This window comes from Micrococcales bacterium, assembly GCA_016703125.1.
GTDB lineage: Bacteria > Actinomycetota > Actinomycetes > S36-B12 > UBA10799 > JADKAV01.
In genome coordinates, this window is sequence record JADJCR010000004.1 from 1 (window position 1) to 228,334 (window position 228,334).

The 228,334-nt window shown below is 68.3% G+C and carries 222 protein-coding genes, 12 pseudogenes and 1 riboswitch (1 of these 235 cut by a window edge); of the genes and pseudogenes, 104 read left to right on the plus strand and 130 right to left on the minus strand.

Features of this window, described 5'->3' with window-relative positions; all coding sequences use genetic code 11:
* Positions 1-33: 33 nt before the first annotated feature.
* The 3 genes from IPG68_06680 to IPG68_06690 form a co-directional block, all read right to left on the minus strand.
* Complete coding sequence (locus IPG68_06680; protein MBK6762965.1) at positions 34-279, minus strand: hypothetical protein; 246 nt, start codon at positions 277-279, stop codon at positions 34-36.
* A gap of 925 nt (positions 280-1,204) precedes the next feature.
* Positions 1,205-2,191: a hypothetical protein gene (locus tag IPG68_06685; protein MBK6762966.1), complete on the minus strand. Its 987-nt coding sequence runs from the start codon at positions 2,189-2,191 to the stop codon at positions 1,205-1,207.
* Between the two features lie 225 nt (positions 2,192-2,416).
* Complete coding sequence (locus tag IPG68_06690; protein ID MBK6762967.1) at positions 2,417-3,358, minus strand: plasmid pRiA4b ORF-3 family protein; 942 nt, start codon at positions 3,356-3,358, stop codon at positions 2,417-2,419.
* Between the two features lie 91 nt (positions 3,359-3,449).
* Here IPG68_06690 and IPG68_06695 point away from each other — a divergent pair.
* From IPG68_06695 to IPG68_06710, 4 genes and pseudogenes are all read left to right on the plus strand, one after another.
* Positions 3,450-4,433, plus strand: a pseudogene (locus IPG68_06695) (DUF222 domain-containing protein).
* Between the two features lie 45 nt (positions 4,434-4,478).
* Positions 4,479-4,563: pseudogene (locus tag IPG68_06700) on the plus strand (HNH endonuclease).
* Positions 4,564-5,409: 846 nt separating this feature from the next.
* Positions 5,410-6,957, plus strand: a complete 1,548-nt coding sequence (locus IPG68_06705) for a penicillin acylase family protein (GenBank protein MBK6762968.1) — start codon at positions 5,410-5,412, stop codon at positions 6,955-6,957.
* A gap of 258 nt (positions 6,958-7,215) precedes the next feature.
* Positions 7,216-7,560 (plus strand): penicillin acylase family protein, encoded by a 345-nt coding sequence (locus IPG68_06710; protein MBK6762969.1) that lies wholly within the window; start codon positions 7,216-7,218, stop codon positions 7,558-7,560.
* A gap of 328 nt (positions 7,561-7,888) precedes the next feature.
* Here IPG68_06710 and IPG68_06715 read toward each other — a convergent pair whose 3' ends face one another.
* Both IPG68_06715 and IPG68_06720 read right to left on the minus strand, forming a co-directional pair.
* Complete coding sequence (locus tag IPG68_06715; GenBank protein MBK6762970.1) at positions 7,889-9,118, minus strand: DUF1298 domain-containing protein; 1,230 nt, start codon at positions 9,116-9,118, stop codon at positions 7,889-7,891.
* 61 nt (positions 9,119-9,179) lie between these two features.
* Positions 9,180-10,260 (minus strand): annotated as a pseudogene (locus IPG68_06720) (NADH:flavin oxidoreductase).
* Between the two features lie 72 nt (positions 10,261-10,332).
* Here IPG68_06720 and IPG68_06725 point away from each other — a divergent pair.
* Positions 10,333-11,409, plus strand: coding sequence for an NAD/NADP octopine/nopaline dehydrogenase family protein (locus IPG68_06725; protein MBK6762971.1), 1,077 nt, complete (start codon positions 10,333-10,335; stop codon positions 11,407-11,409).
* Positions 11,410-11,414: 5 nt separating this feature from the next.
* Here IPG68_06725 and IPG68_06730 read toward each other — a convergent pair whose 3' ends face one another.
* From IPG68_06730 to IPG68_06740, 3 genes and pseudogenes are all read right to left on the minus strand, one after another.
* The gene (locus IPG68_06730; GenBank protein MBK6762972.1) at positions 11,415-12,128 is read right to left on the minus strand and encodes a hypothetical protein; all 714 of its coding nucleotides are present in this window, start codon (positions 12,126-12,128) and stop codon (positions 11,415-11,417) included.
* Positions 12,106-12,441 (minus strand): nucleotide pyrophosphohydrolase, encoded by a 336-nt coding sequence (locus IPG68_06735; protein MBK6762973.1) that lies wholly within the window; start codon positions 12,439-12,441, stop codon positions 12,106-12,108. Before IPG68_06735 ends, IPG68_06730 begins: the two co-directional genes overlap by 23 nt.
* Positions 12,431-14,185, minus strand: a pseudogene (locus IPG68_06740) (DUF2075 domain-containing protein). The gene IPG68_06735 and the pseudogene IPG68_06740 overlap by 11 nt, the downstream one beginning before the upstream one ends.
* 269 nt (positions 14,186-14,454) lie before the next feature.
* Here IPG68_06740 and IPG68_06745 point away from each other — a divergent pair.
* Both IPG68_06745 and IPG68_06750 read left to right on the plus strand, forming a co-directional pair.
* On the plus strand, positions 14,455-15,579 hold the full coding sequence (locus IPG68_06745) for a beta-lactamase family protein (protein MBK6762974.1): 1,125 nt from the start codon (positions 14,455-14,457) through the stop codon (positions 15,577-15,579).
* A gap of 142 nt (positions 15,580-15,721) precedes the next feature.
* Positions 15,722-15,979, plus strand: a complete 258-nt coding sequence (locus IPG68_06750) for a hypothetical protein (GenBank protein ID MBK6762975.1) — start codon at positions 15,722-15,724, stop codon at positions 15,977-15,979.
* Between the two features lie 21 nt (positions 15,980-16,000).
* On the opposite strand, the gene IPG68_06755 is transcribed toward IPG68_06750, so the two are convergent.
* The 3 genes and pseudogenes from IPG68_06755 to IPG68_06765 form a co-directional block, all read right to left on the minus strand.
* Complete coding sequence (locus IPG68_06755) at positions 16,001-16,405, minus strand: hypothetical protein (GenBank protein ID MBK6762976.1); 405 nt, start codon at positions 16,403-16,405, stop codon at positions 16,001-16,003.
* A gap of 248 nt (positions 16,406-16,653) precedes the next feature.
* The gene (locus IPG68_06760) at positions 16,654-17,004 is read right to left on the minus strand and encodes a type II toxin-antitoxin system PemK/MazF family toxin (protein ID MBK6762977.1); all 351 of its coding nucleotides are present in this window, start codon (positions 17,002-17,004) and stop codon (positions 16,654-16,656) included.
* Positions 16,991-17,220: pseudogene (locus IPG68_06765) on the minus strand (ribbon-helix-helix protein, CopG family). Before IPG68_06765 ends, IPG68_06760 begins: the two are co-directional and overlap by 14 nt.
* Positions 17,221-17,483: 263 nt before the next feature.
* Between IPG68_06765 and IPG68_06770 the strand changes: the two are divergent.
* The 3 genes from IPG68_06770 to IPG68_06780 are packed head-to-tail and all read left to right on the plus strand — an operon-like array spanning position 17,484 to position 18,895.
* On the plus strand, positions 17,484-17,729 hold the full coding sequence (locus tag IPG68_06770; GenBank protein ID MBK6762978.1) for an AbrB/MazE/SpoVT family DNA-binding domain-containing protein: 246 nt from the start codon (positions 17,484-17,486) through the stop codon (positions 17,727-17,729).
* The gene (locus tag IPG68_06775; protein ID MBK6762979.1) at positions 17,726-18,091 is read left to right on the plus strand and encodes a PIN domain-containing protein; all 366 of its coding nucleotides are present in this window, start codon (positions 17,726-17,728) and stop codon (positions 18,089-18,091) included. Before IPG68_06770 ends, IPG68_06775 begins: the two co-directional genes overlap by 4 nt.
* 24 nt (positions 18,092-18,115) lie before the next feature.
* Positions 18,116-18,895: an alpha/beta hydrolase gene (locus tag IPG68_06780; GenBank protein MBK6762980.1), complete on the plus strand. Its 780-nt coding sequence runs from the start codon at positions 18,116-18,118 to the stop codon at positions 18,893-18,895.
* Between the two features lie 12 nt (positions 18,896-18,907).
* Here the strand turns inward: IPG68_06780 and IPG68_06785 are convergent, their stop codons facing one another.
* Positions 18,908-19,348 carry a VOC family protein gene (locus IPG68_06785; GenBank protein MBK6762981.1) on the minus strand — a complete coding sequence of 147 codons (441 nt, stop codon included), beginning with the start codon at positions 19,346-19,348 and terminating at the stop codon, positions 18,908-18,910.
* 108 nt (positions 19,349-19,456) lie between these two features.
* Between IPG68_06785 and IPG68_06790 the strand changes: the two genes are divergently transcribed.
* Positions 19,457-19,945 carry a hypothetical protein gene (locus IPG68_06790; protein MBK6762982.1) on the plus strand — a complete coding sequence of 163 codons (489 nt, stop codon included), beginning with the start codon at positions 19,457-19,459 and terminating at the stop codon, positions 19,943-19,945.
* A 2-nt stretch (positions 19,946-19,947) separates the two neighbouring features.
* On the plus strand, positions 19,948-20,763 hold the full coding sequence (locus IPG68_06795; protein ID MBK6762983.1) for a hypothetical protein: 816 nt from the start codon (positions 19,948-19,950) through the stop codon (positions 20,761-20,763).
* A 4-nt stretch (positions 20,764-20,767) separates the two neighbouring features.
* On the opposite strand, the gene IPG68_06800 is transcribed toward IPG68_06795, so the two are convergent.
* On the minus strand, positions 20,768-21,109 hold the full coding sequence (locus IPG68_06800) for a DUF2200 domain-containing protein (GenBank protein ID MBK6762984.1): 342 nt from the start codon (positions 21,107-21,109) through the stop codon (positions 20,768-20,770).
* Positions 21,110-21,146: 37 nt separating this feature from the next.
* Between IPG68_06800 and arr the strand changes: the two genes are divergently transcribed.
* Together arr and IPG68_06810 are read left to right on the plus strand one after the other, a co-directional pair.
* On the plus strand, positions 21,147-21,554 hold the full coding sequence (gene arr / locus IPG68_06805) for an NAD(+)--rifampin ADP-ribosyltransferase (protein ID MBK6762985.1): 408 nt from the start codon (positions 21,147-21,149) through the stop codon (positions 21,552-21,554).
* A gap of 49 nt (positions 21,555-21,603) precedes the next feature.
* Positions 21,604-25,065, plus strand: coding sequence for a TM0106 family RecB-like putative nuclease (locus IPG68_06810; protein ID MBK6762986.1), 3,462 nt, complete (start codon positions 21,604-21,606; stop codon positions 25,063-25,065).
* A gap of 200 nt (positions 25,066-25,265) precedes the next feature.
* Here IPG68_06810 and IPG68_06815 read toward each other — a convergent pair whose 3' ends face one another.
* Genes IPG68_06815 through IPG68_06825 form a run of 3 tightly spaced genes read right to left on the minus strand, consistent with a single transcriptional unit; the run spans position 25,266 to position 27,534 of the window.
* Positions 25,266-26,351: a plasmid pRiA4b ORF-3 family protein gene (locus tag IPG68_06815; GenBank protein ID MBK6762987.1), complete on the minus strand. Its 1,086-nt coding sequence runs from the start codon at positions 26,349-26,351 to the stop codon at positions 25,266-25,268.
* A gap of 21 nt (positions 26,352-26,372) precedes the next feature.
* On the minus strand, positions 26,373-27,302 hold the full coding sequence (locus tag IPG68_06820; GenBank protein MBK6762988.1) for a S8 family peptidase: 930 nt from the start codon (positions 27,300-27,302) through the stop codon (positions 26,373-26,375).
* Positions 27,303-27,342: 40 nt separating this feature from the next.
* Entirely contained in the window at positions 27,343-27,534 is a 192-nt protein-coding gene (locus IPG68_06825) for a hypothetical protein (protein ID MBK6762989.1), read from the minus strand.
* 233 nt (positions 27,535-27,767) lie between these two features.
* On the opposite strand from IPG68_06825, the gene IPG68_06830 reads away from it, so the two are divergent.
* Entirely contained in the window at positions 27,768-30,134 is a 2,367-nt protein-coding gene (locus IPG68_06830; protein ID MBK6762990.1) for an excinuclease ABC subunit UvrA, read from the plus strand.
* 7 nt (positions 30,135-30,141) lie between these two features.
* Here the strand turns inward: IPG68_06830 and IPG68_06835 are convergent, their stop codons facing one another.
* Together IPG68_06835 and IPG68_06840 are read right to left on the minus strand one after the other, a co-directional pair.
* Positions 30,142-30,543: a hypothetical protein gene (locus IPG68_06835; protein ID MBK6762991.1), complete on the minus strand. Its 402-nt coding sequence runs from the start codon at positions 30,541-30,543 to the stop codon at positions 30,142-30,144.
* 10 nt (positions 30,544-30,553) lie between these two features.
* Complete coding sequence (locus tag IPG68_06840) at positions 30,554-31,009, minus strand: GyrI-like domain-containing protein (protein ID MBK6762992.1); 456 nt, start codon at positions 31,007-31,009, stop codon at positions 30,554-30,556.
* Between the two features lie 175 nt (positions 31,010-31,184).
* Here IPG68_06840 and IPG68_06845 point away from each other — a divergent pair, with 175 nt between their 5' ends.
* Entirely contained in the window at positions 31,185-32,114 is a 930-nt protein-coding gene (locus tag IPG68_06845) for a hypothetical protein (GenBank protein MBK6762993.1), read from the plus strand.
* Here the strand turns inward: IPG68_06845 and IPG68_06850 are convergent.
* Entirely contained in the window at positions 32,105-33,082 is a 978-nt protein-coding gene (locus tag IPG68_06850) for an SRPBCC domain-containing protein (GenBank protein ID MBK6762994.1), read from the minus strand. The genes IPG68_06845 and IPG68_06850 overlap by 10 nt on opposite strands.
* Before the next feature lie 11 nt (positions 33,083-33,093).
* Positions 33,094-33,438: a winged helix-turn-helix transcriptional regulator gene (locus tag IPG68_06855; protein ID MBK6762995.1), complete on the minus strand. Its 345-nt coding sequence runs from the start codon at positions 33,436-33,438 to the stop codon at positions 33,094-33,096.
* Between the two features lie 70 nt (positions 33,439-33,508).
* Here IPG68_06855 and IPG68_06860 point away from each other — a divergent pair, with 70 nt between their 5' ends.
* Both IPG68_06860 and IPG68_06865 read left to right on the plus strand, forming a co-directional pair.
* Positions 33,509-34,294, plus strand: a complete 786-nt coding sequence (locus IPG68_06860) for an NYN domain-containing protein (GenBank protein MBK6762996.1) — start codon at positions 33,509-33,511, stop codon at positions 34,292-34,294.
* 94 nt (positions 34,295-34,388) lie between these two features.
* Positions 34,389-35,591 (plus strand): DUF222 domain-containing protein, encoded by a 1,203-nt coding sequence (locus tag IPG68_06865; GenBank protein MBK6762997.1) that lies wholly within the window; start codon positions 34,389-34,391, stop codon positions 35,589-35,591.
* A gap of 4 nt (positions 35,592-35,595) precedes the next feature.
* Here the strand turns inward: IPG68_06865 and IPG68_06870 are convergent, their stop codons facing one another.
* Positions 35,596-36,609: a hypothetical protein gene (locus tag IPG68_06870; GenBank protein ID MBK6762998.1), complete on the minus strand. Its 1,014-nt coding sequence runs from the start codon at positions 36,607-36,609 to the stop codon at positions 35,596-35,598.
* A gap of 95 nt (positions 36,610-36,704) precedes the next feature.
* Between IPG68_06870 and IPG68_06875 the strand changes: the two genes are divergently transcribed.
* Entirely contained in the window at positions 36,705-38,024 is a 1,320-nt protein-coding gene (locus IPG68_06875; GenBank protein MBK6762999.1) for a hypothetical protein, read from the plus strand.
* 3 nt (positions 38,025-38,027) lie between these two features.
* Here IPG68_06875 and IPG68_06880 read toward each other — a convergent pair whose 3' ends face one another.
* A complete protein-coding gene (locus IPG68_06880) occupies positions 38,028-38,981 on the minus strand; it encodes a hypothetical protein (GenBank protein MBK6763000.1) in 954 nt (317 codons plus the stop codon).
* Positions 38,982-38,991: 10 nt separating this feature from the next.
* Positions 38,992-39,104, minus strand: a riboswitch (SAM riboswitch).
* Between the two features lie 105 nt (positions 39,105-39,209).
* On the opposite strand from IPG68_06880, the gene IPG68_06885 reads away from it, so the two are divergent.
* On the plus strand, positions 39,210-40,766 hold the full coding sequence (locus IPG68_06885) for a YfcC family protein (GenBank protein MBK6763001.1): 1,557 nt from the start codon (positions 39,210-39,212) through the stop codon (positions 40,764-40,766).
* A 10-nt stretch (positions 40,767-40,776) separates the two neighbouring features.
* Positions 40,777-41,181 (plus strand): hypothetical protein, encoded by a 405-nt coding sequence (locus IPG68_06890; GenBank protein MBK6763002.1) that lies wholly within the window; start codon positions 40,777-40,779, stop codon positions 41,179-41,181.
* On the opposite strand, the gene IPG68_06895 is transcribed toward IPG68_06890, so the two are convergent.
* From IPG68_06895 to IPG68_06910, 4 genes are read right to left on the minus strand one after another with little or no spacing between them, the layout of a single operon-like run.
* Positions 41,172-41,456, minus strand: coding sequence for a hypothetical protein (locus IPG68_06895; GenBank protein ID MBK6763003.1), 285 nt, complete (start codon positions 41,454-41,456; stop codon positions 41,172-41,174). The two genes, IPG68_06890 and IPG68_06895, sit on opposite strands and share 10 nt — an antisense overlap.
* A complete protein-coding gene (locus tag IPG68_06900) occupies positions 41,407-42,954 on the minus strand; it encodes a long-chain fatty acid--CoA ligase (GenBank protein ID MBK6763004.1) in 1,548 nt (515 codons plus the stop codon). Before IPG68_06900 ends, IPG68_06895 begins: the two co-directional genes overlap by 50 nt.
* A gap of 60 nt (positions 42,955-43,014) precedes the next feature.
* Positions 43,015-44,277, minus strand: a complete 1,263-nt coding sequence (locus tag IPG68_06905) for an acyl-CoA dehydrogenase family protein (protein ID MBK6763005.1) — start codon at positions 44,275-44,277, stop codon at positions 43,015-43,017.
* Between the two features lie 19 nt (positions 44,278-44,296).
* Entirely contained in the window at positions 44,297-44,917 is a 621-nt protein-coding gene (locus IPG68_06910; protein ID MBK6763006.1) for a hypothetical protein, read from the minus strand.
* Positions 44,918-45,477: 560 nt separating this feature from the next.
* On the opposite strand from IPG68_06910, the gene IPG68_06915 reads away from it, so the two are divergent.
* Genes IPG68_06915 through IPG68_06940 form a run of 6 tightly spaced genes read left to right on the plus strand, consistent with a single transcriptional unit; the run spans position 45,478 to position 49,233 of the window.
* Positions 45,478-46,638, plus strand: coding sequence for a hydroxymethylglutaryl-CoA reductase (locus IPG68_06915; GenBank protein ID MBK6763007.1), 1,161 nt, complete (start codon positions 45,478-45,480; stop codon positions 46,636-46,638).
* 30 nt (positions 46,639-46,668) lie between these two features.
* Entirely contained in the window at positions 46,669-46,908 is a 240-nt protein-coding gene (locus IPG68_06920) for a type II toxin-antitoxin system VapB family antitoxin (protein ID MBK6763008.1), read from the plus strand.
* On the plus strand, positions 46,905-47,300 hold the full coding sequence (locus IPG68_06925) for a type II toxin-antitoxin system VapC family toxin (protein MBK6763009.1): 396 nt from the start codon (positions 46,905-46,907) through the stop codon (positions 47,298-47,300). The genes IPG68_06920 and IPG68_06925 overlap by 4 nt, the downstream gene beginning before the upstream one ends.
* 15 nt (positions 47,301-47,315) lie before the next feature.
* Positions 47,316-47,519 (plus strand): hypothetical protein, encoded by a 204-nt coding sequence (locus IPG68_06930; GenBank protein ID MBK6763010.1) that lies wholly within the window; start codon positions 47,316-47,318, stop codon positions 47,517-47,519.
* Positions 47,520-47,545: 26 nt separating this feature from the next.
* Positions 47,546-48,802 carry an iron-containing alcohol dehydrogenase gene (locus IPG68_06935; GenBank protein ID MBK6763011.1) on the plus strand — a complete coding sequence of 419 codons (1,257 nt, stop codon included), beginning with the start codon at positions 47,546-47,548 and terminating at the stop codon, positions 48,800-48,802.
* 35 nt (positions 48,803-48,837) lie between these two features.
* Complete coding sequence (locus IPG68_06940; protein MBK6763012.1) at positions 48,838-49,233, plus strand: acyl-CoA thioesterase; 396 nt, start codon at positions 48,838-48,840, stop codon at positions 49,231-49,233.
* Between the two features lie 21 nt (positions 49,234-49,254).
* On the opposite strand, the gene IPG68_06945 is transcribed toward IPG68_06940, so the two are convergent.
* From IPG68_06945 to IPG68_06955, 3 genes are all read right to left on the minus strand, one after another.
* Complete coding sequence (locus tag IPG68_06945) at positions 49,255-49,503, minus strand: hypothetical protein (protein ID MBK6763013.1); 249 nt, start codon at positions 49,501-49,503, stop codon at positions 49,255-49,257.
* Positions 49,460-50,449 carry a beta-lactamase family protein gene (locus tag IPG68_06950; protein MBK6763014.1) on the minus strand — a complete coding sequence of 330 codons (990 nt, stop codon included), beginning with the start codon at positions 50,447-50,449 and terminating at the stop codon, positions 49,460-49,462. Before IPG68_06950 ends, IPG68_06945 begins: the two co-directional genes overlap by 44 nt.
* A gap of 180 nt (positions 50,450-50,629) precedes the next feature.
* The gene (locus IPG68_06955; GenBank protein MBK6763015.1) at positions 50,630-51,775 is read right to left on the minus strand and encodes an acyl-CoA dehydrogenase family protein; all 1,146 of its coding nucleotides are present in this window, start codon (positions 51,773-51,775) and stop codon (positions 50,630-50,632) included.
* Positions 51,776-51,845: 70 nt separating this feature from the next.
* Here IPG68_06955 and IPG68_06960 point away from each other — a divergent pair, with 70 nt between their 5' ends.
* Together IPG68_06960 and IPG68_06965 are read left to right on the plus strand one after the other, a co-directional pair.
* A complete protein-coding gene (locus IPG68_06960) occupies positions 51,846-52,451 on the plus strand; it encodes a TetR family transcriptional regulator (GenBank protein MBK6763016.1) in 606 nt (201 codons plus the stop codon).
* A complete protein-coding gene (locus IPG68_06965; protein ID MBK6763017.1) occupies positions 52,448-53,209 on the plus strand; it encodes a 3-oxoacyl-ACP reductase FabG in 762 nt (253 codons plus the stop codon). Before IPG68_06960 ends, IPG68_06965 begins: the two co-directional genes overlap by 4 nt.
* Positions 53,210-53,218: 9 nt before the next feature.
* On the opposite strand, the gene IPG68_06970 is transcribed toward IPG68_06965, so the two are convergent.
* Complete coding sequence (locus tag IPG68_06970; protein ID MBK6763018.1) at positions 53,219-54,337, minus strand: helix-turn-helix transcriptional regulator; 1,119 nt, start codon at positions 54,335-54,337, stop codon at positions 53,219-53,221.
* Here IPG68_06970 and IPG68_06975 point away from each other — a divergent pair.
* From IPG68_06975 to IPG68_06985, 3 genes are read left to right on the plus strand one after another with little or no spacing between them, the layout of a single operon-like run.
* Positions 54,314-54,604 carry a hypothetical protein gene (locus IPG68_06975; GenBank protein MBK6763019.1) on the plus strand — a complete coding sequence of 97 codons (291 nt, stop codon included), beginning with the start codon at positions 54,314-54,316 and terminating at the stop codon, positions 54,602-54,604. The two genes, IPG68_06970 and IPG68_06975, sit on opposite strands and share 24 nt — an antisense overlap.
* Positions 54,605-54,637: 33 nt before the next feature.
* On the plus strand, positions 54,638-54,922 hold the full coding sequence (locus tag IPG68_06980) for an antibiotic biosynthesis monooxygenase (protein MBK6763020.1): 285 nt from the start codon (positions 54,638-54,640) through the stop codon (positions 54,920-54,922).
* A 42-nt stretch (positions 54,923-54,964) separates the two neighbouring features.
* Positions 54,965-55,327 carry a hypothetical protein gene (locus tag IPG68_06985; GenBank protein MBK6763021.1) on the plus strand — a complete coding sequence of 121 codons (363 nt, stop codon included), beginning with the start codon at positions 54,965-54,967 and terminating at the stop codon, positions 55,325-55,327.
* Here the strand turns inward: IPG68_06985 and IPG68_06990 are convergent.
* On the minus strand, positions 55,315-56,460 hold the full coding sequence (locus tag IPG68_06990) for a N(5)-(carboxyethyl)ornithine synthase (protein MBK6763022.1): 1,146 nt from the start codon (positions 56,458-56,460) through the stop codon (positions 55,315-55,317). The two genes, IPG68_06985 and IPG68_06990, sit on opposite strands and share 13 nt — an antisense overlap.
* A gap of 124 nt (positions 56,461-56,584) precedes the next feature.
* Between IPG68_06990 and IPG68_06995 the strand changes: the two genes are divergently transcribed.
* Together IPG68_06995 and IPG68_07000 are read left to right on the plus strand one after the other, a co-directional pair.
* Positions 56,585-58,063: a hypothetical protein gene (locus IPG68_06995; GenBank protein ID MBK6763023.1), complete on the plus strand. Its 1,479-nt coding sequence runs from the start codon at positions 56,585-56,587 to the stop codon at positions 58,061-58,063.
* A 76-nt stretch (positions 58,064-58,139) separates the two neighbouring features.
* The gene (locus tag IPG68_07000) at positions 58,140-60,266 is read left to right on the plus strand and encodes an elongation factor G-like protein EF-G2 (protein ID MBK6763024.1); all 2,127 of its coding nucleotides are present in this window, start codon (positions 58,140-58,142) and stop codon (positions 60,264-60,266) included.
* A gap of 3 nt (positions 60,267-60,269) precedes the next feature.
* Here the strand turns inward: IPG68_07000 and IPG68_07005 are convergent, their stop codons facing one another.
* Positions 60,270-61,223 carry a GGDEF domain-containing protein gene (locus tag IPG68_07005; GenBank protein MBK6763025.1) on the minus strand — a complete coding sequence of 318 codons (954 nt, stop codon included), beginning with the start codon at positions 61,221-61,223 and terminating at the stop codon, positions 60,270-60,272.
* Positions 61,224-61,438: 215 nt separating this feature from the next.
* Here IPG68_07005 and IPG68_07010 point away from each other — a divergent pair, with 215 nt between their 5' ends.
* Positions 61,439-62,794, plus strand: a complete 1,356-nt coding sequence (locus tag IPG68_07010; protein MBK6763026.1) for a hypothetical protein — start codon at positions 61,439-61,441, stop codon at positions 62,792-62,794.
* Here the strand turns inward: IPG68_07010 and IPG68_07015 are convergent.
* Positions 62,773-63,615, minus strand: coding sequence for a PhzF family phenazine biosynthesis protein (locus IPG68_07015; protein ID MBK6763027.1), 843 nt, complete (start codon positions 63,613-63,615; stop codon positions 62,773-62,775). The genes IPG68_07010 and IPG68_07015 overlap by 22 nt on opposite strands.
* Positions 63,616-63,666: 51 nt before the next feature.
* On the opposite strand from IPG68_07015, the gene IPG68_07020 reads away from it, so the two are divergent.
* The 6 genes from IPG68_07020 to IPG68_07045 all read left to right on the plus strand — a co-directional run bounded on the left by IPG68_07020 (position 63,667) and on the right by IPG68_07045 (position 68,002).
* Complete coding sequence (locus IPG68_07020) at positions 63,667-64,305, plus strand: DedA family protein (GenBank protein MBK6763028.1); 639 nt, start codon at positions 63,667-63,669, stop codon at positions 64,303-64,305.
* Between the two features lie 88 nt (positions 64,306-64,393).
* Complete coding sequence (locus IPG68_07025; protein MBK6763029.1) at positions 64,394-64,783, plus strand: hypothetical protein; 390 nt, start codon at positions 64,394-64,396, stop codon at positions 64,781-64,783.
* Positions 64,764-65,276, plus strand: coding sequence for a hypothetical protein (locus IPG68_07030; protein ID MBK6763030.1), 513 nt, complete (start codon positions 64,764-64,766; stop codon positions 65,274-65,276). The genes IPG68_07025 and IPG68_07030 overlap by 20 nt, the downstream gene beginning before the upstream one ends.
* A gap of 4 nt (positions 65,277-65,280) precedes the next feature.
* The gene (locus IPG68_07035; GenBank protein MBK6763031.1) at positions 65,281-66,705 is read left to right on the plus strand and encodes a HAMP domain-containing histidine kinase; all 1,425 of its coding nucleotides are present in this window, start codon (positions 65,281-65,283) and stop codon (positions 66,703-66,705) included.
* The gene (locus tag IPG68_07040) at positions 66,702-67,358 is read left to right on the plus strand and encodes a response regulator transcription factor (GenBank protein MBK6763032.1); all 657 of its coding nucleotides are present in this window, start codon (positions 66,702-66,704) and stop codon (positions 67,356-67,358) included. Before IPG68_07035 ends, IPG68_07040 begins: the two co-directional genes overlap by 4 nt.
* Positions 67,359-67,378: 20 nt before the next feature.
* Positions 67,379-68,002 carry a threonylcarbamoyl-AMP synthase gene (locus tag IPG68_07045; protein ID MBK6763033.1) on the plus strand — a complete coding sequence of 208 codons (624 nt, stop codon included), beginning with the start codon at positions 67,379-67,381 and terminating at the stop codon, positions 68,000-68,002.
* 18 nt (positions 68,003-68,020) lie between these two features.
* On the opposite strand, the gene IPG68_07050 is transcribed toward IPG68_07045, so the two are convergent.
* Entirely contained in the window at positions 68,021-68,263 is a 243-nt protein-coding gene (locus IPG68_07050) for a hypothetical protein (protein ID MBK6763034.1), read from the minus strand.
* Between the two features lie 298 nt (positions 68,264-68,561).
* On the opposite strand from IPG68_07050, the gene IPG68_07055 reads away from it, so the two are divergent.
* The 3 genes from IPG68_07055 to IPG68_07065 all read left to right on the plus strand — a co-directional run bounded on the left by IPG68_07055 (position 68,562) and on the right by IPG68_07065 (position 70,451).
* Positions 68,562-69,128, plus strand: coding sequence for a C40 family peptidase (locus IPG68_07055; protein ID MBK6763035.1), 567 nt, complete (start codon positions 68,562-68,564; stop codon positions 69,126-69,128).
* Between the two features lie 171 nt (positions 69,129-69,299).
* Entirely contained in the window at positions 69,300-69,812 is a 513-nt protein-coding gene (locus tag IPG68_07060) for a hypothetical protein (protein ID MBK6763036.1), read from the plus strand.
* 108 nt (positions 69,813-69,920) lie between these two features.
* Positions 69,921-70,451: a PadR family transcriptional regulator gene (locus IPG68_07065; protein ID MBK6763037.1), complete on the plus strand. Its 531-nt coding sequence runs from the start codon at positions 69,921-69,923 to the stop codon at positions 70,449-70,451.
* 49 nt (positions 70,452-70,500) lie between these two features.
* Here IPG68_07065 and IPG68_07070 read toward each other — a convergent pair whose 3' ends face one another.
* Complete coding sequence (locus tag IPG68_07070) at positions 70,501-71,640, minus strand: FAD-dependent monooxygenase (GenBank protein ID MBK6763038.1); 1,140 nt, start codon at positions 71,638-71,640, stop codon at positions 70,501-70,503.
* Between the two features lie 354 nt (positions 71,641-71,994).
* Here IPG68_07070 and IPG68_07075 point away from each other — a divergent pair, with 354 nt between their 5' ends.
* Positions 71,995-72,675 (plus strand): hypothetical protein, encoded by a 681-nt coding sequence (locus IPG68_07075; GenBank protein ID MBK6763039.1) that lies wholly within the window; start codon positions 71,995-71,997, stop codon positions 72,673-72,675.
* Here IPG68_07075 and IPG68_07080 read toward each other — a convergent pair.
* Complete coding sequence (locus tag IPG68_07080) at positions 72,666-73,166, minus strand: MarR family transcriptional regulator (GenBank protein MBK6763040.1); 501 nt, start codon at positions 73,164-73,166, stop codon at positions 72,666-72,668. The two genes, IPG68_07075 and IPG68_07080, sit on opposite strands and share 10 nt — an antisense overlap.
* A gap of 439 nt (positions 73,167-73,605) precedes the next feature.
* Here IPG68_07080 and IPG68_07085 point away from each other — a divergent pair, with 439 nt between their 5' ends.
* Together IPG68_07085 and IPG68_07090 are read left to right on the plus strand one after the other, a co-directional pair.
* Positions 73,606-74,889: a VWA domain-containing protein gene (locus tag IPG68_07085; GenBank protein ID MBK6763041.1), complete on the plus strand. Its 1,284-nt coding sequence runs from the start codon at positions 73,606-73,608 to the stop codon at positions 74,887-74,889.
* The gene (locus IPG68_07090; protein ID MBK6763042.1) at positions 74,886-75,500 is read left to right on the plus strand and encodes a hypothetical protein; all 615 of its coding nucleotides are present in this window, start codon (positions 74,886-74,888) and stop codon (positions 75,498-75,500) included. Before IPG68_07085 ends, IPG68_07090 begins: the two co-directional genes overlap by 4 nt.
* Positions 75,501-75,625: 125 nt before the next feature.
* Here the strand turns inward: IPG68_07090 and IPG68_07095 are convergent, their stop codons facing one another.
* Positions 75,626-77,203: an AAA family ATPase gene (locus IPG68_07095; GenBank protein ID MBK6763043.1), complete on the minus strand. Its 1,578-nt coding sequence runs from the start codon at positions 77,201-77,203 to the stop codon at positions 75,626-75,628.
* A 214-nt stretch (positions 77,204-77,417) separates the two neighbouring features.
* Entirely contained in the window at positions 77,418-79,304 is a 1,887-nt protein-coding gene (locus IPG68_07100; protein ID MBK6763044.1) for a GNAT family N-acetyltransferase, read from the minus strand.
* Between the two features lie 132 nt (positions 79,305-79,436).
* On the opposite strand from IPG68_07100, the gene IPG68_07105 reads away from it, so the two are divergent.
* Complete coding sequence (locus IPG68_07105; protein ID MBK6763045.1) at positions 79,437-79,634, plus strand: hypothetical protein; 198 nt, start codon at positions 79,437-79,439, stop codon at positions 79,632-79,634.
* Between the two features lie 57 nt (positions 79,635-79,691).
* Entirely contained in the window at positions 79,692-80,159 is a 468-nt protein-coding gene (locus IPG68_07110; protein ID MBK6763046.1) for a hypothetical protein, read from the plus strand.
* Between the two features lie 3 nt (positions 80,160-80,162).
* On the opposite strand, the gene IPG68_07115 is transcribed toward IPG68_07110, so the two are convergent.
* Entirely contained in the window at positions 80,163-80,918 is a 756-nt protein-coding gene (locus IPG68_07115; protein MBK6763047.1) for an HNH endonuclease, read from the minus strand.
* Positions 80,919-81,032: 114 nt separating this feature from the next.
* On the opposite strand from IPG68_07115, the gene IPG68_07120 reads away from it, so the two are divergent.
* The 5 genes from IPG68_07120 (at position 81,033) to IPG68_07140 (ending at position 86,306) form a co-directional block, all read left to right on the plus strand.
* Positions 81,033-82,133 (plus strand): hypothetical protein, encoded by a 1,101-nt coding sequence (locus IPG68_07120; GenBank protein ID MBK6763048.1) that lies wholly within the window; start codon positions 81,033-81,035, stop codon positions 82,131-82,133.
* Positions 82,134-82,408: 275 nt separating this feature from the next.
* Positions 82,409-83,440 (plus strand): iron ABC transporter substrate-binding protein, encoded by a 1,032-nt coding sequence (locus tag IPG68_07125; protein MBK6763049.1) that lies wholly within the window; start codon positions 82,409-82,411, stop codon positions 83,438-83,440.
* 32 nt (positions 83,441-83,472) lie between these two features.
* A complete protein-coding gene (locus tag IPG68_07130) occupies positions 83,473-84,960 on the plus strand; it encodes an iron ABC transporter permease (GenBank protein ID MBK6763050.1) in 1,488 nt (495 codons plus the stop codon).
* Positions 84,957-85,985, plus strand: coding sequence for an ABC transporter ATP-binding protein (locus IPG68_07135; protein MBK6763051.1), 1,029 nt, complete (start codon positions 84,957-84,959; stop codon positions 85,983-85,985). The genes IPG68_07130 and IPG68_07135 overlap by 4 nt, the downstream gene beginning before the upstream one ends.
* A 111-nt stretch (positions 85,986-86,096) precedes the next feature.
* Positions 86,097-86,306 carry a hypothetical protein gene (locus IPG68_07140; GenBank protein MBK6763052.1) on the plus strand — a complete coding sequence of 70 codons (210 nt, stop codon included), beginning with the start codon at positions 86,097-86,099 and terminating at the stop codon, positions 86,304-86,306.
* Between the two features lie 3 nt (positions 86,307-86,309).
* On the opposite strand, the gene IPG68_07145 is transcribed toward IPG68_07140, so the two are convergent.
* Positions 86,310-86,483, minus strand: a complete 174-nt coding sequence (locus tag IPG68_07145) for a hypothetical protein (protein MBK6763053.1) — start codon at positions 86,481-86,483, stop codon at positions 86,310-86,312.
* Complete coding sequence (locus tag IPG68_07150; protein MBK6763054.1) at positions 86,477-87,196, minus strand: sulfite exporter TauE/SafE family protein; 720 nt, start codon at positions 87,194-87,196, stop codon at positions 86,477-86,479. The genes IPG68_07145 and IPG68_07150 overlap by 7 nt, the downstream gene beginning before the upstream one ends.
* Positions 87,197-87,385: 189 nt before the next feature.
* On the opposite strand from IPG68_07150, the gene IPG68_07155 reads away from it, so the two are divergent.
* Genes IPG68_07155 through IPG68_07175 form a run of 5 tightly spaced genes read left to right on the plus strand, consistent with a single transcriptional unit; the run spans position 87,386 to position 90,560 of the window.
* A complete protein-coding gene (locus IPG68_07155) occupies positions 87,386-87,712 on the plus strand; it encodes a hypothetical protein (GenBank protein MBK6763055.1) in 327 nt (108 codons plus the stop codon).
* Positions 87,709-88,590 (plus strand): FAD:protein FMN transferase, encoded by an 882-nt coding sequence (locus IPG68_07160; GenBank protein MBK6763056.1) that lies wholly within the window; start codon positions 87,709-87,711, stop codon positions 88,588-88,590. Before IPG68_07155 ends, IPG68_07160 begins: the two co-directional genes overlap by 4 nt.
* A complete protein-coding gene (locus IPG68_07165; protein ID MBK6763057.1) occupies positions 88,587-89,327 on the plus strand; it encodes a ferric reductase-like transmembrane domain-containing protein in 741 nt (246 codons plus the stop codon). Before IPG68_07160 ends, IPG68_07165 begins: the two co-directional genes overlap by 4 nt.
* Entirely contained in the window at positions 89,296-90,366 is a 1,071-nt protein-coding gene (locus tag IPG68_07170) for a hypothetical protein (GenBank protein ID MBK6763058.1), read from the plus strand. Before IPG68_07165 ends, IPG68_07170 begins: the two co-directional genes overlap by 32 nt.
* Entirely contained in the window at positions 90,366-90,560 is a 195-nt protein-coding gene (locus IPG68_07175) for a ferredoxin (protein MBK6763059.1), read from the plus strand. The genes IPG68_07170 and IPG68_07175 overlap by 1 nt, the downstream gene beginning before the upstream one ends.
* A 4-nt stretch (positions 90,561-90,564) precedes the next feature.
* Here the strand turns inward: IPG68_07175 and IPG68_07180 are convergent, their stop codons facing one another.
* Both IPG68_07180 and IPG68_07185 read right to left on the minus strand, forming a co-directional pair.
* Positions 90,565-90,984 carry an Rrf2 family transcriptional regulator gene (locus IPG68_07180; protein ID MBK6763060.1) on the minus strand — a complete coding sequence of 140 codons (420 nt, stop codon included), beginning with the start codon at positions 90,982-90,984 and terminating at the stop codon, positions 90,565-90,567.
* Positions 90,981-91,448 (minus strand): hypothetical protein, encoded by a 468-nt coding sequence (locus tag IPG68_07185; protein MBK6763061.1) that lies wholly within the window; start codon positions 91,446-91,448, stop codon positions 90,981-90,983. Before IPG68_07185 ends, IPG68_07180 begins: the two co-directional genes overlap by 4 nt.
* A gap of 47 nt (positions 91,449-91,495) precedes the next feature.
* Here IPG68_07185 and IPG68_07190 point away from each other — a divergent pair, with 47 nt between their 5' ends.
* The gene (locus tag IPG68_07190) at positions 91,496-92,758 is read left to right on the plus strand and encodes a cation:proton antiporter (GenBank protein ID MBK6763062.1); all 1,263 of its coding nucleotides are present in this window, start codon (positions 91,496-91,498) and stop codon (positions 92,756-92,758) included.
* Positions 92,759-92,904: 146 nt separating this feature from the next.
* On the plus strand, positions 92,905-93,180 hold the full coding sequence (locus IPG68_07195; GenBank protein ID MBK6763063.1) for an N-acetyltransferase: 276 nt from the start codon (positions 92,905-92,907) through the stop codon (positions 93,178-93,180).
* On the opposite strand, the gene IPG68_07200 is transcribed toward IPG68_07195, so the two are convergent.
* Positions 93,170-93,985 (minus strand): class I SAM-dependent methyltransferase, encoded by an 816-nt coding sequence (locus IPG68_07200; protein ID MBK6763064.1) that lies wholly within the window; start codon positions 93,983-93,985, stop codon positions 93,170-93,172. The genes IPG68_07195 and IPG68_07200 overlap by 11 nt on opposite strands.
* A gap of 30 nt (positions 93,986-94,015) precedes the next feature.
* On the opposite strand from IPG68_07200, the gene IPG68_07205 reads away from it, so the two are divergent.
* On the plus strand, positions 94,016-94,855 hold the full coding sequence (locus IPG68_07205) for an SDR family oxidoreductase (protein ID MBK6763065.1): 840 nt from the start codon (positions 94,016-94,018) through the stop codon (positions 94,853-94,855).
* Positions 94,856-94,881: 26 nt separating this feature from the next.
* Here the strand turns inward: IPG68_07205 and IPG68_07210 are convergent, their stop codons facing one another.
* Both IPG68_07210 and IPG68_07215 read right to left on the minus strand, forming a co-directional pair.
* Positions 94,882-95,859 carry a pirin family protein gene (locus IPG68_07210; GenBank protein MBK6763066.1) on the minus strand — a complete coding sequence of 326 codons (978 nt, stop codon included), beginning with the start codon at positions 95,857-95,859 and terminating at the stop codon, positions 94,882-94,884.
* A 93-nt stretch (positions 95,860-95,952) separates the two neighbouring features.
* Positions 95,953-98,859 carry a UPF0182 family protein gene (locus tag IPG68_07215; GenBank protein MBK6763067.1) on the minus strand — a complete coding sequence of 969 codons (2,907 nt, stop codon included), beginning with the start codon at positions 98,857-98,859 and terminating at the stop codon, positions 95,953-95,955.
* A 90-nt stretch (positions 98,860-98,949) separates the two neighbouring features.
* Here IPG68_07215 and IPG68_07220 point away from each other — a divergent pair, with 90 nt between their 5' ends.
* Complete coding sequence (locus IPG68_07220) at positions 98,950-99,345, plus strand: hypothetical protein (protein MBK6763068.1); 396 nt, start codon at positions 98,950-98,952, stop codon at positions 99,343-99,345.
* On the opposite strand, the gene IPG68_07225 is transcribed toward IPG68_07220, so the two are convergent.
* Positions 99,346-100,401: a PDZ domain-containing protein gene (locus tag IPG68_07225; protein ID MBK6763069.1), complete on the minus strand. Its 1,056-nt coding sequence runs from the start codon at positions 100,399-100,401 to the stop codon at positions 99,346-99,348.
* Between the two features lie 263 nt (positions 100,402-100,664).
* Between IPG68_07225 and IPG68_07230 the strand changes: the two genes are divergently transcribed.
* Positions 100,665-101,942, plus strand: coding sequence for a zinc-dependent metalloprotease (locus IPG68_07230; GenBank protein MBK6763070.1), 1,278 nt, complete (start codon positions 100,665-100,667; stop codon positions 101,940-101,942).
* 411 nt (positions 101,943-102,353) lie between these two features.
* Here IPG68_07230 and IPG68_07235 read toward each other — a convergent pair whose 3' ends face one another.
* Positions 102,354-103,166, minus strand: coding sequence for an enoyl-CoA hydratase/isomerase family protein (locus IPG68_07235; GenBank protein MBK6763071.1), 813 nt, complete (start codon positions 103,164-103,166; stop codon positions 102,354-102,356).
* 78 nt (positions 103,167-103,244) lie between these two features.
* Between IPG68_07235 and IPG68_07240 the strand changes: the two genes are divergently transcribed.
* Entirely contained in the window at positions 103,245-103,403 is a 159-nt protein-coding gene (locus tag IPG68_07240) for a hypothetical protein (protein MBK6763072.1), read from the plus strand.
* 29 nt (positions 103,404-103,432) lie between these two features.
* Here IPG68_07240 and IPG68_07245 read toward each other — a convergent pair whose 3' ends face one another.
* Positions 103,433-104,182, minus strand: coding sequence for a hypothetical protein (locus IPG68_07245; protein MBK6763073.1), 750 nt, complete (start codon positions 104,180-104,182; stop codon positions 103,433-103,435).
* Positions 104,183-104,292: 110 nt separating this feature from the next.
* Between IPG68_07245 and IPG68_07250 the strand changes: the two genes are divergently transcribed.
* Positions 104,293-105,618: an AarF/ABC1/UbiB kinase family protein gene (locus IPG68_07250; GenBank protein ID MBK6763074.1), complete on the plus strand. Its 1,326-nt coding sequence runs from the start codon at positions 104,293-104,295 to the stop codon at positions 105,616-105,618.
* A gap of 21 nt (positions 105,619-105,639) precedes the next feature.
* Here the strand turns inward: IPG68_07250 and IPG68_07255 are convergent, their stop codons facing one another.
* The 3 genes from IPG68_07255 to nudC form a co-directional block, all read right to left on the minus strand.
* A complete protein-coding gene (locus IPG68_07255) occupies positions 105,640-105,954 on the minus strand; it encodes a WhiB family transcriptional regulator (protein MBK6763075.1) in 315 nt (104 codons plus the stop codon).
* A gap of 161 nt (positions 105,955-106,115) precedes the next feature.
* Positions 106,116-108,116: an ATP-dependent DNA helicase UvrD2 gene (locus tag IPG68_07260; protein MBK6763076.1), complete on the minus strand. Its 2,001-nt coding sequence runs from the start codon at positions 108,114-108,116 to the stop codon at positions 106,116-106,118.
* 74 nt (positions 108,117-108,190) lie between these two features.
* A complete protein-coding gene (nudC, locus tag IPG68_07265) occupies positions 108,191-108,910 on the minus strand; it encodes an NAD(+) diphosphatase (GenBank protein ID MBK6763077.1) in 720 nt (239 codons plus the stop codon).
* Positions 108,911-109,075: 165 nt separating this feature from the next.
* On the opposite strand from nudC, the gene IPG68_07270 reads away from it, so the two are divergent.
* Positions 109,076-110,248 carry an acyltransferase gene (locus IPG68_07270; GenBank protein MBK6763078.1) on the plus strand — a complete coding sequence of 391 codons (1,173 nt, stop codon included), beginning with the start codon at positions 109,076-109,078 and terminating at the stop codon, positions 110,246-110,248.
* A gap of 371 nt (positions 110,249-110,619) precedes the next feature.
* Positions 110,620-111,054, plus strand: coding sequence for a hypothetical protein (locus IPG68_07275; protein MBK6763079.1), 435 nt, complete (start codon positions 110,620-110,622; stop codon positions 111,052-111,054).
* On the opposite strand, the gene IPG68_07280 is transcribed toward IPG68_07275, so the two are convergent.
* Both IPG68_07280 and IPG68_07285 read right to left on the minus strand, forming a co-directional pair.
* Positions 111,021-114,107, minus strand: coding sequence for an ATP-dependent helicase (locus tag IPG68_07280; GenBank protein MBK6763080.1), 3,087 nt, complete (start codon positions 114,105-114,107; stop codon positions 111,021-111,023). The genes IPG68_07275 and IPG68_07280 overlap by 34 nt on opposite strands.
* Positions 114,104-117,208, minus strand: a complete 3,105-nt coding sequence (locus IPG68_07285) for an ATP-dependent helicase (protein ID MBK6763081.1) — start codon at positions 117,206-117,208, stop codon at positions 114,104-114,106. Before IPG68_07285 ends, IPG68_07280 begins: the two co-directional genes overlap by 4 nt.
* Positions 117,209-117,323: 115 nt before the next feature.
* Here IPG68_07285 and IPG68_07290 point away from each other — a divergent pair, with 115 nt between their 5' ends.
* On the plus strand, positions 117,324-119,936 hold the full coding sequence (locus tag IPG68_07290) for a flippase-like domain-containing protein (protein ID MBK6763082.1): 2,613 nt from the start codon (positions 117,324-117,326) through the stop codon (positions 119,934-119,936).
* 306 nt (positions 119,937-120,242) lie between these two features.
* Here IPG68_07290 and moeZ read toward each other — a convergent pair whose 3' ends face one another.
* Complete coding sequence (moeZ, locus tag IPG68_07295; protein MBK6763083.1) at positions 120,243-121,415, minus strand: adenylyltransferase/sulfurtransferase MoeZ; 1,173 nt, start codon at positions 121,413-121,415, stop codon at positions 120,243-120,245.
* A gap of 106 nt (positions 121,416-121,521) precedes the next feature.
* Here moeZ and IPG68_07300 point away from each other — a divergent pair, with 106 nt between their 5' ends.
* Positions 121,522-122,199, plus strand: coding sequence for a hypothetical protein (locus IPG68_07300; GenBank protein MBK6763084.1), 678 nt, complete (start codon positions 121,522-121,524; stop codon positions 122,197-122,199).
* A 49-nt stretch (positions 122,200-122,248) separates the two neighbouring features.
* On the opposite strand, the gene IPG68_07305 is transcribed toward IPG68_07300, so the two are convergent.
* Positions 122,249-123,130 (minus strand): alpha/beta hydrolase, encoded by an 882-nt coding sequence (locus tag IPG68_07305; GenBank protein ID MBK6763085.1) that lies wholly within the window; start codon positions 123,128-123,130, stop codon positions 122,249-122,251.
* Between the two features lie 87 nt (positions 123,131-123,217).
* Between IPG68_07305 and IPG68_07310 the strand changes: the two genes are divergently transcribed.
* Positions 123,218-123,835, plus strand: a complete 618-nt coding sequence (locus IPG68_07310) for a TetR/AcrR family transcriptional regulator (protein MBK6763086.1) — start codon at positions 123,218-123,220, stop codon at positions 123,833-123,835.
* Between the two features lie 103 nt (positions 123,836-123,938).
* Positions 123,939-124,163, plus strand: coding sequence for a DUF3107 domain-containing protein (locus IPG68_07315; GenBank protein ID MBK6763087.1), 225 nt, complete (start codon positions 123,939-123,941; stop codon positions 124,161-124,163).
* 3 nt (positions 124,164-124,166) lie between these two features.
* Here IPG68_07315 and IPG68_07320 read toward each other — a convergent pair whose 3' ends face one another.
* Positions 124,167-124,835, minus strand: coding sequence for a hydroxylase (locus IPG68_07320; protein MBK6763088.1), 669 nt, complete (start codon positions 124,833-124,835; stop codon positions 124,167-124,169).
* A 39-nt stretch (positions 124,836-124,874) separates the two neighbouring features.
* Between IPG68_07320 and IPG68_07325 the strand changes: the two genes are divergently transcribed.
* Entirely contained in the window at positions 124,875-126,269 is a 1,395-nt protein-coding gene (locus IPG68_07325; GenBank protein ID MBK6763089.1) for a DEAD/DEAH box helicase, read from the plus strand.
* Positions 126,270-126,329: 60 nt separating this feature from the next.
* Here the strand turns inward: IPG68_07325 and IPG68_07330 are convergent, their stop codons facing one another.
* Positions 126,330-126,629 (minus strand): hypothetical protein, encoded by a 300-nt coding sequence (locus IPG68_07330; GenBank protein MBK6763090.1) that lies wholly within the window; start codon positions 126,627-126,629, stop codon positions 126,330-126,332.
* Entirely contained in the window at positions 126,626-127,384 is a 759-nt protein-coding gene (locus IPG68_07335; GenBank protein ID MBK6763091.1) for a ParA family protein, read from the minus strand. Before IPG68_07335 ends, IPG68_07330 begins: the two co-directional genes overlap by 4 nt.
* 48 nt (positions 127,385-127,432) lie before the next feature.
* Here IPG68_07335 and IPG68_07340 point away from each other — a divergent pair, with 48 nt between their 5' ends.
* Entirely contained in the window at positions 127,433-128,665 is a 1,233-nt protein-coding gene (locus tag IPG68_07340; protein MBK6763092.1) for an alpha/beta fold hydrolase, read from the plus strand.
* 3 nt (positions 128,666-128,668) lie between these two features.
* Here the strand turns inward: IPG68_07340 and IPG68_07345 are convergent, their stop codons facing one another.
* The 7 genes from IPG68_07345 to IPG68_07375 form a co-directional block, all read right to left on the minus strand.
* Positions 128,669-129,280 (minus strand): MarC family protein, encoded by a 612-nt coding sequence (locus IPG68_07345; GenBank protein MBK6763093.1) that lies wholly within the window; start codon positions 129,278-129,280, stop codon positions 128,669-128,671.
* The gene (locus IPG68_07350; GenBank protein ID MBK6763094.1) at positions 129,280-129,789 is read right to left on the minus strand and encodes a hypothetical protein; all 510 of its coding nucleotides are present in this window, start codon (positions 129,787-129,789) and stop codon (positions 129,280-129,282) included. The genes IPG68_07345 and IPG68_07350 overlap by 1 nt, the downstream gene beginning before the upstream one ends.
* A 20-nt stretch (positions 129,790-129,809) precedes the next feature.
* Complete coding sequence (locus IPG68_07355) at positions 129,810-131,015, minus strand: acyl-CoA dehydrogenase family protein (GenBank protein ID MBK6763095.1); 1,206 nt, start codon at positions 131,013-131,015, stop codon at positions 129,810-129,812.
* A gap of 172 nt (positions 131,016-131,187) precedes the next feature.
* The gene (locus IPG68_07360) at positions 131,188-132,513 is read right to left on the minus strand and encodes an endo-1,4-beta-xylanase (GenBank protein ID MBK6763096.1); all 1,326 of its coding nucleotides are present in this window, start codon (positions 132,511-132,513) and stop codon (positions 131,188-131,190) included.
* A 431-nt stretch (positions 132,514-132,944) separates the two neighbouring features.
* Entirely contained in the window at positions 132,945-133,904 is a 960-nt protein-coding gene (locus IPG68_07365; GenBank protein ID MBK6763097.1) for a CoA ester lyase, read from the minus strand.
* Between the two features lie 35 nt (positions 133,905-133,939).
* A complete protein-coding gene (locus IPG68_07370; GenBank protein ID MBK6763098.1) occupies positions 133,940-134,890 on the minus strand; it encodes a DMT family transporter in 951 nt (316 codons plus the stop codon).
* On the minus strand, positions 134,821-135,600 hold the full coding sequence (locus IPG68_07375; GenBank protein ID MBK6763099.1) for a hypothetical protein: 780 nt from the start codon (positions 135,598-135,600) through the stop codon (positions 134,821-134,823). Before IPG68_07375 ends, IPG68_07370 begins: the two co-directional genes overlap by 70 nt.
* 74 nt (positions 135,601-135,674) lie before the next feature.
* Here IPG68_07375 and IPG68_07380 point away from each other — a divergent pair, with 74 nt between their 5' ends.
* From IPG68_07380 to IPG68_07390, 3 genes are read left to right on the plus strand one after another with little or no spacing between them, the layout of a single operon-like run.
* Positions 135,675-136,919: a magnesium transporter gene (locus IPG68_07380; protein MBK6763100.1), complete on the plus strand. Its 1,245-nt coding sequence runs from the start codon at positions 135,675-135,677 to the stop codon at positions 136,917-136,919.
* Positions 136,912-137,385, plus strand: a complete 474-nt coding sequence (locus IPG68_07385) for a DUF1003 domain-containing protein (protein MBK6763101.1) — start codon at positions 136,912-136,914, stop codon at positions 137,383-137,385. The genes IPG68_07380 and IPG68_07385 overlap by 8 nt, the downstream gene beginning before the upstream one ends.
* Positions 137,386-137,436: 51 nt before the next feature.
* Complete coding sequence (locus tag IPG68_07390) at positions 137,437-138,567, plus strand: Mrp/NBP35 family ATP-binding protein (protein MBK6763102.1); 1,131 nt, start codon at positions 137,437-137,439, stop codon at positions 138,565-138,567.
* 13 nt (positions 138,568-138,580) lie between these two features.
* On the opposite strand, the gene tatB is transcribed toward IPG68_07390, so the two are convergent.
* On the minus strand, positions 138,581-138,889 hold the full coding sequence (tatB, locus tag IPG68_07395; protein MBK6763103.1) for a twin-arginine translocase subunit TatB: 309 nt from the start codon (positions 138,887-138,889) through the stop codon (positions 138,581-138,583).
* Positions 138,890-138,903: 14 nt separating this feature from the next.
* Positions 138,904-140,301, minus strand: a complete 1,398-nt coding sequence (locus tag IPG68_07400) for a trypsin-like peptidase domain-containing protein (protein ID MBK6763104.1) — start codon at positions 140,299-140,301, stop codon at positions 138,904-138,906.
* A gap of 180 nt (positions 140,302-140,481) precedes the next feature.
* Here IPG68_07400 and IPG68_07405 point away from each other — a divergent pair, with 180 nt between their 5' ends.
* The gene (locus IPG68_07405; GenBank protein ID MBK6763105.1) at positions 140,482-141,102 is read left to right on the plus strand and encodes a class I SAM-dependent methyltransferase; all 621 of its coding nucleotides are present in this window, start codon (positions 140,482-140,484) and stop codon (positions 141,100-141,102) included.
* An 88-nt stretch (positions 141,103-141,190) separates the two neighbouring features.
* On the opposite strand, the gene IPG68_07410 is transcribed toward IPG68_07405, so the two are convergent.
* The 4 genes and pseudogenes from IPG68_07410 to IPG68_07425 form a co-directional block, all read right to left on the minus strand.
* Complete coding sequence (locus tag IPG68_07410) at positions 141,191-142,504, minus strand: leucyl aminopeptidase family protein (protein MBK6763106.1); 1,314 nt, start codon at positions 142,502-142,504, stop codon at positions 141,191-141,193.
* A gap of 79 nt (positions 142,505-142,583) precedes the next feature.
* Complete coding sequence (locus IPG68_07415; protein ID MBK6763107.1) at positions 142,584-142,748, minus strand: DUF3117 domain-containing protein; 165 nt, start codon at positions 142,746-142,748, stop codon at positions 142,584-142,586.
* Positions 142,749-142,879: 131 nt separating this feature from the next.
* Positions 142,880-143,329 (minus strand): SRPBCC family protein, encoded by a 450-nt coding sequence (locus tag IPG68_07420; protein MBK6763108.1) that lies wholly within the window; start codon positions 143,327-143,329, stop codon positions 142,880-142,882.
* A 49-nt stretch (positions 143,330-143,378) separates the two neighbouring features.
* Positions 143,379-143,486 (minus strand): annotated as a pseudogene (locus IPG68_07425) (DivIVA domain-containing protein).
* 247 nt (positions 143,487-143,733) lie between these two features.
* Between IPG68_07425 and folP the strand changes: the two are divergent.
* A complete protein-coding gene (gene folP, locus IPG68_07430; GenBank protein ID MBK6763109.1) occupies positions 143,734-144,546 on the plus strand; it encodes a dihydropteroate synthase in 813 nt (270 codons plus the stop codon).
* A gap of 47 nt (positions 144,547-144,593) precedes the next feature.
* On the opposite strand, the gene IPG68_07435 is transcribed toward folP, so the two are convergent.
* From IPG68_07435 to IPG68_07445, 3 genes are all read right to left on the minus strand, one after another.
* Entirely contained in the window at positions 144,594-145,358 is a 765-nt protein-coding gene (locus IPG68_07435) for a TIGR00730 family Rossman fold protein (protein MBK6763110.1), read from the minus strand.
* Positions 145,359-145,419: 61 nt separating this feature from the next.
* Entirely contained in the window at positions 145,420-146,373 is a 954-nt protein-coding gene (locus IPG68_07440; GenBank protein ID MBK6763111.1) for a glycoside hydrolase family 25 protein, read from the minus strand.
* Positions 146,370-147,422, minus strand: coding sequence for a succinyl-diaminopimelate desuccinylase (locus tag IPG68_07445; protein ID MBK6763112.1), 1,053 nt, complete (start codon positions 147,420-147,422; stop codon positions 146,370-146,372). Before IPG68_07445 ends, IPG68_07440 begins: the two co-directional genes overlap by 4 nt.
* A gap of 99 nt (positions 147,423-147,521) precedes the next feature.
* Between IPG68_07445 and dapD the strand changes: the two genes are divergently transcribed.
* Positions 147,522-148,445, plus strand: coding sequence for a 2,3,4,5-tetrahydropyridine-2,6-dicarboxylate N-succinyltransferase (gene dapD / locus IPG68_07450; protein ID MBK6763113.1), 924 nt, complete (start codon positions 147,522-147,524; stop codon positions 148,443-148,445).
* Here the strand turns inward: dapD and IPG68_07455 are convergent.
* The 7 genes from IPG68_07455 to mshB form a co-directional block, all read right to left on the minus strand.
* A complete protein-coding gene (locus tag IPG68_07455) occupies positions 148,442-149,029 on the minus strand; it encodes a hemerythrin domain-containing protein (protein MBK6763114.1) in 588 nt (195 codons plus the stop codon). The two genes, dapD and IPG68_07455, sit on opposite strands and share 4 nt — an antisense overlap.
* Positions 149,030-149,032: 3 nt before the next feature.
* On the minus strand, positions 149,033-150,316 hold the full coding sequence (locus IPG68_07460; protein ID MBK6763115.1) for a citrate synthase: 1,284 nt from the start codon (positions 150,314-150,316) through the stop codon (positions 149,033-149,035).
* A gap of 190 nt (positions 150,317-150,506) precedes the next feature.
* Positions 150,507-151,562 carry a succinyldiaminopimelate transaminase gene (locus IPG68_07465; GenBank protein ID MBK6763116.1) on the minus strand — a complete coding sequence of 352 codons (1,056 nt, stop codon included), beginning with the start codon at positions 151,560-151,562 and terminating at the stop codon, positions 150,507-150,509.
* A gap of 3 nt (positions 151,563-151,565) precedes the next feature.
* Positions 151,566-151,892, minus strand: coding sequence for a ferredoxin family protein (locus tag IPG68_07470; protein ID MBK6763117.1), 327 nt, complete (start codon positions 151,890-151,892; stop codon positions 151,566-151,568).
* Between the two features lie 82 nt (positions 151,893-151,974).
* Positions 151,975-152,448 (minus strand): flavin reductase, encoded by a 474-nt coding sequence (locus tag IPG68_07475; GenBank protein ID MBK6763118.1) that lies wholly within the window; start codon positions 152,446-152,448, stop codon positions 151,975-151,977.
* Positions 152,449-152,471: 23 nt separating this feature from the next.
* On the minus strand, positions 152,472-154,343 hold the full coding sequence (locus tag IPG68_07480; protein ID MBK6763119.1) for an AAA family ATPase: 1,872 nt from the start codon (positions 154,341-154,343) through the stop codon (positions 152,472-152,474).
* Between the two features lie 138 nt (positions 154,344-154,481).
* Entirely contained in the window at positions 154,482-155,366 is an 885-nt protein-coding gene (gene mshB, locus IPG68_07485; GenBank protein ID MBK6763120.1) for an N-acetyl-1-D-myo-inositol-2-amino-2-deoxy-alpha-D-glucopyranoside deacetylase, read from the minus strand.
* Between the two features lie 54 nt (positions 155,367-155,420).
* Between mshB and IPG68_07490 the strand changes: the two genes are divergently transcribed.
* Both IPG68_07490 and IPG68_07495 read left to right on the plus strand, forming a co-directional pair.
* Positions 155,421-156,350 carry a DPP IV N-terminal domain-containing protein gene (locus IPG68_07490; GenBank protein ID MBK6763121.1) on the plus strand — a complete coding sequence of 310 codons (930 nt, stop codon included), beginning with the start codon at positions 155,421-155,423 and terminating at the stop codon, positions 156,348-156,350.
* A 17-nt stretch (positions 156,351-156,367) separates the two neighbouring features.
* On the plus strand, positions 156,368-157,411 hold the full coding sequence (locus IPG68_07495; GenBank protein MBK6763122.1) for a S9 family peptidase: 1,044 nt from the start codon (positions 156,368-156,370) through the stop codon (positions 157,409-157,411).
* A gap of 30 nt (positions 157,412-157,441) precedes the next feature.
* Here IPG68_07495 and IPG68_07500 read toward each other — a convergent pair whose 3' ends face one another.
* From IPG68_07500 to IPG68_07520, 5 genes and pseudogenes are all read right to left on the minus strand, one after another.
* A complete protein-coding gene (locus IPG68_07500; GenBank protein ID MBK6763123.1) occupies positions 157,442-158,494 on the minus strand; it encodes a dipeptide ABC transporter ATP-binding protein in 1,053 nt (350 codons plus the stop codon).
* Positions 158,469-159,470 (minus strand): ABC transporter ATP-binding protein, encoded by a 1,002-nt coding sequence (locus tag IPG68_07505; protein MBK6763124.1) that lies wholly within the window; start codon positions 159,468-159,470, stop codon positions 158,469-158,471. The genes IPG68_07500 and IPG68_07505 overlap by 26 nt, the downstream gene beginning before the upstream one ends.
* A 4-nt stretch (positions 159,471-159,474) precedes the next feature.
* Positions 159,475-160,443 carry an ABC transporter permease gene (locus IPG68_07510; GenBank protein ID MBK6763125.1) on the minus strand — a complete coding sequence of 323 codons (969 nt, stop codon included), beginning with the start codon at positions 160,441-160,443 and terminating at the stop codon, positions 159,475-159,477.
* Positions 160,436-161,361 (minus strand): annotated as a pseudogene (locus IPG68_07515) (ABC transporter permease). The gene IPG68_07510 and the pseudogene IPG68_07515 overlap by 8 nt, the downstream one beginning before the upstream one ends.
* Before the next feature lie 165 nt (positions 161,362-161,526).
* A pseudogene (locus IPG68_07520) lies at positions 161,527-163,157 on the minus strand (ABC transporter substrate-binding protein).
* Between the two features lie 280 nt (positions 163,158-163,437).
* On the opposite strand from IPG68_07520, the gene IPG68_07525 reads away from it, so the two are divergent.
* Both IPG68_07525 and IPG68_07530 read left to right on the plus strand, forming a co-directional pair.
* Complete coding sequence (locus tag IPG68_07525) at positions 163,438-163,965, plus strand: hypothetical protein (protein ID MBK6763126.1); 528 nt, start codon at positions 163,438-163,440, stop codon at positions 163,963-163,965.
* A 49-nt stretch (positions 163,966-164,014) separates the two neighbouring features.
* Positions 164,015-164,806, plus strand: coding sequence for a hypothetical protein (locus tag IPG68_07530; GenBank protein ID MBK6763127.1), 792 nt, complete (start codon positions 164,015-164,017; stop codon positions 164,804-164,806).
* A gap of 854 nt (positions 164,807-165,660) precedes the next feature.
* Here IPG68_07530 and IPG68_07535 read toward each other — a convergent pair.
* The 4 genes and pseudogenes from IPG68_07535 to ychF form a co-directional block, all read right to left on the minus strand.
* A complete protein-coding gene (locus IPG68_07535) occupies positions 165,661-167,220 on the minus strand; it encodes a sensor domain-containing diguanylate cyclase (GenBank protein ID MBK6763128.1) in 1,560 nt (519 codons plus the stop codon).
* Entirely contained in the window at positions 167,162-167,464 is a 303-nt protein-coding gene (locus IPG68_07540) for a PAS domain S-box protein (GenBank protein ID MBK6763129.1), read from the minus strand. The genes IPG68_07535 and IPG68_07540 overlap by 59 nt, the downstream gene beginning before the upstream one ends.
* A 26-nt stretch (positions 167,465-167,490) precedes the next feature.
* A complete protein-coding gene (locus IPG68_07545) occupies positions 167,491-168,135 on the minus strand; it encodes a PAS domain-containing protein (protein MBK6763130.1) in 645 nt (214 codons plus the stop codon).
* Between the two features lie 36 nt (positions 168,136-168,171).
* Positions 168,172-169,262: pseudogene (gene ychF, locus IPG68_07550) on the minus strand (redox-regulated ATPase YchF).
* Positions 169,263-169,317: 55 nt separating this feature from the next.
* Between ychF and IPG68_07555 the strand changes: the two are divergent.
* The gene (locus IPG68_07555; GenBank protein MBK6763131.1) at positions 169,318-170,424 is read left to right on the plus strand and encodes a DNA recombination protein RmuC; all 1,107 of its coding nucleotides are present in this window, start codon (positions 169,318-169,320) and stop codon (positions 170,422-170,424) included.
* Between the two features lie 41 nt (positions 170,425-170,465).
* The gene (locus IPG68_07560; GenBank protein ID MBK6763132.1) at positions 170,466-170,975 is read left to right on the plus strand and encodes a hypothetical protein; all 510 of its coding nucleotides are present in this window, start codon (positions 170,466-170,468) and stop codon (positions 170,973-170,975) included.
* Between the two features lie 3 nt (positions 170,976-170,978).
* Here IPG68_07560 and IPG68_07565 read toward each other — a convergent pair whose 3' ends face one another.
* Genes IPG68_07565 through IPG68_07585 form a run of 5 tightly spaced genes read right to left on the minus strand, consistent with a single transcriptional unit; the run spans position 170,979 to position 174,590 of the window.
* A complete protein-coding gene (locus IPG68_07565) occupies positions 170,979-171,929 on the minus strand; it encodes a 4-hydroxy-3-methylbut-2-enyl diphosphate reductase (GenBank protein MBK6763133.1) in 951 nt (316 codons plus the stop codon).
* Between the two features lie 6 nt (positions 171,930-171,935).
* Entirely contained in the window at positions 171,936-172,151 is a 216-nt protein-coding gene (locus IPG68_07570) for an exodeoxyribonuclease VII small subunit (protein ID MBK6763134.1), read from the minus strand.
* On the minus strand, positions 172,148-173,344 hold the full coding sequence (locus IPG68_07575; protein ID MBK6763135.1) for an exodeoxyribonuclease VII large subunit: 1,197 nt from the start codon (positions 173,342-173,344) through the stop codon (positions 172,148-172,150). Before IPG68_07575 ends, IPG68_07570 begins: the two co-directional genes overlap by 4 nt.
* The gene (locus IPG68_07580; GenBank protein ID MBK6763136.1) at positions 173,341-173,853 is read right to left on the minus strand and encodes a DUF4245 domain-containing protein; all 513 of its coding nucleotides are present in this window, start codon (positions 173,851-173,853) and stop codon (positions 173,341-173,343) included. The genes IPG68_07575 and IPG68_07580 overlap by 4 nt, the downstream gene beginning before the upstream one ends.
* Complete coding sequence (locus tag IPG68_07585) at positions 173,850-174,590, minus strand: polysaccharide deacetylase family protein (protein MBK6763137.1); 741 nt, start codon at positions 174,588-174,590, stop codon at positions 173,850-173,852. The genes IPG68_07580 and IPG68_07585 overlap by 4 nt, the downstream gene beginning before the upstream one ends.
* A gap of 106 nt (positions 174,591-174,696) precedes the next feature.
* Here IPG68_07585 and IPG68_07590 point away from each other — a divergent pair, with 106 nt between their 5' ends.
* The gene (locus IPG68_07590; protein MBK6763138.1) at positions 174,697-176,364 is read left to right on the plus strand and encodes a fumarate hydratase; all 1,668 of its coding nucleotides are present in this window, start codon (positions 174,697-174,699) and stop codon (positions 176,362-176,364) included.
* 515 nt (positions 176,365-176,879) lie between these two features.
* Here the strand turns inward: IPG68_07590 and IPG68_07595 are convergent.
* From IPG68_07595 to mca, 11 genes and pseudogenes are all read right to left on the minus strand, one after another.
* Positions 176,880-177,416, minus strand: a complete 537-nt coding sequence (locus tag IPG68_07595; protein MBK6763139.1) for a transglycosylase SLT domain-containing protein — start codon at positions 177,414-177,416, stop codon at positions 176,880-176,882.
* Between the two features lie 43 nt (positions 177,417-177,459).
* Entirely contained in the window at positions 177,460-177,897 is a 438-nt protein-coding gene (locus IPG68_07600; protein MBK6763140.1) for a transglycosylase SLT domain-containing protein, read from the minus strand.
* Positions 177,898-178,148: 251 nt separating this feature from the next.
* Positions 178,149-178,412, minus strand: a pseudogene (locus IPG68_07605) (lytic transglycosylase domain-containing protein).
* A 380-nt stretch (positions 178,413-178,792) separates the two neighbouring features.
* Complete coding sequence (locus tag IPG68_07610; protein ID MBK6763141.1) at positions 178,793-180,094, minus strand: PhoH family protein; 1,302 nt, start codon at positions 180,092-180,094, stop codon at positions 178,793-178,795.
* A 135-nt stretch (positions 180,095-180,229) separates the two neighbouring features.
* Positions 180,230-180,991, minus strand: a complete 762-nt coding sequence (locus tag IPG68_07615; GenBank protein MBK6763142.1) for an isoprenyl transferase — start codon at positions 180,989-180,991, stop codon at positions 180,230-180,232.
* A 70-nt stretch (positions 180,992-181,061) separates the two neighbouring features.
* Positions 181,062-181,844: a hypothetical protein gene (locus IPG68_07620; protein MBK6763143.1), complete on the minus strand. Its 783-nt coding sequence runs from the start codon at positions 181,842-181,844 to the stop codon at positions 181,062-181,064.
* Complete coding sequence (locus IPG68_07625) at positions 181,841-182,629, minus strand: ABC transporter permease (protein ID MBK6763144.1); 789 nt, start codon at positions 182,627-182,629, stop codon at positions 181,841-181,843. Before IPG68_07625 ends, IPG68_07620 begins: the two co-directional genes overlap by 4 nt.
* 10 nt (positions 182,630-182,639) lie before the next feature.
* Positions 182,640-182,990: a DUF3817 domain-containing protein gene (locus tag IPG68_07630; protein MBK6763145.1), complete on the minus strand. Its 351-nt coding sequence runs from the start codon at positions 182,988-182,990 to the stop codon at positions 182,640-182,642.
* Positions 182,990-183,244 (minus strand): hypothetical protein, encoded by a 255-nt coding sequence (locus tag IPG68_07635; protein ID MBK6763146.1) that lies wholly within the window; start codon positions 183,242-183,244, stop codon positions 182,990-182,992. Before IPG68_07635 ends, IPG68_07630 begins: the two co-directional genes overlap by 1 nt.
* Positions 183,244-183,441 (minus strand): hypothetical protein, encoded by a 198-nt coding sequence (locus IPG68_07640; GenBank protein MBK6763147.1) that lies wholly within the window; start codon positions 183,439-183,441, stop codon positions 183,244-183,246. The genes IPG68_07635 and IPG68_07640 overlap by 1 nt, the downstream gene beginning before the upstream one ends.
* A gap of 41 nt (positions 183,442-183,482) precedes the next feature.
* Entirely contained in the window at positions 183,483-184,292 is an 810-nt protein-coding gene (gene mca, locus IPG68_07645) for a mycothiol conjugate amidase Mca (protein ID MBK6763148.1), read from the minus strand.
* A gap of 164 nt (positions 184,293-184,456) precedes the next feature.
* On the opposite strand from mca, the gene greA reads away from it, so the two are divergent.
* Positions 184,457-184,939: a transcription elongation factor GreA gene (gene greA / locus IPG68_07650; GenBank protein MBK6763149.1), complete on the plus strand. Its 483-nt coding sequence runs from the start codon at positions 184,457-184,459 to the stop codon at positions 184,937-184,939.
* A gap of 3 nt (positions 184,940-184,942) precedes the next feature.
* Here the strand turns inward: greA and IPG68_07655 are convergent, their stop codons facing one another.
* The 4 genes from IPG68_07655 to IPG68_07670 all read right to left on the minus strand — a co-directional run bounded on the left by IPG68_07655 (position 184,943) and on the right by IPG68_07670 (position 189,424).
* Positions 184,943-185,326 carry a rhodanese-like domain-containing protein gene (locus tag IPG68_07655; protein ID MBK6763150.1) on the minus strand — a complete coding sequence of 128 codons (384 nt, stop codon included), beginning with the start codon at positions 185,324-185,326 and terminating at the stop codon, positions 184,943-184,945.
* Positions 185,327-185,364: 38 nt separating this feature from the next.
* The gene (locus IPG68_07660; GenBank protein MBK6763151.1) at positions 185,365-186,564 is read right to left on the minus strand and encodes a threonine ammonia-lyase; all 1,200 of its coding nucleotides are present in this window, start codon (positions 186,562-186,564) and stop codon (positions 185,365-185,367) included.
* Positions 186,564-187,838 carry an FIST C-terminal domain-containing protein gene (locus IPG68_07665; protein MBK6763152.1) on the minus strand — a complete coding sequence of 425 codons (1,275 nt, stop codon included), beginning with the start codon at positions 187,836-187,838 and terminating at the stop codon, positions 186,564-186,566. The genes IPG68_07660 and IPG68_07665 overlap by 1 nt, the downstream gene beginning before the upstream one ends.
* A 146-nt stretch (positions 187,839-187,984) precedes the next feature.
* Complete coding sequence (locus IPG68_07670; protein ID MBK6763153.1) at positions 187,985-189,424, minus strand: S8 family serine peptidase; 1,440 nt, start codon at positions 189,422-189,424, stop codon at positions 187,985-187,987.
* A gap of 130 nt (positions 189,425-189,554) precedes the next feature.
* Between IPG68_07670 and IPG68_07675 the strand changes: the two genes are divergently transcribed.
* Both IPG68_07675 and IPG68_07680 read left to right on the plus strand, forming a co-directional pair.
* The gene (locus IPG68_07675) at positions 189,555-189,968 is read left to right on the plus strand and encodes a MarR family transcriptional regulator (GenBank protein ID MBK6763154.1); all 414 of its coding nucleotides are present in this window, start codon (positions 189,555-189,557) and stop codon (positions 189,966-189,968) included.
* 80 nt (positions 189,969-190,048) lie between these two features.
* Positions 190,049-191,164 carry an MFS transporter gene (locus IPG68_07680; GenBank protein MBK6763155.1) on the plus strand — a complete coding sequence of 372 codons (1,116 nt, stop codon included), beginning with the start codon at positions 190,049-190,051 and terminating at the stop codon, positions 191,162-191,164.
* 279 nt (positions 191,165-191,443) lie between these two features.
* On the opposite strand, the gene IPG68_07685 is transcribed toward IPG68_07680, so the two are convergent.
* The 3 genes from IPG68_07685 to IPG68_07695 all read right to left on the minus strand — a co-directional run bounded on the left by IPG68_07685 (position 191,444) and on the right by IPG68_07695 (position 196,388).
* A complete protein-coding gene (locus IPG68_07685; GenBank protein ID MBK6763156.1) occupies positions 191,444-194,446 on the minus strand; it encodes a hypothetical protein in 3,003 nt (1,000 codons plus the stop codon).
* A 93-nt stretch (positions 194,447-194,539) separates the two neighbouring features.
* Positions 194,540-195,202, minus strand: a complete 663-nt coding sequence (locus IPG68_07690; protein ID MBK6763157.1) for a hypothetical protein — start codon at positions 195,200-195,202, stop codon at positions 194,540-194,542.
* Positions 195,189-196,388, minus strand: coding sequence for an MFS transporter (locus tag IPG68_07695; GenBank protein MBK6763158.1), 1,200 nt, complete (start codon positions 196,386-196,388; stop codon positions 195,189-195,191). The genes IPG68_07690 and IPG68_07695 overlap by 14 nt, the downstream gene beginning before the upstream one ends.
* 68 nt (positions 196,389-196,456) lie before the next feature.
* On the opposite strand from IPG68_07695, the gene msrA reads away from it, so the two are divergent.
* Positions 196,457-197,128: a peptide-methionine (S)-S-oxide reductase MsrA gene (gene msrA, locus IPG68_07700; protein MBK6763159.1), complete on the plus strand. Its 672-nt coding sequence runs from the start codon at positions 196,457-196,459 to the stop codon at positions 197,126-197,128.
* Positions 197,129-198,883: 1,755 nt separating this feature from the next.
* On the opposite strand, the gene IPG68_07705 is transcribed toward msrA, so the two are convergent.
* The 5 genes from IPG68_07705 to IPG68_07725 all read right to left on the minus strand — a co-directional run bounded on the left by IPG68_07705 (position 198,884) and on the right by IPG68_07725 (position 206,984).
* A complete protein-coding gene (locus tag IPG68_07705; GenBank protein MBK6763160.1) occupies positions 198,884-203,683 on the minus strand; it encodes a DUF3883 domain-containing protein in 4,800 nt (1,599 codons plus the stop codon).
* A 141-nt stretch (positions 203,684-203,824) separates the two neighbouring features.
* Entirely contained in the window at positions 203,825-204,502 is a 678-nt protein-coding gene (locus tag IPG68_07710; GenBank protein MBK6763161.1) for a hypothetical protein, read from the minus strand.
* 277 nt (positions 204,503-204,779) lie between these two features.
* Positions 204,780-205,109, minus strand: a complete 330-nt coding sequence (locus IPG68_07715; protein ID MBK6763162.1) for a DUF86 domain-containing protein — start codon at positions 205,107-205,109, stop codon at positions 204,780-204,782.
* The gene (locus IPG68_07720) at positions 205,106-205,564 is read right to left on the minus strand and encodes a nucleotidyltransferase domain-containing protein (protein MBK6763163.1); all 459 of its coding nucleotides are present in this window, start codon (positions 205,562-205,564) and stop codon (positions 205,106-205,108) included. The genes IPG68_07715 and IPG68_07720 overlap by 4 nt, the downstream gene beginning before the upstream one ends.
* Before the next feature lie 514 nt (positions 205,565-206,078).
* Complete coding sequence (locus tag IPG68_07725; protein ID MBK6763164.1) at positions 206,079-206,984, minus strand: alpha/beta hydrolase; 906 nt, start codon at positions 206,982-206,984, stop codon at positions 206,079-206,081.
* Positions 206,985-207,024: 40 nt separating this feature from the next.
* On the opposite strand from IPG68_07725, the gene IPG68_07730 reads away from it, so the two are divergent.
* A complete protein-coding gene (locus IPG68_07730) occupies positions 207,025-207,654 on the plus strand; it encodes a TetR/AcrR family transcriptional regulator (GenBank protein MBK6763165.1) in 630 nt (209 codons plus the stop codon).
* A 13-nt stretch (positions 207,655-207,667) separates the two neighbouring features.
* Here IPG68_07730 and IPG68_07735 read toward each other — a convergent pair whose 3' ends face one another.
* Entirely contained in the window at positions 207,668-208,750 is a 1,083-nt protein-coding gene (locus IPG68_07735) for a helix-turn-helix domain-containing protein (GenBank protein MBK6763166.1), read from the minus strand.
* A gap of 72 nt (positions 208,751-208,822) precedes the next feature.
* On the opposite strand from IPG68_07735, the gene IPG68_07740 reads away from it, so the two are divergent.
* Positions 208,823-209,344 carry a hypothetical protein gene (locus tag IPG68_07740; protein MBK6763167.1) on the plus strand — a complete coding sequence of 174 codons (522 nt, stop codon included), beginning with the start codon at positions 208,823-208,825 and terminating at the stop codon, positions 209,342-209,344.
* A 145-nt stretch (positions 209,345-209,489) separates the two neighbouring features.
* Here the strand turns inward: IPG68_07740 and IPG68_07745 are convergent, their stop codons facing one another.
* Positions 209,490-210,506 carry a zinc-dependent alcohol dehydrogenase family protein gene (locus IPG68_07745; GenBank protein ID MBK6763168.1) on the minus strand — a complete coding sequence of 339 codons (1,017 nt, stop codon included), beginning with the start codon at positions 210,504-210,506 and terminating at the stop codon, positions 209,490-209,492.
* Between the two features lie 458 nt (positions 210,507-210,964).
* Here IPG68_07745 and IPG68_07750 point away from each other — a divergent pair, with 458 nt between their 5' ends.
* The gene (locus tag IPG68_07750) at positions 210,965-211,927 is read left to right on the plus strand and encodes an MBL fold metallo-hydrolase (protein ID MBK6763169.1); all 963 of its coding nucleotides are present in this window, start codon (positions 210,965-210,967) and stop codon (positions 211,925-211,927) included.
* A 94-nt stretch (positions 211,928-212,021) separates the two neighbouring features.
* Here IPG68_07750 and IPG68_07755 read toward each other — a convergent pair whose 3' ends face one another.
* From IPG68_07755 to IPG68_07770, 4 genes and pseudogenes are all read right to left on the minus strand, one after another.
* Complete coding sequence (locus tag IPG68_07755; protein MBK6763170.1) at positions 212,022-212,258, minus strand: DUF2892 domain-containing protein; 237 nt, start codon at positions 212,256-212,258, stop codon at positions 212,022-212,024.
* Positions 212,255-214,516: a copper-translocating P-type ATPase gene (locus IPG68_07760; protein ID MBK6763171.1), complete on the minus strand. Its 2,262-nt coding sequence runs from the start codon at positions 214,514-214,516 to the stop codon at positions 212,255-212,257. Before IPG68_07760 ends, IPG68_07755 begins: the two co-directional genes overlap by 4 nt.
* A gap of 103 nt (positions 214,517-214,619) precedes the next feature.
* A pseudogene (locus tag IPG68_07765) lies at positions 214,620-215,257 on the minus strand (DUF305 domain-containing protein).
* 14 nt (positions 215,258-215,271) lie between these two features.
* A pseudogene (locus tag IPG68_07770) lies at positions 215,272-216,722 on the minus strand (multicopper oxidase family protein).
* A 157-nt stretch (positions 216,723-216,879) separates the two neighbouring features.
* Between IPG68_07770 and IPG68_07775 the strand changes: the two are divergent.
* The 3 genes from IPG68_07775 to IPG68_07785 are packed head-to-tail and all read left to right on the plus strand — an operon-like array spanning position 216,880 to position 218,954.
* Positions 216,880-217,143, plus strand: coding sequence for an SHOCT domain-containing protein (locus IPG68_07775; GenBank protein MBK6763172.1), 264 nt, complete (start codon positions 216,880-216,882; stop codon positions 217,141-217,143).
* A gap of 18 nt (positions 217,144-217,161) precedes the next feature.
* Entirely contained in the window at positions 217,162-217,857 is a 696-nt protein-coding gene (locus tag IPG68_07780) for a response regulator transcription factor (protein MBK6763173.1), read from the plus strand.
* The gene (locus IPG68_07785) at positions 217,854-218,954 is read left to right on the plus strand and encodes a HAMP domain-containing histidine kinase (protein ID MBK6763174.1); all 1,101 of its coding nucleotides are present in this window, start codon (positions 217,854-217,856) and stop codon (positions 218,952-218,954) included. The genes IPG68_07780 and IPG68_07785 overlap by 4 nt, the downstream gene beginning before the upstream one ends.
* A gap of 21 nt (positions 218,955-218,975) precedes the next feature.
* On the opposite strand, the gene IPG68_07790 is transcribed toward IPG68_07785, so the two are convergent.
* Positions 218,976-219,572 (minus strand): TetR/AcrR family transcriptional regulator, encoded by a 597-nt coding sequence (locus IPG68_07790; protein ID MBK6763175.1) that lies wholly within the window; start codon positions 219,570-219,572, stop codon positions 218,976-218,978.
* Between the two features lie 58 nt (positions 219,573-219,630).
* Between IPG68_07790 and IPG68_07795 the strand changes: the two genes are divergently transcribed.
* From IPG68_07795 to IPG68_07805, 3 genes are read left to right on the plus strand one after another with little or no spacing between them, the layout of a single operon-like run.
* Positions 219,631-220,296 (plus strand): class II aldolase/adducin family protein, encoded by a 666-nt coding sequence (locus IPG68_07795; GenBank protein MBK6763176.1) that lies wholly within the window; start codon positions 219,631-219,633, stop codon positions 220,294-220,296.
* On the plus strand, positions 220,293-221,123 hold the full coding sequence (locus IPG68_07800; protein MBK6763177.1) for a phosphotransferase: 831 nt from the start codon (positions 220,293-220,295) through the stop codon (positions 221,121-221,123). Before IPG68_07795 ends, IPG68_07800 begins: the two co-directional genes overlap by 4 nt.
* A complete protein-coding gene (locus IPG68_07805; GenBank protein ID MBK6763178.1) occupies positions 221,120-222,721 on the plus strand; it encodes a glycerol-3-phosphate dehydrogenase/oxidase in 1,602 nt (533 codons plus the stop codon). Before IPG68_07800 ends, IPG68_07805 begins: the two co-directional genes overlap by 4 nt.
* Positions 222,722-222,767: 46 nt before the next feature.
* On the opposite strand, the gene IPG68_07810 is transcribed toward IPG68_07805, so the two are convergent.
* On the minus strand, positions 222,768-223,985 hold the full coding sequence (locus IPG68_07810; protein MBK6763179.1) for an NAD(P)-binding domain-containing protein: 1,218 nt from the start codon (positions 223,983-223,985) through the stop codon (positions 222,768-222,770).
* Between the two features lie 193 nt (positions 223,986-224,178).
* On the opposite strand from IPG68_07810, the gene IPG68_07815 reads away from it, so the two are divergent.
* Both IPG68_07815 and IPG68_07820 read left to right on the plus strand, forming a co-directional pair.
* On the plus strand, positions 224,179-224,952 hold the full coding sequence (locus IPG68_07815; protein ID MBK6763180.1) for an SDR family oxidoreductase: 774 nt from the start codon (positions 224,179-224,181) through the stop codon (positions 224,950-224,952).
* Positions 224,953-225,043: 91 nt separating this feature from the next.
* Positions 225,044-225,949, plus strand: a complete 906-nt coding sequence (locus IPG68_07820) for a carotenoid biosynthesis protein (GenBank protein MBK6763181.1) — start codon at positions 225,044-225,046, stop codon at positions 225,947-225,949.
* A 13-nt stretch (positions 225,950-225,962) separates the two neighbouring features.
* Here the strand turns inward: IPG68_07820 and IPG68_07825 are convergent, their stop codons facing one another.
* The 3 genes from IPG68_07825 to IPG68_07835 form a co-directional block, all read right to left on the minus strand.
* Positions 225,963-226,130, minus strand: coding sequence for a hypothetical protein (locus tag IPG68_07825; protein ID MBK6763182.1), 168 nt, complete (start codon positions 226,128-226,130; stop codon positions 225,963-225,965).
* Between the two features lie 142 nt (positions 226,131-226,272).
* The gene (locus tag IPG68_07830; protein MBK6763183.1) at positions 226,273-226,602 is read right to left on the minus strand and encodes a YnfA family protein; all 330 of its coding nucleotides are present in this window, start codon (positions 226,600-226,602) and stop codon (positions 226,273-226,275) included.
* A 187-nt stretch (positions 226,603-226,789) separates the two neighbouring features.
* Positions 226,790-227,374 carry a helix-turn-helix domain-containing protein gene (locus IPG68_07835; protein MBK6763184.1) on the minus strand — a complete coding sequence of 195 codons (585 nt, stop codon included), beginning with the start codon at positions 227,372-227,374 and terminating at the stop codon, positions 226,790-226,792.
* A gap of 27 nt (positions 227,375-227,401) precedes the next feature.
* Here IPG68_07835 and IPG68_07840 point away from each other — a divergent pair, with 27 nt between their 5' ends.
* Both IPG68_07840 and IPG68_07845 read left to right on the plus strand, forming a co-directional pair.
* The gene (locus IPG68_07840; protein ID MBK6763185.1) at positions 227,402-228,331 is read left to right on the plus strand and encodes an ornithine cyclodeaminase family protein; all 930 of its coding nucleotides are present in this window, start codon (positions 227,402-227,404) and stop codon (positions 228,329-228,331) included.
* On the plus strand, positions 228,328-228,334 hold the start of the coding sequence (locus IPG68_07845) for an aminotransferase (GenBank protein ID MBK6763186.1). 1,112 nt of this gene lie beyond the right edge of the window; the window shows 7 of its 1,119 coding nt (coding positions 1-7); it begins with the start codon at positions 228,328-228,330; its stop codon lies off the right edge, out of view. Before IPG68_07840 ends, IPG68_07845 begins: the two co-directional genes overlap by 4 nt.

Sequence of the window (228,334 nt, forward strand, 5' to 3'; positions counted from 1 at the left end):
AGCGCGTACAGCGGCAACTGCAGGAACCTCCCCTTACACGTGGGTCCCTCCTCGCACAGGGGTCACTTGTTCGACTTGCCGCTCTTGTAGTCGAGGACATGCAGATTGCCGGCGGCGTCGATGTTCGACACGATCGACCGAGCCCTGCAGCCGCAGCGTGGTGCCGTCCGGCAGCGGAACGTCGAGGTTGTCGAAATGCAGTTCCGTGGCCTGCGGCTTCCAGCGACCGGCTCGCAGTGCGTCGTCACGCGAAATCCAGGCGCGAAGGTCCGCGCGCAGCCTGTCTTTCGTGCGTTCCCAGGGATGTGCAGCCCGATCAGCATGGACTTCTCCGCCTCGCTGAACACCTCCGCCACGATCTCGTCGAGAGGGTTACCATGTCTTCCGGCCAGGGCTGCCGAAGTCCGGGTCACGCCACTTCGAGACCAGTCGCTCCAGGACCTCGTGCAGCAGGGTCCCTCGTCCAGGGGCCTATCTCCACCGTCTCGTCCGGGTCGTCCTCCTCCCGAAGGCCGAGGATGTACTGCCGGAAGTAGTGGGAGTGACATTCGAACCACTTCTGCAACCGTGTCGGGCTGGACCGATCTCCGGCAAGGCCGGCTGATCCCCACCAGACCGGTGAACCTGCTGAAGACGGCGTCCGCGCGGTCGTGGATCATCGCGCGCGCCGTCGGATCCACTTGCGTCGGGTCGCACAGCGCCTGCCGCTGACGCAGCGCCACGGCGGACACGGGATCCTCGGATTCGACACCCGCCGCGTACGAGCCACGGACCTCCACCGCAGGGTGGCTGAACTCCTCCCACGTAGTGGCCCGCACGTCTGGACCCATGTACGCCTGGAGCGTCGGGAGCAGCCAGCGTGAGGGCACCTTCCTCGCCCCGGACCGGATATCCCCACGCGGGAACGAGAGCACCGACGTGGTCGCTCCGGACAACGCCGCGAGCAGGTCCCGGTGCTGCAGGTCCTGTCGGTCGCGCCAGGTCGGCAGGACACCTCCCGTGCGGGCCCGCACCGCTTCCGGGAGCAGCGGGTCGTCCGTGGTCGCCGGCGGCAGCGTGCCCTCGGCCATCCCGACGACGCAGAGCAGGTCGAACTGCATGCCCACCGCGTCCCGGATCGGGCCGACCATGACACCCGTGCCGATCTTGCCGACGCGGCTCGTGCTGTGGCGCAACTCCAGTTCCAGCGTCTCCCGCAGAATGTTCAAGGCTGGCCCGTCGGTGACCTCATCGAGTCCCTGCAGGCCTCGGACGAACCCGTGGATGCTGTCGTAGACCCTCGCCTGCTCCGGATCCTTGGACGGTTCCGGGAACAGCCGGGACCACTGCGCATCGAACCGGTCGGCCAGTTCCGTCCAGGAGGCCGCCGTGTCGAGACCGTCGAGGCCCACCCGCAGTTCCCGCACGAAGTCGCGAACCGCCTCGGCGAAGTCGGCCTGCTGCCGGCGCCACTGCGCGTAGCCTCGTCCTCCTCGTTGTCGGCACGTAGACGCCGGTCTCTGGCGAAGTCGGTGAGGCGCAGATCCCAGTCGGCCCCCGACACGATGCCGGCACGGCGGGAGATCCGGTCGGCGCGCTGGGCGTCGATCCCGCCGGGCGGGCGTCGGCCAGCCGACGACATGACCTCCGCGCGGCGGAAGTCCCGGTCGGGCAGAGCGAGCAGCCCGCGTACCGCCCGGCCGTAGACCATCTCGGCATCCGGCTTCACGCCCCGGCCGTAACACTCGATGCCAGCAGCGGCGAGGTGCTCATGCAGCAGGCGCGCGTAGGGATTGGCTGTCGGGTAGACGATGCCGATGCGATGCCCCGGGACGCCGGCGCGCAGTTGGTCTGCCACCGCACCGAGCACTGCGCGCACCTCGTCGTCGGCGTCGGTCGTGCAGATGACCCGCGTCCCCACGACGTGAGACGCGACCGGTGCTGACTCAGCATGCTCGGCCAACGCGCCCACCACCGAGCGCACCACGCGATCGTCCGCGGAACTCCCGGTCAGGCCCACGATGGCGGTCACCGATGTCACGGCGGCAACGGCGGATACGAACTGCTGCTCGGCGGGAGTGAGTTCGTGTGGCAGGAACAAGACCACAGGGGCAAGAGCATCGACCATCTCGGTGGCCGTCCGCATGAGTTCCACCTCATCGAAGTAGCCCGACGCCAGATGGTTACGGACCATCTCGTGCAGCACGATCACCTCTGCGGTGGACCTCCCGGCCGCCCGCAAGGGTGGGGAGCGCAGCAGGGTCCAGCCGATTCAACTCCGCGCTCGCGTCGGCCAGTGCGCGTGCGGTCTGCGGATGGTCGGCGATCGGCGAGAAACAGGTATCAGTGCTGCTCACGATCGCCCGCATCACACCGACGAGAACCGGGGCCGTGACGGGCCGGCGGCCCACCGGCAAGCTTCTGCGCAGCGATGCGCTCAGCAAGCCGGTAGAGCGTCACGATACTCAAACCGGCGATACCGGGAGAACCGGAGGGGCCGTGTGCCGCCAGCCATCTGCGTGCGGCGGTCCCGATGGCCTCGGTCGGGACGACGAGCATGACCTCCGCCAGCGGGTCGTCCTGTTTGGCCTCCGCCACAGCGTTCGTGAGTGCCTGATAGACGTCCTGCCCGTACGGAGCCAGGGTGACTGACATGTGACTCCCCCTTCTCCGGAATGATGACAGAAGGGTGCGACACGTTGCGGTCGTTCAGCCGTGCGCCCCTCTCAAGGCCGGCGGGCCGACGGGATCCTCGGCCCGCCGCAGTCCCCCGCAGTTCTACCGGGGGCGCGGCACGCTGCCCCGCCACGCACTTCGCGAGGACCCCACCGACGGCGTCGGGCACAAGTGCGTCGAGCCGCACGGTGAGGTCCCAGTTGTCGCCGTAGTCGTGGACGTAGTCAGTACGCACCCGTCTACCCGGCTCCTGCAGGGTCTCGTCGAGTCTCACCGACGCGGCCGGGACACCTTCCTGCTCGCCTTCTTCCACGTCGTGGGGACACAGGAACAATTGACTGTCCCGGTCGAACGTGCCGCCCCCGATGGCGAACATGTGCAGGCATGAGTCACTCCAGCCGAAGGCGCCCTGGAGGATGCTGTGCACGAGATCCAGGCACAGGTCGGACCGCAACTCCAGTGTGCGCCAGATGCGGGGTTCGGCGTCGTTGAGGTCGACCGTCACGCGGTAGGTGACCGGCTGCTTGCGGTGGGGCTTGCGCAGTTCCGGCCGCGGACCGAGCCCGGGGCCGGCGACACCGGGGAACGCCGGAGAGTCTGCGCAACTCGTCGAGTTCCGCGCCCGCCACCGCCGCCTCGAACTGCTTGCGGACGTCGTCTTCACCGGCCACCGATACACGCCAACCGCCAGTCCGCCGATCACGGGGCATCCCCCACCGGTGCGAAACGCTCCGTTGTCCACAGATTCCATCTGGAGGGTTGGGGTTGTCGTACCTGGTCCGTAGTCTGTACGTATGTTCGAAGTGGGTGGTGTGGCCGGTGGCGGGTCCGGGCGGTTCGCCGCGCTGACCGAGTCGGTGGACGGGCTGCTGGCCGCCGACCACCGCGACGTTCCCCTGGTCGACCTGGTCGCCGACATCGCCGCGCTACACACCGAGGAACGACGCCGGGCCGCGGTCACACGGGAGATGATCGGGGTGTGTGACACCGACAGCGGCCACCACCTCGCCGGGCACGCCACCACCGGCGCGATGCTCACCGACGCGCTGCGCCTGGCACCCGGGCAAGGACAGGCCATGCGCAAGACCGCCCGCCTGCTGGACACCACCTTCCCGACCACCGCCGAGGCCCTCGCACAAGGACTGATCAGCTACCCGCACGCCGCGGCCATCACCCGCGCCCACGCCAAACTGCCCGCCCACCGCCTCGCCGAAGCCGAACCGGTCCTGCTCGAGGTCGCCCTGGCCGGATCCGCGGCCATGGTCCGCGCCGCGGTGGACCGGATGGCCGAACTGCTCGAACCCGACCACCACGACCAGCAAGACCAGGACCTGCGCGCCCACCGCTACCTCAACGTCTCCCAGACCCTGGACGGCTGGTGGGCCGTCGACGGGCACCTGCCGCCGGAGGTCGGGCAGCGGCTGTCCGCGGCGCTGGAAGACTTCGCCGCCCCGGCCGACCCCACCGATGCGCGCACCGCCCCCCAACGCCGCGCGGATGCCATCGCCGAGATCGCCGACGCCGCCGTCGACGGCCAAACCACCGGCATCACCGCCGTGACCATCACCGCCGACGCCGACCACCTCGACGGCCTCGGCGCCACCTTCGACCCCAGCGGCATGCCCGTCGGGCTGACCACCTACGACCTGGCCGTGTGCCAAGCCCGGCTCACCCTCGTGGTCAGCCAGCGCTGCGGCATCGGGTGGAAACCGCTGGCCGTCGGCCGGCTCACCCGCTACGCCACCGGCGCCCAACGCGCCGCCCTGCACCGCCGCGACGGCCACTGCATCTACCGCGGCTGCACCCGACCTGCCCGCCGCTGCCACGCCCACCCACATCGTCGACTGGCGCGCAGGCGGTGTGACCGACCTGTCAAATCTCGTCCTGCTTTGCGCCTACCACCACCGCATGGTCCACCTCGGCCGGGCCGTACTGATCGACGACCCCGACACCCCCGGCCGACACATCGCCCAGCCTGCCCGACGACATACCACCACCGCCGCCTAATCCGCGGCGGCCCGGAGCCAGACCTCGCAGTCCGCACCCACAAGACCGCGGGCCATGAGCCCTGCCTCACGATTGCCAGGCGAAACGCCAGGACTTCCCTACTCAGATCACTGTCCGGGAACGTCTAGTGAAGCTACTCGCAACTGGCAGGTGACGGCCGGTGAGGACAGCGTGCATCGAGGAGATCCTCCGCATGACGCCGAAACGTCAGAGCGTGCGGGAGGGTCAGATCAACGATCCTGTCGATCACGTCTTGGGGGATCATCGGCCTGCGGCCCAGGCCGCGCGGCGTCCGGGGGGTCGCCGAGGAAGTCCCTGAGTGCGGGCAAGCGCCGGGACGTCTCGCGACTGAACAGACGGATGGCCACTGCCTCGAGTGGCCTGGCCAACCAGCCCGGCCGGCAGCGCAGCGTCAACGTGTAGACGAGTTCGCTGGCTGCCGGGCCGCCCCCAGGCGTCGGCAGGTCCTTGTGACGGATCGAGGCTGACCACATCGGGCAAGACGTTCATCCAGCGGATCACCGTGTGGGATCCGCCGCGCGAGTATGCGTTCACGTTCAACCCCGAGAACGGTCGCTGAGGACACGATTGAGCCAGTGACCCAAGCAGTAGCAGTGTCGGTGCCCGGCACGAGGCCCAAGGTTGTGCGGCCTACACCCGACGGCCAGTCCCACTCTTGCCGTGTGGCCGGGATGCTCCCCGGTCAGTTCGCCCTCCAGGCCCCCCGGCCGTGACTAGGGTGCACTTGTGAACAAGCAACTGCTGAGTATGCCTGGGCTGACCGTGACCCGGGACATCCACGGTGTCCCTCATGTCGACGCGGACTCGGAGACCAACCTCTACCGGGGTCTGGGGTGGGTGCACGGCACCGACCGCGCCCTGCAGTTGTTGCTCACCCGGATGGCGGGGCGGGGGCGGCTCGCCGAGCGGCTGCCGGGCGATGCGCTGCTCGCTGCCGACAAGGCCTTCCGCCGGCTGGGCTTCCACCTCGGCGCGGTGGAGCAGGCAGCGTCGTTGCCACCCGACGTCCAGGTGCTGCTGGCCGCCTACTGCGAGGGGGTGAACCGGGCCCTACAAGGAAAGGCACCGTGGGAGTTGCGGCTGTTCGGCGTCAGGCATCCGGAGCCGTGGACCCCTGCCGACAGCATCGTGCTCGCCCGCCTGGTGGGCTTCGTCGGCCTGGCCCAGAGCCAGGGGGAGATGGAGCGGCTGCTGGTGCAGATGGTCCGGGCCGGAGTACCGAAGGAACTGCTGGCGGAGTTGTTCCCGCGCGGCCTCGCCGGCCTCGACGAGGAACTTGTCGCACAACTCGATCTCGGCGAGCCGCTGGTTCCTCCGGAGGTGCGCTGGACACCGTACGTGCCGCGCCCGATCGCCTCGAACAACTGGGTCGTGGGCCCGGGCCGGACCCGCAGCGGACGTGCCGTGCTGTCCGGGGACCCGCACCTCGAACTCCGGCTCCCCGCGATCTGGAACACCGTCGTCGGTACCTGGCCGGAGCACTGGGTGATCGCCGCGACGATGCCTGGCCTGCCGGCCTTCCTGGTGGGCCGGACCGACGCCCTGGCCTGGACGCCGACCTACGCGTTCATGGACGCCACCGACTCCTGGATCGAGGAATGCCGCGACGGCCTTGTGCGCCGGGACGTCGACGGCGAGACGACGTGGGTGCCGGTCCGGACCAGGGTGGAGGAGATCGCCGTACGGCGTGGCAAGCCGGTGCGGCTGGCCGTCCACGAGACCGACCGGGGGCTTCTCGACGGCGACCCGACGGTGGACGGTCTGCGGCTGGCCACCCGCTGGTCCGCTGCCGACGGCGGGGCCGCGTCGATGGCCGCGATGGTGGAGGTACTTCGGGCCCAGGATGTGGACGCGGGTATGGCAGCCGTGGGGAAGCTGGAGATGGCGTTCAACTGGGTGCTGGCCGACCGCACCGGCTCGATCGGGTACCAGATGTCAGGCCTGATGCCCTTGCGCGACCAGCCCGACTCTGGCCTGGCCCCGCGGCCGGCCTGGGATCCGGACACCGCCTGGCGCGGCTACGCCCCGGTCGAAGACCTGCCCCGCACGAAGGACCCGGAGGCCGGGTTCATCGTGACCGCGAACGACGATCTCAACCACTTGGGCCGGCGGCCCGATCAACCTGCCGATGAGCGACTCGCGAGCCGTGCGGATCACCGAGGCCCTGCAGGCCAACGACTCCTGGACGGTCGAGGACACCCGACGCCTTCAACTCGACCTCGTCGCGGCCCACCCCCGCCCGTACCTCGAGGTGCTGGTGCCATTGCTGGGTGAGAGCGACAACGAGCGAATCCTGCGGGACTGGGACTGCTCGTACGTCGTGGACTCGCTGGGCGCCACACTCTTCGAGCGCTGGCACCGCGGCCTGGTGGAAGAGGTGTTCGGCGGCGTTCTGGGGGCCGGGGTCATCGACTACCTGTTCACCGAGACCGGGATCCTCGCCGACTTCGAGGGCAACTTCGACGGCGTGCTGCTGCGCGAGGACTCTCGGCCCTGTTCGGCGGACGATCACGGGCTGACGTCTACGCCCAGGTGGCCAGGAAGACGCTTCCCGGTCCGGTGCAGCCGTGGGGCGAGCTCCGGCCGACGACTGCGCGTCACCTGCTGTTCGGCGGCACCCCGCTGGCCCGTCTCGGGTTCGACCGGGGTCCGTTCCCGCTGGCCGGTGGCCGCGGCACGGTCCAGCAGGGCCAACTCTTCCGGTCGGCGGGTGCGGAGACCTCGTTCATGCCGACCCTGAGATTCGTCACGGACTTCGCCGAGGAGTCAGTGCACACCGTCCTGGCCGGGGGGCCGTCGGACCGGGTGCGGTCGCGGTGGTACACCAGCGACTTCGACGACTGGCGAGCCGGACGCCTGAAGACGCTGCGGCCCTGACCGTCGCGCCCTGGTGGCGTGCGGGGTCTACTGACCCCCGCGACGATCGGCGCGCCACGTCGCCAGGTTCGCACGCAACTGCTCGTCATCCATCACGATCGCGACGGTCGGGCAGTCCTGCGCGGACCTTCTTGGCATCCGGATGGCACAGGGTGCACGGCTGGTCGTCACGCAGTGGACATCGTGCGTCCACAACACGGGTCGGCATTTGCACCTCATCTCAGGTACCTCCATTGTAGATGCCACCCACCACACGGCCCGCGTGCAGACGATTCGCTCAACTCTCCGACGAGGGGCGCTGGTCCGCGGCTGCATGCACAGGGCGCCGTCACCATCGGGGCGCGAGTTCCTCCAGCGCGGCGGCGAGGTCGGCAAGCAACAGGGTCGGGTCCGGAAGCTGGGCGGGGTCGTGGACGATGCTGATCGTCAGAGTGCCGGCGTAGGACAGCGCGATGAACGAGACCCCGACATTGGCGGCACGGGACGCGGCCGGGACGATGCGTTGGATCGGATGGCCGGCCAGGTGGAGTCGGGCAGCGGACCCGCGCATCGTGGACAGCGAGGTGTTGCCGATTCGCTGGTGCTGGTTCATGTACCACGCCAGTCCGAGCGGACCGCTGGCCTGACTGATGAAGTGCGCGGCCCGGAGGTTCGTGGGCTGGCGCGCGCCGGGCTTTCGCCGCTTGGTGTAGGCGGACACCTGGGCGAGCCGTTCCGGCACCGCCGCCCGGAGGTCGACCGGCACGAGCATGACGCCCACCGTGTTGCCGCCCTCATCGGTGGCAGCCGAACCGGCGGCGACCGGCACCCAGACCCGCAACCCGGGCGGGTGCTCGCCCCGTCGGTGAAGTTCGCCGGCCACTGCCTGACTGATGGCAACCAGGAGGAGGTCGTTGATGGTCGCGTCTGCGCGGTGTGCCGCGCCGCGGAGGCGTTGGAGTGCGATGTCGTGGGTGGTGATGACACGGTTGGGGCCGGTCGGCCGGTTGAGCGAGGTGCGCGGTGCGAGGCGTGGAACACCTCGCCGGGGCCGCGTAGCCGGGCTCCCGTGATCGGGTGGCCGTCGGGTGGCCGCGATGTCAGCAGCCGGGGGGCCGGGATCGCCGGGGGCATCGGCGAGGGAAGCCAGGATCGCCAGCCCATGCAGCCCGTCCGTGAGGACGTGGTGGGCGACGAAGACCACTGAAATGCCGTGATCGTCGACCAGCAGGTTGATCGTCCAAGGAGGCGTGGCGACGTCCAACCGGGTCGTCAGCAGTTGCGCGGCATGTACCAGGGCGTCGCTGCCTCGCACGTCGAGGATCCGGATCCGCTGGTCGGGCTGCTGGGTCTGTTCGATCCAATAGAGGTGACGACCGTCCCGGTGGATAGCACGCTCCAGCGCGGGCACGCCCCGGATTCGATCGGCGAGGACGCCGGCGATCGGCTCTGCCTGGTCGGGGGTGGCGTCAGGGAGTTCCAGCACCACTGCGAGGTTGCCCGGAGCGGGGCCCACATCGATGGTCAGGGCGTCCAGGTCCCCAGCACTCAGCGGGACCCGTGCGCCTGTCGTCGCCACGCCTTCCACGATAGACCTCGGCTCAGCGGTGGATCACCGACGAACGCATCGGGGGCGGACCTCACGAAGCCTCGTCGCGCGCCACCTCGACCACGTCCGGAAAACTCTCGATCAGGTAGTCAATGAACGCCGGGCCGACCCTCTCCTGCCGCAGGACCTCGACCGTCACGGGCAGGGATCGTGCGGCGAACGACGGGTCGGCCAGAGCACGCGCGGCGAAGTCATGCTGGACGATCGCTGCACTGCGCACGGAGACGAAGTCCGCGCCCTTGTCCAAGCACCACTGCGCATCCGCGGTGGAGAGCACCTTGCCCGCAACACCCAACCGCGTGGACCCTCGCGGCAGATCGACGAAGTGGTCGATGAGCAGACCCTCGCCGCCCTTGCGGGGTCGCATGAACACGTCCCACAGCGAGAGTTCCAGGTAGTCCAGCAGCCCGGAGTCCAGGGCTCGGCGGGCGTACTCCCGGCCATCCTGCAACGGGATCCCGAAGCCCTCGGGAGACAGCCGCAGTCCCAGTTGGAAGCCCTCCCCCGTGGCCGCGCGGATCCCCGCGAGCACGTCCTGGACGATCCGGAACCGGTTGTCCAGCGATCCGCCGTACGCGTCAGTGCGGTGGTTTCGGGACGTGTCGAGGAACTGCCCGATCAGATACCCGTGCGCCCCGTGCACCTCGACCCCGTCGAAGCCAGCGCGTTCGGCCCGCACCCCGGCAGCCACGAAATCCGCAACGGTGATCTCGATGTTCTCGGCGGTCATCGCCACCACGTCATGGGCCGGGTCGTCCCAGGGGCACTGAGCCGCCATCCCGGTGATCTCCCGCTCGCGCCGGGCGCCGGGGGGGAGGGCACGCCCTGCGCTCCCGCCGCCCGCACACCCTCGGCGAGGCGACGCAGTCCCGGCAGGTGCTCGTCGGAGGCGACGCCCAACTGCCCGTGCCAGACATGGCCGGTGGGGCAACGAACGCCGCCGCCCAGACCAGTCCGAATCCACCTTCCGCGCGTGCGGTCAACCGGGTGATCTCATCGTCCGACAAAGTGCCGTCCTCGTGACTCTGGCAGTTGGTCAACGGCGCCAGCGCCAGGGAGTTGCGCCACGTCGGGCCATGGGTCAATCGCAATGAGTCGGCGGGGTTGGGCATGTGGTCAATCGCAGAGACAGCGACGACGACTGGCGGCGGCCGCCGTCCGTGGGCGAGGATACGGAGGTGCAGATGAAGGTTGCAGTCCTGGGTTCTGGAAACGGCGGCATGGCCATCGCCTTCGAATGGGCGCGCGCCGGACACGAGGTGGCCCTGTTCGACTTCGAGCAGTTCGACACCAACATCGGCGAGGTGGCCGCGGCGGGGGGCATCACCTCCGACGGCGAGATGGAGGGTTTCGCGCCCGTCAGGTACTCCGGACACGACGTCGGCGAGGCGATGCGGGGAGCCGAGTTGGTCTTCGCCGTCGGTCCCGCCTACAGCACGGCTCCGTTCGCCGAAGCCTGCAAGCCATATGTCGAACCGGGCCAGGTGTTCGTCGTGTGCCCGGGCTCCTGCGCAGGGGCGATCGTGTTCAAGCAGGCCCTCGGCCTTGCTCTGGACGACGAGGCAGTGGTGATCGCCGAGACGTCGACGCTCCCGTACGCCGTGCGCGTCACCGGACCGGCTCACCTGACCGTCTACAACCGGCTCAAGGGCGGGTACTACGTCGCAGCGCTTCCCAGCAGCGCGACCACCGCGGTCTACGAGTTACTGCATTCGGTTCACGCAGAGATTGAACCCGCGGACAGCATCTGGCAGACGACGCTGCAGAACAGCAACCCGATCATCCATCCGGCGGTCTCGCTGTGCAACGTGGCCCGGATCGACCAGGGCGGTGATTTTCTGTTCTACGAGGAGGGCGTCACCGACGGCGTGGGCCGGGTGATCCGAGCCGTCGACGTGGAGCGGGTCGCCATCGCCGAGGCGCTGGGTGTGACGGTCAAACGCGACCCGGTTCTCGGCATCGAACAGGGCTACCAGGTGATCGACGACTACGGCGTGGGCTACTCGCAGGCCCCTGGCTTCCAGGGGATCAAGGCGCAAGGCCAGCTCGACCACCGGTACTTCAACGAGGACGCAGGGTACGGGTTGGCGTTCATGACCGACCTCGCCCGGCAGGTGGGAGTCGCGACTCCGGCGATGGACGCGTTGCTGACGGTGAGCAGTATCGTGACCGGTCGCGACTACGCGGCGGAACGGGCCCGGACGATGTCCGGCCTGGGCCTGGCGGGGTTGAGCGCTGCGCAACTGCGCGAAGCGGTCTGAATCTCTCAGTCCCCCACCACCGCGGCCATCGCCGCCAGAGCCTGGGCGCTCGTGTACTGCGGGCGCCAACCGAGTTCCTGCTTGGCCTTGCTCGTGTCCATCACCACGGGAGCCCTCGCAACGTGTATCCACTCGGCCTGCCACGGCAACCGGGGAACGCGGGCCAGTAGATCGGAGGCCGCCAGGGCCGCTGCGTGGGGGCCCTGGCCCACGACCATCGCGGAGATCGCCGAGGCGACGTCGTCGTGGTGGACCAACTGCACCGCGACTCCCGGGTCGGGGAGAGCCGGTCGGGCCACCGGCACGGCATGGCGTACGGATCGCACGATCCCACTGACCGGCTGCCCCATGGGGTTCCACGGCATCGCTCGCGCCAGAGCCGTCGCCCGCGGCCCGACCACGATGCAAGGCCGGAGCACGTGCACCTGTAATGGTGAACCCGCGGTCGTCTCATCCAAGGGTTTCTCGAGCTGAGCCTTCTGTTCGGAGTAGTAGTGCTGTGCCGTCCCGCGCGCCGGGATGTCCTCGGTGAGCGGTCGGGGGTTGTCGCGGTGGTAGCCGTAAGCGCTACCGATGAGGTGTAGACGAGCCTGCCCGGGCGGGGAGCCGCCACGGCCGCGGTACCGATCTCGCCGGTCAGCCCGGTGATGGCGCCGGTGATGCCCACATCCCGATCCTGCCGCGAGCGGCAGATCCTCACCACTTCTCGGCATTGCCACGCGCCCGCTCGAGGCTGTATCGCTCGCGGTTGCGGACGACCTTCTCCTCCGCAGCGGCGAGCAGGTCCACACCGAGGACGTCAGCCAGCCGACACAGGTAGATCAGCACGTCCGCCATCTCATCGGAAACCGCCGCCAGGTCCTCCCCCTGCAGGGCCACCGACTCCTCCGGTGTCAGCCACTGCAATTCGGCGACGAGTTCCCCTGCCTCGCCCGCGACGGCCATAGCCAAGTTCTTCGGAGTGTGGAACTGGTCCCAATCGCGTTCAGCCGCGAACGCGCGCAGGGTCGCAATCAACTCGTCAAGCGTCATGCATCAAGCCCTTCAGCATCTCCCGCGTCTCAGGGTCGGTCGAGTAGATCACCGTGCCCACCATCCCTCGCGTCAACAACACCTTGTAGACGTTGCGCACGAAGGTGTCGAAGTCGGCGGCACTCCTGCCCCGGAAGGCCGGATCCTTCGACGCCCGAACATCGGAGACGAAACGCCCGCCCCGCCAGACCAGGTCCGGGCCGAGGATCACCCCCGACCAGTCGTATTCGAAGCCCTGGGCCGTGTAGACGCAACCAACCTGACCGAACCCGCCGTCCTCCGTGGCCCACAACGACCGCGCCGGCGCACCCTCGTGTCTGCGCTCCTCCTTGTTGTTCCAGGGCCTGGCCCACTCACCGATCCGTAGGTCCGGAGCCAGCGGCTCCCCACGTTGCGCGTCCGACCACGGCCAGCAGAACCCCGCGCTCATACGCGCCCCGTAACCCCCCGCGTCGCGGGTGGCCAGGATCTCCTCCATCTCCCACGGGCTGTCGGTGATGCGCACCTCGTAGTTCTCGTCCCCGGTCCAATCCACCGGGCCGCCGTCGACGAGCCCCAGGAGCCGGAGAACCCACTCCTCGTAGAGCCTCGAGCCTCCGGACCGGAACTGCGCATCGAGTTCGACCATCTGCACCTCGAGTCCGCGCGCCTGCGCAGCCTCGCGAATCGCGGCGACCGTGCCGATCTCACCGGGACGCACGACCTGGTGCTCGTCCAGCAGGAAGACCGGCACCCGCGCCACGTCCAGCAGCTCCTGCACCTGCGGCTTGGACCGCTTGCCCTGGGTGTGAAGCGGAAGTTGCTGCTCTCCCGGAGGCGGTGCGCTTCGTCAGGATGAGCACGTCCAGCGAGTTCGGCTCATCGTGGGCGAATTGGTTGAAGCACCCGAACAACTCCTGGACCCGCTTGTTGCGAGCACCCGCCACCTTGCGCAGCGTCTCGGTGAACGCCTTCGATCCGGTCGCGTGCTCGGCTGTCCGGCGACGTCGGTAGAGCTCACCCAGCAGCGACAGTGCGATGACGCTCTTACCGCTGCCAGGTCCGCCGGTCACGATGACCACGCTCTTGTGATCGTCGCGAACGGCTTTCTGCACGGCGTTGAGGACCAGCCGGTAGGCGACCTCCTGTTCGTCAAGCAGGACGAACTGTTCCTGATGCTGGATCTCCTGAGCGGCCAACTTCATGAGTTGCTTACTCGGCGCGACCGCAGACGACAGGAGCGCATCCGCCGCGGTCGCGCCCGAGTCCGGCGCGAACTGGGCACGCAAGTAGTCCAGCCAGCGCCCGCGGTCATCCGCGGTGAACAGTCTGCTGGCCCGGTCTCCGGCCGGAGTCTCAGCGACGCGACACCGCTCTCGGCGGCGTTGTGCAGGTAGGCCGCTCCCTTGACCGCATCAGGGTTCGCGTCGAGCGCCCGCACGAAGTCGACCATGTAGTCGACGTAGTTCTGAACCTGCCGGCCAGGGTGCAGGACCGGCCGGTCGCCGTACGCGTCGACGCGCACCAGTTCGACGTCCTCCGGGTCGGCCTGCGCCCGCGCCCACTGCTTCAACTCAACCACGAGATAATTGGGATCCCCCGTGCGCGGATGCTGCCCGCACAGGATGACGTCGGTCCGCTTGCTCGACAGCGGGAGCCGGTGCTCGACGAGTACCTCCAGGTCATCCAGCCCCGCATCGCGCAGGTCACCCATGATGACGGGCAGCGAGGACTCCCAGGAGCGCACCTCACCGGACGAGGGCATGTGACCCACATCGAAGGTGAACTGCCGGGTCAATCGGGGGACCGCGCGGTTGGCGAGGAGTTGCTCCAACAGCAACTCCGCCGACGACCGCAACAACGGCACGGACAACCCCCGGGCACACGAAGACAACTCGTGCGGGTGGGGGCGTGTCCTGCCGGTCGGCGAGGAAGCCCGTCGGGCCGCAACCTGACGGGATCCAGGCTAGCGGGTACGTGGGCCACACGTCCGCGAACAGGAACGCCCCAACTCCGGGCACATAGCCTGCGCACATGCGCAAAATGACCATCGGATCTCTGACGGCACTGGCTCTCCTTCTCCCCGGCCTCGGCAACGCGACTGCTGCGCCGGTCGACCGGCCTGCCGACAAGGACACTGTCACCGTCCGCACGAAGGGGCTCAGCAACCGCCAGGTCGATGCGCTCGCGGCCGCACTCACCACCAGCCAGGGCGGGCTGCCGGCTGGCGCGCTCGCCGGCCTCTGGGTGCCGGGCAAAGGGATGTGGGTCGGGGCGGTCGGCGAGGCCGACATCGCCCGGAGCCAGCCGCTGCGCCCAGGACTTCAGATGCCCGTCGGTTCGATCACCAAGACCCTGACCGGCACCCTCGTGCTCCAAGAGGTCCAGCGCGGACGGATCGCCCTCGACGACCTTGTCGCCAAGTGGTTCCCGACGTTCCCGAAGGGCGACGAGATCACCGTGGCGATGCTGCTGAACATGTCCAGCGGGATCGCCGACTACGTCAACGGAAACCTCCCCGCACTCAGCAAGCAACTGCGCAAGAACCCCAAGCGCACCTGGAAGCCCGCCACCCAGATCTGGGGCGCCGCGCGGATGCCACGCACCTTCGACGTGCCCGGCTCGCAGTTCTCCTACTCGAACACCAACACCGTCATGCTAGGCAGGATCCTCACTAAGGTCACCGGCCGGTCGCTACCCGTGCTGATGAAGCGCCGCGTTCTGGACGAAGTCGGAATGACCCGCAGCTTGCTCGATTTCAAGGTCGATCCCCAGCGGCCCTACGCTCAGAGTTACTCGCTGCTCTTCGGCGAGATGCACGGTAAACGGAGACTGCTGCGCACCACCGATTGGTCGCTGTCCCTCGTGGGAGCCGCGGGTGCCCTGCGGTCCACCTTGCGGGACATGCGGCACTGGGGCACCGCCCTGGGAACCGGCAAGGGCGTACTACCCCGCAAGACGCAGCGCGAGCGGTTCGCGCACTGCATCGATGTCGTCAGCCGAGACGGCATCACCGCGGCCTACTGCCTGGGGACCATGACGTATCGCGAGGACGCCACCGGTGACATCGTGGCGATCTGGCACAACGGGCGGGTGCTGGGCGCGACCGGGTACCTGGGGTACTTCCCGCACCAGGGCCGTTCTCGTCGTGCAGAGTAACCAGGACGGCGAAGCCCGGACACCGGCCTCGTCCCCGACGCGATGGCCGCAGCCGTGGTGCGGGAGCTGCCAGAACTAGTGGGGTACGAGGTTGCGCCCGCCTCCTGACCCAGGCGTCCGTCAACTCGTGCGAGGTGCGGCCATGCCCTCCCTGACGAGCAGGACGAGCCCCGTGATGAAGGCGATGATCGCCAGCGGACCCCACAGGACCCCCGAGATGAGGGAGAGCAGGGTGCCTCCGTGGAGGTCGTCGTACACCGTGCACGGGATGCCCCACACTCACGTCTCGTCAGCCAGGTTGACGGCGTCCGGCTTCACCAACCTGCCGGAGGAATGGTGGCACTACACCCTGGACGGCCAGCCGTACCCGGACACGTACTTCGACACCGTCATCGGGTGATCTGGGCCTGGCAGCATCTGACTAACAGCCCAGGGAATCCTGCGCCTGCGAGATCGTCGACTCGATGGTCTCCGACGCAGTTGCGATGGACTCGGGCACCTCGGAGTCATCCTTCAGCGAGGCCAGCGACTGCGCCAGCCCGTCCAGAGCTGTCGAAACACCGGAGAGCACGGCCTGCGACGCGGCCGGAGCGTCTTGGGCCGCCTGATCGAGGTTGGACTTCGCTTCGGCGACCTGCTGCTTTGCCTCCCCCACCGTTGCCGCCTTCCCTTCTGCCAGCGACGCCAGGCTCTGGTCCGCCTGGTCGAGCCCGTCACACACAGGTCCGGTGAGCGAGTCGACTGCCTCGCTGGCCTGGCTCTGAACCCCACATGCCGCGGCGCGCTTCGCCGCCTGACTTCGCCACGTCCGCGATCTGGCTGTCATCGGCTCCACAACTCGTCAGTGCCAGAGCCGCCACTGCTATACCCGCAACAATCCCGATCTTCATGAGCCTGAGCGTATCTCCGCTCCGCGATCAGCCTGCCACCGAGCCGGACTGTTCAGCCAAAAGGCGACGATGATCCCGGCCTGGCGGCGCAGGAAAGGCGGCGGTGAAGTCGATCGTGTCCAGCCCCAGCGTGTTGGCAGGAGGCGTGATCACCTCCAGTCGGCTGCCCCCCAGCCGCCTCACCTTACAACTGGAGATGCAATCGCAGGGCATCGTCGATGGCAGCCATCAGCCGAGGCGGAACCCGCCCGATCACGCCACCGAGACGACCCACCCCACACCGAGCGGATTTGTTCTCGCTTGCGGCCTTCGAATCCACAGGAAGAGCCGTCTCCTCCGATGCAAGGAGCACTTGGAACGGCAGCACTCGGGAGATGTTGCTGCTGAGCGGAACCACTGTCACAACACCGCGTCCTCTTTGGGAAGCGCTGGCATTGGCTCGATCGTTGCTCACCACCACCGCAGGGCGACGCTTGTTGGCTTCGCTGCCCTGCACCGGATCCAGGTCGACGAGCCGGATCTCACCTCGGAGCATCCACCAGCCCATCGCCAGATGTTGACTCCCAGGCTGTGAAGTCGCCCGAGGCCTCCCACTCATCCCACGCGGTGGCGTAATCGGGTTCGAGTCTGTGCGTCCCAGCATGCGGATCGCGTGCTGGACGGCGGCGGACCTCGATTCCAACCCCGCGTCTTTGGCGAAGCGGTCAAGGATCGCGACGTCTTCATCAGGAAGACTGATACTCAACTTCACACGTGAATACTACCAAGGTATTACCTGAAGTGCTACCAAGGTTTCCGATGACCCCGCATGTTCGACAATGCCCTGCGCGGGTGCTGGTCCGGTGGGTAACGCGGCCGGGCCGGACGGCAACTTGTGGTTCACCGAGTACACCGGCCACCGGATCGGGCGCATCACCCCCACCGGGACCATCACCGAGTCCCCACCGTGCGCGGGCGTTGATCCATCGCTCGTCGAGATTCCCACATATGGGAGAGCAATGGTACATTCGTCGAATGAGTGGGACACACGTAGCGACGATGGGAGACCGGGGGCGCTTGGTGGTTCCCGTCGAACTCCGCGAACGGGCTGGCCTGCACGATGGCCGACCGGTGGTGTTCGTCGAAACCCCCCACGGCCTGCTGCTGCTGACCCGCGAGCAGTTGCGTGATCTGGTCCGGGCCGGGCTGGAAGGCAAGGATCTGGTGACCCAGTTGCTCGCCGACAGAAGGACCGCAGCGGCCGCCGAGGATGTTGCGTGACCGTGCTGGACGCCTCAGCCCTGCTGGCATTCCTCGGCGGCGAGCAGGGTGCCGACGAGGTCGAGTCAGCCCTCGAAGCGGGCGCACGTTGCGGCACCGCGAACTGGAGCGAGGTTGCCCAGAAGGTCATGTCCGCGGCTGGCGACTGGGACCTTGCCCGCGCGCTGCTTGTGTCGTACCGCCTGGCACTCGAACCGGTCGAGGTCGAGGACGCGGAGTGGGCGGCGCGCAGGTGGCGCAAGGGCGAGGGCCTGTCACTCGGCGACCGGCTGTGCCTGGCCCTCGCCCACCGGGTCGGCGAGGAGGCTCTCACGGCCGACCGGGCCTGGGGTGAGGCCGAGGGGATCCGTCAGATCCGGTGAGGGCCGGCCCCTACCGTGGGACCCATGCCACCGATCCTCAAGCCCAGTGATCCGCCAGCGCGATTCGTCGACGGGGAACTGGCCTATACCGATGAGGGCAGCGGCGACGTGACAATCGTTGCCGTTCCGGGTCTGCCGGGCAGCGGGCGGGACTTCCGGTGGCTCGCTCCCGCGCTCACCGACCGGTACCGCGTGATCCGCGTCGATCCCCCGGGGTACGGAGCCACCCCTCGATCGAGGTGGGCGGGGATGACAACCCCCGAGCGCGCTGATGCGGTGACCCGCGTGATCGACGAACTCGACGTCTGGCCGGTCGCGCTCGTGGGCCACTCCGCCGGTGGCGGAGTAGTGGCGCACATCGCCCGCCATCAGCCGGAACGGGTATCGGCATGCGTCATGATCTCCGCGACCGGGCCGACCGCCAACTTCGCCGAACCGGTCCTGCATCTGCTCGCTGCGCCCCTGCGGCTGTCGGGGGTCCGCTCCCTCTTGGCGCCAGTGATCCGTCGTCTGTACACGATGCAGGGCTTCCCTCGGTACCTGACCGACGACGAGCGCGCTTTCGCGCTGCTGGACGCTGCGGCGTTCAACTTCTCCGAGCACCGCGCCAACCTTGCCGGAATGCGCGCCCCGACCATGGTGGCCTGGGCGCAGGACGACCCTGCCATCTCGGCAGCAACCTTCCAGGCCCTCGCCGATTGTGTGCCTCCAGGCCCCCGCCTGCAGTTCCCGGACGGGGGCCACAACGTGCAGAAGACGCACGCCGCCGAGATCGCGGAGACCATCGCTGGGTTCGTCGGCTGACGGCCGTGCGCCTCAGCCGATCTGCTCGGCCAGGGCCAGCAGGATTCCGGAGGGCCCGCGCATGTAGCAGAGGCGGTACATGTCCTCGTATTGGGCCACCTCGTCGACCACCTCGCCGCCGTGGGCGTTGAGGCGCGCGATCGTGTCATCGATGTCGTCCACCGCGAACATGATGCGGTGCAGGCCGAGGGTGTTCGACGCGGCGTTGAGCGGATGTGGTTCAACCGCCGCCGGGGCGTGGTACTGCGTCAACTCCAGCCGGCCGTGGCCATCCGGCGTGCGTAGCAAGGCGATCTCGCTGCGTACCCCGTTCAAGCCCACCGTGCGGTCCGCCCATACGCCCTCGATCCAGCTCCGACCCTCCAATTCCATGCCCAGTTCGGCGAAGAAGCCGATCGCCGCGTCGAGGTCCGCCACGACCACGGCGACGTTGTCCATTCGCAGAAGTGCCATGCCTGTGAGCCTAAGGCGGCACCCAGCCGAGGATCTGAGCACTCACGCGTGTCATACCCCCGTCGGACAATGAGAGGGCAGGGGGAAGCCAAGGCACGAGGGGGAACCATGAGCATGCAACCAACCGCGCGGCCGGGGACTTTCCGCCTGCCGGGGTTCGGCGGCGCGGCGCTGTTCCTGCGTTCATGCATCGTGCTGGACGACCCAGCCGGCCCCGCGCTCGGTGTCGACATCGGGATCCTGGACCGGGTCAGTTTCACGCAGTTCCTCGGCCGCGAGGTCACGGCCGGGTTCTCGCAGCGACTGTCGGAGTTCTTCCTGGCCGCTGCGAGCGACGTGGCGCCGGAGGACACGGTTCCGGAGTTCAGCGACGGGCCGTCGACGCTGAATTGCCGAGCGGTTTCCAGCTCGGCGGGTGTGATCGAACTGCTCGTGACCATTGCACAGGACCCGGAGTCGGACGACCCCGACATCGCCGGCGTCGAGTTCCAGACGTCGCGGTCGGCACTGGCCCAGGCGGGCCTGGATGTGCGGGTTCTGGAGAGCATCGATGACGACCCGGCCGCCGTCCTCGAACCGCCGAGTGATTGGAGCTGAACATGGCGCACCTCTTCGATACGTTCTGGTTCGAGCCGGGATCGCGCATGACCGGGATGTTCACCGCCCGGGCCGCCACCGCAGCAGAAGCGGACGTCGTCGTGCTCGCCACGCAGGTGCAGTTGGGCCGCGATCAGGACGGCAGTGTGGAGTGCGACTTCCTGCAGTCACTCCTGCCGTTCAGTTGCGGCGGTTTCCACGGCGTGGGCCCGGATCGGGATCCGTGGGCCGTGCTCCTGCAGATCGCGCCCGCAACTGCGGCGAGTCTGGTGGGAGCCGACGACCCCGCGTGGCCGATGGTCGACGCCATGGACCGGGCGCTGCGCTTCAACCCCGAGGCCCAGGTTCAGGACGAAGCCCGCTGGACCCGCAGCGACCTGCTCGACATCTACGAGCAGGCGGGCGTCGAACCGGCTGCAGTCGCGGAGTGGCCCACGGCCGATCTCCTGCACGGGCTGCTCGCGGAGTGCTGCTACGTCCCGCTGGAGCAGGTCGTCGCGGGCCGACTGACCCAATGTGCCTTCCCGGACCTGGACCACGAATGCGAGCACGACGTCTTCCGCGACGTCTTCGCCATGTGGACGACCGGGCAGCTCACCCCGCCGGAGGAGCCACCCACCGCGCCCGTGTTTCCCCCGACCAGACCCCGCGGCAACACGGTGAATGCCGGCTGGCCGAAGAGCAAGCTCCGCGAGATGACCACGAGTCAGTTGCGGAAGATCGGCTCCCTCACCTGGGGGAAGCGCAAGGTCGACCGCATGAAACGCAAGGAACTCATCCGCCGGCTATCGAAACCGCACCCGAGGTGGCGGGACTGACCCGTCACCCGCGCAGGATCTTCGCCATGGGCCGGCCCTTCGCCAGTTCGTCGACCAACTTGTCGAGGTAGCGGATCTTCTGCATCAACGGATCGTCGACGTTCTCGACCCGCACCCCGCAGACGGACCCGGTGATCAACGACGCGTCGGGGTTGAGGCGGGCATCGGCGAAGAAGTCCTCGAACGTCGTACCCGCCTCCAGGTGGCGGTTCAGCTGCGCGCCGTCGAACCCGGTCAGCCACTCGATGACCTCGTCCACTTCGGCCTGGGTCCGGCCCTTGCGCTCGGCCTTCGCCACGTACAGCGGGTAGACCGAGGAGAAACTGGTCGTGAAGATGCGACTCATGCCTCATTATCTAAGGCAGCCAGCAGAAAGGAACCGCATGCAGAACCCCGATCCCGGCCCCTTCTTCCACGGCACGAAGGCCGACCTCGAACCCGGGCACCTGCTCACGCCCGGTTTCGACTCCAACTTCGGCGAGGGACGCACAGCGAACTTCGTCTACATGACCGCCACCCTCGACGCGGCGATCTGGGGAGCCGAACTCTCCAACGGCGACCAGCCCGGCCGGATCTACCAGGTCGAGCCGACCGGGCCGTTCGAGGACGACCCCAACCTGACCGACAAGAAGTTCCCGGGCAACCCCACTCGGTCCTACCGCACGCGGCACCCCCTGCGCATCGTCGGCGAGGTCAGCGACTGGGAACCCCACCCGCCAGAGGTCCTTCAGCACATGCTCGACCGCCTCGCCGAGCTCAAGGCCCAAGGGGTCGAAGCCATCAACGAGTGAATGTCATACCCCCTGCGCATGATGGGAGTACCGCCAGAGGGGAGACACGATGCAGGTGATCAAGGGCCAGGTCCTGATCTCACCGTCCGACATCACCGCCGCTGCCGCGTGTGAGTTCGCGTGGCTGCGATCACTGGATGTGCGCCTCGGCCGGATCGACACCCTGCCGGAGGCGGTCGATCCGCTGATGGACCGCGCCGCCGAACTCGGGCTGCTCCACGAACAACGCCACTTGGACAGCCTCACCGCCATCCATGGCCCTTCCGGCGTTGTGACGATCGACTCCCCCGGCGGCGATCTCGACGCTCTCGCTGAGGCGTGCGAAGCCACCCTCGCTGCCCTGCATGCCCGTACGCCGGTGGTGTACCAGGCGGCGCTGCGCGACGGCGACCTACGCGGGTTCGCCGACTTCCTCGTACTGGACGCGGACGGCCGTTACGTGGTGCAGGACAGCAAACTGGCCCGCTCGGCCAAGGTGCCGGCACTGCTGCAGATCGCCGCGTACGCCGACATCCTCGAGCGCCACGGGATCCCCATCGCCAGTCACGGTGTGCTCGTCCTCGGGAACGGGCTGGAGTCGGTGCACGACCTGTCCACCGTCATTCCCGTCTACCGCGCGCGGCGGCAAGCCCTCACCGAACTGCTCACCGCCCATCTCGTAGGCACCGAGGTCGTCGCCTGGGGAGATGTCCCCGCCTGCGGCCACTGCGCGGTGTGCACCGAGGAAGTCGAGAACCACCGCGACCTGCTCCTCGTGGCCGGGCTTCGCATGACCCAGCGCGAGAAGTTCATGAGCGCCGGAATCACCACCATCGACGACCTCGCCGCTCACCCAGGCCGCATCCCCGGAATCGCCCACGACACGTACACACGCCTTCAGCGGCAAGCCCGGCTCCAGATCCGTCAGGAATCCCAGTCGCAGCCCGTCTACGAGGTGATCGACCGCGAACCGCTGACCGCGCTGCCCGCGCCCTCACCGGGCGACATCTTCTTCGACTTCGAAGGCGATCCCATGTGGCAGGACCCTTCCGACCGGTCGTGGGGACTCGAGTACCTGTTCGGCGTCATCGAGGCCGACTCCGGACGCTTCGTGACGTACTGGGCCGACGACCGTCGGCAGGAACGCGCCGCACTGCGCAACTTCCTCGACTACGTCGCGCAGCGGCGACGTACCTGGCCGGACATGCACATCTACCACTACGCCAATTACGAACGCCACACGCTGCTGCGCCTGGCCGGGCAATTCGGCACCGGCGAGGACGAAGTCGACGACCTCCTGCGCACCGGAGCGCTTGTCGACCTCTACCCGGTGGTGCGCGGCGCTATCCAGGTGGGCACCCGTTCCTACGGACTGAAGGCGCTCGAGCCGTTGTTCATGCCCGGTCACCGCGAGGGCGACGTGACCTCGGCCGGCGATTCCGTGGTCCAGTACGCCGCCTATTGCGCGGAGCGTGAACGCGGTGACGACGCGGCGGCCGCGGAACTGCGGCAGCAGATCCTCGACTACAACGAGCAGGACTGCCGGTCGACGCAGTTGTTGCGTGACTGGCTGCTGGGCTTCGCGGGCACCGAGCCCCTCGCCACGGCCCCGTCCGCCCCGCACAACACCGGGAGCGCCGCGGCCGAGGAGGCCGCCGTCGCCGACCCCCTGTGGGCTCTGGCCGGCGACGGGGAACGCACCCCGATGCAGCAGGGGTTCGCCCTGCTCGCGGCCGCGGTCGGTTTCCACCGCCGGGAGGACAAGCCTTTCTGGTGGGGGCACTTCGACCGGCTGGACAACCCGCCGGACACGTGGGCGGATGCCCGCGACGCGCTGCTCATCGAGGACTGCGTCGTCCTGCAGGACTGGGAGAAGCCAGGCAAGAAGAATCACCGGCGCCATCTCCGGGCACGAGGGACGTTGCAGCCGGGGTCATGCTTGGAACGCGACCAATCCGCGTACCTCCTCTACGACTGGCCACATCCTGCCGGCCTGCCCGACGGTGGCGGCACTTCGCGCGGGCATACCAACGCTGAGATCACGCTGGTCGCTCAGGATGCCGACAGCGCGGTCTTCGAGGTGGTGGAAGCACTGCCGAAGACCGCGGACCCGTTCCCGCAACTGCCCATGGCCGCCGCTCCCACCCCTGGACCCAGCGCCAAGCCGCTGCAGCGTGCCATCCGCGGCATCGCCTCGTCTGCGGCATCCGGACAGTTGCCCACGCCCATCGCCAACCTCGTGCTGCGCGAACCACCGGCGCTGACCACGCCCGGGCTCCCGGCGGTCGCCGGCGACGACTTCGTGGGCGCCATCACCGAGGCCGTCCGCGCGCTCGACGACTCGACTCTCGCGGTCCAGGGCCCGCCCGGCAGCGGCAAGACCCACACGGCCGCCCACGTCATCGCGCGCCTGGTGAAGGACGACGGCTGGCGGGTCGGCGTCGTCTCGCAGGGGCACAGCGCCGTCAACCACCTTCTGGACGGCATCGTGAAAGCGGGTGTCGATCCGGAACGAGTGGGCAAGAAGGACAAACCCGAGGGCTGCCTCTGGAGGGACGTCGCCACCGCGAAGACGGCGGAGTTCCTCGCCGACCACGAAGGGATCGGGTGCGTCCTCGGCGGCACCGCATGGGACTCCGCATCCGACCGTGTGGGCCCGGCACAACTGGACCTACTCGTGGTCGATGAGGCCGGACAGTTCTCCCTCGCCAACACCATCGCCGTCTCCCGTAGTTGTCAGCGCCTACTCCTGCTGGGCGACCCACAGCAACTCCCGCAGGTCAGCCAGGGCACCCACCCGGAACCGGTCGACGTGTCCGCTCTGGGCTGGCTGAGCCAGGAGGCTATCCTGCCCGCCGAGCTCGGCTACTTCCTGCACACCACCTGGCGCATGCACCCCGACCTGTGCCGGGCGGTCTCCGAGCATTCCTACGCCGGCCGGCTGACCGCACACTCCTGCACGTCTGAGCGCGATCTGCGTGATGACCAGCGGCGTCCGGTGACCGCGGGACTCATCGCCGAACACGTGGACCACCAGGGCAACTCGGTGATGTCAGCGGAGGAAGCCGACCGGATCGCCGAGTTGGCGCGCGAGGCACTCACGTGGCAGTGGCAGCCGATCCCCCATGCCCACCACCGGCCCGTGCTTCCGGAAGACGTGCTGATCGTGGCGCCCTACAACGCGCAGGTCGATCTGATCCGCCGCACACTCGCCGCGCAGGGCCTGGCCGGATTCCGCGTCGGTACCGTCGACAAGTTCCAGGGTCAGCAGGCAGCGATGGTCCTCGTCTCCATGGCCGCCTCCTCCCATGACGACGTCCCCCGTGGCATGGAGTTCCTGCTGTCGCCCAACCGCCTGAACGTCGCCGTCTCCCGCGCACAGTGGCGCACAGTCGTCGTGCACTCCACACGTCTGACGGACTACCTGCCCGCGACCCCCGAGCGGCTCGACGAACTCGGCCGGTTCATGAAGTTGCTGACCACTCCGGCAGGAGAGCCTTCCTCGCCAGCGCCCGCACCCCTGCGGATCTGACGAACGGATCACCCGATCTCCACCCTGCGGGTGCGAGTTGGCGCAGCACATGAGCCGGCCAGGTGCTACGGACTTCATACGCACTCAGCGGTTCACGGTCGTGGCGCTGCCAGCCGAGCAGCATCAGCGACTCCGGCACGACATCCACACCGACCGACTCCGATGCCGCCCACAGCAACGTCAGCAGCGCAGCATCCCGCTCATAGCCGGCCATGTCCGGCACCAGCCGCGGGGCGATGTGACCCAAGAGGAAGCCAGCGTCGGCCAGCCCTCTGGTGCCCGCCTTGGTCAAGGAGCAGCCGGCCCTTGTACTTGCGCAGCAATCCCAGTGACTGCAGCGTTTCGCGGAACCACAGCACCGGAGCTGTCTGGTCCTCACGGTTCTTCTTCCCGATCCAGTCCTTCGCCGCCGGGATCACCTCGCTCGCCGCCTCCACATCCACAGGCTTGAGGTAGCCGGCGGCGGTGAGCGGGATCCCTTCCCCCTCGGCCCGTTCCAGGAACCACCGCACCGGACGCAGCAGTTCGTCGATCTCATCGTGACTCGGTGGCGGTTGCTCTGCGCAAAGCACCGAACCGAGCGCCGCAAGCCGGGGGCCCACGGGAGCGCTCCGCAGACGAAGCAGGAGCGTGACCAGCGACGAATCGATCCCGGCGTGCTGCATGAGGAGCACGGGGTGCGACAGGCTGGCGTTGACCTCCTCGATGTCGAACCGCGCTGGAACCTCCAAGACCTCGGCGAGTTCCGCGGCCGTGCGCCGGCTGCCGCAGTCATCCGGGGGCGCCGCACGCTGGCCGTCGACGCACGTCGCCGGCGCGCCCCGCGGTGGTTCAGCCAGCAGGGCGTCCAGCCGGATCGTCAGATCCCAGTGATCGCCGTAGTCGTATACGTAGTGCAGAACGTCGCCTGGTTCCTGCAGGACCTCGTCGATGCGCACCGACTCCTCCGGCGGACCGTCGTCATCGCCTTCGGCGACGTCGTAGGAGCACAGGAACACTTGGCTGTCCTGGTCGAAGGGCGACCCACCGAGGGCGAAGCGATGGAGGTGGGAATCGGTCCAGCCGAAGGCTCCCTGAAGCACCTGATGGAACATGTCCAGACCCAGATCGGAGGGGATCTCGAGCGTCCGCCGGATCGGCGGTTCGGACTCGTTGAGCTCGGCGGTCACCCGGTATCCGACGACCCCTGGCAAACGGCGACGGCGCAGTTCCGGTCGCGCGACCAGTCCCGGCCGGAAATCACTGAGATACGTCACAGGCCGGAGACCGGGCTCCTCATCTGACACTCCCCCACGCTAGCCGACGTCTCAGGGAGCACCCACGTACAACAGTCGGTTCGGGCTACCCGCATCCAGTCCGTCGAGCACCCCCACGGTCGCCGACCGGCGCACCGCACGCCGCACCTCCGAGGGGCCCGCCTGCGGATTGCGCTGGAGGTACTGAGCCACCGCACCGGTGACGGACGGGGTGGCCCACGAGGTGGCACCCACGCCGCGGTAGTGGAACACCCCACCGTCGGCGAGCACGGACGTGATGCCCTTGCCCGGCGCGAAGATGTCCACGCACCGGCCCTGGTTGGAACCGGACCACACCCGATCCCGCTGCGTGCTGGCCCCGACCGTGATCACCGATGACACGCGCGCGGGCGAATGCCGGCATGCGTTCTCACCCTGGTTGCCGGCCGCCGCGACCACCGGGATCCCGCTGCGCACCAGTCGCCGGACCGCGCGGTCCACACTGGCGGACCGGCCGAAGGCCAGTGACATGTTCACCACCGCGGGACGTACCGCGTTCCGGCGGATCCAGCCCGCTGCCCGCACCACCGCCCGGCGCTCCTGCTTGAGGGTCATCGTCGACCCGCCTTCAGTGCACCCGAGGGCCTGGACTTCCACGAGGTTCACCCGGTTGGCCACCCCGGTGTTCGTGCCGCCGACGATGCCCGCGACGAAGGTCCCGTGACCGACGCCGAATTCGTCGGAACAATCAGTCACCCCGGTGCCGGTCAGGTCGATCCCGAGCGTCGCGCGACCGCCGAACTGCGAGTTGTCGACGTCGAGGCCGGCGTCGATGAGGTAGACGGTGACACCCGTCCCGTCCGATGGCGGGGCGTACGTCCCGTCCAGCGGCAGGTTGCGCTGGTCGATCCGGTCCAGCCCCCACCCGTCGGCACTCGCAGGCCCGGCTCCTGCCACTGCCGCCACGGCCAGTACGGCACCTGCGATCCGAAGAGTACGCACGGGCCAACCGTACTCCTCCGGGCGTTCCACACAACTGTCCTTACCCCTCGGCGCTGCCACACCCCAGATGCGCCAGCAGATCCGGCTCACCGGACCGCAGGCGGGCCATCTCCTCCCGTCCGGTACAGGTCAGTAGCGCTACCACCACGTACCCCTGCCCGCGCGCCAGCACCTCGCAGATGCCCCCCGCCCGCTCCCAGCGGAGGAATTCCTCCAAGTCGCGCGACGCCATGCCACCACCGTGCCAAGTCACCTGCCCGAGCCGCAAGGCCCGTGGACGCCGGCGATTGTGACGAAGGTACGGCCCCCGCGGATCGTATTGCGACGAAGGTGCGGGGTCGGCGACCAGGCACCGCGCACCATCGTCACAGACCGCGCCCACGGTCCGGCACCTTCGTCACAAGAGGAGGCGGTGGCCGTGAACGCCGGTTCCGCATGTCACCGGTCCGCGCCATGATGGATTCCATGTCATCCCCCACCCTTCACCCCGCTGACACCCACGACATGATCCGCGTGCAGGGCGCACGCGAGAACAACCTGAAGGACGTCACCGTCGAGATCCCCAAGCGCCGGCTCACGGTGTTCACCGGGGTGTCGGGGTCGGGGAAGAGTTCACTGGTCTTCGCCACCATCGCCGCGGAGTCGCAGCGCCTCATCAACGAGACCTACAGCGCCTTCCTGCAGGGATTCATGCCGACCGTGAGCCGGCCCGACGTGGACGTGCTCGACGGGCTGACCACCGCGATCATCGTCGACCAGCAGCGCCTCGGAGCCGATCCGCGATCGACCGTCGGCACAGTCACCGACACCAACGCCCTGCTGCGCATCCTGTTCAGCCGGGTCGGCCAGCCGCACATCGGGCCGCCTGGGGCCTTCTCGTTCAACGTGCCCTCGGTGCGTGCCAGTGGCGCGATCACCGTGGAGCGCGGGAACCGCACCCGCGCGGAGAAGGCCACGTTCACCCGGCTCGGCGGCATGTGCCCGCGCTGCGAAGGCACGGGTTCGGTCACGGATTTCGATCTCACAGCGCTGTACGACGACAGCAAGTCGCTGAACGAGGGCGCCCTCACGATCCCCGGCTACAGCATGGACGGGTGGTACGGGCGCATCTACCGCGGCTGCGGTTTCTTCGACCCGGACAAGCCGATCGCCAAGTTCACCAAGCGCGAGTTGCAGGAGTTGCTCTACAAGGAGCCGACGAAGATCAAGATCGAAGGCATCAACATCACCTACGAGGGCCTGATCCCGAAGGTGCAGAAGTCGATGCTCAGCAAGGACGTGGAGGCGATGCAGCCACACATCCGCGCCTTCGTCGAACGCGCCGTCACGTTCACCACCTGCCCCGAGTGCGAAGGAAGCCGACTGGCCGAAGCGGCCCGATCCTCGCGCATCGCCGGGATCAACATCGCGGAAGCCTCGGCGATGCAGATCAACGACCTGGCCGACTGGGTGCGCGGGCTGGACGAGCCCTCCGTGACGCCTCTGCTCGAGGCGCTGCAGCACAGCCTCGACTCGTTCGTCGAGATCGGGCTGGGCTACCTGAGCCTGGACCGGCCCTCCGGCACCCTGTCCGGGGGCGAGGCGCAGCGCACGAAGATGATCCGGCACCTCGGCTCCTCACTGACCGACGTGTCCTACGTGTTCGACGAGCCGACCATCGGACTGCATCCGCACGACATCGCCCGCATGAACGATCTGCTGCGCAGACTGCGCGACAAGGGCAACACCGTGCTCGTCGTGGAGCACAAGCCGGAGGTCATCGGCATCGCCGACCACGTGATCGACCTCGGTCCGGGCGCGGGCACAGCCGGTGGCGAGCTGGTGTTCGAGGGTTCCGTGGCGGACCTGCGGGCGAGTGCGACGGTGACCGGCCGGCACCTCGACGACCGCGCCACGCTGAAGGCCCAGGTACGCGAGGCCCACGGCGCGCTCGAGGTGCGGTCGGCGAACACGAACAACCTGCGCGACGTCGATGTCGACATCCCGCTCGGAGTGCTGGTCGTGCTGACGGGCGTCGCGGGTTCGGGCAAGAGTTCACTGATCGACGGGTCGGTGGCCGGCCGGGACGCGGTGATCAGTGTCGACCAGAGCCCGATCCGCGGGTCGCGGCGGAGCAACCCCGCCACCTACACCGGGCTGCTGGACCCTATCCGCAAGGCCTTCGCGAAAGCCAATGGCGTCAAGCCGGCCCTGTTCAGCGCGAACTCCGAGGGGGCCTGCCCGGCGTGCAACGGCGCCGGGGTGATCTACACGGACCTCGGCATGATGGCCGGGGTGACGTCGGTGTGCGAGGAATGCGAGGGCCGGCGCTACCAGCAGGCGGTGCTGGAGTACCGGTTCGGCGGGCTCAACATCGCCGATGTCCTCGACCTGCCCGTGGCCGAGGCGACGGCGTTCTTCGAGTCCGGCGACGCCCGTACGCCGGCGGCGCACAAGATCCTGCAGCGGATGACCGACGTCGGCCTCGGGTACCTGCGCCTCGGACAGCCGTTGACCACGTTGTCCGGCGGGGAACGCCAACGGCTCAAGCTCGCCACCAATATGGGCGGCGACGGGATGATCTACGTCCTCGACGAGCCGACCACCGGTCTGCACCTCGCCGACGTCCAGCAGTTGCTCGGCCTGCTCGACCACCTCGTTGACGCCGGGAAGACCGTCATCGCGATCGAGCACCATCAGGCGGTGATGGCCCACGCGGACTGGATCATCGACCTCGGCCCGGGTGCCGGTCATGACGGTGGCCGGGTCGTCTTCGAGGGCACTCCCGCGCAGATCGTCGCCGACCGGTCGACCCTCACCGGGCAGCACCTCGCGGCCTACGTTGGGCAGTAGCAGGGGCTCAGGACTGAGCAGCGGCCTTCGCGGCGCTCCAGCCGCCCATCACGTTGCGTACGGTCGCGCCGCTGGGACGATCCGGGCTCTGCCGCGCCCAGTGCTCGTAGTCCGCGTAGGTGCCCAGGCTGCCCTCTTCAGCCAGGTACCCGGCAACTGCCGCGGTGACCTGCTCCCGGCCCCAACGCGGGTGGTACTCGCGCACGGTTGCCCCCACCGCAACCCCCGCGGCCTGGCACGCCCGGCGCCACGTGCCGAAGCGCTGGACCACCCGGGCCGACGAGGGTCCGTGAACCTCCCGCGCCACAGCGTCGTAGCGCGCGTGGCTCAGGGGTTCACCACAACGGCGGGCGGCCTCGCGGATCGCGCGCAGGATGTCGTCATCGCTGAACGCCTCCTGCCGCGGCATGAGGCCGACCTTACGCTAACGGCCAGGTGATCAGCGTCTGCATCGATCCGGGATCCTTGTCATCGGGCTCGGTCAGATAGGTCTCCCACATGAGCGGACCGAGGGCCAGGCCCTGCGCCTGCACCCACTGCATCAGTCCTCCGTAGGTCTGTTGCATCGAGTCGTAGGAACCGATGTGCAGCACCTGCACCGCACGGCCGCCCGGCAACTGCAGCGCGGACACCGCGCCCACCGGCTGCACCGGCGTCGGCGTCGGGAACCCGGCAGCCACGTCGACAGTGTCGGTCGGCATACCGAAGTACACCCCGACCGGCGGGCCGCCCACAGTCGCACCTTGCTGCTGGATCGCCGCCATGGCCTCGTGGTACGCCCGGTCGTAGAAGGCCGGCAGCGCGTCCATGGCCACCACCTCCCTGACGACGGCGATCTCAGCGGGTTCAAGGGTCACGAGGCTGGGCTCGGACATGGGGACCTCCCTGCAACCAGCGTAGGCCGCGGTTGCGACGAAGGTGCACCAGTGAACCGGCGTTATGCGACGAAAGTGCGCGGTGAGCGGCGGGAGAACCCGCACCTTCATCGCAATCGGCCACGCGGGGCCGCAACAACGTCACAATGGCCCGTGCGCCTGTCAGACTCCTGGCATGGACGAGCAGATGTACGAGGCCCATGTGGCCTTCGAGGTGGCCGCATGGACCGAGTCCCTGGGTGAATCCCTCGGGACGCTCACCGAAGCGGTCTTCAGTTGGCTCGACTCCGTCTCGCTGGGCAGCGTCTTCAGCGAGGCCGACCTCGATGCGCTGATCGAGGCGCTGCCCGCGCCGGACCTGACGGCCACCGTGTTGGCCGCACACGGTGCTGCTCTGCAGGACGGGACCCCGGTCGGGGAACTGGTCGGGCGCGAGGATTACGACCGCGCCGCGCAGGTCGTCGCCGGCATGAACGAACTGAAGGAAGCCGTGGTCGAGCAGATCACGACCAGCGAGGTCTATGCCGATCTCATATCCCACGTGCTGTTCCACGGAATCCGCAACTACGTGACCACCGAGAGCCCGATCGCGCGTGTGCCCGGGGCGTCTTCGCTGATGCGCATGGGGCAGAATGCGTTCGACTCCGCGGCCCCGCGGTTGAGCAAGGGCATCGAGAAGCAGTTGACCTCCTTCGTTAGCGCCAACCTGCAGGAGACCCTGCGCGAGAGCCGCGCGTATCTCACGAGCGTCATCGACGACGAGGCCCTCGGCGAGGTGGCCGACGACCTGTACGCGCGCAATGCTGATGCGACGGTGGCCGACCTCGCAGCGTTGTTCCCCGCGGAGACTCTGGTCGAGTTGCTGGGGGTCGCGCAGGACCTCTGGGATCAGATCCTCACGACTCCGACGTTCCGCGACCTCCTGCAGGCGGTACTGGACGCGAACGCCGCCCGCCCTGTCGGGGACCTGCTGGCCGAGGCCGGCGTCACCGCAGACTGGGTGGTGACGCTGGCTCGGCCGTGGATCCTGCGGGCTGCCGACGACGGAGCCCTCGAGGAGTGGATCCGTGAGCTCCTCGCGGCGTTCTACTCCGACTACGAGTAGGCCAGGACCTCCTGCTCCAGCCGCGCGTAGCTGGTCTCCATACCGGTGGTCATGCCGGTGCCCAGCACGATGTCGCGGATCTCGGCGTTCGGGTAGGTGATCACCAGGGACAGCAACGTCCCGTCGGCGACCGGGGTCAAGGTCATCTCGTTGACGGTGCCCGGACCCTCCATGCCGATCATCTGCTCGGTGGTCACTGCCCGGTGCGGCGGCACGCTTTCCAACAGTTCGCCGGTGAACCCGAAACGACCCCCGCCGTCAGCCTGTTCCCACTCGTACCGGTAGGCGTCCCCCACCGTGGTGGCGACCTCACAAACAGGCATGGTCCAGCCGTCCGGTCCGAGCAGCCAGCGCTGCAGCAGATCGGCATCGTGGTGCGCGCGCCACACCTGCTCCACCGACCCCCGGACGACCCGGCTGACCCGGACCTGGGTGTCGCTGAGGATCTGCGCCTCGCACACAGCGTCGCTGGCAAAGGACGCGAGGTCCGCCAGGACGTCGTCCATCTGCCCCATCGCGGCGTGCATACCCTCCTCCATGCCCATGCTGAGCAACTGGTCGAGTTCGGCCACCGAGTTGAAGTACGTCGTGGTCGACACCTGCGAGCCACCATCGGTGGCCGCGAACGCAAAGACCATCCGCATGGACGGCATCTCCCGGTTCGGCGAACCGTCGGGCAGCGCGAAGCCGTCGAGGACCTCGAACGACTTGAGCGGGTTCACGTCGAGGTACTCCCAGTAGCCCCGCGACACATCGCCCTCGGGCCCGGTCATGGCGTACTCACTGCGGCCACCGGGATACATGTCGTGGCGTGTGAACATCGCCGGATACGTCGGGGGGCCCCAGAACCGTTCGAGTTGGCGCGGGTCGGCGTACGCGTTCCACAGCCGCTCCAGCGGCACCGGGAAGTCCGCGACCACGGTCATCGTGAGCGCCTCGGGGTCTTTCGTGACTGTTGTGACGGGCATGTTGGAGCCTTTCATCGAGGGGTGTCTTCTGTGAACAGGTCATCGAGGCGGGACACTCGGTCGCGCCAGATCCGCTCGTACTGGTCGAGCAGGGCTTGGGCGCGGGCGATCATCTCGGGGTTCGCACGCACGCGCCGTTCGCGACCGTGGGGCTGCTTGGTCACAAGTCCGGCTCCTTCCAGCACCGCGACGTGCTTCTGGACCGCGGCGAATGACATGGCGTAGGCGGCCGCCAACTGCGACACCGTGACTTCGCCGACCAGGGTGCGGGCGACGATGTCACGGCGAGTGCGGTCGGCCAGCGCCCGGAAGAGCCGGTCGACCTCGTCGTCGGTGAGAGCCTCATATACAACCATCAGGTTGTACGTTAGCCGCGTGCACAGGGTTTGGCAAGACCCCTGACACCGACAGTGACAGTCTTGGTGCGTGAGTACCCGCGAAACTCCGAATCGTCCAGACGAGGGCCACTTCCGCCTGGCCGTCCTCATCGACGCCGACAACGCCCAGGCCTCGGTCATCGAGGCCCTCCTCGAGGAGGTCGCCCGGTTCGGCGATGCGATCGTGCGCCGCATATACGGCGACTTCACCGCACCCACCAGCGCGGCCTGGAAGAAGGTCCTGCAGCGCAACGCCATCAAGCCGGTGCAGCAGTTCGCCTACTCCACAGGAAAGAACGCCACGGACAGCACACTGATCATCGACGCGATGGACCTGCTCTACACCGGCGACTTCGACGGGTTCTGCCTGGTCACCAGCGACAGCGACTTCACGGGCCTGGCGACCAGACTGCGCGAGGCTGGGCAGATGGTCTACGGGTTCGGGGAGCGCAAGACCCCGGAGGCGTTCCGCAACGCATGCCACCGCTTCGTGTTCGTGGAGGTGCTACGCAAAGGCGGCGGCGAGGCCGAGGAGGCCGAAACCCCCGCCCCGAAGCGGCGCACCAGGAAAGCGCCGGCAGCCGAGCCCGCCGCGCCGAAGTTCCCGAAACAGTTCGTGATGCGGGCGCTCGAGCAGTCCGCCGACGACTCCGGCTGGGCCGACCTCGGCACGTTCGGCCGCTACCTGGTCAAACTGCAGCCCGACTTCGACTCCCGGCTGTACGGGTACCGAAAGCTGTCCGACCTGGTGCGCGCACGCACCGACCTGTTCGAGATCGAGGAGCGGCAGGCGCAGAATTCCAGCCAGAAGGACATCTACATCCGCGCAACGTGATCCGAGTCCGAACGGTCGCCGCCACGCGCTGACTGCCGGCACGACGCTGTCCACATCCCCTGGTGCGTGTCGAACATGTGTTCTATACTGAGTTATGCCCGGAACCGGACCCACCCCCTCCGCGGCCCTGGACCAGCTCAGGGCCGGGTTCCGGGCACTCGACGACCAGGGGCACCTCGACGACCTGCACACCGCGGAGCAGGCCCGCAGGCGCGCCGACGCGGTCCACGCGGTGCGGGTCGCCGAGCTGGCCGCCCGGTCGCAGGCGGCCAGCCGTGGCATCGGGGGGGCCGGCACCGAGGAGATCGGGTGGCTGCTCGGGCTGTCCAGCCGCGCCGCGGCCCACCTGGTCGGCACCTGTGAGGACCTGGTGTCGCGCCCGCTGGTGTTCGACGGGCTGCACCAGGGGCTGATCGACCGCACCCGCGCCGTGAAGATCGTGCACCTGCTGTCCGAGGTCCCCGACCCGGCCCGTGAACGCCTGGAGGCCCGGGCCATCGCCTACGGCGCCGAGCACACCACCGCCCAGTTGCACCGGTACCTGCTGCGCCTGACCTGCGACCACGACCCCGACGAAACCTTGCGCAAACAGGCCCTGGACAACCGCGGGGTCGCGCTGATCCCCCGCGGCCACGGCATGTCCAGCATCTGCATCGACATCTCCGCCGAACACGCCGACGCGTTCATCCAAGGCCTGGACCACTACGCCAACACCCACCACCCGGACCCCTACGACCAAGGCCCGAACCGCAGCGTGGAGCAGCGCCGCGCCGACGCCCTGGTCGGGCTGATCACCGACCGCACCACCTGGGACGTGCACGTGGCCATCAGCATCCCCGCCGACATGCTGATGGGCGTGGAAACCGCCGGCGCGGACCTCAACGGCTCCCCGGTCACCCACGCCCTGGCCCTGCACCTGGCCTGGTCCCCCGACGCCCGCTGGACCCGGCTGGTCACCGACCCCCTCACCGGTGTGCTCCTGGACCCCGGCACCACCCGGTACGAGATCCCGAAGAAACTACGCCACGCCATCCGGGCCCGCGACCTCACCTGCCGGTGGCCCGGCTGCACCCGCAAAGCCGAATACACCGACACCGACCACGTCATCCCCCACCGACTGTCCGGGCACACCAGCGCCGACGGGCTCGTCTGCCTCTGCCGCCACCACCACCGCCTCAAAACCTTCGGACACTGGAAGATCCACACCAAGTCCACCTACGCCCTCGACCTGCACATCACCGCACCCCTGGGCACCACCCGCACCACCAAACCCCCACAGCACCCACGACGAGACTGAACCGTTACGGGCCTGGGCGCAGGCGAATCTTCACGGTGCGGCTCGCCTCAGTACCACCGGCCGGGCTGAAGATCAGTTGCAGCTTCGCCGTGCCGGGCTTGGCCTTGCCGAGCACCTTGAGCCGGATCCCTGACTCGCCGGAGGGAGTCCCGCCACCCACGGCCGCCAGCAACTTCGACCCCTGCGACAGCACGACCTGCACGTACCCCGATGGGGCGGTGGAGTCGAGGTTGAAGGGCAGCCCCCCGGCCTTGTCGAGGTCGAGGCTGCCCGGGTATTCCATGGTCATCCCACCAGCCTTCACCGACTTGACCGTGGACGACCCAGAGGCATTCTTCATCGCTTTGTCGGTGTACGGCTTCCGTACGGACGCCGACTTGCAGGGCTTGTTCGTCTGGCCCAGCATCACGGCCAGATTCACCATTGAGTGGTTGATGAACTGACCCACCGAGACCAGGTTGTCGGCCCCCGTCACGACCCCGGAGGACCCGGCGTCGCAGGAGTTGGCCATGTACGCATCGGCAGCGCTCTCGATGGTGTCGATATTGGCCCCGAACTCGTCGAGCTTGCCCTGCAGGCCGATCAAGACCGCCTTGACCTCAGGCTGCGTCGGGTGACCGGCGAATACCGCATCGGCCGTCGAGGTCATCGTTGACAGTGCTGTTCGCGCGTTCTTCAGTGCGGTATCCCCATTGAGGCGCAGCCCGCCGATGATGACGGCGACGGTGTCGACGTCGACCGGTGGGTTGTTCCTGCAGGGGTATTCCAGGGGCGACAGGTCACCGAGCGCCGTGGCCTGCGCCTTGGACTCGAAGTTGATGGCGGTCTGGAAATCCGCCAGCGCCTTCCGGTACGTCTCGTAAGCCTTCGACGGGGGCTTCTTTCCGCACCAGGCGGGCTTGAAGACGCCACCATCCAGATGCGCGGCGCACACTCCTGCTGGCGCAGAGGTGGCCACGGGAGCCAGAATCACGGCGAATGCGGAGACAGCGGAGACTGCGATTGCGGAGATCATCATGCCCACCTCCCGGCACCTTCAAGGCTACTCCCGCGCGAGGGGTGCGCCGGCGCTGTTCGGCCGTTCGAGTCAGACCTCCGTTCTACGGTTGGCCCATGAGCGATGAGTTGGCCTGCGGGTGGTGCGGATCCCGGGTGCTGCGCCACGTCCTCTACGGATATCCCGTCGTGCTACGGCGAACCCCGGCGATGCGCCTCGGCGGGTGCGTGATCGACGAGGGTGCGTGGGACCGCGAGTGCCTCACCTGCGGACAGCGCAACTACTTCATGGACGACGGCACCTCCGCCTGGACGACCCCAGGGGCGCAGGGGACCGGAGTGGCAACAGCCGTGCAGCAGTACGCCGCGCAGGCGCGCGAGACCCTCGACACCTCGCAGGCTCCGGTGATCTCCTACGCCGGCCTGTGGCTGCTTCTGGCCTCGCTGGCACCCGTGGCCACCGATGTCCCAGCCATCAGCCGGATTCTCGGCTACACCCCCGACGAGGCGAAATTGCAGGTGGACCGCCTGCTGAGCGCGGCGCATCCGACGGTCGGCGCGGCGATCGGCGGCTGGCTGGCGGACTGGGTGCGGCTCGTTGAGCCACTTCCGATCGACCTCGAAGGACTGCCGTCACAGGCGGACCTCGATCGATGGGCGGCGACCGAGACGCGGGGACTGATCGCACGGTTTCCGCTCGAGGTGACACCCGAAACGATGCTGCTGCTCGCGTCGGCACTGGTGCTGACGCCCAAGTGGCTGGCCGAGCTGGCCGTCGACGACGACGGCATGCTCCTGCTCGAGCACGGCGATGTGCTGCAGGCCATCGTCGCCACGCGGGCCGCCGGCCTCGTCGCCGTGGCCAAGCCCTTCACCGAGGATGGCATCGATGTGATCAGCGTGATCGCCGCGCCTGACGTCGGCGCGCCGGACGTCTGGGCCGCGGTGGACGAGGTGGTGCAGCAGTTGAACTCCGGCGATCTGTGGAACCACGAAACACCCGGTGAGTACCTGACCGATGGTCATGCCTGGAGGGTCGCCGACCGGGTCCGGACCTACGTGGACGCCGACGCGCCAGCGGATGGCGCGCAGCGGTGGCTGAGCAGGCTTCCCGTGTGGTCCGCAGACGCCACCCACGACCTGCTGGACGCTCCCGGTGTCGCCGAGATCACCGCCCCGGTCGCAGCGCGACTGCCCGAAGAGTCCGACATCAGGTGCGTGCAAGCCGCCACAGCAAAGTACGACGAGAACGGGTTCAGCGCCGCGGCGGTCACCGCCATGGGCTTCCGCGCGACCGGCATGCCGCACTTCGTCGACCGCACTGTGCGGCAGGTTGAGGTCACGTACGACAGGCCGCACGCGGTGATCGCGATCGCGCGGGGAGGGCTGTGGGAGGGGGTGCCACTTTTCCACGCATGGGTGACGCCGCATCCGTGAGGCTCATTCTTCGAGGGCCAACAGGCGGCCGTACCGGTTGTCCGCGGGGTGGTCGTACCGCCGGTCCGGGCCGCGCAGACCCATCCGCTCCCCCGACGCCACATCGATGAGTCCGGGGCCGTCGGTCCCAGCCCTGACGCGGTAGCGGCCGTCGACCTTCAGCCCCACGTTCACAGCGCCGTCCCCGCACGTGTCGCAGCCGACATCACCCAACCGGTTCGAGCGGTTGGCCGTCCAGCGGGCCGCCGCCGTGATGGACCGGCTGACCCACGGTCCGCCGTACAGGCGGCACAACTGCCCGCACCCGGCGCCCGGGATCAGTGGGCAGGGCAGCACCGCACGGGTCAGCGCCGCCGGACGCGAGGAGATCACCGTGCCGGTCGCCACCTCCATGACGTCGAGGGTCCCTTGCCCCGGGCCGACCCGCCACGCCACAAGGTAGGGCTGGTCGGTGACCCGCGCCTGCTCGAATGCGGCCGCAGGATCAGCAGCAACCATCTGATCGGTCCAGCGCAATGCGGCGTCCATCGCGCCGACCACCCGCCAGCCCGGCGGAGCCGGCCACCGGAATTCCTCGGTGGGATGTCCTTCGACCCGGCCGGTCAGACTGACGAAGGCCACCTCGGCGGCGATCGGGCACGGCGCGGCCACAGGACGGGAGACCGGGGCGAGCCGGTACCGCACGCCAGCGTGCCGCAGGACGATCGCCTGGGTCGCGAACTCGGCCCTCACGAGGTCGTCGGGGACTGCCGCCAGAGCGACCCAGCGTTCGTGGCACCGGTTGCGGCCGAAGTCGGGTTCGAGGCCGGCGTCGGCCAGGTGGCGCACATAGTCCTCCGCCTGCCGACCAGCATGTTCCAGCAGCCACTGCCAGGAGCGGATGTGCGGCCCCGGCGCCGGTTCGGCCGGCACGTGTGCGTCGAAACCCGCGGCGAGCGGAATGTGAAAAGCGTCCATGAGTCACCCCTTGCTGCGCGTGCCCGCGGGAGGTCCGCGGACCAGGTGGTCACCCGGGGCACCGTGCCAGCAGCGCGGTTGCCGGAGCAGCCAGCCGGGGCTTATCGCCGCTCACTCGTCACCTACGACGACTGTAAGACGCGGGTATGACAACTGGTCGCCGTGATGACCCTCGGCGATCACCGAAAGGCCCACCGCCTCCACTACAGTGCGCGACAGGAGGCATCCATGGCCGAGCAGGCGACCAAGAAGAAGTTCGAATTCCCCTCCGCGGTCACCACCCTGGCGATCGTCACCGTCCTGGTGTGGGTGGTCGCGCTGTTCATCCCCGCGGGCCGGTATCAGCTCGATCCGGACGGCAGCCCGATGCCCGGCACCTACGAGCAGGTCCCCTCGCCGCTGACGTTCTGGGAGTCGGTCCAGCAGTTGGTGCTGGCGCCGGTGAACGGCATCTACGGGCTGCTGAACTTCGAGACCGACGTGGTGGACACCGAGACTGTGGGCCGGATGTTCGGCCAGGTCGGGGTCATCGTCTTCATCATGGCGATCGGCGCGTTCATCTCGGTGTCGTTCCACACCCGCAGCCTCGAGGTCGCGGTAGCCCAACTGGCCAACCGCCTGCGCAGTAAGGGCTGGCTGCTCATCACCGCGGTGATGGTGCTGTTCTCCGTGCTGGGTTCCACCATGGGTTTCTCGGTCGAGACGCTGGGCTTCTACGCACTGTTCATCCCGCTGATGGCCGCGCTCGGGTACGACCGTATGACGACCGCCGGCATGATCATCCTCGGTGCACTGGCCGGGGTGATGGGGGCGACGGTGAACCCCTTCTCGATAGGGGTCGCCGCCGGTGAGGCCGGCGTGAGCATCGGTGACGGCATCGTTCTGAGATTTCTGCTGTGGGTCCTCATCACAGGGATGTGCGTGGGCTGGGTCCTGCGGTACGCCAATCGGGTGCGCAGGGATCCGGAGGCGTCACTGGTCGGGTGGGAGGACCCCGAGGACGAGACAGCGACTGACGAGGCTGCCGACGACGTCGAGCACGGGCAGGTGGCCGCAACGCTGACGGGCACCCAGAAGTGGGTGTTGGTCATCACGGTGGCGGCCTTCGCCTTGATGATCTTCGCCGTGATCCCCTGGTCGAGCCTGTTCGGGTCGACCACCGGGCCCGCCGACTACCTCTACCAGCACGAGACCCTGACCGAGCCGTACTGGTTCGAGCTGAACTGGTGGTTCCCGCAACTGGCGATGCTGTTCATCATCGCGTCCGTGATCGTGGGGGTCGTGGCACGCATGCGCGAGAAGGAGATCGTGCGACTGATCGCCGTGGGGGCCTCCGACATGATGGGGCCGGCGCTGGTCGTCCTGCTCGCCGGCGGCGTGTCGGTGATCATGAATAACACCCAGACGCTGGCCACGATCCTGAACTCCATGGAAAGCCTGATCTCCGACGCCTCGGCCGGGGTCTTCTCGATCATCACGGTGATCGTGAATATCCCGCTGGCGTTCCTGATCCCGTCGAGCTCCGGACACGCGGCCCTGGCGATGCCGCTGCTCGCGCCACTGGCCGACTTCGCCGGCGTGTCCCGCTCCACCACGATCACTGCCTGGATCATGGGGCACGGGCTCACCCTGATGTGGTCGCCGACCAGCGTGGTCCTGGTCGGCGGGCTCGCGATCGCCAGGGTGGGCTACGACAAGTACCTGCGGTTCGCCTGGCCGCTGCTGGTCGGGCTGTTCGTGGTCACGGCCGGGGTGGTCGCCGCCGCGGCAGCGCTGGGTCGCTGAAGCTGACTCCATGCCCGCACGCTTGCGACCCGCCGACGTCATCGACGTGTTCGTCTACGTCGTCGTCCTCAACCTGGCCGTCGAGTACGTCCCCTCGGTCATCTCGGAGACCTTCACCCTGTCGCTTCTCACCGCGGTGCTGATGAAGGTCGTCCTGGAGGTGGTGGTCGCACTCAAGAACCGCGTGAAGGGCCGGTTCCGCGCCGCCACCAGCCCGGCGGGCAAGGTTGCAGCCCTGCTGTTGCTGTGGCTGCTGCTGGTGGGCAGCAAGTTCGTGGTCCTTGAGTCCGTGGACCTGGTCTTCGGCGATGCGGTGAGCCTGGGCGACTTCTGGTCGGTCACCGGGCTCATCATCGTGCTGCTGCTGGCCCGAGAGGGTGTGCGACGCCTGATCGAGGATGATCCCTACCCGTAGATCGCCTCGATGTCCAGCACGTGGTCCTGCTCGACCACCTTGCGCTTGAGCTTCTGAGTGGGCGTCAGGTGGCCGGAGTCCTCGGAGAAGGACGTCTCCAGCAGTTGCCACGAGCGGATCGACTCGGCCTTCGAGACGGCTGCATTCGCATCGTCCACCGCTGCTTGGATCTCTGCCCGCAGGTCGGGGTCGTCGCGCAGTTCGGCGGCAGTCCGGCCGGGCTTGTCATGCGCGGCCGCCCACGCGGACAAGGCGTCGGGATCCAGGGTGATCAAGGCGCCGATGAAGGCCCGGCCCTCGCCGACCACCATGGTCGGGCCGATCAGGTTGTGCGCCTGCATGCGGTCCTCGAGCACCGGACGGCGCGACGTTCTTCCCGCCCGCAGTCACGATGATCTCCTTCTTACGGCCAGTGATCCGCAGGAAGCCATCATGATCCAGCGCACCGATGTCGCCGGTGCGGAACCAGCCGTCGGCGTCGATGGCGTCAGCAGTCGCTTCCGGGTGGTGGTGGTAGCCGGCCATGACGTGCGGCCCCCGCAACCAGATCTCGCCGTCGTCGGCGATCCGCACCGCGGTGCCCGGCATGGGTTGACCCACCGTGCCGATCCGCGAGTTCTCGGCGCGGTTGAAGGTTCCCGAGGCGGTCGTCTCCGTCAGCCCGTACCCCTCCATGACGGTCACGCCGATGCCTGCGTAGAAGTATCCGAGCCGCTCACCGAGGCTGGCGCCGCCGGTGATCGCGAAGCGCAGATGGCCGCCCATCGCCTCGTGCATCTTGCTGTACAACAACCGGGAGAACAGCGCGTGCTGGGCGCGCAGCCAGAGCGACGGCTTGCTCTCCCGGATGGCCCGTCCGTAGTCGATCGCCACCTTCGCCGCGCGCTCGAAGATCCCGCCCTTGCCCGCTGCGTGCGCCTTCTGCTGCGAGCCGTTGAAGATCTTCTCGAAGATGCGCGGAACGCCGACCAGGAACGTGGGACGCACGGTGAGCATGTCAGCTTGCAACTGCTTGGGCACCGGGCAGTGCGCAACCTGCATGCCACCCAGCGCGCAGTACACCTGGGCGCCACGGCCCAGCACGTGTGCCAACGGCAGGAACAGCACGGTCCTCGCTCCCGGTTGCTGCACCACGGGCCCGGTTGTGGCCACCAGGGTGCGGACCACGAACATCAGGTTCTCGTGGGTCAGGACGCACCCCTTCGGCCGGCCGGTGGTACCCGACGTGTAGACGATGGTGGCGATGTCCTGCGCGGAAGCGTCCGACAGGCGCTGCTCGAGGACGGCGTCCTCCACACCGGCGCCTTCGGCGGCCAGCGCCGCGAGCAGATCCTCGTCGATGCGCCACATCGGCGGCGGGTTGGCGCCCTGCAGCACCCGGTCCGCCGACGCAGACGAGTCGACGGCAATGGCCACCGCACCGCTGTCGGCGAGGATCCACTCGATCTGCTCGGCCGACGAGGAGTCGTAGATGGGCACTGCGAAGGAGCCGATGGACCACAAGGCGAAGTCGAGAACGGTCCACTCGTAACTCGTGGGCGACAGGATGGCCACGGGAGCCCCCGCTGCGATCCCCCTGGCGACCAGGCCCCTCGCGACGGCACGGACCTGGTCGTCGAACTGCTTGGCGGTCACATCTGTCCAGCCGTCGCCGGATCGCACGAGGTACATCGGCCGGTCGGGCCGGGTGCGGGCGTTCTGCGCGGGGATACTCCCCGCCGTCCCGGTGATGGGTAGTTCGACTTCCGCAGGGATTTCGAGGTCGCGGGACATGTCCCACCTTTCAGCGTCGGATAACTCCAGAGTAGTCCGCCGCTGCCTCGAGGAGCCCGCCTAACGGTGCAGCCGCTGTTTAGCCAACTCCAGCTTCGCGACGACGCCGAGATGCACCTCGTCCGGTCCGTCGGCCAGGCGCAGGGCACGGGCCTGCGTCCACGCCGCCGCCAGCGGGAAGTCGTCACTCATGCCGCCCCCGCCGTGCATCTGCATCGCGAAGTCGATGACCTCCTGCGCCATCCGCGGGGCCGCCACCTTGATCTGGCTGATCTCGCTCAGCGCTCCCATCGGTCCGTAGGTGTCGAGTCGCCACGCAGCGTTGAGGACGAGCAACCGCGTCGAGTCGATGGCGATCCTCGCTTGCGCGATGCGTTCGCGGTTGCCCCCGAGGTTCACCAGCGGCTTGCCGAACGCCACGCGCTCCTTGCCCCGCTGACACGCCAACTCCAGCGCCCGCTCCGCCAGGCCGATCAGGCGCATGCAGTGGTGCACGCGGCCCGGCCCGAGCCGGCCCTGGGCGATCTCGAACGCGCGGCCCTCGCCGAGCAGGATGTTGGAGGCCGGGACCCGCACGTCGCTGAACAGCACCTCGCCGTGACCGATCGGCTCGTCGTACTGGCCCATCGCGGTGAGCATCCGCACGATCTGCACGCCCGGGGTGTCGCGGGGCACGAGCACCATGGTGTGGCGGTGGTGCCGGTCGGCATCGGGGTCGCCGGAGTCACCCATGAACACGAACACCTCGCAGTCCGGGTGGCCGGCACCGGAGGTCCACCACTTGCGGCCGTTGATGACCACCTCGTCGCCGTCGACCACCGCGGTGGCGGTCATGTTGGTGGCGTCAGAGGAGGCCACGTCCGGTTCGGTCATCGCGTACCCGGAGCGGATGCGCCCGTCGAGCAACGGCTCGAGCCACTGCTGCTGCTGCTCCGGCGTGCCGTAGCGCAGCAGCACCTCCATGTTCCCGGTGTCGGGGGCGTTGCAGTTGAAGATCAGCGGGGCGAGGAACGACCGGCCCATCTGCTCGGCCACCGGCGCGTAGTCGATGTTGGACAGCCCCGTGTCGCCGTCAGTGCCGAAGCGTTCGGCGTAGTCCCCCTCGTGGTCGGCGGGCAGCCACAGGTTCCACAGCCCCCGCAGCCGCGCCTCGGCCCGCAGACCGTCGACCAGCGGCAGCGGCTGCCAGGAGTCCCCGCCGCTCTCGCGGATGCCCCGGATCTGTGCGTGGTACTCCTCCTCGACCGGTGCGACCTCGTGGTCGATGAAGGCGCGGACCCGGGCGGTGAGATCGGCGGCACGGGCAGAGGGTTCGAAATCCATGTCCCTGACGCTACGCCGCCTACATCCATCCCAAGGCGACGAACACCACAAGCATGACCGCGTCGATGGCGAAGAGCGTCCCGATTAACCGGATCTGCTTGCGTGGCGGCCAGTCGTAGGCGAGGAACGCCGCGAGGAAGAACGGGATGTAGACGAGAACGAACACCGGCAATGGTCCCCACCACGGATAGACCCACACAAATGCGGGGGTCATGGCCAGGAAGATCTCGAATACTGCGAAGAACGCCGCCCAGCCGATCGCGAAGGCCCAGCGGTTGGGGATGCCGAGGATCTTCATCCGCGGATCCGCCGGCAGGAACTTGCTGGCCACCAAGCCCGCGACCGAGAACATCAGGCTCAGTTCCACACCCACACCGACGAGCAGCAGGAAGGCGGTGCCGGTCGGGACGGTCCACAGCGCGTGGCCGGAGAAATGCTGGACGAGCGCGTTGCCGATCTCAACGAACCAGTGCACGCCGTACAGCGCGAGACCGGCGGCGATCCCCTTGTAGTTCCGGTTGGCGTACTCATTGCCGTACACGTACATGGCCAGCGCGAGCATCGGGATGACGTACCACTGGAAGACGTCGCCGTTGCGCAGCAGTTCGAGCGCCTGCGCGGTGGCTTCGGGGTTGTTCATGTTCCCAGCCTGGCGGTTGCCCCCGGGTTGGCTCGACCCGCCGCGCCGGGACAGCCCCAGCCGCGGCCGGGCGGTCCGGCCCCCACCTAGCGGTAACTCCCCCGCCTTGAGAACGCGCGCACCCCCGGGCGACCCACCAAGCGCCGGACCGGCCTCCAGCTACAGCCGGGAGAGACACCTACACCCGGGAGTGATCCAACCGGTCCCTTTCGCTCCCACCTAGCCGTAACTCCCCCGCCTTGAGAACGCGCGCACCCCCGGGCGACCCACCAAGCGCCGGGCCGCCCCAGCCGCAGCCGGGAGACCCTACCCCGGGAGCATCCACCGGTCCCTCCCCACCTAGCCGTAACTCCCCCGCCTTGAGACCGCGCACCCCGGGCGACCCACCAAGCGCCGGGGCCGCCCCAGCCGCAGCCAACCGGTCACTTTCGCCCCACCTAGCCGTAACTCCCCGCCTTGAGAACGCGCACCCGGGCCCGCCCCAACAAGCAACCGGTCCCTTTCGCTGCCCGCCAGAGCCAACCCTCCCGCCTGCAGCACCCGCGACTACCCTCGTCCCCATGACCGAGCGCCGGGCCGTGCCCCGTGACCGCGACAACGATTACACCCCCGAGCAGGCGCAGATCCGCCGCGACTTCACCGGGACCGACCTCCCCCATGTCGGGTCGTACTCCTTCGACCCGGCCGCGCTGCCCGGCAACATCGAGAACTTCATCGGCGTCGCTCAGGTGCCGATCGGCCTCGCCGGGCCGCTGCGGGTCAACGGGGAGCACGCCGAGGGCGACTACTACGTCCCCCTGGCGACCACCGAGGGGACGCTGGTGGCCAGTTACAACCGCGGGATGCGACTGCTCACCGAGGCGGGCGGCGTCAAGACCACCGTGGTCGACGACCGGATGCAGCGCGCGCCCGTGTTCCTCCTCGACGACGCGCGGCAGGCTCGCGACCTCGCGGCCTGGATCCGCGAGCAAGAGGCAGCCATCCGTACGGCGGCGGAATCGACGACCAGCGTGGGCAAGTTGATCGAGATCGAGCAGTACCACGTGGGCCCCCTGCTGTACCTGCGGTTCGACTACACCACCGGCGACGCCGCCGGCCAGAACATGGTGGGCCGGGCGACCTGGGCCGCCTGCGAGTGGATCCAGGCAAACCGCCCCGACCACCCGCGCTATGTGCTGTCCGGGGCGATCGACACCGACAAGAAGCACTCGCAACTCAACGTCCTGCGCACCCGCGGCAAACGGGTCGTCGCCGAAGCCACGATCCCCGCTGACCTGCTCGAGGAGCAGATGGGAGTCACCCCGGCGCAGTTGTTCCGGATGCGGCAGATCAGCCAGGCCGGCGGCATCCTGGCGGGCAGCGCCAACTACGGCGCGCACGCCGCCAACGGACTCGCCGCCTTGTTCATCGCAACCGGTCAGGACGCGGCCAACGTCGCGGAGTCCCACACAGCCATCACGTACTCGCAGGTCACGGACACCGGCGACTACTACTGGACGATCACGTTGCCCGCTCTGATCGTCGCCACGGTCGGTGGCGGTACCGGGCTACCCACCCAACGCGAGTGCCTGGAACTGCTGGGCTGCGCCGGTTCCGGGCGAGCAAAGGCGTTCGCGGAGATCTGCGCGGCCGTCGTCCTGGCCGGCGAGGTCTCGCTGGCCAGCGCAGTCCTGGCCGGCGACTGGGTGACCAGCCACGAGCGGCTGGGCAGGAACCGGTAGATAGGTACCGCTGTACGGTAGAATTCTACCATGGGTCTCAACATAAAGAACGAACGCGTCCACGCCCTTGCGCGCCGTGCCTCCCAGATCACGGGCCGCAGCCAGACCAGCGTCATCGAACTGGCTCTCGAAGAACTCCTCGCGCGGCTGCAGGCGTCCGAACGTGATGCGTCCGTGGACAGTCTCCTCGCCGGGCTGCAACGGGACGTCGAGGCGCACGGGGGTCTGTCCACCGAGGACCTGTACGACGACGCCGGCCTCCCCACGTGATTGTCGACACCTCAGCGGTGGTCGCGATCCTCACCCGGGAGCCGGGGTGGGAAACCCTCGCCACGGCCCTGCGCGCAGCGAACGGCGCGTCGATGTCAGCGGGCACATACGTGGAACTTGGGATCGTGGTCGACCGCCTCGACGACCCGTCGATCTCACGGCGCCTCGACCGACTGCTGGCTGCATGGAATGTCGCGGTCGTGCCGCTGACGCCGGAGCAGGCCGCGATCGCCCGTGCCGCCTACGCCGACTACGGCCGCGGATCGGGTCATCCGGCTCGGTTGAACCTGGGCGACTGTTTCGCATACGCGCTGGCCAGCGAGACCGGCCGGCCACTGTTGTTCAAGGGCAGCGACTTCGAACACACCGATCTGGCTCCGGCGGTCCGGTAGATCGACTGAACGGGGGTGTGGGAGTTCGTCGTCAAGGTCAAGAAGAAGGGCGACTGGAAGACCCTGAAGACGAAGAAAGGGAAGACGAAGGTCTACGAGACCGAGGGCTCGGACCACAAGCTCACCGTCGATCTCGACGAGGGCAAGTACAAAGCCAAGAGCAAAGCGGCCCGTGGCTACGAAGTCGACACCAGTGATGTGGTGAAACTCAAGAAGTAGAGCGGGGGCACACCTAGCATGGAGCGATGCCGAAGTCGCTGCCCCCGCCGGACCGCCCCGAGTCGGTGTTCACATACGCCGCGCCGACGCTGGTCTACGGACCAGGCGCGATCCACGACATCGCGTTCCACCTGCGCGGGTGCCGGCGCGTGCTCATCGTCACCGATGCGGGAGTGGCGGCCACTGGCGCGGTGGCGCGGGTGGCGGCCGGCCTGTCGGTCGAGGTCGAGATCTGGGACGCCACACACGTCGAGCCGACCGACGAGAGCCTGCGGGCCGTCGGGGAGCACGTGCGCCGGACCGAATGGGACGCGTTCATCGCGGTCGGCGGCGGTTCGAGCATCGACACCGCGAAGGCCGCGAACCTGCTGGCCACCAACCCTGGCGACCTCCTCGACTACGTCAACGCGCCGATCGGCGGCGGACGGACCCCTGAGCACCCGCTGAAGCCCCTCATCGCCGTCCCCACGACCACCGGCACCGGGTCGGAAAGCACGACCATCTGCGTGCTGGACGTGCTCGACCGCCACGTGAAGACAGGGATCAGCCACGCCCGGCTGCGCCCGACACTGGCCATCGTCGACCCCGACCTGACTGCTACCCAGCCGCCGATGGTCACGGCGTGCGCCGGCCTGGACATCCTGTGCCACGCGCTGGAGAGTTACACCGCGCGGCCCTACACGGCCTTTGAGGCCAAGACGGCCGAGCAGCGCGTTCCGTACTGCGGCGCCAATCCGATCTCGGACATGTGGGCCGAGCAGGCACTTGGCCTGATGTCCGATGCCTTCGTGCCCGCAGTGCAGGACGGCAACGACGCCGACGCCCGCGCGAAGATGTCGCTCGCGGCGACTCTGGCGGGCATGGGCTTCGGCAACGCGGGGGTGCACATCCCACATGCCAACGCCTATCCGATCGCGGGTCGCGTGCGCGATTACCGGCCGCCGGACTACCCGCAGGCCGAACCGTTGATCCCGCACGGCATGGCGGTCGCGCTCACCGCACCGGCGGCGTTCCGGGCCACGTACGCGGCCTCCCCCGACCGGCACGAGCGCGCCGCGCGGTTGCTGGGAGGCGACGGCGCAGGCCCGGATGCCCTGCCCGCCGTTCTGCGGAGCATCATGGCCGACGTGGGGATCCCGTCGGGGCTCGGCGAGGTGGGCTACTCCGCCGCTGACATCCCCGATCTCGTGGAGGGCACACTGGCGCAGCAGCGGCTGCTGGCGCTGGCGCCGGTGTCGCTGACCCCGGACGACCTTGCCGTGATCTTCGAGGAGTCGCTGTGAGACCGACCCGCTCCGACTTCCCCGTCGTGTTCGCGATGACCACCCGGTGGAACGACAACGACCACTACGGTCACATGAACAACGCGACGTACTTCGAGTACATCGACACGGCGGTCAACGGGTGGCTGATGCAGACAACCGGCTCCGACATCCGGGACGGTGACGCGATCGCCATCGTCGCGAGCACGGGCTGCGATTTCTTCGCCGAACTCAGCTTCCCCGACACCATCGAGGTCGGCCTGGCGACCGAGCGGGTGGGCACGTCGAGCATCACCTACCGGCTGGGGATCTTCCGCGCGGGCGACCCCGAGTTGCGGGCACTGGCGCGCTTCGTCCACGTGTACGTCGACTCCCGGACCCGTCGGCCGGTGCCGATCCCGCCGGCGATCCGGGATGCCGTGGCACGGCTGCCGGTGCTCACCGGCGACTAGTACGGCCGCCGAGACACCGACTTACTTCTTGACGGGCGGCGCGTCCTTGGGTGCCATGACCGCGCCGATGCGCCGGAAGATCCCATCGCTGGCGTTGGGGTAGTCGCCGTCCGCGGAGAACGCCTTCCGCTTGAACGTGGTGGCGACCGCGATGGCCACGTCGTCCTCCGGCAGGTAGGCCATCGTGGCGGCGTAGCCGCCGAGCAGGGGGTTCTGCAGCAGCCAGTCACCGGAGCGCACGATGCCCAGGCCGTAGTTGTACGGAACCACCTGCTCGAAGCAGACCGGCGCGCAGTTGTCCTGGCGCTGGCCGAAGCCCAGCAGGTTCGGTCCTGTCATCGCCCGGTAACTGCGCTTGGACAGCAACTCCCCGGTCCCGATGACGCGCGGATCTGGCGAGGTCCTTGATGTCCGTGGTCTGCGTGGCGCCGACCGGGGTGCCCCAGGCCATGTTCCAGAACGTGGACTCCTCGTAGAACTTCGTGCTGGCCGGCAGTCCGAGATATCCGCGGCGCTCCGAACTGAAGGCGTGCAGCACCGGCTCCGGGATCTGCCCGGTCTGGTTGGCGACGGTGGCCTTCAGGCCCATCGGGTCGAGGACCTCGCGCTTGATGAGCCTCGACAGCGGCTTGCCGCCCACCTTGGCGAGGATCTTCCCCAGGACCATGAAGTTCGTGTGGGAGTAACTCCAGTTGGATCCGGGCGGGAACAGCACCGGCTTGGCGAACGCGACCTTCCGCCGCTCACGGTAGGTCCACTCGTGGAAGGGGTTCTCGACGAAGGCCAACTGCCAGGCCGGGTCCTGCTCGTAATCGGGGTACCCGGAGGTCTGGTTGGCGAGCATCTTCAGGGTGACCTGGTCGGAGTTCGGCAGACCCGGCAGCCACTCGTCGACCGTGTCGTTGAGTTTCACCTTGCCCTGGTCGACGTAGCGCAGCAGCAGCGTGCTCACATAGGCGAACGCGACGGCACCGTTGCGGAAGCGCATGTCGGTGGTGGCCGGGACCCCTGTCATCGACGTGCCGTAGGCCTTCGTCGAGACGATCTTGCCGCCCTTGGTGACCCGCACGATCACCGCTCGCAAGTGGTCCTGCTTCATCTGGTCGCGGACGATCCGGTCGATCTGCTTCGGCGTGCTGTCCGCGACAGCCGGCACCGCCAGCGCCGTCAGCCCAAGAGCCACCACCATCGCTGCCGCAGTCCGTCGACCCACCATGCACAATCCCTTCGTTTACCGGGAAGTCAACCACGCGAGTGCGACGAAGTTGCGGGGGGCCCGACCCCGAATGTGTCGAAGGTGCGCGGTGCGCCGCCGCAAACCCCGCACCGTCATCACAAACCGTCTGCGGGGGGCCGCACCTTCGTCACAGAACCCCGGGGTGCGGGTCGGTCTGCGCTACAGCCCCAGGTCTCGCCCGATGAGTTCCTTCATGATCTCGTTGCTGCCCGCCCAGATCTTCGTCACGCGGGCGTCACGCCAGGCACGCGCCACGCGGTACTCGTTCATGTACCCGTAGCCGCCGTACAACTGCACGCAGGCGTCGATGACGTCGTTCTGGATCTCCGCGGACCACCACTTGGCCTTGGCCGCATCCACGGCCGTGAGGTCACCGGCGTTGAATGCCAGCACGCACTGGTCGACGAACGCCCGCGACACCTCGAGCTTGGTCTGCAGTTCGGCCGCCAGGAACTTGTTGTGCTGGAAACTGCCCACCGGCTGCCCGAAGGCCTTGCGTTCCTTGATGTAGTCCAGGGTCTCCTCGAAGATCGACCAGGCGTGGGCGATGTTGGACACCGCCGCGCCGAGCCGCTCCTGCGGCAGCCGCTGCATCATGTGGATGAAGCCCAGGTTGAGCTCCCCGATGATGTTTGCGGCGGGCACCCGGACGTTGTCGAAGAACAACTCCGCGGTGTCGCTCTCGGTCTGGCCCACCTTGTCGAGCTTGCGCCCGCGGCTGAACCCCGGCATGTTCGCCTCGACGCCGAACAGTGTGATGCCCTTGGCACCGGACCCGGGGGTGGTGCGCGCGGCGACCACGATGAGGTCGGCGGAGTACCCGTTGGTGATGAAGGTCTTCGAGCCGTTCAGCACCCAGACGTCGCCGTCCTGCACAGCCGTGGTCTTCAGCGCCGCGAGGTCGGACCCACCACTGGGCTCGGTCATGCCGATCGCGGTCACGATCTCGCCGCTGCAGAACCGCGGCAGCCAGCGCTCCTTCTGCTCCTCGGTGCACAGGTCGGCCAGGTACGGAGCCACGATGTCGGCGTGGATTCCCAGGCAGGACGACAGCGCCGCCGAGACCCGCGACAGTTCCTCACTGAGCACGGCGTTGAAGCGGTAGTCGTCGGCCTGGGACCCGCCGAACGCTTCCGGAATCTCCAGACCCAGGAAGCCCTGTTTGCCGGCACTGATCCAGATGTCGCGGGGAAACGCCTTGGCCTCGATGAACTCGTCCATGCGGGGGCGGACCTCCCGATCCACCCAGGTGCGGGCGGAGGCCCGGAAAGCCTCATGGTCCTCGGTGTAGATGGTCCGCTTCATGGTCGGCTCCTCCAGATAACTAAGCAAGCGCTTACTCAGCCATGGTACTGTACGCCTTCTGGAGGTGACCATGCCGACAACCAGCGAGCGGGCGGCAATCAGCCGGGAACGCCTGCTGACAGCGGCCGGGGAGGCCTTCGCGCAGCGCGGCTTCCACGCCACGACGACCCGCGACATTGCCGCCGCGGCGGGCATGAGCCCGGCAGCCGTCTATGTGCACCACGCCTCCAAGGAGGAGTTGCTCCACCTCATCGCCCTCGAGGGTCACCTGCAGACCCAGCGCCTGGTGCGCGACGCCATCGCCGCTTCCGACGACCCGGTGGGGCAACTCCGGGAGGTGGTGCGGGCCTTCACCACGTTCCACACCGAGCAGCATTCCTTGGCCCGAGTCATCAACTACGAACTCGTCTCGCTGGACGAGGCGCACCGGCGCGAGATCGATGTCCTGCGCCGGGCGATCCGCCGCGACGTGCAGGGGGTGATCGAACGTGGGGTTGGGACCGGAGTGTTCGACACCCCAGACCCGAAACTGGCGACCATGGCGATCCTGTCCCTGGGCATCGACATCGCCCGGTGGCACCAGGTGGAGGCCACCTGGCCCGCACGACGCATCGTGGCCTCTTACACCGATCTGGCGCTGCGCATGGTGGGCGCCCCGAGGAAAGGACCCGTATGAGCGTTCTCGACAGCTTCCGGCTCGACGGCAAGGTCGCCCTGGTCACCGGCGCCTCGTCCGGTCTGGGCGTGGCCATCGCGCACGGCCTGGCCGAAGCCGGCGCCGATGTCGTCGTCGGAGCCCGCCGCGCCGAGCGACTGGCCGATACTGTGGCGGGGATCGAGGCAACCGGGCGCCGGGGGCTCGCAGTCGCCACGGACGTGTCCCGGCCGGAGGACTGCGCCACGATGGTGGACACGGCCATGGCTGAGTTGGGGCGGGTCGACGTCCTTGTGAACAACGCCGGCATCGGCACGGCCGTCCCCGCCACGAAGGAGACCCCTGAGCAGTTCCGGGAGGTCATCGACGTGAACCTCAACGGCTGCTACTGGATGGCGCAGGCCTGCGGACGCGTCATGCAGCCCGGCAGCAGCATCGTCAACATCAGCAGCGTGCTCGCCCTGACCACTGCGGGCCTGCCGCAGGCCGCCTACGCGGCAAGCAAGTCCGGGCTGCTCGGACTGACCCGCGATCTCGCGCAGCAGTGGGCCGCGCGCAAGGGCATCCGCGTCAATGCCATCGCCCCCGGGTTCTTCCCCACGGAGATGACCGACGAGTACCACCCCGGATACCTGGAATCCCTGCAGCACCGCGTCCTGCTCGGCCGCATGGGCGAGTTGCCGGAGCTCGCTGCGACGGTGGTGTTCCTCGCCAGTCCCGCTGCCGGGTACATGACCGGGCAGACCGTCGTAGTGGACGGCGGTGTGAGCATCGCGTGAGCCGTCGGGTCAACGCATGCCCGTGGCCCGAGCCACCAGCAGGCGGCGTCCCCGGACGTCGGCCTTCGCGAACATCGCCTTGAGGTGGTCCTGAACCGTGTGCTCCGAGACCGACATCGCGCGGACGACTTCTCGCGTGTCCGCACCGGCCACCAACAGGGCGAGCACCTCGCACTCACGCCTGCTGAACCCTGCCACCCGGGCGAAGAGTTCACTGCGGTCCTCCGGCGTCGTCGGTGCGAAGTCGACCGTGATCACCGGGGGGTCTCCGGCGAGGCGGGCGGCGCCCACCGTGACCCACCGACCCTCGCCCACATGGGTCCTGGCCGTGGCCGGGTTGCCGTCGATGCCTCGTTCTCGGGCCAGCAACTGCCCGGCGACGTTGTACGCGGCCGCCGGGACCGGCGGGCCCGCAATGGGAGTGGGCAGCAGCGCCCGCAGTTGCGCGTCCACTGGCGGGGTCTGCGCCATGGGTTGCAGATCCCCGGAGAGCAGCATCACCACGGGCTCGGCAGGGGGGCCCGTGCGCGCGGTCCCAGGTTCGAAGAGCCGGGCGAGACTGGAGCGCAGGGCCGGCGCCACGATGCGTGCCAACTCCGACAACAGCACACACTCCGCCGCAGTGAAGGTGGCATTGGTGCGCCAGAGATCCAGGAAACCCCAGCAGCCGAAACGGTCGCGGAGGGCGACTGAGGCCACGTCGCGCACACTGTAGCCGGCCAGCAGTTCCCGCCACAGCGCACTGTCAGCGAGCTGCCCGCCAGTCGCGGCGTGGAGGGTCACTGCCTCGTTGCCAGACAGCGTGGTCCAGCGGTTCACCGCCGTCACGTACTTCAGCGCGATCAGCCGTGGCAGGTCGGCCAACACCGGGACCTCGGCCAGCGGCGCCAGTCCGACACAGGTACGCGGATCGGTGAGCAGCCACGCGTAGTTGCTGAAGGGCACCGTGCGCCGGAACTCCTCGAGGACCGCTGTGCGCAACTCCCGCTCCGCCAGGTCCCGATCACAGATCTGCTGGATGCTGGGCAGGGCGACCACACAGCGACCATAGGCCCCAGGAAGTTGGGATACCGCCCGGTGCGGTCGCTTCTCTAGCGTCGAGACATGATCACCTTGCACATCGAACATGCGATTTCCGACTACCCAGCATGGCGTGCAGCGTTCGACCGCTTCGCCGGTGCCCGACGGGAAGCCGGTGTACTGGGCGCACGCGTCGCGGTGCCACTGGACGACCCGCAGCACATCGTCATCGACCTCGACTTCGACAGCCAGGAGCAAGCCCGGTTCTTCCTGGACTTCCTGCGCACCACAGTGTGGTCCACGTCCGCCAACTCACCCGCACTTGCCGGTGCACCCGAGGCCGTGATCCTGCGGCGCTTCGCGGTGGATGTCTGAGGAGCCGATCGCCGGCGCACATAGGCTGAAGCCATGTCCTACGTCGTCGTCAACGCCCTGACCGTGCCGACCGACCAAGCGGCCACCCTCGAGCAGCGGTTCGCCGCCCGCGCCGGCACCGTGGACCAGGCGCCCGGGTTCGAACATTTCGAACTGCTGAGGCCGGTCGCCGGCACCGACACCTACTTGGTCTACACCCGCTGGGACAGCGTCGACTCGTACCGCGCCTGGCGGGAGTCCCAGGAGTTCGCGGCGGGCCATGGCGGGGGGCGGCCTGCGGCCACCGGGTCCGACATCTGGGAGTTCGAGGTCTGCTGAGTGCGTCTCGAGGACCTCGCCCGCTGGTTGCTCGCTGCGTTCATGGCGACGGCCGGGGTCGGGCACTTCCTGGCCGCCGACTCGTTCACCGCACAGGTGCCGCCGTGGCTGCCGATGCCCGGGCTGGTCATCGCCGTCTCGGGAATCGTCGAGGTCGCTTTCGCGGCCGCACTGCTGTTCGCCCGTCGTCGGCGCGCCTTGGTCGGATGGCTCCTGGCCGCCTTCTACGTGGTGGTCTTCCCCGGCAACATCTCGCAGTTCGCCACCGGGGCGGATGCTTTCGGCCTGGATTCTGACGTTGCCCGGGGGGTGCGCCTGCTGTTCCAGCCGGTGCTCATCGCGTGGGCCCTGTGGTGCACCGGCGCCTGGCGGGCGTGGCGGGAGCGACGCCGTCAGACCACGTGATGCGGGTGCTCACCCGTCCGGTTCTGGAACGAGAGGATCTTCGGGTTCCGCACGACCCCGTCACGAATCTCGATCGCCGACCGGATGCTCGGGTCATCCTCCCAGGCCTGCGGGCCATCCATCACGGGCCGCAGGAACGGGATGAGCGCCTCGGAGATCCCCCACGTCGCGGAGTTCCACAGGTAACTCGGGCTGTGATCGACGCCGTAATAGTGGATGCCCTGGCCGACGACGAACATGGGCTCCTCGAACGAGGTCGGCCGCGCGAAGTCGAAGCCCATGCCGCGGTCGCAGGAGACGTCGACGACCAGGTGCCCCATGGGGAAGATCGGGAGTTCTGCGTCCAGGACGAACATCATCGGGTTGTCGGTGTCCTGCATCACGCAGTTCACGACGATGTCGAATCCGGCCAGGAACTGCGCGACCGGGATCTCGCCAGCCTCGGTGTGCACGGCGATGGCGCCACCCTCGACACGATGCATGTGATCCATGACGACTGCGGGGATGGGTGAGGCCACCGCCGTCACGTCCCGCATGGTCAGGGCAGTGACGTCGTGCACGCCCAGGCCGTGCAGCGCGGTGATGGCCCCCCGGGCGGTGTTGCCGAATCCCAGCACCGCCGCTCGCAGATGCCGGCCGTAGTGACCGGTGGAGCCGAGCAGCGTCATAGCGTGCAGCACCGAGCAGTAGCCGGCCATCTCGTTGTTCAGGTGGAAGACATGGACCATGAAGTCACCGGCGGGTGTCCAGTGGTTCATCTGCTCCCACGCGATCAGCGTCAGGTGCTTGTCGATGGCGATCTGCGTGAGTTCGGGGTCCTGGACCGCATGCGGCCAACCCCACAGCACCTGACCGGAGCGTAGCTGCTGGATGTCGGTCAGGACCGGCTTGGGCAGCAGGACGATGTCGGCGCCGGCGATGACCTCCTCGCGGGGGCGCAGGCCCGCGACCATCCCCGCCAAGTACTCATCGGACACCCCGAACGGCTGCCCATACCCGACTTCGAGGGTCATGCGGCGCCGCAGGTCCGAATCGATCCGCTCGAAGTGATGCGGATGGATGGGCACCCGCCGCTCGTTCTCCTTGCTGGAGGTCCCCAGGACGCCGACGGTCAACTCGCTCACACCACCCATCCTGGCCCTTCGGACCGAGCGGCGCACAGCTCATCCGTTCAACGGGCTGCACAACGCAGACCGAGGGCACTACGCTCGGTGATCATCCCGTCGTCCGGCGGGTGCGATCCCGGGAGGCCTTCGCATGACCCGAGTCCGCTTGCCGCGCACGATCGCTGTCCTGCTCGGACTGCTCGCCGCGGCCGCCCTGACCCTGGCCGGCGCCGCCACCAACCCGGCCGCCGCCGCCGACCCGCAGCCCTCAGTCGTGTTCCTCGGCGACTCCGTCACCGCCGGGTTCGGGTACTTCGGCCAGAAGGAGAACGCCAAGAACATCAGTGGGACGGTGAACAACCCGTTCCCGAGTTCCTGGTACCTCGGCGACAACAGCCTCTCGGACTGCAGTCCCGCCAGCAGCGGTACGCCCATCGACCAGTGCAGCAACAACAACTTCAACGGCGCCCCGTGGAGCGCCGGGCCGTGGAAGGCCGGCGCGAACTCCCCCAATGTCGCGTACTCCTACCAGATCGCCGCCAGCCAGGATCCCGCCAACGCCGCACCGGTGGAGAACTGGGCGGTGACCGGTTCCACGCCCGCCCAGTGGGACACCGGCGGCCCGTTCAACTTCCAGTTGAAGAGCCTCAAGAACACCAACGTCGTGCTGACCCTGGGCGCCAACCCCATCCTGTCGAGTTTCCTGCAGATCAAAGTGTCCCTGGTGCCGGTCACCAACGGGGCCTGCGCGGACTCCACACAGTGGCTGGGCTGGACCGGCTGGTGGGCCTACCCGCCGTCACACGTCGTCGACTGCGCCGACCAGCAGTGGTCGCAGAACCAGCAGACCGCGCATCTCGAGAACGTCTACAAGACACTGCTGCAGAACGGCAACCAGGTCATGGTCATGCAGTATTACCGCACCTGCCCCTGGTCCTTCGGCAACTGGCAGCCCGAAGGCAATGTGTCCAAGGGCCCGGCAGCAGGCAACTCGTGCCCCTCGCAGCAGCAAAAGGTCTCGGAATGCAGTTCGTGCCCGGTCAAGGGCAGTACGACACAGTGGGACCAGGCAGTCGCCGCTCAGAACGCGATGAACGCCAAGATCGCCGCTGCCGTCGCCTCGGTCCAGCAATGGGCCAAGACGCAGCCGGGCCTCAAAGCCACGGACCTGCAGATGGCCGTGCCCGACCAGAATGCGTGGGCCAGCCATCAGGCGTGGACCAGTGATTCCTGGGTCTTCCCCAATGACACGTGGATCCACCCGAGCAAGGCAGGGCACACACAACTGGCCAAGACCGTCACCGGAGCGATGTGCTCGGCGTTCGGGCAGTGGTGCGGGGCGAAGCCGGCCTGGGTCTCGGCCCCGACACTGGCGAAGGCCACCGTGAAACAGGCGATCAAGGGTGATGTGCCCAGCCGCGCGAAGAACCGGGTCGCCACCGATCTGCCCCACCGCACCAAGCAGCAGAATGCGCTCCACTGGGACAGCAGCACCCCGAAGATCTGCGACGTCTTCGAGGGCGACCTGGTGACGCACAAGAAGGACGGGAAGTGCAAACTCGAGGCCAACGCCGTACGCAGCGGCAACGAGAAGGCCTTCACCGACACGTTCACGGTCACGGTGAAGTAAGGGACGCCCCCACCGGGCCCGCCGCCGCCGGAATAGGATTGGCCACGTCCGGCGGTAGTCGGCCGCCGACACCAGAATGCGAGGTATCGTGGCATCCGTCCCGCAAGTAGGCCCGCTCCTGATCCGCAACGTCGTCGTAGTGGGCGACTCCGGTTCTGGGAAGACCACCCTCGTCGAGGCGGCTCTTCTCGCCACCGGCGTGCTCACCCGGCCGGGAAGGGTCGAGGATGGCAACACGGTCACGGACTACGACCCCGTGGAGATGCGCCAGCAGCGCTCCATCAACCTCGCGCTCGCGCCGACTACCTTCGACGACCTGAAGATCAACTTCATCGACACCCCCGGATACGCGGACTTCGTCGGGGATCTGCGCGCCGGCTTGCGCGCGGCCGACGCCGCACTGTTCGTCGTGTCCGCAGCCGAAGGCCTGACCGCCGCCACCCGCATGCTGTGGCGCGAGTGCGCCGCGGTCGGCTTGGCACGCGCGGTGATCCTCACCAAACTCGACCACCAGCGCGCCTCGTTCGAGGATTCGGTGGCCCAGCTCCAGGAGGCGCTCGGCGACGGCGTCCTGCCGCTCTACCTGCCGGCCTACGACGCCGACGGCCACACGATCACTGGCCTCGTCGGCCTCCTCTCCCAGGAGGTCGCTGACTACTCCTCCGGGCAGCGCCAGAAGCAGCCGGCCGACGACGCCGCGATGGCCCGCCTGCAGGAGCCGCGCGGGACGCTCATCGAGACGATCGTCACAGAGAGCGAGGACGAGGAGTTGCTCGAGGCGTGGGTCGGTGGCGAGAACCTCGGGATCGACACGGTCATCGCGGACATGGAGAAGGCGGTGGTGCGCGGCGAGTTCTACCCGCTCATCCCCATCAACCCGGTGACCGGCATGGGCATCCTTGAAGTACTGGAACTGGTCGCGAAGGGTTTCCCCTCCCCCGTGGAACACCGTGAGGTGGACGCCACCACCCCGGACGGCAAGCCGCTGCGCGCCCTGAAGTGCGACCCCGACGGCCCGCTGCTGGCCGAGGTCATCAAGACGACTTCTGAGCCTTACGTCGGCAAGCTGTCGCTGGTCCGGGTGTTCTCGGGGACGTTGCGCCCGGATGCCCCGGTGCACGTCTCCGGCCACTTCGCGGCCGGCAGTACCCACGAGGACCACGATCTGGACGAGCGCATCGGCTCGCTGTCGTCACCGCTGGGGAAGAACCAGCGCATGGTGCCGACGTGTGGCGCTGGTGACCTGTGTGCGGTGGCCAAACTCAGCCGTGCGGAGACCGGCGACACCCTGTCGGATGTGGACACGCCCATGCTTCTCGAGCCGTGGCAGGTGCCGCAGCCGTTGCTGCCCGTGGCCATCGAGGCCCGCACGAAGTCCGACGAGGACAAACTGGCCAAGGCCCTGACGCGATTGCTCGCCGAGGATCCGAGCCTGGTGCTCGAGTCCAAGGAGGACACCGGCCAGCAGGTGTTGTGGTGCTTGGGAGAGGCCCACCTCGACGTCGTGCTGGACCGCCTGGCCAACATGTACGGGGTCGCCGTGGACAGTGTCCCGCTGCGGGTCTCGCTGCGGGAGACGTTCGCGGGCAAGGCCGAGGGGCGCGGCCGCAACGTCAAGCAGTCCGGCGGGCACGGTCAGTTCGGCGTCTGCGACATCGAGATCGAACCGCTGCCGCAGGGCACCGGCTTCGAGTTCGTCGACAAGGTCGTCGGCGGGGCCGTGCCCCGGCAGTACATCCCCTCGGTGGAGAAGGGTGTGCGCGCGCAGATGGCCAAGGGCGTGGCCGCGGGGTACCCGGTGACCGACATCCGGGTCACCCTGGTCGGCGGCAAGGCCCACAGCGTCGACTCCTCCGACATGGCGTTCCAGACCGCAGGATCGCTGGCCCTCAAGGACGCGGCCACGAAGGCCCATGTCGACCTGTTGGAGCCGGTCGCTGAGATCACGGTGACCGTCCCGGACGACTACGTGGGAGCTGTCATGACCGACCTGTCCATCCGCCGGGGGCGGCTGACCGGGACCGACTCGGCGGGGACCGGCTTCTCGATCGTCACCGCCGAGGTCCCGGAGATCGAACTCACGCGCTACGTCGTGGATCTGCGGTCGATGACCCACGGCACCGGCCATTTCGCGCGCAGACCCGTCGGGTACCAGCCCATGCCGCGTGCGCAGGCCGAGAAGGTCAAGCAGGGAGCGCAGTAGCCATCAGCGCGCCCGCTTGACGGCGTACAAGTGGGCGTCGGCCTCGGTCAGGGCTTGCGTCAGTGTCTGCGACTGCGGCCAGGGCGCGATCCCGAAACTCCAGGTCGGCTCGGCCTGTCCGTGGTCCACACGGGACAGCACATCTTTGGCCTGTCTCTCGTCGGTGCCGGGCAGGATGACGGCGAACTCGTCGCCGCCGAACCGCGCGACGACGTCCGTTGCGCGCAGTTGCGTGCGCAGCGCGTGTGCCAGGGAGACCAGCACCTCGTCTCCGGCCAGGTGCCCGTATCGGTCGTTGTAGTCCTTGAAACCGTTGACGTCGATGAGAGCCACAGCCACCGGCATCTCCGTGCGGCGCATCTCGGCGTCCACGTAGGCGGCCAGTGTCGCCAGCCCGCGCCGGTTGAGCACCCCGGTCAGATCGTCGGTGAACGCCTGCTGGCGCAACTGGGCGACCAGCACCGAGATCGTGGTGGTCACCGCGACGGTGAGGGTGGCGATGACCACGTAGTAGAGCGGGTGGAGAACGGTGGAGGTCACAAGGATGGCGCCATAGGCCACCAGCAGCACAGTCAGGGAGACCGCGAAGCGCGCCGGGGGGCGGTAATAGGCCGAGTAGGTGCCGAAGACGAACAGACTCAGGCCAAGTACCACCTGGTTCTCCGGGGAGCCTGCGTACGCCGTGGCCGACACCGCCACGATGCCGGCGACGATCACCGCGGTGTCCAGCCCCCAACCGCCAGGGATGCGGGGCGCGCCGAACCACACCCACAGGACCATCGCCAGGAAGAACAGCGCCGCCAGCACGACGTACAGGTGCAATAGCTGCGAGAGAGGCAACAGCGAGAACAATGCGGACCACACGCTGAAGATCAGGAGCAGCGAACTCAGGGCGACGTACGGTGCCGCCGGCCGGTCGGCCACAAGCCTCGGCCAGTGCGCGACTGTCCGCCCCATCTCACCCCCCGGAGCACCCATACCCAAGGGTAAGCCCGGGGCATGACAGACGGTCACCTGTGATCTTGCAGGGTGGTTCGCCCTGCCGCCCGGGCGTACACTTGCAGTGAGGTACGAGGCCCGAGACGCGCCAGTCGGGTGGCCTGCCGCCTGACTGCGTGCCGCACCGCGTGTGTGGCGATGTGGCACCGCCTTCGGGGGGAAGGTGGGGCATCATGTCCGATCCGAACGTGCATTGGGACGGTCAGCGCTGGCTGCGCTGGGACGGGCAGGAGTGGGTGCCCGACGCCGCACAGGCTCCCCAACCGCAGCGCAAGAGCCACGCCGGGATCATCATCGGCATCGTCGCCGCGGTCGTGGTGTTCGCACTCTTACTCGGCGGCGGGGCTTTCTGGCTGATCACATCTCGTGACGACTCCACGCCCGCCGGTGACACCACCAGCAGCATCACGACGGTGCCCATCAACGCCACCCAGGACTCCTTCACCGACCCCGTCGGCACCGATCAGCAGATCACCCCGAAGACCACGAAGCAGCCGGTCACCGTGCCGGGCGGGGAGCCCGGGCTCTATGGCGGGACCAAGAACGTGAGCAGTTGTGACCGCAAGCAACTGATCTCCTACCTCATGGCCAACCCGGACAAGGGCCGTGCCTGGGCCGGCGTACTGGGCATCCCGTACGAGCAGATCCCGACATTCGTCATGAAGCTCACACCCATGCTGCTGCGCAGCGACACCCTGGTGACCAACCACGGGTTCAAGGATGGGAAGGCCACCGCCTTCACCTCCGTCCTGCAGGCCGGGACCGCGGTGCTGGTTGGCAAGCGCGGCCTGCCGGTGGTGCGGTGCTTCTGCGGCAACCCGTTGACCCCACCCCCGGCGCAGGTTCCGGACGTCACGTACGTCGGGCCGACCTGGCCGGGGTGGAACCCGCAGTCCATAACGGTGATCATCCAGAACACCGTGATCATCGACATCTTCGTGGTGATCGACGTGACCACCGGTGACAAGTTCACCCGTCCCCCGGGTACCGCCGGCGGCGCGGACAGCACACCGGGCACGACCACACAGGAGCCGGGGACCCCCGGCACCACGAGTGGCACCAGTCGCCAGATCGAGGACGTCACAGGGTTCCTCAACGCGGTGATGAACGGTGACTACGGTGCGGCGGACTCCTACTGCACGAGCAACTTCATCGGCCGGTTCGGAGGCTCGGCCAACATGGCACCGCCGAACTGGGGGGCGCTGACCTCCTACTCGATCAACGGCGCGTACGTCGGTGACACGTTCGTGGCCGTCTACGTCGAGGAGTACTGGGAGGGCGGCTACCGCCAGAGCACGTACTACGTGACAAAGGGGGGCGGAACGTACATCGACGATGCCGACTTCGTGGACAGCGACCAGCCCTACACCGATGATCCCTACACCGAGGATCCCTACACCGAGGATCCGTACACGGAGGACCCGTACACCGAGGATCCCTACACGATGCCGCCGGACGACTACCCCACGGATTACCCGACGCAGTACCCGGACAACGGGGAGACGCCCTACGACGACTCAGTGGGGTAGGCTGCCAGGTCGAGCACGCCGCTGACGCGGGTGACGGTCGCGCCGCCCACCCACACGGTGCCGGCCTCGTCCTGGTCGAGATGGACGAACCCGCGCCGCCCGATGACCGTCCCTTGCTCGGCGACGTAGGGGTACGCGAGGTGGCCGGCGCCGGTCAGCCAGGGCGCCAGTGAGGCGTTGAGGCTGCCGGTGACCGGATCCTCGACTGTCTTCCCGCCGACGTCGAAGAAGGCACGCACCTCCAGATCCGCCGGGCCGCCGGGGTTGTGCAGTGCTGCGGCACCGACGAAGTGGCCCTGCAGGAAGCCTGGCCGCAGTGCCATCAGGGAGTCGACGTTCGGCAGCAGGACCGCCACCCAGCCCGGGCCGTTGTCGACCCACTGGGCGTCGACGAGATCCTGACGGCCGATGCCGAGGATCCCGGTGATGATGTCCAGATCCGCCGGCCCGACAGGCCCACTGCGGACCAGCGGGGGCGCCGCGAAAGCCCAGCCGTCGGCGGTGCGCCGTAGCGGCACCAGACCCGCGCCGCACTCCTGGACAGCTTCGGTCGCTGCGGACCCACGCGCCCACGCGTGGCACGTGCCCAGCGTCGGATGCCCCGCGAAGGGCAGTTCCTGCGCGGGAGTGAAGATCCTGACGCGGTAATCCGCGCCCGGCACCGTCGGCGCGAGCACGAAGGCCGTCTCCGACAGGTTGGTCCAGCGCGCCAGGCCCTGCATCTGCTCGCTGGTCAATCCCTCGGCCTCCAGCACAACCGCCACCGGATTGCCGAGCAGTTCCGTGGAGAACACATCCACCTGTTGGAAGCGTCGTTGCATGCCACCACTGTGACATGAAGCCCCGGAGAACCGGGATGCCAGAATAGTGAAGTGCTCTTCGCCTCTTTGAACCCGCCGGACGAGCAGGCCGGGCTCATCGGATTCGTGTTGGCCACCATCGACCGGCTCGGTGAGATCGGGGTCGGCGCGCTGATCCTGCTGGAGTCCCTGGTCCCACCGATTCCCAGCGAGGTGGTCCTGCCGGCCGCGGGGGCCTTGGTCTACTTCGGGGACCTCTCCGGGCCGTGGACGCTCTTCTGGGCGACGCTGGGCTCGGTCCTGGGGGCCTTGGTCCTCTATGGCGCGGGGCGGGCGTTCGGCGAGGACCGGACCCGCCGCGTGATGCTCGCCGTCCCCCTCATCGACGCCGACGACGTGGACCGAGCCGATGCCTGGTTCGCCAAGCATGGGGAGAAGGCCGTACTCGTCGGGCGGCTGATCCCCGGCGTCCGCAGTCTCGTGTCACTGCCCGCGGGTGCCGCGGGCATGCCGGTGGGCCGCTTCACCGCGCTCACCACCATCGGGTCGTTGATCTGGAACGGACTGCTGATCGGCAGTGGGTGGCTGCTGGGCACCCAGTACCACGTGATTGAGGCCCACATCGACCTCGCGAACAACGTCATCTACGCACTGATCGGGGCATCGATCGCAGTGTTCATCACGCGGCGGGTCTATCGGCGCAGTCGATGAGAAACCTCTCATCGGGATCTCACAGTCGTCTCATGCACAACACGTTCCATGAAGGTGTCAGAACGAAACCGAGAAGGGAACCACCATCATGAGAAGGACCGCCGCCATACTGGCAACCTCCGCCGTCGCAGCGACCGGGCTCGGCATCGCCGGCGCCTCCGCCGCGCACGCCGACTTCGACGTCGAGCGAGAGAAGACCAAGCGCTGCAGTGGCAGCGCGTTCGCGCAACTGTCGCTGGAGAAGGAGTTCGGCCGCATCGACGTCGACTACGACATCGAGAACGCCACCCCCGGCCGCGCCTGGAACGTGCGGATCAAGCACAACGGCAGGACCGTCCTGCGCACGTCGCGTATCGCCGACAACGAGGGCGAACTCGACGTGATGCAGCAGGTGAACGACCGCCGCGGCAAGGACCGTTTCATCGCCCGGGCGAAGGGGCCCAACGGGGAGGTGTGCCGTGTCAAGCTCAGCATCTAAGCGGGCCGGGCTGATCGGCCTCGCCGCCGTGCTGCCGGTGCTCGTCGTCGGCTGCTCGTCGTCCTCCTCCTCGGAGCCGGCCGGGACGACCGTCCCGTCCGGCGAGGAGGCGATCGAGTTGCCGGCGCCTGTCGAGACCTCGCTGCCCACGCAGACGACTCCGAGTGCTACCGATCCGGTGGCCGACCTGGAGGTCGACGACCAGGCTGGGAACGGCACGGAGGTCGCGGTGACGTCAGTCCTGCTCAGCCGCGAACCGGCGCTGCTGGTCATCACCGACATGACCGGCCAAGTGCTCGGCGTGAAGCAGGTCTCCACCCGTAGCCAGCCGACGCAGGTTCGACTTCAGACGCCGGTCACAGTCAGTCAAGAGCTCGACGCCGCGCTCTACCTGGACAATGGCAACGGCACGTTCAACCCCGCGAAGGACGTACCCATGCTGGACGAGGAGAACGAGCCCGTGAGCGAAGACTTCGACTACGTAGTGCAATAGGGAAATGCGAGCTTTGCGTGGTTCGACCCGGGTTCGCATCCTGGGCTGGGTGCTGATCCCGGTGCTGCTGGTCCTTGTCATCTCCTGGGTGGCAGCGTGGACCCTCCTGCTGCAACGTGTCGACGACCGTGTCGACACCGAGTTGCGCGGGGAGGTGTCCGAGTTGCGGCTACTGGCTGAGGAGGGCATCGACCCGCGCACCGGGCAGCCCTTCGGCGACGTGCGCTCACTTCTCGAACAACACATCCAGCGCAGCATCCCCGACGTGAACGAGACGATGTTCGTCATGGTCGACGGCGAGGTTGAGACCCGCAGCGGCGACAACCCGCCGGTGCGACTCGACCTCGATCCGGCGCTGGTCGACCAGGTCCGCGACGTGCAGGACGTGACACTCGGGGACCTCGAGACCAGCGCCGGGGATGTCCGCTGGGTGGCCGTGCCCGTCGACGCGAACGGTCAACGTGGCGTTTTCGTCGTCGGCATCTTCGCCGATCTCGAAGGCGCCGACGTCGCGCAGGTCATGGGCCGCTTCGCCGCCATCGGCATCGGGGCGTTCGCGCTGGCCGCCCTGTTGGGGTGGTTCGTCGCCGGCCGCCTGCTCGCCCCGCTGCGCGACATGCGCCGCACCGCACAGGAGATCAGCGAGACCGACCTCTCCGGGCGCATCCCCGTCGACGACGGCGACGGCGACGACATCGCCGACCTCGCCCGGACCTTCAACGACATGCTCGACCGGCTCGGCGAGGCCTTCGCCGCGCAGCGTGCCTTCATCGACGACGCCGGTCACGAGTTGCGCACCCCGCTGACGATCGTGCAGGGCCACCTGGAACTGCTCGAGGAGGACCCGGAACAACGCGCGGCCACGGTCGCCCTGGTCCTCGACGAGTTGGCCCGGATGAACAGGATCGTGCACGACCTGCAGACACTGACAAAAGCGAGTCAGCCCGGCTTCGTCCGCCTGGGATCCGTGGAGCTCGGCGGCCTTCTCGACGAGCTGCTCGTGAAGGCCAACGCCCTCGGCGAGCGCCGCTGGGAACTGGCAGTCACCCAGAACGTGACCGTCATGATCGACCGACAGCGCATCACGCAGGCGATGCTCCAGTTGGCCGACAACGCAGTTCGCCACACGAACCCCGGCGACGTCATCCGCATCGGCGCCCGTCTGGTGGACCAGGACGTCGAGTTCTTCGTCGCCGACAGCGGCCCCGGCATCCCGGTGCAGGAGCGGGAGGCGGTGACCCAGCGGTTCAGCCGCGGCTCGGAGGCGAACCCCGACCTGGAGGGCGCAGGCCTGGGGCTGGCCCTGGTCACCGCCATCGCAGGCGCACATCACGGACTGCTGGTCATCGGGGACAGCGATCTCGGCGGCGCTGACATGCGCATGGTTCTGCCGGCACGGCGCACGACGCTTGCGCAGGTGCGCCGATGACCCACATCCTGCTCGCCGAGGACTCCCCCCGGATCGCCTCGTTCGTGACCAAGGGCTTGCGCGCGAACGGTTTCACGGTGACGCACACCGGCGACGGGATCGAGGCCCTGCACCTGGCCCAGTCCGGCGACTTCGACCTGCTCATCCTGGACATCGGCCTGCCCGGGCAGGACGGCTTCGAGGTGCTGCGCACCCTGCGCGGATCCGGCAGTCGGCTGCCGGTGCTCATCCTCACCGCGCGTGACTCCGTGCAGGACACCGTGACCGGCCTCGACAGCGGCGCAGACGACTACATGGCCAAGCCGTTCTCGTTCGACGAACTGCTTGCCCGGGTCCGCCGGCGCATCCGCAGCGCCCCGGAGCCAGGCGAATCGGTCCTGTCCAGCGGCGACGTGCACCTGGACCTGAAGACCCGGCGGGTCACCGCCGAGGGCGTCGAGCACGAGTTGACGGCGCGGGAGTTCGCGATGCTGGAGATGTTCCTGCGCCACCCGGGGCAGGTCCTGGCGCGCGAGCAGTTGCTGAACAGCGTCTGGGGCTATGACTACGACCCCGGCAGCAATGTGGTGGACGTCTACGTGCGCTACCTGCGCAAGAAGATCGGCAACGACGCCATCCAGACGGTACGGGGCATGGGCTACCGCCTGGGGTAGGCGCCGCGTAGCGTGGCGATGTGGCCCGATTCTTCGACGTGCACCCGGTGAACCCGCAGCAGCGCCTCGTCAACCAGGTGGTGCAGATGATCCAGCAGGACGCCCTCATCGCCTACCCCACCGACTCCGGTTACGCACTCGGGGCCCGCCTGGGCAACGTGGCCGGGGTCGACCGCATCCGGGAGATCCGCCACCTGGACGACCGCCACGACTTCACACTCGTGTGTCACGACTTCGCCCAGATGAGCCAGTTCGTGGTCGTCAGCAACAGGGTGTTCCGCCTCATCAAGGCACACACCCCGGGCAGTTACACGTTCATCCTGCCCGCCACGCGGGAGGTTCCGCGGCGGTTCATGAACCCGAAGAAGCGCACGGTCGGCGTGCGCATCCCGCCCACCCCGGTCGCGCAGGCGCTGGTCGACACGCTCGGCGAACCGCTGCTGTCGAGCACCCTACTGCTGCCCGGCGAGGATCACCCCATGTCCGACGGCTGGGAGGTCAAGGAGCGCCTCGACCACGTGCTCGACGCGGTGATCGACGGTGAGTGCGGCACGGAACCCACCACCGTGGTCGACCTGTCCGGCCCCGATCCGGTCATCCGGCGCGTGGGGGCGGGCGATCCGGCGCCGTTCACCGAGGACTAGCGCCCGCCACAGCTTGGCTCAGCCCCGGGGACGGTACCCGCGTGACAGCGCCCGCCTCGCCTCCATGTTTGCCTCGGTGTTCTCGAGGACGTACCGACGGTCGTAACGCACGGCCGCCGCCGAGTACCTGATGATCAGGCGGCGGGCATCCGGCTCGAAGGCCTCCCGATTGACATGGTGCGCGCGGCCGTCGATCTCGGCGGCATGCAGCAGTTCGTCCCAGTAGTCGTCCAGTCGCCTTGGTCCCTGGTCAGCTGTCACGCCACCGGCACCTCCGGGCGGGTCGAGGCCGACTCTGTGGAACACCGGGTTCTGTGACTGATCTCACGCAACCCGTTGACTATGTGGAGGGAATCAGCGGTTACCGTCGAAGAGTAGGTGTTCCGACAACTGAATCCGCGGGAAGTCCGCGGACGGAACTACCCGCCGAAGTGCCATCGGGCACACCGGGGACCCAACCGATGTTGGGGCGAATCCGACGGAAGTCGGTAGAGGGCCTTCTCACCCTCGAGCCCGTCAGCTAACCCGGTAGGCGGCATGAGAGGGAGTTGAGTCCTGCATGGCGTTTTCGCCTGCCACGTACATCCGCCTGACCACCGTCGCTGCCGCCGGCGCCGCCGTCGCGTTCGGGACGTTGCCCGCAGAGGCAACTCCGGCCCCGGCACCGGCCCCCACCCAGCACGTCATCACCCCCGCCCAGAAGCGAGCAGAGGCGGTGCGGGCCAAGCGCGCTGCCGCCCGCGAGCGCGCCAACCGGGCCCGCGCCTCCCTGGTGCGCGTCGCTTTGAACCAGAAGGGCGACCGATATGTCGCCGGCGCGTCGGGCCCCAACTCGTTCGACTGCTCCGGTTTCACCATGTGGGTGTACCGCACGGCCACGGGCAAGCAGTTGCCGCACTACTCCGGGGCCCAGATGCACCGGGCCAAGCGGGTCGGACGCAAGCACCTCAAGCCTGGGGACCTGATGTTCTTCGGCCCCGGCGGCTCGCAGCACGTGTCGATGTACATCGGCAGGGGCAAGATGATCCACGCCACCAACCCCCGCAGCGGCGTGCGCGTGGACAGCATCAACATGGGCTACTACCGGGCCCGGTACGCCGGCGCCGGTCGCATCATCAACGGCTGACCGGACCTTCGGGCGCGGACCGGTGAGCGGGTCGCCGCGCAGACGCTAACAAACCGTCAATATGCTGCCTGCGGCGCCAGAGAGCTGTCGAGGAGACTGGCGCCCGGACCCGGCGGGCGCGTCACTGGAGATGCGCCCAACGCCATCAAACGCACCCTGCTCATCCGGCCCATGCACACCGGGGCTCTCGGCGAAACCCTGTTGCCGAAATGGCTGGCCCTGCCGATCCTCTGCAGCGACCCACTGTCATCCGTGGCATACGCGACGGAGCAGATCCTGCTCGTGCTGGTCATCGGGGCGCCTCACTACTGGCCTTCACCCCAGCCGTGGCGCTGGCCGTGGCGGCGCTGCTCGCGCGTCTGGTCGTATCGGCAAACCGTGCACGCGTACCCGAATGGCGGCGGCGCCTACGCGGTGAGCCGCGAGAACCTGGGCATGGTCGACTACGTCATGACGGTGGCGGTGTCTGTGACCGCGGAGATGGCCCTGGGGAAGCCCGTGCGGGCGGAGTCCGCCGGGCTCCCCGTCGAGGCGCAGAGTATCGCCGGCATCGCGATGGTACAGCTGATCCTGCGGGCCTTCGCTTCCCGGGTGCATATCGCCGAGGACCCGACTCTGCCGGGGCTGTCGGCGGGCACCGCACAACCCACGGTGATCGCCCAGCTGGGTATGGCGGATGGTTGACACTCCGACAGTTTGCGATATATCGTTACTGCATCGCGTAAGTAGCGCGATCACTGACATCAAGGAGTGACCATGAGTTACGCACATCCCATGCCCGGCTGGGCATTCATGACAACCGATCGCCCCAAGGGCCGCGGCCGTCACCGCCACCACGGCGGATGGGGGCCGGCGGGTCCCTGGGGGCCCCCGCCCCGCCAGCGCCGCGACCGCGGCGACGTTCGGCTGGCGATCCTGTTGCTGCTCGACGAGCAGCCGCGGCACGGCTACGAGATCATCACCGAACTGGCCGACCGCTCCGAGGGCCGCTGGCGCCCGTCGCCGGGGTCCATCTACCCGGTGCTCAAGCGCTTGGCCAAAGAGGGCCTCGTGCAGCCATCACAGGACGAGGGCCGGCGGACGTTCAGCCTGACCCCCGCTGGCAAGACACTGGTGGAGCAGCAACGCGAAGCCTGGGGTGAGCCCTGGGCGCGCGACACCGACAGCGAGGACGACAGCACCTCGAAGCTGTGGGCCGAGGGCAAACAGCTCGGCGCCGCGGTCTGGCAGGTCAGTCAACTCGACGACCCGGCCCAGATCGACGCGGCGTGCGAGGTGCTGGCTGACGCCCGCAAGAAGATCTACCGGATGCTGGCGGAGTAGACCGATCCCAGGACTGTGGCCCCGGTGTCTCACCGGGGCCACAGTCCTGTCAACGGCGCAATGGACCGGGATCGTAGGTCACTTCACGAGCCAGCATGCCCGCGGCGACGCGAGACGGGGTCACAGCGTTGGCCACGTGCCAAGCAGCCACCGCGGCACGGTTGGTCAGTGCCCCGGTGCGACCCATGAGCCGGGACATGCGCACCACGCGGGCAGTGCGGGCATGCCGCTCGAACTCGTACTGCGCGAAGGCCGGGCCGTGGGCGGTGTTCGCGGCGAGAGCCCGCGCGAGGACCAGTGCATCCTCGATCGCCATGCATCCCCCGAGGCCCAGATTGGGCGTGGTCGGGTGCGCCGCGTCGCCGAGCAGCGTGACCCGGCCGGCCGACCATCGGGGCACCGGGTCGCGGTCGTACAGGTCGTTGCACAGGATCGCGTCAGCCGGGGTGGCCCTGACTGCCTGCGGCAGGCCGCCCGACCAGTCCGCGACTCCCCGCAGGACGGTGCGCTTGTGCTGCTCGGGAGTCCCGCGCACCCCGGGCGGCGCGGGGCGGGCGACCCACCAGTAGACATGCTCGGAGTCCAGCGGGTGGACCGCTCCCCGCCACCCTGCCGCCTGGGTCTCCTGCATCATGCCGGGGTCCGCCACCGCCAACGGCGCAAGCCCGCGGTAAGCGGTCTGCCCGCTGTACCGGGGTGCGGCGGGACCCAGCAGGGCCTCCCGGACCACGGACCGCAGGCCATCGGCACCGATCACGACCGCGGCTCGTTCAGTGGTCCCATCGGCGAACTTCAGGTCCACGCCCGACGGATCCTGGGTCAGCGACTCGAGTCGCATGCCGGTGCGCACCGGGGGCAGCGCGTGGAGCAGTGCTGACTGCAGATCGCTGCGCCGGACCACGTAGCCGAGTCCACCGGTGATCGCGCTGACGTCGAAACCGGTCACCGTGCGCCCGTCGGCTGTAGCCGTCCTGGCCCATCGGAACGGGCACACCGGGAGGTCCCAGAACCAGTCGGCCGCGCCGATCTCGCGCAGCGAGCGCAGCGCACCCGGCCAAAGACCGATGCCGGCCCCGGCGGGCTCGAGTCGGGTCGCCTGCTCGAATATCGTGGCCGCCACGCCGATGCGGTGCAGCGCGAGGGCCGTCGCCAGACCGCCGACTCCGCCGCCGATGACCGCCACGTCCACGGTTCACATGGTGACACGCGAGCCCCATCGCCGAGTTATCCACAGACGTTCGCGGCAAAACGGACAATCCGAGGACCCAGAGTGTGAGCCTTCCCACAATCAGCCCCCTCATGGTCTGAATCGCCGAAAACCGTGCTTACCGTAGCCACGGAAACACAGGCAGTGAACGCAAGACATTGGAGTCTTCTTACGAAACACACGCCACGGAGGGTTGCCCGCCCCGTCCGCAACGGACGTTGAGCGGCTCCGTGTTGGGGAATGCAAGACGCCCCGGGCATTGCTGTGCCGATCACGGCCATGCCCTCCGACACGCCCTCCCTGCAGGTTCCCGCACGTGAGTCCCAGGAGAAGCATGTGAACGTTCGCACGAAGTTGATCAGCACCGCCGTCGTGGTGCCGGTCATCATGGCCGCCCCGGCCATGGCCGAAGAACCCACCCCCACGCCCGAACCGACGATCACCGATGCGGCGCCGACCCCCGAGCCGACCGACACGATCGCACCAACGCCTGAGCCGGTACCGACGCAGAGCATCGACCCCGCCCCGTCCCAGACCCCCGACCCGGCCGCGTCCTTCGGCGCCATCCCGGTTGAGCCCCCCGCACCAACTCGCAAGAAATCGGTCAAGCGCACCTCGCGCGCGGGGGTCAGCCTGCGCACGAAGGGAACCCGCTACAGCCCCATGACGGCGGTGTTCCGGCTCATGCAGTGGGCTCGGCAGGGGCGCGCCGGGTACCGCAACGGGTGTCTGCGCCTGGTCGACGACGCCTACGGGATCCAGAGCGGCCGCACCTCGACCGCATTGCGCCAGTGGTACCGGGCACGCAAAGCCGGCTACGGCCACACCAACCGCCTGGCACCCATCGGCGCCCAGCTGTTCTGGCGTACGAGCAACCCCGCAGGCCACATCGCCACCTATGTCGGCCGCGGCTTGGTGGTCACCAACATGCCCAGCGGTCGCGTGAAGATCGTCACGTGGAGTTCGGTCGACCGCTGGGGACCCTATCTCGGTTGGGCTGAGCCCTACTACCGGTAACGGTTCTCCAGATCCGCCAGCAGCGCCGCCAGATCGTTGGCGAGCCGCTGCCTGCGCGAGTCGCTGATCCCGGCCAGTAGGTCCTCCTCCACCTCGAGGTGACGGGGGATCAGGTCCTCCACCAGGCCCAGCCCAGCATCGGTCAGCACCACCCAGCGGATCCGCGCGTCGTCGAGGTCGATCTCCCGGTGGACCACTCCCAGTGCGACGAGATGGTCCACGCGGGACGTGACCGTTCCGGGCGTCAGACCGAGTTCGTTCGCCAACTGCGTGTGTGTCATCCGAAAAGGCCGCTGCCGGCGACGCAAGGACACCAGTACGGGGAAGTCCGCAGGCGTGATACCCGCAGTGCCGAACAGTTGGGCCTGTTGGGCCTCCACGATGGCTCGGATGCGCGCCATCCGGGCGATGACACCCACAGCACTGACGTCGAGGTCCGGGCGGACCGCGGCCCACTCCCGCAGAACGCGCCCCACCGAGTCGGTTTCCACATGCGTAAGACTATGTGAGAGATTATTTTGAGTTCAAGGTAATCTGGAAGTCGCATGTCATTGACTGTCACGGTGGTGGGCACGGGACGCATCGGGAGCACCCTGGCCCGTGCATGGCGGGATGCTCGGATGGATGTGCGACTCGCCAGTCGTGCGCCGCAACAGCGGGTGCCCTGCTGCCGGCGTCTGTCTCCATCACTGCGGCGGTGGGTATCGCGCTAGCATGGCGAGTGGTGCGGGCCGACCCGACCCCGGCGCACTCACCGGCCTCCGTCTGGTCCGGCAAGCCCGCGTTGGAGGTCGTTCACCAGATTGGAGGACGCACACGTGGAACCTCCAACGCCGTGCACGAACTCCAACCAGGGCTCCTCGAACGCCCGATCCTTTTGTCATACCCCTGCGGCATGGTGGTGCCAGCAAGGAAAACGGGGGGTACAAGATGCACATCAACGCAGTTCTCGACCTTGACGTGGTGGCGCTGGAGGAAGACGACTCGGTCACCGTGATGCTCGAGTTCGCCGCACCTGAGCAGGTGCAGGACGCCGAGCGGTCACCGCACACGGCGGTGATCGTGCTGGACCGCAGCGGTTCGATGGCAGGCGAACGCCTTGCCTCCGCCAAGGGGGCACTCACATCGCTCATCGATCGCCTGGACGATTCCGACCACTTCGGTCTGGTCGTCTTCGACGACGAGGCACAAGTGGCGGTCCCCACCAACACCGTCGACGCACTCGGCCGGCCAGCGGTGAAGCACGTCATCGCTGCCATCGGTCCGGGAGGGACGACCGACCTGTCCTCCGGCTACCTCCGAGGCCTGCAGGAGGTCCGGCGCGTAGGCACCGCAGGGACCCTGCTCGTACTCTCCGATGGACATGCGAACACCGGGATCACCGACCCCAGCGTGTTTCGTCAGATGGCAGCCGGTGCGGCGGCAGAGGCGATCACCACGTCGAGTGTGGGCATCGGCTTGGACTACGACGACCTCATCCTCTCGGAGATGGCCATCGGCGGGACCGGTAACCACTCGTTCGCCGAGGAGGCCGACTCTGCTGCTGCCGCCGTCGCCGGCGAGATCGCGGGACTGCTGTCCAAGACCGTCCAGGCTGGGAGCCTGCTGATCAAGCCCACCCAGGACGTGGTGAGCATCGCACTGCTCAGTGACGTGCCGAGCCAGGGTCTCGCCGACGGAGTGCTGGTCGAACTGGGCGACTTCTACTCCGGGGAGCAACGTCGGCTGCTCGTGACACTCGGGGTGCCGGCGATGGCCGCGTTGGGGCTGGCTCAGGTAGCGCAACTGCACCTGAACTACGTGAGCGTTCCGGACCTGCAGGCGCACACCGTCACCATCCCGGTGTCCGTGAATGTGGTTCCCGGAGACGTGGCCAAGGGGCGGGTACCCGATCCGGTGGTTCAGCGCGAGAAGTTGCTGCTCGGCGCACAATCGGCCAAGCGCAGCAGTGAGCAGGCGCTTCGGCGAGGTGATGTGGAATCGGCGCGGGCAGCGATGCGACTCAGCCTGGACGACCTCACCGCAGCCCTGGCACACTCTCCGAGTCCGGAGATCGATGAGGAGGTGGGCTTCACCGAGCACTCCCTGCAGGAACTAGATCTGCGAGAGGCTACGTACATGAGCCGGCGCTTGAGTTCGGACCGCGCCAAGAAGGCCCGGGGCTACCGGGGACGTGCGCAGGGTGGCCAGGTGCCCGAGGACGAGTCCCGGTGACCGACCGACCGTTGCTGTTGCTCGACATCGACGGGGTGCTGAACGCCATCCCCGACGAACCGTCGCCCCCGGGCTACACGCTCCACGAGATGGACGGTTTCGCCATCCACCTGAGCAGTGACCTGCGCGACATGGTGACAGCTCTCGCCGAGCGGTTCGACATTGTCTGGTTCACCCTGTGGAACGAACGCGCGTCGCTGTTGATGGGTCCGCAGGTTGGGCTCGAGCAGGCACCGTACTTGCACACGTCCTGGCACCTCGGGGAGCGCATCATGTTCGAACAGGGCTACCCCGCTTCGGCACTCGACCGGATCCTGTATGCGAAGAGCCCGATCCTCACCCAGCAGGTGGATCGGGCACAGCGATGGGTCTGGATCGATGATGCGCACGGCCACGACGACCACGCGTACCTGACACGGGAGGGCTTCGACCCTGCGAACTTCCGGCTTCTCCGCACAGACGGCGGAACTGGCCTCACATGGGCGGACGTGCGGCGCGCCATCGCGTGGCTCCCGCATCTGGGGCATGTGGCCGAGGAGTTCGATGCTAGGGGGAGCGCCCACCACGGGCCGGGCTCCACTGCCGGCCGAGCGGATGCTGTCGGCGAGTAGGCACGGTACGTCGCCGCTTTCATCCCCGATCGTCGCTTGATCCGAGGACATGTCGGCGCCCTGGGGTGACTGCAGGACCGCGACATGCGAGAGCGATCGGGCTGGCAGGAGATCCTCGGGGTCGCCTAGCGACCCAACCTATCCAGCCACTGCGCCGGTCCCACCACGACCAGCCGGTGCGTCGCGCGCGACACCCCTACTCGCAACAGGTGTTCGGCGTCCGACTCCTCGTGGAAGCCGTTGACGGCCAGTACCACGACCGGAAGCTCGAGGCCTTTGAAGCCCTTCACCGTGCACACCGCGACCTGGTCGGGCGACAGCAGCGACTCCGCGAAACCTGCCGCCCCGAGCTCGTCCAGCCGCTGCTCCTGCATCGGGTGGCGTCGCCAGGTCGTCAGCAGTGCGATGTCCCCGGCCGCGAGGCCCCCGGCGCCCAAGACGGCCTCCACCACCCGATCCGCGACCGTGCACGCGTTGTCGGCCGGCGTCTCGAAGAACTCGACGGGCGGACCCGTCGCGCCGCGCACCTCCTGTTCCTCTCCCGTCAACGCCCGCAACGCGCCTGCGATCTGCACGGTGTTGCGCACGTTCTGTGACAGCTCCACCTCGACCGCCGGCAGGCCGGTGGCGCCGCGACCGTACAACTCCTGGTCGTCGTCGCCGAAGATCACCATCGGACCGGTGTCCGGATCCCACAGGACTGAGCGGACGGCCTTCCACCAGCCGGGCGCGAAGTCCTGCGCCTCGTCGACCACCACGAGGTCGTAGCGCTGATCCGACGCGGGTGCCACGGCGGCCAACTGGGCCGGCAGTCCGTCCCAGAAGGCCGGCTCGGCGTCAGCCGGGACCTCGATCCCGGTCCAGTCCAACGCGAGCTGGTGCAACGTCCCGATCCATGCTGGCCGCTGATCCACCGGCCACTGAGCGGCGCGCCGGGTCATGTCCAGCGCCAGGCCGCGGTTGTAGCACAACAGGGCCACTCGCCCCCCGCGCACGGTCTCCTGGCGGGCGTGCTCCAGAGCCAGCCAGGTCTTGCCGGTCCCTGGACCCCCGCTGACCAGGATCCGGTTGTTACTGCGCAGCGCTCGCAGGATCGCGTACTGCTCACGGGTGATGATGTCGGCGCGACGGGAGGCGAGTTCCGCCTTCTGCCGTGCCGATGGCCTGGGCAAGCGCTTCTCCATGACGGCGACGAGTTCGTCGGCATCGAAGTCCTCACCTGTGTAGACGGCGGCGCTCAGCCGCGCAGACAGGTCGTCCAGGCCGTCTATCCAATCGGCGCGAGCGGAGTCAGCCGGCGCGAAATCGGCTCGCAGTCGGGTGTCCGGCAGAGCCACCACCGGGACCCAGGACGGCCAGGCCACGCCCTGCCCGGTCACGAAGTCGCGGATCGCGTACCCGGCCTTCTGCGCTTGCCACATGGGGTCCTTGATCGAGTGGTCATAACCACGACTGTCGCGGGAGATCCACTCGCCATCGACGGTCCAGACCAGACCGCCCTTGACCTCCACCACACCGACTCCGGCGCCGGGGATGAGGACCACGAGGTCGGCCTCTCGCAGCACTCCGCGATCATCCACAACGCGGAACTGACTGATCACCACCGCTTCATCGGGCAACTCCTGCAACGCCGCCCAAACCGCGCGCTCGGCAAAGGACCGCGATTCGGCGGAATCCGGGTCCGACGGGTAGTTGCGGGGCATGTGCCGAGTCTGTCGCCGGACCTGCGGGATGTCCCGTTCAGCGCCGAACCGGCGTTGCGTGAGAAGCAGGGGTGGTGCGCTGCAGGTGGCAGCGGGCGCTCCGGTCGATTCGGTCAGGACGAACCCCCAGGAGGTGGGCGAGTAGATGATCTACGGGTACATCCCGAACATCGCGGACTACTTCAGCCCGACGTGCGGGGAGCGACTGTCCGGGTCAGGAGGCTGGTGCCTTCTTGGCCGGTGCCTTCTTGGCTGGTGTCTTCTTGGCTGGTGTCTTCTTGGCCGGTGTCTTCTTGGCCGGTGTCTTCTTGGCCGGTGTCTTCTTGGCCGGTGCCTTCTTGGCCGGTGCCTTCTTGGCCGGTGCCTTCTTCGCCGGTGCCTTCTTCGCCGGTGCCTTGCGTGCGCCGGGGCGGCGCCGGACGGGCCCGGTCTCCACTTCCACGAACTCGATCGGCCCGGGCAGCGGGGCATGCATGTACGCGATCCCGTCCTTGATCTCCGTCTGCCAGTTCAGGTCGGTGCCCCGCAGGAGTTTGAGCATCCCCTTGTTCTCGGCCAGCACACTGGCCACGATCTCGGTGAAGCCCAGCCGGTTGGCCATGTGCAGGAGCGCCTGCAGGAGGTGCTTGCCGACCCCACGGTTCTGGAACGCGTCCTCGACGAGCATCGCGATCTCGGCGGCGTGACTGCCCTCCGACGGATCCGGGAACACATTGCCAAGGCCGACGATCTGGCCCTCTTCGCTCATCACGACGAGCGTGGCGCCACGGTGTCCGCCGGCCAGGCGATACAACTTCGTGCCGTGCCAGTCCGTGATGGAGAAGTAGCGCTGGTACCTGCTGCGCTCGGAGCTGCGGTCGTGCATGGCCGCGACAGCGTCGGCATCCTCGGGGCGCGCGAGCCGGATCCAGACAGTGCCGCCCTTGATCCGTTCCACCCAGCCGAAGGCCTCCTCGCCGCCGGTCGCCGACGCGATGGCCGACGACAGGCGCAGCAGAGCCGAGGCCCGGGTCCGCTCGGCGCGCGCGAAGGGCGCCCACGACCGCTGCAGCACCACGTGCTGCTCGGCGGTCCACTGCAGGCGCAAGATGTCCGGGCTGTCGTCCTCACCCTCGGTGGCGGAGGCCACCTCCACAGCGTCGGCCTCCACGAGTTCAGCCGCGATCAACGGGGCGAGTTCCGGGGTCTTCACCACCGCGGCGGCAGCGTCGAGAATGCGCGTCGGAAGATCCAGGCTGTCGTTTGGCGAACCTTCGGCGATGTACGCGTGCCTGCCGACTGAAACGGCGGCGGCCAGCATGACATCTGGTGACACGCTCGCGGGTGCGGACATGGCAATGTCGACAGTGCGCAGATCGTCGACATGGTCGACTATCTGCAGGCCGACCACGTAGACGTGCAACTGGGAGAACCCGCGCACCAGACGGGCCAACGATCCTGGCCGGTCAGCGATGTCGACACGGATCCGCCACGGCTGGCGCGCCTCGTAGTCTGGTGCCAACACCATGTCCGGTGGCGAAATGGCTTGACCGATGCGGGCCATGACGCCGACCCACTCGGCCATAGTCGGCTTGCCGGTCAGGACCGGGTCCAACAGCGACAATCCAGCGGACATCGCGATGGCCAGCTGCACGACCGCCCTATCGGAGACGGCGGCATCAAGCCCACCGCTGGCCCGGACCTGGGCCACGAGTTTCGACGCGTTGTCCCATCGGCGGCCGATGCGCTCGGTCTCGATGGCCTGTACGGTCTCGTCAAGATGGGCCCGTGTGAGGGCCTCGAGTTCAAGGATGTCCCAACTGGCAGCCGGGTTGACGAAAACCTCCTGCGCGGCTGCGAGCATCACCGCGATCGGCGGTGCCTGAGCGGGGTCTGCCACCGCAGAGGCCACCCGCTCGGCGGCCGACGAGCTCACGCGTGAAGCCATGACCTGCCGGAACAGTTCGGCGCGCTTGCCGGTGAGCCGACGGACCGTCTGCGAACTGACGCCGGCCGCCTTCGCGACCATGTTCACCTTCGTGCCGCTGAACCCGTTCTCGGCGAAGACTTTCGCGGCGGCTTCGATGATCCTGTCGCGCAGTTCCTCGTTGGATTTGGGCATGTGCGTCTCCGGACGTCGAACAGTGTTGTCCCAACCCTCCCCGCCACCAGGGGGAGAGTCAATCGGAAGCCCCGGGGTTTCGGCATCGAGAGCAACCTCACAGATGTCATACCCCGAGCCGATACTTCCGGTGTGAGCGCTCAGCCCTGCTGCCCCGACTGCAGTCCACAGTGTCAACTGACCGGGCTCGCCACCGGTCAGGCGATGGGGCAGGGCGACGGCTGGTGGGGGCAGCCGTTCGACGACGGCTTCAACGTCGAAGCCGCCGTGTTCTGGGGCGACGAGTGCTGTCCGGACTGTTCGCGCTGCCCCATCTGCCAGCGCTGGTGACCTGCGCGGCGACCCGAGCGTGCGGGATGCTGGCCATGCGAATCGGAGGAGGCACCCATGAACAAGGAGATGGTCGAGTCATACCTGCGGGACCTGATCGCCGGCCTCACTGACGGGCCGCGTCCCGAGCCGGACGCCGACGGCGATCTGCCGGTCGCGCACCGGGGCAGTCAGTGCTACGCACGAGTGGTCACCGCGCGCAACGAGTTCATCGTCCAGACCTTCAGCGTGGTCTGCGAACTCGAGTACACCCAGGAACTCGGCGACGCTCTCAACGACCTCAACCGCATCCTCGTGTTCGTCCGCGCGTTCCACACCGGCGGGCAGTTCCTGCTGGAGAACGACATCTTTGCCGACGACCTGAACCTGTTCACGTTCTCGCGCGCCCTGACGTTCCTGGCCGATGCGACCACCGACGTGGGCCCGCAGGTACTGGAGCGGTTCGGCGGCACGCCCCGGTTCGACCCTGAGGCGTACGCGGCTGCGGACCCACCGGATGACTCCGCCCCCGGGCTTTACCTCTGAGGATCAGCAAGGGGTGAGGATCCGCTGCATCGCGGACTTCTCGGACGGCGTGACCCACAGGTCGTAGCGCTGCTTGGTCAGCACCTGGATCGCCACGTACGCGCAACGGAACCCCTTGCGCGGAGGCAGCCACGTGGCGGCATCCCCGTCGCGCTTCTGCAGGTTGAGGTCGCCGCGCACAGCCAGTAGGTTGCGCCGGTCGTTGGCGAACCGCTCCCGCTTGGCCGGGGTCCAGTACGACGCTCCGGTCTGCCACGCGTTGGCCAGCGCCACCACGTGGTCGATCTGCACCTCCAGACTCGTGACCGGCCCCCGCACGAAGCGGATCCGCTGACCACTGTACGGATCGTCGAGGATGCCCGACAGAACCACGCAGTCGGTCACGCGGGTGTCGTGCAGGTCGCGGCGCAGGATGTCGTTGCGGGTGTCGCATCCGTTGTCGTTGACGTCCGACCACGCGACGCCAAAGGCCGCCCGATCGTAGTTCGTCAGCGGAGCCCTGCCCTTGACCGGGAGATCCGCCACGGCTCGCTTCGCGGCCGCAATGTCGACGAACGGCGGCGGGACCGGCTCTGGTGTGACCGACTGTGCCAACCCCGTGGCCGAGCCGGCGGGCTGCGCCGGCCCTGACACGTCCGGCTGTGAGCGACCCGGTGCCGGCGGTGCCTGGTCGTCGCACCCGGCGACAAGGGCGTACCCGAGGGCACCCATCACCACAAGGACGACCAGCCCGGGCACCCGGGTCCCATATCGCGCCATCCCCCACCTCCGGCCTCCCGGCGAGACTACTCCGCGGTGGTGACATGCCCCGCGCTCCAGGCAGCGCGACCAGATGGCCAGACGGCGAGGCACGGCGGGAGTTACGTTGTCCCCATGCTGCTTCTCGCCGCCGCGCTCGCCGTCGTCCCCCCGACCCCGGACTGGATGGGGACGCTGTACAACGACCGCCCGGACACCCGCCTCACCCAGGTGGTCATCCCCGGCACCCACGACTCCGGCGCCTTCAAGATCGACACCGAGGGCAACTGCAAGGTCACGGCCATCGCCGGCGCCAACGAGGCCATGGTGCAAGTCGGCAAGGGCAATCCCTGCGGGGCGGGCAAGTTGTCGAAGGCTCAGAGCCAGAACTTCACCCAACAACTCAACGGGGGGGTCCGCTACCTCGACATGCGGCTCGGGGTCCCGGCCGACAAGGTGGTGAGCGCCAAGAAGGCGAAGAAGAAGCTGACGAACGCCGCGGCCGCGAAGGTCCCCATCCACCTGCAGCACACGTTCGTCTCGGTGCGCTTCACCACCGGATTGAAGCAGATCGTGAAGTTCGCCAAGGCGCATCCGCGCGAGCAGGTCATCCTGGACTTCCAGCACATCGACCTGACCGGCAAGAAGAAGATCGACAAGTACTACACGTCGGCCATCGACAAGATCCTGCGCACCCACAAGGTCGACGGCAGCACGGTCTGCTCGCGGGCCTGGACGGCGTCGAAGATCCCGGATGTCACGCAGGCCACGTTCCGGCAGGCGTGGGACGCCGGTCGCAACATCGTGGTGCTGTACGCGAAGGGCGAGCTGCCCAACACCTCGTGCTTCCGGCAGCGCGAGCAGGTTCTGTACTCGCCATGGCCGAACACCGAGGACCCGGCGGTCTCGCAGGCGGCGAACGTGCAGTACCTCACCGCGCGCCAGCAGGCCCTCGGCGGCAACGGTTCGTGCGCGGTGGCCGGCGGCAACCAGTGCGGCCTGTTCGTCGACCAACTGCAACTGTCCATGAGCCTGACCTCGCAGATTCAGTGCCTGACCGGTAGCCGCACGCAGAATTGCTCGCTGCAGGCCCTGGCACAACTGCGCAACCCCACCGCGGTGCAGGAGATGACGGACTGGGCTGCACAGGGCCAACCGGTCAACATCTCCATCCTCGACTTCTATGAGATCGATGACACCGCAACTCGCCTGATCGCACTGAACGTCCCCCGGTGAACAGCCGGCTTGTCGGGCCCCCGCCCACCCCACAAGCCGGCTGGTGACCCGGGTCGAGCCACCCCCGCGAGTCCGACCCGGGCCTCCCGGGTCACCCCGGGATGATGGCTGGAACTCGCTTGATGTGGCTCCACGACCATCTACTGCGATGGTGAACCAAGGGTGTGACAAAAGTGCATTTGTCAAGCACCGACACGCGGTCTGTGGATGTCGGGTGGTGCGGGACCGAGATTACGGATCCTCTAAAGTAAGCCTTACCTAATTGGGAGGTTCTTGTGTTCAGAGGTGGGGTTGCGGCGCTGACAGTCGTCGCGGCGTTGGGGCTGTCAGCATGCGCGAGCGGGAGCGGCCAACCGGCGGTGTCCACCCAGGCTGCGGAGGAACTTGTCATCTACTCCGGCCGCAGTGAGGAACTCATCGCGCCGTTGCTCGAGCAGTTCGAGGCAGCCAGTGGGGTGCAGGCCGAAGTCCGGTACGGCGACACCGCGGAGCTGGCAGCCCAACTGCTCGAAGAGGGCGACAAGTCCCCCGCCGACGTCTTCTTCGCCCAGGACGCCGGGGCCTTGCAGGTCATTCAGGACGAGGGGATGGCCACCGCTTTGCCCGCCGACCTGCTGGCCAAGGTGCCCGCCCGGTTCCGCAGCGCGGACGGCCAGTGGGTCGGGACCAGCGGTAGAGCGCGAGTCATCGTGTACAACACCGAGTCCGTGCCGGCGGAGGACGTCCCACGCACGGTCTTCGATCTCACCGACCGGCAGTGGCAGGGGAAGGTGGGCATCGCACCGACGAACGCGTCCTTCCAGGCCTTCGTGACAGCCATGCGGGTCACGGTCGGCGAGGAGCGGACCCGGCAGTGGCTCGAGGACATGGTCGCCAACGACGTGCAGACGTTCGAGAACAACACCGGAGTACTCGATGCGGTTGATACCGGCATCGTCGAGCTGGGCCTCGTGAACCACTACTACTGGTTCGAGAAGGCCAAGGAGATCGGCGCGGAGAACATGAAAGTGGCCAACGCAGCCTTCGAGGCAGGTGATCCCGGCAACCTCGTCAATGTCGCCGGGGTGAGCATCCTGCCCACCGGGTCCGAGAACCGGGCTTCGGAAGAATTTGTCACCTTCCTGCTCAGCGATGAAGCCCAGGAGTACTTCGCCGAGCAGACGGCCGAGTACCCACTCGTGAAGTCGGTGGAGCAGCAGGAGGGGCTGCCTCCGCTCTCGGAGATCAACGGCCCGGATCTGACCCTCGACCAGTTGCGCGACCTGCGCGGCACCCAGGATCTGTTGATGCAGGTGGGGCTGCTCTGATCGTCGTGCGTCAGCGGCTCAGCCTTCTGCACCTGGTCGCCGCGGGAGCGGCCCTGGTGTCGCTGGCCCCTTTGGTGTACCTCATCGTGCGCACTGGATCCGCGGGCTGGGAGAGCGTCTGGGAGGTCCTGGTCCGGCCACGGACGCTGCAACTCTCGCTGGCCAGCCTCGGCCTGGCAGCCGCGGTTGCCGGCACATGCATCGGGGTCGGGGTGCCGCTGGCGTGGCTGCTGACGCGGACCCAGTTGCCGGGTGGCCGCTGGTGGCTGGTCGTCGCCGCCCTACCACTGGCCGTCCCGTCGTACGTTGCGGCCTACACCTGGTTGGCGGCGTTCCCATCGATCAGCGGTTTCGTGCCCGCATGGGCCGTTCTGAGCCTGGTCAGCCTGCCGTATGTCGTCCTGCCCGCGGCCGCGGTCCTGCGCCAGGTGGATCCCGCCTACGACGAGGTCGCCCGGACCCTGGGCGACGGACCTGTTCGCTCCTTCCATCGCACCACCGCCCCGCTGCTGTGGCCCGCGGCAGCCGCGGGTGGGCTGCTCTGCGCGCTCTACGCGCTCAGCGACTTCGGCGCCGTCTCCCTGCTGCGCTACGACACCTTCACCCGAGTGATCTTCACGTCCTACCGGGCTGCCTTCGACCGGACCAGCGCCGCCGTGCTGTCCCTGGTGCTGGTCGCCCTCGCGCTGCTGTTCGTGGGCCTCGAACGTGCCGTGCGCAGCCGCCATCATCAGTGGCGGGTGGGCGGGGGTACGGCGCGGCAGCCGCAACGCATCGCGCTCGGGCGGTGGCGGTGGCCGGCCCTGGCAGCGGTCGTCAGCCTGTTCGGGGTGGCAGTGGGATTCCCGGCCCTGATGCTGGTGCGCCTTACGTTGCAGTCGCGCCAAGCCGACCTGGATCCGGGCCAATGGATCGCAGCCACCGTCAACACCGTGCAGGCCGCCGGCATCGGCGCGATCATCGCGCTGCTGCTCGCACTGCCCATCGGCGTGCTCGCTGCCAGGTACCGGGATCGCATCGCACGCACCGTCGAGTCATCGGCGTTCGTCTCGCATGCCCTGCCGGGGGTCGTCGTCGGGTTGTCGCTGGTCTACCTCGCCCTGGCGCTGGTGCCCCGGCTGTATCAGACATTGCTGATGCTGGGATTCGCCTACGCCGTGCTCTTCCTCGCCAACGCCATCGGATCCATCCGGTCAGCCACAGCCCAGGTCTCGCACACCCTGGAGGAGGTGGCCCGCAGCCTCGGCGACACCGCACCCGCGGCATGGGCACGCATCACGGCCCGTCTGTCCTCACCGGGCATCCTGGCCGGCGCACTACTGGTGCTGGTCACTGCCATGAAGGAACTGCCGGCCACACTGATGCTGCGTCCTACCGGCTTCGAGACCCTGGCCACCGAGATGTGGACCTTCACCTCGGTGGGCTCGTTCAGCCAGGCCGCCCCATTCGCGGCCGGCCTAGTCGTGCTCGCCGCCGTTCCGGCGTTCCTGCTGGCCCGGCTCGCAGGAGCCCGGGCATGAGCAGCATCGACATCACTGGGGTGGGAATCCGGTTCGGCCACACCGAAGTCCTCCACGACCTCGACCTGCACGTCGAGTCCGCATCGATCACCGCGATCCTGGGCAGCAGCGGCTCGGGCAAGAGCACCCTGCTGCGCTGCATCGCGGGTCTGCTACGACCCGGTGCGGGGCGCATCATGATCGGCAGCCGCGAGGTCTTCGGCCCGGGTACGTGGGTCGCCCCCGAGCGCCGCGGGGTCGGGCTGGTCCCGCAGGAGGGTGCCCTCTTCCCGCACCTGAGTGTTGCCGACAACGTCGGATACGGTCTGCGCGGATCCGGACGGCGCCCGCGGATCGAGCAGATGCTGGAACTCGTGGGCCTGCCCGGGACCGGCCGCATGCGTCCGCACGAACTGTCCGGCGGGATGCAACAACGGGTGGCGGTCGCCCGAGCACTGGCTCCCTCCCCTGCCTTGATCCTGCTCGACGAGCCCTTCTCCGCCCTGGACGCCGGCCTGCGGGAGGACGTCCGCGAGGATGTCTTCACCGCCCTGCGCAGCGCGGGCGCCACCGCCGTTCTGGTGACGCACGACCAGGAGGAGGCGTTCGCGGTGGCCGACCGGGTCGCCGTCATGATGGGTGGCACCATCGCCCAGTCCGCGGCCCCCGCCGAGATCTACTCGCAACCGGTCTCGCTTGCCGTCGCGCGTTTCGTCGGCGACACCGTCGTCATACCTGCCACGGGTGCCGGTGGGCGAAGTGTGGAGACTTCCTTCGGTCCTTTGCCCACATCGGGGACCGCCCCCGCCGGGGCGCAGGGGGTACTGATCCACCGACCGGAGGACTTCCACCTCGACGGCGACGGCCCCGCGTTGAGCTCTGCAGTGGTGGTCACCGTCCGGTACCACGGGCACGACACCCTGGTCACTGCGCTGGCCGGCGATCAGGAGTTTCTGATCCGCGTGCTCGGTCGCCGGGCCGTGACTCCCGGTAGCCGGGTTGAATTGCGGGTACGCCGACCGGGAATGTTCTTCGGCACAGGTTGATGCGCCGCCGCACCTCACGTCGCCACAAACCGCTCCCCACCCCTGGCACCCTTCGCCACCCCCGCCGCCGAGTCCGGACTGCAATCCGACGAGCGCATATCCTCTGCCACAGTGCGTCTCGCCGGCCAGACGCTCACCTGTTCAACGCGGGCGGGACTCTCGGACGCGTTCTCGCTCATGGAGAAGTGCGCGACCCAGCAGGAGATCGATCACCTCTGGGAGTGGCTCGGCGACCCGGAGCGTGGCGGCGAGGTCGCCCGCGTCATGCTGCAGATGCAGCGACTCGAGATCACGCCGCTCGAGGCGGCACTGCGCGGCTGAGCCTCAGCTGACAGACACCTTCTGGCGGGGCTTCTCGCCAGGCTTCACGTCCATCTTGTGCACCCGCCAGGCCAGGGCGATCGCCGTGACCGCGACGAGAGCGCAGATGACCCCGCCAACCGCACCGGGCATGCCGATCAGTTTGAACACGACGGCGAGGTTGCTGATGATCACCATGCCGCCGACGAGCGTGCCGGAGACTGTGCACGGGGGGCCTTGCCGGCGAAGCGGGCGGCGAACGGCGCGACCATCAAGCCACCGATGATGAGGCCGATCACGGCACCCCACGGAACCTGCGACTCCTTCGCCCCGACCAGGAAGCCCATCGACGCGGCCACCGCGACGGCGAACTCTGCCGCATTGACGGTGCCGACCACCTTGCGGGGCTCGTGCCGGGTCACGGTCATCATCGACGGAGTGGCGACGGGTCCCCAGCCACCGCCGCCAGTGGCGTCAACGAACCCTCCGACCAGCCCGATCGGCCACAGGTGACGGGTCCGGACCTTCATCTGCGGGACCAGTGACTTTCCGAACGCAAATCGCATGACGATCGAAACGCCGAGCAGCAACAGGATGGCGGCCATCCAGATGCGGGCACCGTCCATGCTCACGTTGGTCAGGATGACAGCTCCCGTGAAGGCGCCCACGACGCCCGGGGCTGCCAACGCGATGAGCACCCGCCATTCGACGTTGCCTTCACGCCAGTGCGCCAGACCGGACACGAATGTCGTGCCCATCTTCGCGGCGTGGGTTCCCGCGGAGGCCGCCACGGCCGAGTAACCCAGCAGCGTGAGCAGGGTGGCAGACGTCACGCCGAAGCCCATGCCCAGCGATCCGTCGACGAACTGCGCGATCCCGCCGACGATGGCGAAGACGACGATGAGCGGCATGACACTCCCTATGAAAGCGGATTACTTGAGTTACTTAGTGCAGTTTTACCACGAAAGCGTGGGGAATGGAACGTGACATGCACCTCATGGCCGCGCGGCGCACGTCAAGGGAGCATCAAGTCGGCCCATGCGAGTTCTTGACGTTGCGACGGGTGGAGCCTTGAAGCGCCCGTCCCGCACCGTGGAAGCATGAGTTCGACACCGCGCATCATCGCCACGACCGCGAGCGCAGCACTGCTGGCAGCTACTGGCGCCGGCGCGGCCGTGATGGCCGTCGACACGGTCACCGCAGGCTCCCCGCAGGTCGCCGCCGACGCCACCGCCACCACCGACAGCGTGCCCACCCCGCAGGACGACCGGGTCACCGTCTACAGCTCGCCGTCGGACGACCATGACGACGACGATTACGACGAGGACTCGGCGTCCGGCAAACACCTGCAGCCCGCTCCGCCGTCCACGTCCTTCCAGGGCAAAACCGGCGGCCAGACCCAGAGCAACACCTCGAAGTCGTCATGATCACGGTCGGCCTGGACACCTGGCGCACGCAGTTGCGCCTCAGCGTGCGTTCTGCGTACGACAGCGGCCTCGAGCGTGCCCTGCAACGCACCCTGGATGCCGAGGTGGCACGACTCGACGAGTTGGCCAGCCGGTTCCGCACGGACTCCACCCTGACCCGGGTCAACACCTCCGCTGGCCACTGGGTGGAGATCCCCTGGGGCTTCGTCGGCGTGCTCACCGCCTGCCTGGACGCCGCTCGCGCCACCGGCGGCCTGGTCGACCCGACGCTGGGCCGCGCCATCAAGGCGGCCGGGTACGACCAGTGGGCCGGACAACCGACCGCCACTCGGGCCGGCACACACAAGGGCGCCTGGCGCGGGGTGGGCATCCGCCCGGGCCGGGCAGCGGCACAGGTGCGGATCCCGCACGACACGGCGCTGGACCTCGGATCGATCGCCAAGGGCTGGCTGGCCGACCGCCTGGCCGTTGCGGTCCGTCGCGGTGGGCACGACGTGCTGGCCAACATGGGCGGCGACATCCGGGTGCTCGCCTCGACCCCGTGGACGGTCTGGGCCGACAGCGAACTGCCGGGGGTCCCGCCGGCTCCGGTCGACCTCATCGACGGCGGCGTGGCCACCAGCGGGATCGGACACCGCGCGTGGAAGGGTGGGCACCACATCATCGACCCGCGCACGGGGCGGTCCGCGCAGACCCCGTGGCACGCGGTGAGCGTGGTCGCGGCCACGGCCACCGACGCCAACGCCGCCGCGACTGCCGCCACGATCCTCGGGGACGACGCGCCGGCTTGGCTGGCCCACAAGGGACTCGATGCGCGCTTTGTCTCGACCGACACCATCACGACGACCGGCCGCTGGCCGCTGGAGGTGGCTGCATGACCTGGGAGATGATCCGTATCACCGGACTGGTCGCCCTGGCGTTCCTCACGATGTCCGTCGCGCTGGGCATTGCCGGACCGGCGGTGCGCAATGCGACCAGTCGCCTGGTCTCGGTGAGCATGCACCTCACCGCGGCTGTCGCCGGCATCTCCCTGGTGCTGGCCCACATCGTCTTCGCCATCCTGGACAGCTGGGTGACGGTGCCGCTGGCCGCAGCCGTGGTTCCTGGCGCGTCACAGTGGGAGCCCTTGTGGGTCGGTGTGGGCACGGTGGCCTTCGATCTGCTGCTCGTGCTGGCCGTCACCTCGGCCATGCGCCAGCAGGCGCCGGGACTGTGGCGCAAGGCCCACATCGTGGCCTACCCGATGTGGGCGCTGGTGTGGATCCACACGCTGGCCGTCGGCACCGACGCCGGCACCCCGCTGATGATCGGCATGGCCGCGGCCTCCGCCGGCCTGGTCACCGCCGCCGTCGTGCTTCGCCGCATGAACCGCCGACCCGTCCCCGCCCGACCCACCGCTCACCCGACCGTCCCCTGGAGGCCCTCCGATGACTCTCGACACCCGGCCCGCCGCGCTGCTCCCAGGAATCCCCGTGGCCGGCGGGCCCGCCGCGCCCGCACCTCATCGCCTGCTCGCCCCCGGCACACTACTGCTGACCGGTGTCACCCCCGGTTGGTCCGTGCGGGCGCAGCAGCACCAGCAGATGTGGGGTCCGTTGCCCCGGGTGAGTGCTGAGGAACTCACCGCGGCCGCCGACCGCGCGGGCCTCGTGGGCGCCGGTGGCGCAGGGTTCCCGACCGCGCGCAAGCTGGCTTCCATGACCGGCACGCGACCTGGCCCGGTCATCGTCAACGGCTCGGAGGGCGAGTCCGCGAGCGGCAAGGACACCATCCTGCTCACCCACGTGCCGCACTTGGTGCTCGACGGCGCTGTGGCAGCGGCCCGGGCTCTGGGTACCCGGCAGGTGCTGGTCCGGATCCCGGCGACCCGCTCGCACGTCATCGACATGGTGGCTGCCGCGATCGAGCAGCGCCGGGACCGCGACGTGCGGATCAGCGTGAGCCCGGGGCCTGACACGTTCATCGCCGGCGAAGCATCCGCGGTGATCTCCTCCCTGCAGGGTGGACCCGCCCAGCCCGTGCCGCTGCCGAAACCCCCGACGATGCGCACCGGGTTGCGCACCCGCCCGGTGCTGCTCAGCAACGTGGAGACCTTCGCCCGGCTGGCACTGGCAGCTCGGGGGTACACCGCCACCAGCAGCCTGGTCACCGTCTCCGGGGCGGTGGTCGACGCCGGCGTCATCGAGGTGGACCCCGGGACCCCGCTGGGCCACGTGCTGCGCGTCGCCGGAGCGGACGCGGATCTCGCCGCGATCATCACCGGCGGCTGGCACGGCAGTTGGCTGCCGGTAACCGACGACGTGATGGCCACCCCCGCCAACCGCGCCGCCCTGCGCGCGCGGGGCGCCCATTGGGGAGCCGGGGCCCTCATCGCGATCCCGCACGACCCGTGCCCCGCGGAGGTCCTGCGGGCCATCACCGACCACCTCGTGGCCGAAGGCGCCAAGCAGTGCGGACCGTGCATCCTCGGTCTGGACGCCGCCCGCGATGACGTGCGGTCCGGACGAACGGTCATCGACCGCGTGGGCGGACGCGGATTGTGTGCCCACCCGACCGCCACCATCGCCGCACTGCGTTCGGGGCAACAACTGCTCACCGAGGAACTCGCCCTGCACGCCGCGGGCCGGTGCTCCCTGCACGCGGAGGTGGTGTGATGAGCGCGATCAGCATCGACTGGCGCCGCTGCGAGGGACACGGGGTCTGCTCGGCCGCCTTGGGCGAACTCATCACCCTCGACGAGTGGGGCTACCCGGTCGTGACCCGCGGTGAGGTTCCCGACGACCTGCGCGACGCCGCCCGCATGGCGCAGGCGACGTGCCCGGCGGCAGCGCTGCGGGTGCGGCGCTGAGCGCTCAGGTGCGCACCTCGCGGGGCATCCTCCCGGTCGCCAAATGCTCGAGCGTCACCGCCTCCAGGATCCGGCGTTCGGCACGGCGCACCGCCAGCCACACGTCCTCGAGGCCGGCGGCGGCCCCGGCGTACTCCAGGTTGTCCGGCCGCTCACCTTGCACCACGGTCAGCGGCCCGTCGACTGCCCGGATGATGTCGGCCAAGGTGATCTCACTGGCAGGGCGGGCCAATCGGTAGCCCCCGACCCGGCCACGGCGGGTGCTCACGATCCCGGCCCGGCGCAGATCCGACATCGCCGATCGCACATAGTCGGTGGGCAGATTCTGTTCATCGGCGATCACGTCCAGCGCGACGTAGTCCTCATGTGCCACCAGTTCCGCCGCAGCACGGATGGCGAAGACGATTCTGCCGGTGAGCCTCATGCCGGGGAACTCACCGTCACGTTGACGATCCAGCCGTTGGGCCCGGCGGTGAAGTCCAGATCGACCGGCAACGGCGGGAGTTGCTCGACCGGAGTCGGCGAGTACCACGCCACGAATGGCGCCTCATAGGTGATCGAGCCAGCGGAGACCTGCGGGATGCTGATGGCGTAGTACCCGGTGTCGGTCACATCGGGAAGGTACAGCCCCACCTGTATGGAAGACGGCGGTGAGTTGTCGAAGATCATCTTGGTGGTGACGTTGCTGACTTCGGTGGTGTACGGCTGGCCCGGTGCCGCCTGCCCCATGGTCTTACCCGCCCACTCGGCGCTCTGACCCATCTGCGAGTCGAAGATGCTGACCTGCTGCGGGCTGTCCACGGCGACGGCGAACGCGTCGGAGAACGACTTGGTCCCGCATCCCGATAGCAGACCGAGCCCGAAGATCATCGCCAGCAGCCATCGCATCCCCCAACCGTATCCTTCGGCGATCGAGCCGGGCATAGACTGCGCGCGTGGATGGTGAAGTCATCGCGGTCCTGGCGGCCCTGGCACTGGTGTTCACCCTCGTCTCGCGCCGCCTGTCGGCGATCAATCTCACCGCGCCCATGCTCAGCGTGGTGGCCGGTTTCATCGTCTTCGCGGGCACGGACATGCCCATCGACACCGGCGCGGTCCACCTGGTCGCTGAACTCGCGCTGGTCGTCGTACTGTTCCACGACGCCTCCACCGTGAGACTGTCCAGACTCCGGCAGGATCCGGGGATCGCGGCACGCCTGCTGCTGATCGGCTTCCCGCTGGCGGTGCTCGCCACGTTCCTGCTCACGCGCGAGATGCTCCCAGCCATCGGCGTGGCCGGCGCCTGGCTGCTCACCGCGTCGATCACCCCGACCGACGCCGGACTCGGCGCACCCACTGTCCTGAATCCCGTGGTCCCCACCCGCATCCGGCGCGGATTGAATGTGGAGAGCGGGCTCAACGACGGTCTGGCCACCCCCATCGTGCTGCTCGCCCTCTCGGCGCTGGTGGCCGAGGCGGGCGACTCCGAACCGAGCATCCTGCAGGTCGGTGTGGTCCCGGTCGTACTGGCTCTGGTGTGCGCCACCGTGGTCGCCCTGCTCGCGGCCTGGGCCATGGACCGCAGCCGGGAACGCGGTTGGAGCAGCCACCGCGGCCGCGCACTGGCCACCGCCGCCGTGCCCCTGGTGCTGTTCGGGCTCGCCGAGATCGTCGGCGCGAACGTGTTCATCACGGCGTTCGTGGCCGGCCTGGTCTTCGGTGCGGCCAGCATCACGCTCGACGAGGAGCACGAGACGTCCGACGTGATCGAGATCGCGGCGGACCTGCTGGGCTTCGTCGTGTGGTTCTTCGCCGGTGGCATCCTGCTGACCGTCCTCAAAGTCGGAGTCCAATGGCAGTGGGTGCTGTTGGCCGTGCTCGCCCTCACCGTCCTGCGGATGGTGCCGGTGTTCCTGGCGCTGATCGGCACCGGCTTCCGGTGGCAGACGATCCTGTTCATCGGCTGGTTCGGGCCGCGTGGCCTGGCCACGATCGTGTTCGGCCTGCTGGCCTTCGAGGAACTCGGCGCTGACGCCACGGTGATGGGTCCGGTGGCCGGAGTCATCGCGTTCACCGTCCTGATCAGCGTCTTCGCCCACGGGGTCAGCGCCGGGCCGCTGTCCCGCCGGTACGGTGCCTGGGCACGCAGCACGCAGGCACCGGTCGAGTCCACCGCCTCGGTGGAGCCGCAACCGGCCCGGGGCCGCAGCGGTTTCTGAACCGCCGTGCACTCCCCCAGCCGCAACCGTTGGTGATACGTGCATCCGGGAGAGATCCGGACGATCGTTCTGGCTCCCCGGTATCCGCATCACTACCGCCTTTCGCGGGCGCGTATCAGCGTGCGGTCCGCGGGCAGGATGAGCTCATGAGCGATGTCGAGATCGTGCGCACTGCGACCCAGTTCGAGTTGCTGAAGGACGGCCGACGCATCGGCCAGCTCAGGTACACCCGGGACGGTGACGTGCTCACGCTGACGCACACAGAGGTGTCCGCGGAGTTCAGCGGGCAGGGCCTCGCCGGCCGGCTCGTGGAGTCCGCCCTCACGGACATCCGCGATCACGGGCAATCAGTGGTGGCGCAGTGCCCCTACGCGCGCAGTTACCTTCACAAACACCCGCAGTGGGCCGACCTCACGGTTTGACGGCCTGCAGGGTGTAGGTCAGCGGCAGCCGTTCAGGGCGGTCGGAGAGCACCCATTCGGCCCCCCGTCGGCTCATCTGGGTGGGTAGCGGGTTCCACGGGACACTGTCGTGCTCGATGAGTTGCGTGACGCGCAATCCCCGCTCCAGCAGGGCCGTCACGACCTCGCCGAGGCCGTGGTTCCAGGTGTGGGTCGTTCTGTTCTGCAACGTTTCCTGCGTGACGACATAGGTCTGCTCCTCGTCCTCGACCAGGGGTGCGACGGTCTGGAAGTACGGGAACTCCAGGGCGAGCAGGTCGGGGTTCTCGTAGTCCAGGGCCCACAGCACCGGGTGCCCCTCGCGCAGGAACAGCCGGGCGCCGGGCGCCATGAGTCGCGCGACAACGCCTGCCCAGCGATCGATGTCGGGCAGCCAGCACAAGGCCCCGATGCCGGTGAAGACGAGATCGAAACCGCCCTCGCCGAGCACCTCCGGGCGTCGTAGAGGTCGGCCTGAACAAAGGTGACGTCCTGTCGGCTGTCTTGGGCCAGCGATCGCGCCACGTCCAGCGCGGGGGGCCGAGAAGTCCAGCCCTGTCACGTGTGCGCCCAGCCTCGCCAGCGAGACGGTGTCGGTGCCGATGTGGCACTGCAGGTGCACCGCCCGCAGCCCCGTGATGTCGCCGAGTCGCGGCAGGTCGAACCGGACCACGTCGCTGATGTGTGCTGGATCTTCACGGAAACGCTGCAGCGCGTAGTCCTCTGACGCCGCGTGCAGGGCCACCCGCTCGTCCCAGTTGCGCCGGTTGACCTCGAAGGAGTCCATGTCGCCGAGCGTAGGTCGTAGGTTTGTGCCATGGCGATAGCACTCATCACCGGTGGCGGCTCAGGCATCGGCGCGCAGACCGGTGTCCAGATGGCCCGCAACGGCGACACCGTGATCCTGGCCGACATCGACGGGGACGCGGCGGACAATGTGGCGGCCAGCATCGTGGCCTCAGGCGGGAAGGCGGAATCGGCACAACTCGATGTGCGCGACGGGCCGGCTTTCGCGGCCTTGGTGGACCGCGTGGTCGCCGATCACGGCCGCATCGACCTCATCTTCAACAACGCGGGTATCGGAGTGGGCGGTCCCATCGAGGATCTGACCGCCGAACACTGGCAGCGCATCGTCGACATCAACATCATGGGCGTGGTCAACGGCATCCGGGCCGTCTACCCGCACATGATCCGGCAGGGCGACGGACACATCGTCAACACCGCTTCGCTGGCCGGACTTGTGCCCAGCCCCATGCTCGCGCCGTACGCCATGACCAAGCATGCCGTGGTCGGGCTGTCCACGAGCCTGCGGCCGGAGGCCGCGCAGCACGGCGTCAGAGTCACTGCCCTGTGCCCCGGGCCGACGGAGACCCCGATCCTGGACAGCCGGGGCCCGCGGGACCTACCGCCGCACGAGGGCCTGTCGGCGCGCACATTGCTCACGAAGGTCGCCGGCGGGATCTACCCGGTGGAACGTCTCGTCACCGACCTGATTGACGGGATCGCGCGGAACAAGGCCTACATCGTGACCCCCCGGCAGGCTCGCCTGGCGTGGCTGGTGCAGCGGCTCATGCCGTCGTACCTGGAGAAACACGCCACCCGCCTGGTCGGCTGGGCCAAACGCGAGAACGAGCGCCTGGAGCGTGCGAACAGTTGACCGCGAACTGGTGAAGAAGTGCCACCTCAGTTGGCGGTGACGTCAACCGCTCTGGCCGCCGAGCCCTCGTGCGCCGGAATGGTCCCGAGACGGCCGGCCTGGAAGTCCTCGAACGCCTGCATAACCTCGGCCTTGGTATTCATCACGAACGGGCCCATCCAAGCGATCGGCTCGCGGATCGGGGCACCGCCGAGCAGCAGGACCTCCATGTCGTGCGTGCGGGAGTCCTGGGTGGCGTCGGCGCCGAAGCGCACCTCGTCACCGGGGCCGAACACGGCGAGTTGCCCGGCGTGGATCGCCGCTCCGTTGACCTCACCGCGACCGGCGAGCACGTAGAGCAACGCGTTGAAGTCCGGGCGCCAGGGTAGGCGCACCTGGGCGCCTTTGGACACCGAGACGTGGGCCATCGAAATCGGGGTCGTGGTGATCCCGGGGCCCGTGATGCCGCCCACTTCGCCGGCGATGACGCGGATGAGAGCGCCGGCGTCCTGCGTCGTGGCCAGGCCCACTTGACTGGCCCGCAGGTCCTGGTAGCGAGGGGTGGCGAGTTTCTGGGTGCGCGGGAGGTTTACCCACAACTGAACACCGTGGAACAGGCCACCGGAGGCCACGAGATCCTCTGGCGGGCGCTCGATGTGCAGCAACCCCGATCCGGCGGTCATCCACTGGGTGTCCCCGTTGGTGATCAGGCCGCCGCCACCCTGGGAGTCGGCGTGCTCGAACGTGCCGTCGATGATGTACGTCACGGTCTCGAAGCCGCGGTGCGGGTGCCATGGCGTTCCCTTGGGCTCACCGGCGGCGTATTCCACCTCGCCCATCTGGTCCATGTGGATGAACGGGTCGAGCCACTCCAGAGGTACCCCGGCGAAAGCCCGGTGGACGGGGAAGCCCTCCCCCTCGAAGCCGCGGGGGGCAGTGGTCACGGACAGCACCTCGCGGGGCTGGCTGGGCGCGCCCGAAACCCGGGGCAGGACGGTGACGTCGTCGACAGTGATGGCTGGCATGGTGCCTCCTTACACCCCCTTGAACATAGTTGACACTACAACTATTCCCCCGGGGCTGCAGTGCTTCGACCCTGACCTGTTCGTCGCCGGGCGTCAACCCGGGGGCACCTGCAGGGACACGCCCTCGGTGTCAGCGGATACCTCCGGGGCCGGCGTGCCGACGTCCAACGACTCCGACGGCGACGGGGATGCCTCCGGGGCCGGGGAGGTCTCGGGCAGTGGTTCGACCTCCGGTGCGGTCTGCGCGATCTGCCGCTGAGCCTCGATGGCGCGGTTGATGGCATCGCGCAGGTCGTCCTGGGCCTCGCCGTATGCCGTGAAGTCGCCCTCCTGCAGCGCCTGCTCCGAGGCCTGCAACGCCGCGTCGGCATCGGCCAGGGCCTTAGTCAAACGCTGCTCCGGAGTGGTCTGCTTGGTCTTGCCCTTACCCTGCTGCTCGGGCACCGACGCCCCCAGCACCTTGGCCAGCGCGTCCTGCAGATTGCGCTCGAAGGCCACCTGCTGACCGAAGGACACCAGGACGCGCTGCAGGAGCGGATAGCCGTCCTGACTGGCCCGGACGTACACCGGCTCCACATACAGGAATCCCCCGGCAACCGGCAACGACAACAGGTTGCCCAACTCCACCTCGGACCCACCGCGGCGCAGCAGGGACAACTGCGAGGCGACCTCGGGGTTCGACTCGAAGGTGTTCTGCACCTGCAGCGGCCCTGGGATCACACTGTTGCGCGGCAACTGCAGGACTCGCAAGCGGCCGTAGCCGGGACCCGGTTCGGAACTCGCGGTCATGAACGCAGCCAGTGTCTGCCGCCGGACCGGTGAGAACGTGGTCGTCAACTGGAACTCCGGTGAGACCTGGTCGGGCATGCGCAACGTCAGGTAGTACGGGGGCTGCGGCTTGCCGGCGGCCTGCTGGGTGGGATCGGTCGGGACGTACCAGAAGTCCTGTCCGGAGTAGAAGGACCCGGGATCGGTCACGTGGTAACGGCTGTACACCAGTCGCTGCGCCTTGAAGATGTCCTCCGGGTACCGCACGTGCGCCTGCAGTTCCTCCGGCATCTCGCTGGCCGGCTTCAAGGTGCCGGGGAACGACTTCGACCACGCCTGCAGGATCGGGTCCGATTCGTCCCAGGTGTAGAGGCTGACAGTCCCGTCGTAGGCGTCCACCACGGCTTTCACACTGTTGCGCACGTAGTTGACGTAGTCCTGGTCGATGTTCAGGTTGCGGCGCACGGTCAGCGAGTCGCTGGTCGCATCCGACCAGCGCAGGCGCGCGTAGTACGGGTAGGCATCGGTCGTCGTGTAGCCGTCGACCAGCCAGACGATCCGCCCGTCCACCACCGCCGGATAGGGGTCGGAATCGACCCGCAACCATGGCGCCACACTGCGTACCCGGGTCAGCGGATCGCGGTCGTACAGAATCTTGGAGTCCGAGCCGATGAGGCTGGACAGCAGGATGTTCGGCTCGGAGAACTTCGCGGCGTACATGAGGCGGTTCAGCGGCGACCCGACCGGGACCCCGCCGTTGCCCTCGTAGGTGTTGTTGCGCTGTCCCGAGGGACTGGTGTCGTCGGGGAAGTCGAGCTCACGAGGCCCGCCGGGTCCACCGACGATGGAGTACGTCGGCGACTTCTCGCCGAAGTAGACCCGGGGCTGTTCGATCTCCAATTCGCCGGTCGGCGGAATGTCCTCGGCGAAGAACTCCGGCTCGCCCTCGGCGTTCGCACGGTTGTCATAGGCGGCCACCAGTCCGTACCCGTGGGTGTAGACCAGCGTGTCGTTGGCCCAGTTGCGTTGCGCGGCCGGAACCGCGGACAGGTCGACCTCGCGGGTGCTCACGATGGCGCCGCTGCGCCCACTGGGCAACTGGTAGCGATCCACGTCCAGCGCATCCGGGAACGAGTAGAAGGTGCGGATCTGCTGCAACTGCCGGAACGTGGGCGACACGATCGCCGGGTCGAGCAGGCGGATGTTCTCCAGCGTGCCCTTGTCCGCGGCCAAGGACTCAGCATCCGGCTGCCCGACCGCGGAATACTCGTCGCTCTGGGTGTCCGAGAGGTTGTACGCATCACGGGTGGCCTGGATGTTGCGGCTGATGTATGTGGCTTTGCCCGGCTCGTTGGGCCGGACCTGGAACTGCTGCACGATCGCCGGGTAGATCCCGCCGATGACCAGTGCGCTGACCGCGAGCAGGCCCAGGCCGATCAGGGGCAGCGTCCAGGTCCGGCGGAAGACATTGAGGAAGAACAGCAGCGCGCAGACCACGGCGATGAACGCCAGGATCGTCTTGGCCGGCAGCACCGCCTCGACGTCGCGGTACTTCAGCCCGGTGAACCCCTCAACGAAGTCCTCCTCTTTGAGGGCCAGCGCGTAGCGGTCCAGCCAGTAGGCCACGGCTTTCAACAGACAGATCAGCCCGAGCAGCAGGGAGGTCTGCACCTGTGCGGCCTCCGTGGCCTGCAAGCCGTTCTGCAGACGGATGCCGCCGTACAGGTAGTGAACGACCACCACGAGCAGCAGTGTCAGGAACAGCAACATGAAACCGAAGCCGGTGAGGTAGCGCAGGAACGGAAGTTTGAAGACGAAGAAGCCGACATCCATGCCGAACTGCGGGTCCTGGGTCCCGAACGATCCGCCGTTGCGGAACATCAGCCAGCGCCCCCACTCGGAGGTCGCCGACAGGCCCGCGAGCATGCCCAGGAAGCCGGCAATACCCAGCAGCAGCCACTTACGGATGGGTTCGATGCTCTGTCGATAGCCCTCCATGCTCGCCGAGAGCCGGGGGTCGTAGTCGGGACGGGTCCGGTAGGCCACCAGCATGCCCAGCCCCACCGCCACCGCCATGAGGAGCCCGAATCCCACGAACAGCACCGACCGGGTGCCGATGAGCGTGGTGAACACCCCGGCGAAGTCCACCGACCGGAACCAGAGCAGGTCGGTGTAGAACGCCGAGAAGATGAGGAACACCACCAGCAAGCCGGCCAGCACGGCAATCGTCATGGCCAGCACGCGGCCGCGCGGGCCACGGCTCGGGGCAGGTTTCGTGGCGGTGTCGAACGTCACGGGTCAACCCTACGCAACGATGGTGACATGCACCCGACTCCGGACCTCGAAATCGTGCTTCGGGACCTCGACCGCCACGTCTGCCATGACGGCTGGCGGCAGCCTCCGCGGCTGTTCGCACTGGTCGCCGATGCCGTTGGCGGCGTCTCCCTGGTGGAGCAGCCCTGGGACAGCACCGGGGAGGACGTCCTGGCCGATCTAGCCCTGATTTCATGGCCGGGTGACGTCGCAGGCGCCGCGATCAGCGTCCAGCGCGTCCTGGAACCCGATCACGACGTCCGGCTGACCGCGGCCGCGATGCGTGATCAGCGGGTGGCCACCGCCGTGCGTTACCGCAGCCACGACACCGACGCCGAGGTCGCCATCGGGCCCGGGCTCGCCCCGCGTCTCGAGCGGGCGCTGTGGGACACCCTGCAGGGGTGATCACGAGGTGGGGCACCGCGGTGCGGGGATCGTCCCGTCGAGCACCCCGCGGGCTTGTGCCAGCGTCCTCACCGGGACCACCGTCAATCCCTCCGGGGCCGACGAGAGGACCTCGTCGCAGTTGCCCGCCGGCGCCAGGAATATCGCAGCGCCCTGACTGGACGCAGCCGCCATCTTCTGGGCGATGCCGCCGATGGGCCCCACCTTGCCGGTGTCGTCCATCGTGCCGGTGCCGGCCACGAAGCGGCCGTCGAGCAACTGCCCAGGAGTGAGTTTGTCCACGATGCCGAGGGCGAACACCAGTCCGGCACTCGGTCCGCCCACATCGTCGAGATGGAAGTCCACTGTCACCGGTGAGTCCGCCAGGACCCCCAGGCTCAGCCCCAGGTAGCCCTTGCCGGGATCCTCCGGGTTGGCGATGGCGACCACGTCGACGCGGCGATCGCTACCGTCGCGACGCACGTCGAGTTCCACCGTCGCACCTGGACCCGCCTGTTGCACCACACGCGCCATCTGCCGCGGACCCGCCACGGACTGCCCGTCCACGCGAAGCACCACGTCGCCGTGCTCCAGCACACCCTCGGCCGGGGATCCGGGCAGCACGTCCATCACCCAGGGCCGCGTGGTCACCGGCTCTCCCACCTCCCGCAACGCGGCGATACGGGCCCGCTGCTGGGAGTCGTCGAACTGGTCCGCGCCAGCCTGCTTCACGGCATCACGCGAGGCGTCGGGTGGGTAGAGGATGTCGGTGGGCACCACTGCGACGGACGGGTCCAACCATCCCGTGAAGGCCTCGAACAACGTGAGGTGCCCGAACGGACCGCCCCGCTCGGACACCGTGGTCATGTCCAGTCGGCCGCCGGTGGGATAGGTCCGGGCCCCGTCGATCGCGATCACTGCCGTGCCATCGGTCTCGGCCAGCACGTCGAACATGGGGCCGGGCGCCATCCGGACGTAGGGAACCGAGACGACCTCCATGAGGCCGAGCAACGCCAGCCAGCACGCCAGCGCCAGGGCCACGACCCGTTTGCGCGGCGTATTCAGCCAACGCCTCACCGATCACCCCGCAGGACCTGCCCCAGCCGTCGCAGGTCCCGGTCCCGCGCCGTGCCGTCACGCGGGCGCAAGCGCCACCAGGCGACCACGGTGACCAGCACCACCGGGAGCCACCACCACAACACGGCCATGCGTTCAGGGTACGCACGCGCGGACCGCGGCGCCCGGGCCGCGTTCCACCGAGGGCGAAACCGGACGCTGACGCCGGGTGGGTGAGGATCGTCGTAGCCTGGAACCTCGGACGATACGAACAGGCGGCAGTGATGAGTGGCGATCAACCCTTCGGGTTCTCCCCCGACCCGGACGACCCGAAGACCCCCGGCTTCGACATGTCACAACTCGGGGCGATGCTGCAACAACTCGGGGCGATGCTGCAGAGCGGCCAGAACCAAGTGGCCGGACCGGTCGATTGGGACCTGGCCAAGAACCTGGCGCGCCAGACGATCAGCCAGAAGGGCGACCCGTCGGTCAACGACAACGACGTGCGCCGCATCGGCGAGGCCTTCGACCTCGCGCAGGTCTGGCTGGACGCGGCCACGACGTTCCCCGCCGGCACCGCGACTCCTGGGGTGTGGAGCCGCAGCGAATGGCTCGAGCACACCTGGCCCGCGTGGCAGCAGATCATCGAACCGATCGCCGAGGGCGTCCAGCAGACGCTGACGACCATGCCCGACCTCGGCCAGGTCAACCTGCAGGATCTGGGCATCCCGGGACTGCCGGAGAACCTCCCCGAGGGCATGCCCGACCTCAACCAGCTCGCCGGACCCTTGATGAACATGGCGAAGCGGATGGGTGCGGCGATGTTCGGCGCACAGGTGGGCAACGGTCTGGCCGTGCTGGCCGACGAGGTGCTCGGTGCCGCCGACGTCACGGTGCCACTCACCGGCGACGGACGGCCGGCGCTGGTCAGCGAGAACGTCAAGGCGTTCGGCGCCGACCTGGACGTGGAACTGGGAGACCTCTACCTCTACCTGGCTCTGCGCGAGGCCGCCCACCAGCGGCTCTACGCTCACGTGCCGTGGCTGCGCACCGCCGTCGAGACCGCCGTGCGTGCTTACGCCTCGGGTATCTCCGTGGACACCGAGAAGATCCAGGAGGCCCTGCGCGGGATCGACCCCAACGACCCGCAGGCGATGCAGGAGATCATGTCCTCCGGGGTCTTCGAACCCGCTGAGACCGAAGAGCAGAAGCAGGCGCTGTCCCGCCTGGAGACATTGCTCGCGCTGATCGAGGGATGGGTGCAGGACGTCGTGACGGCCGGCATCGACGGACGTATGCCGTCAGCCGAGCGACTGGGCGAGACCATGCGGCGGCGGCGCGCGTCGGGCGGTCCCGCGGAGAAGACCTTCGCCACCCTGATCGGCCTGGAACTGCGCCCCCGTGCTTTGCGGGAGGCCAGCGCGCTGTGGGCGACGTTGCGGGACCTGCGCGGTATCGACGGACGGGACGGCGTGTGGCGCCACCCGGACTTCATTCCCACCGCCGACGACCTGGCTGACCCGACCACGTGGTTGCGCGACACCGGCGAACTCGAAGGCTGAGGAATCTGCTGTCAACAGGCGGTGCATAACCGAACCGCCTGATCAGGCGGCGCGTCGGCGCGACACGATCGGAGCTGACTGTGCGCTTGTCCCCAGCTGTACACACCCTCATGGACAGGCCGTCCCCCGGTCATCCACAGGTCTGTCCACAACGGTGGACACATGGCCGCCGGATCGTCTGGACGGGCCTTTCCCGGCGCCCCTAACGTCAGTCGTGAACGAAGCCCCCGCGAGGGAGGCGAACCGGAGGGGAAGCCGGGACGCCGAACAACCGGGGGCTTCGCTCTGTCTTGGGGCTTCCCTCGATCTGTCCACCGCGTTGGAGAACGTGCACCGCGTTGGAGAATCCACACGTGGGTCCTCCAACCTCGTGGACGACCTCCAACCTCGCCGCAGCGCTGGTCCGCGTCGCTATCGCCCGTCGAACACCGGGTCGCGTCGTTCACGGGCGGCGCGCAGGCCCTCCTGGACGTCTGCGGTGGTCATCGTCACGGGCTGGGCCAGCGCCTCCCAGCGCACTGCCTCTGCCAGCGAGGAGGGCGGCGCCGGCGACAGACCCTGCTTGGTCAACCGCACGGCGATCGGGGCGTTGCCGGCGATCTGGGCCATCTCGACCAGCACGTCGTCGGTGGTCACCTGGCGCGTGGCGATGCCCGCGGCCAGCATCTGCGAGGCGTCGAGGCTGCGACCGGTGAGAAGCAGGTCGCGGGCCAGCGCTGGGCCGGCGGCCTGGGTGAGCAGGAAGGTGGTGCCCATACCGGCGTGCAGGCCGAGCCGCGTGAACGGGACCGAGAACCGCGCCGACTGCCCGACCCAGCGGATGTCACACGCGAGCGCGACGGCAGCACCGGCGCCGATGGCCGGGCCTTCGACGAACGCGACGGTGGGGACCGCCAGTTGCGCGATCGACAGCCAGTCGGCGTAGAAGGCACTCATGCGCCGACTCAGCACCTCGACCCCGTCGGCACCGCCCTCGGCCAGCCAACCGAGATCCCCGCCGGCACAGAAGGCACCGCCCTCCCCGCGGACCAGCACCGCCCGCAACCCGGGCTGTTCCCGCAACTGCGCCATGGCCCCGGCCCAGGCGCGGGTCATGGCACCTGACATCGCGTTGCGTTGGGCCGGATTGGCCAGCACCACCTCGGCGATACCCGACTCGTGCAGGCACACGACCAGGTGATCGGCGTCTGCGGTGAGCGACGAAAGGGGTGGGGTGAGTGTCATAGGCGCACCCTATGCCCGTAGCATTTCGGCGAAGGAACGTTCAGCCTCGCGCACATGTGGGGCGAGAGGGAGTGGAACATGGCTGAGACCTACGAAGGCGAAGGCTACTGCGTCAAGTGCAAGACCAAGCGGCCGCTCAACGGCGAGGTGCACGAGACCAACGGCCGGCGTATCGCCAAGGGCAAGTGCCCCGAATGCGGCACCACGGTGACCCGAATTCTGGGCAAGGCGAACTAGATCGCCGAGGACGGCGGGCTCCGGTGACATCACCGGGGCCCGCCGTTCGTCACGTCCGGCCGTTGGCAGCCGCAGCGGGGATGGATCTGCCACACCCGCCATGCCGGACCCGGGCGCTCCGGGTCGAAGATCATCTCCAGGCCCACGGTCTGCTCTGCAGTGGCGATGTGGGCGATCGCGCCGGCGGCCAGCGCCAGTTGCGCCGGCTCGTGCCACACCGGCACGCTGCCGGCCTGGGCCGCGATGCTCCACCACGACGTGTCGGCATCGGCCCACGTCAGGTCGACGCAGCGAGGGCACGGACCGCGCCCCTCGTCGATGACCGGACCCACATGAACCGCACGAGCCCCGAACCAGACTGGAACCAGCCGGCTGCAGCCGCCCGGCGCCGTGAGCAAGGAGGGCAACTGACCCTGCGGGAAGACCGTGACGTGTGCGCCGGCAACGACCTGCACCCCGGCTTGCCGCAATGCGGCTCGCAGAGGTTCGTCGATCAGCCCGGTGCAGTGCAGCGCCACCTGTACGGCCGATGGGGGCTCGAGTAATCCGACCCGCCGCAGGTCGGCCAGGATCTGCTCCGCCCGGTCCACCGGGACTCCACAGTCCACTGCTGCTGCCAGTGCCCGCGACCGGTCACGCGACGAGTGCAGCATGGTCAGCCATTGGGGCAGTTGGGCCGGTGCGTGCTCCACCTGCAGGCTGTGCGCCCCCCACCCGATCTGAAGCGTCCGGTCGTCGCGCCAGGCCAGGACGGGATTGCCGATGAGCCGAAGAGCCATACCCTGATGCTCCCCCGCACCGCCTGTGGATCGCTGCCACGATCCACAGCCCGGATGTGCTAACGGCCATGCCATTGGTGCCTTCCGTCAAGCCATAGCAGAATCGGGGCATGGCCGACGACAGCACTCCGATCCCGAAACGCGCTGTCGCCCGCACCGCCCGAATGGCCAGCCTGCCGCTGGGTTATGCCGGCCGCACTGCGCTGGGCCTGGGCAAGCGCATCGGGGGCAAGCCCGCTGAGGTCGTGGCCACCGAGATCCAGATGCGCACCGCAGAGCAGATGTTCAAGGTGCTCGGCGAGCTCAAGGGCGGCGCCATGAAGTTCGGGCAGGCCCTCAGCGTGTTCGAGGCGGCACTGCCGGAGGAGATGGCCGGGCCGTATCGCGCCACTCTGACGCGCCTGCAGGACGCGGCACCGCCGATGCCCGCACAGACCGTGCACGACGTGCTGGCCGACCAGTTGGGTGCGGACTGGCGCGAGCGGTTCGCGCAGTTCGACGACGACCCGGCGGCCGCCGCGTCCATCGGGCAGGTGCACCGCGCTGTGTACCGGGACGGGCGCACCGTGGCGGTCAAGGTCCAGTACCCCGGCGCCGCCAAGGCCCTCATGAGCGACCTCAATCAGGTGGCCCGCATGGGGCGCATGTTCGGCGGCATGGTCCCCGGCATGGACATCAAGCCGCTCATCGAGGAACTGCGGGCCAGGGTCTCCGAAGAGCTCGACTACCTGCGGGAGTCGCAGTCCCAGCGCGCGTTCGCCGTGGCGTTCGAGGGCGACCCCGAGTTCCGGGTGCCGCATGTGCTTGCCGCCGCACCGATGGTCCTGGTCAGCGAGTGGGTGGACGGGGTTGGGTTGGCTCACATCATCGCCGACGGCACCCAGGAGCAGCGTGATCGCAGCGGGACGCTCTACCAGCGATTCCTGTTGTCCGGGCCGCAGCGCGCGGGCCTGCTGCACGCGGACCCGCATCCCGGCAACTACCGGTACACCGACGACGGCAGACTCGCAGTGCTGGACTTCGGAGCGGTCGCGCACCTTCCCGACGGCCTGCCGCCCGCCTTGGGGCGCCTGCTGCGCATCGCGATGATGGACGACGCAGATGGGGTCCTGGAGGGCCTGCGGGAGGAGGGTTTCGTCAAGAGTTCCGTGACATTGGAAGCCCAGGCATTGCTGGACTACCTCATGCCACTGGTCGAACCGGCACGCTACGAGACCTTCAGTTACTCCCGGGAATGGCTGCGGGGGGAGTTCATGCGGTTGAAGGATCCCCGCAGCGAGGAATTCACCGTCGGCTTCAAACTCAATCTGCCTCCCAACTACCTCCTGATCCACCGGGTCTGGCTCGGATGTGTGGGGGTGCTGTGCCAACTCGGTGCGAACGTCCCCACCCGCGCTGAGATCGAGCGCTGGGTACCGGGTTTCGCCGCAGACTGAGCCGGAACGTCACCCGGCACCTCACGCGGACGCCAGGACCTCGTCGATCCGACGGACCATCTGCTGCTGCTGCCGGGCCTGGATGGCCGCCGCGTCCTTCGGTGGCCGGCCGTTGCGCTTGGGCGCCGGCACCGGCATCCCGCCGCGGAACAGTTCACCACCCCACACCCCGCAGGTCTCGCCGCGCTCGAGCGCTCCGACGAGGCACTCCCTGCGCAGCGGGCAGCCAAGGCACAACCGACGGGCGCGCTCGATGTCGGCGGGCACGTCGGAGAACCACAGGTCAGCGGGACCAGTCACGCATGGCATCGGGACAGCCATCTCTCTCACCTCCATCTGGACAAACAAAAAGGCCGCGGTTCGCGCCGCGGCCTGAGGGTCTTACGACCTGTGCTACCCGGGACGCACCGCACAGTCGGCAGCGGCGAAGGCTGCCACGGTGAACGTGGTGGTGGTCATCGCCGGACTCCCTTCCTTGCGGTGCGTACCCGGCAAGGTTACGCCTGACCGCCGGGATCGGCAACGGGGTTTCCGGCAACGATGGCCAGCAGTTCATCGGCGTGTGCAGCGACCACGCTGCGCTGGATGCCGCGCACCCCCGCCAACTCCTTGGCGTCCGACGGCCGGGCGCGGGCGATACCGATCAGCACCGCGTCCGTAGCCACCAGGAACGCGGGCACGGCCTTCCCGGTCTCGCGACGGCGTTGCTCCACCACGGCGGTCCGCCACCCGCGCAACTGCTCGACGAGGTCCATCGACACCTCTGCCGGACAGGTCCGGCACGTGCCCAGGGCACGCTCGACCCCGCTGCTCAGACGCTTGCCGCACACGCGGCAGCCCTGCGCCTTCGCCGCCGTCCGCGCGCGAGGGGCGACGACCCGCTTGCCGGCGGGCAGGAAGCGGGAAGGCTCCCGCTGGTCGCGGCGGGAGCCACTGCGGGCGTACGACAGTTCCACTGCGTCGCGGGCACGGGTCACCCCAACGTAGAACAGTCGCCGCTCCTCCTCCAGGTCGACGAACTCCCCCTGGTAGCGCAGCGGCAGGCCCCCCTCGTACAGGCCGGGCATGAACACCACATCCCACTCGAGCCCCTTTGCCGAATGCAGCGACGACAACGTCACCGCCTGCGCGACCGGCGCGTCGTCGTTCAGCGCGCGATCGTCCAGGTCGGCCACGAGGCTTTCCAGGGACTCGTGCGAGCGGCCCAGGGCCACGAGGGCGGCCAGTGACTCCCACTCCTCGCGCTGGCGCTGCCCCAGCGGAGGGGTGGGCGCGTATCCGACCGGTTCGAGGGCCGCAGCCACTCGGTCCGCGACGTCACCCTCCCCGGGCTGCTTGGCCGCCACCCGCAGCAGGGACACCGCCCGCTTGACCTCCGGGCGCTGCATGAAGCGTGCCGTGCCCCGCACCGTGTAAGGAATCCCCGCGGCCTGCAGTTCCCGCTCGAAACGCGCTGTGGCTGAGTTGATGCGCACCAGGATCGCGATCTGCTCGGCCGGCACATCCTTGAGCAGCCCGCGGATACGGTCGACCACCGCCACCGCCTCGTCGAGTTCGGTGTCGAAGACGCTGGTGCGGACCGACCCCGCCGTGTCCCGCTGCGAGGCCAGCGTCAGCCGCCCGCGGGCATCACCCTGCGCGAGCACGGTGTTGGCCAGATCGATGATCGACCGGGCACAGCGATACGAGCGGGTCAAGCGCAGCGTCAGCGCCTCAGGCCACCGCGCACCGAAGCCCAGCAGGTAGTCGCTGCGCGCGCCGGCGAACGAGTAGATCGTCTGCGAGGGGTCGCCGACCACGCACAGCTCGTCGCGGTCACCGAGCCATCCCTCGATCACCTGCTGCTGCAACGGCGAGACGTCCTGATACTCGTCCACGGTGACCCACCGGCACCACTGCCGGACCTGCTCGGCGACGGTGAGGTTCTCCCGGATCAGCCCGGCGTTGAGCAGCAGGATGTCCTCGAAGTCCACCACCCCGGCCGCATTCTTGACGTCCTCGTACTCCTGGTACACCTCGCCGAGCCGCTCCCCGAGCACTCCGTCGGAGGGTGCCTGTTCGGGCGCCAGACCCATGGCCTTCGCCCGCTCGATCTCGCCGGTCACATCGCGTCGTCCGGAGTCGTCGAGCCGGATCCCGCGGTTGGCCAGCGCCGTGATCACCAGCGGGATCTTTGACGACTGCACGCGCGGCACGGACCCCCCGACCGTGCGCGGCCACATCCACTGCAACTGGCGCAGCGCCTCGGAGTGCACCGTGCGCACCCGGACCGCGTCGACCTCCATCTGCCGCAGTCGCCGGCCGAACTCCCCCGCCGCCCGGGTGGTGAACGTCACCACCAGAGTGCGCCGTGGATCCATGGCGCCGGTCTCCACGCCGTAAGCGACTCGGTGGGTCAGCGCCCGGGTCTTGCCCGTGCCGGCCCCCGCGAGGACGACGACCGGACCGGACACCGCCTGGGCGACGGCACGCTGCTCCGGGTCGAGTGGGGCCAGGATGTCTTCGGGCTGCACGGTTCCGATCCTCACACCCCGGTGCGACACCGCGTCGGCAGCCCTGTGGATCGCGTGGGTCAGCGGCGCCAGGTGTGCGGGATCGGCGCGCCGTACCAGTCGGCGATGAGTTGATGGGCGACGGAGATCCGGGGCGGGATGCGCACCGTGCCCTCCTCGGCGGCGGCCCGGAACGCCTCGCGGCTGAACCACGCCGTCTGCGTGATCTCCACGCCATCGGGCTGCGAGTCCTGCGCGTGGGTGTGTGCCGTGAACGCGATCATGATCGAATTCGGGAAGGGCCACGGCTGGCTCGCCCGGTACGACACCCGGTCGACGGGCACGCGCACGCCGGCCTCCTCGAATACCTCCCGCACCACCGCCTGTTCGAACGTCTCCCCGGGCTCCACGAACCCGGCCAGCGTCGAGTACCAGCCGGGCGGCCACTCGGCCCGACGGCCCAGCAGCGCCCGGTCCTCGTCGTCGACGACCAGCGTGATGACCGCGGGGTCGGTGCGTGGGAAGTGCTCGGAGCCGTCTCGCGGGCAGCGCCGGACCCACCCCGCCCGGATCACCTGCGTGGGCTCGCCGCAGCGGGAGCAGACCGGGTGGGAGGCGTGCCAGTTGTCCAGCGCGACGGCCGTCAGCGCGGCCGACAACCCGGTGTCGTCGAGCCCATCGGCGAGCGACCGGATCTCCTGCGTGGAGTCGGTGCGGGTGCGCAGCGCGAACCACGGAACCCGGTCCACCGTACCCAGCAGGATCGCGTCGGCGGGGTCCGCCGACACCTGCGCGTCCATGTCGACGTGACCCTTGTAGACCGCCACCAGGCGGCGCTGCGGGTCCTCCCAGAGCTCGCGCACCCGGCCGGGATCACTGCGTGCCGCCTCATCGCGCTCGAAACGATCGGGTTCCGCGGTGGGCCACACCAGGCAACGGTAACCCCTGTGTCAGGATGGGCGGGCATGGGCGACTTCATCCGACAACTCACCGGCGTACGCTTCGTCGCGGCCGCGTGGGTGATGCTCTACCACTTCCAGCCGGCGCTGGCTGCCAGCGGCGTGCTGGTACCCGTCCTGCACGAATTCCTGCGTCTCGGGTCGGTCGGCGTGGATCTCTTCTTCGCCCTCTCCGGGTTCATCCTCACCCACACGTACCTGACCCGGCTGGGTCCCAGGATCAGTTGGTCGGGCAGCCTCAACTTCTGGTGGTTGCGGCTGGCCCGTATCTACCCGGTGTACTTCGTGATGCTGAATGTGGCCGGGCTGGCGGCGCTCGCGCAGGGGGTCGTGACCGGCGAGGGCCGGCGGGACTGGATGACTGTGCCGTCCTACCTCAGCCAGGTGCTGATGATCCAGGAGTGGGGGCCCAACCCGCAGCGGGGCTGGAACTTCCCGGCGTGGTCGCTGTCCATGGAGTGGCTGGCCTACCTGTTCTTCCCGCTGCTGGTGTTGCTCCTGTGGCGCCTGCGCGACCGCTTGGGTCCGGCGGCGCTGGCCGGTCTGGCGTTCCTGAGCCTCACCCCGCTGCTGTACATCGGCCTGACCCGGGACTACGACCCCTTCCTCACGCAGAACTGGGCCAGCACGGTCCGCATCGCCACGGAGTTCACCGCCGGCAGCATGACGTACCTGGCGGTGCGCAAGTGGCAGAACAGCGCCCGCGCTGGACAGATGGCCGCCGTCCTCGCGTGGGTCATCCCCGTCGTCATCGTGGTCATCGCCGTGGTGATGGGCAACATGTCGGGACTGCAGTGGCCGGGCCTGCCCGACGAGGCGCCCCGGGGCTACGTGATCATCATCCCGCTGCTCGTACTGTGGCTGGGCAGCCTCGCCCTGAGCGATGGCGCCCCGTCGCGATTCCTCAGCACGCACAAACTGGTCGTCGGCGGCTTCATCTCCTACTCGCTGTACCTCATCCACATCGTCTGGTTCGGACTGTGGCGCGCGGGCATGCAGTTCGTGGGCATCGAGGGCGGTCCGCTGTACCTGCTCAGCACGCTGTTCCTGATCGTCTCGACGGTGGGCCTGGCCTACTTCATGTGGCGACTCGTCGAGGAGCCGGCCCGCGAATGGATGCGCAGCAAGGTGGGGGTGCGCAAGGTCCCCACCGAGGAAGCCGGGGAGCAGACGCGCTAGCCCCATGAGCACCCTTCGCGTCGGCAGTTACAACATCCTGCACGGCATGCGCGTGCTCGGCGGTGCACGCGAGGGCGACACCGATGCGTTGCGAGCTGCCGTCGCTGCACTGGATGTCGACGTGCTCGGCATGCAGGAGGTCGATGCCGCGCAGCCCCGTAGCGCGATGGCGGACCAGACCGCCGTCGCCGCCGACACCCTGGGGGCCGCTCATTGGCGCTTCGTGCCGACCGTCGTCGGCACTCCGGGCCCGGCTGCGGACTTCCGGGCGAGCACCGCCGACGACGTGGCAGCGGCTGCGCGCGGACAGTTCACCGCACCGCTGTACGGCGTCGGGCTCGTGAGCCGGATCCCGGTGCGCGAGTGGCGGCATGATCATGCCTCCGGCGCCCATGACACTCCCGCTGCTCGTCCCCGGGAACCCGCGCCCGCGCATCCTGCGGGTCCCGGACGAACCCCGGGCGGCGGTGGCTGTGGTCCTGGACCTGCCCACCCCCGTGACCGTTGCCACCGTTCACCTGTCCTTCGTGCCGGTGGCCAACATCCGGCAACTGCGCCGGGTGCGCGACTGGCTGGCGACCATGCCCCGGCCCATGGTCCTGCTCGGGGACTTCAACATGCCCGGGCGCATCCCGGCAAGGGTGACCCGCTGGCACCAGGTCGAACTCGGCCCGACATACCCGGTCTTCCGGCCACGGGTCCGCTTCGACCACATCCTGACCGACGGCTTGCGTGCCACCCGCGCGGACGTTCACCCGCTGCCGGTGTCCGATCACTGCGCGGTCACCGCAACGCTGTCGGTCTGAAGGTCGCGCAGGACCTCCGCGAGGGCGTCCTGGTCGAGCATCGGGGGGCGGACGACCTGACCGTCGCGTACGTACACGAAAGCCGTGCGCACCTGCTCCACCGGCACCCCTACCTGCTGGGCCCAGCCCAAACGGTAGATCGACAGCTGCAAGGGGTCGGCGGTCTGGTGCCGGTTGGTCTTCCAGTCCACCACCTCCCAGGTGCCGTCCGCGTGGCGATACACCGCGTCGATCACCGCGCGCACCACCATCCCGGACACCCGCAGGGCGATCTCGACCTCCGTGCCGTCCGGGGTCATCCGGGCATATTCGGTGCCGAGGTAGCCCTCGATCAGCGCCGCCAGTTCGGGATCACCGGCCAACTCCGCGTCCTCGGCCAGGTCCCACTCGGGGATCAGTGTCAGCTGTTCGGCCGACGCCGCGACCCACTGGTGGAACGCCGTGCCGCGCACCGCTGACGCCGGGGTGATCCTGGGCATCGGGCGGGCCAGATCGCGCGCAAGGGCATCCGGATCGGCCACTGCGCGCATCAGCAGGGAGGCACTGAGCACCGCGGGCAGCTCCACCTCCCCGACCGGCTGCGACTGTTCGTACTCCCGTCGCACGACTGCTTCGATGTCGGCGTCGAGACGCGCTAGTCGCTCCGACTCCGCGAGGGTCAGCATCCCCGCCTCGCCAGTCGGCGCGCTCACATCCGCGTACACCTCCTCCGCCGACGGCCACTGCACGTCACCGGTGGCCAGTGCGGGTGCGGCGTCCGCCGGTTGCTCGACCCAGGGCGCGCACTCCACCGCGGCGACCTCAGCCACCGTCGTCAGGTACTGGCTCGCAGCGCGCAGCCGTCCGCTGTGCGACCAGTGATGCCCCGACACGAACAACTGCTGGCGCGCCCGTGTCAGCGCCACGTAGGCCAACCGGTTCTCCTCCCACGCGTCGTGCTGGGCGTACTGCTGCTTCAGGTTCTTCTGGGCGTCCCGGAAACCTCCGGCGAACACGCCGCCGGCATCGGTCCAGCCAGGAAGGGCGGGCAGCCGGTCTCGGTCTCCGCGCAAGGCGTGGGGCAGGACCTCGTAATGCGTGGTCCACAGCGGTCGACCCTGCGACGACGGGAAGATTCCCTCGCACAGTGCGGGCACGAAAACGCAGTCCCACTCCAGGCCTTTGGCCCGGTGGACGGTCATCACACGCACGACCTGCCCACGGATCGGGAAGTCGGTGTCGGGGGTCTCGTCCAGACTCTCGGCGAAGGCCAGCCAGCGCAGAAAGGCCGACACCGACGGGTCGTCATGCGCGGCGCGATAGGCCGCTATCACGTCGAACAGTGCCGCCAGCCCGTCGATGCGGGAGGCCGCATCGGGGCCGAGACGCACCTCGACCGCCAGGCCGCTGATCTCCACCACCCGGTGTGCGGCCTCCTCGATGCCGGCCACCAGCGCAGGGCGCATGGTGTCGAGATGGGCGGTGAACCGCCGTAGGCGCTCGCGCGCCTCGACACTGACGTGCGGGCCGGGATCGTAGACGGCCTCGAGCAGGCTGACCACGTCCACGGGATCCACCTGGGCCACGGCGTCCCTGAGTGCCGCCGGGAAGTCCGCGTCGTCCTCACCGGTCCTGCCGCCCACCAGGTCGCGGGCGCGACGCCCGAGCACCGCCAGATCGTTGGGACCGATGCGCCACTGCGGTCCCGTCAGCAGCCGGACCAGAGCCGCACTGTCCGCGGACTCCAGTACCCGCAGCATGCACAGGACCTCGACCACCTCCGGCTGATGGAGAACCGAACCCAGGGACGCCGCCGCCGTGGGGATGCCCGCCTGCCGCAGCTCCAGCGCCACCAGTCGGACGAATTCGTTCGTCCGGCACAACACGGCGATCTCGTCCGGGCACTGACCAGCGCCGATCAGTTCCCGGATGCGGTCGACCAGCCAAGCGACCTCGTCGCGCCAACTGTCGTGCAGTGAGGCGAAAACCTGCCCGCTGCCAGCCCCACCCGCCTGCAGGACGTCGACGCCGGGATGCTGGGCGCGCACGTCGGCAGCTACAGCGTTGGCCGCGTCCAGGATCACCGACCCCGAGCGGCGGTTGATCGTCAGAGTGGTGGCAGGCGCCTGCCCGACGGCAGTGGCGAAGTGCTCGCGGAAACCGTCGATATTGGCCACAGATGCCCCCCGCCATCCGTAGATCGCCTGCAAGGGGTCGCCGACCGCCGTCAAGGGATGGCCGTCGGCGAAGAGGTTCTGCAACATCAGCCTCTGTGCCACGGAGGTGTCCTGGTACTCGTCGACGAGTACCACGGCGAACCGTTCACGCTGGTCGCGCCGGACCTGTTCCACCTCGGTGATGGCCACAGCCAAGCGCATGAGGTCGGCGAAGCTCACCACAGCGTCGCGAGCCCGATCGGCCCTGACCTCCTCGACCACCTGCGAGACGAGCAGTCGCTTTCGCGTCGCGGCGAGCGCGTCGCGCGCCGGGGCGCCGGGCTCGTCGACCAACGCCTCGAGAAGACGCTGATCGTGCGCGCGCAACGCCTCCGGTGTGACGAGGTGTTCGGACAACTCGTCGTCAAGGCGCGCGACCCGATCGCTGACCGTGCGGATCACGGCGGTCCCGAGATCCTCGCAGCGCACCCGACTGGCCGCGACGGCGCGATACGTGCGCACTGCGAGATCGGTGGGACTCAGCAGCGCCGCGGACGGTTCCGCGCCGACCAGGAGGCCCCACTGCGACAGCAGGTCCATCGCGAAGGCGTGGTACGTCTGGATCGTCGGCTCAGCGGTGTCGTCGTGCCCCGGTTCCCGGATCTGGGACAGCAGCATCCGGATCCGGGCGGCCAACTCACCGGCCGCCTTGTTCGTGAACGTCAGGCCGAGCACCTGCTCGGGCCGGACCGCACCCGAACCGACGAGCCAGACCACGCGGGCGGCCATCACTGCGGTCTTTCCCGAACCGGCGCCGGCCAGCACGAGCAGCGGGCCATCCAACGGGGCACTGATGGCGCGCCACTGTTCGTCACTGGGCGTGAAACCCAAGATCTGCGCCAAGTGCTCAGGGGTCACGGCCGCACCTCCGCGCCACGCGGGTCGGCCGGACACGAGTCCGCCACCAGGCAGGTCCGGCAGCCGTCGGCGGGACGGGCGACCGCGATCTCGGCCCGCAGCCCCGCCGCGGCAGCGTCGAGGATCTCCGGGAGCCACGACAGATCCGGATCGTCCTGGCGCATGACCCGCGCACCGGGCTCGTGCTGTCCCCGGGGCGGGTCATCGCGCAGGAACAGCAACTGGGCGATCGCGCGGCCCGCGTCCCCCAGGCCGCCGAGTTCGGCGACCCAGCGGTACAGGCCCATCTGTAAGTGTCCGGCGGCCGCTTCCCGGGTGATCTTCTTGCCCGTCTTGAAATCCGTGATGACGGTCTGGCCCGCCACCCGGTCGAGGCGGTCCACCGTGCCGTGCACGCGCAACGACTCCCCCGAAGGCAGGTCGACGTCCTGTGAGAACTCGGTCTCCGCCCCGATGAACTCCCCGGGCGTCTGCCGCAACCAGGCGATCAGCCGTACGGTTGCCTGCTGCGCCTGATCACGCTCGAAACGCGACTGCCAGCCCGGTTCGTAGCCAACCGCATGCCACACGGAGTCGAGCACGCGTTGCACCTCCGACTCATCGGGGGGCAGATCGCCGGCAGCGATGGCCTGCGCGCACAGATGCAGCAGATTGCCGAACGCCAAGCGCGTGGTGGTGGTCTGCGTCACGGCGGTCCGCTTCTCGAAGAACCACCTGCGCGGGCACTTGACGTAACTGTCGATACCGGACGCCGAGATCGGCAGCGGTGCGTCCGGGTCGAACCAGGGCGTCGGGTTCCTGGTCCAGGGCCGGTGTCCCCACCAGGTGTCCGGATCGGCCCAGGGGAAGACGTGCTGGCCGCGTGCGTCTGCGACCTCGCGCAGGTCCTGGAGTCGTTCCCAGACCGAGGCGCGTAGCGCCGGGGACGACTGCGGGTCGGTCAGGATCTGGCGCAACCCGGCCACCACCCCCACCGGTGTGAGCGGGCGGCCGGGGCGGCCGGGCACGGACACCACCGGCGTGGTCCCGGCGGCGAGTCCGAGGTAGGTGGAGGGGGTCGGGCCGTCCTGGGTAGTGCTGTCGACCGCAGCCACCAGCAGGGCGCGGGAGGCGCGCGTGCACGCCACGAAGAACAGTCGTCGCTCCTCGAGCATCCGCTGCTCGCGCCACCCGGCGTCCGGTGTCCGCCCGAACAGGGCCGCGCGTGGCCGCAGATCCGGCCATAGACCCTCCTGCACGCCGGCGATGACCACCAACGGCCACTGGCTGCCTTTGGCCCGATGAGCGGTCAGCAGCCGGACGGCCTCCCGGTTCCACGACTTCTGCAGGTCCGGTGCCGCCGGTATCACCTGCTCGTCGAGTTGGGTGAGGAAGTCGGCAGGTGTCCGCACCGACTCGAAGGCCCGGTCCATCCGCTCAGCATGGTCGAACAGTTCCATCACGGCGTCGAGCGCCTGATTGGCCTCCCGCGCCCGCCGGCCACCGGCCAGCGCCTCCCGGCGCAGATGGTCCGGCCACGACGTGGCCCGCCACACCAGGTCGAGGATGCGCGCCGGCGAAGCCCCGCTCGCCGCAGCCTCGCAGGCCCGCTCGACGATCCCTGACAGGGATACCACCGGCTCGGCCAGCACCCGGTCCACGCCGTCCACGGCGGCCGGGTCGCGCACCGCATCGGCGATCAACTGGTGCGACGACCCCGGCGCCGCATCCCCCGCCTCAGCGGCTCGCCGGCGCACCTCGCGACCGAGCCGAGCCACCCGCCGGGCGTCGAGCCCGCCGAGCGGGGAGCACAGCAGAGACACGGCGCGCTCTGCGGTCAGCCCGCCGTCGACGTCCCCGGCGACGCGCAGCATGTCCAGCAACGGACGCACCGCCGGCGTCGAGGCCAGTGGAAGGTCGTCCCGGGCGATCTCCACCGGGATCCCCGCCGCCGCCAGCGCCCGTTGCAGTACCGGCAGGTCGCGGCGACCCGACCGGACCAGGATCGCCATGTCCGACCAAGGCAGGCACAGGCCGGGGAACACCTCGGAGGCACCGGCATGCACCCGGCGCAGTTGATCCGCCAGGTGATCTGCCTGTGCCGCCTCCGACTCGAACACCCGGAAGGCGGTCCGGCCCTCCGGGTCACCGGCGGGCTGCGGCGACCGGTGCGAGATGACCGCCTCCATGCCCACTCCGGGCAGGGCGTTCTTCGGCACCACCCTGGCCGCCACCTCTGCGATCGCCGGGCCGAACCGACGCGTCGCGCCCAGCGCGATCGTGGTACAGGAAGGCAGCCCGAATGCCTCCTCGAACCGCAGGATGCCGTCGGCGTCGGCCCCCCGGAAGCCATAGATCGCCTGATCCGGATCGCCCACCGCGACGACCTGGGCACCATGCGCGGCCAGTTCCCGGAGCAACACGATCTGAGCAGGGTCGGTGTCCTGGTACTCGTCGACATAGATCGTGCGCAGTTCGCGCACCGCCCGGGGGGCATGCCAGCGCGCCACGTCGGTTGCCCGGGCGATGAGTTCGGCGTAGTCCACGGTGCCTGCCAGTCCGAGGATGTCCAGGTATTCCGCATAGACCCCGGCCGCCCCGCTGGTCAACGGCTCGTCGGCCACCACCTCCCCGGGGGAGGCTGCGCGCGCCTGCGCCCCGCTGATGAACCCACGCATCTCCTCTGTCAGACCGCGGCTGTGTCGAGCCGCCTCGAGCTGGGCGGGCAAGTGCCGTGAGGTGCGCAGGATGTCGCGCAGCACCGTCTCCTGCTCGGGAGAACCCATCAGCCGGATGTGCGGGTCGTGCGCCTGGACCAGGCGCAGGGCCAGTGCGTGGAAGGTGGTGGCCACTGGGACCGGGCCGTCGCCGGTGGTCAGCCGGGTCCGCAGCTCGCGGGCAGCGAGCCGGCCATACGTCAGCAGCAGGATCGACCCTGGGGGCTGTCCGTCACGGATGCGGCGCTGGACGGCCTCGACGATGACGCTGGTCTTCCCAGTCCCGGGTCCGGCCAGGACTCGCAGATTCCCGTGTTCGTGTTCGATCACCGCCCGCTGCGCGGCGTCGGGGACGAACCGCACAGCGCGCGCATGCGGACGCCGCAGTCGAATCCGGTGAGCCATGGCCACAGCACACCACAGGGGTGCGACAGGCTCTGGGACGGACTGCACCCACGGGGGAGGTCACGTGCCGCTGTCACCGTCGAGGGGCGGGCGCCGCGTCTGACACCATGCAGGGGTGACCAATGGCGACTCCTTCCCCCAGGAGTCCGGACCCGCGGGCGCCCCGCCGGGACCGGATGGTGCCGGCGATCACCCCACCGTGCGCCTCGGCGCCACGCCCGGCCCGGACACCATGGACGCCACCCGGTCACTGCAGAGCCCGGTGGCCCCCGAGCCGGTCCCGGAACCCTGGGTTCCGCCTGCGACCCCGGTCGACGAGGAACGCGTTCATGCGCCACCGCCGGCCCCACCGGCGCGCGATCCCGACCTGGAGACAGTCGTCATCGAGGCCGACGTCATCCCACGCAGGCTGCGACGACCCATCGATCTGTTGCGACTGCTGTCCGCGTTCGGCTTGGCAGCGGTGATCCTGGGCGTGGCCTACTTCGCCTCCGCGGCGGCGGCCGGCCTCGAGAGCGACCTCACGAAGGCCTCGGACAGCATCCCGGGTGTGATCGTGGTGGCGGCCAACGTGATCGGTCTGCTCGGTGTGCTGGTCCTGCCGATCGCTGCGGCGTTCGACCTGATGATCCGCCGGCGGGGCCGGATGCTGGCCGAGGCACTGGCCGGACTGGTGACCGCCGTGCTGCTCACCTCGGCCATCGCCTGGGTGATCACCCGCTACCCGAACCCCCGCCTGCTGCTCACCCTCACCGGGCAGGAGACGCCTGGCCAACTGCCGCCGCTCAATGCGATCCTGGCCGGACTGGTCGCTTTCATCACGATCGCCCGGCTCATCGAGCGCCCCCGGTTCGGCCCCGTGTCCATCGTGGTCGTGGGGGCCATCGTGCTGGCGAACATCGTCACCGGTGGGACCACCGCCACCGCACTGGCCCTGTCGATCCTGCTGGGGTGGGTCGTGGGCCTGGCGATGCGTTACTTGTTGGGAACTCCGACCACGCGACCGAGCGGCTTGGCCGTCGCCACGGCGTTGGAGGAGGTTGGATACCCGGTGACGGTTCTGCGCGCACACCGGGAATTCAGCGCGGGCCGCCGCTACGTCGCCACCACCCGCGGCGGGGAGACGCTCAACGTTCTGGTCCTCGACCGGGACCTTGAGGGCGCCGGCGTGGCGGCCAGTATCTGGCGCACGTTGCGGGTGCGAGACGACAGCACGCCGTCCCGGCTGAGCATGCGCAGGAGGCTGGAACGCACCGCTCTGCAGGCCTACGCCGGTCAGGCAGCGGGCGCCCCCACCCCGGAACTGCTCGCGGCCGTCCAGGTCGGGGAGGACGCTGCCCTGCTGGCGTTCCCCCGCATCGACGGCCGGACATTTGCCGAGATCGGGGCGGAGCTCACCGACGCGGACCTCGACAACGCCTGGCGTGCCGTGCGGAGCCTGCACGACCGCGGGATCACCCACCGCTGCCTGACCGCCGGCCATCTGTTGCGCGACGACACGGGCAAGGTGTGGCTGTTGCACCCCGAGGACGGGTCGGTCGCGTCCAGCGACGTGGCCCAGCGGGTGGATCTGGCCGAGTTGCTCTGCACTCTGTCGCTGCTCACCAACCCTGACCGAGCGGTCGCGTCCGGGCAGCGCGTGCTGGGGCCGTTGCGCCTGGTCAAGGCCCTGGGGGTGCTGCAACCCATCGCCCTGTCATCGGAGACGCGCAAAGCCATCCGCCGGCGCAAGGACCTGCTGGTACAACTGCGGGATCTGCTCCTGGAGATGTCCCCGAACCCCAATCCCGAACAGGTGGAACTCGAGCGCCTGCGCCCGCGCATGTTGCTCACGGTGGTGGCCGGCACCGTGGCCGGCTACATCCTGTTGACGCAACTGGCCCAGGTGAACCTGGCAACCCTGCTCACCGATGCGAACTGGGGGTGGGCGTTCGTCGCGCTGCTGCTGTCAGCACTGACCTACATCGCCGCCACGATGGCCCTCGAGGGGTTCGTGCCCGAGCGCCTGCAGTTCCTCCGGACCTTCCAGGCGCAACTCGCGGCCTCGTTCGCAACGCTGATCTCGCCGCCCACTCTGGGTGCGGTCGCCGTGAACCTGCGGTACCTGCTGCGCGCTGGGGTCCACCCGGCGCTGGGGGCCGCCAGCGTCGGCGTGTCGCAGGTGATGGCTTTCGTCGTGCACATCCTGCTGCTGCTGGCGTTCGGCGTTGTCGCCGGAACGCGCCAGGAGAGCGATTTCACGCCCCCGTCCTGGGCCGTCCTGGTCCTGCTCGGCGGGCTGGCGACCGCGGTGTTCCTCCTCTTGATGCCCTGGACCCGTGCCTGGATCACCCGCCGCATCCGGCCGATCTTCCAGCAGGTCGGGCCGCGGTTGCTGACGCTGCTCCAGCAGCCGCGCAAACTCGGGATCGGGATCGGTGGCATCGTTCTGCTGAACCTCGGCTACATCGCGTGCCTGGTCGCGTGCGTGTGGGCCTTCGGCGGTTCGGCTCCCATCGCCGCGATCGCAGTGGTCTATCTCGCAGGGGCGACGATCGGACAGGCCGCGCCCACCCCCGGCGGTCTGGGCGCGGTGGAGGCTGCCCTGTCCGCGGGTCTGACGGCCGCGGGGATCCCCGGCGGACTGGCGGTCTCCTCGGTGCTGCTGTTCCGGCTGATGACTTTCTGGCTGCCGACCGTGCCCGGCTGGTTCGCCTTCAACTCGCTGCAGCGCAACAACCTGCTATAGGTGGGCGGGCGCGCCCCCGCGATTGCGACGAAGGTACCGGCCCCCCGACCCCGGGTGCGACGATGGTGCGCGATCCCGACCCCCTGACCCCGCACCATTGACACAAACCAGCCCCACCGGGCCGCACCATCATCACAATGGGTCCCGAAGTGGGCGCGCCCCCGCGATTGCGACGAAGGTACCGGCCCCCCGACCCCGGGTGCGACGATGGTGCGCGATCCCGACCCCCTGACCCCGCACCATCGACACAAACCAGCCCCACCGGGCCGCACCATCATCACAATGGGTCCCGTGCCGGCGGGCAGGTCAGTAGTTCGGCTTCTCCGGTTCGACCTGGTTCACCCATGCGACGACGCCGCCGCCCACGTGCACGGCGTCGGCGAACCCGGCAGCCTTGACCAGCGCCAGCACCTCGGCGGATCGGCCGCCGACCTTGCAGTGCAGGACGACCTGCTTGTCCTGCGGAAGGCCCGCCAGCGCCTCCCCGGACAGGAACTCCCCCTTCGGCACCAGCACCGCCCCCGGAATGCTGACGATGTCCCACTCGTTGGGCTCCCGCACGTCGATGAGCACGAACTCCCGCTCACCGCGCTCACGCTGCTCGAGCATGAGCTGCAGGTCCTTCACGCTGATGGTGGAGTCCCTGGCCGCCTCGGCCGCCTCGTCGGAAACCGTGCCGCAGAAGTAGTCGTAGTCGATCAGACCCGTGACCTGGATCGTTTCGGGGTGCTTGCGGATCCGGACGGTCCGGTAACTCATCTCCAGGGCGTCGTAGATCATCAGCCTGCCGAGCAGAGTCTCGCCAACACCGGTGATCAACTTGACGGCCTCGGTGCCCATGATCGACCCGATGGATGCGCACAGGACCCCGAGCACGCCGCCCTCCGCGCAGGACGGGACCATGCCCGGCGGCGGGGGTTCAGGGTACAGGTCACGGTACTGCGGGCCTTGGGACTCCCAGAAGACCGACGCCTGACCCTCGAAGCGAAAGATGGACCCCCACACGTAGGGCTTGTCGAGCAGAACACACGCGTCGTTGACCATGTACCGGGTCGCGAAGTTGTCCGTGCCGTCCACGATCAGGTCGTACTGGGCGAAGATCTGGAGCACGTTGCTGTTGTCGAGACGCTCGTTGTGCACGACCACGTTCACGTGCGGGTTGATCTCGAGGACCGCATCACGGGCCGACTCAGCCTTCGGCCGGCCGATGTCGCTCTGCCCGTGGATGATCTGCCGCTGCAGGTTGGACTCGTCGACGATGTCGAACTCCACGATCCCGAGGGTGCCCACCCCGGCCGCGGCGAGGTACATCAGAGCCGGCGAGCCCAGCCCACCGGCACCAACACACAGCACGCGGGCGTTCTTCAGCCGCTTCTGGCCCATCATCCCGATCTCCGGGATGATGATGTGGCGGCTGTAGCGACGGACCTCGTCGACGGTCAGATCGGCGGCCGGTTCGACCAGCGGCGCAAGTTTCACTGCGGACTCTCCAACGGTTGGTTCTTTGCGACAACCGTGCCACGGCGCCGGTTTGTTCCCGACGGCCGGGGTGCGGGGCCCCGGACGGCATGCCAGACTCCCTCCCATGGTGCAGGTCACCGAAGCCCCTCCCCGCCGTTCGGCGCGCTGGCTGCCCTTCCACGGTGTGTTCGCGGTGGTCGTGGTCGTGGTACTCCTGCTGCCCGTCGCCCCCGCCGGCATCGAGGTGCTGGCACTGGTGATCGGCTACAACATCGCCGTGCCCGTGCTGGCCCGGCGATGGCAGGACGACGAGTTGTGGATCACCTGGGCGGTCCTGGCGCCGATGAGTGTGCTCATGGTGCTGCCTGACTGGTTCCTCTCGGCGATCCTCGGATCGATCACATTCCCCGACACCGGGTCGCCCTTCGTAGGCACAATGCCGGTCTTCATGGCCGGGATGTGGACCATCGCGCTGCTGCCGGTGATGATGCTCGGCCGCGATGTGGAGGCCCGTCGCGGCGCACCCACTGCCTTCACCGCCGTGACCCTGGTAGGACTGGCATTGTTCACGGTGGCGGAACGACTGGCCCCCGGCATCCCGCTGTGGGAGCCCCTCGGCGTGACGGAGGTCCTGGGCGTGGCCGTCTACGTCCTGGCCCCTGAGGCCGCCCTGTGTGTGGCCACGTATGCACTGGTGCGCGGCGCCCGGCAGCGGCCGGTCGTGGCCACGGCGGCCGGCATCGTAGCCGTCCCGTTCATGTACCTCGGCATGCTGGCGTCGTCCTACCAGTTCCTCGGCTGAGGCCTGGGGGGCGCGGGACAAGGCGAGCCGGTCAGCCTGGACCTGAGGCTCAGGCGAACGGCTCCACGAGGTGACGCCACGCCCGCTCCACCATCTCCGGATGCTCCATCTGCGCCACGTGACCGGAGTGCGGCAGCACCATGACCCGGCAGTGCAGGAAGTGCCGCGAGGCCCGCCGGGCGGCCCGGTGCCGCACGAGTTTGTCCCGCTGACCGTAGACCAGCAGCACCGGCACGCGGATGCGTTCGGCGAGTTTCCACGGCGCCTCGGGCCCCCGGTCGAAGAAGGTCGCCAGGATGCCGCGCAACGCCGACTGGAACGCCTCACCGGCCCACGGCTTCTCTGCGAGCAGGCGGACCTCCTCCTGCGCCTCGGCGACCCGCTCGGCCGGCACGCACGAGGGGTCGGCGTACACGATGTTCAGCGTGGCCCGCACCCGTTGTTCCGGCGGCAGTTTCGCCAAGCGGGTGGCGATGGCCTGTCCGACCCCGGGGATCGCGATCACGGGCAGCTGGATGTTGGTCCGCATCGGCAGCAGGTCGGGAAGTGCCGGGGAGATGAGGGTGACCGACCGGATGAGGTCCGGGTGCCGTGCGGCCAACTGGACGCTGATCGCACCGCCCATGGAGTTGCCGAAGAGGTGGACCGGCTCGGCGAACCGCTCCCGGATCAAGGCCGCGAGCACCTGCGCCTGTGCGCGCGGGCCGTAGTCACCGTCCGGGTTCGGCCCGCTGCGGCCGAAGCCAGGCAGATCCGGGGCGATGCCGTGCAGCCGGTCGGACAGCATCCACATGAGATCGGTCCAGTTCGTGGAGTTCCCGCCGAGGCCGTGCACGAACAGCGCCGGTGCACCCACCCCGGCCTCCCGCACGAAGATCTCCCGGCCGGCGGCGTCGAATACCACCCCTGGAACGCGTTCGCGGACTGACACCGGATCACGGTACCCGGGAGTACAGTGAGGGACGCGCGTCGAGGTGGCGCGCGAAGCAGATGCTACTGGCGAGTAACATAGGTGTTCATGTCCGTTGTCGAACCTGCCCGCCGCGGCGTGCGCCTGCCGAGAAAGGCACGCCGGGAGCAGTTGCTCGCCTCCGCGCAGGAGGTGTTCGTCGGCCGCGGATACCACGCGGCGGCCATGGACGAGATCGCCGATCGGGCCGGGGTGAGCAAGCCGGTGCTCTATCAGCACTTCCCGAGCAAGCTAGATCTCTACCTGGCCTTGCTGGAGCAATCCAGCCAGGATCTGGTCGAGCGGGTGCAGCTGGCTCTGGACACGACCGACGACAACAACCTGCGCGTGCGGGCAGCCATCGAGGCCTACTTCGCGTTCGTCGACGACAAGTCCGCCGCTTTCCGTTTGATCTTCGAGAGCGACCTGACCAACGAACCAGCCGTCGGTTCGATCGTGGAGGGCACCGACCACCGCTGCGCACTGGCCATCACCCACGTCATCGCCGCCGACACCGGACTTCCGCGGGACCAGGCGATGCTCGTGGCCATGGGACTCACCGGCATGGCGCAGACCGCCGCGCGGTTCTGGTTGCGCGACCAGGGGAGCATCCCGCGCGACCAGGCCTCGCAGGTCATGTCCGTGCTGGCGTGGCGCGGAGTGTCGGGCTTTCCCAAGACACACTGAGCTGCAGCGTGCGCCCAGCGCGAACATAGGCTGCGCGCCAGGGACGCCCCGCGGGTCCTGACGTAGGCTGTGGCCTGTGGCCAAGGCAGCAGCGAAGAACCCCATCGAAGTGAAGATCGGCGTGCAGTACTCACCGCGCGAGATCACCATCGAGGTGCAGCAGACACCCGATGAGGTCCACGCCCTCGTGGACCAGGCGGTCAGCGACGGCGGCCTCATCAGCCTCACCGACATCCGCGGCCATAAGGTCCTCATCCCGGCCGTGACCCTCAGCTACATCGAGATCGGTCCGCCCCAGGCGCGTCACGTCGGCTTCGGCAACACCTGAGCCTCAGGCGTTCAACCCCAGTTCCCGCATCCGCGCGGCATGCGCGTCGGTGAGCCGGGCGAACATCCGGCCGAGTTCGGCCAGGTCCGTGCTGCCCACCAGCAACTCGCCCATCGCTTCGCGCTCCGCGGCCACCCGCTGCGACTGTGACAATGCCTCACCGACCAGTCGGCGGCCCCACAGGGACAGGCGGCTCGCCAGTCGGTCGTCGGCGGCGATCATGCCTCGCACCGTCGGCACAACGAACGAGGAGTGCCCCAGATCCGCGCACACCTCATCGACGAGGCGTCGTGCGTCCTCCTCGAGGAACTGCCCGACCTCGCGGTAGAAGTCCGCGGCGATCCCGTCCCCCACGTAGATCTTGACCAGCGCTTCCGGATAGTCAGCCGGCGCAGTCGAGCGGTGGAAATTGTCGATGGGCGCCACGAAGGGCCGCATCGCGGCAATGGGATCGGCGCCGCGCGCCCGCAAGCCGTCCACGAGGATCTTGTAGTGCCCGTATTCGCCGATGGCCATCTCGGTGACCGCCTCGCGGCCGGCCAGATCGGGAGACAGCACCGCGTCCTGCGACAGCCGCTCGAACGCCTGTAACTCGCCATAGGCCAGCACCGCCAGTAGGTCGATGGTCGCTTCCTCGCGGGCATTGTCCACGGACCCAAGAATAGACGCCATGTCCGGTCGGCGAACCGTCACGGCCGCATGGGAGAATAGTTGCGACTATCAACGGAGAAGACCCTGAACGATCCAAGTTTTGAAGACCTCGGAGTGCGCGCGGATACCGTGGCCTCCCTGGCGGAGAAGGGGATCACGCACCCCTTCCGCATCCAACAACTCAGCCTGCCGCTGGCCCTCGCGGGGCATGACGTGATCGGCCAGGCCAAGACCGGCACCGGAAAGACCCTTGCTTTTGGCATCCCGCTGCTGGAGCGACTGACGCCCGGCGGCACCACGCCGCAGGCCCTTGTCATCGTGCCGACCCGCGAACTGTGCGTACAGGTGGCCGAGGACATCGCCGAGGCCGGCAAACTCGCTGGGGCGCGGGTACTGCCCATCTACGGCGGGAAGGCCTACGAGCCGCAGGTCGAGGCACTGAAGAGCGGCATCGACGTCGTCGTCGGGACCCCCGGCAGGCTGATCGACCTGCACAACCAGCGGATCCTCAACCTCTCGAAAGTCAAGTCCCTCGTCCTCGACGAGGCTGACGAGATGCTCGACATGGGCTTCCTGCCCGACGTCGAGAAGTTGGTGTCGATGGTCCCCGCGCAGCGGCAGACCATGCTGTTCTCAGCGACGATGCCCGGGCAGATCCTCAACCTGGCTCGCAGGTACATGACCCAGCCGACCCATATCCGGGCCACCGACCCCGGTGACGACACCGCGACGGTCGAGGCCATCGAGCAGCACGTGTGGCGTGCGCACTCGATGGACAAGCCCGACCTGATCGGCCGAATCCTGCATGCCGATGGCCGCGGGCGGACCATGATCTTCTGCAAGACCAAGCGCGCAGCCCAGCGCCTGTGTGACGAGCTCGTGGACCGCGGCTTCAAAGCCGGCGCCGTCCACGGCGATCTCGGCCAAGGCGCGCGGGAGAAAGCCCTGCAGCAGTTCCGGGACGGCACGATCGATGTCCTGGTGGCCACCGATGTGGCGGCCCGGGGCATCGACGTGGAGAACGTCACGCACGTGATCAACTACACGTGCCCCGACGACGAGAAGATGTACTTGCACCGCATCGGCCGCACCGGACGGGCCGGCTCGGACGGTGTGGCCGTCACCCTCGTGGACTGGGACGACATACACCGGTGGAAGCTCATCGACAAGGCCCTTGGGCTGCCGTTCGCCGACCCCATCGAAACCTACTCCACCTCCGAGCACGTGTTCACCGGCCTCGGGATCGCCAAGGATGCGCCGGCGCGGCTGAAGCCGCCCGCCCCGCGCGACGACCGTGCGCCCAAGCCGGAACGGCGTGGCACCGGCGGGGACCGGGAGCGCAAGCGCAGCCGGCCTGCACCGCAGGAAGGCGGGGACCGGCAGCGCAAGCCTCAGCGCCGTCGTCGGCGGACCCGGCGCGACAGCGGTGCACCGGCATCGGGCGGAGACGCCTGAGCCGCAGGCGTCGTGGTGTGCCAGCGCTGCGTTGACGCAGGGCACAGAAACCCTTCGGCGCTAGGCCTTGATGCGGACCCTGACCCAACTACGCGCCGAGCACACCGGGCACTTCATCCAGACACGGTCGGCCCGACCCGGCACGGGCATGTAGAGCAGGGGCATCGCCAGTCTCGCGACCTGCACCACCGAGATCACGGAGTTGCTGTCGCATTTCTCGCAGTGCAGCGAGACACTGCCCAGCGACGGCGGCTGGATCTCGTCGCTGAACAGCGCCCGCTTGCCCTGCGGATCGGTGCGGCGGCGGGGGCTGCCCGTGGGGACGGGGACGCGGCGCAGGGCCGCGGGACGCTCGCTCATGAGGCCTCCATGATGACAGCCGCGAGCTCGCGGTAGGCCTGGGCGCCGCGCGACCGGCGGGCGGTCGAGAGGATCGAACGACCCGTACCCGGCGCTTCGGCGAACCGTACGGACCGGGATACAGGCGGCAGCACTGGCAGGTCGTACTCGTCCTCGATGTCCTTGAGCACCTCACGGGACAACCGGGTGCGGGCGTCGAACATCGTCGGCAGGACCCCCATGATCCGCAGGTCCCGGTTGGTGTACCGGCGCACGTCGTCAATGGTCTCGAGCAGTTGGGCGACACCGCGGTGGGACAGCGTCTCGGCCTGCATCGGGATCAGCACCTCATGCGCCGCCGTCAGAGCGTTGATGGTCAACACACCCAGCGACGGCGAGCAGTCGATCAGGACGATGTCGTAGTCCGCGGCCACCTCCGCGAGGGCCTCCCGGAGCACGTACTCGCGGCCGGTGCGGTTTGCCAGCTGCATCTCCGCGCCGGACAGTTCGATGGAGGCGGGCAGCAGGTCCGGGCCCTCGGGTGTGGCCGTGATCGCCATGCGCGGTCCGAGCCGGCCCAGCAACACGTCGTGGATAGTGAACTGCGCCTGCTCTGGCTCGACACCCATCGCGAACGTCAGGCAGGCCTGGGGATCGAGATCGATCAGGAGGACCTTCTGGCCGGCCTCGGCCAGCGCGGCTCCGGTCGAAGCCACAGTAGTCGTCTTGGCGACGCCACCCTTCTGGTTGGCTACCGCCACGATCCGTGAATGCACGCCCCGCCCCTGAACTTCTTCCGCCCCGACTGGCACTATTGTGCCCCAGTGAGCACGCCACGGTCGATAGCCCTCCCGGATGGCGTGCGGCGTGTCGATGATCCCCGAACCGGCCTCGCCACGCTGCAGGCCCGCGGCACCGGACTCGGGACCGTGATTCTCGCACCGGGATTCACCGGCAGCAAGGAGGACTTCCTCGCCGTCATCGGCGACCTCTCCGCGATGGGCTGGTCCGTGGTGGCCGTGGATCACCGCGGGCAGTACGAGTCCCCGCGGGCCATGGCGTACGACCTGGACCTGTGGGCGGATGACCTGTGCCGCATGGCGCAGGGACTGCCGGGCCCGGTGCATCTGGTGGGCCATTCGCTCGGCGGGCTGATCGCCGGACGGGCGGCGGCAGGCTTCGACTGGGCGACGCTGGTGCTCCTGAACTCCGGCTCCGGACCGATCCACCCGTCCCAGCACGACAGACTGCGCCTGCTGATCAACGCCGTGGACCACTTCTCGATGGAGCAGATCTGGCAGGCGAAGGTGGCCGCCGACGCGGCCAACGGCCTCCCGGAGCCCCCGGCGGACATCCAGGACTTCCTGCACCGGCGATTCGTGCAGACCGACGCGCGGGGCATGGCGGCCATGGCGCGAATCCTGCTGGACGGGCCGCAGCAGGACCTCAGCCGGTCAACCGCCTCTCTGCTGGTCGCGTTCGGGATCGACGACCCGGATTCCTGGTCCTGGCAGACCCAGGTTCACCTCGCACAGCGGTGGCGCGCGCGCCTGGCCCTCATCCCGGACACGGCACACTCCCCGGCGGTGGAGGCGCCCGAAGCGACTGCCGCGCTGCTCGCTGCGTCGTTTATCCGGTCCGACGCCGACCGATGTGTAAGGAGCCGGCGCAGAGGGTATGCCCCGGGTATGCGCATCGTCACCCCGCTGGAGCCGGACACCACGGCGATCCGGCGCGCGCGCAAGACGGTGAGCGACCAGTTGTGGGCCTGGGGGCTGCCCGACCTGATCGACGATGCCGAACTGATCACCAGCGAGCTGGTGACCAACGCCATCCGGCACGCAGATGGCGTCGTGGAGTTGCGCATGAGTGCGCTGCCCCACCGTGTCCGGATCAGTGTCGTGGACAACGCGCCGGAGGTTCTGCCGACGGTCGCTGAGGATCGTGGTCTGCGGACCGGGGGCCGAGGACTCGCGCTGGTGGCCAAGATCGCCGCCGACTGGGGCTGCGAGACCGGAACCGGCGACAAGGAAGTCTGGGCCGAACTCCCCTGCTGAGGTTCACCCGGCGTAGGCGTCGACGAATCCGAAGACGGCGTTGCCGACCAGTTGCGCTGCGATCGCCGCGAGCAGCATGCCCGAGATCCGAGTGAGCACGGTGATCCCCGAGGTGCCCAGCACCCTGGCAATGGCAGTGCTGTAGCGCATGGCCAGGTAGAGCATCAGGTGCACGGCCAGGACCCCCAGCGCGATCGCCAGGTACTGCCCTCTGGTGTCCGCCTGCTGCATGAACAGCATGACGGCCACGATAGCCCCGGGGCCGGCGATCAGCGGGGTTCCCAGTGGCACGAGCGCCACGTTGACGTCCTCGTCCGCGGTTCCGATGCTGCCGCCTTTGCCCATCAGCAACTGCAGGGCCACAAGCAGCAGGAGCAGCCCGCCACTGGCTTGCAGAGCCGGCAGTGACACATGCAGGTAGTCGAGGATGGCCTGGCCGAACAGGGCGAAGCCCACTATCACCCCGAGGGCGGTCAGCGTGGCCTGCAGGGCGAGCCTGCGCATCTGCCGCGCACCGCGGCGGTGGGTCAGTGCTAAGAAGATCGGCACGATCCCCGGCGGGTCCATGATCACGACCAGTGTCACGAACACCGACCCGAAGAGCCGCCAGTCCACTACTGGTCTGCCGGCTGCTCGGGCGGCGCCGCCTCACCGAACAGCGAGATGCCCAGGACCCGGCGCGCCTCGCCGAGCACCGCGGCGTCGCAGTGCACGTCGTAGTGGTCGGCTGTGATCTGGCTGCGGGACAGGAAGTCCCGCTTGCCCCCGCTGAACGCGTACGAGATCAGGCCGAAGACGATGCCGAACGCCGCACCGTAGAGCACCCCCATGAGTACCAGCGACGTGGTGCTGCCCTCACCACGCGCGAACACGGACACGAACAGGCCGAGCAAGAGGCCGAACCACACCCCCATGCCCAGGCCGCTCAATGCCGCGCGGCCCCAGGACATCCGGCCCACCACGGCCTCGACGAGGCGCAGATCGACTCCCACGATGGCCACGTTCTGCACGGGGAACCGCTGGTCGCTGAGTTTGTCGACCGCCGATTGCGCCTCGGCGTACGTGGGGTAACTGGCCAGCACCGGCCGGCCTTCGAGCTGCTTGAACGGATCGGCGTTCGACATGCTCCGAGGGTATCGGTCGCTCAGCCGCGCAGTTTGTACTCCTCCAGCAGGCGCCGTGCGATGATCATGCGCTGGATGTCGGCAGTGCCCTCACCGATCATCAGCATCGGCGCCTCACGGTACAACCGCTCGATCTCGTACTCCTTGGAGTAGCCGTAGCCGCCGTGGATGCGGAAGGAGTCCTCAACGACCTCTTTGCAGTACTCGCTGGCGAGGTACTTGGCCATGCCGGCCTCGAGGTCGTTGCGGGCCCCGGAATCCTTGGTGCGGGCCGCGCGGACCATCATCAGGTGCGCCGCCTCGACCTTTGTGGCCATCTCCGCGAGGCGGAAAGCCACGGCTTGGTGCTCGGCGATCGGCTTGCCGAAGGTCACCCGCTGCTGGGAGTACGCCACACCGAGTTCGAAGGCGCGGTTGGCCAGGCCACAGGCGCGAGCAGCCACGTTCACGCGGCCCACCTCGACACCGTCCATCATCTGGTAGAAGCCCTTACCCGGCGTTCCGCCCAGCAGCGCGTCGGCCGGCAACCGGAAGTCGGTCATCACCAGTTCGGTGGTGTCGACGCCCTTGTAGCCCATCTTCTCGATCTTGCCGGGGATGGTCAGGCCGGGCAGGACCTCGCCGAAGCCGGAAGGCTTCTCGATGAGGAACGTGCTCATCTTCTTGTAGACGCTGGCGCTCTCGTCGGCCTCGGCGTCGGTGCGCACCAGGACGGCGCACAAGCTGGAACTGCCCCCGTTGGTCAGCCACATCTTCTGGCCGTTGAGCACGTAGTCGTCGCCGGAGCGGACCGCCTTCGACTGGATCGCGGCCACGTCCGACCCGCATCCGGGCTCGGACATCGAGAACGAGCCGCGCAGATCGCCGGTGGCCATCCGGGGCAGCCAGTCTTTCTTCTGGGCGTCGGTCCCGTGCTGCATGACCATGTACGCCACGATGAAGTGGGTGTTGATGATGCCGGACACGCTCATCCAGCCGCGGGCGATCTCCTCGACGCACAGGGCATAGGTGAGAAGGGACTCCCCGAGCCCGCCGTACTCCTCGGGAATCATCAGCCCGAAGATTCCCATCTCCTTCATGCCCTCGACGATCTCTGTGGGGTACTCGTCGTTGTGCTCAAGGTGCTGGGCCTGCGGGATGATCTCGTTCTCGACGAACTCGTGGACAGCGGAGAGGATCTCCTGCTGCACATCGCTCAAGCCCTCAGTCTGCGCCAAACGCCCCATGTCGCCTCCAACGGTTGTTACTCGTGAGTATCCCACCGCGCTTCGGCAGCGGCATCACGAGGTCCTGACAGGGTCGCGGACCCGCGGGATCCGGGCACCACTGCTCGCGCCCAGGTCCGGTCTCCGCTCAAGGGACCGGTCCCGACACTCCCAGGGACGCCCCGGCACCGCTTCAAGTCGTCGTCAAGCGCACGGGCTCGATGCCCACCCTCACGCGGCCCTTGCGGATCGTCGAACATTTGTCGAGCAGGTCGCAGGCCTGGCGCACCTTGAACGACGCCGGCACCTTGTACGTGACCTTCCTGGCCGTGGGCCGGTACACGTAGTAGTTGCGGGTCGCGCCCTTCTGCGTCAGGCAGACGGTCACCGACTTGGTGATGGTGCACCCCTTGTTGCGGGTGTTGGGCAGGTTCTTCAGCAGAGTGCGGTAGGTCAGGCCCGGCTTGAGGACCGTGCCGGCCGGCGACGTCGGCCAGATGCCGAGACCGAAGTCGTCCCATCCGTACCAGTCGACCTGGACCACGCCGTTGTGCAGCGACTCCAGGTAGGTCTGGGCCAGATATGCCGAGCCGAGGTTCTGCGAGTACTTCTTCTTCGGCCAGTTGTTGTTGCGGTTGTTGCCGTAGTTCATCTCCGTGTCGAGGATCGGCAGTTTCTTGTAGCCGGTGGCCGAGATGACCTGTTTCGCGTAGTCCAGCCCTCTGGCCCGGTCTGCCAGGTTGCCGTTGCCGGGGCCCTTCTTCAGCCAGGGGTACAGGTGCACCGCGATGCCATCGGGCTTGCCACCCCGGGCCTTCAGTGCCTTGAGGTAGCGCTTCAACCACCCGTTCTTGACGAACCCCTTGGTCTGCACGATCGTGCTCGACGCGGTGATGACTTTCGCTGCGGGATCCACCTCGCGGATGACCTGCTGCGCCGCCACCGTGAGCTGCGCCATCTCCACCGCACTGTCCCCGGACGCGCTGCTGAACATCGCGGTGAGGTTGGCCTCGTTCCACATCTGGTACTGGGTGATCAGGCCCTTGTAGCGCGTGGCCACCTCGCGGACCCAGGTCTTCCAGTACTCGATGCTCTTGGGGGCCGAACTGCTACCACCCGGGAAGTACTCGCAGTTCGTGTAGTTGCCCGGCGTGCACGGGGGCTTGAGGTTCGAGGCGGCCCACGCGGGCGTGTAGCCGAGAACGTACATCACGTCCTGCGCGCCGGTCGCCCGTGCGTTGGCCACGACCTGATCCAGCGTGGTCCAGTCGTAGACACCCTCCGCAGTGTTGACCTGGTCCCAGCGGACGTTGTTGTCCCAGATCCGGATGCCGCCGAAGCGGTCCTCCGCCGTGGGCGGCGTGGTGGTCAGGCTGTGGTCGTGCATACCAAACAACGCAGCCGGCACCTTCTGCGAGGTTCCCTTGACCTTGCCGGGCTTGGGCAACTCCGGTGGCGCCGCCGCTGCAGAGCCCGTCGCCAGCATCACCGCTGCCCCGGCCATTGCCAGGGATCTCATAACCAAACGCATTCCAAACCCTTCGTCTGGGACATCCTCACACAGTTCTGAGGTTGGACGTCGGCAGCCACCGGCCGGATCCCCCTACCTTGACCAGTGAGCGGACGTCCGGGGCGCTCCCGCGCGCGGTGCGCAGCGCATGCCGGACGTCCGCTCGCTGACTGAAGCGGGGAGACACCCCACCGGTGCGTCTCGCGCGCTCCCCCTTGGACCGGCCGCCGCACCCCGCCAACTCCAGAGGGGAGAGATCCGTACAGGCGGGAGCGATCCAACCGGTGCGTTTCGCTCCCGGTAGAGGTAACTCTCCCGCCTTGAACTGGACCGCCACCGCCGACGACGCGCGCTGGCTGAAGCCCGGGAGCGATCCAACCGGTGGGCAACTCTCCCGCCTTGAACTGGACCCGGCGGGCGAGCACGCCCAAGGCCGCGCCTCAGGCCTCCGGAGCCTCGAATTTCTTGGTGCGCTGCATGCCTGCCGCACGACCCTTGGCGGAGATGACCAGCGCCATCTTGCGGGACGCCTCGTCGATCATCTCGTCGCCGAGCATGACCGCACCCATGGCGCCACCCTCCGCGGAGGTGTAGTACTCGTAGGCGTCAAGGATCAGTTCCGCGTGGTCGTAGTCGTCCTGGCGGGGGCTGAACACCTCGTTGGCGGCCTCCACCTGGCCGGGGTGCAGCACCCACTTGCCGTCGAATCCCAGGGCAGCGCTGCGACCGGCGACACGCTTGTATCCCTCGACATCCTTGATCTGCAGGTACGGGCCGTCGATGGCCTGCTTGTCGTGTGCGCGCGCCGCCATGAGGATGCTCATGAGGATGTGGTGGTAGGCGTCACCCACGTCATAGCCCGGGGGCTGCTCACCCACGACGAGCGACTTCATGTTGATGCTGGCCATGAAATCCGCGGGCCCGAAGATGATGGTCTCCACGCGGGGGCTGGCGGTGGCGATCTTGTCCACGTTGAGCAACCCGAGGGCGTTCTCGATCTGGGCCTCGATGCCGATGCGGCCCACCTCGAAACCGTTGGCCTTCTCGATCTGGGTCAGCAGCATGTCCAGCGCCACGATCTGCTCGGGCGTCTGCACCTTCGGCAGCATGATGCAGTCGAGGTTCTGGCCGGCTCCCTCGACCACCTCGATGACGTCGGCGTAGGTCCAGTGGGTGGTCCAGTCGTTGACACGGACGACGCGCACCTTGTCCCCATAGCCGCCTTCGTTCAGCGCGGCCACGATGTTCTTGCGGGCGTCGGGCTTGGCGATGGGGGCGACGGCATCCTCAATGTCCATGAAGACCTGATCGGCTGGCAGGCCCTTGGCCTTCTCCAGCATCTTCGGGCTGCTCCCGGGCACGGCCAGGTTGGAACGTCGGCTGCGAAGGGTTTCAGTCATGCTTCGACCATAACCAGCGGTCCGCACGGCCGGTTTCACACCCCCGATTCGGGCATCTGCGGCGAACTGCCCCGCACAACCACCACCAACCCGAGGAGCATGACGGCCAGGCCCACCACCAGCGACCAGCCGACGGACTGCCCGAGGAACAGCGCCGCGAGGATCGTGGCGCCCGGGGCCTCGAACAGGATGGCGGTGCTCACCACCGTGGCGGATGTCCGGTGCACGACCGCGTTCATCGCGGAGTGCCCGCCGATCTGTGCCACGAGCGTGATGGCCAGGATGAGCAGCCAGTCACGCGGTGCGTAACCGAGCAGGGGCACGGTCGCGATCAGACAGACCCCGAGCAACGCCACAGCCGACACCCCGTAGACCGCGCTGGTATAGGAACCGAGGTCGGTGTCGGCGCGCAGTCGTTCACCGAACGTCACGTATAGCGCCGCCAGCATCGAGGCCACCAGCGCCAGGCCGATCCCGATCCAGGCGGACCGGTCCAGCCGCCCTCCGGCACCGGTGAGCACGAGCACCCCGACGATGCTCACCCCGATGCCCCACCAGACCATCCGGGCGGGCCGCACCCCGGTGAGGCGGGCGATGAGGGCCGACCACACCGGCTGCGTGGAGATCATCGCGGTGGACAGCGCCACGCTCGTGAACCGCAGACTCGGGATCCAGGTCGCGAAGTGGGCCGCGAGGGCGACGCCGGGGGCGATCGTGCCGCCCGCCCCGGCGGGCAGGCGGATCCGCCGCGAGGTCACCAGCATCCATCCGGCCGTCAGTCCCGCCGCCAGCAGGCAGCGGTACATCGCGATCGCCAGGGAGGGCGCGTCGCAGGCCGCGATCAGAGGTGCGGACGCGCTGACGCACACCACCGCGAGGGCCAGCAGCAGCCCGTCGCGAGCCGATATGGAGGCGCTCAGGCCAGGTCCGCCAGGCTGATGGTCTGCTTCTTCGGCGGGGCCGTGATCTCGACCTTCTTGTCCCACTGCGTGAAGTCGATCTGGCTGGCCTCGGGCTGGTCCGGCGAACTGGTCAGCAGCAACGGGTACGGTTTGCCGGTCGTCGCCACCCACAAGGTGCCGATGGACGCCGTGATGGGCACCGCGGGTTGGTTCTGCGCCACGCCCACGTCACCCACCTGCGCGGACTCGTCGAGACGCAGGAACTGGTTGATCAACGGTCGCAGGGTGCTCGTCTGCTTGAACGAGGCGAGTTTGGGGTTGCTGAGTTCGCCGGCCACCCATTTGTCGCCGATCTCCTTGGCCTTCTTGGCGTTGAACGCCTGCGTCCAATAGGCCTCGTCGGCCTTGATGTAGATGACCCCATCGACCGCCCGCGTTTTGAGGACCGTCTCCCCGGCCGAACGCGTACCCTCACTGGCATCCTTGGTCGCCACGAGGTCCAGCGAGGCCTGCGGGCTCGCCCCGACGATGTGGACGCTGCGCGCGGAAAGGGCCGCCTTGTTCGCGCGGTCGAGGATCTTCTGCGGCTCGAGCGTCTCGACGCCGTTCGGCTTGCCGGCGGGTTCGACCGGCCCGGACGGCGATGCCGACGCGGTCTGCGACACTGCCGGGGAGGCCGACTGCTCCGCACCGGAGTCCGAGCCGGAGCACCCCGCCGCGGTCGCCAGGACCAGGATCCCCGCTGTCATGAATGCCACGCGCATCGCGTTGCCCGCTTCCGTCGTCCCGGTCATTGTCGCTGACACGCTATCCGACGTCCCTGAGGAATGCCCGTGACCACCCCGGGCCGGGACGGTAGCCTGCGGACGTGACGGTGACACGCGCGTTCATCGCCCGGCTGCACGGATCCGCGGTCTTCGATCCCAACGGTGAGCAGCTGGGCAAGGTCCGCGACTTCGTCGTCATCCTCCGCCACGGCGCACAGCCGCCCCGGGTCGTCGGGCTGGTGGTGGAGGTCGGCGCACGCCGGCGCATCTTCCTGCCCATCACCCGCGTCACGAAGTTCGATGCGGGTCAGATCGTGTCCACGGGCGTGCTGGACCTGCGGCGGTTCAAGCTGCGCCCCGGGGAGACGCTGGCCGTCGGGGAACTCTTCGACCGCACCGTGGAGATGCGCGACACCGGCGAGCGCGTCAAGATCCTGGATCTGGCGATGCAGCAGAACGCGCGCCGGGACTGGGAGATCGCCCAGGCCTACGTGCGCGGCGGCCGAGGCCTGACCCGCCGGGGTCAGACCCGCGTCGTGCCGTGGCGGGAACTCACCGGGCTCAGCGTCTCCGAACCCGACCAGGCGACCGAGACCATGCTGGAGTCGCTGGCCGACATGCGCCCGGCCGATGTCGCCAGCGTGCTGCACGACCTGCCGGAGAAGCGCCGCCTGGAGATCGCCCGCGCGCTCGACGACGAGCGCCTCGCCGACGTGCTCGAGGAGATGGCCGAGCACGATGCAGTGCAGATCATGAGCGCTCTGGAGTCCGAGCGGGCCGCCGACGTCCTCGAGGAAATGGACCCCGACGACGCGGTCGACCTGCTCAGCGACCTGAGCCCGGAGCAGGCCCGCCAACTCCTGGAACTCGTCGAGCCCGAGGACGCCGAGGACCTGCGCCGCCTTCTCAGCTACGACGAGTTGTCCGCCGGCGGCATGATGAGCCCGGATCCGGTGATCGTGGGGGCCGACGCGACGGTGGCCGAGGCCCTCGCGCAGATCCGCAACCCCGACCTCTCCCCCGCTCTGGCCTCGCAGGTCTACGTCGTGCGTCCGCCCATGCAGACGCCCACGGGCAAGTTCCTCGGGGTGGTGCACTGGCAGCGCCTGCTGCGCGAGCCACCCAGCGACCTGGTCTCCCGAGTCATCGACAAGGACCTGGCGGCACTGCCCCCCGAGACCCCGCTGGCCACGGTCACCCGATATTTCGCCGCCTACAACCTGGTGGCCGTCCCGATCGTCGACCCCAACGGTCACCTGCTGGGCGCGGTCACCGTTGACGACCTGCTCGATCACCTCCTCGGCGACAACTGGCGCGAGGAGTCGACGGGGGTGGCCGATGCCTGAGCGCAGCAGCCTGGAGCAACCGGCGCGGGGCAGGCCGTCCATCCGGCCCACGGTCCAGCCGGAGACCTTCGGCAAGATCTCCGAGCGGGTCGCGCGGTTCCTCGGTTCGTGGCGGTTCATCGCGTGGATGACCCTCATGATCGTGGCGTGGGTGGTCTACAACATCATCGCCGGCAACCCGGTCGACCCGTACCCCTTCATCTTCCTGACCTTGCTGCTGAGCCTGCAGGCGTCCTACGCCGCCCCGCTGATCCTGCTGGCCCAGAACCGTCAGGACGACCGCGACCGGGTCCAGATCAAGGAGGATCGCGACCGCACCGAGCGCCTCATCGCCGACACCGAGTACCTGGCACGCGAGATCGCCGCGCTGCGGATCGGCCTCGGCGATGTCGTGACCCGCGACTACCTCCGGCGGGAACTCCGCGCGCTGATGGACGAACTCGAGCGCGACGACGGCGGCTTCTGACCGGCCACGCACCCGGTCAGGCCCCTGAGGCCACCGACGTACGATGGCGCCATGCCCACTGTTGAGGCCATCACTATTGCGCTGGCCACCGTCGAGGATCCCGAGATCCGCAGACCCATCACCGATCTGGGGATGGTGAAGTCGGTGACGCTCGACGACGCGGGGGTCGCTCACGTCGAGGTGTACCTGACCATTGCCGCCTGCCCCATGCAGAACACGATCGCCGACCGGGTGCGGGCAGCTGTGGCCGCAGTGCCCGGGGTGACCGGGGTCGACCTCACCTTCGACGTGATGGACGAACAGCAACGCAAGAACCTGCGCGAGACGTTGCAGGGACCGCAGAAGGACAACCCCTTCAACCGGCCCGGGAACCTGACGAAGATCATCGCGGTGGCCTCCGGCAAGGGCGGCGTCGGCAAGAGTTCCGTGACGGCCAACCTCGCGGTGCAACTGGCGGCCACGGGCAACAGGGTCGGTCTCATCGACGCAGACATCTACGGCCATTCGATCCCGCGCATGCTGGGCGTGACAGCACCCCCCACCGTGGTGGAGGGCATGCTGCTGCCCCCGCAGACCTATGGAGTGGCCAGCATCTCGGTACTCCCGTTCAAGTCCGGGGGCAACAGCCAGGCCGTGGCCTTCCGGGGACCCATGCTGCACCGGGCGCTGAACCAGTTCCTCACCGACGTCTACTGGGGGGACCTCGACTGGCTGCTGCTCGACCTGCCGCCCGGTACCGGTGACGTGGCGATCTCCGTGGCACAACTGCTGCCCCACGTGGAGATCCTCGTGGTCACCACCCCGCAGGTTGCCGCGGCCGAGGTGACAGTGCGTGCAGGCATGCTCAGCGAATACACCAATCAGCGCGTGATGGGCGTCGTGGAGAACATGAGCGCCTTCCCCTGCCCGCACTGTGGGGAGCCGATGGACCTGTTCGGTGCCGGTGGCGGCGAGATCGTCTCCAAACAACTCAGTGCGACTCTCGGCACCGACGTCCCGCTGCTGGGGAAGATCCCCTTCGACGTGCGCCTGCGGGAGGGCGGGGACCAAGGCCGGCCCCTGGTACTCGATGTGCCCGACGCCCCCGCGTCGGTCGCCATCCGGGCGATCGCCGAGCGCTTCGTCGCAAAGCCGCGGGGACTGGCCGGCCTCAACCTCGGGATCTCACCGGTCGGCCGCTGACCACTGCGCCGACTCAGGTCGCGTTGGGGTCGATCGGGGGCGAGGCCGACGGCGCTGCGGACGGCTTCGGTGCCTCCGCGGGTTCGGCCAGCGAGGACAGCATCCGCTTGGGGTGCAGATCAGCCAGACCCTGCAGGTCGCGCGTCATGTCGTCCATGTCGACCGACTCGGAGATCTGCGAGCGCGCTTGCGTCAGGGTCTCCCGAGTCCGGTTGACGAACCGGCCGGCACTGGCCGCCGCCCCCGGCAGGCGATCCGGCCCGAAGACCAGCAGGGCGAGCAGCCCGAGGACGAGTAACTCGCCCAGGCCGATGTCGAACACCATCCCAGACTACGTCAGCGCTGGCCGAGCGTGACCTCGATCTCGTCGCCGTTGTCCAGGGTCAGCGTGATCCGGTCGCCGGGGGCGTTCTGCCGGATGTCCGTGATGAGGCCCACCGCATCGTCGACCCGCTTGCCATCCAGCGCCACGATGACATCGCCGGCCTTGATCCCTGCCTCCTCGGCAGGACCACCGGGGGTCACCGACTGCACGCTTGCACCTTGCCCGGTGTAGGAGAAGTCGATCGTCGCGCCGATGACCGGGGTCGCGGCCGTGCCGGTCTTGATGAGCTCCTGCGCGATGCGGTTGGCCGTGTTGATCGGGATGGCAAAGCCGAGGCCGATGCTGCCCGCCTGGCCGCCACTGCTGGAGTTCAGGGAGGCGATGGCGGAGTTGACCCCGATCACCTGCCCCTCGGCATTGACCAGGGGGCCACCGGAGTTGCCCGGGTTGATCGGCGCATCGGTCTGGATGGCGCTGATGAACGAGGTCTCACTGCCGTCGGCTCCGCCAGCGGTGACGGGCCGATCGAGCGCACTGACGATCCCGCTGGTGACCGTTCCCTCCAGACCCAGCGGCGACCCGACCGCGATCGACTGGTCGCCCACCTGCACACTCTCGGAGTCGCCGATCGTCGCGGGGGTCAGTCCGGTCGTATCGACCTTGACAACGGCGAGGTCGTAGTCGGCGTTGCGTCCGACGAGGTCGCCGGTCAGTCGCGTCCCGTCCTGGAGAACGACGTCGATCGTCCCCCCGTTGGCGGCCGCCTCGATCACGTGGTTGTTCGTGAGGATGTAGCCGTCCTGGCTGAGGATGAAGCCCGAACCCGAACCCGCCTGGCCGTTTCCGCTGACCTCGAGGGAGACCACGCTGGGCAGCACCTTCTGGGCGATGGCTGCGATCGATCCGTCGGCACGCACCGACAGGGCCTGCGGGTCGCTGGGCGCGGTGACCGTGACCGCGGAGGAACTCTGGTTGCTCCGGGCCAGTTCGTATCCGACGGCACCGCCCCCCACACCGGCGAGCAGGCCAGCAAGTGCGGCGATCGCGATGACCTTGCCCACACCGCCCGGCTTGGCGGGTGGCAGTTCGGCTTCAGTGGTCACGCCGGGGGGCGGTGGCAGATACCCGTCGGCACCGGGCGTCGGCCAGGCCCGGGTGGGCTGCTGCTGGCTGTAGTCGTAGCCCTGGTACGCCGGGTACGCCGCGGTCTGCTGCGCATCCGGGTCGGGGACCTGGGTGCCCTGGTCGGGAGCCGGCCACGCATACGGATCGGGTCCGGCAGACTGCGGCGCGGCATAGGTCTGCCCGTCGGTCTGCTGCGCAGCACCCACCTGCGACGGCGGCGAGCCGTCCGGCGGCACCTCGTCCTGAGACATCTGCGACTCCTCATGGTTCACGACTGAACTCACCGTAACTCTCCCTCGTACACGCCACTGCCCTCAGGATGCGCCGCCGTCTGCGAAGGCCGCCAGACAGTCGCGGTTCGGGCCTTGTCAGTGACGTGTAAGACCGGGGCTCCCGACCGTCGCATGGGGCGAATTCCGGCGGTGGCCACCCGCAGCGGACTGCCTGGACGGTACTGTCGCACCATGGACGCCACCTCCTCCGCCGCTGTGAATCCGAAGGATCTGTTGGCCTTCTGCGAGAACTGGAACACCGCGATCCTCACCGGTGAACTCACGCCGAGCACGGTCAACGCCAGCGTCCTGCGACTGCTTTCGCTGTGTGCCGCGCTGACTGACGCGCATGCCGCAGTCGAGGTGGGCTCTCACCACGGCACCACCGGCCTGGCCCTGTTCGAAGGTATGGCCGACGACGGGGTCCTCACATCCGTGGAGCCGGATCCGGAGCGGCTGCGCGTGGCCAAGGAGGCCTTCGCCGCCGCCGACGTGGGGCACGCGCGCACCCGGCTCATCGCCGCCGACCCGCACGAGGTTCTGACCCGACTGACGGACGGCCACTACGACCTGTTCCTCTCCGCGGGCAAACCGGCCGACCACATGTCCTTCGCCGAGCAGGCGGCACGACTGCTGCGCCCAGGCGGCATCGCCGTGTTCCTCGACGTGGCCGACGCCGCGGACCCGGCCAAGCGTGAGCCAGAACAACTGGCTGTGCGCGCCTTCACCGAGGTCATGCAGAACGACGAGAAGTGGCTGACCACGCTGTTGCCGCTGGCTGATGGCGTCCTGGTCGCCGTGCTGCGCCCCTAGCGTCGCCCGCCTGGCGTCGCTTCCCGGGCGCCCAGCACATCGAAGGCGCTGGTCCACGGGCGCTGCTCACCGATCAACCGCGGCGACTCTAGTAGCGAGCGCCGTCGGCCAGCCACCGGCCCAGCAGCGCGGCGCCGAATCCCGTGCCGCCGAGCGTGCGCACCCCCGCCGACGCCGTGGCGCGTGCCGGGCCTGCGATGTCCAGGTGGGCCCATGGGACATCCCCGGTGAAGGCCTGCAGGAAAAGGGCCGCCGTGATGGCGCCGGCACCCCCACCTGCGACCACCGGGATATGGCACTGGTCGGCGATGTCCGAGCGCAGCCAGGGCCGGTAGGACTCGACCAGCGGCAATGGCCACAGCGGCTCACCCACCGTGCGCCCGGCGGCAGCGAGTGCCCGCTGCAGGCGTGGGCGGGGGGTGAACAACGCACCCATCTCGCGCGACAGAGCCAGGGTGGCCGCGCCGGTCAGGGTGGCGACGTCGATGAGCACGTCGGGCTGCAGGTTCCTCCGGGCATGGGCCAGCAGGTCGGCGAGTACGAGCCGGCCCTCGGCATCGGTGTTGCGGACCTCGCTGGTCCGTCCGTCGACGTGGGTGATGACATCGCCGGGCCGGTACGACGTAGCGCCGAGGGCGTTCTCGGCCAGCCCGAGCACCACCGTCAGCCGCCTGTCCCCGGCCAGGCGCAGCACTGACAGCACCGCAGCTGCGCCGGCCATGTCGGATTTCATCAAGCCCATGAACTCCCGCGGTTTCAGCGACAGGCCGCCGGAGTCGAACGTGATCCCCTTGCCCACCAGTACGACGTGGGGTCCGGCCCCGGTCTTGCGGAGGATGGCGACGCGGGGCGGGGACGCCGCACCACCACCGACGGCAAGCACCCCACCGAAACCACCGGCCCGCAACTGCGGCACCCCCAGAACCTCGATGTCGGCACCGACCTGCCGCGCAACGCGCCGGGCCTGGTCCACCATCCATTGCGGGTTCTTGGTGTTGGAGGGTGTGTTGACCAGGTCCCTGGTCGCCATCGTGGCGTCGGTACCCGCGAGCACCTCCGAGAGGTCGGGACCGCCCGGGTCCACCAGCAACTGCCGGCCGCGGTCTTCGGCGGGAAAGCGATAGCCGGCCAATCGCCAGCCGGTCACGAATGCGCGCAGGTCGCGGGCCCGCGGCGAGCTGGCGAACGCAACGGTCCCCGCCGGAACCGTGCGCGCTGCCTCCGCGCCGAACGCGGTCCAGTCCTTCGGAGGACCGGCGATCAGCAGCCAGCGCTGCGGACCATCACCTTGCAGCACGCAACCACCGGGGCCCGGTCGCAGCGCCTCCGGCAGGACCACCTGATCCACGCCGAGCACGAGGATCGTGCCGTCGGGCTGGGCAGAACTGCGAACGACATCCACGCGTGGAACCTCTCGACTGGGCGGAGCGAAGACACCGAAGCGGGCCCCGGAATCCCGGGACCCGCCTGGGTTCAGACGTCTACTCGATGCTCTGCAGGAGACCGCCGAGTTCCTCTGCCTCGTCGCGAGAGATCTCCACGACGAGACGGCCACCACCCTCAAGGGGAACCCGCATCACGTAGCCGCGTCCCTCTTTGGTGACCTCCATCGGGCCATCGCCCGTACGCGGCTTCATGGCCGCCATATCGGTCCCCTTTCGTCGCTCACGAACACAGTTGCCGCGTGACCCGCCGTGCGGGAACTCACCACATCCACGCTGCGCATAGTCTATCCGTCGCACGCCACCTTCGTGTGGCTGCGCGGCAAAGCCGGTCTCTAGGCGCTGCTGGCGAAGCGCGCGAACCTGCGCAACGAGAAAGCCACCCCCGCGGCCAGGAGCGGCTTCACCACCAGCGCCCAGCCCAACTGGCCCAGGCGGCCCAGGGGGAGATCCACTTCCTCGCGCCAGACGAAGCGGCTGCCGTTGCCCGCCGGCTCCACGCGGAACACGCCAATGCCTCGCACGAACGTGCCGGTGTGATCCACCTCGACCACCCGGGGCCGCTCCCAGCGGGTGATCGTCATCGTGTCCCAGAAACCCAACGGCCCCACTCCGGTGAACGCGGCGATGCCACCGCCAACCCCCGCGCCGCCCTGCTCGGCGGCACGGACCCGAGTGCCCAGCATCCACTCGTGCTGGCGGTCCCAGTCGGTCATCGCAGCGAACACCGTCTGCGGATCGGCGGGGACGTCCACGGTCAGTTGCAGCGCGCGGCGCTTACCCATCGGAGGGCTCCTGCGGGGCGAACGGGCTGTCCGCCCGCTGGGTCACGCTCGCCGCCTCGAGTTCGGCGATGCGCTCGCGCAGGACTGCCAGTGCGGCGTCGACATCGGACATGCGATACCCACGCAACGCCACCGGCAGCCGCAGTTGATCCACGTCACCGGCACTGGGATGGGCGGGCAGGTCGGCGGTGTAGCGGGCGCGGGTCGGCTGCGGTATGTCGGGAAGGCGGCCGGCCAGCACCAACGCGAACGCCACCACCAGGCCAAAAGCCAGCAGTGCGAAGACCCAAGCCATCCTCGCCTCCTTTCGCGCGAACCTGCGATACCTGACAGTCTGGCACTGCCAGGGAGGAGCACCAGTGCTGACGTTCGGCCCCCACCGATTCGACGACGACCTACTGGTCATGGCGATCATCAACCGCACCCCCGACTCCTTCTACGACCGGGGGGCCACGTATGCCCAGGACGCCGCTCTGGACCGTGTGGACGAGGTCGTGGCGCAGGGCGCGCAGATCGTCGACATCGGCGGCGTGAAAGCCGGGCCGGGACAGCCGGTGGATGCCGAGGAGGAGAAGCGACGGGTGGTGTCCTTCGTCGCGGAGGTGGCCGCCCGGTATCCCGATCTGGTGATCTCGGTGGACACCTGGCGGGCCGAGATCGGCGAGGCGGTCTGCCAGGTCGGCGCCACCTTGCTCAACGACGCGTGGGGAGGTCACGATCCCGCTCTCGCCGAGGTTGCTGCGCGCTACGGGGTCGGCCTGGTGTGCACGCACGCCGGCGGCCTCACTCCGCGCACCCGGCCGCATCGTGTGCACTACCCGGACATCATGGCCGCGGTCCTCGACGACGTGCTCGGGCAGGCTGAACGCGCGGTCGCCTTGGGCGTGCCCCGCTCCGGCATCCTGATCGACCCGGGTCACGACTTCGGCAAGAACACCCGCCACTCGCTGGAATGCACCCGCCGGCTCCCGGAGATGGTCGAAACCGGTTGGCCAGTGCTTGTCTCGCTGAGCAACAAGGACTTCATCGGCGAGACGCTCGACCGGCCGGTGGGCGAGCGCCTGGTCGGGACGCTTGCGACCACCGCCGTGTCGGCCTGGCTGGGTGCGCGCGTCTACCGGGCGCACGAAGTGGCGCAGACCTTCGACGTGCTGCACATGGTGCAGGCGATCGCCGGATCACGCCAGCCGGCGGTGAACCGGCGCGGGCTGGCGTAGGGGCGGGCCGCCGGACCGGCCAGCCTGAACCCGAACACCGGGCACCGTCACACAGATCCCTGGTCCACACGGCGGATGACCTCCACCACCTCGGCAGGGTCGTCGGTCACGTGCAGCAACTCGTGGTCCCGCGCGCCGATCTTCGCCTCCGGCGCCAGGGTCCCACGGATCCAGTCCACCAGTCCGGCCCAGTACGAGGCGCCGACCAGCACGATCGGGAACCGCGTGACCTTCTGGGTCTGCACCAGGGTCAAGGCCTCGAACAACTCGTCGAGGGTGCCGAAGCCCCCCGGGAAGACCACGAAGCCGCGGCTGTACTTCACAAAGCACGTCTTGCGCGCGAAGAAGTACCGGAAGTTGACGCCGATCTCGACCCACTCGTTGATCCCCTGCTCGAAAGGCAGTTCGATCCCGAGGCCGACGCTGGTGCCACCGGCTTCGAAGGCGCCCTTGTTCGCCGCCTCCATGATCCCGGGGCCGCCACCAGTGATCACCGCATACCCAGCCCCCACCAGTCGTCGGCCGACCTCCTCGGCGGACCGGTACTCGGAATGATCGCGCGCGGTACGGGCCGAGCCGAACACGGAGATCGCCGGCCCGACGTTGGCCATGGCCCCGAAGCCCTCCACGAACTCAGCCTGGATGCGCAGGACCCGCCAGGGATCAGTGTGGACCCAGTCGCCTGACGCCCGGCTGTCGAGCAGTCGCTGGTCGGTCGTCGAACCGCGGGCCTGCCGTCCCCGAAGGACGACCGGTCCGCGATGACGCTGGGGTGCCGGCGGTGAATACCAGTTCTCAGAGGCATCGTTCATGCCGCCACCGTAAGGGCGTTCCGGTGACGAACCGGCAACCTCGCCGTGACGCGGCGGCCAACTATGGCGCGGTAAGGGACGGGCTGGGGCTGGTCGACGGGCTGGGGCTGGTCGACGGGCTGGGGCTGGTCGACGGGCTGGGGCTGGTCGACGGGCTCGGGCTGACACCAGGCCGGCCCAGCGGAATGTCGTAGCGCTGCGCCGCGGCGGGACCCAGGCCCGCCTCGGCCAGCAGTTGTTCGCCCGTCCCGCGGTACACGTTGAGGTCCAGGGTGCGCGATCCGGAGCCCGGCAGCCGCCCGGAGTCCGTGAACTGCCAGACGCGCGCGTGATCTGCCGGCCAGCCGCGGATCTGCAAGGGCCGGTCCTTGAGGTACAGCCCCCAGTTCGCGTGCCACAGCGGATAACGCTGCAGCCTGCGGTCGGCGAGCAGGCGCTTCTCCATGTAATGCGTGTACGAGTAGAACCACGGCGTGCGTCCCGTACGTTTCTCGACGACGCGCAACCAGGTCGTGGCCCAACGCGTCAGCTGAGCCGGCCGCAGTCGGGTGGCGTCGGTCTCCAGGTCCAGTGCCAGCGGCAGGTGCCCCTGGGGAAGGCGTCCGCCCACCCTGCGGACGGCTTTGCGGGCCTGGGCCTTGGCGTCGGCCACCACCCGTCCCTTACGACTGGTGGGGACCGCGTAGTAGTAGGCCCCGACCAGTAGTCCCGCCCTGCGCGCCGCGGCCTTGTCCCGCCAATACCAATACCCCGCCTCGGCGTGCGCCGAACCTGACGTGTCGCCGGACTTGATGACGACGAAGCGCACCCCGCGCTGCTGCAACTTGCTGAAGTCCAGCACCCCCGGGCCGATGTGCTGCCAGCGCGAGACGTCGACACCCCGGATGTCGGTCAACCCCTGGTGCGCCCACGAGGTGGCCTTGGGCTTGGGCTTGCCGAGCACCGGATTCATTGCGCTCAGGGCCACGACGGCGCACAACGCGGCCGCTCCGGTCGCCACCACCCCGGTCTTCATCGCAACCACTCCACCATCTGCTGCTCGCACCGTTCCAAGTGCTCGATCGGCACGTACTCGCCGCGGGTGTGGGCCAGCGAGGGATCGCCGGGACCGAAGTTGACCGCCGGTACCCCCAGCGCGGAGAAGCGCGCCACGTCGGTCCAGCCGAACTTCGGGCGGGGGGCTGCCCCCGTCGCCTTCAGGAAGGCCTGGGCCGCAGGGTGGGACAGCCCCGGCAGGGCACCGGCCGAGTTGTCGACGACGTCGAGTTGGTAGCCGTCGAACACCTCGAGCATGTGGTCGAGCGCTTCCTGCGGGCTGCGGTCGGGCGCGTACCGATAGTTGATCGTGACGACACACGCATCGGGGATCACGTTGCTGGCCACGCCGCCCTCGATGCCCACGGCGTTGAGCCCCTCCCGATAGGTCAGACCGTCGATGGTCCGGGTGCGGGGCCGGTAGTCGACCAAGCGGTGCAGGATGTCAGAGGCCTCATGGATGGCGTTGCGCCCGAGCCACGAACGGGCCGAGTGCGCCCGCTGTCCCGACGTTGCGATGTGGGCTCGCAGCGTTCCCTGGCATCCCGCCTCCACACCGGCATCGCTGGGCTCCATCAGCACGGCGAAGTCGGCCCGCAGATACTCGGGGTGGGCCTCGGCGAGTTTGCGCAAGCCGTTGTGCTGGTCGTCGATCTCCTCGCATTCGTAGAACACATATGTCACATCGCGCCCGGGCTCGCTCACCTCGTGCGCGCACCGCAGGGCCACGGCGACCCCGCCCTTCATGTCGTTGGCGCCGAGTCCGTAGAGGTTCTCGCCCGCCACCCGGTGCGGCAGGTTGTCCGCCGCCGGGACCGTGTCGAGGTGCCCGCCGAGCACGACCCGCTCCGTACGGCCCAAGTGCGTACGGGCCACGACTGTGTTGCCGAAGCGCAGCACTTCGAGGTGAGGCAGCGTGCGCAGTGCCTGTTCGACGGCGTCGGCGATGCGCTGCTCGTGACGCGACTCGCTCGGGATGTCGACCAGGGCGGCGGTCAGGCCGACCACGTCCGCGGAGAGATCCAGCATCGGACCAGGCTACCTGCCCGTCCACGACCCGCTGGAACCTGTCCGGATGCCGGCTGCCCGGGACTTCGCCGAACCGCACCCTGGTGGCAGGCTAGGGGCATGCTCAACACCTCGTCGGCCAGCGGCATCGGCCTGGCCACTCTCGCCGGGGACACCATTCTGGACGTCTGGTACCCGCGGCCGGGCCTGTCCGCCCGCCCCCTGGACGCAGCCGACCTCGCGTCGGCCATCGAACGCGATCAGGTGCGAAACGCGCGGGTGGAGACCGTCGTCACGATCATCGAGGACCTGTCGGTCCCACCGCAGGACACGGCGGACGTCTACTTGCGATTGCACCTGCTGTCCCACCGACTGGTGACACCGCGCAGCATCAACCTCGACGGTGTGTTCGGGCTGCTTCCGAATGTGGCCTGGACCAGTCGCGGCCCGGTGGCGCTGGCCGACCTGGATGCCACACGGGTACGCGCCCGCGCCCACGGTGAGCACCTCACCGTGCTGAGCGTGGACAAGTTCCCGCGGATGGTCGACTACGTGGTGCCCGCCGGTGTGCGGATCGCCGACGCCGACCGTGTGCGACTCGGTGCCCATCTGGCCGAGGGGACCACCGTGATGCACGAAGGGTTCTGCAACTTCAACGCCGGCACTCTGGGGGCGTCGATGGTCGAGGGCCGGATCTCAGCGGGAGTGGTGGTCGGCGACGGCTCCGACGTCGGCGGCGGCGCGTCCATCATGGGCACATTGTCCGGTGGCGGCAGCGAAGTGATCTCCATCGGGCGGGGCTGCCTCATCGGCGCCAACGCCGGCGTCGGGATCTCCCTGGGGGACGGCTGCATCGTCGAAGCAGGCTGCTACGTGACGTCGGGTTCGAAGGTGACCACGACTGATGGCGAGGTGGTCAAGGCCCGTGACCTGTCCGGTCAGTCGGGCTGGTTGTTCCGGCGCAACTCCGTGACCGGCGCCTTGGAGGCCGTGCGGCGGGCGGGGTCCTGGGGGGACCTCAACGCCGAACTGCACGCCAACTAGCGGAAGTAGGCCCTGTACTTGCGGGTCATCACGGGTTTCAGGAACAGCCGGACAGGCGCCGGCAGGACGTCGAAGACCTTCTGGTCGGCCGCTGAACCACCGTCGGCGATCCACGGGAAGACCAGCATCGCGTGCTCGGACTTCCGGTTCGCTGCATTGAACGCTTTCAGGTCGTCGGCCGTGATGTGCTCGGCCAGGATGCGTTCGCCGTCCGCCTCTTCATGTGCGCAGTGCGCGGCGAGCACGAACTTCAGGCCCTTGAGGTCGGACCCGGTTGAATCAGGCAGCGGGCCGTTCCCTGCGAAGTCGGCGTCGCATGCGTCCAGCGCGGCGTGCATCTGCTCGTGTTCGGCCTCGAGGGCGTCGAGAGTGGCGAGTTCGCCCGGATCCGTCGAACGCCGCCGGATGACCGGGAACAGGTAGGTGTCCTCCCCCTCGTGGTGCTGGTGCAGCACCTGCGACAGGAACGTGAAGCGGCGGCGGGCCATGGCGGTGTCGCCGCCGGCGACCAGCGCCTGCACGCGGTCGATTTCGCGCAGCATGGCACGGTGCAGCATGCCGTTCATAGCGAAATCGACAGCCATGGGTCACCTGCTGTCGATCGACACGTAGTCGCGCTCGGCCGACCCCACGTACACCTGGCGCGGACGCCCGATCTTGGTCTGCGGGTCCTTGATCATCTCGCGCCATTGGGCGATCCACCCGGGCAGCCGGCCGAGGGCGAAGAGCACGGTGAACATCTTCGTCGGGAAACCGATGGCTCGGTAGATCAGCCCGGTGTAGAAGTCGACGTTCGGGTACAACTTGCGCTCGATGAAGAACTCGTCGGCCAGGGCCACCTCCTCGAGCCGCTGCGCGATGTCGAACAGCGGGTCCTGCACGCTGAGGTGCTCGAAGATCCCGCCGGCCGTACGCCGCACGATGGCTGCGCGCGGATCGTAGTTCTTGTAGACGCGGTGACCGAAGCCCATGAGCCGGACCCCGGGCTCGCGAGACTTCACACGCGCGATGAAGTCGTCGACGCTGCCGTCGGAGTCGCGGATGCGCTCCAGCATTTCCAGCACCGACTGGTTGGCCCCCCCGTGTAACGGGCCGAAGAGCGCGTTGACGCCGGCGGAGATCGATGCGAACAGGTTGGCGTGCGAGGACCCCACCAGGCGCACAGTGGAGGTCGAGCAGTTCTGCTCGTGGTCCGCGTGCAGCAGAAGGAGCAGGTCCATGGCCCGGGTGATCACCGGATCGGTGACGTACGGCTCCGCCGGCCAGCCGAACGTCATGCGCAGGAACCCCTCGACGAGGTTCAGCGAGTTGTCCGGGTACAGCAATGGCTGCCCCAGCGACTTGCGGTATGCGTACGCAGCGATGGTCGGCAGTTTGGCGAGCAGACGGTAGGTGGAGATCTCCACCTCGTCGTCGTCGAACGGGTCGAGGCTGTCCTGGTAGAACGTCGACAATGCACTGACCGCACTGGAGAGCACCGGCATCGGGTGGGCGTCGCGCGGGAAGCCGTCGAAGAAGCGGCGCAGATCCTCGTGCAGGATCGTGTGCATCCGCAGCCGGCTGTCGAAGTCGGCCAGTTGCTCGGGGGTGGGCAGTTCTCCGTAGATCAGCAGGTAGGACGTCTCGAGGTACGTGGACTTCTCGGCCAACTGCTCGATCGGATAGCCGCGGTAGCGCAGGATGCCGGCGTTGCCGTCGATGTAGGTGATCGCGGAGGTGCACGCCGCGGTGTTGGTGAAGCCCGTGTCGAGAGCCACATGGCCGGTAGTGGACAGCAGCTTCGACGTGTCGAGACCGGACTCACCGTCCACGGCGGTTACCACCGGCAGTTCCAGGCTCGTGTCAGGCCCGTTGAGGACGAATTCGCTCACGAACCCACGCTAGTCCGCGACATTGCAGCGTGGGCAGTCGGGACGTGCAGAGGTTGCCGCCGTGACCCGACCGCGGCACCAGCACCGCGTTGGAGGACAACCACGTTGGAGAACCCACACGTGAGACCTCCAACGCCGTGAACGAACTCCAACCTCGCCACCCGAGCCGCCACCGAGGCCCGGGCCGACCTCAACCCAGCCGGTGCGCAGCGGCCCGGATCCGCTCGTCCGGCGCTGTGAGCGCCACCCGCACGTGACGCGCGCCGCCAGGGCCGTAGAAGTCCCCGGGGGCCACCAGGATCCCGCGCTCTGCGAGGTGGTAGACGGAATCCCAGCAGGGTTCGTCGCGAGTGGCCCACAGGTACAGCCCCGCCTCGGAGTGATCGATGCGGAAGCCCGCGCTCTGCAGGGCCGCTCGCAGCACCTGGCGCCGGCCCGCGTACAGCCCCCGCTGACTGCGCACGTGCTCATCGTCGGACAGCGCGGCGATCGCCGCCGACTGCACCGGCAGCGGCACCATCATCCCGAGGTGCTTGCGCACCTGCAGCAGACTGGCGATGAGGCGGGGATCGCCCACTGCGAACCCGAACCGGTATCCGGCCATATTCGACCGTTTGGACAGCGAGTGCACCGCCAGCAGCCCGGTGTGGTCACCGTCGCAGACATCCGGATGCAGGACGGAGAACGCCTCGGACTCCCAGCCCAGTTCGATGTAGCACTCGTCGCTGACCACGATCGACCCGTCGGCACGAGCTGCCGTCACGACGTCTCGTAGGGCTTGCACACCGAGCACCTCGCCCGTGGGGTTGGCCGGGCTGTTCAACCAGGTCAGGGCTGCCGACTGCCCCACGGTGGCCGTCCTGCAACCCGCGACCATCGCACCCACGCGGTAGGTGGGGTAGGCGATGGCAGGGGACGCGACGACGTCGTCCGGCCCGAGGCCGAGCAGTGTGGGCAACCAGGCCACGAACTCCTTGGTCCCGATCAGGGGCAGCACGTCCGCCGGCTCAGCGGACACTCCAAGGCGTCGGCTCAGCCAATCAGCGGCCGCCTGCCGCACCTGCGGGGTGCCGTGGACCGTGGGATACCCGGGGGCGTCGGACGCCTCGCACAGCGCCTCGCGGATGACTGCCGGGGTGGGGTCCACGGGCGTTCCCACGGACAGGTCGACGATGCCGCCAGGATGGGCCGATGCATTGTGTTTGGCCGCGGCCAGCGTGTCCCACGGGAAGTCGGGGAGGTGCACCTGTTACTCGTCGTGCTGCTGCGGGGGCAGCGCGGCGATGAAGTCCACGTCGTGGTCGATCTTGCCGAGTTTGGTGGCACCGCCCGGCGAGCCGATGTTGTTGAAGAAGTCCACGTTGGCCTGGGTGTACTCGGCCCACTCCTCCGGCACGTCGTCCTCGTAGTAGATGGCCTCGACAGGGCAAACCGGTTCACAGGCGCCGCAGTCCACGCACTCGTCGGGGTGGATGTACAGCATGCGCTCACCCTCGTAGATGCAGTCCACCGGACATTCGTCGATGCAGGCCTTGTCCTTCAGGTCCACACATGGCAACGCGATGATGTAGGTCACGACCACCCCTTTCTCGACTGCGCCGGAAGGCTCCCTCCTAGGCTATAGCGCGCGGTCGGCGATCACCCACCCGTCCCGGAGGTCACGGACCGGCGAGCCGGTGGTTCAGGTACAGCAGTGGCGGTGACCGCAGATCCTCGTGCACGATCCGGCGCACCCGGCCGACCACGATGCTGTGATCACCACCGGGGTGGATCGCCTCGGTGGTGCATGCGAGGTGCCCGATCGAGCCGGTGAGTACCGCGATGCCGTCTTCGTCGCGGGTGTACTCCACGAGGTCCATCTGCCTCTGCAGCGGCCGGCCCCGTTCGGCGAACCACCGGGCAACCGCGGCCTGATCGGCCGTGAGCAGGTTCACCACCCACTGGCTGCTGGCGTGGATCGCCTCGTGGAACCGCGAGTCCTGCTGCACGCAGAACAGGACCAACTCGGGCTCCAGCGACACCGACGTGAACGAGTTCGCAGTCATGGCATGATCGCCATCGTCGACGCGAGCGGTGACCACGACGACCCCGCTGGCCACGCGGGCCATCAGGCCCTTGAACGCGTCCTTCACCCCGCCAACGCTAGTGCGGGCAATCAGGAATCGCCCGACCTGGTCGGTGCCACCGACTCGTCGCGGACATCGACCACGTCTGCGCCCAGGATCTCCAGGATCTGCCCGCCGACGAGCTCGTGGCGGTCCAGCAGGGCGTCGCGCAACGCCTCCACCTGGGCGCGGTGGGTCTCGAGGACCCTGCGGGCAGCGAGTTTCTGCTCGGCGAGCAGCGTCTCGACGGATTCGCGGGCCCCGGTATCGGCGATCACCTGGCTGACGAGGTTCCCGCCCGCTGACGCTCCCGCGGACAGGCTGATCAGCGAGTGGACCATGCCTGCCGCGCCCACCATCTGTGCGGCCACGGTCGTCGCATAGTGGAGATCGGAACTCGGTCCGGTCGAGGACTCCCCGAAGAACACCTCCTCGGCGACCATGCCGCCGAAGGCGATCTGGATGAGTGCGAGCAGTTCGCTGCGACTGCGCGTGAACACGTCCTCGGTGTCATTGTGCGCCAGCATCCCGAGCGCATCCTTGCGCTTGACGATTGTGAGCACCTCGAGTCGTCGGTGCGGTGCGACGACATGCGCCACAACGGCGTGCCCTGCCTCGTGGGTGGCGATGAGACGGGCCTCGTGATCGGTGTAGGCGACCGGCTGCCCGAGTCCCACGTCGGCCACGAGTCGCGCCGCGTGGACGTCGCGCAGGCTCATCGACCGGGACCCGCGCCGCAGGGCCTCCACGAGAGCCTCATCGAAGAGGTTCTCCAGGCGGGCCGGGGTGTAGCCGGTGGTGAGAGCGGCCAGATCGTCGCGGGTGGTCGGGGCGTCGAGTTCGTCGTCATGAGAGCGGCGGTCGAGCATGAGGTCGATCAGGTCCCGGCGACCCTTCTTGGTCGGAGGCTCGAAGGTGAGGATCCGGTCGAAGCGCCCCGGCCGCATCAGCGCGGGGTCCAGCGCCGAGGACCGGTTGGTTGCGGCGATGAGCAGCACGTTCGCCGGTTGCGGCCTTGGCCGTGGGATCTGCCGGTGAGCCGGAAGCAGCAGGTTGAATGTGTCGACGAGCCGTCCGAGGGCCACCTGCCACCCGGTCGGTTCGTCGAAGGACTGCATCTGCACCAGTAGTTCGTTGACGACCCCGCCGGTTCCCTCGCTGACCACCGACGCGTTGCGCACCAGCCCACCGGCCGGCCCTGCACGCAGACCCTCCATGCCGCCGCACGCCAGCGCTGTGGCCGATGCGGACAGGCCCAGCCCGCCGCGCGCGGTAGCGATGGCGTCGATCTCCTCTATGAAACCGATCGCACCGCCCTCGCGCCGGGCGGTCTTGCGCAGCGTCCTGAAGTACGAGCGGATCTTGCGAGCGGTCGCGCCATAGTACATGGACTGGAAGGACGTGGCGCTCACGAAGAGCAGCGGCACGTCCGCCTCGCCGGCCAGCGCCTTCGCCACGTACGTCTTGCCGGTGCCGGGGGGACCTTCGAACAGCAGGCCGCGCCGCGGTGTCCCGCCCATCTGCTCGGAGAACGCCCGATGGGCCAGGAAAAGGTTCAGGGAACGGACGACCTCGGCCTTCACAGCATCGATGCCTTTGATGTCCTCGAAGCGCACGTCGATCTGTTCGGGCCGGTACGTCACATGCGGCGATCTGCCGGCCACCACGGTGGTGCCGATGAGCGTGCCCATGAGGACGAGGAAGAACACCCCGACGATGAGTAGGAACGGGTCGATCTGGGGCAGCGACAGCGCGGTGACGTCGATCCCCCGGCCGGCGACGATACGGACCCAGAGCCACACCGCAGGCACGGCCAGGATCAGTGCGATCTTGAGCAGTCGGCGCTGCCGGCCGTGCTCACGGGATCGACCCACATCGGCGTCCGCGGCCCGTAGCCGACCGGTCGCGACAGCATCGAGCATCCCCGGCGCAGGCTCCATGACTGCCTCCTTAACGAACTGCCCCCATACGCAGCGTGCGCTTCATCCGGGCAAAGCGGTACCTATGAAGGGCAGACGGAGCCGAACGACCTAACTCGATCAGGTGACGCGGTAACTCGATCAGGTGACACCGTTGAACAGATCGGTCTCACGACCGTCCTCGTCGAACGGTGGCGCGACCTCGCCGAGCGCCAGCCGGAAGTGCTCGACCCCCATCGCCTTCGCGCCCAGGTTGTTCGACAGCGCGAAGAACCCACCGTCGGTCTGGACCTGCGAGGCGTGCGCGGCCAGCGCGGCCATCTTCACGTCCAGCAACTCGTGGAAGTCCACCGATGTGGTGACCAATTCGTCATCGACCCCGAAGGGGATGTCATCGGGGTCCATCGCGGCGAAGCCCGTCTCGTCGCCGGCGGCCCGCAACGCCAGGATGCCCTGCCGGATCATCCCTTTGGGCATGGCGGTCCAGTACACCTTCTGCACGCGCCACGGGTCGCCGAGGTCGAGCCGGAACGAAGGCACTGCTGCCAGCGCGAGGGCGTACATGAGCACCCGGTGCGCCTGGATGTGGTCGGGATGACCGTAGCCGCCGAAGTCGTCGTAAGTGACCGCCACCTGTGGACGGACCTCCCGGATCACCGCCACCAGGTCACTGGCGGCCGTCAGCAGATCTGCCTGCCAGAAGCAGTCAGGGCGCTGGTTCGCGTCGGTTCCGACCATTCCGCTGTCCCGGTACTTGTGGGGTGCCCCGAGCAACCGCCAGTCGGTGACGCCGAGCAGGCCCATGGCTGCGGCGAGTTCCTCGTACCGGTGCTCGCCGAGCCGGTCCTCGTGATGCGCGGCGAGATGCTGTGCGTCATCGAGGAGGATCTCGCCCTCCTCACCCAGCGTGCAGGTGACGAGAGTGACCTGCACCCCCTGCCGGACGTAGCCGGCCATGAGGGCCCCGGTGGTGATGGTCTCGTCATCGGGGTGCGCGTGCACCAGCAGCAGCCGTCGATCAACCATCTCCCAAGACTAGTGGCGGGCCGTACCCGCGCCGATACCTCTAGCCTGAACCCAATGGAGACCTATCCGCGCCAGGCCGCCCTCACCGGTCAGTTCCGCCACGGCCAGCCCCGCAGTTTCCGGGCGACCGGAACCTCGGTGTACTTCCTGCGCTCCACGGGTTCCCGCGACGCAGCCCTGCGGCTGTTCCGCTGGGACCGGGGCACCGGCCGCACGCAGGAGGTACTGTCCGGCGCCGGTCGCCCCACGCAGACCGAACTGTCGATGCGCGAACGGTTGCGCGAGACCGCCGCCGGCATCACCGCCTTCGACGTTCGCGATGACCGCGTCGTGGCGGGGGCTGGTGGCCGGCTGCTGGCGTGGGATCTGCAGGGCGGCGCCAGGACCATCGACGTGGCCACGGGCGCTTTCGATCCTCGGCTGAGCCCGGACGCCGCCTGGATCAGCTGGGTCGCCGCGGGTTCGCTGCACGTCTGTGCCTGGGACGGCACGCAGCATCGGGTTGTCGTCGGCGACGAGGAGCCGGGGGCCTGGGCGGTGTGCGACTTCATCGCTGCGGAGGAACTGAGCCGCACCCGAGGCTACTGGTGGCTGCCGGACTCCAGCGGCCTGCTCGTCCAGCGCACGAACGACGACCATGTCCCCGTCTGGTACCGCGCCGATGCCGCCCACCCCGATCGGCATCCAGCGGAGCAGCGCTACCCGCACGCCGGCGCCCCCAACGCGGCTGTGGAACTGTGGCGCTTCACCCTGGAGGGCGAGGGGCAGCGTGTGCCGCTGCCACCGTCGGAGTACCTGGCGACGGTGGGCGGTGGCCTGGTCGGCGTGCTCGACCGGGAGCAGACGCGCCTGTTCATTTGCGACCTTGCCGGCGATCCGGTGGCCCATGTGGAGGGCCATCCTGGCTGGATCTCATGCCCGGGTTGCCGTGCACCAAGGGGGGGCGTGTCCTCGCCTGGACCGACGAAGCCCGGCGTCGTCTGACGGTCGATGGCCGGGCCGTGACACCGCCGGACGTGCAGGTGAGGTCGTACCTGGGCTCCATCGACGGCATGCACTACGTCGCCGCCTGTACGACCCCGGCCGAGTCTCGCGTCGGCTGCGTCGATGCCGAAGGCTTCCGGTGGTTGTCCGAACCCGACGCCTACACCACGGCGGTCGTCGAGTCAGGTCTGGTGATCACCAGCACCGCCCGCTGGGACCGCTACGGGGTGCAGGTCGTGATCCGTGACGCGCAGTACACCGAACTGGCGGGCCTGGACAGCCTCGCCGAAAAGCCGCTGGTCGCCGCCGAACCCGTCCGGCTGCCGAGCGGCGACGACGATGTCCAGACGGTCGTCCTCCTGCCCGCGGCCGGCCCCGAGGGTCCGCTGCCGGTCCTGCTGTACCCGTACGGGGGTCCGCACGCCCAGCGTGTGCTGGCGTCCCGCGGCGCATATGGCGGTGCGCAGTGGCTGGCCGACCAGGGGTTCTGCGTCATCGTCGCGGACGGCCGCGGCACGCCCGGGCAGTCGCCCGCCTGGGAGCACGCCGTCCATCGCGATCTGCGGGATCCGGCGCTGGCCGACCAGATCGTGGCGCTCGAGCGCGCCACCGCGGCCCTGCCGGGACGTCTGGACACATCCCGGGTGGGGATCCTGGGCTGGTCCTACGGCGGCTACCTCGCGGCGCTGGCGGTTCTGCAGCGGCCGGATGTCTTCCACGCCGCCATCGCCGGCGCACCGGTCACCGAGTGGCGCCTGTACGACACCGCCTACACCGAGCGGTACCTGGGGGACCCGACAGCCGACGCCGGGCCGTACGACCACTGTTCCCTGCTGCCGCTGGCCCCTGGGCTGGAGAGGCCACTGCTGCTGATCCACGGGCTGGCCGACGACAACGTGTTCGCCGCCCACACGCTGCAACTGTCCAGCGCGCTGCTGGCGGCCGGCCGCGCACACGAGGTCCTGCCGCTGTCCGGGGTCACGCACATGACCCCGCAGCCCCAGGTGGCCGAGAACCTGCTGCTGCTTCAGGTCGACTTCTTCCGCCGGCATCTGGGGTGATCCTCGGGCTGCCGTCGCGCGACGTTGAGCCTACTCCGGCGGGATCTCCGAGAGGTCCAGCGCGGCAGTCGGGACGTCGTTGTGCACGATGTCGCGCTCCTGCGGGAAGTGGCACGCGGAGAACTGGCCGCCATGGGTCCCGATCTGGACCAGCGGCGGCTCTTGCTGCGCGCAGATGTCCTGGGCCTTCCAGCACCGGGTCCGGAACCGGCACCCCGATGGCGGGTTCGCCGGTGACGGGACGTCCCCCTGCAGAACGATCCGCTTGCGATCCTCCCGGCCCACGGGATTGGGCACCGGCACGGCGGACAGCAACGCCTGCGTGTAGGGGTGGCTGGGGTGCTCGTAGATCGACGCTTCGTCCCCGACCTCGACGACCTTGCCCAGGTACATGACGGCGACCCGGTCGGAGATGTGGCGTACGACCGACAGGTCATGCGCGATGAAGATGTAGGTGAGGTTGAACTCGTTCTGCAGGTTCTCGAAGAGGTTGATCACCTGGGCCTGGACGGACACGTCCAGGGCCGAGACGGGCTCGTCACAGACGATGATCTTGGGCTTCAACGCCAGGCCCCGGGCGATGCCGATGCGCTGGCGCTGGCCGCCGGAGAACTGGTGCGGGTAGCGGCTGATGTGTTCGGGATTGAGGCCGACGACCTCGAGCAGGTCCTGCACCGCCTTCTTCCGGTCCCCCTTCGGCAGCACGGAGGGATGGATGTCGAACGGTTCGCCGACGATGTCCCCCACAGTCATGCGGGGGTTCAACGAGGTGTACGGGTCCTGCAACACGATCTGGATGTCGCGGCGCTTGGTCCGCATCGCCTTGGTCCCGAGATTGGCCATGTCGTCGCCCTCGAACCAGATCTGCCCGGAGGTCGGGGCCTCCAGTCGCATCACCAGGCGGGCCAGCGTGCTCTTGCCGCAGCCGGACTCCCCCACGATGCCCAACGTCTCCCCGGGGTACAGGTCGAAGGACACCCCGTCCACGGCGCGTACTTGGCCGACCTCTTTCTTGAAGATGATGCCGCGCGTCAGTGGGTAGTACTTCACGACGTCCTTAACCTGCAGGATCGGCTCGGTCACCGTACACCTCCTCCCAGAAATGGCAGGCGGATCGGTGTCCCGGCGCCACGTCGAGAGTGGGGGGCACCTCCTGCAGGCAGATGTCCTTCTTGTACGGACAGCGCGGATTGAAGTTGCATCCCGGCGGCAGATTCATCAGTGACGGCGGCAACCCCTTGATCGCGTACAGTTCCTCGCCCTTGGTGTCGACCCGCGGCATGGACGCCAGCAGACCTTCGGTATAGGGGTGCGCGGGCTTGCCGTACAGGGTCATGACATCAGCGTCTTCGACGATCCGCCCCGCGTACATGACAGCGATCTTGTCCGCCACGCCGGCCACGACTCCGAGGTCGTGGGTGATGAGGATCATCCCCATGTTGCGTTCCCGCTGCAGTTCCTGCAGCAGTTCCATGATCTGCGCCTGGACGGTCACATCGAGGGCAGTCGTGGGCTCGTCGGCGATGAGCACAGTGGGGTCCAGGCTGATCGCCATCGCGATCATGATGCGTTGCCGCATACCGCCGGAGAACTGGTGCGGGTAGTCCTTCACCCTCTCCCTGGCCGCGGGGATGCGGACCTGCTCCATCAGGTCGACCGCCCGCTGCATGCCCTCCTTCTTGGACATGCCGCGGTGGACCTGGAACATCTCGGAGATCTGGTCCCCCACCGTGAACACCGGGTTGAGCGCCGACAGCGAGTCCTGGAAGATCATCGCGATCTCCGCCCCGCGGATCTTCTGCCGCTCCTTCTCAGGCATCTGCAACAGGTCCCGGCCCTTGTACCGGATCTCACCGCCTGTGATGAAACCCGGCGGCATGTCGAGAATGCCCATGATCGTCTGGGCAGTGACCGACTTGCCCGAGCCGCTCTCGCCCAACACGGCGAGAGTTTCGCCGGCGTCGAGGGTGTAGTTCACACCGTTGATCGCCTTGGCCACGCCGTCACGCGTGCGGAACTCCACGTAGAGGTCGTCTACTTCCAACAAGTGGTCGCTCATGTCCTCACCGCAGCTTCGGGTCCAGGGCCTCACGCACGGCGTCGCCGAGCATGATGAAACTCAACACCGCGACCGAGAGGAAGAACGCCGGGAAGAAGAGCATGAAAGGCGCGACCCGGATGTAGGGCTGCGCATCGTTGATCATGGTGCCCCACGAGATGACCGGGGGTTGCAGCCCCAGTCCGAGGAACGACAGCGTGGCCTCCGCACCGATGTAGCCACCCAACGAGATCGTTGCCAGCACGATCAATGGGGCCAACGAGTTGGGCACCACGTGCTTGCGGATGACGCGCCCGTTGCTGGCCCCCAGTGCCCGGGCAGCCACGACGAAGTCGGCGTCGCGCACCTGGATCACCGACGAACGCATGATGCGCGTCATCGAGGTCCAGCCGAGGATCCCCAGGGCCAGCACGACTTTGCCGACCTCACCGTAGAACGTGGTGTTGTCGCCGCTGGGGAACGAACTCAGAACGAGGATGCCACCGAGCAAGAGCGGTATCCCGAAGAAGATGTCAGTGATACGCGACAGGACGGCGTCGACCCACCGGCCGAAGAACCCGGCGAGGACCCCGACCAGGGCCCCGAGCAGCATGCAGAAGGCGGTCGTGAACACGCCCACCAGGATCGAGGCTTTGGCGCCGTAGATCGTCCGGGTGTACACGTCACAGCCGTTGTTGTCGTAGCCGAACCACGCCTGTGACGACGGGGGCTGGCGCGAGAGGGTCAGATCGCAGGTGTACGGGTCCTTGCCGAACGTGAACAACTGCGGGATGAAGGTCATGATCAGGAAGATCACGATCAGGACCGCCGAGACGATGAAGATCTTGTTGGTCCGCAGCTCCCGCCAGGCGTCGCTCCAGAGCGAGCGACTCCTGTCCGGGCCCGGCTCGGGGGGCAGGTCCGCCCCCAGGTAGGTCCCCCTCTCGACGGTCTCCGGCGCCGCCGCGGCCATCGATGCGTTCGGGTCACTCATAACGGATCCTCGGATCGATCGCGCCGTACAGGATGTCGACCAAGAGGTTCACCAGCAAGAACACGAGGACGAGGACGGTGACCACGCCGACCACGGTGGCTCCCTCTCGCGTGCGAATGGACAGGTACAGCAGCCCACCGATGCCGCGGATGTTGAAGATGCCCTCGGTCACGATGGCTCCGCCGAGCAGTGCACCGAAGTCGGCGCCAATGAAGGTGACCACCGGGATGAGCGAGTTGCGCACAGCGTGCCGTCCGATGACCCGCTGCCGGGAGAGTCCTTTGGACGTCGCTGTGCGCACATAGTCGGCTCGGAGATTCTCCGTGAGGTTGCCGCGCATCAAACGGGCCACATAGGCCAACGACAGCGAAGCGAGCACGAATGCCGGCAGGATCAACTCGTACACCGTCGCATTGGGACCGACCGTCGGCGGGAACCAGCCCAGCTTGATCCCGAAGGTGAACTGGGCCAGGAAACCGATGACGAACACCGGGATCGAGATGACGATCAGGGTGGAGATCAGCACGAGGTTGTCCCAGAAGCCGCCGCGGTTGAGCGCGGCGAGAATGCCTGCACTGATACCGATGACGATCTCGATGATGATGGCGATGAGCGCCAAGCGGAACGTCACAGGGAACGCCAGGGCGAGGTCGCTCCAGACTGTGCGGCCGGAGAAGCTCTCTCCGAAGTTGCCCTGCAGGAGGTTGACCATGTACTTGCCGTACTGGACCAGTAGCGGGTCGTCGAGGTTGAACTTGTCGCGCATCTCCGCGACGTAGGCCGGGGGCAGGGTTTGTCACCGCACTTGCCGGCGAACGGATCGCCCGGCAGTGCCCACACCATCGCGTAGATCAAGAAGGTCGTACCGATGATCACCGGGATCATCTGCAGAAGGCGACGGATCGTGTAACGACCCACGGACACCACCTTCCCCTGCGATCAATGACGATCGAACGATACTCAGGGTCACTCGGGGATGCTCAGTCAACCCCCGGTTTGCGCGTGGCCGGCCGCGCCCGACACCCGGACACGACTGTGCCCCACCGCCACTGGGACGGTGGGGCACAGTTCGCCAGCTGCTTACTAGGCGTTCTGGATGGTCGTCAGGACGACCCTGCCGAACGGGGAGAACTGCACGTTGGACACGTTCTCCGAGTAACCGGCGGTCAGCGCGTAGTACCACATGGGATGACTGGCATCTCCTGGGCGAGGATCTCCTCACCCTGCTGGAACAGCGCGATGCCTTCCTCGCCCGGGGTGGCCGAGGCCTGGTCCATCAAGTCGTCGAACTCCTTGGTCGACCAGTCGCCGTCGTTGGACGAGGCGCCTGTCTTGTACAGCGGGACCAGGAAGTTCTCGATGGACGGGTAGTCCATCTGCCAACCGGTGCGGAAGATGCCGGTCATCTGCTTGTTCACGACCTCGTCACGGAAGGTGGCGAAGTCCGCGGTCGGCTTGCCGACACACTCGACGCCCAGCGCGTTCTTGATGCTCACGCATGTGGCGTCCACCCACTCCTTGTGGCCACCGTCGGCGTTGTAGGCCAGCGTCAGCTTGCCGTCGAAGCCGCCGGCCTGGTCCAGCATCTCCTTGGCCCTGGTCGGGTCGAAGTTGCACCACTCGCCACACACGCCGGCCTTGTAGCCGTTGACCACCGGGGAACTCCAGTCGGTGGCCGGCTCACGCGTGCCGTCGAACACGTTGTTGATGATCGTCTGACGGTCGATCGCCAGCGAGATGGCCTTGCGCAGGTCGGCGTTCTCGAACCGCTTGTCGTAGAACGGGAAGCTGCCGGTCTGGATGGCACCGAACGGCTGCACGATGGCGCGGTCACCAAGAATCTGCTTGTACTGCCCGCCCGCCAGGCCGGATGCCGGGATGGCGTCCAGCACGTCGAGGTTACCTGCCTGCAGGTCGGCCCAGGCCGCGTCGAGGTCCTGGTACAGCTTGAACTCGGCGCCTGCGATGCTCGGCTTCGGGTCGCCCGGGTAGTCCGGCCAAGCCTTGATCTTGATGGAGACCTTCGGGTCCCAGCTCTCGAACTGGAACGGGCCGTTGCCCACCGGGTTCTTGCCGAACGCCTCGGGGTCGTCGAAGAAGGCCTGCGGCATCGGCGAGAAGCCCGAGTACCCGACCATGACCGGGAACTGCGAGTTCGGCCGGCTCAGTTTCACCGTGAACTCGGTATCGCTGACGACCTTCAGACCCGACATTTCCTTGGTCTCGGGCTTGCCGACCGGGTTGCCCTCCTCGTCGAACTCACCCTGCACATCCGCGAAGCCCTCGATCGGCTCGAAGAAGTAGGAGTTCAGCGCCGCGTTGGGGCCATAGGACGCCCAGTTCCAGGCGTCCACGAAACTCGCTGCCGTTACGGGGGTGCCGTCCTGGAACTTCCAGTCGTCGCGGATCTGGATGTTCCAGTTGATCTGGTCATCGGAGGTGATGGAGGTGGCCACGGCGTTCTCCGGCGCGGCGGTCTCCTGGTTGTAGGTCACCAGACCGGTGAACAGGTTGTCGATGATGTTGCCGCCACCGGTCTCGTTGGTGTTGGCCGGCACCAGTGGGTTCTGCGGCTCGGAGCCGTTGACGGTCACGTAGGCACCGCTGCCGCCGTCCCCGCCGCCACTGTCCGACGACCCGCCACAGGCGGCCAGGGTCAGCGCGAGAACGCTGGCCCCGATCACCGCCGGGGCGGCCTTTCTGAGTCCACGCATGGACTATCCCTTCTATGAGTGCCCATATCTGTCAGGCACATTGTGTTCGGATTCCGTGAAGAATCCCAGCATCCCCGCCGCAGAGGGTGGCGTCGTGCCGCGATCTGTGGGATGGAGGATACGGATTTTCTCCCCCATTGTGCCAATGCGTATACCCGCAGGACCCCCGCGGGTCACAGAATCGTTACCGAATCCGGCTTCCCGCGCCTGGAACGGAACGCGAGGGCTGCCGGGCTCGTCCCACTGTTCATGGCACAGTTGTGCCGGAGGAGGTGCGAAAGTGCGAAGTCGTACGGCGGCGGCATTGGTGTGTTTCGCCCTGCTCGCGGGCTCCGCCCCGGTCGTCAGCGCGCTCGAGGGCCGTCCGGGATCCGGGATGCTGGTGATCGGCCACCGCGGCGCTCCGGTGTACACCACCGAGAGCAGCGCGGCCTCCTACGAGATCGCCAGCAACCTGCGCGCGGACCTCCTCGAGGGCGACATCGTGATGAGTCGCGACGGTCAACTTCTCATCTGCCACGATCTGGACCTCAGCCGAGTCACGGACGTCGCCGCGAAGTTCCCCGGCCGTGGCGCGATCCGCAACTTCAACGGCGTGGACTACTTCGGCTTCTGGGTGGACGACTTCACCTGGGCGGAACTGAGCACGCTGGCCAAGCCCAACGGGCAGGGTCTGCTCACCCTCGATGCGCTCATCGCCCTGGCTCAGAGCCGCGGCGTCTCGCTGTACATGGAAATCAAGGAGTCGGAGTACTTCGCCGCCCCACAGCCGACCCGCGCCAACCCCTGGACATCACCGGCGCGCTGATCTCCGTCCTCAACGCCACCGGCGAGGCCGGGCGGCAGCCCCCTTCTGGGTGCAGTCCGACAACGCCGACGACCTCCTCCGCATCAAACAGGCCACCGGCAACCGGACGGTCTTCCTCACCCGCAACGTCGGCCCGGACGATGTGGGCCTGTTCCCGCAGTTCCGCCAGTTCGCCGACGTGCTGGGGGTGCCGACCACGCGCGCCCGGCGTTCCCTGGTGCAACAGGCGCATGCCGCCGACCTGGGGATCCACGTCTGGACATTGCGCGGAAGCCGGGACGCGTACCGCAAGGCGGCTGCGATCGGGGCAGACGGCGTGATCACCGACTTCCCCGACCTGGGCGTGGATGTGCGCGCGCGCCAGCGCGGCGGCGACCGGCCGGCCGGTCTGACCAGCCGGGTCGAGAACGGCAACGCGGTGGCCTCGTGGAGCGCGGTCGCCGGTTCCTGGTACGCGGTCACGTTCGATTTCGGCGACCCACTGGAGGCGCCCACCCTCTGGACCCAGGGCGGCTCGGCGTCCTACCCCATGGCCGACGCGAAGAGCGTCGACGTCACAGTCGCCCGTTACGACGGGACACGACTTGGTGGCGACGCCTTCACCCGTGCCTACCTCGCGCCCCCCGACTACCGGCAGCCACGGGTGAAGACCCGGGTGCGCAATGTCAAGGCTGTTGTCTCCAGCGATGCCAAGACCCGCATCACCGGGGTGATGGAACGCCTGCGCGGCAGCAAGTGGGTCCCCCTGCGCAACGGCGCGGGGTGGCTGCGCGGCCGCGGGGAGGACGTCGGCGACCTGCGCCGCAACTTCCGTGCCGACAAGCACGGCGCGTTCTCCTGACCGTCCGGGTCCGCAAGGACATCTTGGACGGTACGTGCCGGAGCGCTCGTGGATGGCTGGCGTGACCGCCACGAAACGGCTGAAGCCCTCGAGTTCGGAGTGGGTGCGCAGCCAGGAGGGCCCGCCGCCGGAGCCGGCCAAGAAACGCGGGACCCAGAGCCTTCCCGGACCCGACGTCAAGGTCCGGGTGAACTGACCCCGGTGGGTGATCCGACTCCTGCGCCCGGTCTGGGCGGCCTGGCCAGCCGAGTGATCGACGAGTACCAACTCCGCCGGATCGCCGTGGTCACCTCGCACACCACCGGCAACCCCGCGCTGGGCACCCTCGATCTGTCGGCCACGGAACTCGCACTGGTCGTCCAGACACCGGCCCCGGTGCCGGGTATGCCGACCGGTCCCACATCCCTGGCACTGGCCGAATTTCGGCCGTGGCACGGGCGCGTCGACCTGGTGATCCTCGACCCCTTCCACACCTACGATGCCTCCGTCGATGGCATCCTGTCCGCCGCCTCCCTCGTGCGTCCCGGCGGACTGCTGCTGGTCCACGACTGCCTGCCGCCCCCCGAGCTGATCTCACCCGAGTTCATGCCCGGTAGCTGGTGCGGAGTGACCTTCGCCGCCTTCCGCGACCTGTGTGCCGGCAACGGTCTCGCCTGGTTCACGGTGTCCAACGACTTCGGGATCGGCGCGGCGCGGGTGCCTGCCGGGGGGATCACGGCGGTGCCGGTGGACGACGCCTGGACGGCCGACAATCACCCTGAGTACCTACGCCGGTACCTGGATGACCCGTACGCCATGATGCGCGCGGTGGCTGCACACGACGCCATGGCCGCCATCGACGCGCTGATGCGCGATCAGTCGGTGGACCCTCTCCTGCAGGGGTTCGCCGGCTGGGACCCGGCGCTCGTGGACATCTTCGACAGCGCGGACCGGACCGCTGCGGGTGGCGAGACACCGCACACGAGAACGAGCAACTGCGGCAGGAGGCTCAGCGCCTCGCGGACCTGGACGCCGAACAGCGGCGGGACACCGCCCGCGAGATGGAGCAGCTGCGCCAGCAGGTTCAGCACCTCACGGACCTGAACGCCGACCAGCAGGCCATGCTCATCGAGACGAGCCGGCCCACCTGGCAGGCCCGCGCCATGGTCAAGAGTGTGCCGCGCGCGGTCCGGCGCCGGCTGCGGTGCTGATCGGCCGGCCTCAGCCCAGGATCTGGGAGTACGGCACGGCACGGTCGCGGCCCTGCTCCCCGCCGCATACAGTGCCATGTCGGCTTTGGCCACGACGGCATCCGGGCTGTCTCCGGGATCGGCCAGGGCCGCCCCGATGCTCAGAGTCGGGGTGAGCGTGACACCGTCGGCGGTGAAGGGCTCGCTGACGGTGGCCCGGATCTTCTGCGCGACGGCGAACAGGGCGTCCTCGTCCCGGATCTGCGTCAGCAGGACCACGAACTCGTCGCCGCCGATGCGCCCGACGGTGTCCGAATCCCGCACGGCGGCCTCCATCCGGCGGGCGACCTCCACAAGCAGCGCATCACCGACCGCGTGCCCGTGCACGTCGTTGACCTTCTTGAACCGGTCGAGGTCGCAGTACAGGACCCCGAGACACGAGCCCGTTCGCGGCGGATGGGAAGCACGGACTGCAACTGGTCGAGCACCGCGCGCCGGTTCTTGAGGTTCGTCAGGGGTCGTGCAGGGCCATGAGTTCCAGCGCCGCATGGGCCTGCTGGGTCTCGCTGACATCCATGAACTGGGCCACGAAGGACGGATCTCGCCGTCCTCGTCCCGGACCGATGCCAACGCGTTCTGCACCCACAGCGCCTCACCGTCGGAGTCCATCAGTCGCTTCTCGCGGGTCACCGATCCTGCCTGCCGGCCGTGCAGCCAGTTCCACATCTCGAGGTCGATGCGCCGGTCCTCGGGATGTGTCAGGGACGTGATGCGATTGCCCATCAGGGACTGTTCGCTGCGCCGCAACATGCGGCTCAATGCGGCGTTGACCTGGACGATGTACCCGTCGCGGTTGATGATCGCCACCCCGATCGGGGTTGCGCGCATGGCGGCGCGGAACCGCTCCTCGCTGTTCTGCAGGGCGATCCGCGCCCGGACCCGGGCATCCACGTCGCGCAGGCGCACCACGCGGACCAGATTCCCGTGCGGATCGCGCACCGAACTGGCCGTGGCGTCCACCCAGATCAGCCGGCCACCCCGTCGCCGCACCCGGAACTGCCCGCCGGTGGCGCTGCCGTCTGACGCACTCGAGGCCAGGGCGTCGGCGACGTTGCCCCAGTCGCCGTGCGGGATGAAGTCGCTGATGGACCGCCCGACCACCTCGTCGCGGTTCCACCCGAAGGTGTCAGCCACGGAGGGCGAAGCCCACTCCAGCCGACCGTCCCGGGACACCTGCAGCACCACGGCGGAGGTGTGCTCGGCAAGCATGCGATACCGCCTCACGGGACTCTGCCAGATCATCGCGACTGCGCACCAACTCCGTCAGATCGACGATGGTGTTGATGAGGAACAGCACCCGACCTGTCTCGTCGCGCACCCCCGCCACTGCCATGTCACCCCAGACCTCCTGCCCCTTCGGCCGGGTGAACCGCCGGAGCAGCCGGTAGGAGTCGCGCTTGCCGTCGAGAAGCTCCTGCAGGAGGGCCACGTCCTTCTCGAAGTCGTCGGGGTGGGTCAGGTCCTGCCACTTCGTCGTTCGTAGCTCCTGCTCGCTGCGGCCGAGGAACCTGCCATCGCGGGGTTGACCTGCAAGAACGTGCCGTGGATGCTCACGATGTTCATGGCCACCGGGGCGGTCATCATGGCCACGCGCAGGCTCTCCTGGCTGCGCCGCAACTCGGCCAGCGCATGCCGGGCGTCGGTGAGGTCGCGCCAGGTCAACGCCACACCGTCGGCGATCGGGACGACACTGACGTCGAAGAGGCGCACGTGCGCGGTCACGATGCTGGTCAAGTGCTCACCGGCATGCAACCGGGGCTTGCGGGTGGCGACCACTTCAGCGGCCCAGCCCCTCGCGATCTCGGCGGTGTCGGGGGTGAACACCTCAGCCATCCGGCGTCCTAGGAGGTCCTCCCGCCCGCGGGACAGGTACTCGGTGGCCCGGTCGTTGCAGTCGACGAGGATGAAGTCGTCGATGACCCCGTCGTCACCACGAAGGGCGCGGATCACGATCAGCGGATCGAGCGCGGCGTTGACCACCGCCCGGAGGAGTTCGCGATCGTCAACGGCCTGTGAGACGCCGCCGGCCTGGTCGTACACCCGGGTCGTCTCGGTGTTCATGTAGTCGTGGTCGGCACGACCGCCCCGACTCTTGATCATCTTGTGTCCGCCGGGGTCCCCCATCCGGACGCAGGACTACCGCTTCCCGCCGGCGGCCAGCCCGCTGCGGAACTCCACCACGTCACCGTCGGCCATGACGTAGTCCTTGCCCTCGATGCGCACCTTCCCGTGGGCCTTGGCCTCCTGCATCGACCCGGCAGCCACGAGTTCCTCGAACGAGATGACCTCGGCCTTGATGAACCCCTTCTGGAAGTCGGTGTGGATCACCCCGGCCGCCTCCGGCGCGGTGTCGCCGGCGTGGATCGTCCATGCCCGGGCCTCCTTGGGTCCTGCGGTGAGGAACGTCTGCAGCCCGAGCGTCGCGAACCCGACCCGGGCCAGTGCCTGTATGCCGGACTCCAGCTGTCCGATGGACTGCAGGAGGTCGAGCGCCTCGGCCTCGGGCAGTTCACTGAGGTCCGCCTCCACCTGCGCGTCGAGGAAAACCGCCTCGGCGGGCGCGACGAGTTCGGTCATCCTGGTGCGGAACCCTTCGTCGCCGAGTTCCTCCTCGTCGCAGTTGATGACGTAGAGGAACGGCTTGTTCGTCAGCAGGAACAACTCCCGCAAGGGTTCCGGATCCACCCCGGCGGAGAACAGGGTGTGGCCCTCCTCGAGGAGGGACTGCGCCTGCTGCGCCGCGGCCACCACGGCTGCCCGGTCCTTGTTCATCCGGGCCTCCTTCTCCAGGCGCGGAAGAGCCTTCTCGAGGGTCTGCAGGTCGGCCAGGATCAGTTCGGTGTTGATGGTCTCCATGTCTTCGGCCGGCGACACCCGCCCTTCGACATGCACCACGTCCGGATCGTGGAACGCGCGCAGCACCTGACAGATCGCGTCGGACTCCCGGATGTGTGACAGGAACTTGTTGCCCAGTCCCTGCCCCTCACTGGCGCCGCGGACGATCCCGGCGATGTCGACGAACTGCACCGTGGCCGGGACGATCTTCGTGGAGCCGAACACGACGGCGAGCTTCTGCAGGCGGGGTCGGGGACGCCCACGACGCCGACGTTGGGCTCGATGGTCGCGAACGGGTAGTTGGCCGCCAGCGCGCCGGCCTTGGTCAAGGCGTTGAACAAGGTGGACTTGCCCACGTTGGGCAGGCCGACGATTCCGATGGTCAGGGACACCACTGAAGTGTAGAGAGCCAACACGCATGTCACACCCATCGGGCAGGGTGCGACCATGATCTCCATCGCCCCCGTGTGGCTGCTACTCATCGCCGGTCTGATCGCCATCGCCGTGTACGTGGCATACCGGCTCGGCTCCGCGTCGGCACGCACCCGGGTCGCCGAACTCGAGGGCCGCTGCCAGGCTCTCACCGAGCAGGTCCAGGACCGCGGCACCCTCGACGCCACGCTGCAACCACTGCGGCTGGCGATGACCGGGCTGTCCCAGCAGGTCGATGCCGCTGAGCGGGCCCGGGTGGCGTCCCTGTCCGGCCTGTCCGAGCAGGTTCTGTCCGTCGGTCGGCAGGTCGGCGAGGCGACCTCGGACGTCGCGTTCCAGGCCCGGCGCATCACTGAGGCGCTGTCGCGCACCCAGCACCAGGGCACATGGGGTGAGATGCAACTGCGCCGACTGGTGGAGGCCGCGGGCATGCTCGATCACGTCCACTTCGTCGAGCAGCACACAGTCGCCGATGACGACGGCTCCCTGCGCCCGGACATGCTCATCGACCTCGCCGCCGGTCGCCGGGTGGTGGTGGACGCGAAGGTCTCCCTCGACGCCTTCCTGGACCCCGAAGCCGACGAGCAGACCACTGCCGCCCGGCATGCCGCGGCCGTCGCGGGCCATGTGGCCCGCCTGTCGAGCAAGAAGTACTGGAAGGCGGTCGGCACGCCGGAATTCGTCATCCTGTTCCTGCCCGCCGAGCACATGCTGGGGGTTGCGCTGCGGGAACGCCCCGACCTTCTGCAGACTGCCTTCCAGCGCAAGGTGGTCCTGGCCACCCCGACCACCCTCATGGCCACCCTGAGCAGCATCTCGTGGGCCTGGCAGCAGTCGGCCATGGCCGACCAGTCCCGGGAGATCCTCCGTGCCGGGCGCCAGGTGCAAGAGCGCCTGCTCACCATGGCCGGCCACCTCGAGCGACTGGGCAAGGACCTGACCGGGGCCGTCGGCAGTTACAACCTGTTTGTCGGGTCGCTGGAGACCCGCGTGCTGCCATCCGCACGCCGACTGGCCCGGCTCACCGCGACGGACAGCGACCCCATCGGCGTGGCTGAGGTGGACGTGCGCCCCCGCACAGTCGCTGTACAGGCCGAAGACCTGATGCGGGACACCGGGTAGCGTTGCACGGCCAACCCGGCTCCTCGGGTTACCGTTGACCGGTGAGCACCAAGGAGCCGACCGTCACGGCCAGCCCGGTCGGGGTGTCGGTCGCGATGACGCCTGAGCAGCCCGCCCCTGCCGATACCGTGGCCGATGTGAGCGCGATCCCGCAGCCCGCCGGGCAGGAGGATCGCAGCGGTCTGGGTGTGGGGCTCATGGTGCTGCTGGTGTTCACCGTGACCATCCTGAGCGCACTGGCCGACACCGCCATCAACGGCAGCATCACCTACCTCACGGGTGCGGTGTTCGTGGTGATCTCTGTCATCGCGGCCGCCACCGTGGGTTATCGGGACCTCTCCACCGCGATCATCACCCCACCACTGGCCTACTTCACGGCCATCGCCATCGCCGGTCAGCCGGACCTGCTCAACGGCAACCGGGACAACCTGCTGATCCGGGAAGGTGCGATGGTGATCGCTGGTCTGGCCTACAGCGCACCGTGGATCTTCGCGGGGACCGGCGCTTCGGCATTGATCGTGATCGTGCGGCGCTGGATGCTGCACCGCTGATCGTCAGCGTGCCGCTGCCTTGATGTCGCGGCGCAACTCCGGCGGCAGGGCGAAGATCAGGCTCTCCTCGACCGTGGTCACGACCTCGACCTCGTCGAAGCCGAACGCGTCGAGGGCCTCGAGTACCTGCTCGACGAGCGTTTCCGGAACGCTGGCACCGGAGGTCAGCCCGACAGTGCTGCACCCGTCGAACCACTCCTGCTGGAGCTGGCTGGCGTCGTCTATGCGGTGGGCCTGCGCCCCGGCCTCCCGCGCGACTTCGGCCAGGCGCACGGAGTTGCTGGAGTTCTCCGAGCCCACCACGATTACGACGTCGCATTGCGGAGCGACCACTTTGACCGCGGCCTGTCGGTTCTGCGTGGCGTAGCAGATGTCATCACTGGGGGGATCGATCAGCAGGGGCAGGCGCTCACGCAACCGGTCAACCGTCTGCATCGTCTCGTCCACCGAGAGGGTGGTCTGGGACAGCCATGCGACCGGACGCTGCGGATCCACCTCGATGGTGTCGGCGGCTTCCGGGGAGTCGACGATGGTGATCGCCTGCGGCGCCTCCCCGGCCGTCCCCTCCACCTCCTCGTGGCCCTCGTGGCCGATGAGCAGGATCTGGTACCCGGACTCGGCGAAACGCTTGGCCTCGTTGTGGACCTTCGTCACCAACGGGCAGGTGGCGTCGATGGTCAGTAGGTTCCGGCGTTGCGCCTCGTCGTGCACGCTGGGGGCGACGCCGTGAGCGCTGAACACCAGGCGCGATCCGGGCGGGACCTCGTCTGTCTCGTCGACGAAGATCGCCCCCCGCCGCTCCAAGTCGGCTACGACGTGGACGTTGTGGACGATCTGCTTGCGCACATAGATCGGCGGCCCGTACAACTTCAGGGCCTTCTCCACCGTAACGACGGCACGCTCCACCCCGGCGCAGTAGCCGCGGGGTGCCGCCAGCAGAATCTTACCCACCATTCAATGCTACGTGGACTCTTCGATGTGCGCCTTCGCCGCCTCCAGTCGGTTCTCCACCTGCCCGAGCAGGACGTCGCAGTGCGCCGCCAGCGCCTCACCGCGCTCCCACAGTTCCACCGACTCCTGCAGACTGACGTTGCCGTCCTCCAGTCGCCGCACGATCCGCTCCAGCTCGTCGCGTGCCGCCTCGAAGGTCAACGGTTCCGGCGTCTCATCGCTCATGGCTGCTCCTCCACAAATGCCTCGAAGTGTCCTGCCTGCACGCGCACGTGAATGCGCCCGCCGGGCTCTGGTGGCTGGCGCACGATGCGGCCGTCCGGATCGGTCACCAGCGCGTAGCCCCGGTCGAGAGTCGCCTGCGGCGACAGTGCCCGCAGTTGCAGGTCGAGGCTGGCCAGGTCGACGCGCTGCCGCTCCGCCAGGCGGCTCACCGCGGGCAGCAACCGCTCCCGGCAGCGCTGCAGACGGGCCCGCGGTTCGACGAGGATGACATGGGGATCCTGCAGGACGCGCCGCTGTCGCCACGCCTCAAGCCATCGCCGCTCGTGGCCCGCCCTAGCCGCCATCAGCGTGCGCAGCCGCCTGCGCAGCGTGTCGATGTTGGCCGCCACTTCGGCCACATCCGGCACCGCCAGCGTGGCCGCGTGCGTGGGCGTGGCCGCTCGCGCGTCAGCCACGTCGTCGAGGATCGGCCGGTCGGCCTCGTGCCCGATCGCGCTGATCACCGGCGTGAACAAGCGAGCGACCGTGCGTACCAGCCCCTCGTCGGAGAACGGCAGGAGGTCCTCCAGCGAACCGCCGCCACGGGTGACGATGATCACGTCCACCTCCGTGTGGGCCTCGAGGTCCAGCAGTGCCGCCGTCACCTGGGGCACCGCTGCGCGGCCCTGGACAGCAACCTCACGCACCTCCAGCCGGATGGTCGGGAACCGAGCCAGAGCAATACGGCGCACGTCCTTGAGGGCATCGCTGTCGCGGCCGGTGACGACGCCCACCGCGCGTGGGATCAGGGGGCGCCGGCGCTTGCGGTGCGCGGCGAACAGGCCCTCCTCCGCCAGCAGTCGTCGCCGGCGTTCGATCTCGGCCAACAGGTCCCCGAGCCCGGCCAGGTGGATCTCGCTGGCCCGCAGCAGGACCCTGGTCTGCTTGGTCACGTGCGGTCGTACGAGCAGCACCACCCGGTCGCCCTCCACCGGAGTGCGCGGCAGGTCCGCGAAGTTGCGCGGGTGGATCATCACATCCGCACTGGTCTCGCCGAGGTCGTCGCGCAGCGTGAAGAAGGTCTGGTTGCCCGTGGCGCGGATCTTGGAGATCTCCCCCGTGACCCACACCTGACCCAGCTTCCCCACCCAGTCCTGGAACTGCTTGAGCATGACGCGCAGCGGCCATGGCTGCTCCAGGGTGGGCGCGGTCACGAGGACAGTCTGCTGGCGAAGTCGGCGAGTTGTTCGTACGACACGGTGCCCGTCACGACGACCGTGGATCCGTCCATCGAGGTCACGAGCGAACGCTGGTCGTCGGTCGTGTACTGCCGCCACTGACGCCCCGAGATGATTCGCTCACCATCCGGGCGTCCTCGCAGCGTCTGATCAGCGACGAACTCCCCGGCGTCCCCATCTGTCTGGGCGAGCGCGACGTACTGGTCCTCGGGCGTGACATAGCCCAGGAACCAGGTGGTGGTGTTCTCGTCACCGTCGAAGCGCGCCGAGGTGGCTCGCCACTGCGCCGACAGGCCAGTGGGCGCCTGAACCGGGTAGTCGGCCTGCTCGCGAGCCGCAGTCAGTGCCGGCACCGGGTCGACCGTGCGCACCGGGTCCGGCGCGGGTCGCCACACGACAGCAAACAAGAAGGCCACGAAGGCCCCGACGACCAACAGACTCAGCACGAGGTCCCGCAGGCCGCGCTGGGTGCGTTCCGAACTCATGACCCCATTCCACCAGCCTGCGAGGAAGTCGGCGAAGGCTGCGGGTCCGGTCTCGGTGGCTTGGGCTTGGGTTGGGGTTTCGCCGCGTCGAACAGCCAACCGGTGAAGGGCACCCGGCAGGACGGGATCGTGCGGAACTCGTAACCCCGCTGGCGGAGTTCGGGAATGATCCGCTTCACCGCGCTGATGGTTGCCAGGCGGGGGCCCCCGCCGTCGTGCAGCAGCACGATGGACCTGTTGCGCACGTGTGTCAGCACGTGCGTGGTGATGTAGGCGGAGTCCTGGTGGGCCCAGTCCTGCGGATCCACGGTCCACAGGACCTGCTTGAGTCCCAGGCCGCGGGCCACGGCGGTCACCGTAGAACTGGTGGCACCGTACGGCGGACGCAGACAACTACCTCCGGCAGCGCCCAGCAGCCGCTGCGTCGATGCGATCTGACGATGGATGCCCGCCGGGTCGAGGAGGGTCAGGTCCGCGTGCGACCACGTATGGTTGCCCACCGCATGACCAGCCAGCCACAGCCGCGTCGCCTGTCCGGGATCGGCGGCCAGCGACTGGCCCACCAGGAAGAACGTCGCCGGGACCTGCTCGCGGGCCAGCAGTCTCAACAGGCGCGGGTCGTTGCCCGCGTTCGGCCCGTCGTCGAAGGTCAGGTAGACGATCTTGGGTTCCTTCACCGCCTGCGCCGGAGGCGCGACGACCAGCGCTGACAGTGCCACGGTCAGGGCGGCGAACACCGCCGACACCGTGAGAGAACCCCGTGAGCGCACACCTCAAGTCTGGCACGCGGATCCGCCATCGCAGCCATGTCGGGCTGCCTGTGGACGGGTCTAGGCTGGGAGCATGCCGGACTTCCACTACGTCGACATGCTCCCCCGCGGCGAGGACGAGACTCCGTACCGCCTGATCACCACCGAGGGCGTGGAGGTCGTGGACCTGGCCGGCCAGCGGTTCCTGCGCGTGGCGCCCGAGACACTGCGCCAGCTCACGTTCGCGGCGATGCGGGACATCCAGCACCTGCTGCGTCCTGGTCATCTGCAGCAGTTGCGTAACATCCTCGACGACCCCGAGGCCTCCCCCAACGACCGCTTCGTGGCCCTGGATCTCCTGCGCAACGCCAATATTGCTGCCGGTGGCGTGCTGCCCATGTGCCAGGACACCGGCACTGCGATCATCTCCGGCAAGCGCGGCCAGCGGGTGCTCACCGACGGCCCGGACGAACTCGCCCTGAGCCAGGGGGTCTACGACGCCTACCAGCAGTTGAACCTTCGGTACTCGCAGATGAGCCCCTTGAGCATGTGGGACGAGGTGAACACGGGAACCAACCTGCCCGCGCAGATCGAGATCGGTGCGGACACCAAGCCCGGCCACGAATTGCAGTACGAGTTGTTCTACATGGCCAAGGGCGGGGGCAGCGCCAACAAGTCGTACCTGTTCCAGGAGACGAAGGCCGTGCTCAACCCCGAGACGTTCCGCACCTTCCTTGACTCCTCGCTGCGCGCTCTGGGCACCGCCGCCTGCCCCCCGTACCACCTCGGCGTGGTGGTGGGCGGGACAAGTGCAGAGTTCGCGCTCAAGACGGCCAAGTACGCCTCCGCGCGGTACTACGACAACCTGCCGACCCACGGCGGCCCGGACGGCAATGGCTACCGGGACCTCGACCTGGAGCAGGCGATCCTCGAGCAGACCCGCGAGTTCGGCATCGGGGCGCAGTTCGGCGGGAAGTACTTCTGCCATGACGTGCGGGTGATCCGGCTGCCGCGCCACGGCGCGAGCGCACCCATCGCGATCGCCGTCAGTTGTTCCGCCGACCGGCAGGCCCTCGCGAAGATCACCCCCGAGGGTGCCTTCCTCGAGGTGCTCGAGCGTGACCCTGCGCGCTACCTGCCGGAGGTGACCGACGACCATCTCGACGACGACGTCGTGGCGATCGACCTCAACCGCCCCATGCCCGAAGTGCTCGCGGACCTGCACCGACTGCCGGTCAAGACGCGGGTGAGCCTGACCGGCACGCTGGTGGTGGCGCGTGACATCGCCCACGCGCGGATCAAGGATCTGCTCGACACCGGTCATCCGATGCCCCAGTACATGAAGGACCACCCGGTCTACTACGCCGGACCCGCGAAGACCCCCCCGGGCTACGCGTCCGGTTCGTTCGGGCCCACGACTGCCGGGCGCATGGACTCCTACGTCGATCAGTTCCAGAAGGCCGGTGGATCGATGGTGATGCTGGCCAAGGGCAACCGGTCGAAGCAGGTCACGGATGCCTGCCAGAACAACGGTGGTTTCTACCTCGGGTCCATCGGCGGGCCGGCCGCCCGGCTCGCCCAGGACTGCATCCGGAAGGTGGAGGTGCTGGACTTCCCGGAGCACGGGATGGAGGCGGTCTGGCGCATCGAAGTGGAGGACTTCCCGGCGTTCGTCGTGGTCGATGACAAAGGCAACGACTTCTTCGCGGAGACGATGCGGCCCATCGCCACCCGCATCCCGGTGGGTCCGCCCAAGGACTGACACGCCGGCCGCTGGCCCGCGCACAAGGTGGCCCGCGCTCAGGGTGGGAGAGACACCTCAAGCGGGGAGCGATTCTGCACGGTTGGATCCCTCCCGCCCGTACCTTTCACCAACGCCCTGATTCCCGCGCACAAGGTGGGCCCCGCGCACTGCGGCGCCGCACAAGCCGCGAGGGCCCACAAGACGCCTCGCGCTCAAGGCGGGAGAGACACCTCAAGCACGGGGAGCGATTCTGCACGGTTGGATCCCTCCCGCCGTACCTTTCACCAACGCCCTGATTTCCCGCGCGCGCGCACAGGGTGGCCCGCGCGCACTGCGGCGCCGCCACAAGACGCCTCGCGCTCAAGGCGGGAGAGACACCTCAAGCGGGGAGCGATTCTGCACGGTTGGATCTCTCCCGCCCGTACCTTTCACCAACGCCCTGATTTCCCGCGCACGGCCGCGCCGGTCGAGCCCCAGAACGACGACGACCCCCGCGGCTCATACCCGCGGGGGTCGATCACGTCAGAGGAAGGTCAGTACCAGCCCTTGCGCAGCCATGCGTTCCAGGCGCCGTTCGGAGTGCCGTAGCGGCCCTTGATGTAGGACAGACCCCACTTGATCTGCGTCTCGGGGTTGCTGTGCCAGTTCTTGCCGTGGGTGCGCATCTTGGACCCGGGCAGGGCCTGCGGGATGCCGTGGGCCCCGGACGACCCATTGTGGGCGCGCTGGTTCCAGCCGGACTCGTGGTTCCACAACTTGATGAGGCTGCGGCGCTGCTTCGGGCCCCAGCCGTACTTGTACTGCATGTACTGCGTCGCGTACCACTGGTTGTACTTGACCGAACCGAACCGGTACGGGGCGCGGCTGCGCGACGGGGCCTTGATGCGGTCGGCCCGGTCGTCCTTGCTCACGGCAGTCGCGGACGAGGTGCTGACGTGAGGGGTCGCGAGGGCCTGCGCGCTGAAGCCGCTGAGCAGCAGCGGGATGCTGGCGGCAACCACAGTGGCGCGGGTCGTGTGCGAATTCATGCGGGGGATCTCCAGGTGACTCGGGTTGTGCACCCGGGTCATGCCCCTGCGTCTGACCAGAGAATCGTGAGCCGGGTCACACCGGTCAGTACCAGTGGTGCCGCTGCCAGAAGGCCCAGGCCTTCACCGGGGTGCCGTAGCGGCCGCGGATGTAGTCCAAGCCCCAGTCGATCTGGGTCTCGGGGTTGGTCCGGTAGTCACTGCCGTGGGTGCGCATCTTGGACGCGGGCAACGACTGCGGAATGCCCCACGCCCCCGATGACCGGTTGACCGCCTTGTGGTTCCATCCCGACTCGTGGATCCAGAGGGTCTTCAGTGCCTTGAACTGCCGCGGGCCCCAACCGAAACGGATCATGGCCGCCTGCTTGGCGTACCACTGCGAGTAGGCGACGGTCCCGAAGCGGGCTGGTGCCTGTGACCGGCTCGGCCGCGGCAAATCGGGTCGCGTGGCGGCGTGGGCGGCCACGGGCGAGGCCACCATCAGGGCGGCTGTGATGCCGGCGGCGATACGGGGGGTGATCATGCGAACCCATCGGTCGGGCGACCCGGATCGAGGGACGCGTGGTGGACCCGTTGGTCACTGCCCCCGTACGGCCGGCTCGATCCACCGGTTGTGCCGCCAGGGTGTCAGCGCGACCTGCGTGCTGGACGCCGGGTTGTGGCGTTCACCTCCACTGTGTCCAGGGACGACCCGCCAACACGGCCGCGATTTGCGTGACATATGTCACTTCCGACCGATGGAATCGGGCGAATCAGGCAGTTGCGACAACTGGATCAGTACCAGCCGCGGCTGTGAGACGACGCGAGAGCCGCTGCTGGGGCACCGTAGACCGACTTGATGTAGGACAGGCCCCACTTGATCTGCGTCTCCGGGTTCGTCGCCCAGTCGCTGCCGAAGGAGGCCATCTTCGACCCCGGCAACGACTGCGGGATGCCGTGCGCGCCGGAGGAGGGGTTGTGCGCGTGCTGGCTCCAACCCGACTCCCGCTGCCACAGCTGTTCCAGTGCTGAGAACTGGTCGGCGCCCCATCCGTACTTCTGCTGCATGTACATCCGGGCGAACCACTTGTTGTACGCGACGGTCCCGAAGCGGTGGGGAGATGAACTGCGCGAAGCCCGGTCGTAGCGGTCGGCGTGCGACGCTGCCCCCCGCCACACCTTCGTGGGAGGAATCACAGCAGGGGTCTTGTCCTGGTCGGACGCTGGGACGGCGGCCGCTGCGGTAGCCGATACGCCGTGGGTGGACGCAGCAGGGGCACTCTGCGAGGCCAGCAGCAGCATGGCTGCCGGTACCGATACTGCCACTGCGCCGATCAGGACGCGGGTCACGCGTGCGGGCATGGACAACCTCCAGAGGGATCTGTCGGTTACATGCCCTGCGTCCAGCGGACGCAAGCGTGAGTAGCGTCACACACCCGTCACAGCGCGTGGTCCTCCAGCAGTTCGGTGACCAAGGCCGCGATGGGTGAGCGCTCGGAGCGGGTCAGCGTGATGTGGGCGAACAGCGGGTGGCCCTTGAGCCTTTCGACCACTGCCACCACCCCGTCGTGACGCCCGACCCGCAGGTTGTCGCGCTGGGCCACATCGTGGGTGAGCACGACTCGCGAGTCGCGGCCGATCCGGCTGAGCACCGTGAGCAGCACGTTGCGCTCGAGGGACTGTGCCTCGTCGACGATCACGAAGGCGTCGTGCAGTGAGCGCCCGCGGATGTGGGTCAGCGGCAGCACTTCCAGCATGTCGCGGTCGACGATCTCATCGACCACCTCCTGGGTGGTCACCGCCTGCAAGGTGTCGTGGACGGCCTGGGCCCACGGGCCCATCTTGTCGTGCTCGGTCCCGGGCAGGTAGCCGAGTTCCTGGCCACCTACGGCGTAGAGGGGCCGGAACACCACGACTTTGCGGTGCTGGCGACGCTCGAGGACCGCCTCCAGCCCGGCGGACAGGGCCAGCGCGCTCTTGCCGGTGCCGGCACGTCCTCCGAGCGACACGATGCCGATCGAGTGATCGAGCAGCAGGTCCAGGGCGATGCGCTGCTCGGCGCTGCGCCCGTGCAGGCCGAAGGCCTCCCGGTCGCCGCGCACCAGGCGCACCTGCTTCCCCTCGGTCACCCTCCCCAGAGCCGAACCGGACTCGCTGGTCAGGATGAGGCCCGTGTGGCACGCCAGGTCGCGGGCTTCATCGAGGTCGGCCATCTCGCCCCGGTAGAGGTCGTCGAGCCACGACTGGCTCACGTCGAGTTCCTCGATGCCGCTCCACTCACTGGTCGAGGCCAGCTCAGCGCGATACTCCTCGGCGATCAGGCCCACCGCCGAGGCCTTCACACGCAGCGGGAGGTCCTTGGAGACCACCACGACGTGATGCCCTTCGGCGGCCAGGTTGCGCGCCACCGCCAGGATTCGGGTGTCGTTGTCCCCGATCTGGAACCCACTGGGCAGGATCGACGGATCGGCGTGGTTGAGTTCCACCCGCAACGTCCCCCCGCTGTCCAGCGGCACCGGTTCGTCGAGCCGGCCGGCCGCCACCCGCAGGTCGTCGAGCAGCCGCAGTGCGGTCCGCGCGAAGTACCCCAGTTCGGGGTGGGTTCGCTTGCCCTCGAGTTCGGTGATCACTATCGCCGGTATCACCACCTCGTGTTCGTCGAACCGCCAGATGCAGTGGGGGTCCGACAGCAGAACGCTGGTGTCCAGGACGTAGGTACGGAAGGGGTGGTCATAGGGCACGCTGGGGCCTCCGTTCCACCGGAGCCCGGCGCGGGTCCGGTATGCGCCTGACCTTAGGCCGCGGGGCTGTCCGCCGCGAGCACGCCACGCCGACGGCGCCGGGCAATCGGCTGAACGGTCCTGCGGCCGCAGTGATCAACCGCCGAAGCGGCGCTGACGGTCGGCGTACGCACGCATCGCGCGCAGGAAGTCAACCCGCCGGAAGTCCGGCCAGTAGGCCTCGCAGAAGTAGAACTCCGAATGGGCGCTCTGCCAGAGTAAGAAACCGCTGAGCCGCTGCTCGCCGGAGGTGCGGATCACGAGGTCCGGATCGGGCTGGCCGCGGGTGTACAGGTGTTCAGCGATGTGTTCGGGCTCCAGCAACTGCGCGAGGTCGTCCAGCGACGTCCCGCGATCGGCGTGTTCGACCAGCAGGGACCGCACCGCGTCGACGACCTCCCGGCGCCCGCAGTAGCCCACGGCCACGTTGACGGTCATGCCGTTGATGTCGCGGGTGGCCGCATCGGCCTCCTTGAGGACATTGGCGGTCTGGTCGGGGAGCAGGTCCAGCGCCCCCACCGGGTGGATGTGCCACTGCCCTTCGGCGGCCAGCGCCTCGACGGTGTCCGTGATGATCCCGAGCAACTGGTCGAGTTCCTCGCGCGGCCGGGCGAGGTTGTCGGTGGACAACAGCCACAAGGTCACGACCTCGACGTCGACGGCGTCACACCACCGCAGGAACTCGGCGATCTTCTCCCCGCCGACCCGGTGACCGGCCGAGGCGGTGGTGCCCTGCAAGGAAGCCCAGCGTCGATTGCCGTCCAGGATCACACCGACGTGCCGGGGGATGCGGTCGGGGTCCAGGCCTGCCAGCAGACGGCGCTCGTACAGCGAGTACGCCACGTCGCGCAGGCCCATACCCACCTCCTCTGACCGCAGGGTACCCCGCAGCGTGAACCGCGGTCAGCGCCTGTGACCCGAATGTTGCCTAGAAGTCCAGGCCCTCGTCATCGTCCTCCTCCTGGTTTCGCTGGGGCCGTTTGCGGGTCTTGCCCGGACCGCGCAGGAGGAACTCGGCGGCGTCCACCACAGACACCGGATCGCAGCGTTTGCCGCGCAGGATGACCGCATCGGTGCCGACCTGCAGCGCCACCTTCGGCTTGTCCGTCGCGATGATCAGCGCCTTGCCGGCATCGCGCAGTGCCACCAGCCGATCGGGACAGGTGTGCCGGAACTCGGCGGTGCCCAGGGTCGCGGTGTGGTCGAACATGACCAGCGGCACGGGGGCGTGCATGGCGATGGCGAAGGCGATCTGACCGGCGTACTTGCGGCTCAGATCCGCCAGAGGCAGGTGCAGCATGGAGTCGACTGCCGCCATCCTCGCCACAGGGACGACCATCTGCTCGATCTCGTCGTCGTACAGGCCGTAGGTCCCGGCCAGCAGCCGGATCGTCTGCTCGACGGACAATTCGCGAAGCCACCGGCCCTGGGGACTGACCAGCAGCAGGCTCCGGTCCGGGCGCTGCACCGATCCCGTGTCCACGGGGAGGATGCCGGCCATCACCCGCAGCGCGGCGCTGGTGCGCACCGGGTCCCGGCTGACCAGCACCAGCGCCTGTCCCGGATCGACCTGGGCACGCAGACCCTGGAACACCCAGTAGACCTCGCGCTCGTGGGAGCCCATCATGCGCGGCACGCCCTTGATGATGCGCTTCTTCTTCCTGAGCCGGACACCTTCCATGCCGGCGTCGGTGAATGCCGCCAGCGTCATTCGATCCGCCGCACGTCGACGCCCTTGCCGTACACCATCCAGATGCCCAGGGCGAGGATCACCAGGATGACCCCGAAGGAGATGGCGTAGTTCTGCCACGACTGCAGGACCTCGGGCCACACACTGGCCCGGTAGAAGTCGAGCACCCCGTGGAAGGGGTTGAGGTACAGGTACGGCACCATCCACTCCGGGAAGTTCTTCTGCGACCACAGGATGGGACTGCCCCAGAAGAACGCGCGGGTCAGTACGGAGGCGAACACCTCGACATCCGGCCACCGCAGCGCGAGTCCGGCCTGGAAGAGCGCGAACCCGGTGCACAGGAGCAACTGCAGCACCATCGCGACCGGGAACAACGCGGTCCCCCAGGTCAGGCTCGCGCCGCCGACGAAGATGAAGATCAGGATGATCGGGATCGACGTGATGAACTCGAACATCCCCACCAGCACGATGCGCACCGGCCAGATGCCCGGGGTGAGCGGACTGGTCTGCAGCACATCGCCGAACCTGATGTACGCGCGCGGGCTCTTGCGGATGGTCTGGGACAGCCACGTGAACGGGTAGATGCCGGTGATGAGAAAGACGATGAAGGGCTGCAGACCGATGCCCCGGCCGCCGGCGAATATGAACGTGAACACCGCCCACATCAGCATGGCCATCAGGAACGGCTCGCCCAGCGTCCAGACGAAGCCCAGCCGGTAGCGGCGGTAGAGCGTCTTGAGGTCCTGCCGGACCATGAGCGCGATCGTCCGACGCCTGTCCGCAAGGCGCGTGAGGTCGGAGATCATGGCCCCGATGCTAGTTGTCCGCGCGCGCGGAACCGGCCCGGGACACCGCCGGTGACTGCGGATGGGCCGCCATGTAATCGCGAGCCCACCGCGTGGCCTTGTGCTCGGCGTAGAACGAGAAGAACGGGATGGTCCCGGCCAGCATCACCAGCAGCGTGCGGGGGAACACGTTCCACTTGCAGCGCAGCGACAGGTCCAGCACCGTGACCAGGTAGATCATGAACATCCAGCCGTGCACCGTCGCCACGGGCGTATGGATGTCGTAGAAGACCCGCAGCGGGATGTGCACGAAGACCAGCAACAGGAGCAGCACCCCCACGATGTAGGCCATGATCCGGTAACGCAGCAGGGAACCGGACATCACTCCACCATCTCTTCCTGATCGCGCTGGGCTTCGATGGTGCGCTGGTCCTTCATCACCCGCAACCAGAACCACCACACGAAGCCGATGAAGACGATCCACTGCACGGCGTAGGCCGCGTTCTGCCAGTCCAGCTCCAACTGGCGCTGGGCGACGTCCCACTGCCAGCCGGCGAGCCGGACGAAGACCACCGTGACCACCAGGCAGAGCACGTGCCAGGGGATCCAACGGGGCTGCAGGATGAAGCGGATCATCAGCTCGCTACTGGCTTGTCGGGGTCGTCCGGTCCGGCGTCCTCAGGGAAGTCCACCCGCCGCAGTTGCTTGCGCATCGAGCGCATCAGGAACACCCCGGCGATCAGGAGGAAGACGAATACCGCCAGGGCACCTAAGCCGGGCCCGACCTCGCTGGGGTCGGGCAGTTCGCCTTCGACGGCGGGGATGACGAGCACGTTCCGAGTCTACGACGCGGTCGTGGCACGCCTGCGGCCGCTCAGCGCAGCCCGGCGAACAGGTCGTCCTCGGGGCCGTCGAACGGCAGCACGCTCAGCGCGAGTTCGAAGTCCTCTGTGGGCCACACCTCCCGCGCCACGTCGGCCGGCAGCGCGAACCAGTGCCCGGAGGGGTCGATCTGGGTGGCATGGGCCTTCAGGGCGGCGTCGCGTACCTCGAAGTACTCCGCGCACCGCACCCTGGTCGTCACGCGGCGACTGTCGTCAGGTCGTTCGAGGAGGTCGTCGATCCAGTGCGCGTAGGGCGACTCCAAGCCGCGCTCGACGGCGGCCTGGTGCAGGGCCAGGACCTTCCGCTTGTGGAACGTCTGGTGGTAGTAGACCTTGCTCACCTGCCACAACGGTGCCGCCTGCGCCACTGCCGCCATGGTCACCTCGTGGGTGCGGATGTGGTCGGGGTGCGGATAGCCGCCGTTCTCGTCGTACGTGGTGATCACGTGCGGCCGGAACTCAAGAATCTGTTCGACCAGGGGGGCGGTGGCCTCGTCCAGATCGAGCGCCGCGAAGCACCCGTCGGGCAACGGCGGGGGCGGGTCGCCCTCGGGGAATCCGGAATCGACGAAACCGAGCCAGGCGTGCTCCACACCGAGGATCTGCGCGGCGCGGGCCATCTCCTCCCGCCGGATCTCGGCCAGGTGTTGCGGGTCGATCTCGAGGCCCGGGTTGAGCACATCGCCGCGCTCACCGCCGGTGCAGGTCACCACCTTGACCCGAACGCCCTCGGCCACGTACTTGGCGGTGCTCGCCGCGCCCTTGCTGGCCTCGTCGTCCGGGTGAGCGTGCACGTGCATCAAGCGCAGGCCGGTGTCCACGCGACCACGATACGCACATCCGCACTGCGGCCTGCGCCAACCGGGGTGCGCTTCCGCGGCGATTCTGGGCACTATTGTCTTTTCATCGGCCCTCCGGACGCCCCACGCGCCGGTGGGCCGCCGTATCGATGAGGAGATGCGACGTGACCGAGCAGAAGGTCCACTGGCTGACCCAGGAAGCCTACGACCGGCTGACCGAGGAGCTCACCGAGCGCACCGAAGTGACGCGCCCCAAGATCAGCAAGGCCATCGAGATCGCACGCGAAGAGGGCGACCTTCGCGAGAACGGCGGGTACCACGCTGCCAAGGAGGACCAGGGCCGCAACGAGCAACGCATCCGCGAGCTCAAGCACCTGCTGCAGCACGCCCAGATCGGGCGCCCGGACGATGTGGCCGAAGGAGCCGTGAGCCACGGCTCCACCGTGACCATCGAGTTCCCGGGCGGGGATCAGGAGATGATGCTGGTGGCCTCCCGCGAGGAGAAGGCCCACACGGACTTGGAGATCTGCTCCCCCGAGTCACCCCTGGGCAAGGCCCTGCTGGGACAACACGCCGGCACGAAGGTCGACTACGAACTGCCCAACGGGCGCACCATGACGGTCACCATCGTCGAAGTGCACGACTGATCGTCATTGCACGACGGGCAGGCCCTGGCTCTGCCACGCGACGATGCCTCCGTCGAGGTCCTGCGCCTTCGTGAACCCGGCCTGTTCCATCTGGTCCAGAGCCACCTTTGAGCGGTTCGCGCTGCGGCAGTACACGGCGTAGGTCGCATTCGGGTCGAGTTGGGACAGCCCCTGGGCGAACGTCGGCGATTCGACGTCGAGGTTCACCGCATCCGGTAAGTGCCCGGACGCGTACTCAGCGGGCGTGCGGACATCGAGGGTCACCACCCCGGCCTCCTGCGTGAGTGCCTGGAAATCCGACGGCGACAGGCTCGTGGCCGTGCCGGAAGAACAGGCGGTCAGGGTCAGCGCGAACAGCGCCATGATGGCAAGCAGCAATCTCCGCATGCCCACAAGCATACCCCCCTAGGGTACTTGTCCCCAAGTCAGCCCACGGAGATGGCGAAGCCGCGGGCCTGCAGCCCGGTCACCAGTTCCCCGGCGTGCTCCGGCCCCTTGACCTCCACCTCCACGATGACGTCACACTCATCGACGCGCAGCCGCGGATCGGTGCGGCTGTGCGAGACGGTGGCGATGTTGGCCTGATGCTCGGCCACCGCGGCCAGCAACGCCTCAAGGTGACCGGGCAGATCGGGGATCCTTGCGGAGATCACCATGTAGCGGCCCGCCGCGACCAGACCGCGCTGCACGATCCGCAGGAGCAGCAGCGGATCCACGTTCCCGCCGGAGAGGGTCACCATCACCGGCGGCTCGAACAACTCGGGCTCGACGAGAACCGCGGCCAACGCTGCAGCCCCGGCAGGCTCGACAACCAGTTTGCTGCGCTCGAGGCACATGACCACCGCCCGGGCGATCTGCTCGTCGTCCACGGTCCGGAAGCTGACCCCGGCATCAGCGATGATCCCGAAGGGCAGATCACCGGGCCTGGCCACGGCGATCCCATCGGCCATCGTGTTCATGCTGGTCAGCGGGATCGGACGTCCGGCCGCCCGCGACGGCGGGTAGGACGCCGCGTCACGGGACTGCACCCCCACCACTCGCGCGGCAGGGGCGCCATCGGCCAGACCGAGGCAAACGCCCGCCAGCAGGCCCCCGCCGCCGGTGCACACGACCACGGTGCGGACCTCCGGATGCTGCTCGGCGATCTCCCGGCCGACCGTGGCCTGCCCGGCGACGATGTCGGGATGGTCGAAGGGGTGGATGAGCACCGCGCCCGTGCGGTCGCTGTGGGCCCGCGCGGCGGTCAGCGCCTCGTCCACCGTGTGCCCGGAGAACTCCACCGTGGCGCCGTAGGCGACGGTCGCCTGGATCTTGGGCAGGGTCGCACCCTCTGGCATGAACACCGTCGACTTCACCCCGAGCAACTGCGCCGCCAGCGCCACCCCCTGCGCGTGGTTGCCCGCGCTCGCAGCGACTACGCCCCTGGTCCGTTCCTCAGGACTCAGCAACGAGATGCGGTTGTAGGCACCGCGGATCTTGAACGATCCGGTGCGCTGCAGGTTCTCGCACTTGAGGTACACCGGGCCGCCCACGATGTCGCTGAGCCAGCGGGCGGGGACCGCGGGAGTGCGGAACGCCACCCCGGCGAGCCTGGCCTGGGCCGCAGTCACGGCGCCGGCGTCGATCACAGCAGACCCTCGTCCGGCGGTTGAGCCAGTTCGGCCAACATCTTGTGGACCTCGCGGGTCATCGGGTCCGCTTCAGCGATCTGCTGCGGGCGCACCGCCGTGTGGTGACCGACCATCGCCCGCGGACCGCCTCCGAACGCGATGACGGTGGCTGTCTGGTAGTTCAGGCAGATCCGGCCACCCATGGGGGCGAGTTCCGCCTCGGCGAAGAAGCCGGTGACCGGCACGGCGAGCCGGCCGTGCGCCACGGCGGCATCGTGATCGCGCGTGCCGAACATGAAACGGCCGCGCGCGGTGGACGAGAACATCAGCGCTCCCTCCAGCCGCGACCCCATCCGCGCGGCGACGCCCTCCAGCATCACGTTGAGGTCCTCGTCGGCGGCGATCTCGTCACGGACGTGGAACTGCACCGTGGCCCCCACCGGCACCGGAGCGACCATCTGCAGCGCCCCCCGCTCCCCCTCCGCCGGCTGGAACTCGTGGATGACGAAGTCCCCCATCCGGGGATCGACGGAATCCACCGCAACTCCGAGTTGCATGCCGGCCAAAGCCAGGTCGCGCTCCGGCTCGCCGAGCGATGCCACCACCTCCTGGGCCTGCAACGCAGCCGGCGTGCCGGCCAGCGACTTGAGCAGGAACCCCTCCGACTCTGTGACCGTCAGCACCGGGCCGACCGGTCGGCATGCCGGACTGGTGAGCGTCGTGACCTCGGCGTGCCCCCCGATCATCACACCAACCGCGCCGCGCTGATGGATGCGCCCGTCGAGCAGGAAACGTGTGGCCCGCGCCGGCGCTGGACCGGACGCTACAGCCCCCACCACCGGCAGGTCGTTGAGCAGGACGTCGGCGTGCGCGGCGAAATCGGTCGCGGGGAACGACCATGGATCGGTCAGCAGGATCGCGATGACGTCGTCCCGGCGCCGTCCGGGCAGCCCGACGATCTGGTGCCCCTCGGGGTCGGCCATGACTTCGAGGTGGAAGGAGCGTGCCCGCAGCCCCGGTAAGCGCGTTGCCCACACGGCCACCGCCGTCCCCTCATCCGTACCCCTGCCCGAAGCGATCACGCCGGCCGCCGAGGTGCCCAGGACCGTCGCGGACCCCAAATGGGTCTGGGCGCTGAGCAGTGCTTGTTCGGCGTCCTCGGCGTTGGCCGCAGCCACGAAGACGAACGCCAGGTTCGGGGTCGACCCGAGCTGGGTCAGCGCCTGGCGCACGGCCTTGCGCGCAAGCGCGGTCATGTCCGCCGGACCTGGTTCCGTCGCGACGGCCAAGCCTTCTCCTACCAGCCCCACCCCTGCATTCTGGCCGATGGCGCGGTGCCGGGGTCACACGGGCGACACGCACCCCGTGGCGACGGCGCGGACATGGGTAACCAGAGGCAACCTCGTTGACTGTCGCTACCCAACTTCCGCCGCGGTCAGCCACGCACCACCAGGCGCACCACGGAGTAGGCGGGTAGACCTCTTGCCACCGCCACCACCTTGTAACGCAGTCCGTCCATTCCCCTGCGGACGCGTCCGAGTCGCACCTGGCAATGCTGGGATTCCACCTCGCGCCACGCCTGCGCAGAGCGCCGTTTGGACCAGGTGCACCGACTGAAGACCCGGGGCGCCCGCAGGACGACGCGATCGCCGCGGGCGGCACGAACGCGCACCGCACCCCAGGACACCGGCGCCGACACGGGGCTCGTTTCCGGCCCGGGCTGGACCTGTGCGGGTTGGATGACGGGGCCGACCACCGCCTCGACGGCGCACAGCGCGCACACCAGGCCGGCGCCGGAGGCGACGTCGGGGCCTGGAACGTCGATGTCCGTGGCAGTACTGGTCAGAACCCCGGCGACGTCCAGGTCCGGATCGAGGGCGTAGAGCAGCGCTGCCACACCTGCGACGAAGGGGGCGGCCATGCTGCTGCCTGATTGATGGGCGTAGTGATTGCCGGGCAGCGCGGACAGGATCATCGTCCCCGGCGCGGCGAGGTCGACGTAGGTCCCCCGGCTCGAGAATGATGCCACGGCCTTCTGCGGAGTGGCCGCGGCCACTGCCGTCACACCCTCGAACGCCGCGGGATAGTCCGGAACGGCCCCGGGACCGCTGTTGCCCGCAGCGACGACGATCGCGACGCCGTGCTCCCCCGCGTACTCCACTGCGGCCGCCTGGGCCTGACTGGGGACCGGCCCACCGAGACTGAGGTTGATCACCTGGGCGCCGTGGTCCACGGCCCACACGATGCCTTCTGCAACATCGCCGGCATACCCGGCGCCGTCAGCATCGAGCACGCGGATGGGCAGGATCCTGGCTTGCGGTGCCACTCCGACCCCTCCGGCGCCGTTGTCCGCCGCGGCGATGATCGCCGCCACGTGGGTCCCGTGGCCGTTGAGGTCGGAGGACTCCGCCGAGGTCCGGCGACCCATGAGGTCCACACCCGGCAGGACCTGCCCTGCGAGGTCCTCATGACCGGCGTCCACACCGGTGTCCACGACGGCGACCGTGACGCCGGCCCCCCGCGTTGCGAGCCACGCGGCTGGCGCCTGCACGGACATCACGCCCCACTGGTCGGAGACGTTGGGGTCCTGCGCGGCGCTGACCGGGGCGTCCATTTCGACACTGCGCACCGCAGGGTCGGCCAGGCCGGCCGCAACCTCGGCCAGTGCGTCGCGGCGGCCGCTGACCGGCTCCACGGCGATGTCCAGCCCACCTGATCCCGTCTTCATCACCGTGACGACCCGTCCCGCCTCCCCGGCTCCCAGGTCCCCCACGATCCTGGCGGCGTCGCCGTTCTCCGCGGACGCCGGGGCCGTCAGCGCCGCGAGCAGCGCACACGCACCCACCAGTGCCGCGTGACGCGCTGCGCGAACCATGGACGTCCTCCATGTGTTTCATCGGCATGCGCGAACCCCCACCTGAAACCGGCGGGAATGCCTGCGTCAGTGATATCGTTAGCAGAAGTAATGAGTATTGTTAATGACTTCATCCCGCAGAGGGAGACGCATGCCGACCGAAGCCCCGGACCTGCGGATAGCGATCATGCGGCTCGCGCGACGCCTGCGCAACCAGCGCGCCGACGACACGATGACGGCCAGCCAGATGGCGGCACTCGGCACGCTGCTGCGCGAAGGACCGTTGCCCCCTGGCGAGTTGGCCGCCGCCGAGCACGTGCAGCCGCCGTCCATGACCCGGATCCTCAGCAGCCTTCAGTCGGCGGGGCTGGTGACCAGGGCACCGCATCCCACCGATGGTCGCCAGGTCATCTACGCCGCGACCGACGAGGCGCGGGCGATGGTGCAGCGGGACCGGCAGCGCCGCGACCACTGGCTCACGCAGCGGATGTCGCAACTGACACCCGAACAACGCGCGACACTGGAAGCGGCCGTACCGATCCTGGACAGGCTGGCACGGGACTAGGCGGCACATTCTCCGCGCTGCGGATCCCGGCCTATCGGCGCTACGCCACTGGTGCGCTGGCGTCGAACGTGGGCACGTGGATGCACCGCATCGCCCAGTCCTGGCTGGTCCTGCAGGTCACCGGCGACGCCCGGATGCTGGGCCTGGTCGTGGCCGCGCAGTTCGCACCGATGCTCTTCCTGGCCCCGTTCGCGGGGGTGCTCGCCGACCGGCACGACCGCCGCCGCTTGCTGCAGCTCACCCAGATCGGGATGGGACTGCAAGCGCTCGCCCTCGCCCTGCTCACCCTCACCGGACACGCCACAGGCGCCCTGATCCTGGTCTTCGCCGCTGCCCTGGGCGTGATCACGGCTCTGGACGCGCCGGCCCGGCAGTCGATCGTCTCGGACCTGGTCCCGCCCGGCCAGGTGGTCAACGCCGTGGCGCTCAACAGCGCCAACTTCAACGCCGCCCGCTTGGTCGGTCCCGCAGTGGCCGGACTCATGATCGCAGCGTGGGGAGCCGGCTGGGTGTTCCTGGTCAACGCGCTGACCTTCGCCATCATGTACGCCGCGCTGGCGGGCATCCACCTGAAGACGCGCGCTGGTCAGCACCGCACCGGCGGCCTGCGCGACGGGCTGGCCTACGTGCGGCACCGACCGGATCTGTGGTTCGTCATCGCCACGGCTGGCGGGGTGGCGATGCTGGTCTTCAACTTCCCCATCACGATCCCGCTGATGGTCTCGGACACGTTCAGCGCGGACGCCCGCACGTTCGGTGTGCTCACGTCCCTGATGGCCGTGGGCTCGCTGGCCGCCGCGCTTGCGCAAGCCCGGCGGGCGCGCACCGATGTGCGCCTGGTGGCCCTCGCGGCCATGGCGGCCGGCGGCACGGTGGTACTGGCCGGCTTCATGCCCAGCGTGTGGTCATTCGCCGCGGCCCTCATCGCGTGCGGCGCTACCTCGCTGACCATGATGACCGCCGCCAACGCCTACCTGCAGACCCACGCCGATGCTGAGCACCGCAGTCGCGTGATGGCGCTGTACATGGCGGTCTTCTTCGGCACCACGCCGGTCGGAGCACCGCTGGTGGGCCTGCTCGCCGACGAGTTCGGTCCCCGGGCCGCCCTGGTCCTGCCTGGCGTCGTGAGCTTGCTGCTGACCGGGGTGCTGGTCGCGGCGCTGCGCCGAGCGCGGCGGATGGAACCGGCGCGCTGAGGCTGGGGCCACCAGCCTCCCGCCGGGGAGCCGCATCGGGGAGTGAAACGGACACCCGGGAGCGATCCAACCCGGTTGAACCTCTCCCCAACGTCCGAACCTCTCCCGCCCTCAGCGCAACCCCGTCAACCCGGCGGCCGCACCGGCGCCCCGCCGCATCGGGGAGTGAAACGGACACCCGGGAGCGACCCAACCCGGTTGAACCTCTCCCCAACGTCCGAACCTCTCCCGCCCTCAGCCGCCGGCGGCCGGTGGCCGGGGCAGCGGGTGCCCGGCACCTCAGTCAAGGACCCGCCGCGACGCACCCATCGCCAGTCCCACCAGCCCGAGCACCGCGCCGAACCCCAACAGGTACAGCGGGAGTTCGGTCGGAATGCCGAGGTGCACGGTGATCCCGAGGATCCGGGACAGGCCCAGCGGCAACAACGCCATCTGGTCGTTGAACGTGGTCAGCGCTGCCTCCAGCCCGGACCACTGCATCAAGCCACCGAGCGCTACCACCGGCACGGCCACCGCGACCAGCACCCGGCCCAGGCCCCGCAGCCGACCACACCCGTAGGCCGACCGCATCACCACGTAGGTAACCCAGAACAACCACAGGAACGCCGCGAAACTGATCGTCACGTACACGGTGCGGAACTGCTCGTCGGTCCAGAACCGGTACCAGTACAGCAGCGGCCCGCGCACCACCACGACCACACTGAGCAACAGCGTCTTGAGCAGCAGCGCGGCCCCCACGCCCGCGTACAGCGCGAATGGATCGCGACCCCGGACGAACACCCGAGCGGTCATCGTGAACAGCGCCATCGAGCCCAAGGTCACCAGCAGGTAGCTCCACGACAACCAGCTGGAGAAGGCCCCACGGCTCGCGACGAGCAAGGCCGCCGGCAGTAGCCACGCCAACCACCGGGACGACCCGGGCCGCGGCACGTCAGGGTCCTCTGCCAGCCGCCAGGGCCGGGTCGCCCCGAGCCACAGACCGCGGGCAGCAGCACCCAACGGACCCCGGCGTCCCACCGCGCCCAGAACCAACAGGCCCACGATCCCGAGCAGGACCACCAACGTCACCACCTGCGACGAGCGCGTTCGCTCGGCATGCGCCAGGCCCGCGTCGACGGCGAAGAACGAGTACGCCGGAGTGTCGAGATCCTGCCCGTACTTGGCGGTGTGCGCAGCGACCGCCTCGTCGTAGACGGCCTTGTTGCGCTGCCATGCCGCCCAGTCCGCGGGGTCGCCGGTGTCGAGCCAGTCGTAGTACGAGAGGAAGGCCGCGCGAAATGCCCCGAGGGTGGCGAAGAGATCCGCCTCGTACTCCAGCGAGTGGATCAGGCTCTCCCGCAGCGCGGGGTCCTTCCACGTCGCCGGATCCGTCGCCTCGGCGGTCGCCAGCATCTCCTCGGCGGTGCGCTGTGCCGTCGCAGCCCCGTCGATCGCCTCCTGGATGCGACCGCGGGAGGCGTTGTGAATGACGCTGAGCGCTGCGGTGTCGCCACTGACGATGTCCCACTCGAAGATCCACATCATCGGCGGCGGCTCGAGCCCGAGCGCGAGCACGCGCTTGTCCGCGTACGGCGGGATGTACAGCCCCTGCTTGGTCACCTCGCGCGACGTCGCGAAGATCCCCTGGAGGGCCTTGATCGTTTTCGGGTCATCGCTGAAGTTCTGCGCGATCCACGACTGGTTGACCGCGGCGAGATCGGCATTGCGATCCCACGCCAGCCGGCCGGTTGCGTACACGTCGAGGTCGTACAACTGCCAGTAGCCGGACTTCAGATACAGCGACATCGGTCCGGCCCGCCACGGCCCACCGTCCTGCGTCCAGACCCAGACGCCCTGAATGTTCGGGTTCTTCTGCTCGAAGTCCTTCAGCGCGGCCTGGTGGTCGGCGGACAGGTAGTTCGGGAAGGAACTGAACGCCTCGAACTCGCGCCGGGACTGGAACTCCACGATGCGCGGCTGCCCGCCCTGTTCCAGCGTGGGATTCAGCGGCAGCCAGGAGTAGAAGTCGCCCATCGTGAACTTCGTGACGACCACGAGGTTGTCCGCGGGGATGCCGTCGAGCACCGTGGCATACGACTGCGGGTTGGTGTGCATGTCCCCGACTTCACCCACCCCCACCGACCACGTGCGGAAGTAGACGGTCTTGTCGTGCTCGGCCGCGGTGTCGGTGAACTTCGTGAGCATGGTGCGTACCGAGTCCACCGTGGTGACGGCCAGCGTGGAGAAGTAGTCCCACCCGGGCATGTTGTAGACGCTGCCGGCCTCACCGATACGGATCATGAGCCCGTCGACGTACGGCATGTTCTCGAAGAACTCCGCTAGGCCCGCCTGGTACAACTCCCAGAGCCGGGGATCGTCGACGTCGAACCCGCCGAGCTCGCGCTCCACGAAGTCATTGAGCGGGCCGGTGTTGGCGAGCATGTCGGTCTTGAACACCACGCGCATGCCCATGTCAGCGGCGTACTTCCACATCTGCCCGAATTGCTCGACCATCGCGTCGTGACGGGCGCGGTACGGGCTGTCCTCGGCATAGACCTGGTAGCCGTCGCCAACATTGTCGAAGTTCACGTACTCGAGGAACCCGTTGACGACGACGCCGTTGTAACCGTAGGCGCGGATGTGGTCGATGTAGTCCTGCCACTCCTGCGTCACCCGTTCCATCCCGGCGGGATCCACCCACGGGGGCTTGGACAGGATCACATCGGCGAACTGCTGCGAGTTGTGCGAGTAATCGTCCTGCGCCGCCCAGGCCTGCGGATCAGGCTCCACCCCCACCGCGCCGAAGTCGGCGAACCGGTACTCGAGGTCCGGAACCACCGGGGCGCCGGCCAGGTCCGGCAGGCCGGTGCCCCCGGCGATCGCATCTGCGGCGGCAAGCAGGCCGTTGGCCATCCCCTCCCGGCCCGCCCCGGACACCCCGACCGGGCCGAGGCGATACGCCTGGGCAGGCAGGTCGGCGGTGCGAACGGTGAAGTCGGCCGGCCCGGTCACGACACGCGGACGCGTACCGGTGCTGGCTTCCACCGCGTCCTGGAACCACACGACCGCCATCACCAGCAGCGGGTCGTCTCGGTACCCGGCGGGCGTCGCCACCGTCGCGATGTCCGGCGGCTCGGCTGCAGCGGCGACACGGGACACGGGGATGGGCGCGGTGGGTTGGGCCTGCTTGGGCTCGATGGACAACGCGAGCAGCCCGTTGGTGGCTGTGGCCACTCCGAAGCCGATGAGGATCGCAACCAGTGCGTAGACCAGTGAGCCGATCCACCACCTGCGCCGCTTCATGATCAGCAGGGTAGGCCCGTCGGGAGTCGGGGAGCGATACAACCGCGTCGAATCGCTCCCCGATGTGCGCCTCTCCAACGCCTTGCGCGGGCCTCACCGCACCCGGCGGAACCCCGGGTGCTCACCCAAAGTCGGCACCTCGCCGGCCACGAACCGTGCCAACAACCCTGAGCACAAGGCCCGCGCACGATCCGGGTCCTGGCCCCCGCCGCACAACCGTCGCCCGAAACCCCGCGCCCGGCCCTGCAGGATGTCGGCGTGCCCGAGGTCCGGCACCACCAGGTGCACGGCTTCGGGCGTAGCGCGCACGAACTGCTCGTGGTTCGCCCCCACCGGGGCACACGGACCCGAGACTCCGGCCCCGATGATCCAGGTCGGCCCGATGTACTCAGCGAAGCGCCGCGTTACGAGGTCGCGGGCCGGTCGCCGCCCCTGCCCATCGACGGGGTCCACAAGGCACAGGCCGGCGACCCGTTCGCCGAGGACCCCTGCAGCCAGCCACGCCGCCTGCCCCCCACGCGAATGTCCCGCGAGGAACACACGGCCGGGGAGTCCGGCGACCAGTTGCACCGCGGCCTCGGTCTCCTGTCGCACCGTGTGCTTGCCGCGCAGTGCAGCCAGCCCTCGCGGGTACAACTGCGGCACCACCAGGGAAACGCCCACCGGGTCGAGCAACGCCGCGTACGCCGACGCGGCGGTCATGAAGCCGGGCAGGAACACCAGCGTGCGGTCACCGCCGGTGTCACGCCGCAGCACCGGCACCCTCGCGCCGCAGGGTCTCCGGCATGCGCAGGGCCAGCAACAGCGCCAGTGCCGACACAGCCACCCCCGCGGCGAACGCAACGGAGAAGCTGGAGCGGTCGAGCAACAAGCCCCCGACCAGCGGCCCGACGATCGACCCGAAGTCCGACATCATCTGGAAGCCGGCGACGACGGAGCCGCCGTGGTGCCCTCTGGACACGTCGCCGACGATGGCGGTCGGCGAGGGTCCGAGGAAGGCCCCCGAGACCCCGGCCACTGCCATCGCGATGAGGAACCACGCCGCGTTGGGGGCCGCGGCGAGCACCACCAGCGACAACACACCCACCGCCAGCCCGATCACGAGCGCGGGCTTGCGGCCGCGGTGGTCGGCTGTGCGGCCGCCGATCGCGAGCAGTGCCGCTTGCAGTCCCGCCGCCACCACGAACCCCACGCCAGCCAGACCCGGCCCTTCGCGCAGACCCTCCACCACGAACAGCGGGACCAGCGACGAGCGCAGGCCGAAGAAGACGAAGCCGTTGGCGAAGTTGGCGCCGAGCGCAGCCTGGTAGGCGGGCAGTTTCAAGGTCGGCAGGAAACCCATGCGTTCGGTGTCGTCGGCCAAATGCGGCGACTCCTGATGCTCGAGCCGCGGGAGCAACGCGACCGCCACGAGGAAGGCCGCCAGCAGCGTCCCCGCATACACGAAGAAGGGCGCGCGGATCGACAGCCCGATCACCAATCCGCCCACCGCCGGACCGGCGACGCCACCGATGAGGAAGCCGGCCTGGAATGCACCCGACGCCCGGCCGCGGTACTCGGGGGCGGCAACCCGCAGCAGCAGGGCCGTCGCGGAGATGGTGAACATGGCCGAACCGGTCCCGCCGATCCCCCGCAGCAGCAGCAACTGCACGTAGTCGGTGGCGAACCCGGCCGCCAGGCTGGACAGGCCGACGATCGCCAGGCCGGTGGACATGATCGTGCGTTCACCGAAACGGTTGACCAGCCAGCCGGCCGCGGGACTGCTCACGAGGCGCATGAAGGCGAACACGCTGATGACGGCGCTGGCGGCGAATGCGGTGACTCCGAACGTGCGCGCGAACAGCGGGATCGCGGGGATGACGATGCCGAAGCCGAGCGCCACGCAGAACGCGATCGCCGCGAGGACGGTGACCTCCCTCGGCAGTCCGCCGATCCTTGGCACCCACGTCTTCACGCGTGCCACTATCGCAGCCGGTTTCGCACTCGCCGGAACTGGGCGAGACTGGACACATGGACCTGCGCAGCATCTTCACCGACAAGCGCTCGATGGTGGCATCCGAGAATGCCCTGCCGTCGCGCGACGCATCGCCATTCACCGTGCCCGACCGCAACGTCGTCCTGGGAACCCGCATGCACGCACCGTGGGATGACGGGGTCGAGGTGATCTACCTGGCCATGGGCTGCTTCTGGGGCGCCGAGGAGTACTACTGGCAGTTGCCGGGGGTGGTCTCCACGGCGGTCGGCTACATGGGTGGCTACTCGGGCTATCCCACGTACGAACAGGTCTGCACGGGACGCACGGGCCACACCGAGACCGCGCTCGTGGCCTACGACACGGCCCGCGTTTCGACGCTGGAGGTACTGCGGTTGTTCTGGGAGCATCACGATCCGACCCAGGGCTTCCGGCAGGGCAACGATGTGGGGACCCAGTACCGCTCGGCCATCTTCTGGACCACGGAAGAGCAGCGCGCGGTTGCTGAGAAGACGCGAGACGCGTACCAGGACGTGCTGACCGCCCGCGGGATCGGGCCGATCACCACGGAGATCGAGCCGGCCGCCGAGCACACGTTCTACTACGCCGAGGAGTACCACCAGCAGTACCTGCACAAGGTCGAGCACGGTTACCAAAGTGGCAGTCTTTACCGGTGCCATGCGAATACCGGGGTGGCGTTGCCGCTATAGAAGGCATTGAGCCACTGCGAGTTGGTGGTTTGCGACTGATCGCCATGCACTGACCGCACCGATCGACCAACCCCCATGCCTCGAAGAATCGGCTTCTGCCAATGCCCGATCGGATTCTGAAGCCGACTAGCCCACTTCGGGGGCGCTGTCCGCACTGGCCAGCGGGTCATTAGGGCCTGCCTGCCGACCGAGCAAGTGGGGGGGAGCCGCACGTTCCCGATCCAGTAGGTCCGACGTGCGATTTCGCGACGTCGACGTACTAGTCGCGGCCTGGCCGAGAGCGCGACTGATACCAACCCCGCAGACCATTGGTGCTTGCCACCGCGTGGTGGATTGCGGCGGACCCCCCCCCCGCCCCCCCCCCGGGGCCCCCCCCCGCCCGGGCGGGGGGGGGGCGGGGGCGGGGGGGGGCCCGCCGCCCGGGCCGGGGGCCGGGGGGGGCCGGGCGCCCCCCGGGGGCCGGGCGGGGGGGGGGGCCGGCGGCCGGGGGCGGGGGGGCCGGGGCCGGGCGGCCGGGGGGCCGGGGGGGGGGGGGGGTTGGTGAGGCGACACCCTCGCCGGTTGACTGTCATCGAGACTCACCCAGGGTGCGGGCAGTCAGACTGTCTGGCGGTCTACAAGATCGTCGGAGACGATGCCCACAGTCTGGTGCATATGAACCACGAAACGGGGGGGCGCCGGGGGGGGGGGGGGGGGGGGGGGGGGGGCGGGGGGGGGGGGGGGGGGCATGGGGGGGGGGGGGCATCGGCTGCCATCTTCATGGGCCGCGAGATCTGGGCTGGCCGGAAGCAATCATGGCCCGCGATCGCCGACGGGATCTCGTCGAGTTGTACGAATCCGCTGCCGACCCTTCTTGCCCCCTCAAGCACACCCGCGGCACGTCCCACATCGACAGGGATCCGCGCCATTTCCGCCTTCATGGAACGAGTCGCACTTGCTGTTCGTGTGCGCTGGATCATGGAGAACGGGGTTCTTGACAGCGCGGGTTACGAAGGTGGGGTTCGAAGGGAACACTTCCAAGCCCTGCCCATGGCCCAGCGGCAACTTGAAGAACTGCGAGGCGATCCCGGCCCGCTGGGGCTATTCGAGTACCGGTTCTGGTTCCTGCTTCCGTCGCAAGGAGAGAAGCCAGTTCTCGCAATCGATCAACATTCTGGCTTGGCCTGGGACCAAGACCGCGAGTATGACTTGCTCCAGACGTACAAGGACGTCGGCAGAGCAGCGTGGACAGACCACCTGGTCCGGCACCTTGGAGCGGTATTCCCACCCGCACGCTGACCGAGTCGTGGACGATGGTGAGGGGTCGGCGGGGGAGATGCACCGCACGCGGCAGGTCGCCGGGGCGCCCCCCCCGACCCCCACCCACACCCCCCCCACACCGCCAGCGCGCCGCCCACCAAAGGGCAGCCGGCCGCACCCCCCCCGGCCCACCGGCCGCCCCCCCCCGCGCCCCGCCCGCCGGGGGGCCCCGCCCCCCCCGGGCGGCGGGGCCGGGCACGGCCGCGGGCCGGGGGGGGCGGGCTGGCGCGGTGCCCGACTCGAGTCCGAGAGCCGGGTCACCTCTCTCGGGGCCGCTGTCACCGCGGACGCCAGCACACGGGCGAGAACCCCGAGGACACAACCGCCAAATGGGCAGATTCTCTGTAACCTCCGGCCTCCCGTCAACCGAACACCATCCGGACTTGTGATCGACGAGGCCGGGCGACGGGGGGACGGCCACACCAGGCCTGGCAACTGCGCGTCTTCCGATTCGCTTCAGTCGTGCCCATGGAATGAGCGCACCGACAGTTTCAACTCGTCAGCGGCGGCGAACTCCCTGACCCGAAGTTGGATGGTTCGTTTTCGGATGACGTCCTCCGCCTTCGATGAAGCTAGCGTGCCGATGGGGTCGCGTACGGCACGGACGAACGGGGCTGCGTTCTGGAGGTCGGCCCGCAGGTTGCCCACTAGGTACAACCAGAAGTGATCCCGCATCGGTCCGCCGGCCGTCTTCCATTCGTTCCAGCTCATCGCCTGGACCTTGGCATCGACGCCTGAGGACTTGAGCTCAATCATCCGGTCGACCTCGGTACCGACGATCGTCAGAATGTCGAACCCCGGATAGAGATCGCTGATTCCTTGGCTGCCGAGCCCCGCGAGCACCCGCTCAACCACCGGTGACTGCTCACAGGCTTCTTTGATCATGCCGGGTGAACTGACATCCACGATGAAGACGTCTGTTTCGGGAATCGGTTCGTCGCCGGGAAGGATTGCGATCGAACGACCAGGGAAGCGACGTTGCTCGAAGGCAATCGTGATGCGCATGCCGAGGCGATCTAGCTCACTGAGGTCTGTCCCCTGCGCCGCTCGGGGGGCACCAGGGGTGACGCTACCCGCACCCCCTCCTGAATGCGATCCATTGGAGTGAACCCTTCCGCCGATCGCAACTGCGGGCGTATTCATGATCCGGATGATCTCGCCGTCGATGAGGAGGTCGTCGAAGTGATGCAGCGGGACGCGTGGCGCTGCCGGCAGCACTTCAGGTGGGTGGCCCACACGTGAGCCCGCGGCGGCCTCTGTCGATTCTCCATCACTCTGAGATGTGACAGTCGACTCTGGCGCACCGCCAAGCCCCTCCGTCTGCACATCGTCGTGACCGGCCAGCCGTTCGGCCACCCCCGGGAGATTGTCTGAGGCGCCAGCCAGTTCGAGCAGTTGCGTGCGCATCTCGTCGCTGGCGGTGATGAAGGAGAGAAAGGTCTCCACAGTATTCACTCCGAGGGCCTGCGCAAGCGCCATTGCCAGTGCCTGTGCGTCCTCTGCTATCGGCGGCCACTCAGGACCGGTCCAGACGATGAAGCCCTGCAATGCGCCATCCTCGGCGTGCCGGACGTGATAGGTCCTCTGGGCGATGTCTCCGAGGTCTTCACCTTTGAATGCGCAACTCATCGAGAGGGACTCGACGGGCTCAACCCTTTCGATGAACTCGTCGATCAACTGCTGGTCCTGGGCGCTTCGGTCTGCCCTATCAGCGCTCAGACGTGCCAGTAGCGAACGTCGGAGGTCGTGCAATCCACCGCGGAAGGTGGCCATCTGGTCCTCATCGAGGGCTAGTTCTCCTGGCCGGACACTCCACTGCAGGGCTTCTTCGAGGAATGGCACACCGAAAAGCTCGCGAAGGGGTCTGTCGGCTCCCGGTTCGGCTTCGAGCACGAACAGCGGCACTCGATCCTGCACTCCACTTCGCTCTCGGCTACCAGGCACTGAGGCGTAGAGGACATCGCGAGCGGGAAGGAACTCGATTCCTGTGGCCGTCCGTGCGGCCAGTAGCGAAGTGGCCAAGGCCTTCGCGCCGGTAGTGGGCGTTCCGGCGAGCAGCGCGAACATCTGACGGTAGATGGGCCTCAGTTCGCGACGGGCGATCTGCTCAGTCACACCGTCGGGATTGATCTGCGAGAGGCGCTCGCACAGGTCACGGGCATCCTCGACGGTGAACGCCGCCGGAGTCAGTTCCCCACGGACCTGGAGTTCGTCCAGGCATGCACGCAGGGACGCAGCCGAAACGTCTTCTGGCTGCGTCAGAACGGGGAGATAGGTGTCTGCGCTGCGTCCGCCACGCGCCAGCCTTCGTTCGAGTTCATCGGTGCGGCGCCACGTCTGCCCTGGACGCCGCGGTCCGCGGCTCGTGGGACAGATGGCGTGATTACGCAGCCGATGCAGCCAGAAGTCGGGGCCGCCACTGACCACTTCTTCGGTCGTCGCCCGTGGCGGCGCGGAGCGCGAAGAAGGCCATTTGCCTGTCCCCACCAGAGCCAGTTCTGTCATCGTGTGCTTGGCGTAGTAGGGCCAGTTGCGGACCAGGTGCGTGAGGAGTTCACCTGCGACGGCGTTACCAGCCTGGCGGGCGACCGTCGCGATCTCGTCAAGGCGGTCGAGGTTGTGCACCTGATACAGGTAGTGGTCAGTGGTCGTCCATCGAGGGTCGCTCTCGAGGGAGCCGATCAGGTCGGACTGGTACTGCGACCACGCATCGTTCAGCCCGTTGAACGCCCAGCCGCCCGGGAGCCCGAGGCCTTTCGTGCTGGTCCAGCCTGTACCGGTGTCGTCGACGTCGTGGAAGTGAATGAGGCGAAGGCCGCGGCTGACCCCAAGCCATGCGAAGAAGTTGCGCCACCGATCGTCGGCGGTCGTTTCCAACGCCTCATCGGTGTCATCCTCCAGGTCGACTTCGCCTTCGTCCTGGCTCGACTGGCCCGGGACTCCGGTCCCCTCTTCGGACTGGACCCCGAGTGTGCCTGCGAACTCGGCGAATGCCTCCGGCGCTGCCAGGAACTTCAGGTCCACCTTCTGGCCGGCGGCGGCCATGGCGTCGAAGATCCCCTCGACGGAGTCATCCCCGACCCAGTCCCGTCCGAAGTAGACCTGGTGTGCAGGAGCCCACAAGAGTTGACCGTCTTGATCAGGCCGGCATGGAACCTCGAGTCGGCTCAGGTTGAAGAAGGCACGGTCGGACCCAAGGCGGCCCATCGGCAGCGGATTCTCCGGCTTCGTGGTCTTGCCAGCAAGACGGCAGATCGTCGCAAGCGCTTCGATGGAGCGGTTCGCCTCCCGAAGTTCGGTGTCGATGCCGCCCTTGCGTGTGAAGCCGGGCAGCACGGCGGCGCGCATGACTTCCTCGAACCGAAACTCCTTGATGCCGAAGAGCCCGTCCCACGCCTTCATGCGATCTCCAAGCACCGAACTCTGTTCCGACCGGCCCAGGTTCCCCCAGCAAACGGCGTGTGCCAAGAATCGGATCCGACGCAGCGGAAGGTCCTCCGCAGAGCCGGCCGGCGGGTAGAACGCAGTCTCATCTCCCAGTGCGATACGACGAACCCTTCCCGCCTCGTCCTCACCAACCGGGAACACCGCTTCTGCCCGTGCGACCCCTTCGAGTTGTTGCCGCTCGCTGGCATCAGCTCGGTCCCACATCAGCGCGCACAGGTCGAGAACCGGATCGATCCGGTAGCGAGAATCTGAACCAACACGCAGAACCGCCTTGGCCGGGTCCAAGTGACGAGCGAGCGCCTGCAGCGACCGAGCAGCGGTGAGGGCAGTTGCCCCATAGTCCGCACAAACGGCCGCCAACTCGCCCTCGCAGAACTCCGGATCAGGGAAGTGCCTGTCTGAGACCGTGCTGCCGGCGGCCAACAAATGAACGAAGGCCGGCCCCTGCTCCTCCAGTAATGGAGACGGTAGAACGACCTCGCGCAGGGTCAGTGCCTCGCCGCCGGACGGAATGAGCGAAGTCGCCGCGAGCCTGAGCGTGAGGGCCCGAGTGAGCAGATCGGCCGCAGGCCCTACGTCTGCGGCGCTGCGGTCAAGGATTCGAAGCACGTAGCGCAAGCCGCCCTTGTCGATCAGATGGGGCATGAGCAACCGCACGAACGTGTCGGCGGCCTGGTGCACGAGGTACCCGTTGTAGTTGTCAGGGGATTCATCGACTTGTACGTGTTGGCGCGACAGGTCCGTCGTGAAGGCGCCGTTGACCAGCACTGAGCATCCGGAGGGTTCCTGCGTTGGCAAGAAGACGTGGAAGCGCTGGTTCGAAGGTGCGATTCGCGGATCATCCTCGTCGCGTACGGCTACCGATACCTCAGTGATGTCCACCCCGTCCCACGCGGGCCCGGAGAGTCCATCGCGATGGCTGCCGATGGGGACCTCACCGTTGTGGGCCACCCAGTACCGGTCTCCTTCTGCGTCCATGTTGACGAGATCGACCCGGTAGAGGCCACTGCTCTCCATGCCACTGCAGGGCTCGATACCGGCCTCAGCCACACGATGGCGCTCAAGAAGCCACTGCCGATCCGTCTTCTCCGCGGCCGTGACAACCTCGATGAGAACCTCTTCGAGATGCTTCAGGAAGATGACACTCGTCATGGGCAGGGTCAACAACTGGTGCGCCAGAGCCGCAACTTGTCCCATCGTGAACCCCTCCCGAAATGGGAACCGGAATGCGGTCCGGAAGCCTTCGCGCTGGAGGTCCCGCCAAATCGCGTGGTTCTGATCGATGGTGATTGGGAACCGCATGGCAGGGACATCACGAACCTGTCCGCGGCCGAGTCTCCCCCAGAGCAACCTGACCTGCTCGCCGGCGCTGTGCTTACCGAGACGGAACGCGACCGTCTCCGAGTACGCCTCCGGCGCATCCGTGATCTCCAGCACGGACTTGAATCCCAAGCCCTTGTGACCGATGCTCGCTCGTTTCGGGCCCAACGAGCCGACTTTCGAACTGGCACCCAGTCCACACAACCCACGAACATCGGCTTCTGTGAAGGCCCGACCGGTATTGGCAACCCAGAGTTCATCATCTGTGACTCTGAAGAGAACGCGGTCATCCGTGCTGGCAATGCCTGCAAACGAGTCGTCGGCGTTCTGCAACAATTCGTAGACGAGGCGCCCCCGGTAATCGTGAGCGACCTGGGACTCCTGACTGACGTCCTCCTGGAGTCGCCCGGGGGACTCGCGATAGACGGCTAGATTCTCACGGCAAATGCTTTCCAAGACCGCGTGGGTGTCTGCGCTCTGCTCGGTCACGTTCACATCACCCATTCCACCGCAAGGGTCGGACACTAGTCCGGTGCAAACCCAGGTTGATCTGTGCGTCCACGGCCGGGTGTCGAACCGCGAAACCAGGCACGGACGCGTTGCATTCCTTCGCAATGACAGATCCGTGGGTCAGAATCCCAACGGAATCTGGAGCGACACCCATCCGATGACTGTGGGCGATTCAGGGGTGTCGTGTCGTGGCCGTGGGCGGTAGAGGGAACCAATGGCCAGGCGCACAATCTGGCGTCGAGGCAACTCCCACCAAGTGACTCGGAGCGTTGCTTCGCTCTTGGCTGCCTCTACCAGTTCCGACCACTGGTCTTCGTGCTCCAATTGCAGGATGTCGGGCCGATCCACCGCCTGGCTGCTAGGACTCAGAATGAGCAACGGCTCATCTCGACCCTTGATGGTCAAGACCAGTAGTCGATCCCTGCCGCCTTCGATCAGAGCTTGAATCTCAGCCGTCTCCACCGTGCCGTGGTACGGGGTGGGTGCAGGGCGGTCCCAAGATGGTGCATGGAGTTGCGCTACAAGGGGGCTGTACTTCTGCTCCAGCATCTTCTTGCGTTCCTCGAGCCACATCATGTGTGACTGAATTCGGGCCTGTGCCTTCTGCGCTATCGCCGCCTCCTTGTCTCTGCATAGCAACGAGACGACATCATCAGGGCACACCGGGTTGTCAAGGACCGCCAGTTTGGCCGAGGTGTTGGCGTTCTTCGCCAAGCGTCTGAGGTGGGCCTCATCCATGGAGACACGGATCTTCTTGATGTGCTCCGGCTCAGCATCGTTTGGTCGGGCGCCCTTCATGCTTTCCCCTCCACAATCCAACGGGCCGTAACACCTATGCGTGGGTCTACACGGTAACCCCGCCAACACCTCGGACGACCCTCCAATCGCGGCCTCACCTGATAGGTGGCCGCTCATGTTCACGATCTGGAGCTTGGAGAGCCGCGTGAGATGGATGCCTTGCTAGAGCAATCGCCGATTTCTGGGAAGGGGGACTCACCAGCCTCTCGAGGAAGGTGCCCCACGGCTATCGGTGTCATGCGAACACGGGTGTGGCATTGCCCCTCTGATTCGAGGCCTATGTCATTTCGGCGAGTAGCCGCCGAATCGTCGCTTCGAAGGCGGGCAGATCGTTGTCGATCGTGGCCGCGATCATGTCGCGATCGATGAACGTGTAGCCGTGAGCGATCCGATTCCGCGTGGCCCAAATGAGCGGCCAATCCTCGCCGAAGGCATCGGCCCGTACGTCGACCGTGACGTTGGCAACCGCCTCGATGGCCGCTGCCAGGCGCAGACAGACCGCATCGGCGACCGTCTGATCATCCAGGTCGCGCCGCGCCTGATGGTCTCGCAGTACCTCCAGGTGACTCAGTGCATCGGCGAGGAGTTGCCGGTCGCTGCGACTCACAGCGGTATCGCCTGGTCTGTGACCTCTTCTCGGAGATGGCGACGTAGCCCGGAGTCGGGCACCACTTCCACCCGCTCCCCCAAGACGTCCGAAAGGCTGCGCTCGAGCCGCGCAAGATCTAGGAGGGAAGCCCCCTGATGCGCTGTGACAAGCAGATCAACATCGGAGTCCGGCCCATCGTCGCCGCGAGCCACACTCCCGAAAATGCGCACATCAGAGAAACCCGCCTCCCGGGCGATCCGCAGAATCTCAGAACGCTTACCAGCGACAACACGTCCCCTGAGCGACGTCGGCTGGAATCTCAACAGCCGGGCCACCTCCGGCTGACTCCGGCCGACACACTCGCCGATCTGACGCTGGCTCAATCCCGCCGCAGCCCCCCTGCGCACCGCATCAACCAACACCGAGCGAGACTCTCGGTGCAACTCATCGCTGCGAAGCGCAGCTCTCCGCAGCTCGACGCGCAGCCGTTCTTCCACTTCACTGGTCACAACTCGATAGTACGACCTATCGGCCTCCGCAGCCAGTTGCCACCAGCGCCCACAAGGTCGAGCGCGGTTACCGGTGTCACGCGAACACGTGTGTGGCGTTGCCGCTGTAGCACCTCCCCGGCGCGTTCGGTGGGGTTCATGCAGTTCGGTGGGTTCGTCGTCGCCTGAGCATCAGCCAACTACATGAGCCCCATCCAACGCGCCTAGGCGCAGCGAGGGGCCACCAGAAGTAGGCCGCGATATGGGCGACCCTCTCGATCACCGCTGTTCGCGGACGCCTCTCGATGTCAGTCACGGACTTTCCCACAAGGTGCCCCCACTGCGGCGGCCCACGCCAAGACGGACGTGCCGTTGCCTCTGTTACCCGCTGCGAGGTCGGCAAGACCGCACGGCTTGACGAGGTGCAGCGGCGCACCGAAGATGCCAGACGGTTAACCGTCAAGGCCGAGGCCCCCGTGGGGTAGCACCACTGGCGCGGTCAGGCGCGCGATGCCCTGTCGGCGTTCGCCCGGACCTGCTGTGCCACGGTCTCCCAGAGTGGAGAGGGGATGTCGTGGCCAGCCCCGTGGAGAATCACGAAGCGCGCGTCAGGAATGCTGTGTGCGGTTCGCCGACCGGCGCTGACCTTGACGATGGGGTCCTCGTCGCCGGCAAGCACGAGCGTCGGGGCCTTCAGACGGGACAGCTTGGAGCCATGCCACTGTGCGCCGATCTGCCGGCTTTGCGCTTTGGTGTCGCGAGGCCCACTGTCGACCTGCTGCTCGATCCGTGCCCGGGCGGCTGGCTCATCGAAGGGATACGTCTTCGAGGCGACACCGCGGGCCACTGCCATACTCGCCGCGATGTCGCCTTCCCGACCCTCGGGGACCTTCATGCGTGCCAGTTTCGCGAGCAGGCCGAACCGCAGGTAGCGCATCACGCCCAGGCCGGACACGTCGCTGGGAACAGCCCCCGACGACACCACCGAACGCACCTGCTCGGGGTGGCGCAACGCTATCCGCTGCGCGATCGTGCCTCCCAGCGAGTGACCGAAGATATGTGCGCTGTCCCAGCCCAGCTCGTCCATGACGGCCACAGCGTCGTCGGTCATGTCCTCGGCGGTGTAGGCCTCACCCTGCTTGCCGAACAACGCGGCAAAGGGGTTGGCCGTACTGGCATCGGGCATGCGGTCGGATTCGCCGGCATCCCGCTGGTCGTATCGAACCACCTGGAAACCCTGGTCTGCGAACGCCTCACACAATCCCATCGGCCACCAGAAGCGGGAAGTTCCCAGGCCCATGACCAGCAACAAGGGTTCGCCGTCTCCCTCGAGGCGGTCGTAAGCGATCCGTACCCCGTCGTTCTGCGCGTAGGCAGTGGGGGTCCAAGTGGCCACAGTCCGCATCCCTCCGGGTGATATTTGTTTACATCGTACGCTTATTGCTATGAGCCCACGCCGGAGACCGGGGCGCCCCGCGCTCATCTCGCGCGCGGACGTGGTGCGGACAGCCTGCGCAATCGCCGACCTCAGCGGCGTACCCGCCGTTTCGATGCGCGCGGTGGGCATGAAACTGGGCGTGGCCCCCATGGGTCTGTACCGGCATATCGCCGACAAGAAGGCACTTCTCGAGGCCATGGTGGAACTCGTGGCCGCGGAGTACGACCTGGACACCTTGCCGGGAACGTGGCGCGAAGGTCTTGTTGCGTTGGCACGACAACAGAAGTCGATCATCGAACGCCACCCGTGGCTGCCTGAACTCACATCCCGCTACCACCCGCTGGGCCCCGCGACCCTGGCGTATGTGGAACGTGCACTGCAGCTCTTCGAACAGGCTGGGACGCCCCGCGCTTCGCTGCTCGAAACCGTGGGCCTCTTCAACGGCCTGGTGACGGCCCTGGTCGTGGCGGCAACCACGCCGACCAGGAGTGTGGACGAGGCACGCCAACGCGAACTCGAAACACTGCTCAGCTTCGGGCAGTACCCGATCTTCACCGCGCTCGCCGGCCAGCCCCACCTCGACCTCGATCAGGAATTCGACAGACTCGTGCTTCGGGTCATCGACGGACTCGCGTGACGCACTCCCCGCCTCAACCCAGCGCGACCACCAGCTTCAGCACCTCGCGAGGGTCGTTGAGCCGGTCGCCATAGGCCTCGCGGATCTGGCCCATGCGGTACCGCACGGTCTGCGGGTGTACGAACAGGTCGGCGGCGACGGCGTCGCGGCGGCCCGCGTGCAACAGCCACGATCGCAGGGTTTCCATCAGCCGCTCATTGCCCGCCAGCGGCTCGAGCACCTGAGCGCGCAGATCCTCCCTGGCCGCCGCCGAGAGGATGAGCTCCACGAGATGTGCGTCAGTGTCCAGCGGCCGATCCGCGACCAGACTTGCCAGAACTCGGGCCCGCTCGTAGGACAAGTGCGCGTGGCGCCATGGCACGGTCGACCCGATCACTGCATCCGTGCCGGCGACCGCCCCCACCAGGGCGGCCCGCGAGACATCCGGAACGAGAACAGCCACCACCTCGTCCAGCGCCACTTGCACCGAGTCCGGGTACGTCACCAGCACCGACTGCGCGTGGCGCTGATCGAGCAGCACGCACGTCAGCGTCGCGGGGGCGGTCCAACGGGCGCGTTCGATCTGACCCTCGCTGACCTCGCCGGCAAGCAACGCGCGCGCCAGGTCCTCCCGATGGCGTTCGCGCGTCTGCGTCTCGGCAGCGTAGCCCTCCACACTGGCCGCCGACAGTTGCTCGTTGTACGCGAAGATGAGCGCCGCGAGTTGCGCCATCTGCGTGGCGTCCAGGCCGTACCCCAGTGCGAGCGCCGAGACCTCCTGCCAGTGCACGCCGGTCCCGACCTGGTAGGCGGTCAGAAGGGCGCCGATCCCCCGGCGCCGACGGGCTTCCGTGCGCCCGAGGTAATGGGCGGCGCGCGTGATCCGCTTGAGGGAGGCCTCCTCCGGGCTGGTCAGCAGGCGCGCGAACTCCTCGAACGCGATGCGCACCCCCGACTGCAACTCCTCGCGATAGGGGTCGCGGGTGGCCGGGGCGTAGGCAGGCACCTGGGCTGCCACGGTCGCGACGGTGATCTCGGCGACCTGCGGTGTCTGGTCGCGGATCGCGAGCACCAAGGCAGCGGGCAGATCTGGGATGTCCAGGGTGTTTGTTCGCACAGAACAATCATGACTCGTCTTCCTGATCTGACGCATCTATTGCTTGTGCAGGATCGCTGTCACGCTGAAGACATGACAACGACAACCACCTACTCTGCCGAAGGCACCCTCGCACATGGCCTGCGGGTCGCGGTGCGCCCGATGCAGCCGTCCGACCGGCCGGAAGTGATCTCCGGCTTCCAGCAACTGTCCGAGGAATCCAGGTACCGGCGCTTCATGACCGGCAAGCCGCGCCTGACCGCCGGGGACATCCGTCAGCTCTTCGACACTGACGAACTCGCGATGCTCTTGGTCTGGCCGCGCACGTCATGCGATGACATCATCCTGGGAATCGCCCAGGCCATTCGGCTACCCGAGGACGCCTCCGCCGCGGAGTTCTGCATCATCCTTGCCGACGAGATCCAGGGCCAGGGCGCCGGCCGCCTGCTCACAGCGGCCCTCGCCCGCGAGGCCAAGGCCGCCGGCATCACCCACTTCACCGGGTACATGCTGGCCGACAACGAGGCGCCTGCGCGCCTGCTGCGGGGCGTCGGCACCACCGAGTTGGACGTCATCGAGCGGACGACGCGGAACATGAGGGTGAGGCTGGCGTGACGGTGGGTCCCGCCGATGCCAGCGTCGCACTGGCGGCGCGCGCTGGGTGAGGGCGTTAGTGATCGGCACAGACGGGAGTGATGGAACCGGGTTGGAACTCTCCCATCTGTACGTGTCTCTCCCCCCTTGACCCGGCGCGCACCGCTCAGGGCCGCAGCAGCGTCTTGATGGCGCGACGCTCGTCCATCGCTGCATAACCCTCCGCCGCCTCGTCCAGCGGCAGTTCCAGGTCGAAGACCCTGCCCGGGTTGATCTGCCTGGTCCAGATCAGGTCGATGAGTTCGGGCAGGTATTGGCGCACCGGGGCGGGACCGCCATGCAGGTGGATGTGCGAGAAGAACAACGCCTCGCCCGGCAGGCTCACGTCATGGGCGACCCCGACGAAACCGACGTGCCCGCCAGGGCGCGTGGCGCCGATCGCCTGCATCATCGACTCCTGCGTCCCGACCGCCTCGACCACCGAGTGCGCGCCGAGGCCCCCGGTGAGTTCCTTGATCCGGGCCACACCCTCGTCACCGCGTTCCACGACGATGTCCGTGGCACCAAACTCCTCGGCCAGGCGTTGACGGGGTTCGTGGCGGCTCATGGCGATGATTCGCTCTGCGCCCATCTGCCTTGCGGCCAGCACCCCGAGCAGGCCGACGGCCCCGTCGCCGACGACGGCCACCGTCTTGCCCGGTCCGGCCTGCGCCGCCACCGCTCCGAACCAACCGGTGCCGAGGACGTCCGAGGCGGCCAGCAGACTCGGCACCAGATCGTCGTCCGGCAGCCCCGGGGTGGCGACGAGCGTGCCGTCGGCCAGTGGCACGCGCAGGTACTCGGCCTGCGAACCCCCAACGGGTTTGCGGTTGACGCAGGAACTCTGGTAGCCCGACCGGCAGATCTCGCAGGTGTTGTCGGAGGCGAGGAACGACCCGATGACGAACTGTCCGGGCGCGATGTCCGTGACTGCCTCCCCGACCTCCTCGACGATGCCGCAGTACTCGTGACCCATCGGGGTCGGCCTGCGCACCTGGTCGATGCCGCGATAGGGCCAGAGATCAGAGCCACACACGCACGCGGCCGCCAACCGGATGATCGCGTCGGTGGGCTCGCGCAGCGCCGACCGGTCACGGTCCTCCACGCGGATGTCGCGGGGGCCGTACAGAACTGTTGCTCGCATGGCTGGACTCCTCATCGCTGACACAGGCCCCCGGTCGTGGCACCTGCCATCAAAGCGCGGATCGCACGCCGCGTCGAGCCAGGCGGACCCGCGGAGCAGTGGGCTGCGCAGAGCTTGGACAGCGTGCTCGGGGTCAGCATTCCCGACGCCGACGGTGGGAGCCAGTGGGCCAACGGGCGGCATGGCCGCTGGCGCCGCCTTCCACGTCTGGACCTGGGCAAGCGCCGGGAGTCGTTCGGGTCACTTCGAGCCGTCATTCGCGGGCGTCCGCAAGTGGTCGTGACAACCCGCCAGAGGCGGTTGCGCCTCCAACTTCACCCGCTCCTCACCGCGACACACCACGGCACTCCAGCTTGAAGGTCGAACTGAAGGCTTGTCCCCCAACAACACGCCGGGACGGCCCATGGTTCGCGGCCTCTGGAACGAACACCGGTCGGGTCCCGCCTACTGTGAGAGCCATGCGCGTGAAGTGGGGTCGCCCGTCGCTCGCGGACAAACGCGTCGCCTTCGACGTGCCGGGGGCTGATGGCGACGTGGGCGTTACGTTCGTCGGCGTCTCCACGCTGCTGTTCCGCGACACCGACACCTGCGTGCTCTTCGACGGCTTCTTCTCACGGCCCTCGCTGCTGAGGGTTGGAGCGGCGAGACTGCGACCCGACGAGACGAGGATCGCCTCGGCCATGACGCGTCTGGGCCTGACGTTCAACGGCAGCCCCGGCCGACGTCTGAACGCGATCCTGCCGGTACACACCCACTACGATCACGTGCTGGATTCCGCAGTTGTGGCCCGGGGGACCGGCGCCCGCCTGATCGGTGGCGAGTCTGCGGCGAACGTCGGGCGCGGCGCCGGACTTCCGGAGGAGTCCCTACGCATCGCGTCAACGGGCGACTCCGTCGGTGTCGGTGACTTCACCTTGACACTGATCGCCTCCGCGCACTGCCCACCCGACAGGTACCCGGGCGAGATCACAGCTCCCCTGGTCACTCCGGCCCGAGTGAGCGCCTACCGCTGCGGCGAGGCCTGGTCGGTCCTGGTGGATCATGCGGGCGGCCGGAAGGCGCTGGTGCAGGGCAGTGCGGGTTACGTCCGCGGCGGCCTCGCCGGCAAGTCGGCCGACGTCGCCTATCTGGGCATCGGGCAACTGGGCGTCAACCCCGAGAACTACATCCGCGAGTACTGGCAGGAGACCGTGAGAACGGTCGGAGCGCGTCGCGTCGTCCTGACCCACTGGGACGACTTCTTCCGGCCGCTGGATCGCCCCTTGCGCGCTCTGCCCTACGCCGGAGACGACTTGGACAAGACACTGCAGATCTTCGGGGAACTTGCCGACGAGGACGCGGTGACCCTGCACTTCCCCAGCATCTGGCGGCACGAGGATCCCTGGCGCGGCCTGGCGCCGACGCGGACGGCCGATAAGTAAGACCGCCCCGCCCGATTCGACCGCAGCATCACCTCACTTCGTCGAAAAGACAACCACCGACGATTTGGTCGTCGCAGGGACCGCGCCGTTCGGGTCAGCGCCGCGGGACCGGCAGGCCGCACCGGCCATCCGCGCAGTCGCGGTGCACACCTCCGACGGTGGAAAGCCCGTACAACAAGTACAGCGGACAGAATCCTAAGACCGCTGTGACGGCTAGCAGACCTCCCACGACGACAGCCGGCCACGTCTGCGACATCACGGCGATCCCGCACAGCGCCAGCGCAGCGAGCACCCTGATCAACCGATCGAGCTTCCCGACGTTGCGGGTCATACGCGGGCGCTCCGTAGCCGGAGTGCGTTGACGATGACCGAGACGCTGGACAGGCTCATGGCGGCGGCCGCGATGATCGGGGACAGCAGCAGCCCGGTGAAAGGGTAGAGGACGCCGGCAGCGATGGGGATGCCGAGGGTGTTGTAGAGGAATGCGAACCCGAGGTTCTGCTTCATGTTCCGCACTGTCGCGCGGGACACCCCGCGGGCGGCACTGATTCCGCGAAGGTCGCCCTTGACCAGAGTGATCTCGGCGGAGTCGATCGCGATGTCGCTACCCGTACCCATGGCGATCCCGATGTCGGCCTGCGCCAGGGCTGGGGCGTCGTTGATGCCGTCGCCGGCCATCGCGACGAGGCTCCCCCGCCGCTGCAGTTCATCGACAAGTGCGAGCTTGTCGTCCGGCTTCACACCCGCCCGGAACTCGTCGATCCCCAACGTCTGCGCCACCTGACGCGCCGGACCCTCGGCATCCCCCGTGGCCATGACCAGGGTGAGCCCTTCCCGGTGCAACTGCGCGACCGCCTGCGGCGTGCTCTGCTTCACCTCGTCCCGCAGGCAGATGAGGCCGGCCTCCTTGCCGTCGATGGCGACCCTGATCGCGGTCTCGCCCGCGGGGGCCTCCGCCTCCAGAGCCGCAGACATCTCCACACCCTCCTGACGCATGAGATCAGCGTTCCCTGCCAGAACGGACCGTCCGTCGACGACGCCTGCCACCCCGAAACCGGGCCTGGCCTCGAAGGCCTCAGCCTGCGTCAGGGCGATCGAGGCTGCCGCCTCGGTGATGGCCCGGGCCAGCGGATGCTCGCTGCCCTGGTTCACACTGGCGGCTGCGCCCAACACCTCATCCCCGGCGAAGCCCTGCGCAGGGATCACGCGACTGACCGTCGGGCGCCCGACCGTCAGCGTCCCGGTCTTGTCGACGATCAGGGTGTCGACTTCCCGCAGCTTCTCCATCGCGGCGGCGTCCTTGAACAGCACGCCGTGGCGCGCACCGAGGCCGCTGCCGACCATGACGGACATGGGCGTGGCCAGACCCAATGCGCAGGGGCAGGCGATGATCAGGACGGAAACCGCGTTCACCAAGGCGTGTCCCCAACTCGGATCCGGACCGACCAGACCCCACACGAAGAACGTCACGAGCGCAATTCCGATGACCGCCAGCACGAACACCCCCGCGACTCTGTCGGCCAGGCGCTGCATCGGGGCCTTGGAGCGTTGCGCCGAAGCGACCATCTCCACTACCCGCGCAAGCACCGTGTCTGACCCGACCTGGGAGGCGCGCACGACGAGGCTGCCGGTGGTGTTCAGCGTGCCACCGATCACGCTGTCGCCTGGCGCCTTGTCCACGGGTACTGGTTCACCGGTGAGCATCGACTCGTCGACCGCCGACTGACCGGACTCCACCAACCCGTCGACCGGAACCTTCTCACCCGGCCGCACGCGTACCCGATCACCGACCACGACCACCGCGAGATCGACGTCCTCCTCGGCGCCGTCCGGGGCGATGCGACGAGCCACGGCGGGAGCGAGTTGCAGCAGTCCCTTGATCGCGTCGCCCGTCGTGGCACGCGCCCGCAGTTCCAGCACCTGACCCAGAAGGGTGAGCGTGCAGATGATTGCGGCGGCTTCGAAGTACAGAGGGACCTTGCCGTCGTCCTTCAGCGCATCCGGGAAGCTCCCCGGGACGATCACAGCGAGCACCGAGTAGCCGTAGGCGGCAGCCACCCCGAGGCCGATGAGCGTCCACATGTTCGGGCTGCGGTGGCGCACCGATTGCACCGCCCAGACGAAGAAGGGGCCGGCAGCCCACAGGACAACAGGACTGGCGAGCACGAGTTCCGCCCACGGCATTACATCCATCGGCAACGGCGGGAACCCGAGCATCGCAATGGACAGCACTGCCAGTGACAGCGGCACAGAGACCCAGAACCGCCGCCGCATGTTGCGGTACTCCTGCCGGTCGGAGTCGTCGACGAGTTGCGGTGTCATCGGCTCCAAGTGCATCCCGCAGATCGGGCAGCGCCCGGGGCGATCGCGCACGACCTCCGGATGCATCGGGCAGGTGTACAGAACCTTGTCCACGGGGTGTTGTGCCGCTGGTTTGGCCGCGGGCGCATGTCCGTGACCGGCGTGCCCCGCGACCTCAGCCGCCGGCACCAACCGCATACCGCAGATCGGGCAGTCCGAGGGTTTGTCGTCGACCACCTCGGGATGCATGGGGCATACATATCGGGATGCCGTATCCGTGTGATCCATGTCGACACCCTCCGGTCGTCGTGTCCCTTCCAGCCCTCGGCAGAGCGCAGGTATTCCGATACTCAGACGGTTCCCAGCCATGCCCCTGCCAAACCGGGGGTCTTCACCGTCCACCGTCCAGCAACGCACTCATGGCACCGATCTCCTCCCGCTGAGCGGCGATGATCCCATCGGCCATCACCCTCACCAGCACGTTCCCCGATGAACGCGCCTGCTCGGCCATGGCGATGGCGCCTTGGTGGTGGTCGATCATCATCGACAGCCAGAGTTGGTCGAAACGGGGTCCGCGGGCCTGCCGCAATCGAGTCATCTGATCCGCGGTCATCATCCCGGAGACACTCATGCCGCCCATGTCGTGGCCGCTGTGGTCCATGCCTGCCATGCCACTGCCGTCGGTCGTGCCCGGCATCGCGGTGGGGCGCCCCAGCCCTGCAACCACTTCGTCATCTGCTGCATCTCGGGATCCTGGGCCGCCTTGATCTGCCTGGCCAACCGCCGCACCTGATCCGACGCACCGGAGCCGCCGGAGAGCGCGAGGTCGGCCATCTCTACCGCCTGCTGGTGGTGCGGGATCATGGATTGTGCGAAGGCCACATCCGTCGCGGAGCCAGTTGGCACAGCTGCCTGATTAGCGCCAGCGCTGGTTGCGACCGTGTCCGCGGTGCCGCTGGAGCACCCGGCCAGGGCACTGAGCGTCAGCGCGGCGACGGTCAAGCTGACGAGCGATCGACGTGTTGTCACAGGGTTCTCTCCTCTTAAGCGGTGTACTCGACGCGGGTCATCATCCCGGCCTCAGCGTGGTACGCGTTGTGGCAGTGCAGCATCCATGCCCCCGGGTTGTCCGCGACCAGGTCCACCTCGGCTCTGGCCATGGGGGGCAGCAGAATGGTGTCCTTGCGGGCACCGCCGGTACCCGCGGGGCCGATCTGGAACGTGTGTCCGTGCAGGTGGATCGGGTGGCTCATCATCGACATGTTCGCCAGGCGCAGACGCACCCTCTGACCGGACGTGACCTCGAGAGGCGTCGAACGATCGTAGGTGGCGCCGTTGATCGTCCACACGTAAGGTGCCATGGAACCCGACAGGAGCAGATCGTGTGTGACCTGCGCGGCGGCGGCGTGCAGGGCGACATCCGGGTCGGCCTGCAGAACCTCGGCGGTGAGTGGGTACGTCGTGCGCGCGTTCGCGGGTGGGATCTCGGGCGAAGGCCCTGGGGCACTGCGAAGAACCGCCATGGCGTAGCCGGACTTGCCCACGGGCTCGGCGACCACCGGGAACACCCCGTCGCGAACGTCCACCGTCAGGTCGTAGCGTTCTCCCATCCCGATCCTCACGGACCGGGTGCGGACCGGTCGTACCGGGTAGCCGTCGGTGTGCGTGACGGTCATCGTGTGCCCGGCCACAGTGAACGTGAAGACCGTGTCCGCCCCGGCATTGATGATGCGCAGACGGACACGCTGCTTCGGCGACACCCGCAGCGTCTCCGGGTCGGCGGGCGGGCGTCCGTTGATCAGGAACATCGGGTAGGAGACATCACCGCCGTCCATGCCCGTACCCCCGGGGCCCATACCCCGTGCATCATCCCGCCCGGGTCAGCCCGCCCGTCGGCCGCGACGAGCCCATCGAAGATCTGCTGGGGATCGGGGCCGACACCCTGCGTCCAGTCGTCGAGGACGAGCACCCACTCCTCGTCGTAGACACCCGGTTCGTTCGGATCGTCGACGATGAACGGCGCATAGAGCCCGGTGTCCAGCTGCAGTCCGGTGTGCGGGTGGAACCAGTGCGTGCCGGGGACGGGGACGTTGAAGTCGTAGGTGAAAGACTCCCCGGGCGGCACAGCCGGCGTGGTGACACCGGGGACGCCGTCCATCGCGTTGGGCACTGCCAGCCCGTGCCAGTGGACGCTGGTCTCCTCGGGCAACTCATTGCGCACCGTGATGCGCAGCCGATCGCCCGCGGTGGCCCGGATAGCGCGGCCGGGAAGCTCCTGGCCGTACGTCCAGGCCACGGCGGTCTGGCCCGCGAGGTCGATCTGACTCAGCACCGCCCGCATCTGGATGTCCTGCGTGACCGGACCTGTCGGCAGGGCCACCGATCCGGCGACGGACATGCGCTGCGACGGCTTGCAGCCACCCAGAGCCGCGACGGCGCCGGCTCCCAAGGCCAGAGCGAGGAAGCCGCGTCGCGAAAGGGTCGGTCCGGACATGACCACGAGGCTGGCAGCACTGTCTGGAGGTGCTGCCCAGGTTCTGTGAAGTTTCGGTGAAGGTCCTGACCTTCATGGAAACTTCATCGTTCGCACCATGGACTCGTCATGTGTCAGTCCGATGCTGAGCGTGTCCACTCACGGGAGGTGAGCGATCATGATGGGCTACTACAACACCTACGGATGGAACAGTTGGATGCTGATCGTCATGCTGATCTGGCCACTCGTCCTGGCCGCCGCGATCTGGGCCGTGGTCTGGATCACGAGGGATCGGGCGGGTCCACGTCACGGCCTGTCCGAAGAGACACCCATCGAGGTGCTGAAGCGCCGCTTCGCCAGTGGTGACATCACGACCGAGGAGTACCTGGAATCGCGCGCCATCCTGAACAATGACAGCAGCCGCGCAGTGCAGCGTCCCTGACGCGGCGGAGGAGGATGCGTGGCCTCACAGCTTCGCGTGCTGGTGGTGGAGGACGAGCCGGACCTGGCGGCAGTCGTCGCGGCCTACCTGCGCAACGAAGGCTTCGACGTCGACATTGCCGAGAACGGCCCGGACGCCGTTCTCATGGCGAGATCGCTGAGCCCGGACCTGGTCGCCCTCGACATCATGCTGCCCGGGTTTGACGGCCTCGAGGTGTGCCGCCAGATCCGTGGTTTCAGCGACTGCTACGTCATCATGCTCACTGCCCGCGACGATGAGATCGACAAGGTGGTCGGGCTGTCGGTGGGCGCCGACGACTACATGGTCAAACCGTTCTCGCCCCGGGAACTCACCGCTCGCATCCGGGCCATGCTGCGCCGACCACGAGGTCTTGGCGACGCAGTCACGAGCCGGCCAGCTCGGACCTTCGGGCGCCTGCGATTGGATCCGGAAGCCCGCAAAGCCTGGCTGGGCGACAGCGAACTGGATCTCACCCGCACCGAGTTCGACCTGTTGGACACCCTCACGTCTTCGCCCCGGCGAGCGTTCAGCCGGCGGCAGCTCATCGACGAGGTATGGGGAGATGACTGGTTCGGCGACGAGCACATCGTGGACGTCCACGTGGGGCATCTGCGGAAGAAGTTGGAGGACGACGCGGCCGCTCCGATATACATCAGGACGGTGCGCGGTATCGGGTACGGAATGGTGACATGAGCCGTCCGGCACGGTTGGGCGCACGACTGTTCATCGCCCAACTGCTCGTCATCGGAATCACCTTCCTCGCACTGCTGGTCACGGTGGTACTCATCGCACCTGGCCTGTTCCTCCATCACCTCGAGATGACTGGGGAGGATTCCCTCGTGGTGCAGATGCACGCACAGCAGGCTTTCGAGGCCTCCGTCGGCCGGGCCCTGCTCGCGGCGGCAGCGGTGGCGATCGTCGCCGCGATCCTGCTGTCGTGGTTCCTCGCGCGCAGAGTCAGCCGCCCCATCACGGCCCTCGCCGCGTCGGCGGAATCCGTGGCTCACGGCAACTACGACGTATCGGTGCCCCAGGCGGGGTTCGGCACCGAACTCCACACGCTCTCCCGCGCCTTCCAGGACATGGCCGAAAGCCTGGCGTCCACGGACGAGGCGCGCACCCAGTTGCTGTCGGACCTTTCGCACGAGATACGGACCCCCTTGGCCACCCTGGAGGCCCACATCGATGGGATGGAGGACGGCGTCGTGCCCCCGTCGGCAGCGAACTTCGAGGTGATGCGAGCCGAAGTGCATCGGCTGCGGCGCCTGGCAAGTGACGTGCGCCTTGCCGCGCAGGCCCAGGAGCATGCACTCGACCTCCACTTGACCCCTGTCGCGGTCCGCGACCTGATGGAGGCGGCGTGCGCCTTGTTCCAGGCGCGGTACCGGGACAAGGGCATCCAGTTGCGCAACACGTGCGAGCATCCGGGCCATGTGGTCACGGTGGATCCCGACCGCATGCAGCAGGTCCTCGGGAACCTGCTCGACAACGCCCTGCGTCACACGGCCCCGGGTGGACGGGTGGAGATCGGCTGCCTTCAGCGCGGAACCGTCACGGAGATCACCGTCACGGACACCGGGGAGGGTTTGGCGGAAGGCGACCTCGAGCGCATCTTCAACCGGTTCCAGCGACTGGACGATGCCCGCCTTTCGGATACGGCGGGCAGTGGACTGGGTTTGACCATCGCTCGCGCGCTCGTCCAGAACCAGCGGGGCGACCTGACGGCGTCCAGCCGCGGTCCGGGCGCCGGAAGCACCTTCACGATCAGGTTGCCCAGCCAGCCGGGCTGAGCGCTGCTCACACTGTGACCACTAGCCCCGCCCGAGATACGACCGCAACATCGCCTCAAGTTCATCGAGCAACGCGCCGTCACCCTGCTCGCCTTCCGCGAAGACCTCGTGCATCACCCCGTCGGCAGCGAAGAAGATCGTGCGAGCGACGGTGTCCGGCGCGTCCGCGGCGACCATCCCGTAGGCGACCAGCAGGATCTGCACCTTGGCCACCATCCGCTGCTTGTGCGCGCGGCCCAGCGCCAGTTGTTCGGCTCCCTGCAGGCCGGCGCGCAGAGCCCGGGTCGCCGACTGCCCTCGGTACATCCGGGCGATCGCTTCGATGACTTCCCCGACCGGATCGGTCGAGCGCTCGGCAGTCAGTCCGGCGACCAACTCGTCCATGCCCTCCTCGAGGCGGGCGTAGTACATCGTTGACAGCGCTGCCACGATCGCCTCCCGGTCCGGGAGGTACTGGTACAGCGCGCCCACGGACACGCCGGCCTCCTCGGCGACCCGGGACAACGTCAGTGCAGTAAGGCCCTCGCGTTCGAGCAACTCCTCCGCCGCCCGCAGTGCCCGCTCCACCTTCTCCCGGGACCGCTGCTGCACGGGCACCCGACGCAACCCCGATTCCACGCGGGCACCTCCCGAATCAAAGTTGACTTTGCTTTTGTTCCAGTCCCATACTACAGGTATGAACCCCCGTCAGGAAGCCCGCGAAGCGGTGGCCCGGGTCAGCCGTGACCTCGCACACCACGGACTGCTCATCGGCACCGCAGGCAACGTCAGCACCTGTCTCGCCGGGCCCTCGGGGGATGAGGTGGCCGTCACCGGAACGGGCGTGGACCTGGGCACGGCGACGGCGGACGACGTGACAGTGGTGGACCTGCAGGGCCGGATCCTCGACGGAACCCTCGAACCGACGTCCGAGTTGCAGTTCCACCTCGAGACCGCCCGCGAGCGGCGCGGCGCCCTGGTCCACACCCACTCCCCCATTGCCACCGCGGTGTCGCTGGTCGTCGACGAGGTGCCGTGCATCCACTACCAGCAACTCCTGCTGGGCGGCTCGATCCGGGTCGCGCCGTTCGCCGTCTTCGGCACCCCCGAACTCGCCGACAACGTGCGGCGGGCGCTTGTCGGCAAACAGGCAGCCATCCTCGCCAACCACGGGACCGTCGCATGGGGCGCCGACCTGACGCAGGCGGAGAACAACGCACTTCTGCTCGAGTGGGCCGCGGAGATGTACTGGCGGGCCAAGGCGATCGGCGAGCCGCGCGCACTGACCGAGGAACAGCAACAAGCCGTGATCGAGGCGGCGATCGCCACCGGTTACGGGACGACGAAGAAGGTGACTCCATGACGACGTTCGAGGATCTCGGCGAGCCCATCGCCACCGGCCGCAGCGCGCGGATCTACGACTGGCCAGACGACGACCTGGTGGTCAAGATCTTCGAACCCGACTACGACCCTGCCCAGGTCGATGTGGAACGGGACTCCCTCGTGGAGGCCGGGCGACTCGGCGTGCGGGTGTGCGCTTGCCACGGCGAAGTCACGGTCGACGGCCATCCCGGCTTGCTGTTGGAGCGCGTGATCGGCGACTCCCTGACGAAGCAGGCCGAGCGCAACCCCCTGCGGATCCGTACGGGTGCACGAGCGCTTGCCCGCACCCACGTGCAGGTACACGCGCAGCCGACGGAGAAGTTCACGGATATCCGGGACGCTGCCGTCGCTGCCCTGGACACGCCACCGCTGGCGTTCCTGGACGATCCTCAGCGCGCGCTGGCGTGCGAGCTCATCTCCCCACTGCCCGCCGGCGACCGGATGCTCCACCTCGACTTCCACACTGAGAACGTCTTCGCGCAGGGCGACGACTACGTCGTGATCGACTGGCAGACGACCCTGCGCGGGGATCCCGCGGCGGACGTGGCCATGACGGTGCTGCTGATCCGGGACGCCGAACTGTGGCCGGGCACGCCGCTGATCAAGCGACTGCTGGTACAGCGCATCCGCGGCATCGTCTTGTCGACGTACCTCGGGGAATACCTGCGACTCACCGGCATGACCATGGAACAGGTCGACGCGTGGCGTCTGCCGGTGGTCATCCTGCGCATGAGCATCCTCGACATCGCCAGCGAACGTCCGCGGTTCCAGCGCGAGGTCCTCGACCTGCTGGCCGGCGCATCATGAGTTCCCTGGTCTCGATCGACCGGTTCGTCGAAAACCCGGCCCTCGACGAGGTCGCTGTCGATGTCCTGGTCGTGGGGGGCGGCATCACCGGTGCCGCCGTCGCGTACGAAGCAGCAAGCCGCGGACTTCGGGTGACCATGGTCGAGGAGCGCGACTTCGGTGGGGCCACCTCGGCCGCGACCGGCAAGCTGATCCACGGCGGCCTGCGGTACTTGAAGCAGCTCGAGATCCGCCTGGTCCGGGAGTCGCTGCGAGAACGCCGGATTCTGAGCAACATCGCGCCCAACCTCATCGACGTCTACCCCATCGTGCTGCCCGACTCCGACCTGCTGGTGCGAGCCGGACTGACCGCGTACGACATCCTCTCGTGGGACCGCAACCGCGTGTACGACCCCGCGAAGAAGATCCCGCGCCACCGCTGGCTCGACTCCGAGGAGGCGCTGTACCACGACTGTCTGATGATCAGTCCCGAGCGCCTGACCCTGGCATTCATCAGGTCGGCGTCGGTCGCGGGCGCGCTGATCTCCAATCACACGCGGGCCGACGCCTTGCTCACCGAGCGCGGCGCGGTCGTCGGCGCAAGGGTCCATGACGCCTTCACCGGCCGGGAACTGACAATCCACAGCGAGGTGGTGGTCAATGCGACCGGACCTTGGGCGTTCGACACGCTGACGGAATCGCCGGTCACTGCCGGCACCGCAGGCCCACCGCCGTCCGTCCGCTCCGAGGGGATCTACCTCATCACCCGTCAGCTGACGGATGTGATGACCCTCCACGTAACCCCGACGGGGCACTTCAGCTGTGCACCCTGGCGCGGGCACAGCATGATCGGCCCCACCGAGAAGGCCTATCGGGGACCGGTCTCCGACTGGCGCGTGAGCCGGGAGAGCGTGGAGGAGTTCCTCGCCGCCATCAACACGTCCGGGATGCTGCCCACCGAACTGACCTTGTCGGACGTGCAGCACGCGTACGGCGGGCTACGACCACTGACCGAGGATGCCGGTGGGGACACGTACAACGCTTCGCGCGCGGCCGAGGTCGTCGATCACGCCGAGCCTGAGCATGGCCGGATCGCGGGTCTGGTCACCGCTGCGGGCGGCAAATACACCACCAGTCGAGGGTTCGCCCACTCCGTGGTGGAGCTGGTCGCCGGCAAGCTCGGCCGCCGGCTGAGCCCGAGCCGCACCGCGCAGGCAGCACTGCATGGCTGCGGCACCGGACCCATCGAGGACTTCGTGCAGCACAGCATCCGGCGCAACCCGGACTTCTCCGCCGGGACTGTGCGCTACCTGGCCCGTCATCACGGCACCGAGCATGACGAGGTGCTCGACGTCGCGCGCACCGAGCCCGGCTTGTCACACGTCCTGGATGCCGACGGCGAGATGCTGGCCCAGGTGGCGGTGGCCGCACGCCACGAGTCGGCGCGGACGCTCACGGACGTGCTGCTCCGGCGCACCGGGCTGGGTACCCTGGGGCTGCCCGCCGACGACGTGCTGGAAGCCTGCGCGGATGTCCTGGGGAACGAACTCGGCTGGGACGACTCCCGCCGCCGGACCGAGGTCGAGCATGCGGTGGCGGCTCTGTCGCTGCCGTGGTGAGCAGGCGGGGAACGGCCACTCTCCGAGTTCGCGATGAACCCAGCCGTCAGGCACCCGGTGCCGTCCCCGCGATCGCGGCAGCCACGACCTTGGCGTCATCACCCACACCGAACATCAGTGACGAGCGCCGCGTCCGCATGAAGTGCACCCCGAGGAAGTACAGATCGTCGATGACCGTGCTGCGCCCATCTTTCTGGAGCGGGAAGCCGGTGGCATCGAAGGCCTCCGGCCAGGGCAGCCAGGCACGGTAGTCAGGGCGGAACCCACCCGCGAACACGACAGCGCCCAGGGCAGCCAACGGGATGGAGGCAGGACCGTGCTCCCGGAAGGGGTCGGGCTCCGGGGAATCAGGTTTCGGCAGTCCCCGCTCCTGCGCGGTACGCGCGAACAGCTGGAGCAGGTCTGAACGGCGCGCGTCACCCCATGCGACGCTGTTCGGGAGGTCGTCAACGAAGTGGATGCGACCCTCACGGGCGCCGTCGAAATGGCCGGCGAGTGTGACTCCCATGTCATGCAGGGTCCGGTAGTGCAGGTCATGGCCACCATCGCGGCCCGAACCCTGGACGTTGGCAAACAGGAGCGCCTGCGGGCCTGGCAACGATGCCACCGGTTGGTCCAGGAACCCGGATTCGACCGCCCACCAGAACATGTCCCGTCCGGCGATCCTGCGGTGCAACCACGGCGCTCTGCCACACGCGAGCACGATGTCGCGGCCGGCCTGGTGCAGTTCCTCGGCGATCTGGCAACCGGACTGTCCGCTTCCCACCACCAGGACCCGGCCCGGTGGCAGGACAGACGGATTGCGGTAGTCGCTCAGATCGAGGGCGGGCAGTGACGGCGGAAGGGATGCGGCACCCGGGGGGCGGTAAGGCCTCTGATACGCCCCGGTCGCCACGACGACCCGGCGGGCGGAGAATTCGCCTTGAGAAGTCCGTGCCCGGAATCCCTCAGTCCGGCGCTCCAGGGACCGGACCTCGACCTCCTGCCTGACCGGCGCCCCGGCCGCGTAGCGCTGCAGGTACTCCACGATGCCCGCCCGCGACAGGTACCCCTCCGGGTCGTCGCCGTCGTAAGGCATCCCCGGGAGGTTCAGCGTGAGCGCACTGGGGGTCACCAGGCAGAAAGAGTCCCAGCGGTCGGTCCAGGCCTGCCCGATTCTGGCGCGGTCCAGCACCAGGTGTTCGACGCCGGCGCTGGTGAGTTCATGACTGGCAGCCAGCCCTGCCTGCCCGGCACCGATCACGAGGACGTCGGTGCGTTCCATGGCGCGCGAGTCTACGCCGGAGGGCGCGGCCCGGTCGAGCCCCGGCGGGCTGGGAGGCCGGACCCGAGGGACCGTGCTGGCTCTGCGCGTGTTGCTAGTCCTCGCCGGCTGGGCGATGTCATCCGGCCACGACCGGTGCCGTTCGCCACCGGCTCGCGTCACGAAGGCCGCTGACCTCTAGTACAAAGGCGACATGTCCCAGTCCGTCGCCCTCGTCACCGGCGCTGCGAACGGTATCGGCCGCGCCACCACCGAACACCTCTTGCGGGACGGGTGGTCCGTGGCCGCGTTCGATGTCGACACCGAGGCGCTCAGCTCGTTGCCGTCCGGGCCGTGCCTGCACACCGGGCGCCTGGACGTGACCGACGAAGCCCAGTGGCGCGAGGCGGTGGCCGGACTCGATCGCCTGGATCTTCTGGGCAACAACGCGGGGCTGCTGAGTTCGGCCGACTTCACGCAGATCCCCGCCGCTCGGCACCGGGCCATCGTGGAAGTGAACGTGCTCGGCGTCATCAACGGCGCCCTCGCTTCGTTCCCGCTGCTGGCCCAGACCCCCGGGTCGGTAATGGTCAGCCTGGCTTCAGCCTCAGCAATGTACGGCCAGCCAGATCTCGCGACCTACTCCGCCACGAAGTTCGCGATCCGTGGGCTGACCGAGGCGCTCGACCTCGAATGGGCCGGGCACGACATCCGGGTGCTCGATCTGTGGCCGATGTTCGTCCGGACTTCCATGGTCGACGGATTGCGAGCAACCTCCGGTGACCGGCTGGGCGTCCACTTGAGCCCGGACGACGTTGCGACGGCCCTGCTCAAGGCGGTGACACAGGTCCGCGAGAACCCCGCCTCCGCCCGCATCCGGAATCCGCACATCCCCGTCGGCGGTCAGGCCCGCCTACTCACAGCCCTCGCGCAGGTCACACCGCACTGGGCCAACCGGCTGATCACCAAGGCGGCCACCGGCCGCTGATCAACCGCAGGTTCGGCAGTGCCCAGGGCGGGTCACCGGCCCGCCATCTGCTCCAGCGACTCCGTCACACTGACCGCCCTAGGCTGCACATATGTCCCGGCATCGTGACCGCCGCGCCACCCGGATCATGGCGGGCGTTGTCCTGATCTTCTGGGCGCTCACACTGTCGGTTTTCGCATTCACATACCTGACGGGGAATGCTGCGCTGCAGATGCGCGTGGCCGGGCTGGGCAGCGTGGCTCTGTACGCGATCTGCGTGTGGCACTGCCTGGTCGTCCGGGGCGCGCGTGCTGCGATCCTGTTCTTCGGGCTGGCCGCGGCGCTTGCCTTCGGCGCCGAGTACCTCGGGGACAACTACGGCCTGATCTTCGGCGCGTACCACTACACCGGCGCGCTCGGCCCGCGCGTGGGCGGCGTTCCCGTACTCATCGTCTTCGTCTGGGGAACGGTCGTATACGCGGCGTTCGCCATGGTCGACTGGCTGGCCCGCCGCAACGCCCGACCGCCCCACGGTTGGGGTTGGCGCGTCGCCTACGCGCTGCTGGTCGGGTTCGCCGCCGGGCTCATCACGGCAGCCTGGGACCTGATGGCCGACCCCCTGGCAGTGTCTGGTGTCTGGGAGCAGGTCCTAGGGTCGCAGGCCTGGTGGTGGTGGGCGGACGGCGGGCCGTACCTCCCGGACCTAAAGAGCTGGAAGGGCGGCGCCGGCATCCCGGTGGAGAACTTCGTCGGCTGGGTGCTGGTGCCGGCGACCATCGTGGCCGTGTTCTCGCTCGTCTTCCCGGACCCGCCGCGGATCGAGGAGCCATCCGCGGCGGCAGTGCCGGTCCTGGTCTACGGGTTCCTGTACCTGACGCTGGCCGGCGGCCTCATCGAGATGGCATGGTTCGATCCCGGCCTCACGCAAGCCCTGCTCATCGGCACGTTCACCATGGGACCGGTGATCGCGGTGGGGCTGCTGGCCGTCCTGACCGAAGTCTTCCCTGCCGAGACGTGAACCCCGTGGAGCATCAGCGGAGCGCGGCCGCCAGGTAGAACAGGGCGACCGCCGCGCTGACCGACACCCCTCCGACGAGGAGTTGCAGCGTGAGTGATGAGCGCAGGCCGCCGTGCCGACGGTACCTGGCCAACGCGCCAGGCACGGAGATCACGTTGTAGACCAGGTTGGTCGGAGTCACGGCCGGACTCGGCACGCCGAACACACTGACCTGGACCGGGCAGCAGGAATACCGCCCCCGACACTCCCACCGGGACGGTGATGGCAGCGACGAACAGCCCAGCGAGCAGGGCACCTAGCCATTCCATCGTTGCTTCCCGACCTCAACGCGGGGCGTACATGATGACCGCCACGCCGATCAGGCAGACCAGTGCCCCCACGACGTCGTAGCGGTCCGGCTGGAAGCCATCCACCGCCACACCCCACGCCAGGGAACCCGCTACGAACACCCCGCCGTACGCGGCCAGGATCCGGCCGAAGTCCGGATCGGGCTGCAGGGTGGCCACGAACCCGTAGAGACCCAGTGCGATCACACCAGCGCCCACGAAGAGCAGCCCCCGGTGTTCCCGAACGCCCTGCCACACCAGCCAGGCGCCGCCGATCTCGGCCACGGCTGCGACCACGAACAGCAGGATCGAACGCACTGTGTCCATGGCGCAGAGCATGCCAGACGCAATCTCCACCACGGACTTACGCGTCGACGCCTCTGGTCCCGGCAGTGCAGCCGCGGTTCCCGCAACCGGGAGTGAAGCCCACATCCGGGAGCGATTCTGCAGGGTTGAACCTCTCCCGGGTTGAGGCCTCACTCCCGCCTTGAGATCCCGACGCCCCCCGCCTGACTCACGGCGTCGAGCCGAGTTGGACGACCCGCACGAAGCGCGTGGCGCGACGCCCGTCGTTCTGGTAGGAGTACAGACGATCACTGGCGAGCCGAGCGGAACCTCCGGCATTCACGACGACGGCATCCACCCCGGTGACTTCGATGGTCAACCGTCCGGTGATGACGAAGAACAACTCCTGCGACCCAGCCGGGTCTGGCTGGGCGTCGTACCTATCGCCCGGCTGAAGGGTCCATTCCCAGAGCTCCGCTGAGGGGCTGCCGAGAGTAGCCACCTGCAGGATGGCGCGGCTACCCGCAGTGGATGACCACACACCCGCGGCCGATCCCGGAGCATTGACCGACAGTGGGTCGTGTCCGACCTCGCGGGCCAACGACGGGAAGTCCGTGCCCAGGGCGCGTGCGATCTTGTCGACGGTCACGAGGCTCGGGTTCGCCTGACCGAGTTCGATCTGCGTGAGCATCCGCCGGCTAACCCCCGCCGCATCGGCCAGTTCCTGCACCGTCATCTCCGCCCGCTGCCGGCGCTGACGCACTTCACCGCCGACGTGGACCACGAAGTCCGGCGTCACCCCGTCACCGGCCATGGCGGCCTCCTCTTGAGTTCTAGTCCAATGAGCAATATACTGCTCACTATGATCACTGTAGTTGAGGATACCGACCTTCACCTGCCAGAGCCAGAGGTACAGGCCGCTGTACGAGCAGCATTCCTCGAGCTCGCCGGCGGTCAGGCGGTCCAGCCGCCCCAGGTCGTCACCAAGTTCCCGACCGGTGGCGACGTCATCGCCTACCAGGCCGTCCTGTCCGAGGCCGGTGTCTACGCCGTCAAAGTCTCTCCGTACATCCCACAACCGGACGGGGCACCCATCGTGACCGCGTGGACGCTGTTGCTGTCCACCCGCACGGGCCAGCCCCTGCTGCTGGCCGACGCCTCTCGACTCACCGCCGAACGCACCGCCGCCACCAGCGCCGTCGCGGTGGACCTGCTGGCCCGTCCGGATGCCACCACACTGGCGGTGATCGGCCTCGGACCCATCGGTCAGGCCCACCTGCGCCATGTCCGCCACGTGCGGCCCTTCGGAGATGTCCGGGTCTTCGCACAGTCCATGACACAGTCCGCGCTCAACGACCTGGGAGACGTCACCCTCGCCGACTCGGCCGACGAGGCAGCAGCCGGCGCCGATGTGGTCCTGCTGTGCACATCGGCGGCGGCCCCAGTCATCGACGTCACACGCCTACGCGCCGGCACCCTCGTGACCTCGGTGTCGACCAACGCCCCCAACGCCCACGAGATCGATCCGGGCAGCCTGCACGACATGGACGTGTACGCCGACCACACGCCAGCCGCGTTCGCCGCCGCCGGCGAGATGAAGCTCGCTGACGACTTCACCATCGACCACATCCGGGGGGACCTCCCCGGCCTGCTGTCGGGTACCTCCCCCGGGCCCTCGGGCGAGCGCGTGGTGTTCTTCCGGTCCGTCGGACTGGGCATAGAGGATGCCGCCGTGGCCCGCGTCGCCCTCGAGGCAGGAGACGCATCGTGAAGA

Coding starts and splice junctions, on each gene's coding strand:
- dapD (MBK6763113.1), top strand. CDS start 147,522: ATGCTCAACACCTCGTCGGCCAGCGGCATCGGCCTGGCCACTCTCGCC.
- IPG68_07680 (MBK6763155.1), top strand. CDS start 190,049: ATGCACCGCATCGCCCAGTCCTGGCTGGTCCTGCAGGTCACCGGCGAC.
- IPG68_06905 (MBK6763005.1), bottom strand. CDS start 44,277: ATGGATTTCGAACCCTCTGCCCGTGCCGCCGATCTCACCGCCCGGGTC.
- mca (MBK6763148.1), bottom strand. CDS start 184,292: ATGCACGTGCACGCTCACCCGGACGACGAGGCCAGCAAGGGCGCGGCG.
- IPG68_06900 (MBK6763004.1), bottom strand. CDS start 42,954: ATGTCCCGCGACCTCGAAATCCCTGCGGAAGTCGAACTACCCATCACC.
- IPG68_06830 (MBK6762990.1), top strand. CDS start 27,768: ATGTCATCCCCCACCCTTCACCCCGCTGACACCCACGACATGATCCGC.
- IPG68_07320 (MBK6763088.1), bottom strand. CDS start 124,835: ATGGCGTCTATTCTTGGGTCCGTGGACAATGCCCGCGAGGAAGCGACC.
- IPG68_07240 (MBK6763072.1), top strand. CDS start 103,245: ATGGCTGAGACCTACGAAGGCGAAGGCTACTGCGTCAAGTGCAAGACC.
- IPG68_07810 (MBK6763179.1), bottom strand. CDS start 223,985: ATGGAACGCACCGACGTCCTCGTGATCGGTGCCGGGCAGGCAGGGCTG.
- IPG68_07630 (MBK6763145.1), bottom strand. CDS start 182,990: ATGTCCGGTTCCCTGCTGCGTTACCGGATCATGGCCTACATCGTGGGG.
- IPG68_07580 (MBK6763136.1), bottom strand. CDS start 173,853: ATGAGTTCGGAACGCACCCAGCGCGGCCTGCGGGACCTCGTGCTGAGT.
- IPG68_07385 (MBK6763101.1), top strand. CDS start 136,912: ATGCCTGAGCGCAGCAGCCTGGAGCAACCGGCGCGGGGCAGGCCGTCC.
- IPG68_07435 (MBK6763110.1), bottom strand. CDS start 145,358: ATGAACGATGCCTCTGAGAACTGGTATTCACCGCCGGCACCCCAGCGT.
- IPG68_06755 (MBK6762976.1), bottom strand. CDS start 16,405: ATGACAGCCAGATCGCGGACGTGGCGAAGTCAGGCGGCGAAGCGCGCC.
- IPG68_07210 (MBK6763066.1), bottom strand. CDS start 95,859: ATGCCAGCCATCACTGTCGACGACGTCACCGTCCTGCCCCGGGTTTCG.
- IPG68_07355 (MBK6763095.1), bottom strand. CDS start 131,015: ATGGGGCGTTTGGCGCAGACTGAGGGCTTGAGCGATGTGCAGCAGGAG.
- IPG68_07145 (MBK6763053.1), bottom strand. CDS start 86,483: ATGGTGATCATCAGCAACCTCGCCGTCGTGTTCAAACTGATCGGCATG.
- IPG68_06760 (MBK6762977.1), bottom strand. CDS start 17,004: ATGCTCCGAGGTGAGATCCGGCTCGTCGACCTGGATCCGGTGCAGGGC.
- IPG68_07745 (MBK6763168.1), bottom strand. CDS start 210,506: ATGCGAGCAACAGTTCTGTACGGCCCCCGCGACATCCGCGTGGAGGAC.
- IPG68_07675 (MBK6763154.1), top strand. CDS start 189,555: ATGCCGACCGAAGCCCCGGACCTGCGGATAGCGATCATGCGGCTCGCG.
- IPG68_07595 (MBK6763139.1), bottom strand. CDS start 177,416: ATGACCCGGGTGCACAACCCGAGTCACCTGGAGATCCCCCGCATGAAT.
- IPG68_06975 (MBK6763019.1), top strand. CDS start 54,314: ATGATCACCTTGCACATCGAACATGCGATTTCCGACTACCCAGCATGG.
- IPG68_07200 (MBK6763064.1), bottom strand. CDS start 93,985: ATGGACTCCTTCGAGGTCAACCGGCGCAACTGGGACGAGCGGGTGGCC.
- IPG68_06785 (MBK6762981.1), bottom strand. CDS start 19,348: ATGGCACTTCTGCGAATGGACAACGTCGCCGTGGTCGTGGCGGACCTC.
- IPG68_07015 (MBK6763027.1), bottom strand. CDS start 63,615: ATGCAACGACGCTTCCAACAGGTGGATGTGTTCTCCACGGAACTGCTC.
- IPG68_07035 (MBK6763031.1), top strand. CDS start 65,281: ATGCGAGCTTTGCGTGGTTCGACCCGGGTTCGCATCCTGGGCTGGGTG.
- IPG68_06745 (MBK6762974.1), top strand. CDS start 14,455: ATGCGCAAAATGACCATCGGATCTCTGACGGCACTGGCTCTCCTTCTC.
- IPG68_07330 (MBK6763090.1), bottom strand. CDS start 126,629: ATGAGCGAGCGTCCCGCGGCCCTGCGCCGCGTCCCCGTCCCCACGGGC.
- IPG68_07170 (MBK6763058.1), top strand. CDS start 89,296: ATGTGGGGTCCGTTGCCCCGGGTGAGTGCTGAGGAACTCACCGCGGCC.
- IPG68_07815 (MBK6763180.1), top strand. CDS start 224,179: ATGTCCCAGTCCGTCGCCCTCGTCACCGGCGCTGCGAACGGTATCGGC.
- IPG68_07655 (MBK6763150.1), bottom strand. CDS start 185,326: ATGCGGAGATTGCTGCTTGCCATCATGGCGCTGTTCGCGCTGACCCTG.
- IPG68_07760 (MBK6763171.1), bottom strand. CDS start 214,516: ATGGATCACACGGATACGGCATCCCGATATGTATGCCCCATGCATCCC.
- IPG68_07135 (MBK6763051.1), top strand. CDS start 84,957: ATGAGCAGCATCGACATCACTGGGGTGGGAATCCGGTTCGGCCACACC.
- IPG68_06810 (MBK6762986.1), top strand. CDS start 21,604: ATGCAGGTGATCAAGGGCCAGGTCCTGATCTCACCGTCCGACATCACC.
- IPG68_06910 (MBK6763006.1), bottom strand. CDS start 44,917: ATGAACAACCCCGAAGCCACCGCGCAGGCGCTCGAACTGCTGCGCAAC.
- IPG68_06835 (MBK6762991.1), bottom strand. CDS start 30,543: ATGCCGCGGCAGGAGGCGTTCAGCGATGACGACATCCTGCGCGCGATC.
- IPG68_06865 (MBK6762997.1), top strand. CDS start 34,389: ATGCCCGGAACCGGACCCACCCCCTCCGCGGCCCTGGACCAGCTCAGG.
- IPG68_06845 (MBK6762993.1), top strand. CDS start 31,185: ATGGACGAGCAGATGTACGAGGCCCATGTGGCCTTCGAGGTGGCCGCA.
- IPG68_07230 (MBK6763070.1), top strand. CDS start 100,665: ATGAGTGGCGATCAACCCTTCGGGTTCTCCCCCGACCCGGACGACCCG.
- IPG68_07615 (MBK6763142.1), bottom strand. CDS start 180,991: ATGGGCCTGCGCGACGTGGCGTACTCGCTGTACGAGCGCCGTCTGCTG.
- IPG68_07185 (MBK6763061.1), bottom strand. CDS start 91,448: ATGCGATGGCTGCTGGCGATGATCTTCGGGCTCGGTCTGCTATCGGGA.
- IPG68_07245 (MBK6763073.1), bottom strand. CDS start 104,182: ATGGCTCTTCGGCTCATCGGCAATCCCGTCCTGGCCTGGCGCGACGAC.
- IPG68_07440 (MBK6763111.1), bottom strand. CDS start 146,373: ATGAAGACCGGGGTGGTGGCGACCGGAGCGGCCGCGTTGTGCGCCGTC.
- IPG68_07420 (MBK6763108.1), bottom strand. CDS start 143,329: ATGGGTAAGCGCCGCGCGCTGCAACTGACCGTGGACGTCCCCGCCGAT.
- nudC (MBK6763077.1), bottom strand. CDS start 108,910: ATGGACGCGCAGGTGTCGGCGGACCCCGCCGACGCGATCCTGCTGGGT.
- IPG68_06915 (MBK6763007.1), top strand. CDS start 45,478: ATGACCGAGCGCCGGGCCGTGCCCCGTGACCGCGACAACGATTACACC.
- IPG68_06825 (MBK6762989.1), bottom strand. CDS start 27,534: ATGGCGTCGCGCGACTTGGAGGAATTCCTCCGCTGGGAGCGGGCGGGG.
- IPG68_07215 (MBK6763067.1), bottom strand. CDS start 98,859: ATGACGATTGCCGTGCTGGCCGGCTTGCTGGTGGTGTTCCTCATCTTC.
- IPG68_07545 (MBK6763130.1), bottom strand. CDS start 168,135: ATGATCAAGAGTCGGGGCGGTCGTGCCGACCACGACTACATGAACACC.
- IPG68_07685 (MBK6763156.1), bottom strand. CDS start 194,446: ATGAAGCGGCGCAGGTGGTGGATCGGCTCACTGGTCTACGCACTGGTT.
- IPG68_06870 (MBK6762998.1), bottom strand. CDS start 36,609: ATGATGATCTCCGCAATCGCAGTCTCCGCTGTCTCCGCATTCGCCGTG.
- IPG68_06735 (MBK6762973.1), bottom strand. CDS start 12,441: ATGACGCTTGACGAGTTGATTGCGACCCTGCGCGCGTTCGCGGCTGAA.
- IPG68_07150 (MBK6763054.1), bottom strand. CDS start 87,196: ATGCCGCTCATCGTCGTCTTCGCCATCGTCGGCGGGATCGCGCAGTTC.
- IPG68_07755 (MBK6763170.1), bottom strand. CDS start 212,258: ATGACCCGCAACGTCGGGAAGCTCGATCGGTTGATCAGGGTGCTCGCT.
- IPG68_06790 (MBK6762982.1), top strand. CDS start 19,457: ATGAGCATGCAACCAACCGCGCGGCCGGGGACTTTCCGCCTGCCGGGG.
- IPG68_07635 (MBK6763146.1), bottom strand. CDS start 183,244: ATGATCCGCTTCATCCTGCAGCCCCGTTGGATCCCCTGGCACGTGCTC.
- IPG68_07360 (MBK6763096.1), bottom strand. CDS start 132,513: ATGAGATCCCTGGCAATGGCCGGGGCAGCGGTGATGCTGGCGACGGGC.
- IPG68_07025 (MBK6763029.1), top strand. CDS start 64,394: ATGAGAAGGACCGCCGCCATACTGGCAACCTCCGCCGTCGCAGCGACC.
- IPG68_07785 (MBK6763174.1), top strand. CDS start 217,854: ATGAGCCGTCCGGCACGGTTGGGCGCACGACTGTTCATCGCCCAACTG.
- IPG68_07055 (MBK6763035.1), top strand. CDS start 68,562: ATGGCGTTTTCGCCTGCCACGTACATCCGCCTGACCACCGTCGCTGCC.
- IPG68_07270 (MBK6763078.1), top strand. CDS start 109,076: ATGGGCGACTTCATCCGACAACTCACCGGCGTACGCTTCGTCGCGGCC.
- folP (MBK6763109.1), top strand. CDS start 143,734: ATGGCGATCATCAACCGCACCCCCGACTCCTTCTACGACCGGGGGGCC.
- IPG68_07300 (MBK6763084.1), top strand. CDS start 121,522: ATGGTGCAGGTCACCGAAGCCCCTCCCCGCCGTTCGGCGCGCTGGCTG.
- IPG68_07010 (MBK6763026.1), top strand. CDS start 61,439: ATGTCCGATCCGAACGTGCATTGGGACGGTCAGCGCTGGCTGCGCTGG.
- IPG68_07005 (MBK6763025.1), bottom strand. CDS start 61,223: ATGGGGCGGACAGTCGCGCACTGGCCGAGGCTTGTGGCCGACCGGCCG.
- IPG68_07115 (MBK6763047.1), bottom strand. CDS start 80,918: ATGGCGCGATATGGGACCCGGGTGCCCGGGCTGGTCGTCCTTGTGGTG.
- IPG68_07000 (MBK6763024.1), top strand. CDS start 58,140: ATGCGAGGTATCGTGGCATCCGTCCCGCAAGTAGGCCCGCTCCTGATC.
- IPG68_07285 (MBK6763081.1), bottom strand. CDS start 117,208: ATGGCTCACCGGATTCGACTGCGGCGTCCGCATGCGCGCGCTGTGCGG.
- IPG68_07165 (MBK6763057.1), top strand. CDS start 88,587: ATGACCTGGGAGATGATCCGTATCACCGGACTGGTCGCCCTGGCGTTC.
- IPG68_07800 (MBK6763177.1), top strand. CDS start 220,293: ATGACGACGTTCGAGGATCTCGGCGAGCCCATCGCCACCGGCCGCAGC.
- IPG68_07750 (MBK6763169.1), top strand. CDS start 210,965: ATGCGCGTGAAGTGGGGTCGCCCGTCGCTCGCGGACAAACGCGTCGCC.
- IPG68_07060 (MBK6763036.1), top strand. CDS start 69,300: ATGCACACCGGGGCTCTCGGCGAAACCCTGTTGCCGAAATGGCTGGCC.
- IPG68_06840 (MBK6762992.1), bottom strand. CDS start 31,009: ATGTCCGAGCCCAGCCTCGTGACCCTTGAACCCGCTGAGATCGCCGTC.
- IPG68_07570 (MBK6763134.1), bottom strand. CDS start 172,151: ATGAGCGATGAGACGCCGGAACCGTTGACCTTCGAGGCGGCACGCGAC.
- IPG68_06880 (MBK6763000.1), bottom strand. CDS start 38,981: ATGGACGCTTTTCACATTCCGCTCGCCGCGGGTTTCGACGCACACGTG.
- IPG68_06990 (MBK6763022.1), bottom strand. CDS start 56,460: ATGGGTGGTGTGAGCGAGTTGACCGTCGGCGTCCTGGGGACCTCCAGC.
- IPG68_07590 (MBK6763138.1), top strand. CDS start 174,697: ATGCCGGACTTCCACTACGTCGACATGCTCCCCCGCGGCGAGGACGAG.
- IPG68_06965 (MBK6763017.1), top strand. CDS start 52,448: ATGAGCGTTCTCGACAGCTTCCGGCTCGACGGCAAGGTCGCCCTGGTC.
- IPG68_06920 (MBK6763008.1), top strand. CDS start 46,669: ATGGGTCTCAACATAAAGAACGAACGCGTCCACGCCCTTGCGCGCCGT.
- IPG68_07310 (MBK6763086.1), top strand. CDS start 123,218: ATGTCCGTTGTCGAACCTGCCCGCCGCGGCGTGCGCCTGCCGAGAAAG.
- IPG68_07100 (MBK6763044.1), bottom strand. CDS start 79,304: ATGCCCAAATCCAACGAGGAACTGCGCGACAGGATCATCGAAGCCGCC.
- mshB (MBK6763120.1), bottom strand. CDS start 155,366: ATGGTTGATCGACGGCTGCTGCTGGTGCACGCGCACCCCGATGACGAG.
- IPG68_06950 (MBK6763014.1), bottom strand. CDS start 50,449: ATGGTGGGTCGACGGACTGCGGCAGCGATGGTGGTGGCTCTTGGGCTG.
- IPG68_07220 (MBK6763068.1), top strand. CDS start 98,950: ATGCACCCGACTCCGGACCTCGAAATCGTGCTTCGGGACCTCGACCGC.
- IPG68_07505 (MBK6763124.1), bottom strand. CDS start 159,470: ATGAGCGACCACTTGTTGGAAGTAGACGACCTCTACGTGGAGTTCCGC.
- IPG68_07350 (MBK6763094.1), bottom strand. CDS start 129,789: ATGTCGAACGCCGATCCGTTCAAGCAGCTCGAAGGCCGGCCGGTGCTG.
- IPG68_06750 (MBK6762975.1), top strand. CDS start 15,722: ATGCCCTCCCTGACGAGCAGGACGAGCCCCGTGATGAAGGCGATGATC.
- IPG68_07040 (MBK6763032.1), top strand. CDS start 66,702: ATGACCCACATCCTGCTCGCCGAGGACTCCCCCCGGATCGCCTCGTTC.
- IPG68_07725 (MBK6763164.1), bottom strand. CDS start 206,984: ATGCGGACTGTGGCCACTTGGACCCCCACTGCCTACGCGCAGAACGAC.
- IPG68_07275 (MBK6763079.1), top strand. CDS start 110,620: ATGATCATGCCTCCGGCGCCCATGACACTCCCGCTGCTCGTCCCCGGG.
- IPG68_07775 (MBK6763172.1), top strand. CDS start 216,880: ATGATGGGCTACTACAACACCTACGGATGGAACAGTTGGATGCTGATC.
- IPG68_06890 (MBK6763002.1), top strand. CDS start 40,777: ATGCCCGCACGCTTGCGACCCGCCGACGTCATCGACGTGTTCGTCTAC.
- IPG68_06995 (MBK6763023.1), top strand. CDS start 56,585: ATGACCCGAGTCCGCTTGCCGCGCACGATCGCTGTCCTGCTCGGACTG.
- IPG68_07065 (MBK6763037.1), top strand. CDS start 69,921: ATGACAACCGATCGCCCCAAGGGCCGCGGCCGTCACCGCCACCACGGC.
- IPG68_06780 (MBK6762980.1), top strand. CDS start 18,116: ATGCCACCGATCCTCAAGCCCAGTGATCCGCCAGCGCGATTCGTCGAC.
- IPG68_07730 (MBK6763165.1), top strand. CDS start 207,025: ATGAGCCCACGCCGGAGACCGGGGCGCCCCGCGCTCATCTCGCGCGCG.
- IPG68_07835 (MBK6763184.1), bottom strand. CDS start 227,374: ATGGCCGGTGACGGGGTGACGCCGGACTTCGTGGTCCACGTCGGCGGT.
- IPG68_07390 (MBK6763102.1), top strand. CDS start 137,437: ATGCCCACTGTTGAGGCCATCACTATTGCGCTGGCCACCGTCGAGGAT.
- IPG68_07710 (MBK6763161.1), bottom strand. CDS start 204,502: ATGAAGGGCGCCCGACCAAACGATGCTGAGCCGGAGCACATCAAGAAG.
- IPG68_07250 (MBK6763074.1), top strand. CDS start 104,293: ATGGCCGACGACAGCACTCCGATCCCGAAACGCGCTGTCGCCCGCACC.
- IPG68_07205 (MBK6763065.1), top strand. CDS start 94,016: ATGGCGATAGCACTCATCACCGGTGGCGGCTCAGGCATCGGCGCGCAG.
- IPG68_06960 (MBK6763016.1), top strand. CDS start 51,846: ATGCCGACAACCAGCGAGCGGGCGGCAATCAGCCGGGAACGCCTGCTG.
- IPG68_07155 (MBK6763055.1), top strand. CDS start 87,386: ATGAGTTCGACACCGCGCATCATCGCCACGACCGCGAGCGCAGCACTG.
- IPG68_07415 (MBK6763107.1), bottom strand. CDS start 142,748: ATGGCGGCCATGAAGCCGCGTACGGGCGATGGCCCGATGGAGGTCACC.
- IPG68_07620 (MBK6763143.1), bottom strand. CDS start 181,844: ATGACGCTGGCGGCATTCACCGACGCCGGCATGGAAGGTGTCCGGCTC.
- IPG68_07480 (MBK6763119.1), bottom strand. CDS start 154,343: ATGCTCGATGCTGTCGCGACCGGTCGGCTACGGGCCGCGGACGCCGAT.
- IPG68_07195 (MBK6763063.1), top strand. CDS start 92,905: ATGAGCGATGTCGAGATCGTGCGCACTGCGACCCAGTTCGAGTTGCTG.
- IPG68_07670 (MBK6763153.1), bottom strand. CDS start 189,424: ATGGTTCGCGCAGCGCGTCACGCGGCACTGGTGGGTGCGTGTGCGCTG.
- IPG68_07490 (MBK6763121.1), top strand. CDS start 155,421: ATGGAGACCTATCCGCGCCAGGCCGCCCTCACCGGTCAGTTCCGCCAC.
- IPG68_07555 (MBK6763131.1), top strand. CDS start 169,318: ATGATCTCCATCGCCCCCGTGTGGCTGCTACTCATCGCCGGTCTGATC.
- IPG68_06935 (MBK6763011.1), top strand. CDS start 47,546: ATGCCGAAGTCGCTGCCCCCGCCGGACCGCCCCGAGTCGGTGTTCACA.
- IPG68_06955 (MBK6763015.1), bottom strand. CDS start 51,775: ATGAAGCGGACCATCTACACCGAGGACCATGAGGCTTTCCGGGCCTCC.
- IPG68_07805 (MBK6763178.1), top strand. CDS start 221,120: ATGAGTTCCCTGGTCTCGATCGACCGGTTCGTCGAAAACCCGGCCCTC.
- IPG68_06875 (MBK6762999.1), top strand. CDS start 36,705: ATGAGCGATGAGTTGGCCTGCGGGTGGTGCGGATCCCGGGTGCTGCGC.
- IPG68_07510 (MBK6763125.1), bottom strand. CDS start 160,443: ATGAGTGACCCGAACGCATCGATGGCCGCGGCGGCGCCGGAGACCGTC.
- IPG68_07740 (MBK6763167.1), top strand. CDS start 208,823: ATGACAACGACAACCACCTACTCTGCCGAAGGCACCCTCGCACATGGC.
- IPG68_06885 (MBK6763001.1), top strand. CDS start 39,210: ATGGCCGAGCAGGCGACCAAGAAGAAGTTCGAATTCCCCTCCGCGGTC.
- IPG68_07110 (MBK6763046.1), top strand. CDS start 79,692: ATGAACAAGGAGATGGTCGAGTCATACCTGCGGGACCTGATCGCCGGC.
- IPG68_07795 (MBK6763176.1), top strand. CDS start 219,631: ATGAACCCCCGTCAGGAAGCCCGCGAAGCGGTGGCCCGGGTCAGCCGT.
- IPG68_06855 (MBK6762995.1), bottom strand. CDS start 33,438: ATGGTTGTATATGAGGCTCTCACCGACGACGAGGTCGACCGGCTCTTC.
- IPG68_07235 (MBK6763071.1), bottom strand. CDS start 103,166: ATGACACTCACCCCACCCCTTTCGTCGCTCACCGCAGACGCCGATCAC.
- IPG68_06725 (MBK6762971.1), top strand. CDS start 10,333: ATGAAGGTTGCAGTCCTGGGTTCTGGAAACGGCGGCATGGCCATCGCC.
- IPG68_07180 (MBK6763060.1), bottom strand. CDS start 90,984: ATGAGGCTCACCGGCAGAATCGTCTTCGCCATCCGTGCTGCGGCGGAA.
- IPG68_07565 (MBK6763133.1), bottom strand. CDS start 171,929: ATGGTGGGTAAGATTCTGCTGGCGGCACCCCGCGGCTACTGCGCCGGG.
- IPG68_06850 (MBK6762994.1), bottom strand. CDS start 33,082: ATGCCCGTCACAACAGTCACGAAAGACCCCGAGGCGCTCACGATGACC.
- IPG68_06970 (MBK6763018.1), bottom strand. CDS start 54,337: ATGTTCGATGTGCAAGGTGATCATGTCTCGACGCTAGAGAAGCGACCG.
- IPG68_06795 (MBK6762983.1), top strand. CDS start 19,948: ATGGCGCACCTCTTCGATACGTTCTGGTTCGAGCCGGGATCGCGCATG.
- IPG68_07365 (MBK6763097.1), bottom strand. CDS start 133,904: ATGACTGAAACCCTTCGCAGCCGACGTTCCAACCTGGCCGTGCCCGGG.
- IPG68_07405 (MBK6763105.1), top strand. CDS start 140,482: ATGGACGCCACCTCCTCCGCCGCTGTGAATCCGAAGGATCTGTTGGCC.
- IPG68_06985 (MBK6763021.1), top strand. CDS start 54,965: ATGGCGACGGCCGGGGTCGGGCACTTCCTGGCCGCCGACTCGTTCACC.
- IPG68_07840 (MBK6763185.1), top strand. CDS start 227,402: ATGAGCAATATACTGCTCACTATGATCACTGTAGTTGAGGATACCGAC.
- IPG68_07375 (MBK6763099.1), bottom strand. CDS start 135,600: ATGACCGGGACGACGGAAGCGGGCAACGCGATGCGCGTGGCATTCATG.
- msrA (MBK6763159.1), top strand. CDS start 196,457: ATGGACCTGCGCAGCATCTTCACCGACAAGCGCTCGATGGTGGCATCC.
- IPG68_06980 (MBK6763020.1), top strand. CDS start 54,638: ATGTCCTACGTCGTCGTCAACGCCCTGACCGTGCCGACCGACCAAGCG.
- IPG68_07820 (MBK6763181.1), top strand. CDS start 225,044: ATGTCCCGGCATCGTGACCGCCGCGCCACCCGGATCATGGCGGGCGTT.
- IPG68_07160 (MBK6763056.1), top strand. CDS start 87,709: ATGATCACGGTCGGCCTGGACACCTGGCGCACGCAGTTGCGCCTCAGC.
- IPG68_07095 (MBK6763043.1), bottom strand. CDS start 77,203: ATGCCCCGCAACTACCCGTCGGACCCGGATTCCGCCGAATCGCGGTCC.
- IPG68_07120 (MBK6763048.1), top strand. CDS start 81,033: ATGCTGCTTCTCGCCGCCGCGCTCGCCGTCGTCCCCCCGACCCCGGAC.
- IPG68_06770 (MBK6762978.1), top strand. CDS start 17,484: ATGAGTGGGACACACGTAGCGACGATGGGAGACCGGGGGCGCTTGGTG.
- IPG68_07625 (MBK6763144.1), bottom strand. CDS start 182,629: ATGATCTCCGACCTCACGCGCCTTGCGGACAGGCGTCGGACGATCGCG.
- IPG68_07445 (MBK6763112.1), bottom strand. CDS start 147,422: ATGCTGGATCTCTCCGCGGACGTGGTCGGCCTGACCGCCGCCCTGGTC.
- IPG68_06940 (MBK6763012.1), top strand. CDS start 48,838: ATGACCACCCGGTGGAACGACAACGACCACTACGGTCACATGAACAAC.
- IPG68_07175 (MBK6763059.1), top strand. CDS start 90,366: ATGAGCGCGATCAGCATCGACTGGCGCCGCTGCGAGGGACACGGGGTC.
- IPG68_07455 (MBK6763114.1), bottom strand. CDS start 149,029: ATGGCTGTCGATTTCGCTATGAACGGCATGCTGCACCGTGCCATGCTG.
- arr (MBK6762985.1), top strand. CDS start 21,147: ATGCAGAACCCCGATCCCGGCCCCTTCTTCCACGGCACGAAGGCCGAC.
- IPG68_07085 (MBK6763041.1), top strand. CDS start 73,606: ATGCACATCAACGCAGTTCTCGACCTTGACGTGGTGGCGCTGGAGGAA.
- IPG68_07255 (MBK6763075.1), bottom strand. CDS start 105,954: ATGGAGGTGAGAGAGATGGCTGTCCCGATGCCATGCGTGACTGGTCCC.
- IPG68_07830 (MBK6763183.1), bottom strand. CDS start 226,602: ATGGACACAGTGCGTTCGATCCTGCTGTTCGTGGTCGCAGCCGTGGCC.
- IPG68_06800 (MBK6762984.1), bottom strand. CDS start 21,109: ATGAGTCGCATCTTCACGACCAGTTTCTCCTCGGTCTACCCGCTGTAC.
- IPG68_07600 (MBK6763140.1), bottom strand. CDS start 177,897: ATGATCACCCCCCGTATCGCCGCCGGCATCACAGCCGCCCTGATGGTG.